Source organism: Paracoccus sp. KR1-242 (genome assembly GCF_049446195.1).
GTDB lineage: Bacteria > Pseudomonadota > Alphaproteobacteria > Rhodobacterales > Rhodobacteraceae > Paracoccus > Paracoccus broussonetiae.
In genome coordinates this window covers 10,093-238,051 of sequence record NZ_JBMSED010000002.1, presented here as the reverse complement: position 1 = coordinate 238,051, position 227,959 = coordinate 10,093, and the positions used below count along the sequence as shown (strand labels likewise).

Annotated in this window: 197 protein-coding genes and 1 pseudogene (1 of these 198 cut by a window edge); 115 read left to right on the top strand and 83 right to left on the bottom strand. The window is 64.3% G+C overall.

Annotated features, from left to right (window positions below; translation table 11 throughout):
- Nucleotides 1-768: the 5' portion of a M15 family metallopeptidase gene (locus ACO2Q4_RS04600; protein ID WP_423317606.1), read on the bottom strand. 96 nt of this gene lie to the left of the window's left edge; 768 of the gene's 864 nt are visible here — the first part of the coding sequence; its start codon is at nt 766-768; its stop codon lies beyond the left edge, outside the window.
- Between the two features lie 216 nt (nt 769-984).
- Here ACO2Q4_RS04600 and ACO2Q4_RS04595 point away from each other — a divergent pair, with 216 nt between their 5' ends.
- The 23 genes from ACO2Q4_RS04595 to ACO2Q4_RS04485 all read left to right on the top strand — a co-directional run bounded on the left by ACO2Q4_RS04595 (nt 985) and on the right by ACO2Q4_RS04485 (nt 32,652).
- The gene (locus ACO2Q4_RS04595; protein ID WP_311759419.1) at nt 985-1,464 is read left to right on the top strand and encodes an OmpA family protein; all 480 of its coding nucleotides are present in this window, start codon (nt 985-987) and stop codon (nt 1,462-1,464) included.
- A 7-nt stretch (nt 1,465-1,471) separates the two neighbouring features.
- Nucleotides 1,472-3,604, top strand: a complete 2,133-nt coding sequence (locus ACO2Q4_RS04590; protein WP_423317604.1) for a protein kinase domain-containing protein — start codon at nt 1,472-1,474, stop codon at nt 3,602-3,604.
- Between the two features lie 232 nt (nt 3,605-3,836).
- Nucleotides 3,837-5,555 (top strand): ShlB/FhaC/HecB family hemolysin secretion/activation protein, encoded by a 1,719-nt coding sequence (locus ACO2Q4_RS04585; RefSeq protein ID WP_423317878.1) that lies wholly within the window; start codon nt 3,837-3,839, stop codon nt 5,553-5,555.
- Nucleotides 5,503-10,491, top strand: a complete 4,989-nt coding sequence (locus ACO2Q4_RS04580) for a filamentous hemagglutinin N-terminal domain-containing protein (RefSeq protein WP_423317602.1) — start codon at nt 5,503-5,505, stop codon at nt 10,489-10,491. The genes ACO2Q4_RS04585 and ACO2Q4_RS04580 overlap by 53 nt, the downstream gene beginning before the upstream one ends.
- Entirely contained in the window at nt 10,439-12,412 is a 1,974-nt protein-coding gene (locus ACO2Q4_RS04575; RefSeq protein WP_423317599.1) for a caspase family protein, read from the top strand. The genes ACO2Q4_RS04580 and ACO2Q4_RS04575 overlap by 53 nt, the downstream gene beginning before the upstream one ends.
- 404 nt (nt 12,413-12,816) lie before the next feature.
- Nucleotides 12,817-13,608: a hypothetical protein gene (locus tag ACO2Q4_RS04570; protein ID WP_423317597.1), complete on the top strand. Its 792-nt coding sequence runs from the start codon at nt 12,817-12,819 to the stop codon at nt 13,606-13,608.
- A gap of 290 nt (nt 13,609-13,898) precedes the next feature.
- Complete coding sequence (locus ACO2Q4_RS04565) at nt 13,899-14,957, top strand: LacI family DNA-binding transcriptional regulator (protein ID WP_311759534.1); 1,059 nt, start codon at nt 13,899-13,901, stop codon at nt 14,955-14,957.
- Nucleotides 14,958-15,053: 96 nt separating this feature from the next.
- The gene (locus ACO2Q4_RS04560) at nt 15,054-16,301 is read left to right on the top strand and encodes an ABC transporter substrate-binding protein (protein ID WP_311759426.1); all 1,248 of its coding nucleotides are present in this window, start codon (nt 15,054-15,056) and stop codon (nt 16,299-16,301) included.
- Nucleotides 16,302-16,392: 91 nt separating this feature from the next.
- The gene (locus ACO2Q4_RS04555; RefSeq protein ID WP_395131933.1) at nt 16,393-17,319 is read left to right on the top strand and encodes a carbohydrate ABC transporter permease; all 927 of its coding nucleotides are present in this window, start codon (nt 16,393-16,395) and stop codon (nt 17,317-17,319) included.
- Nucleotides 17,316-18,146, top strand: coding sequence for a carbohydrate ABC transporter permease (locus ACO2Q4_RS04550; RefSeq protein WP_311759428.1), 831 nt, complete (start codon nt 17,316-17,318; stop codon nt 18,144-18,146). The genes ACO2Q4_RS04555 and ACO2Q4_RS04550 overlap by 4 nt, the downstream gene beginning before the upstream one ends.
- Before the next feature lie 6 nt (nt 18,147-18,152).
- Complete coding sequence (locus tag ACO2Q4_RS04545) at nt 18,153-19,763, top strand: glycoside hydrolase family 43 protein (RefSeq protein WP_423317595.1); 1,611 nt, start codon at nt 18,153-18,155, stop codon at nt 19,761-19,763.
- Nucleotides 19,764-19,775: 12 nt separating this feature from the next.
- A complete protein-coding gene (locus ACO2Q4_RS04540; protein WP_311759430.1) occupies nt 19,776-20,786 on the top strand; it encodes an ABC transporter ATP-binding protein in 1,011 nt (336 codons plus the stop codon).
- Complete coding sequence (locus ACO2Q4_RS04535) at nt 20,783-21,895, top strand: Gfo/Idh/MocA family protein (protein WP_423317593.1); 1,113 nt, start codon at nt 20,783-20,785, stop codon at nt 21,893-21,895. The genes ACO2Q4_RS04540 and ACO2Q4_RS04535 overlap by 4 nt, the downstream gene beginning before the upstream one ends.
- Nucleotides 21,892-22,545: a ThuA domain-containing protein gene (locus ACO2Q4_RS04530; RefSeq protein WP_423317591.1), complete on the top strand. Its 654-nt coding sequence runs from the start codon at nt 21,892-21,894 to the stop codon at nt 22,543-22,545. The genes ACO2Q4_RS04535 and ACO2Q4_RS04530 overlap by 4 nt, the downstream gene beginning before the upstream one ends.
- A 93-nt stretch (nt 22,546-22,638) precedes the next feature.
- Nucleotides 22,639-24,084 carry a xylulokinase gene (gene xylB, locus ACO2Q4_RS04525; protein WP_423317589.1) on the top strand — a complete coding sequence of 482 codons (1,446 nt, stop codon included), beginning with the start codon at nt 22,639-22,641 and terminating at the stop codon, nt 24,082-24,084.
- A gap of 25 nt (nt 24,085-24,109) precedes the next feature.
- On the top strand, nt 24,110-25,420 hold the full coding sequence (gene xylA / locus ACO2Q4_RS04520; RefSeq protein ID WP_423317587.1) for a xylose isomerase: 1,311 nt from the start codon (nt 24,110-24,112) through the stop codon (nt 25,418-25,420).
- Between the two features lie 224 nt (nt 25,421-25,644).
- On the top strand, nt 25,645-27,153 hold the full coding sequence (locus tag ACO2Q4_RS04515; RefSeq protein ID WP_423317585.1) for an ABC transporter substrate-binding protein: 1,509 nt from the start codon (nt 25,645-25,647) through the stop codon (nt 27,151-27,153).
- Between the two features lie 80 nt (nt 27,154-27,233).
- Nucleotides 27,234-28,175, top strand: coding sequence for an ABC transporter permease (locus ACO2Q4_RS04510; protein ID WP_423317583.1), 942 nt, complete (start codon nt 27,234-27,236; stop codon nt 28,173-28,175).
- Complete coding sequence (locus tag ACO2Q4_RS04505; protein ID WP_423317581.1) at nt 28,175-29,038, top strand: ABC transporter permease; 864 nt, start codon at nt 28,175-28,177, stop codon at nt 29,036-29,038. Before ACO2Q4_RS04510 ends, ACO2Q4_RS04505 begins: the two co-directional genes overlap by 1 nt.
- 1 nt (nt 29,039) lies before the next feature.
- On the top strand, nt 29,040-30,164 hold the full coding sequence (locus ACO2Q4_RS04500; RefSeq protein ID WP_423317579.1) for an amidohydrolase/deacetylase family metallohydrolase: 1,125 nt from the start codon (nt 29,040-29,042) through the stop codon (nt 30,162-30,164).
- A gap of 22 nt (nt 30,165-30,186) precedes the next feature.
- Nucleotides 30,187-31,194 carry an ABC transporter ATP-binding protein gene (locus tag ACO2Q4_RS04495; protein WP_423317577.1) on the top strand — a complete coding sequence of 336 codons (1,008 nt, stop codon included), beginning with the start codon at nt 30,187-30,189 and terminating at the stop codon, nt 31,192-31,194.
- Nucleotides 31,191-32,153 (top strand): ABC transporter ATP-binding protein, encoded by a 963-nt coding sequence (locus tag ACO2Q4_RS04490; protein ID WP_423317575.1) that lies wholly within the window; start codon nt 31,191-31,193, stop codon nt 32,151-32,153. The genes ACO2Q4_RS04495 and ACO2Q4_RS04490 overlap by 4 nt, the downstream gene beginning before the upstream one ends.
- On the top strand, nt 32,143-32,652 hold the full coding sequence (locus tag ACO2Q4_RS04485) for a RidA family protein (protein WP_311759441.1): 510 nt from the start codon (nt 32,143-32,145) through the stop codon (nt 32,650-32,652). Before ACO2Q4_RS04490 ends, ACO2Q4_RS04485 begins: the two co-directional genes overlap by 11 nt.
- Here the strand turns inward: ACO2Q4_RS04485 and ACO2Q4_RS04480 are convergent.
- The gene (locus tag ACO2Q4_RS04480) at nt 32,640-33,425 is read right to left on the bottom strand and encodes an IclR family transcriptional regulator (RefSeq protein ID WP_395131898.1); all 786 of its coding nucleotides are present in this window, start codon (nt 33,423-33,425) and stop codon (nt 32,640-32,642) included. The two genes, ACO2Q4_RS04485 and ACO2Q4_RS04480, sit on opposite strands and share 13 nt — an antisense overlap.
- A 93-nt stretch (nt 33,426-33,518) precedes the next feature.
- Between ACO2Q4_RS04480 and ACO2Q4_RS04475 the strand changes: the two genes are divergently transcribed.
- Together ACO2Q4_RS04475 and ACO2Q4_RS04470 are read left to right on the top strand one after the other, a co-directional pair.
- Complete coding sequence (locus tag ACO2Q4_RS04475) at nt 33,519-34,742, top strand: aminotransferase class V-fold PLP-dependent enzyme (RefSeq protein WP_423317573.1); 1,224 nt, start codon at nt 33,519-33,521, stop codon at nt 34,740-34,742.
- A 221-nt stretch (nt 34,743-34,963) separates the two neighbouring features.
- A complete protein-coding gene (locus tag ACO2Q4_RS04470) occupies nt 34,964-35,626 on the top strand; it encodes a sulfotransferase family 2 domain-containing protein (RefSeq protein ID WP_423317571.1) in 663 nt (220 codons plus the stop codon).
- A 14-nt stretch (nt 35,627-35,640) separates the two neighbouring features.
- Here ACO2Q4_RS04470 and ACO2Q4_RS04465 read toward each other — a convergent pair whose 3' ends face one another.
- The gene (locus ACO2Q4_RS04465) at nt 35,641-36,636 is read right to left on the bottom strand and encodes a DNA topoisomerase IB (RefSeq protein WP_423317569.1); all 996 of its coding nucleotides are present in this window, start codon (nt 36,634-36,636) and stop codon (nt 35,641-35,643) included.
- Between the two features lie 3 nt (nt 36,637-36,639).
- On the bottom strand, nt 36,640-36,858 hold the full coding sequence (locus tag ACO2Q4_RS04460; protein ID WP_423317567.1) for a hypothetical protein: 219 nt from the start codon (nt 36,856-36,858) through the stop codon (nt 36,640-36,642).
- Nucleotides 36,859-37,167: 309 nt separating this feature from the next.
- Here ACO2Q4_RS04460 and ACO2Q4_RS04455 point away from each other — a divergent pair, with 309 nt between their 5' ends.
- The 3 genes from ACO2Q4_RS04455 to ACO2Q4_RS04445 all read left to right on the top strand — a co-directional run bounded on the left by ACO2Q4_RS04455 (nt 37,168) and on the right by ACO2Q4_RS04445 (nt 41,215).
- Nucleotides 37,168-37,641, top strand: coding sequence for a pyridoxamine 5'-phosphate oxidase family protein (locus ACO2Q4_RS04455; protein WP_311759447.1), 474 nt, complete (start codon nt 37,168-37,170; stop codon nt 37,639-37,641).
- 176 nt (nt 37,642-37,817) lie between these two features.
- A complete protein-coding gene (locus tag ACO2Q4_RS04450) occupies nt 37,818-40,613 on the top strand; it encodes a calcium-binding protein (protein ID WP_423317564.1) in 2,796 nt (931 codons plus the stop codon).
- A gap of 176 nt (nt 40,614-40,789) precedes the next feature.
- The gene (locus ACO2Q4_RS04445; RefSeq protein ID WP_395131886.1) at nt 40,790-41,215 is read left to right on the top strand and encodes a globin domain-containing protein; all 426 of its coding nucleotides are present in this window, start codon (nt 40,790-40,792) and stop codon (nt 41,213-41,215) included.
- Nucleotides 41,216-41,217: 2 nt separating this feature from the next.
- On the opposite strand, the gene ACO2Q4_RS04440 is transcribed toward ACO2Q4_RS04445, so the two are convergent.
- On the bottom strand, nt 41,218-41,886 hold the full coding sequence (locus tag ACO2Q4_RS04440; protein ID WP_423317562.1) for a response regulator transcription factor: 669 nt from the start codon (nt 41,884-41,886) through the stop codon (nt 41,218-41,220).
- A 72-nt stretch (nt 41,887-41,958) separates the two neighbouring features.
- Between ACO2Q4_RS04440 and ACO2Q4_RS04435 the strand changes: the two genes are divergently transcribed.
- The 4 genes from ACO2Q4_RS04435 (at nt 41,959) to ACO2Q4_RS04420 (ending at nt 47,216) form a co-directional block, all read left to right on the top strand.
- Nucleotides 41,959-42,702 (top strand): response regulator transcription factor, encoded by a 744-nt coding sequence (locus ACO2Q4_RS04435; RefSeq protein ID WP_423317560.1) that lies wholly within the window; start codon nt 41,959-41,961, stop codon nt 42,700-42,702.
- Nucleotides 42,699-45,833, top strand: coding sequence for a PAS domain S-box protein (locus ACO2Q4_RS04430; RefSeq protein WP_423317558.1), 3,135 nt, complete (start codon nt 42,699-42,701; stop codon nt 45,831-45,833). Before ACO2Q4_RS04435 ends, ACO2Q4_RS04430 begins: the two co-directional genes overlap by 4 nt.
- A 119-nt stretch (nt 45,834-45,952) precedes the next feature.
- Nucleotides 45,953-46,258 (top strand): antibiotic biosynthesis monooxygenase family protein, encoded by a 306-nt coding sequence (locus ACO2Q4_RS04425; protein WP_311759453.1) that lies wholly within the window; start codon nt 45,953-45,955, stop codon nt 46,256-46,258.
- Nucleotides 46,259-46,358: 100 nt separating this feature from the next.
- A complete protein-coding gene (locus ACO2Q4_RS04420; RefSeq protein ID WP_423317556.1) occupies nt 46,359-47,216 on the top strand; it encodes a sigma-70 family RNA polymerase sigma factor in 858 nt (285 codons plus the stop codon).
- A 51-nt stretch (nt 47,217-47,267) separates the two neighbouring features.
- Here ACO2Q4_RS04420 and ACO2Q4_RS04415 read toward each other — a convergent pair whose 3' ends face one another.
- The 3 genes from ACO2Q4_RS04415 to ACO2Q4_RS04405 all read right to left on the bottom strand — a co-directional run bounded on the left by ACO2Q4_RS04415 (nt 47,268) and on the right by ACO2Q4_RS04405 (nt 49,873).
- Nucleotides 47,268-47,690: a glyoxalase superfamily protein gene (locus ACO2Q4_RS04415; protein WP_423317554.1), complete on the bottom strand. Its 423-nt coding sequence runs from the start codon at nt 47,688-47,690 to the stop codon at nt 47,268-47,270.
- 348 nt (nt 47,691-48,038) lie between these two features.
- On the bottom strand, nt 48,039-48,851 hold the full coding sequence (locus ACO2Q4_RS04410) for an aminoglycoside phosphotransferase family protein (RefSeq protein WP_423317552.1): 813 nt from the start codon (nt 48,849-48,851) through the stop codon (nt 48,039-48,041).
- Nucleotides 48,852-48,901: 50 nt separating this feature from the next.
- A complete protein-coding gene (locus ACO2Q4_RS04405; RefSeq protein ID WP_423317550.1) occupies nt 48,902-49,873 on the bottom strand; it encodes a bile acid:sodium symporter family protein in 972 nt (323 codons plus the stop codon).
- A 90-nt stretch (nt 49,874-49,963) separates the two neighbouring features.
- Between ACO2Q4_RS04405 and ACO2Q4_RS04400 the strand changes: the two genes are divergently transcribed.
- A complete protein-coding gene (locus ACO2Q4_RS04400) occupies nt 49,964-50,689 on the top strand; it encodes a FadR/GntR family transcriptional regulator (protein ID WP_423317548.1) in 726 nt (241 codons plus the stop codon).
- On the opposite strand, the gene ACO2Q4_RS04395 is transcribed toward ACO2Q4_RS04400, so the two are convergent.
- The 3 genes from ACO2Q4_RS04395 to ACO2Q4_RS04385 form a co-directional block, all read right to left on the bottom strand.
- Nucleotides 50,675-51,088: a VOC family protein gene (locus ACO2Q4_RS04395; protein ID WP_423317546.1), complete on the bottom strand. Its 414-nt coding sequence runs from the start codon at nt 51,086-51,088 to the stop codon at nt 50,675-50,677. The two genes, ACO2Q4_RS04400 and ACO2Q4_RS04395, sit on opposite strands and share 15 nt — an antisense overlap.
- Nucleotides 51,089-51,240: 152 nt before the next feature.
- Nucleotides 51,241-51,969 (bottom strand): hypothetical protein, encoded by a 729-nt coding sequence (locus ACO2Q4_RS04390; RefSeq protein WP_423317544.1) that lies wholly within the window; start codon nt 51,967-51,969, stop codon nt 51,241-51,243.
- 181 nt (nt 51,970-52,150) lie between these two features.
- Entirely contained in the window at nt 52,151-53,053 is a 903-nt protein-coding gene (locus tag ACO2Q4_RS04385) for an arginase family protein (protein ID WP_423317542.1), read from the bottom strand.
- Between the two features lie 220 nt (nt 53,054-53,273).
- Between ACO2Q4_RS04385 and ACO2Q4_RS04380 the strand changes: the two genes are divergently transcribed.
- Nucleotides 53,274-53,873: a hypothetical protein gene (locus ACO2Q4_RS04380; RefSeq protein WP_423317540.1), complete on the top strand. Its 600-nt coding sequence runs from the start codon at nt 53,274-53,276 to the stop codon at nt 53,871-53,873.
- 27 nt (nt 53,874-53,900) lie between these two features.
- Nucleotides 53,901-54,260, top strand: a complete 360-nt coding sequence (locus ACO2Q4_RS04375; RefSeq protein ID WP_423317538.1) for a DUF1622 domain-containing protein — start codon at nt 53,901-53,903, stop codon at nt 54,258-54,260.
- On the opposite strand, the gene ACO2Q4_RS04370 is transcribed toward ACO2Q4_RS04375, so the two are convergent.
- From ACO2Q4_RS04370 to ACO2Q4_RS04345, 6 genes are all read right to left on the bottom strand, one after another.
- A complete protein-coding gene (locus ACO2Q4_RS04370; protein ID WP_423317536.1) occupies nt 54,251-57,370 on the bottom strand; it encodes an efflux RND transporter permease subunit in 3,120 nt (1,039 codons plus the stop codon). The genes ACO2Q4_RS04375 and ACO2Q4_RS04370 overlap by 10 nt on opposite strands.
- On the bottom strand, nt 57,367-58,503 hold the full coding sequence (locus ACO2Q4_RS04365) for an efflux RND transporter periplasmic adaptor subunit (RefSeq protein ID WP_423317534.1): 1,137 nt from the start codon (nt 58,501-58,503) through the stop codon (nt 57,367-57,369). Before ACO2Q4_RS04365 ends, ACO2Q4_RS04370 begins: the two co-directional genes overlap by 4 nt.
- Before the next feature lie 214 nt (nt 58,504-58,717).
- The gene (locus ACO2Q4_RS04360; protein WP_423317532.1) at nt 58,718-61,162 is read right to left on the bottom strand and encodes an AMP-binding protein; all 2,445 of its coding nucleotides are present in this window, start codon (nt 61,160-61,162) and stop codon (nt 58,718-58,720) included.
- 384 nt (nt 61,163-61,546) lie between these two features.
- Nucleotides 61,547-62,371, bottom strand: coding sequence for an SDR family oxidoreductase (locus ACO2Q4_RS04355; protein ID WP_423317530.1), 825 nt, complete (start codon nt 62,369-62,371; stop codon nt 61,547-61,549).
- A 24-nt stretch (nt 62,372-62,395) separates the two neighbouring features.
- Nucleotides 62,396-63,418 carry a zinc-dependent alcohol dehydrogenase family protein gene (locus ACO2Q4_RS04350; protein ID WP_311759468.1) on the bottom strand — a complete coding sequence of 341 codons (1,023 nt, stop codon included), beginning with the start codon at nt 63,416-63,418 and terminating at the stop codon, nt 62,396-62,398.
- A gap of 21 nt (nt 63,419-63,439) precedes the next feature.
- Nucleotides 63,440-63,835, bottom strand: a complete 396-nt coding sequence (locus tag ACO2Q4_RS04345) for a (R)-mandelonitrile lyase (RefSeq protein WP_311759469.1) — start codon at nt 63,833-63,835, stop codon at nt 63,440-63,442.
- Nucleotides 63,836-64,025: 190 nt separating this feature from the next.
- Between ACO2Q4_RS04345 and ACO2Q4_RS04340 the strand changes: the two genes are divergently transcribed.
- Nucleotides 64,026-64,919, top strand: a complete 894-nt coding sequence (locus ACO2Q4_RS04340) for a LysR family transcriptional regulator (RefSeq protein ID WP_395131848.1) — start codon at nt 64,026-64,028, stop codon at nt 64,917-64,919.
- A 166-nt stretch (nt 64,920-65,085) separates the two neighbouring features.
- On the opposite strand, the gene ACO2Q4_RS04335 is transcribed toward ACO2Q4_RS04340, so the two are convergent.
- Complete coding sequence (locus ACO2Q4_RS04335; protein ID WP_423317527.1) at nt 65,086-66,423, bottom strand: HipA domain-containing protein; 1,338 nt, start codon at nt 66,421-66,423, stop codon at nt 65,086-65,088.
- Entirely contained in the window at nt 66,420-66,680 is a 261-nt protein-coding gene (locus ACO2Q4_RS04330; RefSeq protein ID WP_423317525.1) for a helix-turn-helix domain-containing protein, read from the bottom strand. The genes ACO2Q4_RS04335 and ACO2Q4_RS04330 overlap by 4 nt, the downstream gene beginning before the upstream one ends.
- A gap of 241 nt (nt 66,681-66,921) precedes the next feature.
- Between ACO2Q4_RS04330 and repA the strand changes: the two genes are divergently transcribed.
- The 4 genes from repA (at nt 66,922) to ACO2Q4_RS04310 (ending at nt 71,397) form a co-directional block, all read left to right on the top strand.
- The gene (gene repA / locus ACO2Q4_RS04325; RefSeq protein WP_423317523.1) at nt 66,922-68,109 is read left to right on the top strand and encodes a plasmid partitioning protein RepA; all 1,188 of its coding nucleotides are present in this window, start codon (nt 66,922-66,924) and stop codon (nt 68,107-68,109) included.
- A complete protein-coding gene (gene repB, locus ACO2Q4_RS04320; protein WP_423317521.1) occupies nt 68,106-69,053 on the top strand; it encodes a plasmid partitioning protein RepB in 948 nt (315 codons plus the stop codon). The genes repA and repB overlap by 4 nt, the downstream gene beginning before the upstream one ends.
- Nucleotides 69,054-69,228: 175 nt before the next feature.
- Nucleotides 69,229-70,320, top strand: coding sequence for a plasmid replication protein RepC (gene repC / locus ACO2Q4_RS04315; protein WP_423317519.1), 1,092 nt, complete (start codon nt 69,229-69,231; stop codon nt 70,318-70,320).
- A gap of 690 nt (nt 70,321-71,010) precedes the next feature.
- The gene (locus tag ACO2Q4_RS04310) at nt 71,011-71,397 is read left to right on the top strand and encodes a MerR family transcriptional regulator (RefSeq protein WP_423317517.1); all 387 of its coding nucleotides are present in this window, start codon (nt 71,011-71,013) and stop codon (nt 71,395-71,397) included.
- On the opposite strand, the gene ACO2Q4_RS04305 is transcribed toward ACO2Q4_RS04310, so the two are convergent.
- From ACO2Q4_RS04305 to ACO2Q4_RS04295, 3 genes are read right to left on the bottom strand one after another with little or no spacing between them, the layout of a single operon-like run.
- The gene (locus ACO2Q4_RS04305; RefSeq protein ID WP_423317515.1) at nt 71,394-72,257 is read right to left on the bottom strand and encodes a DMT family transporter; all 864 of its coding nucleotides are present in this window, start codon (nt 72,255-72,257) and stop codon (nt 71,394-71,396) included. The genes ACO2Q4_RS04310 and ACO2Q4_RS04305 overlap by 4 nt on opposite strands.
- A complete protein-coding gene (locus tag ACO2Q4_RS04300; RefSeq protein WP_423317513.1) occupies nt 72,257-74,584 on the bottom strand; it encodes a PIG-L family deacetylase in 2,328 nt (775 codons plus the stop codon). The genes ACO2Q4_RS04305 and ACO2Q4_RS04300 overlap by 1 nt, the downstream gene beginning before the upstream one ends.
- 56 nt (nt 74,585-74,640) lie before the next feature.
- A complete protein-coding gene (locus tag ACO2Q4_RS04295; RefSeq protein ID WP_423317511.1) occupies nt 74,641-75,888 on the bottom strand; it encodes an ROK family protein in 1,248 nt (415 codons plus the stop codon).
- Nucleotides 75,889-76,109: 221 nt separating this feature from the next.
- On the opposite strand from ACO2Q4_RS04295, the gene ACO2Q4_RS04290 reads away from it, so the two are divergent.
- From ACO2Q4_RS04290 to ACO2Q4_RS04265, 6 genes are read left to right on the top strand one after another with little or no spacing between them, the layout of a single operon-like run.
- Entirely contained in the window at nt 76,110-77,369 is a 1,260-nt protein-coding gene (locus tag ACO2Q4_RS04290; protein WP_423317509.1) for an extracellular solute-binding protein, read from the top strand.
- Nucleotides 77,370-77,429: 60 nt separating this feature from the next.
- Entirely contained in the window at nt 77,430-78,362 is a 933-nt protein-coding gene (locus ACO2Q4_RS04285) for a carbohydrate ABC transporter permease (RefSeq protein ID WP_311759481.1), read from the top strand.
- Nucleotides 78,362-79,204 (top strand): carbohydrate ABC transporter permease, encoded by an 843-nt coding sequence (locus ACO2Q4_RS04280; RefSeq protein WP_311759482.1) that lies wholly within the window; start codon nt 78,362-78,364, stop codon nt 79,202-79,204. Before ACO2Q4_RS04285 ends, ACO2Q4_RS04280 begins: the two co-directional genes overlap by 1 nt.
- Nucleotides 79,205-79,206: 2 nt before the next feature.
- Nucleotides 79,207-80,721, top strand: coding sequence for an argininosuccinate lyase (argH, locus tag ACO2Q4_RS04275; protein WP_423317507.1), 1,515 nt, complete (start codon nt 79,207-79,209; stop codon nt 80,719-80,721).
- Complete coding sequence (locus tag ACO2Q4_RS04270) at nt 80,721-81,758, top strand: ABC transporter ATP-binding protein (protein WP_423317505.1); 1,038 nt, start codon at nt 80,721-80,723, stop codon at nt 81,756-81,758. Before argH ends, ACO2Q4_RS04270 begins: the two co-directional genes overlap by 1 nt.
- On the top strand, nt 81,758-82,678 hold the full coding sequence (locus ACO2Q4_RS04265) for an ROK family protein (protein ID WP_423317504.1): 921 nt from the start codon (nt 81,758-81,760) through the stop codon (nt 82,676-82,678). The genes ACO2Q4_RS04270 and ACO2Q4_RS04265 overlap by 1 nt, the downstream gene beginning before the upstream one ends.
- Nucleotides 82,679-82,696: 18 nt before the next feature.
- On the opposite strand, the gene ACO2Q4_RS04260 is transcribed toward ACO2Q4_RS04265, so the two are convergent.
- Genes ACO2Q4_RS04260 through ACO2Q4_RS04235 form a run of 6 tightly spaced genes read right to left on the bottom strand, consistent with a single transcriptional unit; the run spans nt 82,697 to nt 88,890 of the window.
- Nucleotides 82,697-84,295: a GMC family oxidoreductase gene (locus ACO2Q4_RS04260; protein ID WP_423317503.1), complete on the bottom strand. Its 1,599-nt coding sequence runs from the start codon at nt 84,293-84,295 to the stop codon at nt 82,697-82,699.
- Between the two features lie 24 nt (nt 84,296-84,319).
- The gene (locus ACO2Q4_RS04255) at nt 84,320-85,318 is read right to left on the bottom strand and encodes a branched-chain amino acid ABC transporter permease (RefSeq protein WP_423317501.1); all 999 of its coding nucleotides are present in this window, start codon (nt 85,316-85,318) and stop codon (nt 84,320-84,322) included.
- A gap of 1 nt (nt 85,319) precedes the next feature.
- Nucleotides 85,320-86,207 carry a branched-chain amino acid ABC transporter permease gene (locus tag ACO2Q4_RS04250; protein ID WP_311759488.1) on the bottom strand — a complete coding sequence of 296 codons (888 nt, stop codon included), beginning with the start codon at nt 86,205-86,207 and terminating at the stop codon, nt 85,320-85,322.
- 1 nt (nt 86,208) lies between these two features.
- Nucleotides 86,209-86,913, bottom strand: coding sequence for an ABC transporter ATP-binding protein (locus ACO2Q4_RS04245; protein ID WP_395131818.1), 705 nt, complete (start codon nt 86,911-86,913; stop codon nt 86,209-86,211).
- Nucleotides 86,910-87,689, bottom strand: a complete 780-nt coding sequence (locus ACO2Q4_RS04240) for an ABC transporter ATP-binding protein (RefSeq protein ID WP_311759490.1) — start codon at nt 87,687-87,689, stop codon at nt 86,910-86,912. Before ACO2Q4_RS04240 ends, ACO2Q4_RS04245 begins: the two co-directional genes overlap by 4 nt.
- Before the next feature lies 1 nt (nt 87,690).
- The gene (locus tag ACO2Q4_RS04235; protein ID WP_311759491.1) at nt 87,691-88,890 is read right to left on the bottom strand and encodes an ABC transporter substrate-binding protein; all 1,200 of its coding nucleotides are present in this window, start codon (nt 88,888-88,890) and stop codon (nt 87,691-87,693) included.
- A 173-nt stretch (nt 88,891-89,063) separates the two neighbouring features.
- Between ACO2Q4_RS04235 and ACO2Q4_RS04230 the strand changes: the two genes are divergently transcribed.
- Both ACO2Q4_RS04230 and ACO2Q4_RS04225 read left to right on the top strand, forming a co-directional pair.
- Complete coding sequence (locus ACO2Q4_RS04230) at nt 89,064-89,966, top strand: LysR family transcriptional regulator (RefSeq protein WP_395131816.1); 903 nt, start codon at nt 89,064-89,066, stop codon at nt 89,964-89,966.
- Between the two features lie 87 nt (nt 89,967-90,053).
- Nucleotides 90,054-91,184, top strand: a complete 1,131-nt coding sequence (locus ACO2Q4_RS04225; RefSeq protein WP_423317497.1) for a zinc-dependent alcohol dehydrogenase family protein — start codon at nt 90,054-90,056, stop codon at nt 91,182-91,184.
- Nucleotides 91,185-91,203: 19 nt separating this feature from the next.
- On the opposite strand, the gene ACO2Q4_RS04220 is transcribed toward ACO2Q4_RS04225, so the two are convergent.
- The 10 genes from ACO2Q4_RS04220 to ACO2Q4_RS04175 form a co-directional block, all read right to left on the bottom strand.
- Nucleotides 91,204-92,142, bottom strand: a complete 939-nt coding sequence (locus ACO2Q4_RS04220) for an isoaspartyl peptidase/L-asparaginase family protein (protein ID WP_311759494.1) — start codon at nt 92,140-92,142, stop codon at nt 91,204-91,206.
- 18 nt (nt 92,143-92,160) lie between these two features.
- Entirely contained in the window at nt 92,161-92,979 is an 819-nt protein-coding gene (locus ACO2Q4_RS04215; protein ID WP_423317494.1) for a M55 family metallopeptidase, read from the bottom strand.
- A gap of 10 nt (nt 92,980-92,989) precedes the next feature.
- On the bottom strand, nt 92,990-93,874 hold the full coding sequence (locus tag ACO2Q4_RS04210) for an ABC transporter permease subunit (protein ID WP_311759496.1): 885 nt from the start codon (nt 93,872-93,874) through the stop codon (nt 92,990-92,992).
- A complete protein-coding gene (gene gsiC, locus ACO2Q4_RS04205; protein ID WP_311759497.1) occupies nt 93,871-94,791 on the bottom strand; it encodes a glutathione ABC transporter permease GsiC in 921 nt (306 codons plus the stop codon). Before gsiC ends, ACO2Q4_RS04210 begins: the two co-directional genes overlap by 4 nt.
- Before the next feature lie 117 nt (nt 94,792-94,908).
- Nucleotides 94,909-96,438, bottom strand: a complete 1,530-nt coding sequence (locus ACO2Q4_RS04200) for a glutathione ABC transporter substrate-binding protein (protein WP_311759498.1) — start codon at nt 96,436-96,438, stop codon at nt 94,909-94,911.
- Nucleotides 96,439-96,477: 39 nt separating this feature from the next.
- Nucleotides 96,478-98,349 carry a dipeptide ABC transporter ATP-binding protein gene (locus tag ACO2Q4_RS04195; RefSeq protein WP_395131813.1) on the bottom strand — a complete coding sequence of 624 codons (1,872 nt, stop codon included), beginning with the start codon at nt 98,347-98,349 and terminating at the stop codon, nt 96,478-96,480.
- Nucleotides 98,346-99,227, bottom strand: a complete 882-nt coding sequence (locus ACO2Q4_RS04190; RefSeq protein WP_423317491.1) for a MurR/RpiR family transcriptional regulator — start codon at nt 99,225-99,227, stop codon at nt 98,346-98,348. The genes ACO2Q4_RS04195 and ACO2Q4_RS04190 overlap by 4 nt, the downstream gene beginning before the upstream one ends.
- Nucleotides 99,228-99,414: 187 nt before the next feature.
- The gene (locus tag ACO2Q4_RS04185; RefSeq protein ID WP_423317489.1) at nt 99,415-101,043 is read right to left on the bottom strand and encodes a purine-cytosine permease family protein; all 1,629 of its coding nucleotides are present in this window, start codon (nt 101,041-101,043) and stop codon (nt 99,415-99,417) included.
- 289 nt (nt 101,044-101,332) lie between these two features.
- Entirely contained in the window at nt 101,333-103,420 is a 2,088-nt protein-coding gene (locus ACO2Q4_RS04180; protein WP_311759502.1) for a hydantoinase B/oxoprolinase family protein, read from the bottom strand.
- 36 nt (nt 103,421-103,456) lie between these two features.
- Nucleotides 103,457-105,529 carry a hydantoinase/oxoprolinase family protein gene (locus ACO2Q4_RS04175; RefSeq protein WP_395131811.1) on the bottom strand — a complete coding sequence of 691 codons (2,073 nt, stop codon included), beginning with the start codon at nt 105,527-105,529 and terminating at the stop codon, nt 103,457-103,459.
- A 666-nt stretch (nt 105,530-106,195) separates the two neighbouring features.
- On the opposite strand from ACO2Q4_RS04175, the gene ACO2Q4_RS04170 reads away from it, so the two are divergent.
- On the top strand, nt 106,196-107,425 hold the full coding sequence (locus tag ACO2Q4_RS04170; protein ID WP_423317487.1) for a transporter substrate-binding domain-containing protein: 1,230 nt from the start codon (nt 106,196-106,198) through the stop codon (nt 107,423-107,425).
- A gap of 29 nt (nt 107,426-107,454) precedes the next feature.
- On the top strand, nt 107,455-108,105 hold the full coding sequence (locus ACO2Q4_RS04165; protein WP_395131810.1) for an ANTAR domain-containing response regulator: 651 nt from the start codon (nt 107,455-107,457) through the stop codon (nt 108,103-108,105).
- Here the strand turns inward: ACO2Q4_RS04165 and ACO2Q4_RS04160 are convergent.
- Nucleotides 108,102-109,166, bottom strand: a complete 1,065-nt coding sequence (locus ACO2Q4_RS04160) for a LacI family DNA-binding transcriptional regulator (RefSeq protein ID WP_423317485.1) — start codon at nt 109,164-109,166, stop codon at nt 108,102-108,104. The two genes, ACO2Q4_RS04165 and ACO2Q4_RS04160, sit on opposite strands and share 4 nt — an antisense overlap.
- A gap of 154 nt (nt 109,167-109,320) precedes the next feature.
- On the opposite strand from ACO2Q4_RS04160, the gene ACO2Q4_RS04155 reads away from it, so the two are divergent.
- The 7 genes from ACO2Q4_RS04155 to ACO2Q4_RS04125 all read left to right on the top strand — a co-directional run bounded on the left by ACO2Q4_RS04155 (nt 109,321) and on the right by ACO2Q4_RS04125 (nt 116,766).
- Entirely contained in the window at nt 109,321-110,334 is a 1,014-nt protein-coding gene (locus tag ACO2Q4_RS04155) for an ABC transporter permease (protein WP_423317483.1), read from the top strand.
- Nucleotides 110,335-110,369: 35 nt separating this feature from the next.
- Nucleotides 110,370-111,359: a substrate-binding domain-containing protein gene (locus tag ACO2Q4_RS04150; protein ID WP_311759508.1), complete on the top strand. Its 990-nt coding sequence runs from the start codon at nt 110,370-110,372 to the stop codon at nt 111,357-111,359.
- A 66-nt stretch (nt 111,360-111,425) separates the two neighbouring features.
- The gene (locus tag ACO2Q4_RS04145; RefSeq protein ID WP_423317480.1) at nt 111,426-112,967 is read left to right on the top strand and encodes a sugar ABC transporter ATP-binding protein; all 1,542 of its coding nucleotides are present in this window, start codon (nt 111,426-111,428) and stop codon (nt 112,965-112,967) included.
- Nucleotides 112,964-114,028: an ABC transporter permease gene (locus ACO2Q4_RS04140; RefSeq protein WP_311759510.1), complete on the top strand. Its 1,065-nt coding sequence runs from the start codon at nt 112,964-112,966 to the stop codon at nt 114,026-114,028. The genes ACO2Q4_RS04145 and ACO2Q4_RS04140 overlap by 4 nt, the downstream gene beginning before the upstream one ends.
- 4 nt (nt 114,029-114,032) lie before the next feature.
- Nucleotides 114,033-115,034, top strand: a complete 1,002-nt coding sequence (locus tag ACO2Q4_RS04135; protein WP_423317478.1) for a dihydroxyacetone kinase subunit DhaK — start codon at nt 114,033-114,035, stop codon at nt 115,032-115,034.
- 7 nt (nt 115,035-115,041) lie between these two features.
- The gene (locus tag ACO2Q4_RS04130) at nt 115,042-115,674 is read left to right on the top strand and encodes a dihydroxyacetone kinase subunit L (RefSeq protein ID WP_423317476.1); all 633 of its coding nucleotides are present in this window, start codon (nt 115,042-115,044) and stop codon (nt 115,672-115,674) included.
- 21 nt (nt 115,675-115,695) lie between these two features.
- A complete protein-coding gene (locus tag ACO2Q4_RS04125; RefSeq protein ID WP_423317474.1) occupies nt 115,696-116,766 on the top strand; it encodes an aldo/keto reductase in 1,071 nt (356 codons plus the stop codon).
- On the opposite strand, the gene ACO2Q4_RS04120 is transcribed toward ACO2Q4_RS04125, so the two are convergent.
- On the bottom strand, nt 116,757-117,716 hold the full coding sequence (locus ACO2Q4_RS04120; protein WP_423317472.1) for an aldo/keto reductase: 960 nt from the start codon (nt 117,714-117,716) through the stop codon (nt 116,757-116,759). The genes ACO2Q4_RS04125 and ACO2Q4_RS04120 overlap by 10 nt on opposite strands.
- A gap of 214 nt (nt 117,717-117,930) precedes the next feature.
- Between ACO2Q4_RS04120 and ACO2Q4_RS04115 the strand changes: the two genes are divergently transcribed.
- Nucleotides 117,931-120,096, top strand: coding sequence for an OmpA family protein (locus ACO2Q4_RS04115; RefSeq protein ID WP_423317471.1), 2,166 nt, complete (start codon nt 117,931-117,933; stop codon nt 120,094-120,096).
- An 83-nt stretch (nt 120,097-120,179) separates the two neighbouring features.
- On the opposite strand, the gene ACO2Q4_RS04110 is transcribed toward ACO2Q4_RS04115, so the two are convergent.
- A complete protein-coding gene (locus tag ACO2Q4_RS04110) occupies nt 120,180-120,338 on the bottom strand; it encodes a hypothetical protein (protein WP_311759516.1) in 159 nt (52 codons plus the stop codon).
- 115 nt (nt 120,339-120,453) lie between these two features.
- On the opposite strand from ACO2Q4_RS04110, the gene ACO2Q4_RS04105 reads away from it, so the two are divergent.
- Nucleotides 120,454-120,987 carry a GNAT family N-acetyltransferase gene (locus ACO2Q4_RS04105; protein WP_423317469.1) on the top strand — a complete coding sequence of 178 codons (534 nt, stop codon included), beginning with the start codon at nt 120,454-120,456 and terminating at the stop codon, nt 120,985-120,987.
- On the opposite strand, the gene ACO2Q4_RS04100 is transcribed toward ACO2Q4_RS04105, so the two are convergent.
- Nucleotides 120,965-121,810 carry an AraC family transcriptional regulator gene (locus tag ACO2Q4_RS04100; protein ID WP_423317468.1) on the bottom strand — a complete coding sequence of 282 codons (846 nt, stop codon included), beginning with the start codon at nt 121,808-121,810 and terminating at the stop codon, nt 120,965-120,967. The two genes, ACO2Q4_RS04105 and ACO2Q4_RS04100, sit on opposite strands and share 23 nt — an antisense overlap.
- Nucleotides 121,811-121,926: 116 nt before the next feature.
- Between ACO2Q4_RS04100 and ACO2Q4_RS04095 the strand changes: the two genes are divergently transcribed.
- A complete protein-coding gene (locus ACO2Q4_RS04095; RefSeq protein WP_395131793.1) occupies nt 121,927-123,129 on the top strand; it encodes an MFS transporter in 1,203 nt (400 codons plus the stop codon).
- 24 nt (nt 123,130-123,153) lie between these two features.
- Here ACO2Q4_RS04095 and ACO2Q4_RS04090 read toward each other — a convergent pair whose 3' ends face one another.
- Complete coding sequence (locus ACO2Q4_RS04090; RefSeq protein WP_423317466.1) at nt 123,154-124,149, bottom strand: substrate-binding domain-containing protein; 996 nt, start codon at nt 124,147-124,149, stop codon at nt 123,154-123,156.
- A 154-nt stretch (nt 124,150-124,303) separates the two neighbouring features.
- Between ACO2Q4_RS04090 and ACO2Q4_RS04085 the strand changes: the two genes are divergently transcribed.
- The 5 genes from ACO2Q4_RS04085 (at nt 124,304) to ACO2Q4_RS04065 (ending at nt 131,140) form a co-directional block, all read left to right on the top strand.
- Nucleotides 124,304-125,647 carry a uracil-xanthine permease family protein gene (locus ACO2Q4_RS04085; RefSeq protein WP_423317464.1) on the top strand — a complete coding sequence of 448 codons (1,344 nt, stop codon included), beginning with the start codon at nt 124,304-124,306 and terminating at the stop codon, nt 125,645-125,647.
- Nucleotides 125,644-127,041, top strand: coding sequence for an amidohydrolase family protein (locus ACO2Q4_RS04080; protein WP_423317462.1), 1,398 nt, complete (start codon nt 125,644-125,646; stop codon nt 127,039-127,041). Before ACO2Q4_RS04085 ends, ACO2Q4_RS04080 begins: the two co-directional genes overlap by 4 nt.
- Nucleotides 127,038-127,748, top strand: coding sequence for a sulfite exporter TauE/SafE family protein (locus tag ACO2Q4_RS04075; RefSeq protein ID WP_423317460.1), 711 nt, complete (start codon nt 127,038-127,040; stop codon nt 127,746-127,748). Before ACO2Q4_RS04080 ends, ACO2Q4_RS04075 begins: the two co-directional genes overlap by 4 nt.
- A gap of 607 nt (nt 127,749-128,355) precedes the next feature.
- Nucleotides 128,356-129,711, top strand: coding sequence for an 8-oxoguanine deaminase (locus tag ACO2Q4_RS04070; protein WP_423317458.1), 1,356 nt, complete (start codon nt 128,356-128,358; stop codon nt 129,709-129,711).
- A 46-nt stretch (nt 129,712-129,757) separates the two neighbouring features.
- Nucleotides 129,758-131,140 carry a uracil-xanthine permease family protein gene (locus ACO2Q4_RS04065; protein WP_423317456.1) on the top strand — a complete coding sequence of 461 codons (1,383 nt, stop codon included), beginning with the start codon at nt 129,758-129,760 and terminating at the stop codon, nt 131,138-131,140.
- A gap of 50 nt (nt 131,141-131,190) precedes the next feature.
- Here ACO2Q4_RS04065 and ACO2Q4_RS04060 read toward each other — a convergent pair whose 3' ends face one another.
- Both ACO2Q4_RS04060 and ACO2Q4_RS04055 read right to left on the bottom strand, forming a co-directional pair.
- Nucleotides 131,191-131,628, bottom strand: coding sequence for a DUF6691 family protein (locus ACO2Q4_RS04060; protein WP_423317455.1), 438 nt, complete (start codon nt 131,626-131,628; stop codon nt 131,191-131,193).
- Nucleotides 131,628-132,140 (bottom strand): YeeE/YedE family protein, encoded by a 513-nt coding sequence (locus ACO2Q4_RS04055; RefSeq protein WP_423317875.1) that lies wholly within the window; start codon nt 132,138-132,140, stop codon nt 131,628-131,630. Before ACO2Q4_RS04055 ends, ACO2Q4_RS04060 begins: the two co-directional genes overlap by 1 nt.
- A 9-nt stretch (nt 132,141-132,149) precedes the next feature.
- Here ACO2Q4_RS04055 and ACO2Q4_RS04050 point away from each other — a divergent pair, with 9 nt between their 5' ends.
- Nucleotides 132,150-132,488, top strand: coding sequence for a metalloregulator ArsR/SmtB family transcription factor (locus tag ACO2Q4_RS04050; protein WP_423317454.1), 339 nt, complete (start codon nt 132,150-132,152; stop codon nt 132,486-132,488).
- Here ACO2Q4_RS04050 and ACO2Q4_RS04045 read toward each other — a convergent pair.
- Entirely contained in the window at nt 132,461-134,143 is a 1,683-nt protein-coding gene (locus tag ACO2Q4_RS04045; protein ID WP_423317452.1) for a Na/Pi cotransporter family protein, read from the bottom strand. The genes ACO2Q4_RS04050 and ACO2Q4_RS04045 overlap by 28 nt on opposite strands.
- A 219-nt stretch (nt 134,144-134,362) precedes the next feature.
- Between ACO2Q4_RS04045 and ACO2Q4_RS04040 the strand changes: the two genes are divergently transcribed.
- Nucleotides 134,363-135,133: an SDR family NAD(P)-dependent oxidoreductase gene (locus tag ACO2Q4_RS04040; protein WP_311759530.1), complete on the top strand. Its 771-nt coding sequence runs from the start codon at nt 134,363-134,365 to the stop codon at nt 135,131-135,133.
- Here the strand turns inward: ACO2Q4_RS04040 and ACO2Q4_RS04035 are convergent.
- The 3 genes from ACO2Q4_RS04035 to ACO2Q4_RS04025 all read right to left on the bottom strand — a co-directional run bounded on the left by ACO2Q4_RS04035 (nt 135,106) and on the right by ACO2Q4_RS04025 (nt 139,426).
- Nucleotides 135,106-137,850 (bottom strand): AMP-binding protein, encoded by a 2,745-nt coding sequence (locus ACO2Q4_RS04035; RefSeq protein WP_423317450.1) that lies wholly within the window; start codon nt 137,848-137,850, stop codon nt 135,106-135,108. The two genes, ACO2Q4_RS04040 and ACO2Q4_RS04035, sit on opposite strands and share 28 nt — an antisense overlap.
- A 75-nt stretch (nt 137,851-137,925) precedes the next feature.
- Entirely contained in the window at nt 137,926-138,510 is a 585-nt protein-coding gene (locus tag ACO2Q4_RS04030; RefSeq protein ID WP_423317448.1) for a PRC-barrel domain-containing protein, read from the bottom strand.
- Nucleotides 138,511-138,568: 58 nt separating this feature from the next.
- Nucleotides 138,569-139,426, bottom strand: coding sequence for an SDR family oxidoreductase (locus ACO2Q4_RS04025; RefSeq protein ID WP_423317446.1), 858 nt, complete (start codon nt 139,424-139,426; stop codon nt 138,569-138,571).
- A 708-nt stretch (nt 139,427-140,134) separates the two neighbouring features.
- On the opposite strand from ACO2Q4_RS04025, the gene ACO2Q4_RS04020 reads away from it, so the two are divergent.
- Complete coding sequence (locus ACO2Q4_RS04020; protein ID WP_395131771.1) at nt 140,135-140,698, top strand: response regulator; 564 nt, start codon at nt 140,135-140,137, stop codon at nt 140,696-140,698.
- On the opposite strand, the gene ACO2Q4_RS04015 is transcribed toward ACO2Q4_RS04020, so the two are convergent.
- Together ACO2Q4_RS04015 and ACO2Q4_RS04010 are read right to left on the bottom strand one after the other, a co-directional pair.
- On the bottom strand, nt 140,655-141,050 hold the full coding sequence (locus ACO2Q4_RS04015; protein WP_311761843.1) for a response regulator: 396 nt from the start codon (nt 141,048-141,050) through the stop codon (nt 140,655-140,657). The genes ACO2Q4_RS04020 and ACO2Q4_RS04015 overlap by 44 nt on opposite strands.
- Nucleotides 141,043-143,826 carry a PAS domain-containing protein gene (locus tag ACO2Q4_RS04010; protein WP_423317873.1) on the bottom strand — a complete coding sequence of 928 codons (2,784 nt, stop codon included), beginning with the start codon at nt 143,824-143,826 and terminating at the stop codon, nt 141,043-141,045. Before ACO2Q4_RS04010 ends, ACO2Q4_RS04015 begins: the two co-directional genes overlap by 8 nt.
- Here ACO2Q4_RS04010 and ACO2Q4_RS04005 point away from each other — a divergent pair.
- Nucleotides 143,755-144,084, top strand: coding sequence for a hypothetical protein (locus tag ACO2Q4_RS04005; RefSeq protein WP_423317884.1), 330 nt, complete (start codon nt 143,755-143,757; stop codon nt 144,082-144,084). The two genes, ACO2Q4_RS04010 and ACO2Q4_RS04005, sit on opposite strands and share 72 nt — an antisense overlap.
- 8 nt (nt 144,085-144,092) lie before the next feature.
- Here the strand turns inward: ACO2Q4_RS04005 and ACO2Q4_RS04000 are convergent, their stop codons facing one another.
- The 6 genes from ACO2Q4_RS04000 to ACO2Q4_RS03975 all read right to left on the bottom strand — a co-directional run bounded on the left by ACO2Q4_RS04000 (nt 144,093) and on the right by ACO2Q4_RS03975 (nt 147,914).
- Nucleotides 144,093-144,566 carry a sigma-70 family RNA polymerase sigma factor gene (locus ACO2Q4_RS04000; protein WP_395131765.1) on the bottom strand — a complete coding sequence of 158 codons (474 nt, stop codon included), beginning with the start codon at nt 144,564-144,566 and terminating at the stop codon, nt 144,093-144,095.
- Nucleotides 144,567-144,643: 77 nt separating this feature from the next.
- Complete coding sequence (locus ACO2Q4_RS03995; RefSeq protein ID WP_423317443.1) at nt 144,644-144,817, bottom strand: hypothetical protein; 174 nt, start codon at nt 144,815-144,817, stop codon at nt 144,644-144,646.
- Between the two features lie 178 nt (nt 144,818-144,995).
- Complete coding sequence (locus tag ACO2Q4_RS03990) at nt 144,996-145,139, bottom strand: hypothetical protein (RefSeq protein ID WP_311761262.1); 144 nt, start codon at nt 145,137-145,139, stop codon at nt 144,996-144,998.
- A gap of 234 nt (nt 145,140-145,373) precedes the next feature.
- Nucleotides 145,374-146,162 (bottom strand): HpcH/HpaI aldolase family protein, encoded by a 789-nt coding sequence (locus ACO2Q4_RS03985; protein WP_423317441.1) that lies wholly within the window; start codon nt 146,160-146,162, stop codon nt 145,374-145,376.
- Between the two features lie 273 nt (nt 146,163-146,435).
- Complete coding sequence (locus tag ACO2Q4_RS03980) at nt 146,436-147,203, bottom strand: SDR family oxidoreductase (RefSeq protein WP_423317440.1); 768 nt, start codon at nt 147,201-147,203, stop codon at nt 146,436-146,438.
- Nucleotides 147,204-147,224: 21 nt separating this feature from the next.
- Nucleotides 147,225-147,914, bottom strand: a complete 690-nt coding sequence (locus tag ACO2Q4_RS03975) for a GntR family transcriptional regulator (protein WP_423317438.1) — start codon at nt 147,912-147,914, stop codon at nt 147,225-147,227.
- A gap of 164 nt (nt 147,915-148,078) precedes the next feature.
- Between ACO2Q4_RS03975 and ACO2Q4_RS03970 the strand changes: the two genes are divergently transcribed.
- The 5 genes from ACO2Q4_RS03970 to ACO2Q4_RS03950 all read left to right on the top strand — a co-directional run bounded on the left by ACO2Q4_RS03970 (nt 148,079) and on the right by ACO2Q4_RS03950 (nt 154,655).
- Nucleotides 148,079-149,329: an ABC transporter substrate-binding protein gene (locus ACO2Q4_RS03970; RefSeq protein ID WP_423317436.1), complete on the top strand. Its 1,251-nt coding sequence runs from the start codon at nt 148,079-148,081 to the stop codon at nt 149,327-149,329.
- A 68-nt stretch (nt 149,330-149,397) separates the two neighbouring features.
- Complete coding sequence (locus ACO2Q4_RS03965) at nt 149,398-150,276, top strand: branched-chain amino acid ABC transporter permease (RefSeq protein ID WP_311761257.1); 879 nt, start codon at nt 149,398-149,400, stop codon at nt 150,274-150,276.
- A 7-nt stretch (nt 150,277-150,283) separates the two neighbouring features.
- Nucleotides 150,284-152,803, top strand: a complete 2,520-nt coding sequence (locus ACO2Q4_RS03960; RefSeq protein ID WP_423317434.1) for an ATP-binding cassette domain-containing protein — start codon at nt 150,284-150,286, stop codon at nt 152,801-152,803.
- Between the two features lie 11 nt (nt 152,804-152,814).
- Nucleotides 152,815-153,723 carry a 3-hydroxyacyl-CoA dehydrogenase gene (locus tag ACO2Q4_RS03955; protein WP_395131747.1) on the top strand — a complete coding sequence of 303 codons (909 nt, stop codon included), beginning with the start codon at nt 152,815-152,817 and terminating at the stop codon, nt 153,721-153,723.
- A complete protein-coding gene (locus ACO2Q4_RS03950; RefSeq protein WP_423317432.1) occupies nt 153,723-154,655 on the top strand; it encodes a 3-keto-5-aminohexanoate cleavage protein in 933 nt (310 codons plus the stop codon). The genes ACO2Q4_RS03955 and ACO2Q4_RS03950 overlap by 1 nt, the downstream gene beginning before the upstream one ends.
- 354 nt (nt 154,656-155,009) lie before the next feature.
- Here the strand turns inward: ACO2Q4_RS03950 and ACO2Q4_RS03945 are convergent, their stop codons facing one another.
- The gene (locus ACO2Q4_RS03945; RefSeq protein ID WP_423317430.1) at nt 155,010-155,651 is read right to left on the bottom strand and encodes a TetR/AcrR family transcriptional regulator; all 642 of its coding nucleotides are present in this window, start codon (nt 155,649-155,651) and stop codon (nt 155,010-155,012) included.
- Between the two features lie 104 nt (nt 155,652-155,755).
- On the opposite strand from ACO2Q4_RS03945, the gene ACO2Q4_RS03940 reads away from it, so the two are divergent.
- Complete coding sequence (locus ACO2Q4_RS03940) at nt 155,756-156,820, top strand: saccharopine dehydrogenase family protein (RefSeq protein ID WP_423317428.1); 1,065 nt, start codon at nt 155,756-155,758, stop codon at nt 156,818-156,820.
- Between the two features lie 200 nt (nt 156,821-157,020).
- Here the strand turns inward: ACO2Q4_RS03940 and ACO2Q4_RS03935 are convergent, their stop codons facing one another.
- The 3 genes from ACO2Q4_RS03935 to ACO2Q4_RS03925 form a co-directional block, all read right to left on the bottom strand.
- The gene (locus ACO2Q4_RS03935) at nt 157,021-158,253 is read right to left on the bottom strand and encodes an NAD(P)/FAD-dependent oxidoreductase (protein ID WP_423317426.1); all 1,233 of its coding nucleotides are present in this window, start codon (nt 158,251-158,253) and stop codon (nt 157,021-157,023) included.
- A 99-nt stretch (nt 158,254-158,352) separates the two neighbouring features.
- Nucleotides 158,353-159,954, bottom strand: coding sequence for an ABC transporter substrate-binding protein (locus tag ACO2Q4_RS03930; RefSeq protein ID WP_423317424.1), 1,602 nt, complete (start codon nt 159,952-159,954; stop codon nt 158,353-158,355).
- 24 nt (nt 159,955-159,978) lie between these two features.
- A complete protein-coding gene (locus tag ACO2Q4_RS03925) occupies nt 159,979-160,806 on the bottom strand; it encodes a creatininase family protein (RefSeq protein WP_423317422.1) in 828 nt (275 codons plus the stop codon).
- A 1-nt stretch (nt 160,807) separates the two neighbouring features.
- On the opposite strand from ACO2Q4_RS03925, the gene ACO2Q4_RS03920 reads away from it, so the two are divergent.
- Complete coding sequence (locus tag ACO2Q4_RS03920) at nt 160,808-161,917, top strand: MurR/RpiR family transcriptional regulator (RefSeq protein ID WP_423317420.1); 1,110 nt, start codon at nt 160,808-160,810, stop codon at nt 161,915-161,917.
- A 401-nt stretch (nt 161,918-162,318) separates the two neighbouring features.
- Here ACO2Q4_RS03920 and ACO2Q4_RS03915 read toward each other — a convergent pair whose 3' ends face one another.
- Nucleotides 162,319-162,828, bottom strand: a complete 510-nt coding sequence (locus ACO2Q4_RS03915; protein ID WP_423317418.1) for a hypothetical protein — start codon at nt 162,826-162,828, stop codon at nt 162,319-162,321.
- Between the two features lie 138 nt (nt 162,829-162,966).
- Between ACO2Q4_RS03915 and ACO2Q4_RS03910 the strand changes: the two genes are divergently transcribed.
- Nucleotides 162,967-163,566: a hypothetical protein gene (locus ACO2Q4_RS03910; RefSeq protein WP_423317416.1), complete on the top strand. Its 600-nt coding sequence runs from the start codon at nt 162,967-162,969 to the stop codon at nt 163,564-163,566.
- A 277-nt stretch (nt 163,567-163,843) separates the two neighbouring features.
- Here the strand turns inward: ACO2Q4_RS03910 and ACO2Q4_RS03905 are convergent, their stop codons facing one another.
- Entirely contained in the window at nt 163,844-164,266 is a 423-nt protein-coding gene (locus tag ACO2Q4_RS03905) for a hypothetical protein (protein ID WP_423317414.1), read from the bottom strand.
- Nucleotides 164,267-164,590: 324 nt separating this feature from the next.
- On the opposite strand from ACO2Q4_RS03905, the gene ACO2Q4_RS03900 reads away from it, so the two are divergent.
- Entirely contained in the window at nt 164,591-165,046 is a 456-nt protein-coding gene (locus tag ACO2Q4_RS03900) for a hypothetical protein (protein WP_423317412.1), read from the top strand.
- Nucleotides 165,047-166,063: 1,017 nt separating this feature from the next.
- Nucleotides 166,064-166,555 carry a GNAT family N-acetyltransferase gene (locus ACO2Q4_RS03895; protein WP_423317410.1) on the top strand — a complete coding sequence of 164 codons (492 nt, stop codon included), beginning with the start codon at nt 166,064-166,066 and terminating at the stop codon, nt 166,553-166,555.
- A gap of 56 nt (nt 166,556-166,611) precedes the next feature.
- Here the strand turns inward: ACO2Q4_RS03895 and ACO2Q4_RS03890 are convergent, their stop codons facing one another.
- Nucleotides 166,612-167,220, bottom strand: coding sequence for a L,D-transpeptidase (locus ACO2Q4_RS03890; RefSeq protein ID WP_423317871.1), 609 nt, complete (start codon nt 167,218-167,220; stop codon nt 166,612-166,614).
- Between the two features lie 210 nt (nt 167,221-167,430).
- Here ACO2Q4_RS03890 and ACO2Q4_RS03885 point away from each other — a divergent pair, with 210 nt between their 5' ends.
- A complete protein-coding gene (locus ACO2Q4_RS03885; RefSeq protein WP_395131719.1) occupies nt 167,431-168,075 on the top strand; it encodes a DsbA family protein in 645 nt (214 codons plus the stop codon).
- Here ACO2Q4_RS03885 and ACO2Q4_RS03880 read toward each other — a convergent pair.
- Genes ACO2Q4_RS03880 through ACO2Q4_RS03870 form a run of 3 tightly spaced genes read right to left on the bottom strand, consistent with a single transcriptional unit; the run spans nt 168,072 to nt 171,293 of the window.
- Nucleotides 168,072-168,866 (bottom strand): TlpA family protein disulfide reductase, encoded by a 795-nt coding sequence (locus tag ACO2Q4_RS03880; protein ID WP_423317408.1) that lies wholly within the window; start codon nt 168,864-168,866, stop codon nt 168,072-168,074. The genes ACO2Q4_RS03885 and ACO2Q4_RS03880 overlap by 4 nt on opposite strands.
- The gene (gene dsbD, locus ACO2Q4_RS03875; RefSeq protein WP_423317406.1) at nt 168,866-170,635 is read right to left on the bottom strand and encodes a protein-disulfide reductase DsbD; all 1,770 of its coding nucleotides are present in this window, start codon (nt 170,633-170,635) and stop codon (nt 168,866-168,868) included. The genes ACO2Q4_RS03880 and dsbD overlap by 1 nt, the downstream gene beginning before the upstream one ends.
- A gap of 19 nt (nt 170,636-170,654) precedes the next feature.
- Nucleotides 170,655-171,293 (bottom strand): DsbA family protein, encoded by a 639-nt coding sequence (locus tag ACO2Q4_RS03870; RefSeq protein ID WP_423317404.1) that lies wholly within the window; start codon nt 171,291-171,293, stop codon nt 170,655-170,657.
- 137 nt (nt 171,294-171,430) lie between these two features.
- On the opposite strand from ACO2Q4_RS03870, the gene ACO2Q4_RS03865 reads away from it, so the two are divergent.
- On the top strand, nt 171,431-172,102 hold the full coding sequence (locus tag ACO2Q4_RS03865) for a response regulator (RefSeq protein WP_423317401.1): 672 nt from the start codon (nt 171,431-171,433) through the stop codon (nt 172,100-172,102).
- Nucleotides 172,099-173,451 (top strand): ATP-binding protein, encoded by a 1,353-nt coding sequence (locus ACO2Q4_RS03860; protein WP_395131708.1) that lies wholly within the window; start codon nt 172,099-172,101, stop codon nt 173,449-173,451. Before ACO2Q4_RS03865 ends, ACO2Q4_RS03860 begins: the two co-directional genes overlap by 4 nt.
- Before the next feature lie 45 nt (nt 173,452-173,496).
- On the opposite strand, the pseudogene ACO2Q4_RS03855 reads toward ACO2Q4_RS03860, so the two are convergent.
- A pseudogene (locus ACO2Q4_RS03855) lies at nt 173,497-173,826 on the bottom strand (VOC family protein); the annotation flags it as partial.
- A 302-nt stretch (nt 173,827-174,128) separates the two neighbouring features.
- Here ACO2Q4_RS03855 and ACO2Q4_RS03850 point away from each other — a divergent pair.
- Complete coding sequence (locus tag ACO2Q4_RS03850; protein WP_423317399.1) at nt 174,129-174,296, top strand: hypothetical protein; 168 nt, start codon at nt 174,129-174,131, stop codon at nt 174,294-174,296.
- Between the two features lie 83 nt (nt 174,297-174,379).
- Nucleotides 174,380-174,640, top strand: a complete 261-nt coding sequence (locus ACO2Q4_RS03845; RefSeq protein ID WP_423317397.1) for a PIN domain-containing protein — start codon at nt 174,380-174,382, stop codon at nt 174,638-174,640.
- A 181-nt stretch (nt 174,641-174,821) separates the two neighbouring features.
- On the opposite strand, the gene ACO2Q4_RS03840 is transcribed toward ACO2Q4_RS03845, so the two are convergent.
- Entirely contained in the window at nt 174,822-175,487 is a 666-nt protein-coding gene (locus ACO2Q4_RS03840; RefSeq protein WP_423317395.1) for a TetR/AcrR family transcriptional regulator, read from the bottom strand.
- Between the two features lie 157 nt (nt 175,488-175,644).
- On the opposite strand from ACO2Q4_RS03840, the gene ACO2Q4_RS03835 reads away from it, so the two are divergent.
- From ACO2Q4_RS03835 to ACO2Q4_RS03820, 4 genes are read left to right on the top strand one after another with little or no spacing between them, the layout of a single operon-like run.
- Complete coding sequence (locus ACO2Q4_RS03835) at nt 175,645-176,634, top strand: HlyD family efflux transporter periplasmic adaptor subunit (RefSeq protein WP_311761234.1); 990 nt, start codon at nt 175,645-175,647, stop codon at nt 176,632-176,634.
- Nucleotides 176,634-178,376, top strand: coding sequence for an ATP-binding cassette domain-containing protein (locus tag ACO2Q4_RS03830; protein WP_423317393.1), 1,743 nt, complete (start codon nt 176,634-176,636; stop codon nt 178,374-178,376). Before ACO2Q4_RS03835 ends, ACO2Q4_RS03830 begins: the two co-directional genes overlap by 1 nt.
- Nucleotides 178,373-179,497: an ABC transporter permease gene (locus ACO2Q4_RS03825; RefSeq protein WP_423317391.1), complete on the top strand. Its 1,125-nt coding sequence runs from the start codon at nt 178,373-178,375 to the stop codon at nt 179,495-179,497. Before ACO2Q4_RS03830 ends, ACO2Q4_RS03825 begins: the two co-directional genes overlap by 4 nt.
- A 4-nt stretch (nt 179,498-179,501) precedes the next feature.
- A complete protein-coding gene (locus tag ACO2Q4_RS03820) occupies nt 179,502-180,614 on the top strand; it encodes an ABC transporter permease (RefSeq protein WP_423317389.1) in 1,113 nt (370 codons plus the stop codon).
- A 73-nt stretch (nt 180,615-180,687) separates the two neighbouring features.
- Here the strand turns inward: ACO2Q4_RS03820 and ACO2Q4_RS03815 are convergent, their stop codons facing one another.
- On the bottom strand, nt 180,688-181,377 hold the full coding sequence (locus ACO2Q4_RS03815) for a DUF899 domain-containing protein (protein WP_423317387.1): 690 nt from the start codon (nt 181,375-181,377) through the stop codon (nt 180,688-180,690).
- Nucleotides 181,374-181,622 carry a hypothetical protein gene (locus ACO2Q4_RS03810; protein ID WP_423317386.1) on the bottom strand — a complete coding sequence of 83 codons (249 nt, stop codon included), beginning with the start codon at nt 181,620-181,622 and terminating at the stop codon, nt 181,374-181,376. The genes ACO2Q4_RS03815 and ACO2Q4_RS03810 overlap by 4 nt, the downstream gene beginning before the upstream one ends.
- 89 nt (nt 181,623-181,711) lie before the next feature.
- On the opposite strand from ACO2Q4_RS03810, the gene ACO2Q4_RS03805 reads away from it, so the two are divergent.
- Together ACO2Q4_RS03805 and ACO2Q4_RS03800 are read left to right on the top strand one after the other, a co-directional pair.
- A complete protein-coding gene (locus tag ACO2Q4_RS03805) occupies nt 181,712-182,929 on the top strand; it encodes a helix-turn-helix domain-containing protein (RefSeq protein WP_423317384.1) in 1,218 nt (405 codons plus the stop codon).
- Between the two features lie 9 nt (nt 182,930-182,938).
- Nucleotides 182,939-183,577 carry a glutamine cyclotransferase gene (locus tag ACO2Q4_RS03800; RefSeq protein ID WP_423317382.1) on the top strand — a complete coding sequence of 213 codons (639 nt, stop codon included), beginning with the start codon at nt 182,939-182,941 and terminating at the stop codon, nt 183,575-183,577.
- Between the two features lie 100 nt (nt 183,578-183,677).
- Here ACO2Q4_RS03800 and ACO2Q4_RS03795 read toward each other — a convergent pair whose 3' ends face one another.
- Nucleotides 183,678-185,144 (bottom strand): short-chain fatty acid transporter, encoded by a 1,467-nt coding sequence (locus ACO2Q4_RS03795; protein WP_423317380.1) that lies wholly within the window; start codon nt 185,142-185,144, stop codon nt 183,678-183,680.
- A gap of 91 nt (nt 185,145-185,235) precedes the next feature.
- Nucleotides 185,236-186,699 (bottom strand): amidase, encoded by a 1,464-nt coding sequence (locus ACO2Q4_RS03790; RefSeq protein ID WP_423317378.1) that lies wholly within the window; start codon nt 186,697-186,699, stop codon nt 185,236-185,238.
- 177 nt (nt 186,700-186,876) lie between these two features.
- Between ACO2Q4_RS03790 and ACO2Q4_RS03785 the strand changes: the two genes are divergently transcribed.
- On the top strand, nt 186,877-187,773 hold the full coding sequence (locus tag ACO2Q4_RS03785; protein WP_311761224.1) for a LysR family transcriptional regulator: 897 nt from the start codon (nt 186,877-186,879) through the stop codon (nt 187,771-187,773).
- 288 nt (nt 187,774-188,061) lie between these two features.
- On the opposite strand, the gene ACO2Q4_RS03780 is transcribed toward ACO2Q4_RS03785, so the two are convergent.
- Complete coding sequence (locus ACO2Q4_RS03780) at nt 188,062-190,170, bottom strand: TonB-dependent siderophore receptor (RefSeq protein ID WP_423317376.1); 2,109 nt, start codon at nt 190,168-190,170, stop codon at nt 188,062-188,064.
- Nucleotides 190,171-190,448: 278 nt separating this feature from the next.
- Here ACO2Q4_RS03780 and ACO2Q4_RS03775 point away from each other — a divergent pair, with 278 nt between their 5' ends.
- Nucleotides 190,449-191,222: a methyltransferase domain-containing protein gene (locus ACO2Q4_RS03775; protein WP_423317374.1), complete on the top strand. Its 774-nt coding sequence runs from the start codon at nt 190,449-190,451 to the stop codon at nt 191,220-191,222.
- Nucleotides 191,223-191,272: 50 nt separating this feature from the next.
- Nucleotides 191,273-191,470, top strand: a complete 198-nt coding sequence (locus ACO2Q4_RS03770; protein ID WP_423317372.1) for a hypothetical protein — start codon at nt 191,273-191,275, stop codon at nt 191,468-191,470.
- A gap of 253 nt (nt 191,471-191,723) precedes the next feature.
- Here ACO2Q4_RS03770 and ACO2Q4_RS03765 read toward each other — a convergent pair whose 3' ends face one another.
- Nucleotides 191,724-192,842, bottom strand: a complete 1,119-nt coding sequence (locus ACO2Q4_RS03765) for a Fic family protein (RefSeq protein WP_423317370.1) — start codon at nt 192,840-192,842, stop codon at nt 191,724-191,726.
- A 381-nt stretch (nt 192,843-193,223) separates the two neighbouring features.
- Between ACO2Q4_RS03765 and ACO2Q4_RS03760 the strand changes: the two genes are divergently transcribed.
- From ACO2Q4_RS03760 to ACO2Q4_RS03730, 7 genes are all read left to right on the top strand, one after another.
- Nucleotides 193,224-194,636, top strand: coding sequence for an alanine/glycine:cation symporter family protein (locus ACO2Q4_RS03760; protein ID WP_423317368.1), 1,413 nt, complete (start codon nt 193,224-193,226; stop codon nt 194,634-194,636).
- Nucleotides 194,637-194,864: 228 nt separating this feature from the next.
- Nucleotides 194,865-196,217 carry a chloride channel protein gene (locus ACO2Q4_RS03755; RefSeq protein WP_423317366.1) on the top strand — a complete coding sequence of 451 codons (1,353 nt, stop codon included), beginning with the start codon at nt 194,865-194,867 and terminating at the stop codon, nt 196,215-196,217.
- 220 nt (nt 196,218-196,437) lie between these two features.
- Nucleotides 196,438-197,439, top strand: coding sequence for a TAXI family TRAP transporter solute-binding subunit (locus ACO2Q4_RS03750; RefSeq protein ID WP_423317365.1), 1,002 nt, complete (start codon nt 196,438-196,440; stop codon nt 197,437-197,439).
- Between the two features lie 83 nt (nt 197,440-197,522).
- The gene (locus ACO2Q4_RS03745; RefSeq protein ID WP_423317363.1) at nt 197,523-199,589 is read left to right on the top strand and encodes a TRAP transporter permease; all 2,067 of its coding nucleotides are present in this window, start codon (nt 197,523-197,525) and stop codon (nt 199,587-199,589) included.
- A gap of 194 nt (nt 199,590-199,783) precedes the next feature.
- Nucleotides 199,784-201,436: a BCCT family transporter gene (locus ACO2Q4_RS03740; RefSeq protein WP_395131659.1), complete on the top strand. Its 1,653-nt coding sequence runs from the start codon at nt 199,784-199,786 to the stop codon at nt 201,434-201,436.
- Between the two features lie 255 nt (nt 201,437-201,691).
- Nucleotides 201,692-202,933 (top strand): aminopeptidase, encoded by a 1,242-nt coding sequence (locus ACO2Q4_RS03735; RefSeq protein ID WP_423317361.1) that lies wholly within the window; start codon nt 201,692-201,694, stop codon nt 202,931-202,933.
- 221 nt (nt 202,934-203,154) lie between these two features.
- Nucleotides 203,155-203,316: a type II toxin-antitoxin system PemK/MazF family toxin gene (locus ACO2Q4_RS03730; protein WP_423317359.1), complete on the top strand. Its 162-nt coding sequence runs from the start codon at nt 203,155-203,157 to the stop codon at nt 203,314-203,316.
- Between the two features lie 419 nt (nt 203,317-203,735).
- On the opposite strand, the gene ACO2Q4_RS03725 is transcribed toward ACO2Q4_RS03730, so the two are convergent.
- Complete coding sequence (locus tag ACO2Q4_RS03725; RefSeq protein ID WP_423317357.1) at nt 203,736-204,335, bottom strand: NUDIX domain-containing protein; 600 nt, start codon at nt 204,333-204,335, stop codon at nt 203,736-203,738.
- Nucleotides 204,336-204,402: 67 nt separating this feature from the next.
- Here ACO2Q4_RS03725 and ACO2Q4_RS03720 point away from each other — a divergent pair, with 67 nt between their 5' ends.
- Both ACO2Q4_RS03720 and ACO2Q4_RS03715 read left to right on the top strand, forming a co-directional pair.
- Nucleotides 204,403-205,167: a DeoR/GlpR family DNA-binding transcription regulator gene (locus tag ACO2Q4_RS03720; protein ID WP_423317355.1), complete on the top strand. Its 765-nt coding sequence runs from the start codon at nt 204,403-204,405 to the stop codon at nt 205,165-205,167.
- Between the two features lie 32 nt (nt 205,168-205,199).
- A complete protein-coding gene (locus ACO2Q4_RS03715) occupies nt 205,200-205,754 on the top strand; it encodes a class I SAM-dependent methyltransferase (protein WP_423317353.1) in 555 nt (184 codons plus the stop codon).
- 82 nt (nt 205,755-205,836) lie between these two features.
- Here the strand turns inward: ACO2Q4_RS03715 and ACO2Q4_RS03710 are convergent, their stop codons facing one another.
- The 3 genes from ACO2Q4_RS03710 to sauS form a co-directional block, all read right to left on the bottom strand.
- Entirely contained in the window at nt 205,837-207,147 is a 1,311-nt protein-coding gene (locus ACO2Q4_RS03710; RefSeq protein ID WP_395131645.1) for an MFS transporter, read from the bottom strand.
- A 106-nt stretch (nt 207,148-207,253) separates the two neighbouring features.
- Nucleotides 207,254-208,816 (bottom strand): AMP-binding protein, encoded by a 1,563-nt coding sequence (locus tag ACO2Q4_RS03705; protein ID WP_311761209.1) that lies wholly within the window; start codon nt 208,814-208,816, stop codon nt 207,254-207,256.
- On the bottom strand, nt 208,813-210,222 hold the full coding sequence (gene sauS, locus ACO2Q4_RS03700) for an acylating sulfoacetaldehyde dehydrogenase (protein ID WP_423317869.1): 1,410 nt from the start codon (nt 210,220-210,222) through the stop codon (nt 208,813-208,815). The genes ACO2Q4_RS03705 and sauS overlap by 4 nt, the downstream gene beginning before the upstream one ends.
- 186 nt (nt 210,223-210,408) lie before the next feature.
- Here sauS and ACO2Q4_RS03695 point away from each other — a divergent pair, with 186 nt between their 5' ends.
- Entirely contained in the window at nt 210,409-211,449 is a 1,041-nt protein-coding gene (locus ACO2Q4_RS03695) for a LacI family DNA-binding transcriptional regulator (RefSeq protein WP_423317350.1), read from the top strand.
- A gap of 10 nt (nt 211,450-211,459) precedes the next feature.
- Here the strand turns inward: ACO2Q4_RS03695 and ACO2Q4_RS03690 are convergent, their stop codons facing one another.
- A complete protein-coding gene (locus tag ACO2Q4_RS03690) occupies nt 211,460-211,741 on the bottom strand; it encodes a hypothetical protein (protein ID WP_311761207.1) in 282 nt (93 codons plus the stop codon).
- A 344-nt stretch (nt 211,742-212,085) separates the two neighbouring features.
- Between ACO2Q4_RS03690 and ACO2Q4_RS03685 the strand changes: the two genes are divergently transcribed.
- Nucleotides 212,086-212,403, top strand: a complete 318-nt coding sequence (locus tag ACO2Q4_RS03685; RefSeq protein ID WP_311761206.1) for a 2Fe-2S iron-sulfur cluster-binding protein — start codon at nt 212,086-212,088, stop codon at nt 212,401-212,403.
- A gap of 15 nt (nt 212,404-212,418) precedes the next feature.
- Here the strand turns inward: ACO2Q4_RS03685 and ACO2Q4_RS03680 are convergent, their stop codons facing one another.
- Together ACO2Q4_RS03680 and argE are read right to left on the bottom strand one after the other, a co-directional pair.
- On the bottom strand, nt 212,419-213,486 hold the full coding sequence (locus tag ACO2Q4_RS03680) for a LysR substrate-binding domain-containing protein (protein ID WP_311761263.1): 1,068 nt from the start codon (nt 213,484-213,486) through the stop codon (nt 212,419-212,421).
- Nucleotides 213,487-213,516: 30 nt separating this feature from the next.
- Nucleotides 213,517-214,674 carry an acetylornithine deacetylase gene (gene argE, locus ACO2Q4_RS03675; protein ID WP_423317348.1) on the bottom strand — a complete coding sequence of 386 codons (1,158 nt, stop codon included), beginning with the start codon at nt 214,672-214,674 and terminating at the stop codon, nt 213,517-213,519.
- A gap of 233 nt (nt 214,675-214,907) precedes the next feature.
- Between argE and ACO2Q4_RS03670 the strand changes: the two genes are divergently transcribed.
- From ACO2Q4_RS03670 to ACO2Q4_RS03655, 4 genes are all read left to right on the top strand, one after another.
- Nucleotides 214,908-216,179 (top strand): flavin-containing monooxygenase, encoded by a 1,272-nt coding sequence (locus ACO2Q4_RS03670; RefSeq protein ID WP_311761204.1) that lies wholly within the window; start codon nt 214,908-214,910, stop codon nt 216,177-216,179.
- Between the two features lie 51 nt (nt 216,180-216,230).
- Nucleotides 216,231-216,647 (top strand): RidA family protein, encoded by a 417-nt coding sequence (locus ACO2Q4_RS03665; RefSeq protein ID WP_311761203.1) that lies wholly within the window; start codon nt 216,231-216,233, stop codon nt 216,645-216,647.
- A 4-nt stretch (nt 216,648-216,651) separates the two neighbouring features.
- A complete protein-coding gene (locus tag ACO2Q4_RS03660; protein ID WP_311761202.1) occupies nt 216,652-217,326 on the top strand; it encodes a DUF1028 domain-containing protein in 675 nt (224 codons plus the stop codon).
- A gap of 65 nt (nt 217,327-217,391) precedes the next feature.
- Nucleotides 217,392-218,597 (top strand): NAD(P)/FAD-dependent oxidoreductase, encoded by a 1,206-nt coding sequence (locus ACO2Q4_RS03655; protein WP_311761201.1) that lies wholly within the window; start codon nt 217,392-217,394, stop codon nt 218,595-218,597.
- Between the two features lie 4 nt (nt 218,598-218,601).
- Here ACO2Q4_RS03655 and ACO2Q4_RS03650 read toward each other — a convergent pair whose 3' ends face one another.
- On the bottom strand, nt 218,602-219,525 hold the full coding sequence (locus ACO2Q4_RS03650; RefSeq protein WP_311761200.1) for a LysR family transcriptional regulator: 924 nt from the start codon (nt 219,523-219,525) through the stop codon (nt 218,602-218,604).
- A 131-nt stretch (nt 219,526-219,656) separates the two neighbouring features.
- Here ACO2Q4_RS03650 and ACO2Q4_RS03645 point away from each other — a divergent pair, with 131 nt between their 5' ends.
- From ACO2Q4_RS03645 to ACO2Q4_RS03615, 7 genes are all read left to right on the top strand, one after another.
- The gene (locus tag ACO2Q4_RS03645; protein WP_311761199.1) at nt 219,657-220,811 is read left to right on the top strand and encodes an aromatic ring-hydroxylating oxygenase subunit alpha; all 1,155 of its coding nucleotides are present in this window, start codon (nt 219,657-219,659) and stop codon (nt 220,809-220,811) included.
- Nucleotides 220,812-220,815: 4 nt separating this feature from the next.
- Nucleotides 220,816-221,976 carry an aromatic ring-hydroxylating oxygenase subunit alpha gene (locus ACO2Q4_RS03640; RefSeq protein WP_423317343.1) on the top strand — a complete coding sequence of 387 codons (1,161 nt, stop codon included), beginning with the start codon at nt 220,816-220,818 and terminating at the stop codon, nt 221,974-221,976.
- Nucleotides 221,977-222,335: 359 nt separating this feature from the next.
- Entirely contained in the window at nt 222,336-223,469 is a 1,134-nt protein-coding gene (locus ACO2Q4_RS03635) for an ABC transporter ATP-binding protein (RefSeq protein ID WP_423317341.1), read from the top strand.
- Between the two features lie 66 nt (nt 223,470-223,535).
- Nucleotides 223,536-224,606: an ABC transporter substrate-binding protein gene (locus tag ACO2Q4_RS03630; RefSeq protein WP_311761196.1), complete on the top strand. Its 1,071-nt coding sequence runs from the start codon at nt 223,536-223,538 to the stop codon at nt 224,604-224,606.
- 106 nt (nt 224,607-224,712) lie between these two features.
- A complete protein-coding gene (locus tag ACO2Q4_RS03625; protein WP_423317339.1) occupies nt 224,713-225,996 on the top strand; it encodes an ABC transporter permease in 1,284 nt (427 codons plus the stop codon).
- A gap of 4 nt (nt 225,997-226,000) precedes the next feature.
- Nucleotides 226,001-226,918, top strand: a complete 918-nt coding sequence (locus tag ACO2Q4_RS03620; protein ID WP_311761194.1) for an ABC transporter permease — start codon at nt 226,001-226,003, stop codon at nt 226,916-226,918.
- Between the two features lie 247 nt (nt 226,919-227,165).
- Nucleotides 227,166-227,959: calcium-binding protein (locus ACO2Q4_RS03615; protein ID WP_423317337.1), on the top strand; the 794-nt coding region annotated here is incomplete at its 3' end.

Here is a 227,959-nt window from a genome sequence, read left to right as displayed (position 1 = left end):
ACCCTCTTCATGGAAGAAATCCGCAAGGATGGTCAGGCCCAACTGGGTCCGGCCATCGGCGAATCCGTCAAGGTGGCCGTCGATATTGAGATCGATTGCAAGCCCGAAGGAATGGGTCGATGTCAGGTCCGTCGTCCCGCGAATCCGGCGCACGCAAAGCGAACCAGAGGTATTTATGCGGTCATAAAGATCCTGATCCACCGCCCGGACCTTTTCAAAGACCCTGGTCAGGCTTTCCACTGCGGGTCGCAGCATCTGGACCTTTACCGGGCCAACCGTATCGACGACCAGCATGGCCTGCAGCTTGGGATTGTCCATTCCCTCGCAGTCATCCGTCAGCACTTTCCTTGGACGACCCAGAAATCCTTCAAGGAATGCAGACGAACCCACTGTTTGTCCTTTGTTTACATTGCGCCGATTGGCGATAAGCACCACCGTGGCGTAATCTCCGGCGATGCGGTTTTCACCGTCGCGCGGAATTGCCGATTGCGTGTCCGCAGCCGGGTTTTCAGCCGAAGACGGGACATCCTCGGGCAAGGCGGCCTGGTCTATGCCCAGGCTGTCGATCTGGTTTGACAGCGCAACCAGTTGTTCCTGTAATCCAAGAATCTGCTGGTTAAGATTTTCGATCTCGATTCGTGCCTGACTGTCGACCGCCGAGCCGCCCGCGACTTGTTCCCGCTGGGACAAAGCCGTCCAGACCCCATATCCCAACAAAGGCAGCACCAGAAGAGCAATCGCTGTGACGACAAAATGGACCGGCTTCACGAAGCTTCCCCGTCCGAAATAGCCAGACGATGCGGCCGCCAATCTTCTCTGTCAATTGGCGCAAGCTGCAATCGGACTCGCGTAATGATCGGCACAGGTATAAATTTGCAGGTGCTTTCCGCTTGATGGAGTGATTCCATGAAGTCCTTGTTCATCTGCTTTTCATTGATTTTGACAATCGGGTTATGGCATTTCCCCGCGCATGCGCAGTCCGCGATGTCCGAAGACGACATTTCCGAGGCTTTCGCAAAGCAGAAAAGCCGGGGTCTGGTTCTTGTTCCAACCGGACAACAGCCGGAGGTTAGCGCCGATACCAGCCAGAAAGATGCCACCAAGGTCGACTACGTGGCGCTGCCGCAGGACGAACAGGTCAATGTCTCGATCCATTTCGATCTGGACAGCGCGGCGCTGCGCGAAGACCAGAAACCCGCGCTGGCCGCGCTTTGCAACGTGCTCAAGAAAAGCCCGGATGTCGTGCTGCGCATCATCGGCCACACGGACATAACCGGGACCGTCCAGTATAACGAGCGACTTTCCGTTTTGCGCGCGGAAGAGGTGAAGCGCTATCTGGCCGCCAATTGCGGTGTCCCGGAAGGGCAAATGCAGGCGGTGGGCGTGGGCGCGCGCTATCTTCTGGACGAAAAGGATCCCCGGGGCGAGGTCAACCGCCGCGTCGAATTCCAGGCCCAGTCCTGACGGGCCGGTGGACAAGGTGACAGGGCAGGCGCCCATCTTCAAACCCGGCGATGTGCTGAACAACACCTATCGGATCGAGGCGATCCTGGGGCGGGGCGGCACGTCGGAGGTGTATCGCTGTCGGTCCGAGATTTCGGGCAAGGTGGTTGCCCTGAAGGTCTTGCGATCCGAATTCGCGGGCAATGCCGACTATCTCGCGCTGATGACGCGCGAGGAAAACGTCCGCGACATCCATCACGACACGATCGTTCACTATTATGACACGCAGCGCACGCCTGACGGCACCGTCTATCTTGTGATGGATTTCGTCGACGGGCCGTCACTGGACGCGAAGATGCGCGCAGGAGGCATGTCCGCCGAGGCGCTGCTGACCGTGGCCGGCCGCGTGCTGGAGGGGTTGGCGGCCGCGCATGGGCGCAACATCATCCACCGCGACCTTTCGCCCGACAACATCATCCTGCGTGGCGACGATCCTGCGAAGGCCACGATCATCGACTTCGGCATCGCGAAGGATTCCAACCCCGGCGCCGAGACCATCGTGGGCGGAGAGTTCGCCGGCAAATACGCTTTCGCCGCACCCGAGCAACTGGCGGGCAAGGCCGATCCCCGCGCTGACCTTTATGCGCTTGGGGCGCTGCTGCTGGCCATTTTCCGGGGCCGGTCCCCCGATAGCGGCGCAAACCTGATGGAGGTCGTGAACCGCAAGGCGCAGCCGCTGGATACGTCGGGGGTTCCGCAGCCCTTGGGCGAGTTGATCGACCGGCTGTCGGCCCCTGCCCCCGAAGAGCGCTTTCAGTCGGCCGAGGCCGCGCTGGCATTTCTGCGCACCGCCTCCGCCGCCCCCGATGCCACGGTGATCGTGCCCCGCAAGGTGACGCCCCCTGCCCCCGGGCGGGTCGCGTCCGCGCCAAAGCCCGCACCGGATGCGCCCGGATCCCCGGCTTCGGGCGGCCCGAAACGCAGGACCGCGCTGATCGCCGCCGCGCTGGCCCTGCTGGTCGTTGCGCTTGGTGCAGTTGAGTTTGCGACCGGCACGCTTGGCATCTTCACGCCCCGGCTTCCCTGGGCAAAGCCCTTCACCCTGCAGATTTCGCGCGTGGATGGTGCCGGACCAGTCGCCGAGGGCTTCGTGCCCAGCCCGGAAACCGCGCAACTTCTGGGGGCCGCGCTGGCTGCGCAGGGCGGTATGCCCCCCACGCTGACCGTGGCGCGAGGCGATCTTGCCGAGGGCTGGGGGCAAGGCGTCGTCCAGCTGGTGCAGACGCTGGCGGATCTGCCGGAATACAGGCTGTCCGTGTCGGACAATCAGGTGACGGCGAATGGCCTGACCAATATCCGCGCCGATTACGACCGGCTGAAGACCGAATTGGTGGCAATGCCCACAGGACTGACCGGCACCGCCCAGCTTGAACTTGGCCCCCGCATCCTCAGCCCTCAAACCGTCATTTCCATCCTGCGCGCGCATGAGGATTGCGGTCGGCTGACGGTGGCCGACGCGCCCTCGACCGGCTGGGGCGCGGGCGCCAACCTGCATATCGCCGGACGCGTCGCCCATGCCGAGACGCAGACCGCGCTTCGCGATGCGCTGACCGAGGCAATCGGCAACCGGGTCGCGCAGCTGGATCTTGAGGTCCTGAACCCGACGCTGTGCCTTATGGATGCCAATACCCCCTCGGCCGAGCCTGCCGGCCTTGTCTTCACCTTCGGCTATGGCGATCGTCCCGATCCGAATCCGAAGGCGCAATATGTGGTGGGCGACAATCCGGTTATCGACCTGACCCTGCCGACCGACCTGAAGGACGGCTATCTTTACGTTTCGGTGCTGGACGTTTCCGGCAACGTCTTTCACCTGCTGCCCAATGTGAACCGGCAGGAAAACCGGATCCGGGATCTGGGGGATGGCCCGCTGCGCCTGTCCTATGGGTTGGAGCAGGCGAAGGGCTCGGATCGGCTTGCCTTTACGGTGGATGGCAGTTCGCTGGGCAAGACGCGCCTGATCGCGTTGATCAGCGACCAGCCGTTATTCGACAGCCTGCGCCCGATAACCGAAAGCGCGGAAAGCTATGCCAAGGCATTGCAGGAAGTTTCCGTCCCCGTCCGCAGCCTTGATTCCGCCATTCTGACGACGTCAAAGCCCTGAAGGGGCAATATCGCATGCGAAGATAATCCGGTCGGCACGGAAAAAAGACAGCATTGGTTTTGGAAATTTCTTGACCTGATGGAAATAGACAAGAGAATCCGAAATGCCCGAATTTGAAATAATCCTTTCTGCGGAACGGGATTCAGCAAAAGCCTCGGCAAAGGAATTCACAGAATCGCGGCCCGGTGATAACCTGAATCGCAGACTCTTTGGAGGATGAAACTTGGCATTCATGCGACACTGGTCCGCCACTGCATCATTTACCCTTTTGACGCTGACCTGTAATGCCGCGCTGGCCCAGACCGCGTCGCAGATCACCAAGCCCAGTTATGAACCCTCGTTGCAACGCATGACCGGCTCGCTGGTCTTCAGCGGCGCTCCGGGACTGGCCGCGCCCGCGGGTGCCGAAAAGCTGTCGGTCCAACTGTCCGGTGTCACGGTCGAAGGCGCGCTGGCCGGGACCCAGGCCGCGACCGACACGCTGCGCCAACGCCTGACCGGAAAGCGCATCCCGGTTTCCGAGATTTTCGCCGCCGCATCCGACCTTGAGGCCAGCTATGTCAAGCAGGGCTATGTCCTGTCGCGCGTGGTCATTCCCCAGCAGACGCTTGAGGATGGCGGCACGCTGCGCCTGACGGTCGTCGATGGCTATGTCGAGCAGGTCGATGCAAGCGCGGCCCCGCCCGAATTGCGCGCCCGGCTGGAACGGACCACTGACCCGCTTGTCGACCAGCGATCATTGCGGCTGCCGGATATCGAACGCAGGCTGCTGCTTGCGGGGGACATGTTCGGCGTGGCCCTTGGCTCGGCCCTGTCTACCGGGTCCAAGCCCGGCGGAACGGTCGTCATTCTTGAACCGCAATTCCGCTCGGTTACCGGATTTGTCGGTCTGGACAATACGTTTTCCGAGGAACTCGGCCGCTGGAATCTTAGCGCTGGCGTCGAATTCAACGACTTTCTGAACATGGGCGAGGTGTTTTATCTGCGCGCCTCGGGGCACCCCACATTGGGGGATGACGGGTATTTCGCCGATGAACCCCGATTGCGCACCCTTGCCGGGGGTGCGATCTTTCCCCTTGGCTATAACGGCCTGACCTTCGGGGTCGAGGGCGCGAATTCCCGAACCGGCCCCGACAATAACGCGGTCGCCACGCCGTCGGATTTCAACCGCGTCTCTTTCCGGCTGTTCTATCCGGTGGTGCGCACGATCAAGCGCAATCTTTCGGTCACGGCGGCGCTGGATGTGCAAAGCGACAAGCAGGATCTGAATACCGATTTCGCGGATTTTCCAATCTATGAGGACCGCACCCGCGTCTTTCGTCTCAGCAGCGACGGGAACTGGCAGCTTTCGGATACTGCGGCCATCAGCGGGGGGGCGATCCTGTCGCTTGGCATCGACGGTCTGGGCGCGCGCAGTGCCCAGGACGCCGAAGACAGCGACACCCCGCTGTCGCGCGCGGGCGCGGATGCCGATTTCACCAAGCTGGAAGTTTCATTCCGCTATGACCGCAGCTTCCTGCAGGACTGGGCATTTTCCCTGTCCGGGCAGGCGCAGACCTCGTTCGGAAAGCCCCTGCTGTCGAGCGAGCAATTCGGCATCGCCTCGTCCGAGGGGGTGTCGGCCTTTGACCTGGGAAGCATTACCGGCGATTCCGGCTGGCTTTTGCGCAGCGAGGTGGCGCGCAACTTCCCGATCCAGGCCTTTGGCCGGCCCTTGCAGGTCAGCCCCTATCTGGCCGTGGCCGCAGGCTCGGTCCGTCTTGAACAACCATCATCGCTTGAGGCCGCGCGCATCAACGCAAACACCTTGGGCATCGGCGTCGATCTGCGGATGATCTACGACCCCAACTATTCCTCCGCAGTGGTCAGGCTGGAATATGGCAAAGGGAACAGGGACGATGACCAAAAGGACGAGGACCGCTTCACGATCGTCAGCTCCTATCGCTTCTAGCCGGCGACGCGCGCTTTGGGCCGCGCTTCTTGCGGGCAGCGCACTTGTGCTGCCCGGCGTGACCACCGCCCAGACCCTGCCGAACGGACATAATGTCGTCGCGGGCTCTGCCAGTGTCTCCTCGTCCGGCGGCAGGATGCAGATCAACCAGAACAGCAATCGCGCCATCATCAACTGGGGCAGCTTCGGCATCGGGTCGGGCGCTTCGGTGCAGGTCATCCAGCCGGGGCGGCGCTCGGCCCTTTTGAACCGCGTGACGGGCGACACACCGACCCGGATCGACGGAAGCCTTGGCGCGAACGGACAGGTCTTCATCGTCAACCGCAATGGCATCGCCATCGGGCAGAATGGCCGGATCGCGACGGGTGGGTTTGTCGGATCGACGCTGGACATCTCGAATGGCGACTTCATGGCGGGGCGGTTGCGCTTTTCGGGCGACAATCCCGGCGCGGTCACGAACGAAGGCCGGATCGACATCATCCCCGGCGGCTATGCGGCGTTGCTGGGCGGACAGGTCAGCAATTCCGGCACGATCCGGGTGCCGCTGGGCCGGGTCGGACTTGGCGCGGGTCAGCGCGCGACGCTGAACCTGTCGGGGAATGACTTCCTGTCGGTGGCGCTGCCCCCCGATGCGGGATCGCATATAGAACAAAGCGGCCGGATTTCCGCCGATGGCGGCTCGATCGAGATGAAGGCGGCATCGGCCCGCAATGCCGCGCGCCAGACGATCAACCTGTCCGGCGTGGTCGAGGCGCGCAGCGTCTCGGGTCGATCCGGGCGGGTCGTCCTTGGCGGCGGCGATGGCGGCACGGTCCGCGTGACCGGCCGCGTGGATACCAGGGGCGGGGTGCGGGCGGCCCGCGCGGCCTCCGTCCGGGCGGATCGTCCCCCCACCCGGCCCGAGCGTGGCGGCGACATCACCATCACCGGCGACCGGATCGAGCTTGTCGGGGCCACGCTGGATGCCAGCGGAACCGGCGGTGGCGGGCTGATCCGCGTCGGCGGCGACTATCAGGGCCGGGGTGCCCTGCAGCGGGCAAGCGTCAACCTGATCGGCGCGGGGACGCGGATCTCGGCAGACGGGATCGGCAATGCCGACGGCGGGCGCGTCATCCTGTGGTCGGACCTTCTGACCGAATTCGACGGCGGCGTTTCGGTCCGGGGCGGGGATGACGGCGGAGACGGCGGATTTGTCGAGATTTCGGGCCGCGAAAGCCTGGCCCTGCGCAGCCCGGACATCCTGCTGACCGCGCAGAACGGTCGGCCGGGCCATGCGCTGTTCGATCCCCTCGACATCATGATCGTGGATGAGGATACCTATGACTCGCTCAACCCGACGCATCTGCTGGACACGCAGATCTATGCGATGGCCGAAAACCCCGGCACCTATGAATTCCGTACCTCGGGGCCCAGCCTGCCGGGGGGCGATGATCCGGGCAACATCACCTTTGCGACCGCGCTTTCCTTCGGTGCTGATCTTGGTGGAACCGTCCTGAATTTTCAGGCCGACAACGACATCATCATAGATGAGCCGCTCAACTGGGGTGGCCTTGCAAGTGTCAGCCTTGGGGCGGGCGCGGATATCGCCGTCAACGCGCCCGTACGCTGGACAAACCAGATGGAGATGCAGGCCGCGACCAGCATCAACCTGAACGCGGCCCTGAACGCGCCCGCCGGGACCCTGTGGCTGGACGCGCCCCGGATCAGGGCCACCGGCAGCGTCAATGTGGACGAATTCCGGCTGCTTGAAGGATCGAACTGGGTGCAGAACGCGGCCACGCTTCCCGCCTTTTCCGCCCGCGATTTCTGGTTTGATCCAAGCGCAAACTTTCTGCGGGCGCGGGGCGGTGCGGGCACCACGGCCAACCGCTATGTCATCACCGATGTCTATGGGCTGCAGGGCATTGGCTCGCCCGGCTACCGAGGCGCGCATTATGCGCTTGGCGCGAATATCGCGGCCGGCGGCACCGCCGAATGGACGGAACCCTGCGACGGCCGTTGCCTGAGCGGCTTCCGCCCAATCGGCAGCTCCGGCACCCCCTTCACCGGCAGTCTGGAGGGGGCGAACCGTTCCATCACCGGGCTGACACAAATCGTCGACGGTCGCTTCGGCGGGATGTTCGGCGTGATCCAGGGCGCGACCATCCGCAATCTGCGGCTTCTGAACCTGGACCTGACGACCTTTGGCGGGCATGCGGTTGGCGGTCTGGTCGGGCAGGCCTTGGCCAGCGCGGGTTCGAACGTCATCCAGAACGTCGAGGCCAGCGGTCGCATGGATGCGACCGTGGGCGAAGACGAGGTGGCGCATTCCATGTTCGGCGGGATTGTCGGGCAATTCGCAGATGGCACGATCACGAACGTGACCTCTCGGGTGGCGCTGGACCTGTCCGGTTCAGCGGATGATGGCGGAGAGTCGGTGCATCTGGGCGGGGTCGCCGGACGCGTTTCGGGGGGGACGACGATCTCGAACAGCCGCTATGCGGGCACCATCACCTCGGAATTCAGCGGCGCGGAAGTGGGGATTGAGGGTCCGCCCGTCACCAACCGTATCGGGGGGATCGCTGGCCAGACGACGACAGCGGACCGCATCATCGATTCAACCGCAGCGGTCACGATCCGCCAGGACGGAAGCGGCAGCTGGCTGATCGGCGGCCTTGTCGGCCAGAATTCGGGAACGCTCAACCGGGTCTCAACCAGCGGCACGATCGCCCTGACCTCGGGCGAGGGGTTTGCCTTTAACCGCAACAGCGCGTTCGGCGGTCTGACTGGCACCAACATCGGCGCGGTCACGCGCAGCAGCTCCAGCGTCGGTCTTGACATCGAAACCGCGGGACGCGTTGCGGCGGGCGGGCTGATCGGCGCAAGTTCGGGACGTGTCGAGACCTCCTTTGCGACCGGAAATCTGCGCGTCAACCTGGCCAGCCCCGGAGAGATGACCAGTCTTGCCGCGGTCGGGGGGCTTGTCGGCATCAGCACCAATCGCGTGCGCTACAGCTTTGCCACGAACCAGGTGAACATCTCGGGCGTGGCCGATGTCCGCGCGGGGGGACTGGTCGGGTGGAATACCGGCGCGGTACGTTTCTCGCGCGCGACCGGCGGCCTGACGGTCGGGCTGGGAGGGTCCGAAACCTCCAGCCTGCAGTTGGGCGGGTTGGTCGGGACCAATGACGGTCAGATCACGGATTCCTATTCGCTGGCCTCGGTCGACTATACAAGCGCATTGCCCGCGTCGGTGGGCGGGCTGGCCGGAACCAACCAGAACTGGATCGCCCGCAGTTTCGCGGCGGGGCCGGTCAATACCTCGTCTGCGGGAACGCGTGTCGGCGGATTGGTCGGCAGCGCGGGCGAAGGGGCCAGAAGCTGGCTTTCCTTCTGGGACCGGAACACCACCGGGCAGGGCAGCTCGGCCGGGGGCATGGGCCTGACGACGGCCCAGCTGACCGATACCGAGTTTTTCCTGAGCGTCGCCGATGGCTGGGATTTCCACACTGTCTGGGCACCGGGCGGGCGCGGAAACTATCCGGGGCTTTACAGTCTTGACCGCGTGCTGTGGGCGGAACCGAACGATATTACGGTCACCTATGGCGACAGGCTGCCGGGGCTGGGGGGAACGGTCCACGGGCTGGGGCTTTACCTGTTTGGCGCCGAGGGCGACATTCCTGCAACCGACGGCATCTTCCGCGTGCAAGGCACGCCGCGAAATGCCGGAAGCTATGACATCCTGACCGACGCCTCGGTCACATCCGCCGGGGGACAGACCTTCAGCATCGTCGCCTCGGACGCGACGCTGCGGATCAACCGCGCGATGCTGCGGATTTCGGTCGCGGATCTGGAAAAGATTTACGGAAACGACAGAAGCCTTACCCTGGCCGATGTCACGCTTGGCGGGCGGCTGCGTTATGGCGACCGGTTGGTCTCGGTCGATCTGGCCAGCCTTGGTGCGGCGGGCCGGGCATGGGTCGCGGCCTATCCGATCACCGCCGCGAACGCGGTCATTTCCGGCGATGGTGCACCGGCGACGTCCAATTACAACATCACCTATGAGGGGGGACAGCTGAATGTCCTGCCGCGCAACATCACCCTCGACGTTCTGGACAGCGTCATGCGGGTGGGCGGCACCCCGATGTTCGACTGGAACCGCGTCGCGGGCGATCTTGTCAACGGGGACACCATCACCGGCATATCCCTGTCCAGCGAGGGCGATCACACCAGCCCCCCCGGTGCCTATGAAATCACGGCCACGGATGTGCGTATGCGCAACGGGGCCGAGGTGAACTATCGCATCGCCATCGACCCGGGGATTTTGCGCATCCTGCCCCAGCCTTCGGGCAATCCCTATCCCGGCACCTCGCAGAATACGGCCCCCGTCCCCAACCCGACCGACAGGACCGAGATCCTGCTTGCCGCGGTGCTGCCGGGCGATGCATTGACCGACCCATCCGCGCGCCGGCCGGCCGATGTCGCCGAGGCCGAGGAGCTTTCGCGCCTTGCCGCGATCTCGCAGGAAATCTCGCTGCAGATCGAGAATTGCAACCAGCACGAAGGCCCGACCGAGGACATGCTGGCCTGTATCTCTCGCGCGCTTGACCAGTATTCCACGGCGCTTGACGAGCTGTCGGCCAGCCTGCCGCCCTCGATGCAGACCGTTTCGGCGATCCTGCGCAAGGCAAGCACGGATATCGACCAGACCCGACGCCGGTCGATCGCGCGTCTGGGCAGCGCCACGACCGAGGAAGAGCGTCGCTCGATCCGGCGCGAGGCGCTGCGCGAGGCAAGCCGCACCATGTCCGCCGCGAGGGCCGAGATCGTCAAACGGGTCGAATTGCTGCGCGCGGACGATCCCGACCTGGCCCGCGCCAATTCCCGCCAGGAGGGGTTGATCCTTGCCACTGTCGAAAAAGCCGATACCACGCTGGTCCGTGCCGTCGGCCTTTGAACGGGTTGCCGGCATCCTCGTCGTCTGGGCGGTGCTGGCGATCACCCTGTTCGCCGGACCGGCGCGGGCCGAGCAGCGCATCGCGCTGATCATCGGGAACGCCGCATACAGCGCGATCCCCAGCCTCGACAACTCGGCCAATGATGCCAATGACATGGCCTTGACCCTGACCGAACTGGGCTTTCGGGTCACCTTGGGCATCGACCGCAGCCGCGAGGAAATGCTTGACCTGATCGCAGGCTTCGGTGCCGAGGCCAGGACCGCAGATGTGGCGCTTTTCTATTACGCCGGGCACGCCTTTCAGGTCTCAGACAGCAACTATCTGATTCCGACGGATTTCAACCCCGTGAATCTGGAACAGGCCGCGGCGGATTCGATCATGCTGGATGTCGCGCTGAATGCCCTGGCCGAAGCGCCCGGCCTGAAGATCGTGATGCTTGATGCCTGCCGCGACAACCGCAACCAGATCCCCGGAGTCAGGGACGGCCTGGCGCGGGTCGGCAGCGCAGCGGATTTCCTGATCGTCTATGCCACGCAACCCGGTGCCGTGGCCTCGGACGGCAAGGGTCGCAACGGCACCTTTACCGGCGCGCTGCTGCATCACATCCGCACGCCCTCGCAGGACATATCGGAAATGATGATCGCCGTGCGAAAAGAGGTCATCGCGCAAAGCGGCGGCTTGCAGATCCCCTGGGAAAGCTCGTCGTTGACGCGGCGGTTCTTTTTCGATGACGGCCCGCCGACCGCCAATTCAGACACGATGCTGTATCAGGCTGCGGTGCGCAGCTGGGATAAGTCGCTGATGAACCTTTATCTTCAGCGCTATCCCGAGGGCGTCCATGCCGGCGACATTCTGGCCATGCTGACCGAAGGCAAGACCGCAAACACCCAGCTGCGCAGTATCGGCCCCGACGAAGAAAGCGGCGAGCAATTGTGGCAACTGGCGCAGCGTAATCGGCTGAGGCCATTGTTCGAAAGCTATCTGAACACCTATGCCTCGGGGCCTCATGCGGATGAGGCGCGGCGCATCCTTGCGGAAATGCCCCCGGACGCGGATCAGAATCCGGCGCGGCGCTGCGAGTTGCAGGCCAACCACCCCCGCGATGGAACCGAAACGACGCCCGGCGTCCCGTTCGAGCTGCTGGCCCGCAATTCGGTTGCCGCCATCCGCGATTGCGAAGAGGCCGTCCGTCTCAACCCCGGACAGGCACGGTATCTGGCCCTGCTGGCCCGCGCCTATGCGGCCTCGGGCCTGCGCGACAAGGCGGTCCCGCTTTTCGAACAGGCGGCCGAGCAGGGCGATCTGCGCGCAATGGTCAGCCTTGCCCTGATCGTCGAAACCGGGGACGGCGCGGAAAAGGACCCCGCCAAGGCGCAGGCGCTTTTCGAAAAGGCGGCCGCCGCCGGCAGCCCCGATGCCGCAATCAACGTCGCCATTCCCTTGCTGGACGAAAACCGCAGCGCCGCCGACCACAAGCGGGGGATCGCGCTGATGCAGCAGGCATCCCAAAGCGGGGCCGCGATTGCGACGTTCAACCTGGGCTTGCTGGCGCGGGACGGAAAATTCGGCACCCCCGCCGATGCGAGGGCGCTGTTCGAACGCGCCGCGCGCGAGGGTGAACCCAGGGCCTATCGGGAAGCCGCCTATCTGCTGGCCGAAGGCCACGGCGTTGCCAAAAGCGGCTTGGAGGCATCGAAATACCTGCTTCTGGGGGTCGCCTCGGATGATGGAAGCCTGTTGCAGGAACTGACCGCACCGGGCCAGTCCTGGCCAAAGGATACGCTGGTCGAGATGCAGCGTCGTCTTGGCCGGGTGGGGCTATACTCCAAGGGCTTTGACGGGTTGCCGGGGCCGGCCCTGAAGCAGGCCTTGGAGAAATGGCGAAACGGGGGCTTCAATGCCTCCGCGCTGGGGAGCTAGGGCGGAAGGACTTTTCCGCGCGATGGATCATCCCAATTCTGGCAGACTGCTTCCGACGACCTTCTGGGAATGCTTCGATGCTCCGCGGGACAGCAGTGCCCTTCGGCCTGAAGATTATTGATCGGATTAGCCCCGTGTGGCATTCTATTTACATGTTTTTGCGACCGCAAATCCGGTGATATTCGAACGGCCGGATCGTTCGGGACTTTACGGCGACCAGAAAGACCCCATCCAATTCCCACGGCCTTGGATGACAGGAGCCCCCGATGCCCAAGCTTGAATTCAAGGTGAAATTCGCCTCGCGAGCGGATTCAACGCCCACGCATGATGGGTGGACATACCATCACGTGCTTCCATGGCGATATTATTATCTGATGGGATATATCATCGCCAATGTGGCGCGCATGAAATTTCTCATGAACGACTATGGCGTCGGCCTGAACCCCTTGCTGGCATCTGCCGTTGCCCAGGAAAGAAAAACGAATTCAGGTATTGTCGAAAAGCTTTATGGCCCCGAAGTCGCGGATTTCAACAGGAACCTGAACGAAAGCGGTCCGAAGCTGCTTCGAACGCTTTTGCCGCTGCACGGCTGCAGGAATGAGGGTAGCGATTCCATCGTCGATGAGATCAAGAAGGCGGGCCAATTCGATCTGGGCGCCATCGGAAACCTGTGTGGCGCGCCGAAATTCGGTGGTTTCCTGGGCATGGCCCCAGAACACAGAAGCGATGATCTGGGCGATCGCGCCGAACGCCTGCGCCCGCCCGGCGCAAATCAGGCATGGTGGGCCGAGCTCAGCATGCTGAGGACCTATCTTCAAAGTTTCTGCCGCACCATCGGCGATGCCGGTGCCGGACACGAGATCCCGGCCAAGATCGACTATGACGACTTCACGCAATTTCTTGAGGTCGTGCGAAGGCTGTCTGCCTCGCACAATCAGGTCTATGGCATGAATTGCGCGGACTGGTACATTCACGTCCCCGGCCATGGCAGCAGAAGAAACTGGGCCTATGTCGAGGGCGTAAAAGCCCCCCCGCGGCATATTTCGAAGGCCGGCGCGATCTTCGCCGTGCGGCCAGATGACGTGATCCAGAGCGGGCTGAAAGTGTCCTACAAAGAGGTGGAGAAATGCCGCCTTGACGACAAGCTGTTCAGTCCCGACGGCAACAACAAAAAGGCCTTCGCCTGGCTGAATTGATCTGACAGGCACGGCCCCGCGCTGTCTGCGCATTCCGGCTTTCACGATCAACAAGCCTATGCGGCGCGCCAGCGGATCGGCAGGAAACCCATGCTTCGATAATGACCTTGGTCGCAGGGGCGTCCCTTGGGCAAGGTTCCGGTCGGCATCATCTCGTCCGCCGCAAGCGGGTCTGTCGTTGCAGCCCGGCAGCCAACCAGACCCCAACTATGTTCCTCCGCTTGCGCCTTGCCTCTGTAAAATCCTGATGTACGATCATCAAATTGAGCGGAGGAACCAAGTTGAAACAAGTGACGGACGAGGCCAGATTGTCGGCTGGCCTGACGCGACGCCCGACTGTTCACGATGTGGCGCGCGAGGCGGGCGTCAGCCTTGCCACCGTCGATCGCGTGTTGAACGACCGTCCGGGGGTTCGCAAGGCGACGGCCAAGCGCGTCGGAGACGCCATGGCCAAGCTGGGCTATGAACGGGACATGGCGGCGGCGAACCTGTCCAAACGCCGCCAATACCGCCTGGCCTTCATTCTGGCGGCAGGCACGAACAGCTTCATGCACATGTTGCGCGACGCCGTATCCGGCACCGCGTCCTTCACCAGCGTGGACCGGGTCGAGCTTGAGACGATCCTTGTCCCCCCGTTCGACGGGCAGGCATTGGCTGAGGCGCTTGACGCACTCAACCCCGATCAGGTCGATGGCATTGCCATGGTCGCCACCGACTCGCCCGAGGTGCGCGACGCGATTTCGCGGCTGGTGGCGCGTGGCGTTCATGTGCTGACGCTGGTTTCGGATGCGCCAACCTCGCGGCGCGCAAAATTCGTGGGCATCGACAATGTGGTAGCGGGCCGGACCGCGGCCGGGATTCTGGGGCGCTGCTGTTCCGCACCGGGCAAGATCGCGATCGTGATGGGATCGTCGCTGCTGCGGGACCATGTCGAGCGTCGCCTTGGTTTCGAGACGGTCATTGCGCGCGAATATCCGCACCTGACCTGCCTGCCCCCGGTCGAGGGTCGCGATGACGCCGACACCGTCGCCCGATTGCTGTCCGCGCAATTGCAGGCCGATCCCGACATTACCGGGATTTACAGCCTCGGCGCGGGCAATCGCGGCGTCGCCCGCGCGCTGAAATCCTGCGCCGGTCGCAAGCGTATCTCGGCCGTGGTCCACGAACTGACCCCCTCGGCCAGAAGCGCGCTGATCGATGGCACCTTTGATGCGGTCATCAATCAGGATGCCGGGCACGAGGTGCGCAGCGCGGTCAGGATCCTCAAATCCCTGATTGACGGCCGTCCGACCTTTGACGCGCAGGAAAAGATCAGCATCGACATCTTCATGCGCGACAACCTGCCCTGAACCGGCGCGTCAAATTTGAGGGTTGCCAATCCCCAAAACTGATGTACGTTCATCAAAAGTAAGCAAGCCCACCCTCGGGCTTGAAGGGAGGAAATCATGAAGGCTCTTTTGGGGGCGGCGGCGCTTTGCGCTTTTGCCGCGATGGGCGCGCATGCCGAAACTTCGGTCAAGATCCTGCGCCCGGAATCGAACAGTCCCGGCCTGAAGCAGTTCTTTACGGACGTCATCGCGGAATACGAAGCCGCCCATCCCGACGTGAATGTCGAGATCGAGTATTTCGCCTCGGAAGCCTACAAGACCAAGCTGCCGACGATGCTGCAATCCGAGGCGCGCCCGGACCTGATCTACAGCTGGGCGGGCCTGACGCTTTCGGATCAGGTCAAGGCGGGGCTGGTGCAGGACATCTCTGCCTCGCTTGAACCGGACTACCTGAAGACCTTCACCCCTGCGTCGCTTTCGGCCTTCAGTGAAGGCAACGCCGTCTATGGCCTGCCGATGGAGGCGCGCCTTGTCGTCTTCTTCGCCAACCAGTCGCTGACCGACAAGGCGGGCGTCGATCTGGCCGGGATCAAGACCTGGGACGATTTCCTGGGCGCGGTCGGCAAGCTGAAAGAGGCCGGGATCACCCCGCTGGTCGCGGGCGGCAAGGACAAGTGGCCGCTGCATTTCTATTATAGCTATCTCGCCCTGCGCGAGGGCGGCCCCGAAGGGATCCGCGCCGCCATGTCCGGCGACGGCGATGGTTTCCAGTCGCCGACCTTCATCGGCGCGGGCGAACGCTTCAAGCAGCTGATCGACCTTGACCCCTTCCAGCCCGGCGTGCTGAGCACCGCGCAGGAACAAAGCAACACCATGTTCGCCGAGAACAAGGCGGCGTTCATGCTGATGGGCGACTGGGCCTATACCCAGACGATCGGGGTCGAACAGGGCAAGCTGCTGGATGGCAGCCTGCGGATCCTGCCTTTCCCCGCGCTGTCCGATAGCAAGGCCGATCAGGCCGCGACACTGGGCGGTGTCAACGGCTATGCCGTCACGACCGGCGCCCCGCCCGAGGCCGTGGATTTCCTGAAGTTCCTCGTCAATGCCGAGCATCAGCGCGAAGGCGCGCGCCGCGCCCTGTTCGTGCCCGTCCTGCAAGGCACGGGCGAGGCGATCGAGGTTCCCTTCACCAAGGAGATCAACGCGATGCTGGAAGCGTCGCCCAGCCACCAGATCTTCCTTGACCAGTTCCTTGGCGCGCAGGTCGGTGGCACGATCAACGACATCTCGACGGACATGGTGTCCGGCGACGTGACGCCGCAAGACGCGGCCGAACGCATCCAGGAAGCCTGGGACTTCCGCTAAGTCCCCGTTTCGCTTCCTGAAACAAGGTCGCGCCACCATTCGGGTTGCGCGACCCGACCCGACCTTTCCAGATAAAAGGCAGGTGCCCCACATGGCTGCCGTGAACACGCATGCGGAGACCTCCTCCGCAATCGACAAGCCACGCCGAAAGGCCATCAACGGGCGCCTTGCCGCGACCCTGGTCCTGCTGCCCCCGGCGTTGGTGCTTTTCACCCTTTTCGTGATCTATCCGCTGCTGGGTTCGGGGATCTATGCCTTCTATGACTGGAACGGCTATGGAACGCCCACCGATTTCGTCGGCTTCGCGAACTTCGAGCGGATGGCAAACCATTCCGTGTTCCAGCAATCGGCGCTGAACTCGCTGAAGGTGATCGCCGTATCGCTGCTTGTGCAGTTGCCGCTGGCCCTGCTGCTGGCATTGCTGATCTATCGCCGCACGCCCGAGAACACGGCCTTCCGGCTGGTCTTTTTCCTGCCCTATATCCTTGCCGAGATCGCCGCCGGGCTGATCTGGAGCTTCATCATGGACGGCAATTTCGGGGTTGTCGCCGACATCACCCGGGCGCTGGGGATCGAGCCGTACTTCCTGACCTCGGACCGCAGCTGGGCATTTACTGCCGTGCTGGTCGTCATCGTCTGGAAATATTTCGGCTTCCACATGATGATCTATATCGCGGCGCTTCAGGGCGTGCCCAAGGACATGATCGAGGCCGCCCGGATCGAGGGGGCAAGCCGCCTTGGCGTCATCCGCCATGTCCAGATCCCCATGATCAAGCCCGCGATCGTGGTCTCGGTCTTCTTCTCGGTGATCGGCGCGCTGCAGGTCTTTGACGTGGTCATCCCGCTGACGAATGGCGGCCCGGCGAACTCCAGCCACACCATCGTCACCTATCTTTATACCTTCGGTCTGGCGCGGCTGAAGATCGGCTACGGCTCGGCCATCGGGGTGACGCTGTTCATCACCGCCGTGCTGGTCGCGGTCTTCTATCAGCGCCTGTTCATGAGGAAGCCCGCATGACCCGCTCCAACCTGATCCGAGAGATCATCCGCATCGGCTTTCTCTGCATCGTCGCCAGCTTCGTCCTTGGCCCATTGGCCGCGACCGTGCTGGGCGGGTTCAAATCGAATGCCGAGGTCCAGACCAGCGCGCTGAGCCTGCCCGCAGTCTGGCGGACGGACATCTATGCCGACATCCTCAGCGATCCGGGCTTCTGGCGCTATCTCGGCAACTCGCTCGTCATCTCGGTGGCGACGGTGGTGCTGACGCTGCTGGTCGGATCGGCTGCGGCCTATGTCTTTGCGCAGGTGCGCTTCTTCGGCTCGAAGATGCTGTTCTCCTATCTGTCGCTGGGGCTGATGTTCCCCTTTGCGACCGCCATCCTGCCGCTTTTCGTGCAGGTGCGCGATCTGGGACTACTCGACACCTATTGGGCGGTGATCCTGCCGCAGACTGCCTTTGGCCTGTCGCTGGCGATCCTTCTGTTCCGCACCTTCTTCAGCGAATTGCCGAAAGAGCTGTTCGAGGCCGCCTATGTCGAGGGATGCGGCTATATCCGCTTCTTCTGGCGGTTCACCCTGCCGCTTTCGACGCCCATTCTGGCGACGGTCGGCGTCTTCGTCTTCGTCCAAAGCTGGAACAACTTCCTGCTGCCGCTGGTGGTGCTGAACTCGCGCGAGGCGTTCACCTGGCCCTTGGGCATGATGCAATATCGCGGCGAGTTTGCGGTCGAATGGAACCGCACCCTTGCCTTCGTCACCCTCACCATCCTGCCGGCCGTGGTCTTCTTCCTCGCCGCACAGAAATACATCGTCGCCGGGCTGACCGGTGGCGCAGTCAAAGGCTGATCCGACATGAATGCAATCATCCAGAACCCGATCCTGCGCGGCTTCAATCCCGACCCTTCGATCCTTCGCGTGGGTGACGATTACTATATCGCCACCTCGACCTTCGAATGGTTTCCGGGCGTGCAGATCCACCATTCCCGCGACTTGCAGAACTGGCGCCTGCTGACCCGTCCGCTGAACCGCGAATCCCAGCTCGACATGCGCGGGGCCGAGGAATCGGGCGGTGTCTGGGCACCATGCCTGACCCATGCCGACGGCAAGTTCTGGCTGATCTTCTCGGACCTCAAGCGCCGCACCGGCAGCTTCAAGGACAGCCGCAACTATCTGGTCACGGCCGACAACATCGAGGGGCCGTGGTCGGACCCGATCTATCTGAACGGGTCGGGCTTCGATCCGTCGCTGTTTCATGACGATGACGGGCGCAAATACCTGCTGAACATGGTCTGGAACCACCGCAACACGGAAAAGGGCGGCAAGTTCGGCGGCATCCTGTGCCAGGAATATTCGGTCGAGGAACAGCGCCTTGTCGGCCCGATCACCAATATCTATCGCGGCACCGACCTGAGGCTGACCGAGGGGCCGCATCTGTACAAGCGCGACGGCTGGTACTGGCTGCTGACCGCCGAGGGCGGGACCGAGTACAACCACGCCGTCACCATCGCGCGGTCGCGGAACCTGCTGGGGCCGTATGAGACCGACCCGGCAAAGCACATGCTGACCTCGAAGGACGCGCCCGACGCCGAACTGCAGCGCGCGGGTCATGCCGATATCGTCGAGACGCAGGACGGCGAATTCTACATGGTGCACCTGTGCTCGCGGCCCCTGCCCGGCCTGAAACGCTCGGTCTGCGGGCGGGAAACCGCGATCCAGAAGATCATCTGGGAACCGGGCGAGTTTCCGCGCCTGGCCCATGGCGGCAATGTCCCCGCCGCGCAGGTGCCCGCCCCCAACCTGCCCGTGCAGGTCTGGCCCGAACCGCAACGGGAATTCGACTTTGCCCCCGGCCCGCTGCCCCAGCCGCTGCAATGGCTGCGCACGCCGCAGGCCGACCGCATCTTCTCGCTGGAAGACCGCCCCGGCTGGCTGCGCATCTTTGGTCGTGAATCCCCCGGCAACCGCTTTGAACATGCAGTCGTCATGCACCGCCAGACCGAATGGGCCTATGACGCCGAAACCGAGGTCGAGTTCGCGCCGCAGGGCTATCTGCAGATGGCCGGTCTGCTGTGCTACTACAACGCCTATCTGTTCCACTACCTCGCCATCACCGCGACCGAGGATGGCGCGCGGGAACTGATCGTGATGTCGGTCAAGGGCGACTATCCGATCGGCGCGGTCGATTATCCGCTGGGCCAGCCGATCCCGCTGCCTGCGACGGGCGCGATCCGGCTTGGCGTCTCGGTCGACCGGGACAGGCTCAACTTCCGCTATGCCCTGCCGGGTGGCGAATGGCAGCCGGTTCCGGTCACGCTTGACGCCTCGCTGCTGGCGGACGAGGCGGCGGGCAATGCCTGCGGCAGCCATACCGGCGCCTTTGTCGGCATGGCCGCCCATGACATCGCCGGTACCGCGACCCCGGCCGATTTTTCCCATTTCCGCTACATGCCGCGCCCGGCTTGACAGGAGGCCAGAATGGCAGAGGTCAGACTCGACAACATCACCAAGACATTCGGCGGCGTGACGGTCATCCCGCAGCTGGACCTGCTGGTTCCGGACGGATCGTTCACGGTTCTGGTCGGGCCGTCGGGCTGCGGCAAGTCCACGCTGCTGCGCACGATCGCCGGGCTTGAGACGCCCACCGCAGGCCGCGTCCTGATCGGCGGGCGCGACGTCACCGATGAGGAACCCTCGCAGCGCGAGATCTCGATGGTGTTCCAGTCCTATGCACTGTTCCCGCATATGACCGTGGCGCAGAACATCGACTTCGGCCTGCGACTGCAAAAGATGCCGAAGGCCGAACGCGAGCAGCGCGTGGCCCATGCGGCCAAGATCCTTGCGCTGGAAAGCTATCTGCAGCGCAAGCCCTCGCAACTGTCGGGCGGTCAGCGCCAGCGGGTCGCCATCGGCCGCTCGATCGTCAGGAACCCCAAGGTCTTCCTGCTGGACGAGCCGCTTTCGAACCTTGACGCCGCGCTGCGCGGGCAGATGCGGGTCGAACTGGCGCAGCTGCACCGCTCGCTGAACGCGACCATGATCTATGTGACCCATGACCAGGTCGAGGCGATGACGCTGGCCGACCAGATCGTCGTCATGAATGGCGGCAAGATCGAACAGGTCGGCGCACCGATGGACCTTTACGACCGTCCTGCCACCGAATTCGTGGCGGCCTTCATCGGCTCGCCCAAGATGAACCTGCTGCCGGGTCGCACCATCGGGCGTCAGGACGTGCGGACCGCGGGCATCCGCCCCGAGCATATCCATGTCGACGGCAGCAGCGGCACCTGGCAGGCCCGCACCGAGGTGGTCGAAACGCTGGGCGCCGACACCATCGCCTATATGAGCGCCGAGGGCATCGACAGCGTCACCGTCCGCCTGCCCGGCCACATGCGGCTGAAGGTCGGGGACAAGCTGTTCCTGACGCCCGAACCCGCGAACCTGCACCTGTTCGACGAACGCGGTCAGCGCATGGAGGCCCGCGCATGAAACCCCTTGGCATTGGCGTCATCGGCTGCGGCGTCATCAGCGACATCTACATGAAGAACTGCGCGATCTTTCCCCAGATCGAATTGCGCGCAGTCGCCGACATGCGCCCCGAGGCCGCGGCGGCCAAGGGCGCGGAATACGGCGTCCCCGCCGTGACCGTGGACGAGCTGCTGAAGCGCGAGGATGTGGACATCATCCTGAACCTGACCATCCCAAAGGCCCATGTCGAAGTCGGGCTGATGGCGCTGGACGCGGGAAAGCATCTTTATGCCGAAAAGCCGCTGGCGGGTTCGGTCGCCGACGGGCGCAGGCTGCTTCAGGCGGCACGGGCCAAGGGGCTGCGGGTCGGTTCCGCACCCGACACCTTCCTTGGCGGCTCGCATCAGACCGCGCGCAACCTGCTGGATACGGGTCGGATCGGGCGGCCCACCTCGGGGACGGCGGTGATGATGGTCGCGGGGCATGAGCGCTGGCACCCCAACCCCGACTTCTACTATGCCGGGGAAGGCGCTGGCCCGCTGATGGACATGGGCCCCTATTACATCACCGCGATGGTCAACCTGCTGGGACCGGTGTCGCGCGTCGTGGGGCTGGCCGCGAAGGGACGCGACCGTCGCGTCATCGCGACGGGTCCTCGCGCCGGGCAGGAAATCCCGGTCGAGACCCCGACCCATGTCACCGGCGTAATGGAATTCGCCTCGGGCGCGCTGGTCCAGATCGTCACCAGCTTCGACGTCAAGGCGCATCGCCACACCCCGCTTGAGCTTTACGGCACCGATGGCGCGATGCTGATCCCCGACCCGAACCATTTCGACGGCCAGGTGATGCTGCATGACGCCGACTGGCAGGCCCAGCCCATGCGCCATGCCCATGGCGACGGCAATTATCGCGGCCTTGGCCTTGCCGACATGGCCGAGGCGATTGCCACAGGCCGCGATCACCGGGCCTCGGGCGCGCTGGCGCTGCATGCGCTGGACGTGATCGAGTCCCTTTTGCGCGCCGCCGGCACCGGTCGGGCCGAAACCCTGACCACCAGTTGCGACCGCCCCGCGCCCCTGCCGATGGGGACCGCGCAGGGACAGATAGAGACCATGGAGATGGCACAATGACCCGCAAGGCTTTGGTATTCTTTGGCGGCTGGGACGGGCATGAGCCCGGCCCGACCTCGGAAATCGTAGCAGACATGATTGCGGCCGAAGGCTTCGACGTCACCCGCAGCGAAGGCACGGCGATCCTTGGCGAATCCGACCTCTCCGGCTTCGACCTGATCGTGCCGGTGGTGACGATGTCCGATGTCGAGGCGGATGCCGTCAAGCGCCTGACCGCCGCGGTCGAGGCCGGAACCGGTCTGGCGGGCTTCCACGGCGGCATGGCCGACACCTTCCGCAAGAACACCGACTATCAGTTCATGGTCGGCGGCCAGTTCGTCGCCCATCCCGGCAATGTCATCGACTATCGCGTTGAAATCCTTCGGAACGGCGACACGCTTCTGGATGGGATCGACGATTTCGATTATCACTCCGAGCAGTATTACATGCATGTCGATCCCCGCATCGAGGTGCTGGCGACCACCACCTTCTCGGGCGAGCACGCGCCCTGGGTCAAGGACACGCAGATGCCCGTGGTGTGGAAGCACGGCTATGGGCAGGGCCGCGTCTTCTATTCGGCGCTTGGCCACAAGGCAGCGGAATTCGACCATCCGCAGATGCGCGAAATCCTGCGCCGGGGCCTGCTTTGGGCGGCGCGCAAGGCCGACTGACGCAAAGAACCCATCCGACCCCGGACCTTGATCCAAATCCAGCAACGCGCCGCATCGGGATGTGGCGCGCGGCTGCAGCATTTCAGGCAAGACATGACCTATCTTGGCATCGATCTCGGCACCTCCAGCGTCAAGTTGCTTCTGATCGACGACGCACAGCGCATCATCGGCTCGCAAAGCGCCGAGTTGCAGATTTCCCGCCCGCTGAGCGGGTTCAGCGAACAGGATCCCGCCGACTGGATCGCCGCGACCAGACAAGGCGCGCAGGCCCTGCGCACTGCGCACCCGGTCGCCTTCGCGGCCATCAGGGGCATCGGCCTGTCCGGCCAAATGCATGGCGCAACCGCCCTTGGGGCGGATGACGGCGTCCTGCGCCCCAGCATCCTGTGGAACGATACCCGCAGCCATGCCGAGGCCGCTGCCCTCGACGCCGATCCCCGGTTCCGCGCGATTTCGGGCAATATCGTCTTTCCCGGCTTTACCGCACCCAAGCTGGTCTGGATGCGCAACCATGAACCCGACCTGTTCGCGCGGGTCGCCAAGGTGCTGCTGCCCAAGGATTACCTGCGCCTCTGGCTGACCGGAGAGCATGTCTCGGACATGTCGGACGCCGCCGGGACAAGCTGGCTTGATACCGGCAAACGCGACTGGTCCGACGACCTGCTGGAGGCGTCGGGGATGGGTCGCGACCAGATGCCCCGGCTGGTCGAGGGCACCGAGGTTTCCGGCCATCTGCGCGCCGAGCTTCTGTCCGAATGGGGACTTTCCGGACCCGTGGCCGTCGCGGGCGGCGCGGGGGACAATGCGGCGGCCGCCTGCGGCATGGGCACGGTCGCGGCGGGTCGGGCCTTCGTCTCGCTGGGCACCTCGGGCGTTCTTTTCGCCGCAAATGACCGCTATCGCCCCCGGCCCGAAAGCGCGGTCCATGCGTTTTGCCATGCCCTGCCGCAGACCTGGCACCAGATGGGGGTGATCCTGTCCGCGACGGACGCGCTGAACTGGCACGCGCGCACCAGCCGCGAAAGCCCGGCGGCGCTGGTCGCGGAACTTGGCAGCACGCTGCGGACGCCTGGCGTCACCTTCCTGCCCTATCTGTCGGGCGAAAGGACGCCCCATAACGACGCGACCATTCGGGGCGCCTTTGTCGGACTGGACCACGCGACCGACCGCGCGGCACTGACGCAGGCGGTGCTTGAAGGCGTGGCCTTCGCCATCCGCGACAATCTTGAAGCGCTGCGCGCGGCCGGAACCGAATTGACCGCAGTCACGGCGGTCGGGGGCGGCGCGCGGTCGCATTACTGGCTGGGCATCCTTGCCACCGTCCTGGGCCTGCCCGTGGCGCTGCCCGCGGATGGCGATTTCGGCGCGGCCTTCGGCGCGGCGCGGCTGGGGCTGATCGCGGCCACCGGTGCCGATCCGCTGGACGTCCTGACGCCCCCGGAAACCGACCGCATCTTTGCCCCCGAACCCGCGCTGCGGGACGCCTTTGACCATGCCTATGCCCGCTACCGCGCGCTTTATCCCGCCCTGCGCGACTGAATCCTGACAACGGAGACCACCCACCATGAGCACCGGATTTTTCGGCGATATCGAACCGATCCGCTATGAAGGCCCCGAAAGCACCAACCCGCTGGCCTTCCGCCACTACAACCCCGACGAGATCGTCGCCGGCAAGCGGATGGAGGATCACCTGCGCTTTGCCGTCGCCTATTGGCACAGCTTCGACTGGCAGGGCAGCGACCCCTTTGGCGGGCGCACCTTTGACCGCCCCTGGTATGACGGCGGCATGGAGAAGGCCAAGCTCAAGGCCGATGTCGCCTTCGAGATGTTCAGCCTGCTCGGCACGCCCTATTACTGCTTCCACGACGCCGATGTCCGCCCCGAGGGCAAGGATTTCGCCGAGAACAGCCGCAACCTGTCCGAGATCGTCGACGTCTTCGAACGCAAGCAGGCCGAAACCGGGCGCAAGCTGCTTTGGGGCACGGCGAACCTGTTTTCGCATCGCCGCTTCATGTCGGGCGCCGCGACCAATCCCGATCCCGCGGTCTTTGCCTTCTCGGCCGCCACGATCAAGACCTGCATGGACGCCACGATGCGTCTGGGCGGCGAGAACTATGTCCTTTGGGGCGGCCGCGAGGGGTATGAGACTCTGCTGAACACCAATCTGGGGCAGGAGCTGGACCAGTTGGCGCGGATGCTGCATCTGGTCGTCGAGTACAAGCACAAGACCGGCTTCAAGGGCGCGATCCTGATCGAGCCGAAGCCGCAGGAACCGACCAAGCACCAATACGATTACGACGTCGCCACGGTCTATGGCTTCCTCAAGCGCTACGGGCTTGAGAACGAGGTCAAGGTCAATATCGAACAGGGCCACGCCATCCTTGCCGGGCACTCGTTCGAGCATGAGCTGGCGCTGGCCGGGACGCTGGGCATCTTCGGGTCGATCGACATGAACCGGAACGACTATCAGTCGGGCTGGGACACGGACCAGTTCCCGAACAACGTGCCCGAAATGGCGCTGGCCTATTACCAGATCCTGAAATTCGGCGGCTTCACCACCGGCGGCACCAATTTCGATGCCAAGCTTCGCCGCCAGTCGCTGGACCCGCAGGACCTGCTGATCGCCCATATCGGCGGCATGGATTGCTGCGCGCGTGGCCTGAAGGCCGCGACCCGGATGCTTGAGGACGGTGCCCTGGAAACCCCGCTGGCCGCGCGCTATGCGGGTTGGACCGGGCCGCTGGGCCAACGGCTTCTGGACAGGGGGACGACTCTGGACCAGATCCACGACCTTGTCTCGACCGACGCGATCAACCCGACCCCGGTTTCCGGCCGTCAGGAATATCTGGAAAACATCGTCAATCGTTACGTCTGACGTATCGGGAACAGCCCCGGAAAAGCCCGCCGCGAGCGGGCTTTTCTGTCGTGGCAATGGCGTTCACGGGCGCGCCCTGACGCGGGCCTGTCGGACCCCTTCCGGCCAATGCCCGCCACTCAATACTCCGTTATTATAGAAGGTGATTGACACCTATGTAACTCACCCGGCTTACTCCCTGTTGCGGACTATATGCCATTATAACAGAATACAGGGAGCATCAGATGAATCTTCGCGCCACCTGCATTGCCAGCGCCGCCCTTCTGGCGCTTGTTGCCGCGGGCCCGGTTGCCGCCCAGACCAAGGTCGACGTCGCCTTGATCGGGGATGCCGATACCTTCGATCCGATGGTTTCGACCAAGGACGTGGTCAGCATCGTGACCCAGCATTTCCTGGAAACGCTTTATACCTTCGACAAGAACTGGCAGGTCGTGCCCCTGCTGGCGGCGGACATGCCCAAGGTCAGCGAAGATGGCACCACCTATACGATCCCGCTGCGGCAGGGCGTGACCTTCCATGACGGCTCGTCGATGGACAGCGCCGACGTTGTCGCATCGCTGAACCGCTGGAAGGACGTGGCCAGCCGCGGCAAGGCGATCGCGGGCCAGATCAGCAGCATCGAGGCGACCAGCCCGGCCGAGATCACCATCAAGCTGAGCGAGCCCTATGCCCCCCTGACCACGCTGCTTGCCTTTTCGAACTCGGCCGCGGTGATCTATCCGCAGGAAATCATCGCCCCCGAGATCAAGCAGCCGATCGGCACCGGCCCCTATAAGCTGCAGGCCTATCAGCCCGACCAATATACCCAGTTGGTCCGCTTTGACGGCTATACCCAGCCCGGCGCGGCGGCGGGCGAACGCGCGCAGATCCCCGACGAGATCCGCTTCATCCCCGTGCCCGATCCGAACACGCGGGTCGAGGGGTTGCTTTCCGGCCAGTTCGACTATGCCGACAGCCTGTCCACCGAGGTCTTCGACCGGATCGAGGCCTCGGACGTGGCCGAACCGGTGCTGCTTCAGGCCTTTGGCTGGCCCACCTTCCAGGTCAACCACAAGAAGGGGCTGATGACGGACCTGAACATCCGCCGCGCCGTCCAGGCCGCCCTGCCCTATGACGACATGCTGTTCGCGGCCTTCGGCAACGAGAAGTTCTTCCAGACCGACGGCGCCTATTATCCCGAAGGCTGGCCCTGGCATACCGAGGAAGGGACCGAGCTTTACAACCAGAACGACCCGGAAAAGGCCGCCGAATACCTCAAGGCAGCAGGCTACGACGGCAAGCCGCTGCGGATCCTGACCTCGCGTCAATACGAGTTCCATTACCAGATGGCGGAAGTGGCGCGGATGGCGCTGGAAATGGCGGGCTTCAAGGTCGAGCTGGACGTGGTCGACTGGGCGACGCTGGCACAAAACCGGGACAATCCGGACCTGTGGGACATCTATATCACCCATTCGCCCTTCCTGCCCGAACCGACGCTGACCTCGTCGCTTTCCTCGACCTCACGCGAAGGCTGGGCCAATCCCGAGAAGGAAGAGATCCTGAAACGCTTTACCCATGAAAGCGATCCGGAAGCGCGCAAGGCCATTTATGCCGAGCTTCAGCGCAAGATCTATGACGATGTGGGCATGATCAAGATCGGCAATTTCAGCGCCGTGCAAGGCAAGTCGCGGGCGCTGTCGGGCGTCACGCCCTCGCCCTGGCCCGCCTTCTGGAACGCCTCGAAGAAGCAATAGGCCGTGCCGAACGGTCGCGCGGCCCGCCGCGCGGCCACACCCAGCCACACCGACGCTTTTCGCAACGTATCGAGCCATTTATGCGCAGCTATCTGTTCCGTCGCCTGATCGGCATGATCGTCGTCATCTTCCTTGTGCTGACCATCGCCTTCGTGCTGGTGCGGCTGGCGCCGGGTGATCCGGCGGCCTTGATGCTGGGGCCGGACGCCACGCCGGCCGAGGTCGCGGCCCTGCGCGTCAGGTTGGGGCTGGATCAGCCGATCATCGTGCAATACGTCACCTTCCTTGCGAATGCGCTGCGGGGCGATCTGGGCCAGTCGCTGTTCTTCAACCAGCCGGTCACGCAGGTGCTGGCCGACCGGGCCGAGCCGACGGTCTTTCTGGCGATCTTTTCGCTGCTGGTGGCGCTGGTCATCGCCACGCCCATCGGCATCCTTGCGGCCTATCGCCGGGGTTCGGTGCTTGACCAGGGTTCGATCACCTCGGCCATGTTGGCGGCGGCTGTCCCCAGCTTTCTGACCGGGCTGATATTCCAGCGCTATCTTGCCACCGACCTGGGCTGGTTTCCGGCCTCGGGCTATGGCGGCGCGGATGCGGGATTTGCCGAAAGGATGCGGCATCTGTTCCTGCCCGCGATCACGCTTGGCATCACCAATTCGGCGCTGATCCTGCGGTTCACCCGCGCCTCGATGCTGGAGATCCTGGGCGAGGATTACGTCCGCACCGCCCGCGCCAAGGGCATGAGCGAGCGCCGCGTGGTCCTGCGCCACGCGCTGAAGAACGCGGGCATCCCGATCATCACCGTGGTCGGCCTGACTTTCGCGCTGCTGGTTTCCGGCGCAGTCGTGACCGAGCGCGTGTTCAACCTGCCTGGCATGGGCAATCTGGTCGTGAACGCGGTCCTGCGCCGGGATTATCCAGTGATCCAGGGCACGCTGATCGTGGTCGCGGCGCTTTACGTGCTGGTGAACCTGCTGACCGATCTTCTTTACCTCGTCGTCGACAAGAGGGTGAAATACTGATGGCCGGTTCCGCATCCCCGCTCGCTGCCGCGCCGGGCTTTCGCAAGCTGCTGTTGCAGCGCCCCTCGGTCGCGGTGACGCTGGCGATCTTCCTGCTGATCGTCGCGGCCTGCTTCCTGCTGCCGGCGCTTGGCGTGACCAGCATCGGGGGAATGTCGGTCCGCAATCGCCTGACCAGTCCCAGCAGCCAGCATCTCCTGGGCGCGGATGCCTTTGGGCGGGACGTGCTGGGCCGCCTTTTGGTGGCGGGCCGGACCTCGCTGGGGATCGGGCTGGGCGTGGCGATCCTTTCCTCGGCCGCGGGGATCGTGATCGGACTGGTCGCGGGCTTTTTCCGCAGGCTCGACACGCCGCTGTCGCGGCTGATCGACGCGATGATGGCATTCCCCGACATCCTGCTGGCGCTGTCGCTTGTGGCGATCTTCGGCGGCTCGATGGCGAATGTGATGCTGGCGCTGTCCGTCGTCTATACGCCCCGCATCGCGCGGATCGTGCGCGCCTCGACCCTGGTGATCCGCGAACTGCCCTATGTCGAGGCGGCGCGCGCCCTGGGCACCCGTACGGTCACGATCATGCTGACCCATGTGCTGCGCAACATCATGTCCCCGATCCTGGTGCAGGCCACGTTCATCTTTGCCTATGCCATGCTGGCCGAGGCCGGGCTGTCCTTTCTGGGCGTCGGCGTAGATCCCAAGATTCCCACTTGGGGAACGATGGTGAACGAAGGACGGCAATATATCGACTCTGCCTTCTTCCTGATCCTCTTCCCCGGCCTCGCCATCGCGCTTTCCGTCCTGTCGCTGCAGATTGTCGGCGACGGCCTGCGCGACGCGCTGGACCCCAAACTTGCCAAGGAGACCTGAATTGCCGTTGAGACTGACGAACTTCAAACCCGTGGGCTTCGATGCCGCGCCCGACGAAATCTTCGTCGATGCGTCGGGCAAGGTTGCCGCGACCCCGGTCGAGGGGGCCGAGGTGCTGGACCTGAAGGGGGCGTATCTGTCGCCCGGCTGGTGCGACCTGCATGTCCATGTCTGGCACGGCGGCACCGACATCTCCATCCGCGCCGCGGAAGCGGGGCGTGCGACCGGCGTCACCGCCATGGCCGATGCCGGATCGGCGGGCGAGGCGAATTTCCACGGCCTCAGGGAATATGTCATCGACCCGGCCAGCGAGACGATCAAGGCCTTCCTGAACATCGGCTCGATCGGGCTGGTGGCCTGCAACCGCGTGCCCGAACTGATCGACTGGCGGTCCATCGACATCGACCGGACGCTGGCGGTGATCGAGGCGAACCGGGACGTCATCTGCGGCATCAAGGTCCGCGCCTCGGGCGTGATCGTGGGCAGCTGGGGCATCACCCCCGCCAAGATCGCCAAGCGCATCGCCGAGATGGTCGACCTGCCGCTGATGGTCCATGTCGGCGAGCCGCCGCCCCTGATCGACGAGGTGTTCGAGATCCTGACGCCGGGCGACATCGTCACCCATTGCTTCAACGGCAAGGCCGCGGGTTCGATCCGCGACACCGCCGCGCTGTTCAAGATGGCGCAGGACATGGCCGAACGCGGCATCCTGATGGATATCGGGCATGGCGGCGCGTCCTTCAACTTCAAGACGGCGCGCGACTCGATCGCCGACGGTTTGCGGCCCTTCTCGATCTCGACCGACCTGCACATGCGCTCGATGGAGACTCCGGTCTATGACATGGCAACCACCGTCTCGAAGCTGCTGGCCGTGGGGCTGAGCTTCGAGGACTGCATCGAGGCCACGACCAACGCCCCCCGGTCCGTGCTGGGTCTGTCGGGTGCGGACGGGCTGACGCCGGGCAGTCGCGCCGACTTCACGGTCTTCGACCTGGAAAAGGCCAGCATCGATGTCGCCGACAGCCAGGGCAATCACCTGGTGATGGACCGGGTGTTCGAACCGCGCATGACCGTCCTTGGCGACGACGCCCGGCCCGCCGCGCGCCGTTTGCCGCCTGCGGGCTGATCCCAAGCGAAAGGAGTTCCGGATGCAGACGCAGATGCCTGACGGCACGATCCTGTCGGTCGAGGGGCTGCGGGTGGGCTTCGGCAGCCCGAACGCGCCCGTGACCGCATTGCGCGATGTCAGCTTCACGCTGGCGCGGGGCCGCACGCTGGCGCTGGTCGGCGAAAGCGGATCGGGCAAGTCGGTCACGTCGCTGGCGCTGATGGGGCTTCTGCCGCCCTCGGGACGGATCCTGTCGGGGCGGCTGGACTTTCTGGGGCGTGACGGCCGCGTCACCGATCTGGCGCGGCTGGACGCCGCAGGCTTTCGCCGCCTGCGCGGACCGGGCCTGTCGATGATCTTTCAGGAGCCCATGTCCTCGCTGAACCCGCTGTTCACCATCGGCGACCAGATCGGCGAGATGCTGCTGCTGCACGACGACGCCCCGGCGGCACAGCGGCGCCGCCGCGTGATCGAGATGCTGGAAATGGTCGAGATTCCCGGCGCCGCCGCCCGCGCCGATGCCTATCCGCACGAATTGTCCGGCGGCATGCGGCAGCGTGTCATGATCGCGATGGGCATGATCTGCCACCCCGACCTGCTGATCGCGGATGAGCCGACGACCGCGCTGGACGTGACCATTCAGGCCCAGATCCTGGACCTGATGCGCAGGCTGCAAAAGGATCTGGGCATGTCGATCCTGTTCATCACCCATGACATGGGCGTGGTGGCCGAAATGGCCGACGACGTCGCGGTCATGTATGCCGGCGCGGTGGTCGAACAGGCCTCCGTGCTGGACCTGTTCGACCATACGCGCCACCCCTATACCCGCGGGTTGCTGGCCTCGATCCCCAATGACGGGCTGGGGCCGGATGAACGGCTGGTGCCGATCCCCGGCTCGGTCCCGCGTCTGGGGGCGCTGCCGTTGGGATGTGCCTTTGCACCCCGATGCAGCCACGCCCAGCCCGAATGCCAGCGGCCCGTTTCGCTGGAGGAGAAGGCGGAAGGCCATCTTTCTGCCTGCATCTTCGATTTCGCGGGGGCGGCATGACCGACGCTTTGCTTCAGATCCGCAACCTGACCAAGCGGTTCCAGACGCCATCCGGCACGGTCCACGCGGTCGAGGATGTCAGCTTCGACATCCCGCGCGGCTCGATCACGGGGCTGGTGGGGGAAAGCGGTTCGGGCAAGACCACGCTGGGCCGGACGATCCTGCGGCTGGTCGAACCGACGGCGGGCCGGATCACCTTTGATGGCACCGACATCACCCGCCTTGGCGCGGGCGGAATGCGCGACATGCGCCGCCGGATGCAGATCATCTTTCAGGACCCGGTTTCGTCCCTGAACCCGCGCCTGAAGGTGGGCGACCTGATCGCCGAGGGGCTGCGCGCCTTCGGCATCGGCACGGCCCGCGACCGGCGCGACCGGATCGCCGCGCTGCTTGAGGAGGTCGGCCTGAACGCCGATCACATGGACCGCTATCCCCACGCCTTTTCGGGCGGACAGCGGCAACGGATCGGCATCGCCCGCGCGCTGGCGCTGGAGCCGGATTTCATCGTCGCCGACGAAAGCGTCTCGGCGCTGGACGTGTCGATCCAGGCGCAGGTGCTGAACCTGCTGCTGGACCTGCGCAAGACCCGCAACCTGACCATGCTGTTCATCGCCCATGACCTGTCGGTGGTGAACTATCTGTGCGATCAGGTGGCGGTGATGTATCTGGGCCGGCTGATGGAAATCGGCCCGACCGACCGCGTGCGCAAGGGCTCGGCCCATCCCTATACGCGGGCGCTGAACTCGGCGATCCCGCAGCCGGACCCGCGCGCCGCCCGCAACCGCACGCTGCTGCAAGGGGACATTCCCAGTCCGCTTGCGCCGCCTTCGGGATGCGTGTTCCGCACCCGCTGCCCGCATGTCGCCCAGATCTGCGCCAACGCCGTTCCCGGCCCGCATCTCATGGACCGCAATCATCAAAGCTACTGCAAGAGAACCGAGGAACTTTATGGACTCTGACGCGCTGGAAAGCACGCCCGAAACCCGCCTCGCCGCATTGGGCATCACCTTGCCCAAAGCCGCGCCGACGCCGATCGGATCCTTCCGCAATGTCCGACGCGCGGGCAACATGATCTATGTTTCGGGACAGGGTCCGGTCCGGGCCGACGGCACGCTGATCCGCGGCAAGGTCGGAAGCGAGGTGACGGCCGAGGAAGCCCGCGATCACGCAAGGCTGGTCGCCGTCAACATCCTGTCCGCTTTGCGCGACGCGCTGGGGTCGCTTGACCGGGTCAGCGGCGTGGTAAAGCTGCTGGGCCTTGTCAACGCTGACCCCGATTTCGAGCGCCATCCCTTTGTGATCGACGGCGCCTCGGACCTGCTGGCCGACATTTTCGGCGAGGCGGGCATCCATGCGCGGTCGTCCTTTGGCGTGGGCTCTCTGCCCAACCGCATCTCGGTCGAGATCGAGGCGATCTTCGAGATCGATGACCGGATCCAGCCGGATCAGTCGCGGTGATTCAGTCCCAGCGCCCTTTCGACGGAACGCGCGGCCTCGCGCACCGCGCGCGCCACATGGTCGAACTTGTCGGGCACGCGATGCTTGGGCATGACCACGGACAGCGTCAGTTCGCAGGTTCCGTCCAATCCGCGAATGGGCGCGGCGATGCAGGCGACCTGATCCTCGGACGTGTCGATCTGGACGGAAAGCCCGTTCAGGAAATCCTCGCGCGAGGTCTGGGCCAGCTTTGCGGGATCGGTTTCGGCAAGCCCGGTATTCGACGGCCGGGCATAGTCGCGGAACACCGCCAGCCGGGCATCGTCGGGCAGATGGCCAATCAGCAGCCGCCCCGATGCGGTCCAGTTCAGCGGCACCCGCGTGCCCACGTCCGAGGTGACGCGGAACGGCCCGGTCCCCTCGGCCATCGCCACGACCTGCATCATGCCTTCGTCACGGGCGCAGATCTGGACCATTTCGCCGACCTTCTCGTTCAGCGCGAACATCGCCCGCTCGGCCTCGCCAAAGGCGCTCATCCGGGCGCGATAGGCCAGGCCATAGCGCATCAGCCGCGGCCCCAGCCAGACGCGGCCATCACCGCTGCGCGACAGGGCCGCGCGCTCTTCCAGCTCATCGATCAGCTTGTAGATGGTCGAGGGCGGCGCACCCGCCACCTTGGCCAGTTCATAGGCCGTCATCGGCGTATGCCGTTCGGCCAGAATGTCCAGGATTTGCAATGCCCGGTCGATGCCGCTGGTGCGCGATCGCCGTTCCGTGCCGTCCGTCATCGCCATGTCGCCCTGCATGAGTTGCGTATCGCCAAGTTATACGCAGTTTTGGCATAGATACTACAATTATGGAACTTCAAAGGACCGAAAGACGAAGCCATGCTTAGAAATACCGAATATCCCATCGACTGGTCTTGGCACGATTCCGAAGGCTTTGGACGGATGGTCAACGTCTCGGGGACGATGACATCTCTGGGCGGGTCGATTGCAACGCCGCGCGTCGCCGCGGCAACCGCCGCCGCCATGCCCCGCTTTGCCCGCATCCATGAAATGCAGGCCCGCGCGTCCGAAGTGATCGCCCGCCTGACCGGGGCCGAGGCCGGGTTCCTGACCGCTTCGGCCAGCGCCGGGATCACCCTTGCGGTGGCGGGCGCGATCACCGGCATGGACCCGGCGCGCGCCGAGGCGCTGCCGACCGCCCCCGGCGCACGCAGCGCGGTCGCCGTCCAGATGGGGCATCTGTGCGAATATGGCGCGGCCGTGTCGCAGGCCATCGCGCTGGCGGGGGGCAGCACGCGCATCGTGGGTCAGTCGACGCTGGCCAAGGATTACCAGCTGGCCGCCGCGCTGGACGAAACCTGCGCCGCGGCGCTTTATGTCGTGTCGCACCATGTCGTCGATTACGGGATGATCCCGCTGGAGACCTTTGCCGAGATCGCCCATGCCAGGGGCGTGCCGGTGATCGTCGATGCAGCCTCGGAATACGACCTGCGCGGCCTGCTGGCGAAGGGCGCGGACATCGTGATCTATTCCGGCCACAAGTTTTTGGGCGGGCCGACCTCGGGCATCGTCGCGGGACGCAAGGATCTGGTCCGCGCGGGCTATCTGCAGAATATCGGCATCGGTCGCGGCATGAAGATCGGCAAGGAAAGCATCGCCGGCGCGATCGCCGCCATGGAGCAATGGCTGGAACGCGATCACGAGGCGGTCCGCGCCGAGGAAAACCGTGCGCTGGACCTGTGGCAGGACGCCATTTCCGGTCTGCCCGGCATCACCCCGGTGCGCATTCCCGACCCCACCGCGAACCCGCTGGAGCGGTTGCAGGTCTGGGTTGATCCCGCCAAGGCCGGTGCCAGCGCCGCGCAATTCGCGGAAGCCTTCGGTCGCAACGATCCGCCCCTGATCGTGCGCGGGCACGAGGTCGAACACGGCTATTTCCAGCTGGACCCCTGCAACCTGATGCAGGGCCAGGCAGAGCTGGTGCGCGACGCGCTGGTGAAAGTCCTGACGGATGCCGAAACCGCGGCGCGGTTCGACACGCGGGCGGCGCTGGCAGCGGCACGCAATGGCGGAACCCAGGCCTATATGGACTGGTTGGCCTAGCCGGCGCAGGGCCGGGGCGGGCCCGGCGGCGCGAAAGGGTCAGCCCGGCGAACCAGCGCGACGCCTGAAGGGGGGCGGCTTTTCCCCGCCGACCCCCTGCCATCGGAACGCACAAAACCGCCTATTCAAAACGGCAGCCGGTCCGGTGTCTGGAGGCGTGGCGCCGCCCCTGCTATGCAAGCCGGCGGTGGCACAGAATGCCGGCAAAAGACCGAACGAACATGACGACCAAAACCACGGCCCCCGATTTTTGCCGGGGAGACGATCCGACGCCCCGCATCCTTGGTTTCGACAACCGCGACGCGGGATGGGGCGGCAAGCTGCACCTGCGGCTGACGCTGGGCGGAATGCGGATCCGATATGCCTATATCCGGAAAAACGGCTGTTCCAGCTTCAAGACCGCGCTGGGATATTCCTCAACGGCGCGCGTCTCGGATCTGGCGCGCAGCAGTCGTGCGCCGCTGTTCCGGCGATACGATGCCACCATCTTCGTCTGGCGCGATCCGGTCGCGCGTCTGGTCAGCCTGTATCGCAACAAGATCCTGGATCGCCGCGGGGCCGAGGATATCCTGCGCCGTTATCGCGCGCGCATGAACGAAGAGCCGTCAAGCTTTGAACGCTTTGTCGAGTTTGCGGGCCTGCAGGCCGATCCCCATTGCCTGCCTCAGGCGAAACACCTTTACCCGATCAGGTATACCCATGCGATCCCGCTGGAGCGCCTGCATGAAACGATGTCGGGTTTGGTCGGCAAGGATGCGGCGCGGCCCTTTGCCCGGCGCGTCAATGCCTCGGATGCGCAGCCGGTCACGGTCAGCCTGCGCGCGCGGCAGATGATCCGGTCGATCTATGCGGCGGATTACCAGCTGATCGACCAGCTGGCCTAGGGCCTTGCCCGGCCTCAGGAAGGCGCGCCCAGAAATGCCAGCAGCCTGACCTCGCTTTTCCGCAGGTCGGCGATGTCGGGACCGGTCAGGTTCTCGAACAGGGCAAGGCGCTGCTCCTGCGTCCGGTCGGCCAGCGCCAGAACCTTGGGGTGGATATAGGATTTCCGGCAGATCGTCGGGGTGTTGTACAGGCGTTCCGCTGCGGCCTCGCACATGGTGCGGGCCGTCAGGGGGACACCCGGCGCGGGGTCCAGCGCCAGTTCGAACCCCGCCAGCGTCCCGCCCCAGGTGCGGAAGGTCTTGGCGGTCATCCCCTCGCCCGCAATCTCGGCAAGGTACTCGTTCACGTCCTGCGAATGCAGGCTGCGCGGCTCTCCCTCGTCATCGAGATAGGTGAAGATATTGCGCCCCGGCAGATCGCCAATGCCCTGCAGGATGCGGTTCAGCCGCTTGTCGCGCAGCACATGGCGGCAAAACTTGCCGCCCTTGGCGCGGAACTTCAGTTGCACCAGCCCGTCGTCGCTGAGGCTGAGATGCCGGGTCAACAGCGTTGAGGCGCCAAAGCTGCGGTTCGCGGCGGTATAGGCGGGATTGCCGATGCGCAGATAGGTCCGGTCCAGCAGCAGGACCAGCGCGGCCAGGCTGAAGTCGCGGTCCCCGACCTCGGCGCGCAGGTCGCGCCGCAGGCGGCGGCGCAGGGCGGGCAAGGCCTGTCCGAAGGCCAGAAGCTGGTCGAACTTGGTCTTGGACCGGGTTTCGCTCCACCTCGGGTGATAGCGGTATTGCTTGCGCCCGCGTTCGTCGCGGCCGGTCGCCTGCAGGTGCCCTTTCGCCAGCGCGCAGATCCAGACATCGCGGTAGGCCGGGGGGACGGCCAGCGCCCGGATCCGCGCCAACTCGTCCCGGTCCAGCGCCTCGCCCGTCGGGCCGCGATAGCTGAAGCCCTTTCCCGCGCGGCGTCGGGAAATGCCGGGCTGGCTGTCCGAGACGAAGACCAGTCTTTCGCCCATGCCTCAGTAATTCGCCGGGGGGTCGCTGGCGGGAAAGGACTGGTCGGCCTGTTCATCGACCATGTCCCAGTCCGAGGGTGTCTCGCGCATCGCCTCGGGACCGGAATCGCGGACCTTTTCAAGGCGTGGCGTCGCCTGCATCCGCCGTGCGTCCAACGCCGATTTCAGCAAAAAGCCCGCGGCGATTCCAAGGCCAAGGCGCAGGATCAGGGTGTTCGTCATGCTGGCTCCTTTTCAGGCTGGACCGCATCGAAGGCCCGGAAAGGGCCGGGATTCCGCGGTGCGTGGTGCCTTGGGGAAAACCCGCCTGCCGGTGCATGGTTCCAGCCCCGGTTCCGGTCCCGGTCATGGCCCCGGTCATGGCGCGGGGAACCTTGACCGGCGCGGGACGTTCCAACTGCAAGCCGGGCAAGGTGGCGTCTCGGTCACCTGCTCAAGACGATAACCCGATCTCGATCAGCAGTAGCAGCGAACGCGGTGGACCCCTGGGCCAATGCGGTGGCGGTGCTTGGCCAGCGAAAGGAACGCATCATGGCAGATGAACAGCAGACTTTCTGGAAGCGCCTGGACGGCATCAATGCCGGCATGCTGGGCACGCGCGACCGGCTGAAACTGGTCCCGATGTCGCATTATGCCGACCCGGACGAAAACGCCCTGTGGTTCATCACCGCCGAGGGCACGGATATCGTGGCGGAAGTGAAGCAGGGGCCGAAGCCGGCCTTGCACATTATCGGCGATGCGGGGGGCAAACTTTGGGCGCAGATCGAAGGACAGCTTGAGCTTTCCGCGGACCGCGAAAAGCTGGACGAGATCTGGAGCAGGGTCGCGGCGGCGTGGTTCGACGAAGGCAAGCAGGATCCCGATCTGCGCCTGCTGAAATTCAGCCTGGCACAGGCTGATGTCTGGTCAACCTCGGGCGGTCTCGGGTTTCTTTTCCAGATCGCCAAGGCCAACCTGACCGGGGACGAACCCGATATCGGCGAGCATTTTCACCTGAGCTTCTGAAGACGCGCCGCGTCCAGACTTGCACGCCATGCCGCGCGGCCCCCGCCGCGCGGCCTTGAAACACAGCTGCAATATCCGCCCCGCCGTGACGGCATCGCCCTGAAACACGCGGGGCGCAAAACCTTGCGCAGATCCATTCCGGGCGATCCCGCCCGCAGACATTCGGAGAGCGCGGCATGCCACAAACCCAGATCACCCTGACAGGCTCGGTCCATACCTGGACCGCGCCGGACAGCGGCAGCTATTACGTCACCGGGACGACTTTGGCGGATACCATCACCTCGGCGGGCGGGGACGACCTTCTTGACGGCGGGGCGGGCAATGATTTCCTGACCTCGGGCGATGGCGCGGACATCGTCTATGGCGGCGATGGCAACGACACCATCGAGGTCGGCGACAAGGGCGTCTACAACGATACCGGCGATGCGACCGTCTATGGCGGGCAAGGCGATGACCAGATCATTTCCCATGCCGACACGGCGCTGATCTATGGCGGGATCGGCAATGACCGCATCACCATCGACGGTCCCAGCGGCACCGCCTATGGCGAGGATGGCGACGACATCATCAGCATGCAGGCCGATGGCACGGTCAATGGCGGCAACGGCAACGACCAGTTCTTTCTGACCGAGGGCATCATCGATGTCGCCATCACCGCCAATGGCGATGCCGGCAATGACACCTTCACCTTTGGCATCGACAGCGCCTACAGCCCCGGTTCGACCTTCCGCGCCTATGGCGGGGCCGGCAATGACACCTATGTCAATGTCGGCAGCGACCAGCCCCACGACGTGACCATCGGCGAGAACGCGAATGGCGGCACCGACACCGTCGTCGTCCTGCTGGGCAACGACTATACGTTGGGCGCCAATATCGAAAACCTGCGCGTCGATACCTATGCCTATGACAAGTATTACTACGATACGCCCGAGGGCGGCAGCACGCTGACCGGGAACGCGCTGAACAATGTCATCACCGGCTCGATCCGCGCCGACAGCATCCGCGGCGATGCCGGAAACGACACGCTTGCGGGCGAGGCGGGCAATGACACGCTGCGCGGCGGCGCGGGGAACGACCAGATCGACGGCGGCGCCGGATCGGACACGCTTTATGGCGAGGAAGGCAATGACAGCCTGACCGGAGGTCCGGGCGACCGGCTGGAGGGCGGAAACGGCGATGACAGCTATCTGATCGGCAGCGCCACGACCGTCATCGCCGAGACCCTGACGGGCGGCACCGACACGGTGCGCGCGCTTGTGACCCATTCCCTGGCCGCGAATGTCGAAAATCTGGTGCTGCTGAATGACAGCGCGCCGACCAACGGCACCGGCAACGCGCTGGACAACCGCATCACCGGATCGGCCACCGCCAACGTCATCAGCGGCATGGCCGGGCGCGATTTCCTTTACGGCATGGGCGGGAATGACAGCATCCTTGGCGGCGACGGCAATGACGTCGCGCAGGGCGGCGACGGCAACGACACCATCATGGGCGATGCCGGGGACGATATCCTGAATGGCGGGACGGGCGGCGACTCGATGCGGGGCGGCGCGGGCATCGACATTCTGACCGGCGAGGACGGGAACGACTATCTGAACGGCGAAGGCGATGCCGATGCCATCAACGGCGGGGCCGGAAACGACGTCGGCGTCGGCATGGACGGCAACGACCAGCTGTTCGGCGGCGACGGCAACGACTCGCTTTACGGCGGAGCGGGGGCGGACAGCCTGCGGGGCGATGCCGGGTCGGATTACCTGGATGGCGGGACCGAGGCCGACAGCATGACCGGGGGTCTGGGCAACGACGTCTATATCGTCGACACCACGGCCGACAAGGTGATCGAGGCCGCGGGCGGCGGCACGGACGAGGTGCGGACTTGGACCTCCAGCTATTCCCTGGGGGCCGAGGTCGAGAACCTGATGAAGCTTGGCAGCGGCACCTTTCTGGGGACGGGCAATGCGCTGAACAACCTCATGACCGGAGGCATGGGGAATGACACGCTTTGGGGCATGGACGGCAATGACAGCCTGATCGGCGGCAGCGGCAATGACGTGCTGGACGGTGGGGCGGGCAACGACCTTGTCTTCGGCGGACAGGGGCTGGACACGATGATCGGCGGGGCGGGCAATGATACCGTCAGCTTTGCCGCCAATGCCTATGGCGTCGGCGTGAACCTGCAGACGAATTTCGCCGGCGGCACCGATGCGACTGGCGAAAGGATCTCGGGGTTCGAGAACGTGATCGGCAGCAATGCCGCAGACCAGATCGTCGGCTCGGCCGAGGCGAATATCCTGAACGGCGGCGATGGCAATGACATCCTGACCGGCGGCGCGGGCGCGGACCGGCTGGACGGCGATGGCGGCATCGACATCGCCAGCTATGCAAATTCGGCGGCCGCCGTGACCGTCGCCCTGGACAGCGCGTCCAGCACCCAGGTGCAGGGCTATTACGGCACCGGCAGCAGAGGCGACGCCCAGGGCGACATGCTTCTGGATATCGAATCCCTTTATGGCTCGGCCTTTGGCGACCGGCTGACGGGGGCAATGGCGGGTGGCAGCCTTTACGGCCTTGCGGGCAATGACCGGCTGGAGGGGCGCGATGCGGTCGACCTGCTGTCGGGCGGGGACGGCGCCGACCAACTGATCGGGAATGGCGGCGCCGACGCGCTGACCGGCGGTGCGGGCAATGACAAGCTGACCGGCGGGGCTGGCAACGACCAGCTGACGGGCGGCGCGGATGTCGATCAGTTCATCTTCACCTCTGGCGCCATCGCCGGACAGACCGACACCATCACCGACTTCCAGGACGGGACCGACCGGCTGGTCTTCGACGCCGCGCTTCAGGGCCATGTCACCGCCACCGACGTGGCGGGCGGCACGCAGCTTCACGTCGATACCGGCGCGGGCGATTTCACCGTCTTCGTGCAGAATGTCACGGGTGCCCAGGTCATGGACCAGCTGGCCTATATCTGACCCGCCCGGCCAGAAGCGTTGACCAACCCGCCCCTTGGGGCGGGTTTTTCCGTGCCTGTATTGCAACGCCTGTAACGCGGCCCGCGCCCGCACGGCATCAAGCGGAAACACCCGCGCCGCATGTTGGGGCCAAGAAGTCGCCCCGCACCGGGACGGCAGGGAGACAGGAGGAACCCATGCTCCCCTCGGACATCGCCTTGATCAGACGCCAGTTCGCCGCCGTCAAAGGGCAGGAGGCCGCTTTCGGCGCCGCCTTTTACGCGCGGCTTTTCCAGGATGCGCCCCGGTTGCGGGTGCTGTTCCCGCCGGATCTGGCCGACCAGTCGCGCAAGCTGATGATGACCCTGGGCTTTGCCGTCGCAAGCCTTGACCGGGTCGAGGCCCTGCGCCCGGTCGTGGTCGAACTGGGTTGCCGTCACGTGGCTTACGGCGTCGATGCAGGCATGCTTGCCCCGGTCGGACAGGCGCTGCTGGCGACGCTGGCCGATACCTTCGGCCCCGGCTTCGACACGGATGCCCGCGCGGCCTGGCTTTCGGCCTATTCCACGCTGGCGGCGATGATGGCCGAGGGGCTTGATGCGGCGCGCAACCGCGTCGCCTGACCCTAGTCCGGCTCATAGCGAAAGCCCCGCCCCCGCAGCGTGACGATCTGCGCGGTGCCCAGCTTGCGGCGAAGCCGGGCGATGCGGCTGTCGATGGCGCGGTCCAGCGCCTCGGTCGTCTCGGCCGGGGCAAGCTCCAGAAGCTGGTCGCGGTCCAGCACGCGATGGGGGTTTTCGGCAAAGGTGCGGATCAGCGCGACCTCGCCCGGCGACAGGGGCGCGGTCAGCCCGTCAGGATACAGGATCCGGGCCGCGGTCAGGTCGGCGCTGGCATTCTCGAAACTGACGATCTGGCGCTGCCGTCCCAGCCGGCGCGCAAGGACGCTGCCGATCCGCGCCGCCAGTTCGCGCAGATCGATCGGCTTGACCAGATAGTCATCTGCCCCGGCCTCAAGCCCCACGATCCGCTCGACCGCGTCGGGATTGCCGGTCAGGACGATCACCGCCGCCCTGCCGATCAGGTCGCTGTCATCCAGCAGGTCGAATCCGGTCCGGCCCGGCAGGCCAAGGTCAAGCAGGATCAGGTCGCGCGGACTGGCGCGCAGGGCCGCGTCCAGCGCGATGCCGGTCGCCACGATCTCGGTCTGATAGCCAAGATCCTGAAGGAATTCGGCCAGGGCTGATGCAAAATCGGGCTCATCCTCGGCGATCAGGATACGGGCGCGCAACATCTTCAATCCCAACCCGAAATTAATTACCGCCCGAACCCCCGCATCGTATAATCGCCACCGCCGGATGTCGAGTTGCGCAGGGGAATCGTGGTCTACAGGGTCGCCATCGCCGATGACGAGATCGATCTTCTGGAAGCTGTCGCGGAATATCTGCGCGGCCACGGCTATGAGGTCCTGACCGCCGCCAATGCCGCCCAGTTCCGCGCGCTGGTCGCGGACCACGCCATCGACGTCGCGATTCTGGATATCGCCATGCCCGGAGAGGACGGGCTGTCGCTGGCAAGATGGGTCCGGCGGCAGGGCCATACCGGGATCATCTTCGCCTCGGCCTCGGGCAGCGCGATGGACCGGATCGTCGGGCTGGAGATCGGGGGCGACGACTACATGTCGAAACCCTATGACCTGCGCGAGCTTCTGGCGCGCATCCGCAGCGTCCTGCGTCGGCTGGACGCGCGTCCCTCGGCGGTGCCTTCGCCTGCCGTTGCGGCCCCTGCCGCCCGCCCGGTCAGCTTCGGCCCCTATCGCATCGATATCGACGCCCGGCGCCTGTTTCATGCCGAGCGGGGCGAGATCGTCCTGACGGCGGCCGAGTTCGACCTGCTTGCCGTGCTGGCCCGGCGCCCCAATCGCGTCCTGCCACGCGGACAACTGGTCGAGCTGCTGGGCGACGAGGTTCCGGACAGCGAAAGCGACCGGCGCATCGACGTGCGGATCGCCCGCCTGCGCCGCAAGATCGAACCCGAAAGCGACCGCCCGATCTTTATCCGCACCATCCGGGGACTGGGCTATGTCCTTGATACCGATGGTGCCGCGTGAACGGGCAGGCCCAGGGCCCCGCGCAGCGCCTGCGCCGCCAGTTCGGCTGGCTGATGCTGGCCGCCGCCGTGCCGCTGGTCAGCGCGATGCTGTTTCTTGGCTTGCGCGAATTCGGGGCCGCCCGCACGGCGATCCTGAAGGACCTTGAAAACGCGCAGGGTCTGCGCCGGGCGCGGCTGGAGCAGATCGTCGATGTCGTCGATACCCATGTCGACACGATGCGCGCCTTTGTCGCGCAGAACCTGACGCATGAGGGGACGCTGCCGGAATATGCCGAGCCGCTGGATTGGCCGGGCGAAACCCGCGATCCCGCGGCCAGCCAAGGGCTGGTCATGGGCGATCCCGCCCGCATGACCCCGCCGATCCGGCGCGAGATCACCGCCGTGACACCGCTTTTCGCGCTGGCCCGCGCCATGCAGGCCTCGCGCCCCTATCTGCGCTGGAGCTATTTCTTCTCGGACAGCCGCGGCTTCGTCGCCATCTATCCGTGGAGCGACCCATCCGCGATGATCGACCCCGCCGATCCGCACAAGTCCCTGCAAGGCTATTTCGATTACCCGCTTTACACGCTGGGCCTGCCGGTCAACGACCCCGAGAAATCCGCCTATTGGTCGCCGGTCTATGTCGATGCCGGGGGCGCGGGGCTGATGGTCACCTATGCCGCCCCGGTCTGGAGCGGCGGGCGCTTTCGCGGCGTGGTCGGCACCGATGTTCTGCTGTCCTATCTGTCGACGCTGCTGGCGGACTTCCCCGAGAACGAGGGCACATTCGCGGTGATCGACCAGGACGGCAACCTGATCGCGACGCGCGACGGCAGTGCCGCCCATGCCCCGTCCCCGGTCCCGGCGCGCGGGATGTTCGGCGCGACCGACCTGTCGCCGACACAAGGTGGATTTGACCGGCGCGGGGCGGATCTGGTCTCCAGCGATCCCATTGCGGGCACGCCCTGGCGGCTGGTCGTGACAGTCCCCAATGAACGGGTCGGCTGGCTGGCGCTGAAGCGGCTTTTGCCCTTTGCGATCCTGCTTCTGGGGCTGGCGGTCTTGCTGGCGCTGGTCATGCGCGCCTTTACCCGTCGTTTCGTCGGCCCGGCGATGCGGCTGGCCGATTTCGGCGCGATGCCCCCCGATCAGGCCGCCGCCGCCCCGGTCCCGCAGGGTCTGCCCGCACCCTTCCGCGCGCTGGCCGCAAAGATCGGCGAGGCCGCGCGAAGCCATGTCGCGCAGACCAATCACCTGCGCGCGATGGTCGACGGCGTCCCGCTGCGCGTCGCCTACCTGGACCCGGAGCTTGTCTATCGCGACGTGAACGCGGAATTCCTGAACTTCCTTGGGCTGGCGCGCGATCAGGTCATCGGCCATCACGTGGCCGAGATCCTGGGCCCCGAGGTCGTCCGCCAGTATGAACGCGTGACCCCGGCGATCCGCCGCGGAGAGTTCGGCCGCTTCGACGGCTGGATCGACTATGTCCACCACGGTCGGCGCTATCTGCAGGTCTCGGTCCTGCCCTATCAAGGTGGCGACGCGCAGCTTCCGGGCTTTCTGACCTTCACGCTGGACCTGACGGAACATCGCAAGACGCAGGAAGCCGCGCTGAGCCACCTTGCCGCCCTGACCGAACGCGAGGAACGCTATCGCTCGGTCGTGGCGTCGGCGCTGGACGCGATCATCGTCATGGACGAGGCCGGGGTCGTGGTCGAATTCAATCCCGCCGCCGAACGCATCTTCGGTTATTCCGCCGCCGAGGCGGTCGGGCGCAGCGTCGGCGCGCTGATCGTGCCCGACGAATTCCGCGCCGCGCATGAACAGGGCCTGACCCGCTATCTGAACGGGGGCGTGGCCCGGGTGGTCGGCAAGCGGGTCGAGGTGCGGGGCCGGAACCGCGCGGGCGCGCTTTTGCCGATCGAACTGACGGTGACCGAAATGCGGCTGGCCGGTCAGCGCCTGTTCGTGTCGCATCTGCGCGACCTGACCGAGGCCAAGCGGCTGGAACGCGAGATGCAGGAAGGGCGAGACCGGCTTTATCAGGTCGAGAAGCTGTCGGCGATGGGCTCGCTTCTGGCGGGCGTCGCGCATGAGTTGAACAACCCCCTTGCCATTGTCGTGGCGCAGGCGACGCTTCTGGCGGACAAGGCCACCGACCCCGACATGCAGACGCGCGGCGAACGCATTCGCGCCGCCGCCGATCGCTGCGGCCGGATCGTGAAAAGCTTTCTGGCCATGGCCCGGCAGAAGCCCGCGCAGCGGCAATTGCTGGACATTACCGAGGTCATCCGCACCTCGTTCGAGGTCGTGGGATACGGGCTGCGCAGTTCGGGCGTCGAAACCGCGTTCGACCTGCCCGACACGCTGCCTCGGGTTCTGGGCGACCGCGACCTGCTGGGGCAGGTCTTCGCCAATCTGGCGATCAATGCGCAGCAGGCGCTGGCCAGCCGCCCCCTGCCCCGCCTGATCCGGGTGACGGCCCGAGGCGAAGGCGGGCAAATCATCATCCGGTTCGAGGACAATGGCCCCGGCATCGCAAAGGATCTGGCTGGGCGCGTCTTTGACCCTTATTTCACCACCAAGGCGGTTGATGTCGGCACCGGGATCGGGCTGTCGATTTCCCGCAGCGTCATCGAGTCTCACGGCGGCAGCATTGCCCTGACCCGAGGCTCGCTTCCGGGTGCCTGTCTGCAGGTCGTCCTGCCCTGTGCCGATGGGGTGCCGCAGGCCCAGCCCGTCCAGCCCGCGACCGGGGGCAGGGCGATGACCGTGCTTGTCGTCGATGACGAACCCGATGTCGGCGCAAGCCTTGCCGAACTGATCGCACGCGAAGGTCATGCGACGCAGTGCACGACCTCGCCGCAAGAGGCGCTGGCAATGCTGGGCAAGACACGGTTCGACGCGATGTTCACCGATCTGCGGATGCCCGGCATGGACGGTGCCGACCTTGCCCGGCAGGCGCTTTTGCTGCAGCCCGGTCTGAAGGGCCGGATCGTCGCGGTCACCGGGGCCATCCTGACAAATCTGGGCTCCATGGCGCCGGGGATGGAGCAGGGGCTGATCCTTCTGGAAAAGCCGTTTTCGACCGAAGAGGTCGCACTTGCCCTGCAAACCCTTGCGGCGGGGAACGCATCCCACGCCCCCTAGGCCGGTCAGGTTGCAATTCTGCCCGGCCGTTCTCGCGTCCCCAAAATAAAATCGCGCCACCCGATCCGTTTTCGGTCGCCGCTTCGTCCTTGGTGTGTCTGTCAGGAAAGGAACCACCGATGACAAGCAAACCCGTAGTGCTGATCAATCTGCTGAAGGTCCGGCCGGGCCAGCAGCAGGCGCTGATCGCGCTTTTGCAGCGCAATATCGAAACCGTCGTCAGCACGCTTGGCGGCTGGCGGGCAAGCCGTCTTATCGCCGGCGGCGACGGCGCAAGCGTCGTCATTCATTCCGAATGGGACACGCCCGAGGCCGTCGCCGCAATGCGCAACGACCCACGCATGAAGGCCTATTTCCCGAAGATTCTGGAAATGGCCAGCTTCGAGTCGGTCATGGGCGAGGCGGTGTTTGGCGACAGCAAGTGACATTCGGGCAGAACCAAACGCGGCCCGCTTGACGGGCGGGTCGCGGATATTCTTACCTCCGGCGTCGGGGACAAGGCCGCAGGCTGATGGGACAGGGGACATGACGACCCAGGAACTGGAAGACCGCCTGAACACGCTTCGGCCGCGGCTGCACCGTTATTGCGCGCGCATGACCGGCTCAACCGTGGATGGCGAGGATATGGTGCAGGACACGCTGCTCAAGGCGCTGCGTGCCAGGGCCGCGGGGACGCAGGTTGACGACCTTGAGCCCTGGCTGCTGCGGATTGCGCATAACACCTGCCTTGATTTCCTGCGCCGCAGGTCGCGCCACAGCACCACCCCCCTTGTCGAGGATGTCGCCGATGCGCCCCTGCCCGAAGGCGAGATCGTCTCGGTCGGGTTCCACAGTTTCCTGCGCCTGCCCGAACTGCAACGCTGCGCCGTCATCCTGAAGGACGTCCTTGGCCATTCGGTCGATGAAGTGGCGGTGATCGCCGGCTGCTCGCCCGCCGCCGCCAAGTCCGCGCTGCAACGCGGCCGCGCGGCCCTGCGCAAACTGGCCGAACTGCCCGAGGATGCCCGGCTGCCCCTGCTGCCGGATGCGCAGCGTCAGAAGATGGCGGCCTATGTCGCCCTGTTCCAGCGCGGTGAATTCGATACGATCCGGAACATGCTGGCCGAGGATGTCAGGCTTGAACTGGTCAACCGGCTGAGGCTTGAGGGTCGCCAGAATGTCGGGCTGTACTTCACCCGCTATGCCGAAGCGACGCAATGGACCTTTGCATTCGGGGCTGTTGATGGGCATCCGGCGATGCTGGTCTTCGACAAGACCGGTGCCATGGAACGCCCCGCGCATTTCGTCCTGATCGACTGGCAGGATGGCAGGATCGCGGCGATCCGCGATTTCCTGTTCGCGCCCTATGGGATCGAAGCCGCCGACTGGGTGCGGCTGGACTGAAGGCCGCCCCGAACGGCGATGCGGCATTGACCTCCGGGGCGGTTTTTCGATCTAGGCGCCGGCCAATTCGACCACCAGTTGCGGCTGGCCGTCCGAGGTGTGGCGATGCGACCGGCCGTGTTCGTCGATCACCGCCCGGATCTGGCGGCGCAGGTTCGAAAAGCTTTCGAATTGCACGACGTCCACCGGCTGGTCAAAGCGGATCTCGATCTGGCGGTGGCTGGCCGGGCCGGACAGGCCGATGACGGTGCCGGAAAACCCCTGCCCCAGATAGCGGCCCCGCACCTGATCGCCGACCGCCAGTTCGGGCGGCGCATTGCCAAGCGCCAGCCGAGCGTGAAGCGTGTTCCAGTCCCTTGCCCCATGCTGGCGCGCGACCAGTTCCAGCGCCTGCGCGTGGCTGATCGCGGTTCCCTGCTCGGAAAGCGCGGCGCGCAGCGCCCTTGCCTGCGCCTTGGCTTCATCGATGGTCATAGCATGCGCCCCCGATGGGCCCGCGCCTTCGGCGCGCCAAGGCGACCGACGCGATCTGGACCGGTTGAAGACGGATTAACTTGTTGGACAGCGTGCCGGACAGACATCGCCCACTCCTCTTGCAGAGGCATTTCAGGATGGATGGGAGCCTGCATTGCCCACCACGCGAAATGCTTCGAGGGTGAGATGTCGTCGTCTTCCGGGCTTCACCGTGACTCGCGTCCGCAGGCGGCAGGTGCCCGGCACCTTGATGCGGCTGGTAACGCGCCGCAGCCCTCGGGTCAAGCCGTCGCGGGCGCAGCATGATGACGGTGCCGGCCAGCCGCAACTTGTCCGGTCCCTCCGCCGCTATCGCGCCAGTTCCGCCGCAGCAAGGGAGGCAATTTCCAGATCCACCCGGACCAGAGGGTCGTTGTCCTGCAGAAACCACGCCGCCGATAATCCGGTCCATGCCAGGATCCACTGCAGCAGGCGGCGCCGATCCATGCGGGCCGCCCCGGCCACCACCTCAAGCCGTTGCTGAAAGCGGCCGGGCAGCGTGGCGACGGGTCGCGTCGGATCGCTCAGGTCGGGATTGGTGAAGATGTTCGCGAAGTCGAAGCCGCGTTCGCCAAACAGCGCGTGCGGATCGATGGCAAGCCAGCCCCGCGGCCCGAAATCAAGCACGTTGTCGTGGTGCAGATCGCCGTGCAGGACGGCCTGATCCCTTGGATCGGCCAGCAGCAACCGCGCGGTTTCAAGGCTGAGGGTCAGGATCCCCCCATGCGCCGCCACAGCGGGCTCAAGGTCGCGGAACCAGTGTGGCAGGGGCACCAGCTCGGGGATCGGGCCGGGTCTTTTGCGATGCAGCCGGGCGGCGGTGGCGCAAAGGATGCGACAGGCCTCGGCATCGTCGCCGCCACGGGCCATCTCGCCTAGGGACCGGCCACCCGTGGCGCGTTCGATCAGCAGCGCGGCTTCGTCGCGCGCGATGATCCGCGCCGCCCCATCGCCACCCCACCACTCCATCAGCGCGGCGCCGCGCCGCTGGTCGGGGTTCGAGGACAGTTTCAGCATCGCGCGGGTGCCGTTCTGCAGCACCGGAAGAAGCCGGGCCGCCGGGGTGGTGATCGGCTGTCCATCCGCGACAAGGTTCCACCGGTCCAGATATGGCTTGAACATCGCGCCCCCTGTCATGCGACCCGCATGTTGGCAAAAGACTTGGCCGGGATTCAAGCCGATGTGGCGGCAGCCCGTTCGGCATATCGCCGGGCCAGGACCGCGCCGACCATGATCTGGATCTGGTTGTACAGCATGATCGGCAGGACGATCATGCCAAAACCGGTCGCCCCCGCGAACAGCACCTGCGCCAAGGGCAACCCCGAAGCCAGGCTTTTCTTTGACCCGCAGAACACGGCCGCGATCTCATCCTCGCGCGACAGGCCCAGGAAGCGCGCGCCTCTGGTGGTGAAGGCGATGACGACCAGAAGGATCGCAAGGCAAAGCGCACAGGCCATGACCAGTCCGCCCAAAGGCAGGACCTGCCAAAGCCCGCCGGTGACGGATTGCGAAAAGGCGGCATAGATGATCAGCACGATGACGCCCTGGTCATAGTTCGACAGCCACCTGCCGTTCCGTTGCAGGGTATTTCCGATCCAGCGATGGGCCAGCTGGCCAAGGCCGAAGGGCAGCAGAAGCTGCAGGCAGACATCGCGCAGGGTCTGGCCCAGATCCATCGCCCCGCTGGCGGCCGAGCCGATCAGAAGGCTCATCAGAAGCGGCGTGAGCAGCAGCCCAAGCACGTTCGACCCCGCCGAGTTGCAGACCGCCGCCGGCACGTTGCCCCGCGCCATCGCCGTATAGGCGATCGACGAGGACACGGCCGAAGGCAGCACCCCCAGATAGACGAAGCCCAGGGCCAGGTCGGCGGGCAGGATCGTCTCTGGCAGCAGGCGCAGCGGCAGGACGATCACCGGAAAGACCACGAAGGTGCTCATCAGGATGAACAGATGCAGCTGCCACTGCTTCAGCCCGTCCAGGATGGTGCGCGGCGACAGCGCCGCCCCGTGCAGGAAGAACAGCATCGCAACCGCAGCCGTCCCAAGGCCATCGACGACACCCGCCGCCCGTCCCGTGGCGGGGGCCAGCGTGGCCAGCACAACCGCGCCGATCATCAACATCAGGAACGGATCCAGTTTCTTCACGGCGGCGACCTCCTTCGGTGGACACAAAGCTTGCACGGCGATGCGCCAGCCTTATGAGAGGAATGGATTGGTCTGCAAATTGGTCTGTTCATGAACGAAATCCCGGCTTCCCGCCGCAATCATGCCGAAGTCACCGCGACATTGCGGGGCTGGATCGAGGCCGGGCGCTGGCAGCCGCAAGAAGCCCTGCCGCCCGAACGCGCGCTGGCAGTCGAGCTTGCCTGCAGCCGTGAAACCCTGCGCCGCGCATTGCACACCCTCAGCGCCGAGGGGCAGATCTGGCGCCATCAGGGCAAGGGCACCTTTCTTGGACCCGGCGCCGCCGACCGGACATTGCCCTTGAAGGTGCTGATCGAAAGCGCCTCGACCCATGATCTGATCGAGGCGCGGCTGGTCTTTGAACCGGCCCTTGCCGCGGCGGCGGCGCTGGCCGCAAAGGACAGCGACATCAGCCGGATGCGCGAACTGGCCACCGAGACCGGGACAGCGGCGAACTGGCGGGATTACGAGCGTCTGGATGACGCATTCCACAGGTCGATCGCACAGGCCAGCGCCAACGCGCTGCTGATCGGGCTTTACACCAACCTGGTCGCCATGCGCGGACGCGCGCACTGGCAAAGGCACCATGACGCGGTCTATCGCAAGGCGCAGAAGCTGGAATACGCCACCGCCCAAAGGGCGCTGCACCTGGCCATCGTCGAGGCCATCGCAGCCCGCGACCAGACCGCGGCGCATCGGGCCATGACCGAACACCTGACCGCGATCCGCAGGCTTTTGCGGGAAGCAGAGGATGGGTTGCGGTCAGGCCGCGCCTGATCCCTGGCCGGGCGGGACGGAAATGTCCTCGTGCAGGCAAAGGATGTTTCCCTCGGTATCGTTGAACCATGCCGCTTTTTCGGAACCCAGAACGCAGACATGGCCCTCGGTCTTGAAGCCCGGAAGGTCATAATCGGAAAACACCACGCCACGGCCTTCCAGCTGATCGATCGACGACCGAATGTCCTCGACCCGGAAGCTTAGCGCGGTGTGTTCGGCCTTGGTGCCCTCGTCCCTGGGGAAAAGCGCGATCTCGGTGCCGCCGCAGCGATAAACCACCTTGCCGTCCGGGCGCGCCTGACCCGCCGGCAGGGCCAGCAGCCGTTCATAGAAATCCCGCGCCCGGGCAAGATCCCGGACCGGCAGCATCACGGTGACCTGACTGCTTTCCAGTTGCATGGCCTTGCCCGCCTTGGACCGTCGCCAACGATCTTACGCCGGGAACTGATTCCAGACCAGCGCCGTCAGGGGGCATTCCCCGGCGCGCAGGATAAAGGACCGGGGGATTTGCGCCCCGGCCCCTTGCCCTTCGCGTCCGTCATGCAAGCCGATCAGCCGCCAGCCCCTTCCGAGTCCGAGCCGCCGTCGCTGCCCGATCCTCCGTCGCTGGAGCCGCCGTCGCTGGACCCACCGTCGCTGGAGCCGCCATCACTACCCGAGCCGCTGTCGCTGCCCGAACCACTGTCGCTACCGGAATCGGTGCCGCCGCCCGTATCGGTGCCGGTGCCGCCGTCATCGGTGCCACCACCGTCCATGCCGCCATCGTCCGATCCGGTTCCGCCATCATCGGTTCCACCGTCGGTCGCGCCATCATCGTCGGTATCGTCACCCGGCGTCGCACCCGCCCCCGGGTCCACGGCCGAGGGGCTGGCGGCATCATCGGTGCCGTTCGCCTTCTGGTCCTCTTCGCCCAGAATACGCTCGCCATTCACCTTGATCAGGCGGCCCTCGACAAGGTTATAGACCAGGTTGATGTCATTGTTGTCGCGTGTCGCGGTGATGGTCATCAACGAGCCTTCGCGCAGAATATGGATATTCTGGAAGCCCTGCGCGACAAGCGTGCTCGCGATGTTTTCGTCGTTCATGGATTGATTGAAGGCCGGATATTCCGAAATCACCTGAGTCGCGACGGGCGGAACGCCCTTCGCCTCGGTGGCGGCTTGCGGCACCACCGTCGTCTGGCCATTTCCGGTCACGACTTCCGCGGCGGCCTGGGCCATTGCATAGCTGCTTGCTCCAGCCGTCAGAACAACCGCGGTCAGCATCCCTTTCACAAACATGTCGCCACTCCCATACACTTTGCGACCGCTCAACGCCGTCTTGGGGCCGCGGGTTCTGGCATGTAACGGGAACGTCAATTGACGGCATCCGCGGGGCGATTGCGGATCGCGCCCGGTTCGGAGGGTCCGGGACGGATTTCGCGGCACGTCCGACCGCCGATGACGCCGCCTGCCGGTCCCGCTATCGCAGCGGCAGGCGCGACAGGATATCCACGATGACCGCGGCATAGGCGCCATCGGGATCAAGGTCGGGATCGAACACGGTCAGGGTCATTCCGATGCAGCCCGGTTCCGCCACGCACCGGCCAAGAACATGGACGACCTCATCGACGTCCAGGCCCGGAGAGCCGGGCGAATCCACCGCGGGCATGATCCTTTGGTCAAGGACATCGACATCGAAATGGACCCAGAACCCCCGGCCCGGCAGCCTGTCCAGGGTCTGGCGGATCCTGTCGACGACGGCGGGCATGCCGATCCGCTTCGCCTCGAATATGTCCAGGCGCTCGATCTCGGTCAGGTTCACGTCGGGCCAGGCGAAGTCGGGATCCCGGCTTTCCCTTTCCCCCAGCTGGACCACGTTCCGGTCCTGAACCAGCGGACCGGTTACGCCCGGCCAATCGGTCATCAGCGCCTCGCCGCGCCCGGTGGCCAGGGCAAGGTCCATCCCGGCGACCGCGCCCAGCCCCAAGGCCGGATCGTAATTGCCGGGATGGCGGAAATCGCTGTGGCCGTCGACATGCACCAGCGACAGCTGCCCGTGCCGCCGCGCCCCGGCCAGCGCGCCCAGAAGGACCGAGCAATCGCCCCCGACCACCAGCGCAAACCGGCCGTCCTGCACCGCCCGGTCGACCTCATCGGCCAGCGCAAGGTTGAAGCGGCGCATTTGGGGGCCATTCCTCAGCCGCGTTCCCGGCTGTGCCGCCGCCGAGTAATCGGGGCGCGCAAGTTCGACGATCCCGCCGGGATCGGTGGCGCTTTCCAGCCCCGCAGCCATAAGGGCGGCGGGCGCGCGCCACGCACCGGGTTCGTGGCCGGGCCGCAGCGGCCGCAGGCCAAGGTTCGAAGGCGCAAGGATGATCCGCATCCGGCAGTCCTGCTTGGGGTCTTGTCGCCCGCAAGGTTAGACAGGTTTCCCGACCTTGTCCGCTTCGATCGCTTGGCCCGGACGGACACGCAAAACCGGCATGCCCGCGCCGCGTGGCGGAAAAGTCGCGGTCGGGGCGCGGCACCGCGCCATCCGGTCATTCCCCTGTTGAGCGGGGCCGTGTCACGCTTCACCCTGAAAGCACCCACGGACCACGAGGATGACGGACTTGCGATTGACCGCGCTCGCCCTCTCGATCGGCCTTGTCGCCTCTGCCGCTGCCGCGCAGGAGGCCCCGGCCGGTCCCGACCGGAACTTCTTCGTTTTCACCGGCCGCATGCTGGACGCCGATATGGGGGAAAGCGTCAACGTGATCGGTGCCGACTACGAGGACAATTACATCACGGGGCTGGGCGTCCAGAGCTTTTTCCTGCATTCGCGCCGGACCAGCGTCGGATATGAACTGGGCATCGCCACGCGCTATGGCGAGGATCGCACGACCGAGGCCTGGGGTGGGCTGGTGGCGCGGATCGACAATTGGCAACTGGCCCGCAACATCTTTCTTTCGCCCTCGATCGTCTTCGGGCTCAGCTATGTCGATGCCGCCCATGCCGGGCGCGAACAGCGGCTTGAGGCCGAATATGACGGGGACGCGCAGCTGGTATTCTATCTCAGCCCAGAGCTGGATTTCAAAGTGTCGCCGGAATCCCGCTACAGCTTCTTCTGGCGGCTTCACCATCGCTCGGGCGCGTGGAAGACCCTGGGCGACATGAAGGGCGCGTCGAACGCCAATGTCTTTGGCCTGCGCGTCAGGTTCTGACCATCCGGCCCTACAACGGGGGAATACATGATCGAAGCCGCCGCCGACGTGATCGACGTCCTTGCCTTCCTGATCCTCGTCTGGGGGATCATCCTGTCCGTGATCATGTCGATGCGCACCTTTGCCGAGGCGCAGGGCCATTGGATGGACCGGCTGGTCGGCCCCACCCTAATCAGGTTCCGCCTGACGCTGGGGCGGTGGATGCTGACCGGGCTGGAGGTTCTGATCATCTCGGACATCCTGCATTCGATCGTGCACCGGACGCTCAGCGAGGTCGGCATCCTGATGGTCATCGTCGTGATCCGGGTTGCCATGGCCTATTTCCTGGACATGGAGCTGTCCCGGATCGAACAGCAGATCAGCCACCGGGACCAGGATCACCCCTGATCGCCGCCCTGCCGCGACCGCCGCGCCGCAGCCTCGCGCCGCCGCCCGTCCCAGGCCAGCAGCGTTGGCGTCAGGCACGAAGTGATGATCGTGCCGACGATCAGCCCGCCGACGATGGTTGTCGACAGCTGCACCCAGAACTGCCCCGAGGGCGCGCCGAAATACGCGTCGCGGTCGAAGAAATCGACGGTCAGCCCGATCGCCATCGGGATCAGCCCGGTGATCGTGGTAAAGGCCGTCAGCAGTATCGGACGCAGCCGTTCGCGCGCCGCGCGCAGGGCCGCGCTGTCGGGATCAAGCCCCTGGGCGCGCAATTCGTTATAGGCGTCGATCAGGATGATGTTGTTGTTCAGCACGACGCCCGCCAGCGCCATGACCCCCATGCCGCCCATCACCATCGAGAACGGCGCCTGCGTGACGATCAGCATGATCAGCACGCCGGGGATCGAGCAGACGATGGCCGACAGCACCAGAAAGCTTTGCAGGAAGCTGTTCAGTTGGGTCAGCATGACCATGAACATCAGGAAAAGTGCAGCGACGAAGGCCACCACAAGGAAGCGCAGGGTGTCCTGCTGATCCTCGATCTCGCCGCGGAAACGCCAGTCGACGGCGCCAAGACCGACCCCGTCCAGACGCTCTTGCAGGCGCTGAAGCTCTTCGGCCAGCCCGCGACCCGGCGCGAGCCCGGCCGAGATGTTCTGCACGATCCGGCCGCCCGAATATTTCACGATGGCTGGCGCCTCGGAGGGCACGATCGTGGCGAAATTCGAAACCGGGATCATGCCCATCGGGGTCAGGACGCGCAGCGCGCTGAGTTCGGTGAAATTGCGGTCCTGCAGGGGATAGCGCAGGACGATGTCGACCTCGTCATCGACATCGGGCGGCAGGTATGACCCAAGGATGACGCCATTCGTCATCAACCTGACCGCGTTGCCAAGCGTGGCGACATCCGCCCCGTAATGGGCGGCCCGGGCGCGGTCGATGACCAGCCGCGCCTCGACCCCCGGCACCGGGACGTCGCTGGAAATATCGGTGAAGCCGCCCAGTTCCTCCATGAGGTGGGTGACGATGCTTGCGGCCGCGGGCAAGGCCGCAAGGTCGTCCGAGGACAGCTCAAGCTCGACCGGGCGCGAGGATACCGGACCCGTGCGCTGTTCCTGGATCTGCACGCCAACACCGGGGACCGATGCGGCCTTTGCCTCAAGCTCATTCAGGATTTCCCTTGCGGGCCTGCGGCTGCGCCAGTCCACCAGATCAAGCTGGATGGTGCCAATGACGTCGGGATCGACATTCGCGGCAAGCCGCCCCTCGACCGTGCCGATGGTCCGCGCGTAGGACAGCTCGATCCCCTCGGTCCCGGCCACCGCGCGTTCGACCAGACGGACAAGGCGGTCCGCCTCGAACACGGACAGGTTGCCATCGGCGCGGATCTGGATCTGGGCGCGCTCGGCCTCGATCGCGGGAAAGAACTCGACGCCGGGACCAAGCCGCCCATAGGCCAGGAACGACGCCACCAGAACCGCGACGGTCAGCACCACGGTTCGCAGGGGATGGCGCAGGGTGCGCGACAGGATCGTGTCGTAAAAGGCGGGAACGCTGATTTCGGCCTGCGCGGATGCGGTGGCGCTGCCCTTGCCCCTGCCCTTGCCGGCGATCAGCCCGCCGATTACCGGGACAAAGACCAGCGCGACGACCAGCGACATGATCAGGGTGACAAGCACGGTCGCCGGCAGGAACATCATGAAGCGACCGGCGGTGCCGGGCCAGAACAGCAGCGGAAAGAACACGGCAAGCGAGGTGGCGATGGCCGCGATGACCGGCCAGGCCATGCGGGACGCAGCCTCGCGATAGGCGTCGGGTCCGGACATGCCCTGGGATTGCAGGCGCTCGGCCTTTTCGACGACCACCATCGTGCCGTCGACCAGCATCCCGATGACAAGGATCAGGCCGAACAGCACGATGATGTTCAGCGTGAAGCCCATCAGATAGATGACAAGGATCCCGCCGAAGAACGCACTGGGGATCGATATGCCGATCATCAACGAAGGCTTCAGCCCCAAAATCAGGATGGTCGGCAGCATCACCATGATCACGGCAAGGATCACGCCGTTTTCAAGGTCGCCCAGCATGCTGGCGATGTCCTCGGCCTGGTTCTGCATGACATGGATTTGCAGGGCCAGCGGCATATGGGCCTTTTCCTCGGCCAGCACGGCCTGCACCGCGGCCACGGTTTCCAGGATATTGGCGTTCGTGCTGCGGGTGATGTCGATGGCGACGGTGGGCTCTCCCCCGATCCGGGCGAAGCTGGTCGGGTCGCGGAAGGTCTGGCGCACCTCGGCCACGTCCTGAATGCGGACCACCGTATCGGGGGTGACGACCACCGGCATGACCAGGACATCGGCCAGCGACCGCACCATGCCGGGGATCGACGCCCCGATCCGGCCCGCGCCGGTATCGAAAGACCCGGCGGGAACAAGCTGGTTGTTGCTTTGCACGGCGCGGGCAAGGTCGGGGGCCGAGATGCCATAGGATTGCATGGCCAACGGGTCGGCATTGACCTCAAGCAGATCCTCGCGATCGCCGGAAAGCTGGGCTTCCAGAACCCCCGGAACGGATTCGATGCGCTGCGCCAGATCGCGGCCAAGCCGGATCAGGTCGCGTTCCGGGATGGGACCGGACAGGCCCACGGTCAGGATCGGGAAAAGCGACAGGTCGATCTCGCTGACCACGGGCGCATTGGCTCCGACGGGAAGATCCGGGACCGCACGATCGACCTCGTCGCGTACATCCGTCAATGCCGTGGCCTGATCGTGCCCCGGCTCGAACTCCAGCCGCAGGTTGGCAAAGCCGTCGCCCGCCTGGCCGGTCAGCCTGCGCAGGCCCGAGATCGCCTGCAAGCGCCGCTCCAGCGGTTCGATCAGCAGCCGCGCGCTGTCCTCGGCAGAGATGCCGGGATAGGTGACGCTGACCGAAAAGAACGGGATCTCGATCGTCGGCGTCGATTCCTTCGGAATCGCTGCATAGGCGAAGATCCCGGCAAACAGCAGAAGAAAGAACAGCAGGACCGTCGTCCGCGCCCTGGCGAATGCCGCCGCGATCAGCGCATTCATGGGGCCTGCTCCTGCGGGCCTGCATCGACCTCGATGATGCCCGGCGCTTGCGGGGCTTCGGGCAGGCTGAATTCGGGCGGCGTCTCGCGGACCTCGACCTCTTCGCCTTCGGCGATGGCGCCGTGGCTGATCGTTACCAGATGCTCGCGCGCGTCAAGGCCACCCACCCAGACGCCCGCCGCATCGGCCGCGACGAACCCGACCGGGCGGAACAGAATGCGGTTGTCGTCGCCCACCGCCAGCACGCCCGTCCGGCCATGCTGGTCAAGACGCACCAGCGAGGCCGAGATGTAATGCGCCGGAACGGTTTCAGCGATCAGCGTCACCTCGGCGCTGATGCCGGCGGGAATGGCGGCGTCGGGATTTGGAATCTCGATTTCCACCCGGAAGGTGCGGGTGGCCGCATCCGCGACCGGAGCGACGAAGCTGACCTTGCCCTGATGGACCTTGCCGCCGATGACCCCGACGCGGGCGGCCATTCCGGGGCGCACGTTCGCGATTTCGGACTGCTGGACCTGGACGATCGCCAGCAGCGGATCGTTGTTGACGATCTCCAGCACCTCGCCGCCGCGCGCGACAAAGCTGCCCGCCTCAACGATCAGGCGGCTGACCGTGCCGTCGAACGGCGCCTGCAAGGTCGTGTTCTCGATATCGATCTCGACCGCCTGCAGCGCGGCGCGCGCCGCCTCCAGCTCGGCCTGCCGGGCCTGCGCCTCAAGGTTGGATCGCACGCCGCGATTGGCAAGCTGCTCGGACGCCTCGGCATTGCGCTGGACCGAGGCCAGGTTGGCCTGGGCCTGGGCAATCCGCGCGGGGCGGTCATCCATGCTGAGCTGGCCAAGCGCGTCGCCCGCATGGACCCTGGTTCCCTGTGCCACGATGTCCTGCAGCTGGCCTTCGGTCCGCGCCCGCAGGATGACGCTGTTGCGCGGCTGCAGGGCCCCGTAAAGGAAAAGCGTCCTGTCGACGGATCGCGCCTCGCTCCAGCTTGCGGCGACGACCGGCACCCGGCTTTGCGGCGCGGCCATCTGCTCGGGGGTCCTGCCGATCATGCCACTGCCGATCCAAAGGACGATCAGAATGACGATTGCGGCAAAAACCAGAACTGCGGGGGTAAAGGCGCGACGCTGCATCCGTCCCTACTTTCTCAAAAAATCCAGAAAATGTCTGTGATCATTTGCCCTTTCCCGATTGTTGGCAGCTTGGAACAGGCCTCGCAACCTGAAACAATCGGAATTGGCCGGAAAGGTTGGGGCCGTGACTTTGACCTTGTGCGCGCGAATGGAACCAGCGCCGCAAGCAGCCGCCAATTGCAGTGCCGGGGGCAATGCCCCCGGAATGGGTCGATCAGGCAGGCGACCTTGGCAGGGCGTTCGTCCGGCTGACGCCCCTGAGCCGGTCGATCGTGTTGACGAATTTCCGCGAGGACCAGGCATAAAGATGGCTGAGAACCACGCCCACGATCAGCGAGGAAATCAGCGCCAGCCAGGGTTTCTCCACGCCAAATATCTTTCGGACCACGGAAATCATTACGTAATGGGTCAGATAGATGAACAACGACGCCCCGGCGATTTCCGCCACCAGAACCTTGACCGGCGCAGGCACCACAAGGGACTGAACGAACAGCACCATGACGCAGCCCCCGGCAACGTAGAACCCGGCCGAGGTCATGCCCCATTTCATCAGGATCGCCACCGTCGCGACGACCATGGCAAACAGCCGGGTGCGCCCGTCCTTTGCGGTCGCCAGCACCACGCCCAGGGCAAAGATCCAGGCATAATTCCAGGGCGAGCGGTGGTAATTGTAGTCACCGTTCCAGAAGAACTCGATAACCTGATCCAGCGCCGCAGCCGTCAGAAGCAGGCCGATCGCGCTGAGCATGGGCCGCAGCCTGAACATTTCCCGCACTTTAGCGATCGAGAACAGGATCGCCATGATGACCAGGATCTGGACGTAGAACTCGACGAAATACAGCAGGAAACCCTTGAGCTGATGCGGATCGAGATAGTTCGAGATCAGAAGCAGGGGCAGGATCTCGAACCGGTGCGTCGCCACCTGCAGGAAGGCGACCATCAGCACGGTCGGGATCGCCACATATCTGATGGTTCCGCGCAGGGTCTTGACGCTGCCGCTGCGAATGATCTCGGGCAATTGGAAGCGCGCGACCGAATACCCGGCCAGCAGGACCAGGAAATAGGCCGCGCCCCAGTTCTTGCTGTAGACAAAGGCATTGGTGTGCAGGGCGACGATGCAGACGATGAAAAAGGCCCGCGTCAGGGTCGCCGATTCAAGGCGACGCCAGGCCGTTTTTTGCGCCTGCCCCAGCCCTTGCTGCAATTGCGACACGCTGAGCTTGGCCCAGTCATCCGGCAAGGGGCCGAAGCGCTGCTCGAAGCTCAGCGAAAACTGGATGTAAAGAAGGGAATCCCCGCCCAGGGATTCGAACGAATCCTCGGGTGTGATGGTCTGGCCGACGAATTCGCGCCGGAACAGGGACAGCACGTCCCGGATCTCGGTCGCCTTTGCCGGCGCCCGGTCAGGGGCGGCCGGCTGCTGCGACAGGAACTGATCGGCCAGCACGCGCCTTTGCACCTTGCCGGTGCCCGTGACGGGAATGGCGCCGACGGCCGTGACATGCAGGGCGCTGCCCGCGGCCACGCCCATGCCGTGCAGGGCGGCGATAGCGCGGTCCCGGACCGGCGCGACCTGGGCGGCATCGCCCCGAACCGCGACCAGAATGCCGTCGCCGCGCTGCGCATCGGGAACCTTCGCGACCGCAATCTGCGTACCCGGCTCCAGCCCCGTGCGGATCTGTTCCTCAAGCTGGTCGGGAGAGATCTTCACGCCGCCGCAATTGATCAGGTCATCGGCCCGGCCATCGAAAAACAGGTGGCCGTCCCGCATGTGCCCAAGGTCGTTCGTCTGCAACCATCCCTGGGCGTCCTGCAGGTCGTGCAGGCCGTCGGCATCGATGCGGGATTTCGCGACATGGGGCCCGCGGATCCGGATCCGACCGTCGGGACCAAGCCCGATTTCGCTGCGACCCACCGGTTGTCCGACCGAGGTCAGCAGATCCTCGGGCGCGTCCGAGACCTGCAGGAAGGTGCTGCGCGATGCCTCTGTCAGCCCATAATGCTGCACGATGCGGGCATTGGGGAACATCTGACGGATGCGCCGCTTTTCATCCGCGGTCATGTGCTGAGAGCCGATTTCCATCCAGCGCAGCTGCCCGCCTTCGGCCCCGATCAGGCCGGGCGCGTCCAGCAGGATGCGCAGAAGCGTCGGCACGGCGGACAGCGCATTGACCTGACCCGCGGCCAGCATCCGCGAAAGCTCCAGCGGGTCGAAGCCGCGCGTGGGCATATAGGTCTGCCCGCCCACCGCGCTGACCGCGCGATAGCGGGCCATGCCGAAGCTGAAGGTCGCCGGAACCCCGACATATTCCCGGATCTCGGCCGTCATCTGCATTTCATCGATGATCCGCGACGCGGCATCGGCCAGGTTCGCGTAGGTCAGCAGGATGCCCTTGGGCTTGCCCTCGGTCCCCGAGGTATAGCTGACCTGCGCGGGCAGATCGTCATGGATCAGGGAATGGCGGGCGGTATACCAGCCCGACCGATCTTCCGGGTTGATGCAGCGATCGATGTCGATGCCGGCAAGCGTCGCGGCCTCGGCCTCGTCCGTCACCATGACCAGCGGGCGACGGGCTTCGTTCAGGACGAACATCGTCTCGATAAAGGCGAGCGAATTCTTGCGGACCACCGCGGTCGCGTCGAGCGTCTTGAAACTCATGGGACTAAGTAAATCCATCACTTGGTAACACCGCATTCAGTAATATGAGCCCCAATTCAGCCCACCACGTCCCGCACAGGGAATCACCCAAACATTCGATTTGGAACTTTCGACCCCCTCTTTTATTCCACAAGAAGGGGTTGGATCAATTTCCATGCGCAATGCCCCCTGTTGCAGAAAAGTCGCTTCTGTCCTTGCGGGGGACGTGTTGATGTTTTTAAGGCGCGACAGGAAAACCACCCGGCGAAAGCCGAGCGGCCAATACTCCCGCAGGTATATCGGGTGGGGGCGCCGCGTTCATTCGCGAAGCGTATTGGCGGAAACATAAGCGGTGCAGGCGACAGGGCTTTTCAGGAAACCGCGATCCCCCGCGCTGTCGGCCGCTCAGGATCCCTGCGTGTCGGGGCCATGAAAGAAATTGGCCGTCGCCCCGCCGTCGATCAGGAAATCGCTGCCGGTGATATAGCCGCCCTCCGGGCCCGCGATCAGTGCGGCAAGCGCCGCGATCTCGTCCGGGGTTCCGGCGCGCCCTGCAGGGTTCCGGGCCAGCATGTCTCGGTAAAAGGCGGCGCGCTCTCCGTTCAGCTCGTCCCAGGCCAGCGGGGTGATGACGATGCCGGGACTGATCGCGTTCACGCGTGCGCCCCGCCTGCCCCAGCGCGGCGCCTGACCCCGCACGCGCAGGGAATTGCAGCGCTTCGAGATCTGATAGGCCAGCAGCGTGTCGTCGATTTCCCTCACGAAAGGCAGATCAAGCAACGCCTCGGCCGGGGTGGTGGCAAGCTGGCGGTCCTGTTCGGGCGTCAGCGCGGGCAGGCGGTGGCCGGATTGCGACGAGATCACGATGGCCGAGCCGCCGCTGGCGATCACCTCGCCGAATTCCTCAAGCAGCATGGCCGTTCCATACAGATCGACCTTCAGGATCGTCGCCACAGGGGCCTGGCTGGGCGAGACGCCCGCCGCCTGCACCAGCAGCTTCACATCCCCAAGCCCGGTCGCGGTCCGGATCAGCGCCCGGACCGAGTCCCGGTCCGAGACGTCGACCGTGGTGGCCGTGGTGGCGAAGCCCGCCAGTTCCAGCACCCTTGCGGCCTGTTCGGCATTGTCCCGCTTCAGGTCCGCCAGCACGACATGGCGGCCGCTGCTGACGCGCCGGGCAATGGCCTGCCCGATCGCGCCCGCACCGACGACAACCGTGACATCCGTCATGCCGTGCCCCGGTTCTTCACAGGATCACGCATCGACGCGCAGCATGGTCTTGATGGCGCGGCGTTCATCCATGGCCTTGTAGCCTTCGGCGACCTGCTCGATGGGCAGGACCAGATCGAAGACCCGGCCGGGCTGGATCCTGCCCTGCAGGACGCGATCCATCAGGTCGGGCAGGAAGCGGCGCACCGGGGCCGGCCCGCCCAGCATCCGCTGCTGGTTGAAGAACAACTTCTGCCCGTCCAGGTTGACGCCATGCGGGACGCCGACATAGCCGATGGTGCCGCCGGGACGGCAGATGCCCATGGCCTGCTGCATCGACTGTTCCATGCCGACGCATTCCAGCACCGATTCCGCGCCGATCCCGTTCGTCATGTCCATGATGCGGGCGATACCGTCCTCGCCCCGCTCCTCGACGATCTCGGTCGCGCCAAAGTCGCGGGCCAGCTTCTGGCGGTCGGGGTGGCGGCTCATGGCGATGATGCGGGCCGCGCCCATCTGCGATGCGGCCAGGACGCCCATCAGTCCGACCGCGCCATCCCCCACCACGACAACGGTGCCCCCTTCGCGGACGCCTGCGGCATCGGCGGCATACCAGCCGGTGCCCAGCACGTCCGAGACCGCCAGCATATGCGGGATCATGTCCGCATCCGGCATCTCGGCCGTGGCGACCAGGGTGCCGTCGGCCAGCGGCACGCGGGCATAGGGCGCTTGCGCGCCGGACATGAATTCCCGCTGCTGGCACGAGGACTGGAACCCGAACTGGCAATGCGGGCAGGTATTGTCGGACAGGCAGAACGAGCCGACGACGAACTGCCCCGGTCGGATCGTACGGACATCCGCGCCGACCTCGACCACGGTGCCGCAATATTCATGACCCATATGCGCCGGGCCATTCTGCGGCTGAAGCCCGCGATAGGGCCACAGGTCAGACCCGCAGATGCAGGTGGCCGACAGCTTGATGATCGCGTCGGTCGGCTTCAGGATCGAGGGGTCCTCGACCCGCTCATAGCGGACGTCGCCGGGGCCGTGCATGACGGTTGCGTACATGATCTGTCCTTTCGTAAGGGTTCAGGCGCGGTAATCCGCATCGGTGACGTGATCCATCCAGGTGACGACCTGGCCGTCCTTGACCTCCTGGATCGCGACATGGCTCATGCCGGCATCGGGTGCGGCGCCGTGCCAGTGACGTTCATCCGGGGCGAACCAGACGACGTCGCCCTGACGGATCTCTTCGATCGGGCCACCCTCGCGCTGAACAAGGCCGCGCCCGAAGGTCACGATCAGCGTCTGGCCCAGCGGATGCGTGTGCCATGCGGTGCGCGCGCCCGGATCAAAGGTCACATGCGCGCCCTGCACCCGGTCGGGCGCTGCGGGGTTGAACAGCGGGTCGATGCGGACCTTTCCGGTGAACCAGTCAGCCGGTCCCGCGCCCGATGGCCTGCTGCCCGCACGAAAGATTTCCATGATGCTCTCCTGTGATGGTCGTTGCCGGATGGTCGCCGCGATGATCGGGCGCTACCGCTGGGGGCGCGCGGGAAACCTTGCGCCGAAACCCGGTCATCGTCTGCGCCATTCGCTTGCCGCGCAATATAGGTGGTGCCGCGCCAGGGATTAAATGCTAGATCCGCAACACACTCATATCTGGATAATATGAATGCGACGCGACGAGATGAGCGACCTGATGGCTTTCCTGGCCGTAGCCGAGGAGCGCAGCTTCACCCGCGCCGCGGCCCGGCTGGGCACCTCGCAAAGCGCGGTCAGCGCCGTGGTGCGCCGGCTGGAGGAACGGCTGGACGTGCGGCTTTTGACCCGGACGACACGCGCCGTCTCGCCGACCGAGGCGGGCATCCGGCTGGTCGACACGCTGCGCCCCGCCTTCGACGGGATCGAGGCGCAGTTGGCGGCGCTGGACGACATGCGCAGCAAGCCATCGGGGACGATCCGCATCACCGCCAGCCGGGCCCCGGCACGCCAGATCGTGATGCCGGTCGTCAGCCGCCTGATGGCCGCCCATCCCGATGTCCGAATCGAGATCGCCGTGGATTCCCGCTTCGTCGACATCGCGAAGGAAGGCTTCGACGCCGGTATCCGGCTGGGCGAAAGTCTGGACCGGGACATGATCGGGGTGCGGATATCGCCGGACATGCAGATGGTGGTTGCCGGATCGCCGGATTATTTCCGCGACCATCCGATCCCCGACACGCCGCAGGATCTGGCCGGACACAGCTGCATCAACCTGCGGCTGCCGACGCTGGGCGGGCTTTACGCGTGGGAGTTCGAAAAGGACGGCCGCCCGTTGAACGTGCGGGTGGACGGGCAATTCACCAGCAGCGATCCCGATCTGGTGGTTCAGGCAGCGCTGGCCGGGCGCGGGCTGGCCTGCCTGCCCTCGGATCACCTTGACCCGCATGTCCGGGCGGGAAGGCTGGTGCGCGTGCTGGCGGACTGGTGTCCGCCCTTTGCCGGCTACTATCTTTACTATCCCAGCCGCCGGCAGGTCACCTCGGCCTTTCGCCTGCTGATCGACGCCCTGCGGTGGCGGGATTAGGGGGCGCCCGCTTCAAGTGGCTCATGCGGGATGGGGTGAAGCGAGCGCTGCCGATTTGCCCCCCTTACCAGCGTCGAAAGCCTTTGTCAGTCCGCGCCAGACGTCGGCGCTGCTTCAATATATCCGTGATACACGCGTGTTTTGCGGATCACTTACGTCACCGGTTTCAGCCCGGGCCAAGCCGTCCGGCGATGCGCAGGGCGTTGCCTTCGATCAGGTCGCGGACATGCTCGACCATCGGGCGGCTGGCAGCTGAGTTTTCGCTGACGGCGCGGGCGACTGGATGGCCGTGGTGGACGATGCCGTCGACCAGTTCCTGCACGCGAAGACGCAGTTGGCGAGGATTGAATCCCGCGCTTTCGGCGATGGCATCCCAGTGGCGGCGCGCGATATCGCCCGGCTTGCGCTTGCGCCCCGCAAGGTTCTGGGCGTGATACTGGTTGACGTGATCCCAGCCCAGCACGGTCGAGACGTCGTAAAGCGGCGCCAGCCGCGGCGTGCCGTCCAGCAGCAGCGAATAATTCTTGGCATGGGCGTCGGTATTGGCGACCAGGATGTTGAAGATCACCTGATCCAGCAGCCGCGCACGCCCTGCCCCGCCCAGCCCTGCATCCGCGCCGAATGCCGCGCGCCAATCCGGGCCGCCGGTGGTCAGCAGATCGGACAGCGACGGACCGGGCAGCGTGCCGCGTTCGTATTTGCGTTCCGGGGGGATGGCGCGGATCTGGGCCAGATCCTCTTGATGCAGGCGGCGGATGGTGCCGTCGGCGCGCAGCGCGCGATCATAGCGCGCCACGATCAGGGCGGTTCGCCCACCCGCACGTGCGATCAAGGCCGGGGCGGCGGGAATGCCGATGGCCTGGGCAAGCGCAAGGCAATAAGCCTCATTCTCGACAATTCCCGGGAGGTTGGGGTTGTCGGGCTTGATGATGACGGTCGAGGGCGCGCCATCGCGCGGAATGACCAACTGGTCGCCGGATTCCGGCAGGCCCAGTCTGGGGCGTCCGTCCCCGTCCAGCACCGCCAGCGCAGATTTCTGCTGCCCGCCGGCCAGGGACAGGCGGACGCCGTCCTCTCCGATCAAGAAGGGGCGTTGGCGCAGGTCCTCGAAATGGCGGGCCAGGGCCTGTTCGGGATCGTCGCTGCGATAATGCCGGGTCAGCGGCAGCCAATCCCAGGCCGCGCGCAGCGACGGCGCGCCAAAGGACAATGCCCCGGCCGTGTCCCCGCCGATCTCGCGCAGGATCGCGACGGTATCGCCCTGCGCGACGCCCAGCCGGCGGGCCAGCGTGGCAAGCTGCCCCTCTTCTGGCAGCAGGTTCGCGATCCAGGGATGGACGCGGTCTGGCGCGTGGTCACGGCGCGACAGGGGCATCGTCAGCGACAGGGGAAAGGCCCCCCTTGCCGCCTGCCAGCGGGGATCATAGGCAAAGGAGACCGCCCCCTGCCCGTCCACCACCAGATCACCCACCTGGAATCGATCATAGAAGACCGGGATCTTCACAGCGCGTCGTCCAGGTCATAGCCTTCGCCGCTGTCCGACCGGGCCGGCAGTGCGGTGATTGCAGCCGAATCGATGCCCAGGGCGTCGAAGACCCGCTGATACGAGGAAAGTCGCGTGTCCCGGGTCGCGTTTTCCAGATCGGACAGCGTCGCCAGCGCCACCCCGCTGAGACGCGACAGGTCGACCAGTCGCAATCCCTGCGCCCGACGCGTGTCGCGGATCAGCCCACCCAGTCTTTGTGCCAGCATGTTTGTCATCGCGCCCGTTTCCGACATGTTAGAAATGGCGCTTCTTTGGCGCGAAATCAAGTCACTTTCCAATATATTGGAAATTCGTGACCGCTGAAGACCAACGCATGGTTGATTACAACATATTGGAAAACAGGCTCGCCACGATCAGGATCAAAGCGAAAAAAGCTTGCGAGTCGAATGACCTTGGGCAATATTCACGAAAATTACCATCCAAACGACAAAAAGCGTGAACACGCGGAGCGGGCAGATGACGACAGACCTATTCGCCGAGGACCTCAACTCGGTCATCAGGCAGCATTCCGAGACCCTTGCCAAGCAGCTTTATGCGCAGCGCGAATCGCTGTTCCCTCCGGATGCGAAAAAGCAGATGCGCAAGTTCACCTCGGGCGAGGCTGCGGCGCTGCTGGGTGTAAATGACAGCTATCTGCGCAAGCTGCATCTGGACGGCAAAGGGCCGTCACCCGAAACCACCGCGGGAAACCGACGGCTGTATTCGGCCCGGGATCTGCAGGATCTTCGGCAATTGCTTGAAAAGACGGCCAGAAAGCCGGGCGATTACCTGCCGGGACGGCGCGAAGGCGACCATTTGCAGATCATCGGCGTGATGAATTTCAAGGGCGGTTCGGGCAAGACCACGACCTCGGCCCACCTGGCGCAGCGACTGGCCCTGACCGGGTATCGGGTGCTCGCCATCGACCTGGATCCGCAGGCGTCGATGACGGCGCTGCATGGGGTCCAGCCGGAATTCGACCTGCCCGAAGGCGGGACGCTTTACGACGCGATCCGCTATGAATCCCCTGCCCCGATCCGGTCGGTGATCCGCCGGACCTATATCCCGAATCTGGACCTGATTCCCGGCAACCTGGAGCTGATGGAGTTCGAGCATGAAACCCCCCGCGCACTGGCGCAGGGCAATGCCGGACTGTTCTTTTTCCGCGTACGCGATGCCTTGGCGCAGGTCGACGCGGATTACGACGTGGTGGTCATCGACTGCCCGCCGCAACTGGGCTTTCTGACCATGTCGGCACTGTCGGCCGCGACGGGCGTGCTGGTCACCATCCATCCCGAGATGCTGGACGTCATGTCGATGAGCCAGTTCCTGCGGATGACCGCCGACCTGATGGACGTGATCGCTGATAGCGGCGCGGACATGTCCCATGACTGGATGCGCTATCTTCTGACGCGCTATGAGCCCTCGGACGCGCCGCAAAACCGTATCGTCGCCTTCCTGCGCACGATGTACGGCGACAACGTGCTGAACGCGCCGATGCTGAAATCCACCGCGATTTCCGATGCGGGCCTGACCAAGCAGACGCTTTACGAGGTGGATCGCAGCGCCTTTACCCGTTCGACCTATGACCGGGCGGTGGAAAGCCTGAATGCCGTCAATGACGAGATTTCGGCCCTGATTCAAAAGACCTGGAGGCGCGGATGAGCGACGGCAAGAAACGCCGCATGTCGATGCTGGACAGCATGGCGGGCGCGGCCCCGGCGGCACCGATGATGGCGAACCGGGCGCTTCGTTCGGCCCGCGATGCGGTTGATACGCATCGGATCTGGGATCTGGACCCCGAGTCGATCACCGACGATCGCAGCGCCGACCGGCTGGATCCTGAGGATGTGGCCGATCTGCGCAGCTCGATCGAGGCGGTGGGCCAGACGGTGCCGATTCTGGTCCGGCGCGACCCGACGCGGCCCGATCGCTATCTGCTGGTCTATGGCCGCAGGCGGCTTGAGGCGGTGCGCGGTTCGCAACATGTCGGTAAGGTCCGCGCAATGATCGCCGCGATGGACGACCGCGCGGCCGTGATGGCGCAAGCCTCTGAAAACACGGGCCGACGCGACCTGAGCTTCATCGAGAAGGCGCTGTTCGCGCAAGAGCTTCTGGACACCGATTTCGGCACCCAGGCCGAGGTGGCCGAGGTTCTGAACCTGACGAAATCTGCGATTTCGATGGCCCTGTCCGTGTCCCGAGGGGTCGGGCGTGATCTCGCCTCGGCCATCGGCCCGGCGCATGGGATCGGCCGTCCGCGCTGGGAGGCGCTGGCCAAGGACCTGCAGACCGACGCCCTGCCCGTCCCCGAACTGATCGAACTGGCGATGCATGTGCGCGCACATGCGGCACCCGATGTTGCCGATCCCTCAGTTGCGGCGTTCGATGCCGTAAGCCTTCGTTTACGCAAGGCGTTGATGGTGCCCACGCAGCGTCGCGATGCGCGAAAGCTGCCGCTGGGCAAGGACTCTGCGCTGCGGCTGACACGGACAAAGGACGGCCTGCGGATTGATCTGCAGACCAAGGATCAGGAATTGGCGGATTGGCTGCTGGAACATGCCGGCCCCGCCCTTGAGGAGCTTCACGCCCACTACAAGAGGCGCTGAGGAGAGGCAGTAGAAACTTACGAGGAGGCACGGACTAGCCAAAGAAAAGGTCCCGCGAAGCATACACCCCACGAGACCCCTTTGATCTTAGCAAATCCAAGGTAGTCGGTTGGTGCGACATCTGCAAGTCCATCGTGATTCGCAGGACAGGATTTCTTTGTCTTCGTGATAAAAAATGCTTTACCAGCCGATCACGTCATTCCGGCGTGCGATGGATGCTGCCCCGGTGCAGCCCCGATCCTCGCGCGCCTTGCCCGCCTATGCCGTCGACAAATGGGATGCTCTGCGCGAACTTGCGGTGGCCCGCAAGCATTTCGGCCTGTCCGACCGCGACCTGACCGTATTGCAGGCGCTGCTGAGCTTTCATCCCGGCACCAAGCTGGAAGATCCGGCCCGAATGGTCGTCTTTCCGTCAAACGCCACGCTTTGCGAGCGGCTGAACGGAATGCCGTGTTCGACGATGCGCAGGCACCTTGCCCGGCTGGTCGATACCGGCCTGATCGCGCGCCGCGACAGCCCGAACGGCAAGCGTTATCGCCGACGTGAAGGCCCAGCCTTCGGCTTTGACCTGACCCCCCTTGCCTGCCGTTTCGGCGCGATCCAGAGCGCCGCAAATGCCTTGCGCGAAGAACAACATCGCATCCGGACCCTGCGCGAGCGAGTCATCCTGATCCGGCGCGATCTGCTTGGGCTTCTGCAGGTTGCCCCCGATGACTCGCTGAACGCACTGGCCGAGAATGCGGCCAAGGCCCTGCGTCGCAAGCTGACGCTGGAACAGCTGGAATCCCTGCAAGCAATGCTGAACTCGGTGGTCGAAAAGCTGGCGGAAAGCGCCTTTTCAGCAGACGATCTGGGCAGCAGCGGCAACCATAATGAGCACCACCAATACAGTGAAGATAAATATATTCCTGATTCTGATTCTTGCCATGAACAGGCAGATGAGAAACCTGACCTGGAATTTCAGGAAGTGATCGCGAGCTGCAACCAGATCCAGGAACTGGCCTCCGAGCCGATCGGGGACTGGCTGTCACTGGTCCGGGTGGCCGAGGAAGTCCGACCCATGATGGGAATATGTGCCTCTGCCTGGCAACAGGCGGTGGACAGCATGGGGAAAATTGCATCGGCTGTCGCGCTGGCCGCGATGCTGCAGCGGTTTGACCAGATCCGTGCACCGGGGGCCTATCTGAGGGTTCTATCAGCCAAGGCTCTCAGACGCGAGTTTTTCCCCGCCGCCATGGTCCGGTCCTTGCAAGGTTCACAGCTGTGAACTTCCGGGAACCGACTGCTGCGTCCACAAATTCCAGCAACGCTGAAGGTCACCGTTTCCTCATACGTCGTGTCCGAAGCGGGAAGGGCGATGGGGCCGGGAATGGGCTGTGCGGCCATTTCATGGCCAATGTCCGTCTCGGTGACCACAATGTCCGGTTCACCCCGTGATCCGCTTCGAGCATCGGCTTAACTAACGATGAGAGACACCAACCCGATAGACCCCATCGAGAATCCGGCGGGATTGTCTAAGTGGGAACTCCCCGAGAACCTGCAAGGGCATCGTGAAGGGGGATGGCCCCTTCGTTGTCTGACCGAAACTCCGGCGACTGGGAGGATTGTTCTTGCTTCCATAGCCACGAAATCCCAGACAGGGGAACGGTCAAGAGTCCATCAGCGAACGTCCCAGCCATGGCGAAGGCGTTCGGAGATAGCCAAGAAGACTGCCAGCGGCCTCCATTGCGCGCTGCTCCTGGTTTATCTAGAGTAGAGGCACTGCAGTCAGCCGCCCAGCAGATACCAAGGACGTCGACCGATGCTCTTGCGGTTCATTCGCCAGACGGTGCGACACACGCCAACGACGACGGCTGGAACCGCCTTGGTCCGCCAGGAATCCGATACTCTGCCGATCCATTGCTTCTGCTCATCGTTCGACATAAGCTTCAACCACGGTTTAAGGTCTGGGGGAGCGATGAAGATCGGCGAGATCGCCAATGCGGCCGGGGTGACGACGTCACGCATCCGGTTCTATGAAAAGCGAGGGATCATCGCGCCTGCGCTGCGCGGGCCCAATGGCTATCGCGATTACCCGGCCGAGTTGGTGGCGCTGCTGCGTTTCATCGAACAGGCGCAGGGCTTGGGCTTTACCCTCAGCGAGATAGCGAGCGTCGAAATCCGCAACGACCCGCAACCGATCTCCGGTGAGCAGGCGATCCGTATGCTCATGGCGAAGCGCGATGCTGTCGATTCCCTGATCGAAGAGGCCACGCAGCGCAGGCACAGGATCGATGCCTTGATTGAAGACCTGCGCACAAGTGGGGCCGACGGGGCAGGGCGCGCGCGCGGTCCCCGGACCTAGCCCTTGCGGGTCAGCATCCGGATCACGACGAGCAGGATCAGCGTGCCCAGTGGAAAGCCGATGCCGGGCCGGTCGCCAAAGGCAAGCCAACCGGCAAAGGCCGCCAGCAGAATGGACAGATAGGATAGCGGGGCCAGCAAGCTTGCCTCGTGGCTGCGATAGGCGCGCAGGAAGCAGTACTGGCCCGCCTGCGCAAGTATCCCGATGGCAAGCAGCGTGGGCCAATCCGCCGACGCGACCGGCCGCCAGACGATGATGGCGGGAATTGCCGTCAGCACGGCCAGGCCGACCGTATAGAACAGCATCATGACCGCGGGGCTTTCCGTCGCCAACGCCCGTGTCTGCACGACGGCGGTCGCTCCGAACAGGGTCGCGCCCAGTGCGGCGGCAAGGCCGGTCAGGGTGATCGCGCTGCCACCCTGGGGCATCGGATAGGCGATCAGGCAGGCCGCGAGAAGGGCGCAAAGACCGGCGACCCAGCGGCGCCGGACCACGCGTTCGTGCAGCAGCACACTGGCCAGCGCCATCGTCACCAGCGGTCGCGAAAAACCGATGGCGTTCACCATCGCAATCGGCAACTGCGCCAATGCCACGAAGTTCAGCGTCAGCGCCAGCGCGTTGCAGGCGACGCGCAGCGCATTGCGACCGGGCTGGCGCATGGCCGCGATCTCGTGCCGCCTGAGCCACAGCAACGGCGCGATTGCCACCAGCCCGATCAGCGCGCGCAAGAACACCAGCTGGATCGCCGGATAGGTCACGCCCTGGATCTTCACCAGCACCTGCATGGTGGTAACCAGCGTCATGTCGGTCATCAGCCAGGCGACGCCTGCCGCGACCGAGGAAGGGCCGGCGCGGGACATCAGGCCGGGTGCAGCAAGTTCGCCAGCAGGCGGAACGCACCGGGGACCAACTGGTCAAGCTGATGGTGCAGCGTCAGTGCGCAATGGCTGTGTCTCCCACGTCCGACCGGTGCCGAAAGCAGGGCGCCCAGCAGCGGCGGCTCGCCCGGATCGGAACAGGACAGCAAGGGCACATAGGCGGGGTCCCAGTCCGACGCGAAATACAGCCCACGTTCTTTGTGCCAGCCCAGGAAGTCCTCGGGGCCGATCCGGTTCGGGCCGGTCAGCAGCGGGTGGTCCGGGGCCAGGACCGTGACCGGGGCGGCGGGATCGGTGACGCGCCACCGGACCGAGGGGCGGCCGACGGTCAGCGGCAGCGGCGGCGTATGGTCGGGTTGCCAGCCCTGATCCGGGCGCTGGTAGAAGGTGACAAGATGCCCGCCCGCCCGGACGAAGCGATGCAGGGCTGGCAGCACCGGGGGCAGGTCGAGGCGCGCACCGAAGGCGACCACCCCGACCAGCACGGTGGCATAGGCCGAAAAATCCTCGGCCGGATCGATCGCATCCAGCGCGGTGACATCCAGTCCCATGCGCCGCAGCCACGGCCCCGCGTCATCCGTCCCGCGGATATAGGCGACGCGGGCATCCGGCAGCGACAGATCAAGGCGCAGCAGCCGCAGCAGGGCAGGGCGGGCAAGCGCGAAGGAGCCGACATGGGGATAACTGCCGCGGGTTTCGGTCAGCACAGGCCGCTGTTGCAGCCGAAGCGGGATTTCCGCCTTGCCTGCGGGCAGATCCGCTGGCGGGGTCAGGGTCAGGCGATCCTCGTGTCGGACCGATTTCCAGCCGGGGGGCAAGTCAAGGTCAAGGGGGGCATCGGGGTCGGTCAGGCGAAGCTCCAACGCGTCGGACGAGGTCATCAGCGCAAGATCGGGGCGGATCGTGGGACCGGCAGCCGGGCGCAGCGCCAGCGGCTGGTCAAGGTCCAGATCAAGCGTCACCTGCACCCCCTCGATCCGGGTTCCGATGCGCAGATGCCCCGGCCCGTTGCCGCCAAGGGCATCCCAATGGGGGTGAAATTGCGGGGTGTCGGGGGCATCCGGCGCGACCACGATCGGGATGGCGAGCACGCCCGGCGCGGGCAGCGTGACCTCTTGCGCGTTGGCCCCAAGCGGCAGGGCTGGACGGATGTCGAGCGATAGGGCAGGGCCCCGCGCGGTGAGGTGGATCTCTCCGCCGCTGCCCGGTGCAAGACGCCGCGCGCTTGTGGTGGCGAACAGGCGCAACCCGGCAGCCTCGGCAAGCGCATGGCCGATTTCGCGTCGCTTGCGGTGCAGGCGGTGCCCATGCGCCGCCATGAACCCGTCGGACGCGCCGGCCAGCGCCGCATCGACGCACATGCCCGCCCGCGCAAGCGCCTTGCAGCAGGCGGAGGGATGGGGAAAGGCCGCCAGCGCATCCTCGATCGCTTGGGCCGCATCGGTCAGGGACGGTGCGGCCGGACCGGCAAGCGAAGCCAGCTCGGCCAGATTGCGGGGCAGCCCCTCGGCCATGACCGTCTCAAGGGTGCCGCCGCGAAGATGCAGGGACCAGCTTTGGCGGGGAACGTCCCGCCATTCGCCCATCCCCTGCGAGGCATGGCGGCGGCGGGACCATTCCCCGATCTCGTCATACTCGGCCCCGGTGGCGGGATCGGCTCCCGTCGCGGTGATCCGCAGGGTTTCGGGCGGCGGCGGCTCGGTGTCGTCATAGGTGCCACCCGCGCCGGACCAGGCGGGCAGATAGAAACGTGCGACCTGCCAGGGATCCGGGCCCTGCGCGGCCAGTGCCAGCGCGGCCTCTGCCGCGCGGGTCATGGCGCGGTGGTGGCCGTGCTGGCCGGGCACGTCCAGAAAGGTCGGGATCACCACGTCCGGCCGCCAGCGGCGATAGGCGTCGGCCAGCCGCGCGGTGATACGCGCCTCTCCCCAGCGGGCAAAGGTCTGGTCGCCATCCTTTGAAAACCCGAAGTCGTGGACCGGGTCGTCGGGCCCATGCCCAAGCCACGCGATGTCGCTGTCCAGAACCCGCGCCGCCTCTTCCAGTTCGCGGCTGCGCAGCAGGCCCAGCAGGCCGCCGCGTTCGGGGCCAAGGATGTTCTGGCCGCCTTCCCCCCGCGTCGAGCAGGCGATGACAAGGCGCATGCCCTGGCCAAAGCGCAGCCAGGCCAGCAGGCAGCTTTGTTCGTCATCGGGATGCGCGCCGGTATTCATCACCGTCAGCACCGAGGTCAGCCGGGTCAATGCGCGGTGCAGGCGCAGCAGGGCAGGGGCGGCCTCGCTGCGGGCCAGGCGGTCTTGGGGGGTCATGACAGGCTCCTCCTTCCTGTGCTGATCCGATACGGGCTTGGGCGGGCACGGGACCGCTAGGCGCTTTCGGACGGGGGGATTTCGGGGGCATCGCCCGCGGGCTCGGCCAGATCCAGCCGGGGCATGATGGCGTCGTAAAGGGGCAGGGCGGCCGCGCCAAGCGCCGCTGTCAGCCGCCCGGTCTGTCCGCGCAGAACCCGCGGCTGGCGGCGGGCGGCACGGCTGGCGATCGAGGTGCCGATGGCAAGGCGGTGAAGGATCGCGTCGATCACCGGGTCAGGCAGGTTGCCGCCCAGGATGACGGTTTCCGGATCGAAGATGTTTTCAAGCACCGCGATCACCAGCGACAGGTGGCGGGCCGCGTCCGTGATCCAGCCATCCAGCACGGGGTCGGCCCCGGCATGGAGCGCCTCGACACTGGCCAGATCGGCGGCGCGGCCGGTCGCGGCCAGGCATTCCTGCAGCGCATGGGGCGAGGCGTAGCGCTCAAGACAGCCGGACTGACCGCAAATACAGGGCCTGCCATCGGGGACGACGATGAAATGGCCGATCTCTCCGGCATTGCCGTTCGCGCCGCGCAAAGGCTGCCCGCCGGTGATGACCCCCAGCCCGACACCGGTGCCGAAATAGACCAGGCAGAAATCAGGCAGCGAGCGACCGGCCCCGAACAGGCTTTCGCCCACGGCCGCGGCATTGGCGTCGTTTTCGACGATGACCGGCACGCCGATCGCCTCGGACAAGGCCTGCGCCGCCGCCGGGGCCGACCAGCCGGGCAGGTTGTAGGGACCGACGCCCGACAGCCCCTCGATCCCGAAGGGGCCGGGCATCACCAGCCCCACGCCCAGCAGCGGCAGCGCCAGATCCCGGCGCAGGTCCGCCACGCGTTCGGCCATCATCGGGACCAGCGCCTCAAGCGGCAGATCCCCGATCCGGGTGCGGCTTTCGTGACGACGCACACCGCCCAGATCAAGGACCGTCACCGTCAGATGCGTCACCGACAGCTCCATCCCGATGGTCATCGCGCCCTCGGGGTTGATCGCGTATTGCAGCGGCGGCTGGCCGCGCCCGGACCGGCGGCGGCCAAGGTCCAGAAGCAGCCCCTCGGCCAGAAGTTCATCGATGATATTGGCGACGGCCTGGGTCGACAGCTGCGTCATCTCGGCCAGTTCCTTGCGGCCAAGCGCGCCCATGCTGCGCAAAAGGTTCAGCACCACGCGGCGATTGTGGCTGCGGCTGCGCCCCGGATTGTTGCCACGCGCGGTGCGGGGTCGGTCGGCGCCGGGGGTTTCCGATCTTGCTGTCACGACGGCCTCCCTGAAGATCCGACCCCTTGTCGTGACCGGGATGGACGGGCCAAGCATCGCGCCCGGAATGAATAACGCAAGTAAATTATTTTATTGACAGGTGGGGGCGCGGTGGCAAGCATGAACCCCGACAGGGGAGGAGTGCGCCCACCCGGGCCGTCCCTGGACTTCACAACAGCAAGCGCCCGCCAGCGAAGCGGGGCGCATAGGAGGGTATTGCCATGACGACGCGCCTGCTTCTTGCCGCGCTGACTGCCGGGACCGCCCTGGCGGGCGCGACGCTCGCCTCGACTTCGACCGCAGAGGCGGTCGAGATCGAATATTGGCAATACATCTTCGACAGCCGCGTTCAGGCGATGGACCAGCTGATCGCCGCCTTCCAGCAGGCGAACCCGGACATCACCGTGAAGCAGGTGACCTTCCCCTATGCCGATTACCAGACCCGCGTGACCGCGGCGACCATGGCCCGCAAGGGACCGGACGTCATGCAGCTTTACTATGGCTGGGCCGACAAGTTCATCGACGGCAAGGTTGTCCAGCCGCTGCCCGAGGACATGTTCCCCGCCGCCACCATCGATGCCGAGTTCTTCCCCTTCGTCCAGGTGATGAAGCGCGACGGCGCCTATTACGGCATTCCGACCGCCGTCCGGTCGCTGGGACTGTTCTACAACAAGAAGCTGTTCGCCGATGCCGGCATCGACGCGCCCCCCGCGACGCTGGATGAGCTGGTCGCCGACGGCAAGAAGCTGGCCCAGAAGGACAGCGGCGGCAATTTCACCACCGTCGGCATCACCATGGACATGGGCGGACAGGACCATCACTGGTGGCGCGAGGTGCTGCTGCGCCAGTTCGGGGCCGCGCCCTATGACGACGGCACGACCAAGGTGACCTATGACAGCGAAGGTGGCGCGGCCGCGCTGGACTGGTATGCCGGTCTGCACTCAAAAGAGCAGATCTCGACCCCCGGCTTCATGGACGAAGGGCAGGCGGCCTTCCGTGCGGGCCGGGCGGCGATGACCGTGGACGGCACCTTCCGGCTGGGCGCCTTCAACAAGATCACCGATTTCGAATGGGGCGTGACCGAGCTTCCGGCCGGGCCGGACGGGACGAAATCCAACTTCGCCAGCTTCTTCGCCAATGCGATCGGCGCCGGTGCCGAGGGTGAAGAGCTGGAGGCGTCGAAGAAGTTCCTGGCCTATATCTCGTCGCCCGAAGCGATGGAGATCTGGATGAAGACGGTTGGCGAACTGCCGGCCCGGCGCGACGTCGCCCTGACCGAGGCGAATCTGGCCGATCCCGTCTATGGCCCGTTCATCCGGGGCCTCGACTATGCCAAGACCACTATCTTCAAGGATGAGATGGCGCAGCGCCAGGTCGCGATGGACATGGTGAACCGGATGGAGCTTCAGGGCCAGTCGGCGGCGGATTCGCTGGCCGAGGCAGCCAAGGCCGAACAGGAAATCCTTGATCGCGCGAACTAAGGCGGTGACGCGCAGGCGGGCGCTGGCCCCTTGCGCGGCCCGGACCCGAAGCGAGGCAGAATGAGCTTTTCGGACCCTTCCCCCGCCGGGGCGCATCCGCCCCGGCCCCGCGCCAGGCTGTCGATGCGGATGCGCCGCGCGCTGTGGGTCTGGGGCTTTCTGGCGCTGCCAGTGCTGTTTTACAGCGTGATCCGGTTCTATCCGACCGGCTATGCCTTCTGGCTGTCCTTGACGGACTGGGACCTGATGAGCCCGCCGGCCTTCATCGGGCTGGAGAATTACCAGCGGTTGCTGGACGACCCGCAGTTCTGGAAGGTCTTTCGCAATACCTTCGCCTATCTGGTCATCGGCACGCCGATCAGCCTGGTCCTGTCCTTTGCCGTGGCCTATTTCCTGGACCGGGTGCGGACCGGGCACGGGCTGATCCGGGCGCTGTATTTCCTGCCTTTCATCACCACCGCCTCGGCGATGGCCTGGGTCTGGCGCTGGTTCTATCAGCCCGCGCCCACCGGGATCATCAATTCCCTGCTGGGCCGGATCGGCCTGCCGCAGCTGGACTTCCTGAATTCGACCACCTGGGCGCTTCCCTCGATCATGGTCACGGCGATCTGGGCGGGACTGGGGTTCCAGATCATCATCTTTCTGGCCGGCCTGCGGTCGATCCCCACGACCTTTCATGAGGCGGCGCGGATCGACGGGCTGGGCGAGGGCGCGATCCTGTGGCGGATCACCTTGCCGCTGCTGAAGCCCACGACCGTGTTCCTTGTGGTCTTTTCCTCGATCGGGTTCCTGCGGATCTTCGATCAGGTCTACAACATGACCACGAACGATCCCGGCGGCCCGCTGGGATCGACCAAGCCGCTGGTGCTGATGATCTATCAGACGGCCTTTTCATCCTATGACATGGGCTATGCGGCGGCGCAGACGGTGGTGCTGTTCACGATCCTGCTGATCGTGTCCCTGCTGCAGCTCTGGATCCTGAGGAAACGCTGATGGATGCGCCGAAACCCCTTGCCATGTCGCGCATCCGTCCGGGGGCGGTGCTGGCCTGGACGGTGCTGTTCATCGGCGGCGTGCTGATGGTGACGCCGCTTCTGTTCATGTTCTCGACCTCGCTGAAGACCTCGGGGCAGATTTACGACCTGCGACTGATCCCGGCGCATCCGACGCTGGCGAATTATGTGCAGGTGCTGTCCGATGGCCGCTTTCTGCGCTGGTTCCTGAATTCGGCGCTGGTCGCGATCTGCGTCACCGCCTCGAACGTGTTCTTCGACAGCCTTGTCGGCTATACGCTGGCCAAGTTCCGCTTCCGGGGCCGCAACCTGGTCTTCATCGCGATCCTGTCGACGCTGATGATCCCGACCGAGATGCTGGTGATCCCCTGGTATGTGATGTCCGCCAATCTCGGTTGGCTCGACAGCTATTGGGGCATCATGTTTCCGGGGATGATGACTGCCTTCGGCACCTTCCTGATGAAGCAGTTCTTCGAGACGCTGCCCGATGATTTCCTTGAGGCGGCGCGGATCGACGGGCTGAACGAATTCACCATCTGGTGGAAGATCGCGATGCCGCTGGTGACGCCCGCGATCTCGGCGCTGGCCATCTTTACCTTTCTGGGCAACTGGACGGCGTTCTTCTGGCCGCTGATCGTGACCACCAGCAAAGAGCTTTACACCCTGCCCATCGGCCTGACGAGCTTTGCGGTCGAGCAGGAAATCCAGTGGGAGATGATCATGACCGGCGCGGCGCTGGCGACGATTCCCACGCTGATCGTGTTCCTCGTCCTGCAGCGCTATATCGTGCGCGGCGTGATGCTGGCGGGGCTGAAAGGATGACCATGACCCTTCCCGATCCGCGGCGCGACGACGTCTCGCGTTTTCCCGATCCGACCTATGTGGAAACCGTGCTGAAGCCGCTTTTCGACGCGGCCAAGGGCGATCACGTCGATCATTTCCGCCGCGTCGATCGGGCGCATCTGGTGATGCTGGCGGAAACCGGCATCCTGCCCGGTCCGGTGGCCGGTCGCATCGCCCGCGCGCTGGCCGGGATCGAGGCCGAACTGGACCCGGCATCGCTGGTCTATGACGGCTCGGTCGAGGATTTCTTCTTCGCCATCGAGCGTGAGCTGAAGGCCCGGATTGGCGCGGACGATGGCGGGCGGCTGCACACGGCGCGGTCGCGCAACGACATCGACCACACGCTGTTCAAGATGGCGCTCAAGGAACGGCTGGACACATTGCTCGCCCAGGCCCGCACCCTGCTGGCCGCTCTGATAGACACGGCCGAACGCGAAAGCGCCACGCTGATCGTCGCCTATACACACGGCCAGCCAGCGCAACCCACCACCTTTGGCCATTACCTTGGCGCCGCGATCGAAGTGCTGATCCGCGATATCGAACGGCTTGAGGCGGCGCGGGCGGTCGCGGACCTGTCGTCGATGGGGGCGGCCGCGATCACCACCTCGGGCTTTCCGATCGACCGGGCGCGGGTGGCGGAACTGCTGGGTTTTGCGGCCGCGCAGCGCAACAGCTATTCCTGCATCGCGGCGGTTGATTACACCACCGGCGCCTATTCGGCCGTGGCACTGCTGTTCCTGCATCTGGGGCGGCTGATCCAGGATTTTCAGGTCTGGTCGTCCTTCGAGGTCGGACAGATCCATGTCCCGAATGCCTTCGTGCAGATTTCCTCGATCATGCCGCAGAAGCGCAACCCGGTCCCGATCGAGCATATGCGCCATCTCGCCAGCCAGACCGTGGGCCGGGCGCAGATGATGCTGACGATCATGCACAACACCCCCTTCACCGACATGAACGACAGCGAAGGGGAAAGCCAGGGCGCGGGCTATGGCGCCTTTGACAGCGGCGGGCGGGTGCTGCGGCTGCTGGCGGCGTTTGTCCCGGCACTGCGCATCGACGGACGCCGGGTCCGCGAGAATGCGGCGCGGTCCTGCATCACCATCACCGAACTGGCCGACAGCCTTGTGCGGCGCGAGGGTCTGTCCTTTCGCCAGGCGCATGAGATCGCGGCCGCCACCGCCCGCGCCGTGGTCGGTGCCGACAGCGATCTGGTCAGCGGCGGTTACGCCCCGTTCCGCGCCGCCTTTGCCGAGGCCGCCGGGCGCGAGACCACGCTTGGCTCGGCTGAATTCGCGGAAGTCGTCTCGCCCGAATATTTCGTTGCCGTCCGCTCCCGTTTTGGCGGTCCCGCGCCAGATCCGATGGCGGATGCGCTGCGGTCGTATTCGGCGGCTCTGGCGGGCTTTTCCGACCGCGCGGCAGCAATCATGACGCGCGAGACGGTGGCGGCGGCCGAACTGGCCCGCGCCTTCGATGCCTTGCAGGAGATCCGCTGATGGCCACGATCGAGCTGCGCAACCTGGTCAAGTCCTATGGCAAGGTCGACGTGATCCACGGCTTCGACCTGCAGGTCGCGGATGGGGAATTCGTGGTTTTCGTCGGCCCCTCGGGTTGCGGGAAATCCACCACACTGCGGATGATCGCCGGGCTGGAAGAGGTCTCGGGCGGGCAGATCCTGATCGGCGGCGACGTGGTGAACGAACTCGACCCGAAAAGCCGCAATATCGCGATGGTGTTCCAGAACTACGCGATCTATCCGCACCTGACCGTGCGCCAGAACATCGCCTTTGGGCTTTACACCTCGCGGCTGGACAAGGCCGCCAAGGCCGCGCGCGTGGAAGAGGCCGGGCGCGCGCTGGAACTGACGCATCTGCTGGACCGCCGCCCCTCGGCGCTGTCGGGCGGGCAGCGGCAGCGGGTGGCCATCGGGCGCGCCATGGTCCGCTCGCCCGTGGCCTTCCTGTTCGACGAACCGCTGTCGAACCTTGATGCGCAGTTGCGCAGCCAGATGCGGATCGAGATCAAGGCCCTGCACCAGCGGTTGGGCACCACCATCGCCTATGTCACCCATGACCAGGTCGAGGCGATGACCATGGCCGACCGCATCGTGGTGATGAAGGATGGCCATATCCTGCAGCAGGGCGCGCCGATGCAGATCTATGACAGCCCCGTCGATGTCTTTACCGCGCGCTTCATCGGCACGCCCTCGATGAACATCCTGCCCGTGACCGAGGCGGGCGGCGTGCTGACCCCGGCGGGGCAGGGGGCCGCGCTGCTGGCCGGGATCAGGCCCCATGCCCTTCGGATCGGGTCCGACGGACAGGCAGCCGTCCAGCTCAGCGGTGCGGTCACCGCGGTCGAGCCATTGGGTCCGGAAACCCTGGTGCATTTCAGGGCCGCCGACCGCGCCCTGATCGCCACCGCGCCCGCCCATATGGTGCCCCAGATCGGCAGCACCGTCACCGCGACCGCTGCACCCGGCGCGGTCCACCTGTTCGACGCGGCCAGCGAACGGGCGGTGGGACGGCGCTGATGGTTCTCAAACCCGATCCGGCCCCCGGCGGAACCACCCCGCCGGATGCGATGCCTGCCGACGGGACGTTGGTCCTTGGCTGCGATGTCGGGGGGACCAAGGTCCATTCGATTCTGGCCACTGCGACGGGCCGCGTGCTGGCCGAATTCAGCGAACCGACCGCATCCCATGATGCCGAGGCGCTGCTTGCCCAGATCGCGCGGCACCGCGACCGGCTGGCCCTGGGGCAGGCGCGGATTGCCGCTGCGGGGATCGGCCTGCCGGGGGCAGTGCATCCGCAAAGCGGGGTGCTGACCGACGCGCCGCATCTGCCGGACCTGGGCGACCGCGACTTGCGGCAATGCATGGCCGCGCGTCTGGGCCTGCCGGTGCGGATCGGCAATGACGTCAGCCTTGCCGCCCTTGGCGAGGCCTGGCTGGGCGAGGGGCGCGGCGCGCGCAGCCTTGCGTTCCTTGCGCTTGGGACCGGCGTCGGACTGGGTCTGATCGAGGACGGCCGCATCCTGCGCGGTGCCCGCGGCGCGGCCGGAGAGATCGGCGACCTGCCCATTCCCGGCCCCGGCGGCGCGGCGAGGCTTGAGGATCTGGTCTCCAGCCGCGCGCTGCTGGCGGATTACCGCACCCGTGGCGGTCAGACGGCGGGCACCTTGCGCGATGTCTTTGCCGCCGCCGGGACCGACCCTGTCCTGCCCGGCCTGCTGGACGCGCTGGCCGGGCGGCTGGCGCTGGCGCTGCGCGCGGTCATCGCCCTGACCGATCCCGAACGCATCGTGATCGGGGGCGGGCTGGGCGGCCGATCCGAGGTGTTCAGCCGCCTTGCCGCCGCGCTTGGGCCGGGGCCGGTGCTTTTGCCGACGGCGCTTGGCCCCCGCGCCGGGGCGCTTGGCGCCGCCCGGCTGGCGCTTGGCGGCGGGTGCTGACCGGCCCGCCGTGACCCCTTAACGCCGCGCGTCCTCAAGGATCATGCGGGCGGCCTTTTCGGCGATCATCATGGTCGGGGCATTGGTATTGCCGCTGGTGATCCGCGGCATGACCGAGGCATCCGCGATCCGCAGGCGACCCAACGCGCGCATCCGCAGGCGGGGATCGACGACCGAGCCATCGTCCGCGCCCATGCGGCAGGTGCCGACCGGGTGGAAGATCGTCGTGCCGATGGCGCCGGCGGCCTTGACCAGATCTTCCTCGGACTGAAAGGCGATGCCGGGCAGATGCTCTTGCGGGGTAAAGCGGTCGAAGGCCGGTTGCGCGGTGATCCTGCGGGTCAGGCGGATCGCGCGCATCGCGACATCCTGATCGCCCGGTGTCGACAGGTAATTCGGCCGGATCGCCGGATGGGCGCGGAAATCCGGCCCCGTCACATGGACCGAGCCGCGGCTTTCCGGGCGCAGGTTGCAGACGCTGGCCGTCATTGCCGGAAAGCTGTGAACCGGGTCGCCGAACTTGTCCAGGCTGACCGGCTGGACGTGATATTCCAGATCCGCCGTCGCCTTGTCGGCCCCGGATTTCGTGAAGATCCCGACCTGGCTTGGCGCCATCGACATCGGGCCCGAGCGTTTCAGCAGATATTCCAGCCCGATCGCTGCCTTGCCCATCAGATGCGAGGCCTTTTCGTTCAGCGTCGGCACGCCCTGCACCTTGTAGACCATCCGAAGTTGCAGGTGATCCTGCAGGTTCTCGCCCAAAGCGGGGACCTCGACCAGCGGGTCGATGCCCGCGGCCTGCAAGGCATCGCCCCGACCGATACCGGAATGTTCAAGCACCTGGACCGAGCCGATGGACCCGGCGGCAAGCACGGTTTCGTTCAGCGCGCGCGCCTCGACCCGCTGGCCCTGATGGTGAAAGACCACGCCCCGGACCTCGCCGGTTTCGATGACCAGCCGCTCGACTTCGGCCCCGGTCAGGATGCGCAGGTTCGGGCGGTTCCGCGCCGGGCGCAGAAAGGCCTTCGTCGCGCTCCACCGCCAGCCATTGCGCTGCGTCACGTCGAAATAGCCGCTGCCCTCATTGTCGCCGCGGTTGAAATCGGCGGTGCGGGGGATGCCCGCCTGTTCCGCTGCCTCGATGAAGGCGTCAAGGACCGCCCAGCGGACCCGCGCGGTTTCGACCCGCAACTCGCCCTGTGCGCCGTGCATGTCGTCGCCGCCGCGGTAATGGTCCTCTTGCGCCTTGAACAAGGGCAGCACGTCGTCCCAGCCCCAGCCGGTGCAGCCCATCTGCCGCCACTGGTCGTAATCCGCCGCTTGCCCGCGCATATAGATCATGCCGTTGATCGACGAACAGCCGCCCAGCACCCGCCCGCGCGGGTAAAGCAGGCTGCGCCCGTTCAGCCCGGCCTCGGCCTGGGTGCGGAAGCCCCAGTCGGTGCGCGGATTGCCGATGCAGTAAAGATAACCGACCGGGATGTGGATCCAGTGGTAATTGTCGCGCCCCCCCGCCTCAAGCAGCAGGACGCGGTTTCTGGGATCGGCGCTCAGGCGGTTGGCCAGCACGCAGCCCGCGCTGCCCGCGCCGATCACGATATAGTCGTAGCTTTCCATCGGTTACCCCATGTCCGCCGCTGGTCAGGAACCAGAGCGGAACCCCAGCCTGCGCCCCATTTTCGAGGCGAAGAATTCGCCGATCAGCCCACGGCGGAACAGCAGGACGCAGACCATGAAGACGACGCCCGTGATGATCGTCACCGGGAAATCCGAGGTGGCGAGGAAGTTCTGCAGGCTGACGACCAGCCCGGCGCCAAAGACCGGCCCCGCCAACGTGCCGATCCCGCCCAGCAGCGTCATCAGGATCACCTCTCCCGACATCTGCCAGGCGACATCGGTCAGCGTGGCGAACTGGAAGATCAGCGCCTTGAGGCCCCCGGCCAGTCCCGCCAGCGCAGCCGACATGACAAAGGCGGCCAGCTTGTAGCGCGCCACGGAATAGCCCAGCGAGATCGCCCGCTGTTCATTCTCGCGGATGGATTTCAGGATCATCCCGAAGGGCGAGTTGACGAAGCGCCAGATGATGATCAGCCCGATGACAAAGACGGCAAGCACGAAGTAATACATGTTCATCACCTCGTTCAGGTCGATCAGCCCGAACAGGTGGCCGCGCGGCACGGACTGGATCCCGTCCTCGCCATGCGTAAAGCGGGCCTGCAGGCAGAAGAAGAAGAACATCTGCGACAGGGCCAGCGTGATCATGGCGAAATAGATGCCCTGCCGGCGGATGGCGATCGCGCCCATCACCAGCCCCAGCCCGGCCGCGCCGACGACGCCCAGAGCCAGCCCAGCTTCGGGCGACCAGCCCCAGACCTTGACGGCATGGGCGGTGAAATAGGCGGCCCCACCGAAAAAGGCGGCATGGCCGAAGCTGAGCAACCCCGTATAGCCCAGAAGCAGGTTGAAGGCCGAGGCAAACAGCGCGAAGGCCAGCAGCTTCATCAGGAAGATGGGGTACAGGAATTGCGGTGCCAGCAGCGCGGCCACCGCCGCCACGACCAGCAGCAGCAGCTGGATCTGGCCCGCGCGGGGATGGACCGCGATCTGCGGCGTCGCGATGGGTTCGGATTTCCCGGCCATGTCAGGCCTCCTTTCCGAATAGGCCCGCGGGCCGCAGGATCAGGACGATCGCCATGATGACGAAGATGACGATATTGGACGCCTCGGGGTAGAAGACCTTGGTCAGCCCCTCGACCACGCCCAGAAGATAGCCGGTGACGATGGCCCCAAGGATCGATCCCATGCCGCCCACGACGACGACGGCGAAGACGATGATGATGAGGTTCGACCCCATCAGCGGGCTGACCTGATAGACCGGCGCGGCCAGAACGCCCGCGAAGGCCGCAAGCCCCGCCCCCAGCGCATAGGTCAGCGTCAGCAGCAGGGGCACGTTCACCCCGAAGGCCTGGACCAGCACCGGGTTTTCGGTCGCCGCGCGCAGATAGGCGCCAAGCTTGGTCTTCTCGATCAGCAGCCAGACCGCGATGCAGACCGCGGCCGAGGCCACGACCACCCAGCCGCGATAGATCGGCAGGAACATGAAGCCCAGGTTCACCGCCCCCGAAAGCTGCGCGGGCGGGGCATAGGGCTTGCCCGACGCGCCGTAGAAATAGCGGAAGGTGCCCTCGATCGCCAGCGCAAGGCCAAAGGTGAACAGCAGCCCGTAAAGCGGGTCCAGATTGTAAAGCCGCGACAGCATCGTCCGTTCGACCAGCGCGGCCAGCAGCCCGACGATCAGCGGGGCCAGGATCAGCGCCAGCCAATAGTTGACGCCCCCCACCGTCAGCAGCAGCAGCGCCGCAAAGGCGCCCAGCATGTATTGCGCGCCATGGGCAAAGTTGATGACGCGCAGCAGGCCGAATATGACCGCCAGCCCCAGGGACAGCAGCGCATAGAACGAGCCGTTGATCAGCCCGACCAGAAGCTGGCCCATCAGGGCCTGCAGGGGCACGCCGAAGATCATGGTCATGTCACACCCCCAGTTCGCGGTGCAGCAGGTCCATCTGCTGCGGCAGGTCCTGGACCGGGAATTCCGCAATCATGCGCCCGTGGTCCATCAGATAGAAGCGGTCGGCCACCTTGGCGGCAAAGCGGAAGTTCTGCTCGACCAGCACGACGGTCATGCCGCGCTGCTTCAGCTTGACCAGCACCTCGCCGATGGCCTGGATGATGACGGGGGCCAGCCCCTCGGTCGGTTCGTCCAGAAGCAGACAGCGCGCGCCGGTGCGCAGGATGCGGGCCAGCGCCAGCATCTGCTGTTCGCCCCCCGAAAGCTTGGTGCCGGGACTGGCCCGGCGTTCCCGAAGGTTTGGGAAAAGCTGATAGATCTCGTCCACCGACATGCCGCCTTCGGCGACCTTGGGCGGCAGCATCAGGTTTTCCTCGACCGAGAGGCTGGCGAAGATGCCGCGCTCTTCGGGGATGAAGCCCAGTCCGACCCGGGCGGTCCGGTGCAGGGGCACGGACATCATGTCCTGCCCGGCGAATTCGATCCGGCCGCTGCGCTTGCGCAGGATGCCCATGATGGTGCGCAGCGTCGTGGTCTTGCCCATGCCGTTGCGGCCAAGGATGCAGATCATCTCGCCTTCGCGGACATGCAGATCGACGCCATGCAGCACATGGCTTTCGCCATACCAGGCCTGCAGGCCGGAAACGTTCAGAAGCGGCGCTGTCATGCGTCGGTCCCCATATAGGCGGTGCGAACGCGCGGATCGGCCGAGACGGTGGCGTAATCGCCCCGCGCGATGATCTCGCCACGTTGCAGGACGGTGACGTGGTCGCAGATATCCGCGACGACATTCAGGTTGTGTTCGACCATCAGCACGGCGCGCTCGGCGGCGACGTCGCGGATGATGCGGGCGACCATCTGCACGTCCTCTTGTCCCATGCCGGCCATCGGCTCGTCCAGCAGCAGGACCTGGGGGTCAAGCGCCAGCGTCGTCGCGATTTCCAGCACGCGCTTCCTGCCATAGGACAGGTCGGCGGCGCGGTGGTCGCGCCAGGCGGCAAGGCCAAGCCGGCCGATCAGTTCATCCGCGCGCGCGTCCAGCCGGTCCAGCGCGGACAGGGGCAGCCAGAATTGGGTGGCCAGCCCGCTGGGGCGTTGCAAGGCGACCTTGACGTTCTCGCGCACGGTCAGGTTCGGGAACACGGCCGAGATCTGGAAGGATCGCACCAGCCCCATGCGCGCCACCTTGTCGGGTGGCGTGCGGGTGATGTCGGTCCCCCTCAGCGTGATCTGGCCGCGCGTCGGTTGCAGGAACTTGGTCAGCAGGTTGAAGACGGTGGTCTTGCCCGCCCCGTTCGGGCCGATCAGCGCATGGATGCGGGCATGATGCACATCCAGATCGACATTGTTGACGGCGCTGAAGCCCCCGAAATCCTTGCCAAGGCCGCGGGCGGAAAGCACCACCTGCGGCTGGTCCTGCATCGCGGCAGAATGCGCGGTCATCTTACTTGACCAGCGGGCAGCCGCTTTTGGCCGGATCGAGATAGGCCTGATCGCCGGGAATGGTGGCCAGCACCTTGTAGTAATCCCAGTCCTCGGTCACTTCGGAGGGCTTCTTCACCTCCATAAGGTATACGTCCGAGATCATCCGGCCATTGGCCGCGACCTTGCCGTTCTGGGCGAAGACGTCGTTCACCGGCAGTTCATGCAGCTTGGCCGAGACCGCGTCGGCATCGTCCGAGCCCGCCGCCTGAATGGCCTTCAGGTATTGCGTCACGGCGGAATAGGTGCCGGCATGGATCATGTTCGGCATGACGCCGGTGCGTTCCTTGAAGCGCTTGCCGAATTCGGCCGTTTCCGGGGTGCGGTTCCAGTAGAAGCTTTCGGTCAGGTTCAGTCCCTGCGCGGCCTCAAGCCCCAGCCCGTGGACCTCGGCCAGCGTGAACAGCAGCGCCGCAAGCTTCTGCCCGCCCTGGGTGATGCCGAATTCGGCGGCCTGCTTGATGGCGTTCTGCGTGTCCATGCCGGCATTGGCCAGGCCGATGACCTTGGCACCCGAGGCCTGGGCCTGCAGCAGGAAGGACGAAAAGTCGGTCGTCGCCAGCGGATGACGGACCGAACCCACGACCGAGCCGCCCTGCGACTTCACGAAATTGCCGGTGTTCTCCTCAAGCGAATAGCCGAAGGCATAGTCGGCGGTCAGGAAGAACCAGCTGTCGCCGCCTTCCTTGACCAGCGCGCCGCCGGTGCCGACGGCCAGCGCATGGGTGTCATAGGCCCAGTGGAAGCCATAGGGCGAACATTGCGCGCCGGTCAGTTCGGTCGTGGCCGCGCCGGTGTTGATGGTGATCTTCTTCTTGTCCTTGGACAGCGCCTGCACGGCCAGCCCGACCGAGGACGAGGTCAGCTCCATGATGCTGTCCACCTGCTCGGTGTCATACCATTGCCGGGCGATGTTCGAGGCGATATCGGCCTTGTTCTGGTGGTCGGCGGTGACGACCTCGACCGGGGCGTCCAGAACCTTGCCGCCGAAATCCTCGACCGCCATCTTCGCGGCCTCATAGGAATACTTGCCGCCGAAATCGGCATAGACCCCGGACTGGTCGTTCAGGATGCCGATCTTGACCTTGCCGTCCGAAATTTCGGCCAAGGCGGGCGTGGCGACAAGACCCACCGCAGCGGTGGTCAGCAGAATGTTACGCATGTTTCCTCCCAAGGTCGCCCCTTGCTCTGGCGGGGTGACCGCCGGACGGGACATTTTATGACAAGAGGCACTCTCCCCAGCGCCTCCCTTGGAAAACGATGCCGGGAAAGCCGCTTTGACACAAGCGTTCAGGAAGGTTAAATTTCTTACAGAACCTGTCCATTTATGAACACATGTCGACTCTAAGCTGGGATGACCTTCAATTCTTTCTGGCGGTGATGCGCGAACGGCAGCTGTCGCGGGCGGCACGGGTGCTGGGCACGTCGCATGTCACCGTCTCGCGCCGGATCGACCGGTTGGAACAGGCGCTGAACACCCGCCTGTTCGAGCGCAATCCCCGCGGCTATGAACCGACCCCGGCAAGCCAGCGCCTTCTGGAAACCGCCGAGCGGATGGAGGAGGCGGCGCGGCAGCTGCCGCTGAAGCAGGGCGCGGCGCCGGGACAGGCGCGGTCGCTGCGGCTGGCCATGCCAGAGGGGTTCGCCAGCCTGTTCTCGACCCACCTGCTGCCCGAGTTCATCGCCCGCTTTCCGCTGCTTTCGCCCGAAATCATCACCATGCCGCAGGTGCTGTCGCTGTCCCGGCGTGAGGCCGATATCTGGATCACGCTGGACCCGGTGATGCACGGCCCCTATCGCTCGCAGCGGCTGGCGGATTACACGCTGCATCTTTACGCGACGCCCGGTTATCTTCAGGGGGCCGCGACGATCCACGTCCCGCAGGACCTGCTTTCGCATCGCATCATCGGCTATATCGAGGAGATGATCTTCGCCCCCGGACTTGATTATCTGGGCGAGGTGCATCCGTCGCTGCGGGCAAGCGTGAAAAGCTCCAGCGTGTTCAGCCAGCTGGCCGCGATCCGCAACGGGTTGGGCGTCGGTGTGCTGCCGCATTTTCTGGCGGCCAAATATCCGGGTCTGCAGATCGTCCTGCCCCGGCAGGTGCGGCTGACGCGGACCTATTGGCTGACCTGTCACCGCGACGTGCGGACCATGCGATGGGCGGGCGCGGTGATCGACTTTCTGGGCGAAAAGCTGGCCGCGCGGGGCGGGGAACTGGTCCGCCCCGATCCCTGAGGCCAGATTTCAAGGCCCGGTTCCAAGGCCGGTGGCGCGGCGCAAATTCCTTGCCTATCCTTTCGCCAGACCTTGGGAGAAAGCCTGATGAAGATCACCGCCGCCGTCCTTGAAGAGATCGGCCGACCCGGGCCCTATGCCACGACGCGGCCCCTGACGGTGGGCGAGCTGGACCTTCAGCCCCCGCGCAAGGGCGAGGTGCTGGTGCGTGTCGCAGCGGCGGGGCTGTGCCATTCGGACCTGTCCGTCATCAACGGCGACCGGGCGCGGCCGGTGCCGATGGTTCTGGGCCACGAAGGCGCGGGCATCGTCGAGGCGGTGGGCGAGGACGTGACCGACCTGCGCAGCGGCGACCGCGTCGTCTTCGTCTTCGTCCCGTCTTGCGGGCATTGCGGTCCCTGCCAGTCGGGGCGTCCCGCCCTGTGCGAACCGGGTGCGGCCTCGAACGGGCGGGGCGAGATGCTGGCAGGCGGCACACGCCTGTCGCGGGACGGCCAGCCCGTCCATCACATGACCGGCGTCGCCAGCTTTGCGACCCATGCCGTGATCTCGCGTCGCAGCCTTGTCAGGATCGATTCCGACGTGCCGCTGCACATCGCCGCGCTGATGGGGTGCGCTGTGCTGACCGGGGCGGGCGCGGTCTTCAACATGGGCGCGGTCCAGCCGGGAAGCCGGGCCGCGGTGGTGGGCCTTGGCGGGGTCGGGCTGGCCGCGATCCTTGGCGCGGTCACGGCGGGGGCGGAAACCATCGTCGCGGTCGATGTCCTGCCCGCCAAGCTGGAGATGGCGCGAAGCCTTGGCGCGACCCATTGCTTTCAGGCATCTGATCCCGACCTGACCGGCAAGGTGCGCGAGGCGACTGGCGGCGGGGTCGAGACGGCGCTGGAATGCGCAGGCTCGGCCCGCGCGCTGGAGACGGCCTTTGCCCTGACGCGGCGCGGCGGCACCACGATCTCGGCGGGGCTGGCCAATCCTGCGGCGGTGCTGAACATCTCTCCGCTGACGCTGGTGGCCGAGGAACGCGCCCTTCGCGGCAGCTATCTTGGTTCGGGCGTGCCGTCGCGCGACATTCCCCGTTTCCTCGGGCTGTTCGAACGCGGCAGGCTGCCCGTCGAAAAGCTGATGACCCACCGCATCCGGCTGGAGGACATCAACGAGGGGTTCGACCGCCTGCACCGTGGCGAAGCCATCCGGCAGGTGATCGACTTCCCGCATTAGCGCCCCAGGCCGGGGCGTGTCAGTCCTGGCCGAAGATCCCGGTATGGATCACGCCGTCGCGTCCGCACCAGGCGCGATACATGCCGGGGCTGTTGAACGGCAGCGAGACATTGCCCTTGCGGTCCACGGCGACAAGCCCGCCCGATCCGCCGCGCGCCCCCAGTTCGGTGACGACATCGCCCGCCGCCTTCGGCAGATCCTGCCCGGCCCAACGCATCCGGGCGTCGATTTCGTGGCCGACGGCCCAGCGGATGAAATATTCGCCATGCCCGGTGGCCGAGATCGCGGCGGTCTCGTCATCGGCCCAGGTGCCAGCGCCGATCACCGGGCTGTCGCCGACGCGGCCCGGCAGTTTTGCGGTCATCCCCCCGGTCGAGGTCGCGGCGGCCAGATGCCCGCGCGCGTCGCAGGCGACCGCGCCCACGGTGCCGTGTTTGCGCGCCGGGTCGCCGTCATCGGGGATGTTCTGGCGACGGCGTTCCAGCTCGGCCTCAAGCGCGGCGCGGCGGGCGGGGGTGCCGAACCAGTCGTCGGGCATCATTTCCAGACCCGAACGCGCGCAGAAATCTGCGGCCCCGGCGCCGGACAGGAAGACATGCTCGGTCGTCTCCATGACGGCGCGGGCGGCAAGGATCGGGTGACGCGGCCCGCAGATGCCCGCGATCGCCCCGCAGGCGCGGGTCGCGCCGTCCATCACGGCGGCGTCCATCTCGTGCCGGGCGGCCGAGGTGAAGACGGCACCGCGACCGGCGTTGAACAGGGGGTCGGCCTCAAGCGCCATCACCGCGGCGGTGACGGCATCCAGCGCCGCGCCGTCCTGACGCAGAACGTCCAGCCCGGCCTGCAGACAGGCGCGCAGCGCGGCGTGATACTCGGCCTCTTTCTGCGGCGTCATGTTCGAGGGCAGGATGGTCCCGGCGCCGCCATGCAGCGCGATTACGGGGGTGAAGTCGGTCATGGGTAGCCTGTCTTTCAATTAACGCAGCGCAAAGCTCATGGCGGAAAGCGCCGTCATCCAGCCGATCACCTCGGCCATGCTGGCGCAGTCAAAGGCGACTGTCAGCGGATCGACGCGGATCGCGGGGGGCAGCACGTCCATCTGGTCGGCCAGCGCCGGGCGGGCCATCACGAATTCGGCGCGGAAGGGGCCGGGGCGGGGGCGCGCCACCATCTGGCCCGCGCGGCTGGCCGCCTGGCTGGCGCGCAGCCGCAGCAGGTCATGGGCGCGCGAGACGGAAATCTGGCGCGCCGCCCGCTGCCCGAAGGCGGTCTTGACCACCGCGAATTCGGCATCGGGGAACAGGGGGCGGTTTTCGGCCTCGGTCCGGTCGTCGCCGGTGATCAGCCCGACCGGCATGCCCAGCTCGGCCGCGTAAAGGCCATAGATCGCGGGCTCGCCACAGGGGGTGCCGTTCACCCGCACCTCGGCAAAGGCGAAGCCGTTGGTGGTGTGGGACAGCACGCCCGCGCCGCCCGCCCGCGCGTGGTGGCCGGTCATGCAGAACAGATCGAACCCGGCATCCAGCCCGCAGGCCATGTTCATCGGCTTGGGCTTGCCAAGGATCAAGTCTGCCGCGGGATGCAGCTGGTCGGGCAGGATATTGGTCATCTGGCCGTGGGAATCGTTGACCACGATTTCGGTCGCGCCGCCCTCGATCAGCCCCTCGATCACGGCATTGACCTCGCGCGTCATCAGCAGGCGCGCCTTTTCGTATTCGCCGTTTCCGGCCTGGCACTGCAGGGGCGCGACGACACCCGCCACGCCCTCGATATCGGCCGAGATATAGACGCGCATTCCCGCCCCCTCAGTTCGAGCGCAGCTTGGGGTCAAGCGCGTCGCGCAAGCCGTCGCCCAGCAGGTTGAAGCCCAGCACCGTCAGGAAGATTGCCAGACCCGGAAACAGCGTCAAGTGGTCGGCCACGCCCATATAGCTGCGCCCGTCCGCCAGCATCGCGCCCCATTCGGGCGATGGCGGCTGCGCCCCCAGCCCGATGAAGGACAGCGCCGCCGCCGTCAGGATCGACGTCCCGATCCGCATCGAGAAATAGACGATCACGTTCGGCAGCGTGCCGGGCAGGATGTGGCGCAGCATGATGACCGTGTCGCTGACGCCCACCGCGCGCGCCGCGTCGACATAGACCGTGCGCTTCAGCTGCAGGGTCGTGCCCCGCGCCAGCCGCGCAAAGACCGGGATCGAGAAAACCGCGACGGCATAGATGACATTGGTGATCCCCGGCCCCAGGATCGCGATGACCGCGATGGCCAGCAGGATCCCCGGAAAGGCCAGCAGCAGGTCGCAAAGCCGCATCACCGCGCTGTCGGCCCAGCCGCCGCGATAACCCGCGACGATGCCCAGGCTGACGCCGACGATCGCGCCCAGCGTCACCGACAGGAAGCCGACCATCAGCGAGATCCGCGACCCCCAGACGATGCGGCTGAAGATGTCGCGCCCATAGGCGTCGGTGCCCGCCAGATGCAGCAGGCTGGGACCGGCCAGCACGTTTTCGTAATCCGGCGCGGCCGGGTCATAGGGGGCGACCAGCGGCGCCAGGATCGCGACGACGACCAGCAGGGCGATGAAGGCCAGCGCCACCAGCGCCACCTTTTGGCGCATGAAGCGGCGGCAGAATTCGGCAAAGGGCTTGCGCGTCCGGTTGGCCGTTCCTGCGGGCATGTTGAGGGCGCTCATTGGTAACGGATCTCCGGGTTGGCGAAGATGTAAAGGACATCGACAAGCAGATTGATCAGGATGAACTGCAACGAGAACATCAGCACCAGCGCCTGGATCACCGGATAGTCGCGATAGGTCACGGAATCGACCAGCAGGCGACCGACGCCCGGCCATGCGAAGACGCTTTCCACGACGATCGAGCCGCCCAGAAGAAAGCCGAATTGCAGGCCGACCATGGTGATGATCGGGATCAGCGCATTGCGCAGCGCATGGCGCCAGATCACCTTGCGTTCGGGCACGCCCTTGGCGCGGGCGGTGCGGACGTAATCCTCGCGCGAGATCTCGATGAAGGCCGAGCGGGTGAACCGCGCCATGACCGCGGCCACGGCCAGCCCCAGCGTAAAGGACGGCATGACGAAATGCTGCCATGTCCCGTATCCGCCGGTCGGCAGCCAGCCCAGATGGACCGAGAACAGGTTGATGAGCAGGAGCCCCAGCCAGAAGGGCGGGAACGAGATTCCCGAGACGGCAAGCACCATGCCGCCGTAATCCTGCCAGCGTCCGCGCTTGACCGCCGAGATGACGCCGATCAGCAGCCCGATGGCGACGGCCCAGACCATCGCGAACAGCGTCAGCCAGACCGTGGGCATCAGGCGCAGGCCGATCTCTTCGACGACGGGGCGGCGCGTCTTCAGCGACATGCCCAGATCGCCATGCAGAAGATTGGTGAGATACTGCAAGAATTGCTGCGGCAGCGGCTTGTCCAGCCCCAGCGCGGCACTGACCGCGGCGATGTCGTCGGGCGTCGCATCCGGCCCGGCGACAAGGCGCGCCGGATCGCCCGGCAGCATGTGGACGAACGCGAAGACGGCCAGGGTCACCATCAGGATGACCGGGATCGTCCCAAGCAATCGTTTGAGCAAATAGGATGGCATGTGAAGTTTCTGTCCCGCTTCGGTTCGGCCCGGTCTTGCCCCGGTTTTGCCCCGGCCGTGATCCGGCCGGAGCGGTTGATGCTGGAGGAAAGGCGGATGCCTTTCGCGGCTGGCGCCTTATTCGGCGAAGGCCGCGTCTTCCAGCAGGAAGCCCTGGTCGGGCAGCTGGTAGACGCCGCTCAGATCCTTGCTTTGGGCCGAGATCACGTCGGACACGCCCAGGAAGATCCACGGCGCGCCATCCCATGCCAGTTTTTGCGCGGTTTCATAAAAGCCCGCGCGCTTGGCCGGATCGGCGGTGCCAAGCGCACCCTTGATCGCCTCGTCGACGGCCTTGTCGCTGTAATAGGCGACGTTGAACATCGAGGGCGGCGCGCTTTCGCTGAGCAGCAAGGGTCGGATGCCCCAGTCGGCATCCCCGGTCGAGGCCGACCAGCCGCCATAGTACATCTGGACGGTCGCGTCCTCGGGCTTGTCGATCGACCAGATCTTGTCCGCGGCGACGCCGGATTCCAGCGGCAGGACGTTCACCTTGACGTTCACCTGCGCCAGCTGCTGCTGCAGGAACTGTGCCGCGCGCAGCGACCCGGTGCTGTTCGAGCTCGTCCAAAGCTCGGTCTCGAAGCCGTTCTCATAGCCGGCTTCCTTCAGCAGCTCCTTGGCCTTGGCGAGGTCGAAGGGATATTCCCCGGCAGTGACATGGAAGGCCAGATCGGCCGGAATGATCGAATCCGCGGGCGTGCAGGCGCCGTTATAGACGATCTTGCAATAGGCATTCTTGTCGACGGCATAGTTCAGCGCCTGCCGGACCAGCTTGTTGTCGAAGGGCTTCTTCATGTTGTTCAGCCCGACATACCATTCCACGATCGAGGGCCGGGTGACGATTTCCAGCTTCGGGTTCGCCTCGACCACCTTCATCAGCTCGGTCGGGAAGGTCGGGACGAACTGCGCCTCGCCGGTTTGCAGCATGGCCATGCGCGCGCCCGATTCCGGGATCGAGCGGATGATGACGCCATCGACCTTGGCCGCGCCTTTCCAATAGGCGTCGTTGCGCGACACCTCGAACGTGTCGGCGGCCCAGTGCTTGAACACGAAGGGACCGGTCCCGACCGGGTTGCGGTCGATGTCCTTGCCGAATTTCTCAAGTGCTGCGGGCGAGATCATCATCGCGCCCGGATGCGCGAGCGAGGCGATCATGGCCCCGAACGGCTCGCTGAGGATCAGCTTGACGGTATAGGGGTCGACGACCTGCACTTCCTTGACCATCTGCACAAGGCTGCGGCGCGAAAGCTGGTTGTCGGGGTTGCGCAGCGTGTCGATGTTCACCTTGACGGCTTCGGCGTTGAAGTCGGTGCCGTCGTGGAACTTGATCCCCTGGCGCAGCTTGATCGTGAACTCGGTCGCGTCGTCGTTCGCGTCATAGCTTTCGGCCAGAAGCGGGATCAGCTTCATGTCCTTGTCGAAGCCGAAAAGCCCCTGATAGACCAGCCGCAGCGAGGCTTGCGACAGCGTGTCATTGGCGATGCGCGGGTCCAGCCCGGTCAGGTTGGCCGAGACCGCGACGGTCAGGTCCTTGGCCCAGCCGGTCAAAGGCATCATCGCCGCCAGGCCAAGCGCCGACGCGGCAAGAAGCGATTTGAGTTTCATGTACCTCTCCTTGGTTCTAACTCTGATTGGCCGGCGCTGTCAGCCGAACAGGCCGACCGGGTGGCGCGCGACGAAATGCTGGGGCGCGACCTCGACCAGCGGCGCGACCACGGGCGGATCGCCGACGCTGCGCATGGGGCTGGGGATCTCGCCCTCGATCAGCGGGCGGTTGCGGTTGCGCGCCTCGGGCGAGGCGATGGGGACGGCCGAAAGCAGGCGGCGCGTATAGGCGTGCTGGGGGTTCTCGAAGATCTGGCGGCGGGTGCCGATCTCGACGATCTGGCCCAGATACATGACCGCGACGCGGTGGCTGACGCGTTCCACCACCGCCATGTCATGGCTGATGAAGATATAGGACAGGCGCCGCTTTTCCTGCAGGTCCATCAGCAGGTTCACCACCTGCGCCTGGATCGACACGTCCAGTGCTGCCACGGCCTCGTCCGCGATCAGGATGTCGGGTTCCCCGGCCAGGGCGCGGGCGATGCAGATCCGCTGGCGCTGGCCGCCAGAAAATTCATGCGGATAGCGCTGCGCATGTTCCGGTTGCAGGCCCACATCGGCCAGCAGCTCGGCCACCCGGCGGTCGACTTCGCGCCCCTTGGCAAGCCCGTGGGTCAGCAGCGGTTCCGCGATCGAGAATCCGACCGTCAGGCGCGGGTCCAGCGAGGCGAAGGGGTCCTGGAAGACATACTGGATCTTGCGGCGGACCTTCTGCCGCTCGGATGCGGGCAGCGAGAAGATGTCGCGGCCCTGATACATGACCGAACCCGAGGTCGCCTCTTGCAGCATCATCACGGTGCGGCCGGTGGTGGATTTCCCGCAGCCGGATTCGCCGACCAGCGCCAGCGTCTCGCCCTTGCGCAGGCCGAAATTGATATGCTCGACCGCGTGGATGCGCCCGGTCACGCGCGACAGCAGGCCCTTGCGCACGTCGAAGCGGGTGACAAGATCGCGCGCCTCAAGGATCGGCTGGTCGGATTCGACGGTATCCTGCGGCGGAAACTGCTGGAAGCTGGCGGCGTCGCGGTGGTCGCCATCGGCGCGCAGCAGCGGAAAGCGGCGCGGCAGTTCCTGCCCGTTCAGTGCGCCAAGGCGCGGCACCGCGGCCAGCAACGCGCGGGTATAGGGATGCTCGGGTGACTGGAAGATCTGCTCGACGCTGCCTTCCTCGACCTTTTCGCCGTGGCGCATGACCAGAACCTTGTCGGCGACCTCGGCCACCACGCCCATGTCATGGGTGATGAACAGGACCGCCATGCCCATTTCTTCCTGAAGCAGCCGGATCAGCCGCAGGATCTGGGCCTGGATGGTCACGTCCAGCGCGGTCGTCGGCTCGTCCGCGATCAGCAGGCGCGGCTTGCAGGACAGGGCCATCGCGATCATCACGCGCTGGCGCATCCCGCCCGAAAGCTGGTGGGGGTGGCGGTCAAGGATGCGCGCGGCATCGGGAATGCGCACCTTTTCCAGCATCCGCAGCGCCTCGGCGCGGGCCTCGGCCGGACTGCAATCCTGATGCAGGCGCACGGCTTCGGCGATCTGTTCGCCCACGGTAAACACCGGGTTCAGCGAGGTCATCGGTTCCTGAAAGATCATCGCGACATCGTTGCCGCGGATCTTTTCCATCTGGCGGAGCGGCGTTTTGGTCAGGTCGCGCTGCTGCCCGTCGCGGCCCGAAAGCGTGACCGTGCCCTGCGTGATGCGCCCGCCGCCGAATTCGACCAGCCGCATGATGGCAAGCGAGGTGACAGATTTTCCCGAACCGGATTCGCCCACCACGGCCAGCGTCTCGCCCGGCGCAATTTCGAACGACAGGTTCCTGACGGCCTGAAAGGTGCCGCTGTCGCCCTTGAATTCGACGCCCAGCCCCTCGACGCGGATCGTGGCGCCGTCCTTGGTTTCCATGCGGGTCATTTCGGCTCCTTGGGGGCGGGGGCGGAAGCCTGGGGGCCATCCGCGTAAAGATAGGGAAAGATCAGCCGGGTCAGGGCCGCGGCATCCGAGGCGCTTTGGTAGCGCGAGGTCATCAGCGCCACGAGCGCCTCGAACAGCGCGATGGCGGCAAGGCCGGACGAATTCAGGACGGGCTGGCGCGCCGGCACGATGAAGGTCTGGTCGCAAAGCTGAAAGATGGGCGAGCTTTCGCTGTCGGTGATCCCCACGCAGGGCACGCCCCGCGCGCGGGCCAGCCGCAGAAAGTCCAGCGTCGCCACCGAGTAACGCGGCAGCGACATGGCGATGACCAGATCGCGCGGCCCCATCCGGCCGATGGCGCTGGCCAGCCGCTCATAACCGCCGGCACCGTCCAGGATTTCGCAGCTGCGCAGGAAATGCTCCGCCGATCCCGCGAAATAGGCCAGCGCGCGCGCTGCGCGGCCAAAGCCCAGAAAGCCCACCTTGTCGGCGGCGACCATGCGGTCGACCAGCGCCTCGCATTTGTCGACCGGGCAATCCGCCGCCAGCATCGAGATGTTCTGCTGCAAAGCCGCCAGTGAATCCTGCATCACCTCGGCCGAGGGGCGCTGGCTGGCGCGGCTGACATTCTCGATCGGTTGCAGCAGATCCTGATAGCGCCGGACGGCGATGGCGCGGAAATCGGCATAGCCCGACAGGCCCAGCACGCGCACGAACCGTGTGATCGTGGGGGCCGAGACTTCGGCCGCCTGGGCCAGATCCTCGATCCCCATCGTCGCGACAAGGAAGGGATTGGACAGGACGAATTCGCCGACGCGCTGCTGGTTGGCGGTGAACTGCGCCCAGTTCGCCTCGATCATCTTCTTCAGATCGTCCATCGCGCCTGCGCCTCCCTCGCCAACGTGAAAAACAAATTACATCCGCCCATGCGAATGGCGCGTTTATTTTCACATCCGGTTTGGGATGGCAAGGATTCGTGCGCAGGTTGTCCCAGACTGACGAAAAGAGGCCGCGCAGAGGAATGCGCGGCCCAAGTCAGGGAAGGTCGTCGGAAAGGGGCTGGGCCTATTCTATGGCAAGGCCGCCCCGTCCCGCAGCTGCATGGCCGGCCCGCGCTTCGGCCCGGGCGGCGATCAGGAATTCGCTGCGGTCCGAGGCGCAGGCCAGGCAGATCGGCGCATGCCCGGCCGAGGGATCGCGGTCCATCTCATGCGCGATATAGGCCTGGTGGCAGTGATGGCAGCGGATGCGCGCGGACCAGGGGTCGTCGACCTCTTTGCGGGGATCATGGGGGCGATCCTCGACATACCAGCTGCGGCGGGCCACCCCCAAGGCGGCGGCATAGATGCCGACCGCGATGACCAGCGTGATCGGAGGCGCCCAGATCCCCCCGAAGCTGCCGCCAAAGACCAGAAGGAAGCAGCCCACGGCCGAGGCCAGAACCCACGCTCCCAACCCGCCGGGATTGACCAGCGGCACCCGGCCGGGACGGAATTCCAGCATGTCGGCCCGGATTCCGCGCAGATAGCACCAGCCGATATGCGTCATGGCCACCCCGACCCAGGCCACGATGATGACGCCCTGGAATTGCAGCGTCAGCAACAGGTAGCCGAAGACATTGGTCAGCATCACCAGGAAGATGACCACGGTCATGATGATGACCCAGACCGTGCGCGGCCACGAGATCTTGAAAGCCCGCGCGAAGAAGTTCTGCATGTTGGTCGAGGACAGGTAGAAGTTGATCGTGTTGATCCGTGTCTGGCTGACCCAGACCAGAAGCACGCCGAAGGGGCCCATCAGCGCGACGATGCCGATGATGGCCGAAGTCTCGGACAGCGCACCCTCGATCGGGATGGTATGGGCGATGAAGATGCCCACGGCCCCGTTGATCAGCAGCGTCACGGCATAGAAGGGGATGCCGAAGGTGTAGTTGCCGTTGAAGGCCGAATCCTGTTTCCGGCCAAAGCGGGCCACGTCCCAGGTCATCATCACCACGACCCAGACGCCCATGTAGACGGTAAAGGCGAACCACCAGCCGGGCACGCCGACATCGACGCCGCCCGCCGGAAGGTTGGTCAGCCAGTCCCCGGAATAGCCGTGCGAGGCGATCGCCCAGATCACGCAGGCCATCAGCCCCAGCACGTAAAGCGGCAGCAGGATGCCGTTGATCCGGTCCAGCCAGGTCCGCACGCCGCGCATGACCAGCGGCGCGCTGTATAGGCAGACGATGAAATACCACAGGCTCATCGGGCCGCCGAAATAGTCCTGAAGCGCGATGGCGACGATCGTGCCTTCGGCGATGGCGTAATAGGTGATGGTGACGCCGAACAGCAGCGCCGCGAAGGTCGCGCCGACCTGCCCGAAGACTGCGCGCGAAAACAGCGCGACGCTGGTGCCGCTGCGCGCCGCGAAACGCGCGGCGATGTTGCACAGGATGCCATAGACCACCGTCGAAAGGGCGATGCCGATCAGGGTGTTGACGGTTCCGACGGTCAGGGCGACGGTGCTGCCGACGACGACCCAGAACATCGCGCTCATCAGGCCGAACCAGGCCATCGACAGCGAGAATCTGGAACTGCGCCAGGTCGGGGGCACGATGTGCAGCGAGAAATCCTCGGCCGCGGCGTGCCGCAGCACCTCGGGTTCGTCGTGATAGATGATTTCGGGCGGGGGAATGCTTCCGGCAAGGGTCATGGTTTCAGACTCCTGAGGGTGAAGGGGGGCGGAACCGGGCATCCGGCACGCATCAGGCACAGGCCGACGGGCGATCCCGAAAGGCCGCGAGGTTTCCGTGCAGACTGTGGCTTGTGATCGTCCGCGACAGCTTCGGTCCGGTTGCGCCGAAAGGCGGGCAGGGGGGAGGCTGCCTTTTCATGCGCTGGCAGAAGCTGGTCGCGGGCGGGGTGCGTCGTCCGGTATCCGCGTGAATTCCGTCGGGTGGGGGCGGCGGCTTGCGTCGCCGCCCCCGGTATTCATCACCGCCTCAGGCGGCGATGCGGGCGCGATCGGCGGCTTCCTTGCTGAGCACGGCCAGGGTCTTGCCCCAATAGGGGACGACCCGGCGCTTCATCATCTCGCGGAATTGCCGCGTCGTGTTTTCCAGCAGCTGGCCGTTGCCCCAGTCCAGGATGACGCCGTATTGCCGGATGCAATCCATGTCGATGAACTCGCCCGAGCGATAGCGCGCGGCGATGGATTCGGGGTCTTCGTCAAGCCAGGCCAGCCGGGATTCGGCGATCCGCTTGCGCTCGGTGATGGTGGCTTCGGCATCGACCTCGTATTCGGCCAGGTCGCGGTCGATCACCCGGATCACGACGCCATAGTCGATCAGCGCGCGCTCGACGCTGACATATTCGTCGGCCACGTCTTCGCAGACCAGTTGCGGGTCGCGCATCAGGGGATCGCCAACCCCGCCACCCCCGGCCGAGGGCCGGGTGAAGACGTCATCCAGCTCGACCGGAAGGTTCGAGAAGATGGACCCCAGATAGCGCTGCTTTTCGGTGCCCTTGTTCAGCCAGACGCCATGCGGGATCGAGGGCAGGCCCCCCCACATGCCCCAGGTGACAGAGCGTTCGCGGTCGCAGCAATAGGACACGACGATCCGCTCTCCCTCAAAGACCGAACCGCCCTTTTCGGCGCCAAGCCCGCCGCGGGATTCACCGGGACCGGCCGAGTCCTGCACGAAGTCGTGGCACTTGGTCAGGACCGGGGCAAGGCGCTCTTGCCCCTCAAGCGGCTGGACGCCGTATTGCGCACCGAAGACGGGGGCGGTGGCGTTGAAGCCGTCGCGCCCGTTGCGCCCGCCCCAGCCGCCGGCCATCCAGTCATACCACATGAAATAGGGGCGGCCCTGGATCCGGGTATCGCGCCCGCCGACCAGCAGGTATTCAAGGTTGAAGGCGCAGCCCATCGTCCGTTCGGGCAGGATATCCGCCCACAGCCCGAAGACCGAGTTCATCAGCTTTTCGAACGGTCCCGAACAGAAGCCCGCGCAGGGGCTGGGCCATTCCGCGTTGACGACGGTGCCCGGCTCTCCGACATTGACGGTGACGGCGCGATACAGGCCCGAATTCAGCGGCAGGTCCGGGAACTGGTATTTCGTGCCCGCGACGATCCCCGCGAAAGACCCGCCATAGGCCGCGTTCAGGAAGGTCGAGATCTGCGGATGCGACCCCGACAGGTCGTAATGCGCGTGGTTTCCGTCGATGGTGAACTTGATCTTGATCGGGATAAGCCCTTCCTCAAGCTTGGGGTCCTGGTCGATGTAATCCTCGGCATACCAGGTGCCGTCCGGCAGCTCGGCCAGGCGGTTGCGCATCAGCACCTCGACCCAGTCCTGCACCTCGCGGAAGGCGGTCTTGATGGTCTCGACGCCGTATTTGTCGCAAAGCCGCTGGATCTCGCGCTCGGCGACGGCGGTCGCTTCGGCCTGGGCCTGCATGTCGCCGATGACGTCGCCGGGGTTGCGGGTGTTCGCGGCGATCATGCGCGCCACGTCGTCCAGCCAGACGCCCTTGCGCCAGACCCGGACGGGGGTGATGCGCAGCCCCTCGCCCATATGGTCAAGGGCGGTGATGTTGAACGAGCCGGGCGTCGCCCCGCCCATATCCGCCCAATGGCCGTTGGCCTGCGAATAGCCGATCAGTTCGCCCTTGTAGAACATCGGGCGCAGGATCCGGGTGTCGTTGAAATGGCTGCCGCCCCGGAAGGGATCGTTGATGATGAAGACGTCGCCCGGATTGATGTCGTCACCGAATTCCTCGATGATCGCCTTGCAGGTATAGTGCAGCGTGCCGACATGGGCCGCGATGTCGCCGGTCCCCTGCATCACCAGGTTCCCCTGCGGATCGCTAAGGCCCGAGGAAAAGTCGCGGCAATAGATCACGAACGAATAGCAGGTCCGAAGCAGCTGCTCGGCCATCTGGTCGACGATGTTGACAAAGGCGTTGCGCAGCACCTCGAAGGTGATCGGGTCAAGCTCGGACTTGAAGACGGTCAGGCGCTCGGCCGGGGGCGGAGGCGACTGGATGCCCTTGTCGGACAGCCCGGCAAACTTGTTCTTGCTGGTCATTGGATATGTCCTTCGTGTTCCTGTTGGGGGCGCCGGTCAGGCCGCGCCAAGCTTGATCTGGATGTTCAGCCATTCGTCGATATAGGCCACGTCGCCCGGAGGGATGACGGTGGTCGAGTCGAGCTGGTCGATGATCGCGGGGCCCTTGATCGAGACGCCCGCAGGCAGGTTCTCGCGGTCGTAAAGCGCGGTGGTCACGGCTTTCTGCTGGCCGTGGAACCAGACCTCGCGCGTGCCCTTGGACGTGGCGCGGGCCTGCGGATCGATCGTGACCCGCGGGAAGGAGGGCTTCGGCGTGACCCCGATCGCGCGGACCGTCAGGCGATAGACCTCGACGGGGAAATCCTCGCGGCGGAAGTTGTGGGCCTTTTCGTATTCGTCGTGGAAGATCGCCAGCGCCTCGTCCATCGAGGCGACCTGACGCGGGACCGGAACCGCCAGCGAGCGCCATTGACCGCGATAGCGCATGTCGACGAAGCGCTGGAAGGTCATGTCCCCGGCCGCGACGCCGTCGCGTTCCAGACGGTCGCGGCCTTCATGTTCAAGGCGCTGGAAGGCAGCCTCGATATCGGCCGGATCGGCCGAGGCGGCGTCCTTGAAGAACATCTGGGTCACGTCATGCTGGACATCGACCAGCATGCAGCCGACCGCCGAGGTCACGCCGGGATTGGGCGGCACGATCACCACGGGAATGTTCAGTTCGCGTGCGATGTCGACCCCGTGCAGGGGGCCCGCCCCGCCGAATGCGACCAGCGCGAAGTCCCGCGGATCATGTCCACGCGCGATCGAGATCAGGCGCACCGCGTCGGCCATGTTGGCATTGGCGACGCGCAGCGTGGCCAGCGATGCCTCGACCGTGTCCAGTTCCAGCGGCTTTGCGATCTTCTGCATCGCCTCAAGTGCCGCGTCGCGGTTCAAGGCCTTCTTGCCGCCCGCCAGGGAATCGCCGACGCGGCCAAGGATGATGTTCGCATCCGTGTTGGTCGGTTCGGTCCCGCCCGCCTTGTAGCAGGCCGGGCCGGGGGTCGAGCCGGCCGATTGCGGTCCGTTGCGCAGCGATCCCGCCTTGTCCAGCCACGAGATCGAGCCGCCGCCCGCGCCGATCGTCAACACCTCGATCGAGGGGAAGCAGATCGGGTGGCCCCAGTCGACCTCCCATTTGTCGGTCATCCGCAGGTGGCCGTTCTCGGCCAGCGAAATGTCCGCCGAGGTGCCGCCCATGTCCAGACCGATGGCGTTGCTGTATCCGCAAAGCTCGGCGAAATACTTGCTGGCGATGGCCCCCGCCGCAATCCCCGATGCCGCAAGCCGGGCTGCGTATTTCTCGGCCGTGGCCGGGGTCATGACTCCGCCGCCCGAATGCAGCAGCAGGACGTCGGCGCTGTAGCCGGCCTCGGTCGTGCGCCGTTCGATATCGCGGGCATAGGGGCGGATGATCGGCGCCAGGATCGTGTTCGCCACCGTGGTCGAGAAGCGGTCATCCTCAAAAATCTCGGGATGGGTCTCGTGCGAGGTGGTAATCGCGACGTCCGGGCCCAGTTCCTCGGCCAGAATCTCGGCCATCCTCAGTTCATGCGCGCCGTTGACGTATGAGTTGATGAAGCAGACGGCGACCGCGGTGACCTGCCGCTTGCGCAGGATGCGGGCGATTTCGCGGGCCTGCACCTCGTCCAGCGGCTCGATGATCTCGCCCCGGTAATTGATGCGCTCGCCCACGACGAAACGATCGCGGCGGCGGACATAGGGGGGCGTTCCCTCCTTGTAGGCGTCCCAGGGATCCTCCCTTGTTCCACGCCCGATTTCCAGGACATCGCGAAAGCCACGGGTCGTCACCATTGCCGCGGGCTTGAAATTGCGCGTAATCAGCGCATTCGTCGCGACCGTGGTGCCGTGGGTGAACAATTCGACATCGTGCCAATCGATATCGGCCGCCTCTGCCCCGTTCATGATGGCGTCGATGGGATTTAGCGTGCTGGGGACTTTCGCGACCGTCTGGTTTCCATCCGAATCCAGGACGAAAATATCGGTGAATGTCCCGCCCACATCAATTGCAAGACGCACGCGTGCTTTCTGCGGTGCCGAGCCTATGCCCGCTCCGTCCATGCTCATTATGACATTCCTTTTGATTTGCGTGAGCAAAGTGATCCACAAAGCGCAGATCGCGCCATGTGAGAGACTGCATTTGATTTTGAGGGAGATGTCCTGCATCAGAAGGCACAGGTCGCGCCAAGCCGATGTTCGGCATTCTTCGTTGAATGCCAGTTCAGTTTACGCGATGACCTCGTGCGGCGACAAATGTTTTTTGCGGGCATCGCGGGGGCAGGGAAAGCGACATGAATTCAGATGCGTAATTGATATGCACAAGGGGCCGAAAGACCGTGAAAGCGAGGTTTGGCCCGATGGTGGGTGCCGGTCCTGCGATCAGAATTGTGACGGTTTCGTGGCGCTGGAAGTCCGCCCGGCCCATGCCTGCGAATCACCCGGAAATGCGGGCGGGGCTTCGGGAATCGCTGCCTCTGCCCAGCAGGTTGTCCGCCCAGGGCCGGTGCCCCATCGGGGACTGCGCTGCGGCGTCGGCAGGGTTGGCGCGACGGATTTGCCGATTATTGCGGCAGTGGCGAATTGCCGCTTCCCCGGTCAATTCGGGCGCGCCCGATCATCGGGTCGGGTTTGAACAATTGTTGACCGGTCATCGGCCCTCACATAGTGTCCCCTTCACGCAGGGAGCTGCCGCCAAAGCCGGGCCAATGGAATTCAGCGAAAGGCTTGCGCAATATGAAAAGTGATGAACCTATTCATATCGGGGTATTGTTTTCCAAATCCGGGTGGACTGCGGTGACCGAACGCAGCATGTTATCCGCCACCGAATTTGCCATTGATGAAATCAATCAGGCGGGCGGCATCAATGGCCGCGAACTTTTGCCCGTCTATCGCGATCCGATGGGCGACCCGGCCTCGTACCGGGAATTGGCTCTGGATTTGCTGCGGGAAAGCAAGGTCAAGGTCATATTGGGCTGCTATACCTCGCAACAGCGGAAATCGGTGCTGAGCATATTGGACAAGGAAGCCGGTCTTTTATGTTACCCGGCGCAATATGAAGGCTTCGAATATTCCGAGAACATCGTCTATTTCGGTGCGGTGCCGAACCAGAACAGCCTGCTGCTGGCGCAATATCTGCTGGAAGAGCCTGCCCCGCGCCTGTTCATCGTCGGCTCGGACTATGTCTGGCCGCGCGAATCCGGCCGGATCATGGCAGATCTTATCGCCTCGGGCGGCGGAGAGGTGGTGGGCCAGCGCTATCTTGGGGTTGATGCGACCGCGCGCGACTTTGACGAACTGGTCCGCGACATCCGGCGCTGCAGGCCCGATGTGATCTTCAACAATTTCGTCGGCCATTCCAACATGCAGTTCTATGCCGCCTATGGCGAGAACGGCCTTGATGCGGACGGGATGCTGGTCGCCAGCCTGACCACGAGCGAGGCCGATATCCGCGAGATCGGGGCCTCGGCGGTCGCGGGGCATGTCACCGCCGCGACCTATTTCGCGTCGCAGACCAACCGCTCCAACCGCGCCTGCCTTGACCGCTTTGCCGCGATGCGGGGTGAGCCGCCGGATGCCAACATGTGCTGGGACGCTGCCTATACGCAGACGCATGTGGTGGCGCAGGCCATGTCGCAATGCGACCCGGACAGCATCAGCTCGGTCCGGTCGGAGATTCTGGGCAGGTCCTTCGATGCCCCGCAGGGGATGGTGATGATCGACCGCCTGAACGCGCATAGCTGCGTCTGGCCCAAGATCGGCATCGCCCGCAAGGACGGCCAGTTCGACATCGTCGCGGAAACCGACCGGGCCGTGCCGCCCGATCCGTATCGGACCGTCTATACCCTGGCCGAGGATGGCGAGATGCCGGCGGATGACGCCACGCCCCGCATCCTGCATTCGGGCAGGGTTCAAACCCATGCGCACGGCCCCGGAGCCGAGCTTTTGCTGAACCGGGCCAGGTAGTCCACTCCGTTCGTCCAGAAGGATCCGAGATGCGGCCTGCACGAAGCGAGCCCTATGCCAGCGAAAAAGAGCAGCCCTTTCTGATCAAGGACCTGCGTTCCCTGAAGATATTGCTTGTTCAGCCCGCGAATGGCGAGGGCGTGGCCCTGCGCTCGCATCTTCAGCGGATCGGCTGCGACGTCCGGGAATCCTGGCCGCCGCCGATCTCCTACCCCGAGGATGTGGACATCGTCTTCGTGATGGTCGACCGGGTGATCGAAAGCAAGCTGACCTTTCACTGGCAGGCGGACGATCCCTCGGCGGTGCTGATCGCGGTGATCGACTATGAAAGCCCGCTGGCCATCGACAGGCTGCTGCACATGCGGGTGAATGCGGTGATCGGGTTGCCGATCCGGCCCTTCGGGATTCTCACCAACCTTCTGGCGGCGGTCAACAACCACCGGCGCGAACAGCGGTTGCGCCTGAACCTGTCCCGCCTGCAGGCCAAGCTGGAATCCTGTCGCCGGGTCGAGCGGGCGAAGCTGGCGGTCATGCTGACCGACAGCCATTCCGAGGAAGAGGCCTACGGCATCCTGCGCCATCTGGCGATGCAGCGCCGCACCACCGTCGACGCCGTCTCAAGCGAGATCCTGTCCGGCCTGAACTGGCGCGAGGACGAGGCCAGCCGCGCCGGACGCTAGCCGCGTGGGTTGGCTTCGGGGGGATGGGCCGGGCGGGTGCTGTCCCTGACGATCAGTTCGCCGGTGATGAGAACCTTGCTGGCCGGCTGGGGCTTGCGCGCCTGAAGCAGGTCGTCCAGCAGGCGGATCGCCATGGTGCCGATCCGACGCTTCGGCACGTTGATCGAGGTCAGCGCGGGCTGGGTCATCGCGCTCATCGGCAGGTTGTCGAAGCCGACGACCGAGACATCGCCCGGCACGTCATGGCCGGTTTCGCGCAACGCCCGGATGAAGCCATGCGCGATGATGTCATTGGCGCAGAAATAGGCCTGGGCGATCTGGCTGCGGCCGGACAGCTGCTGCAGGCTGTCGCGATGCGCCCCCTCCAGCGTGGAATCGACGGACAGGATCGCGTCCGGGTCTTCGTGCAGGCCAAGGCTTTGCATGGCCTGGGAAAAGGCGCGGCGGCGCAGGGCGAAATTGGTGACCTGCGCGTCGCTGCCGACCATCCCGATCCGCGTGAAGCCGCATCCGGCCAGATGCTCGACGGCGGAATGGACGGCCTGGTCATTGTCCATGTCGACGAAGTTCAGGTTCAGGAAGGGATGATAGGTGTCGATGAACACCATCGGGCGGGGCAGCGCCGCGATCTGGCGCACCTCGGCCTGCGACAGTTCGGTCCCCAGGATGACCGCGCCGCGCAATCCGCCGTCGCGCAGGCTTGCCGCGATGTCGGGGATCTCGGCCGCGTCCAGGCTGACCACCTGCAGCGAATATCCCCGCCGCGTCGCCTCGTGCGACATGCCGTCGATGTAATCGGCGATGAAATGGTTGTGGTCGCGGTTCACCGTATGGCCGTGCCGCGCGATCTTGAGAAACCGGATCGTGGTTGCGCTTTCGTCACGGGGCCGGGCGCGCCGCGGCATATAGTTGAAATGCTCGATCGATTCCAGAACGCGCAGGCGCGTCGCCTCGGAGATCTCGCCCTTGCCGTTCAGCACCAGCGAGGCCGTTGCGGCCGAGACCCCGGCGCGCGCGGCCACTTGCCTTAGGGTGATCGCCTTTGGCGGGTCTTTCTGCATGATCGTCGGCCTCAAGTTCTTCATGTTCACTAAACAGGAATGGCTGCGGACGCCACCGGGCAAAACCGGCTGGGAATCATATTGAACGAAGCGGAAATACTTGCTAGCAATTTAGTAAATCAACATCATGTTTACTAAACCGTGGGGAGGCGGCATGAGTAAGCTGGATGGACGCCTTGGCGTGTTGATGCTGCTGGTCGTCGCGCTGCTGGCGATCGGCGGTGCGGTTTCGGGCGGAACCTATCTTTCCGCCTTCAACCTGCAATCCATGGCAAGCCAGGTTCCGGAGATCGGGCTGCTGGCCATCGGCGTGATGCTGGCCATGTCGGCAGGCAATGGCGGGATCGACCTGTCGGGAATCGCGCTTGCGAACCTGGCCGGGGTCGCGGCCGGGTTGCTGGTCAAGGATCTGGTATCGGTCGATGACGCGCCTTGGACCTTCTCGCTGGCCTTTGCCGGGGTCGCGGTGCTGGTCGGGCTGGCGGGCGGGCTGCTGAACGGGCTGATCATCGCGCGGCTGGGCATCACGCCAATCCTTTGCACGCTGGGCACGCAGATGCTGTTCACCGGGCTGACGGTCGTGATCTCGGACGGGCGCGCGGTCACCATCGGTTCGCCCGAGCCGCTTTACCAGCTGGGCAATGGCGTCATCCTCGGGCTGCCGATCGGCTTCCTGATCTTCGTCCTGATCGCGCTGGTGCTGGGGGCGGTGCTGCGCTTCACCCCGTTCGGGCTGCGCCTGATGCTGACCGGGGCGAACCCGCGCGCGGCCGGGTTCTGCGGCTTCGACAAGGCGCGGATCTTTACCGTCACCTATGCTTTGTCAGGGATGCTGGCGGGATGCGCGGGGGTCATCATCGCCGCGCGCAACGTCAACGTGAAATGGGATTACGGCACCAGCTATCTGCTGATCGCGATCCTGATCGCGGTGATGGCGGGCGTCCGGCCCGAGGGGGGCTATGGCCGCGTGACCTGCGTGGTGCTGTCGGCCGTCGTCCTGCAACTGCTGTCAAGCCTGCTGAATTTCGTCGGCCTGTCGAATTTCGTCCGCGATCTCGCTTGGGGGGCGCTGCTTCTGGCGTTCCTGGCGATTGGCCGCTTTGGCGTGATCGAACGGCTGGCAAGCCACCTGCCCATACCGCGCCGTTCTCGCGCGGCGCAGGACTGAACTGCGATCTTCGAGGACATGGAGGGAGGAGAAAAATGAAGAAAGTTCTGAAACTTGGTCTTGTCGCGGCCTTTCTGGCTTCGGGCGCAAGCGCGGCCCTGGCCGAAGGCACCATCACCACGGTCGTCAAGATCAGCGGCATCCCGTGGTTCGACCGCATGGAAACCGGCGTGAAGAAATTCGCCGAGGAGAACCCGGACTATACCATCTCGCAGGTGGGACCGGCCACGGCGGATTCCGCGCAGCAATTGCAGATCGTGCAGGATCTGGTGGCCAAGGGCACGCAGGCGCTGGCGGTGGTGCCGATGGACCCCGCCATCCTTGAGGGGATCTTCAAGCGGGCGATGGACCGCGGCACGATCATCGTCACGCACGAGGCCGACAACCAGGCCAATACGATGGTCGATGTCGAGGCCTTCGACAACGCCCAGTATGGCGCGGCGCTGAACAAGCGGTTGGCGGATTGCATGGGCGGCGAAGGCAAGTGGACGACCTTCGTCGGCTCGCTGGGCAGCCGCACCCACATGCAATGGGTCGGCGCGGGCGAGGAGAATGCCAAGACCCATCCGGGCATGGTGCTGGTCGATCCGAACAACGAAAGCTTCGACGACGCCAACGCCACCTATGAGAAGGCCAAGGAGATCCTGCGCAAGCATCCTGACATCAAGGGCTTCCAGACCTCGGCCGGGAATGATGTGCTGGGTGTCGGCCGCGCGATCGAGGAAGCCGGGCTTCAGGGCAAGGTCTGCCTTGTCGGGACCGGGTTGCCCAACCCCTCGGCCGCGTATCTGGACAGCGGCGCGATCACGGCCATCGGCTTCTGGGATCCGCAGAAGGCGGGCATGGCGATGAACGCCGTCGCCAAGCTGCTGATCGAGGGGAAAGAGCTGACCGACGGCATGGATCTGGGCGTCGAGGGCTATGACAAGGTCACGCTGAAGGACGGCCCGGGCACCGGCAAGCTGTTGATCGGCAACGGCATGGTCCTGGCAGACAAGACGACCTACAAGGACTTCCTGTTCTGACAGTCCGCCCGCCGGGGCGTGGCCGTCAGCCGCGCCCCGGCCTTTGTCCTTACGACGGGGTCGCAGATGTCCGACAACCAGCCCGATCCGCCCTTCCTTGAGCTGCGCGGCATCCACAAGCGTTTCGGCGGCGTCCATGCGCTGCGTGGCGTGGACATGCAGATCCGCGCGGGCCAGCCCTATCACCTGCTGGGCGAGAATGGCTGCGGCAAAAGCACCGTCATCAAGATCATGTCCGGCGCCCATGCCCCCAGCGAGGGCGAGATCCTGCTGGACGGAACCCCGCATCCCAGGCTGACGCCCATCCAGGCGCTGCAGGCCGGGATCGAGACCGTCTATCAGGATCTGTCGCTTTTGCCGAACCTGACCGTGGCCGAAAACGTGGCCCTGGCCGAGCAACTGGTCAGCGGCGGGGGGCGGCTGCTGCGCGGGCTGGACCGCGGCGGCCTGACCAGCGTGGCCGAGCAGGCGGTCGGGCAGGTCGGCCTTGATCCCTCTCGCGCGCTGATGGCGACACCGGCCGGCGACCTGCCTTTGGCGGTCCGCCAAAGGGTCGCCATCGCCCGCGCCATCGCGCAAGAGGCGCGCCTGGTCATCATGGACGAGCCCACCACCTCGTTGACCCGGCACGAGGTCGAAACCCTGATCGAGGTCGTCCGCCATCTTTGCGCCAAGGGCGTCGCGGTGCTGTTCGTCACCCACAAGCTTGAGGAATGCTACCGCATCGGCGGGCAGGCCGTCGTGTTCCGCGATGGGAAATCGGTGGGGCAGGGGCCGATCGAAGGCTATACCCGCGCCGAGCTGTCGCAGCTGATGACCGGCCGCGCGATCGAGGCGCGGCGCTATCGTGCTGCCGCGCCGCAGGACGGCATCCTGCTGACGCTGGACCAGCTTGGCTCGGGCGAGGCGTTCGGCAATGTCGATCTTGACCTGCACCGGGGCGAGATCGTCGGCATTACCGGGCTGTCGGATTCGGGGCGGAACGAACTGGCGCTGGCGCTGGCCGGGCATCGCCCCGTCACCGACGGCAATATCCGCATCGAGGGGCGGGCACTCAGCCTGTCCAGCCCGGCAGACGCCATCGCCGAAGGCATCGGCTATGTCCCCGAGGACCGGCTGGCCGACGGGCTTTTCATCGAGAAATCCATCTATGAAAATGCCGTGACGCTGGTCCTGGACAAGCTTGGCGGCGCGCTGGGGACCATCGACAAGGCCAAAGGGCGGGCGGCTGCACGGCGGATCTCCGAGGCGATGCAGCTGAACACCTCGGATATCGACCTGCCGGTGGGCGCGCTGTCGGGCGGTAACCAGCAGCGCGTGCTGATCGGCCGCTGGCTCAGCATCGAGCCGCGCCTGCTGATCCTGCACGGCCCCACGGTCGGGGTCGATGTCGGCTCCAAGGACCGGATCTATCGCGCGATGCAGGCAATGGCGGAACGGGGGATCGCGCTCATCATCGTGTCGGACGACCTGCCGGAGCTTTTGCAGAACTGCGACCGCATCCTGGTGATGAACGCGGGCCGCGTCCGGGCCGAACTGGACGGCGCCACCGCGACCGAAAACGACATCTACAAGGCCATGCTGGCCGCCAAAGAGACCGTGGAATGACCATGACGGATGCGCCCAAGGACACCCCCATTCGCCGCGCCTCGGCCCCGGATCGCGGGCAGGGCGGATTGCTGGACCTGTTCGGCCGCCGCCCCGAGCTTGTCAGCCTGGGCCTGCTGATCGGCATCTGCGTGATCGTCGCGGCGATCAACCCGGCCTTCCTGCAACCCTCGTCCCTGATCGATCTGGGGCGCGCCAGCGTCGTGACCGGGTTGTTCGCGCTGGGGGTCTTTGCCGTGCTAGCGGCGGGCGGCATCGATGTCAGCTTTACCGCCATCGCGGCGCTGACCATGTATTCGATCACGCTTTTCGTGCTGCGGCTTGCGCCCGAAACGCCGGTCTGGGTCATTATTCCGGTCGCCATCCTGTCCGGCGCGGCGCTTGGCGCGGTGAACGGGCTTCTGGTCCACGGCCTGCGGGTCGCGTCCCTGATCGTCACCATCGGGACGCAATACCTGTTCCGGGGCATCCTGCTGGCCTTCATCGGGACGGTCTGGCTGATGGAGCTGCCCCCGCAGATGGTCGCCTTTGGCAAGGCGTCCCTGATGGACATCACCACGGCCAATGGCGCGGTGGTGACGCTGCCGGTCTATTTCCTGATCTTTCCGGCGGTGGCGCTGATCACCTGGCTGATCTTTACCCGCACGCTGATGGGGCGGGCGATCTTTGCCAGCGGCGGCAATGCCGAGGTCGCGGCCCGGCTGGGCTATGACCAGCGGCTGGTTCATGTCTTTGTCTTTGCCTATGCCGGCGCGCTGGCCGGGCTGGCAGGCATCATCCATGTCTGCGCGAACCGGATGGCGAACCCCTTTGACCTGGTCGGGACCGAAATCGGGGTGATCGCCGCCGTCGTGCTGGGCGGGGCGCGGATCACCGGGGGGACCGGCTCGGTCTTTGGCACGGTGGTGGGCGTCCTGCTGATCACCGTGGTCAGCAACTCGCTGGTGCTGGTCGGCATCCCGTCAAGCTGGCAGCGCGTCGTCGTCGGTGCCTTCATCCTTCTTGCGGCGGCCTTTTTCGTAAAGCGCCGCCGTCACCTGCAATCCCATATCGCGAAGTGACATCATGAAGAAATTGCTGAACAAACCCGAAGATTTCGTCGACGAGATGCTGGATGGGATCTATCGCGCCCATCCCGAGGTGACGCATGTCGCAGGGGATCTGCGCTGCTATGTCACCGCGGCACCCGTCAAGGGCAAGGTCGGGATCGTGACGGGCGGCGGATCGGGGCACCTGCCGACCTTCCTTGGCTTTGTCGGCAAGGGGATGCTGGACGGTTGCGCGGTGGGCGGCGTGTTCCAGTCGCCCAGCTCGGACCAGATCCTGCAGGTGACGCGCCATGTCGATCAGGGTGCGGGCGTTCTTTACCTTTACGGAAACTATACCGGCGACATCATGAATTTCGACATGGCGGGCGAGCTGGCCGAGATCGAGGATATCCAGATCCGCACGGTCATCGGCAATGACGACGTCGCCTCGTCCGTGGTCGGCGAGGAACACAAGCGCCGCGGCGTCGCAGGGATCTTCTTCATCTACAAGGCCGCGGGGGCGGCGGCGGCGCGGATGCTGCCGCTGGACGAGGTCGCGCGGCTGGCCGACAAGGTGCGCAGCCGCACCCGGACCATGGGCGTCGCCCTGTCGCCCTGCATCATCCCCGAAGTCGGCCGCCCCGGATTTCAGATCGGCGCGGAGGAAATGGAAATCGGCATGGGCATCCACGGCGAACCCGGCATCTCGCGCGAGGCGCTGCTGCCAGCCGACGCGGTGGTGGACCGGATCATGGATCGCATCCTTGCCGAGACCGATTACGCCCGCGGGGATGAGGTTGCGGTTCTGGTCAACGGCTTGGGCGCGACACCTCTGGAAGAGCTTTACATCATCTTCCGCCGCGTCTCGCAGGTGATGGAGGGGCGCGGGGTGACGATCCGCCATGTCTGGGTCGGTGAATTCGCGACCTCGATGGAGATGGCAGGGGCCTCGGTTTCGATCCTGCATCTGGACGACGAGATCGAGCCCCTGATCGCGGCCGGGGCACAGACACCCTTCTTCCGCCATTTCGGCGAGTGAGGCGCGGATGGCCTTCACCACCGATGACATCACCCGCCTGTTCGATGCCTTCGCCCGGCGCTTCGCCGCGGAACGCGAGGCGCTGATCGCGCTGGATGGCAAGGTCGGCGACAGCGATCTGGGCATCACCATGTCCAAGGGCTTTGCCGCCGCCCACGACGCCGTCGCCGATCTGGCTGCGCCGGTTCCGGCGGGGCAGATGAAGGCGGCGGGCGCGGCGCTGGCCAAGGCCGCGCCCTCGACGATGGGCACGCTGATGGCGACGGGTTTCCTGCGCGGATCGAAGGCGGTCGAGGGTGCCGGGACTCTGGACCTGACCGAGCTTGCGGGTTTCTGGCGCGCCTTTGCCGATGGCGTCGCGCAACGCGGCAAGGCCAGGCCCGGCGACAAGACGGTGCTGGACGTGCTGGAACCGGTCGCGGCCTCGCTTGAGGCATCCGCCCGGCAGGGTCTTGGCCTGACCGATGCGCTGGCCGCGGCGGTGACGGTGGCGGATGCGGCGTTGCAGGCGACGCGCGACATGGTCGCCCAGCATGGCAAGGCCGCCGCCTTTGCCGAAAAGTCCCGTGGCCTGCCCGATGCCGGGGCGACGGTCGCCGTGATGCTGATCGAAACCATGCGGGACACGGCCGCGGCCTAGGCGCGCGAACAGGGGGAAAAGATGGACTATCGTCAATTGGGCAGATCCGGGCTGAGCGTCCCCGTCCTGACGCTGGGGACCTTCACCTTTGGCGGCGCGGGGCCGTTCGGCATGGTCGGCCAGCAGGGCGTCGCCGAGGCGCGCGAGCTGATCGATTGCGCGCTGGACCTGGGCATCGGCATGGTCGACACCGCCAACATGTATTCGACCGGCCTTGCCGAGGAGATCCTGGGCGAGGCGCTGGCGGGCCGGCGCGACCGGGTCCTGATCTCGTCCAAGGCGCGGATGCGGATCGGCGAGGGCGCGAACGATCAGGGCGCAAGCCGCTGGCACCTGATCCGCGAATGCGAACGCAGCCTGACGCGGCTTCGCACCGACCATATCGACATCTATCACATCCACGAATGGGACGGGCAGACCCCGGTCGAGGAGACGATGGCGGCGCTGGACATGCTGGTCGCGCAGGGCAAGATCCGCTACGCGGGCTGCTCGAACTATACCGGCTGGCAGCTGATGAAATCCCTGATGGCGTCCGAGCGGCACAACCTGACCCGCTTCGTCACCCAGCAGATCCATTACACGATCGAGGCGCGCGAGGCGGAATACGAGCTTTTGCCGATCGCGCTGGACCAGGGCGTCGGCGTCACCGTCTGGAGCCCGCTGGCGGCGGGCCTTCTCAGCGGCAAGCATCGCGGGGGGCGGATCGCGCTGGAAAGCCGGCAAGCCAATGGCTGGACCGAGCCCCCGATCCGCGATCCCGCCCGGCTTTGGGCCATCGTCGACGAGCTGGCGGCGATCGGTGAAAGCCACGGGGTCGAGGCGGCGCAGGTGGCGCTGGCCTGGCTGCTGACGCGCCCCGGCATTGCCAGTCTGGTCGTCGGAGCGCGCAGCCGCGACCAGCTGGAACGCAATGCCCGCGCCCTTGCGATCAGCCTGACCGGGGACCAGCTTGCCCGCCTGGACAAGCTGAGCCGCCCGCCGATGATCTATCCGCACTGGCATCAGGAGCAGTTCGCCAAGCCCCGCTTTGGCGGCCCCGAATTCGCGCTGCACCCAAGGGTCGGGGCGGACGAGCGGCCTTTTCAGCAATAACGCTCGATAAAGGCCATCTGGTGGTCGCCGTAACGGTCGCCATGCGCGAATCCGGGCGGCAGGATGCGGTCGATTTCGGCGATGTCCGCCGCGGTCAGTGGGGCAGGGTCCCAATCGCCCAGATGGTCGGCCGTGCGCGTGCCGGGGATCGGGATGATGTGGTCCCCCTGCGCCAGAACCCACCCCAGCGCGGCCCCCGCGACCGTCCATCCGCGATCGGCGCAAAGCGCGCGGAAGGGCGCGATCACCGCAAGGTTGGCCGAAAAGTTCGGCTCGACAAAGCGGGGGTTGGTGTCGCGGAAATCGATCCCGGCGCGGAAATCGCGCTTCAGCGGAGCGCGACCCAGCATGCCACGCGCCAAGGGCGAAAACGCGACGAAGGCCACGCCCAGATCCTTGCAGGCCTGGATCAGGCCAAGCTGGGGCAGGCGCGTCCACAGGGAAAACTCGCTTTGCACGGCGGTCACGGGATGTTCGGCATGGGCGCGGCGCAGGGTGGCGGGCGCGATCTCGGACAGGCCATAGCCGCCGATCTTTCCCTCCTGCACAAGCTTCGCCATGGTCCCGGCCAGATCCTCGACCGGAATGGCGGGCTGGCGGCGGTGGATATAGTAAAGATCGATGTGATCGCGCTTCAGCCGTCGCAGCGATTCTTCAAGGCATTGGCGGATATAGGGCTCGTCATTGCGGACCTCGCGCGGGGGGCCGCTGACGATGGCGCATTTCGTGGCAAGGTGGATGTCCTGCCGGCCCCATTTGCCAAGGATCTGTTCGGACACGCCCATGCCATAGATGTTGGCCGTGTCCAAATGGCTGATGCCCCGGTCCGCGGCGGCGTCAAGACAGGCCAGCGACGTCGTCTCGTCCGTGGGGCCGAAGATTCCGCCAAAGCTCATCGTGCCAAGGCCGATGGCGCCGACCTGTCGCGTGCCCAGCTGTCGTTGTTCCATGCCCGTCTCCTTTTGCCGCGGTGCGGCAGGGAAGCGCGATGTGCGCCGCGCGTCAAGCGAAAGTGCCCGCATGACAGGTGCTTAGCTTGCGTCGCGGGTCTTGGTCGCGGGCGGTTTCGGCGGCGGGACGCCCATCACGTTCTTGTAGAGGAACCGTGTCTTCGAACCGCCTGTTGGTCCGCCAATCAGAACGCCAAACGGCAAAGGACAAGACATGCGCCGAATTTTCAATGAAACGACCGCGATTGCGGCCTGTATCTCGCTTCTGGCGCCACATGCCCTGCTTGCGCAATCCGCGGATGCCCTGAAGGACGCACAAGGCCAGGAACAGCAGGCCCCGGAGCAGGCGGCCCCGGAACAGGTGGCCCCCGCCGCACCGGAACAGGCCGCGCCGGAACAGGCACAGCAGCCCAAGGCGAAGGGCAAGCCCGCCGCGGACTGCGACGATGGCTCAGCCCCGCCTTGCGCGGACGCGGCCACCGCCAGCCCCGCGCCGCAGGCGGCGGAAACCGCCCCGGCAGAGGCCCCTGTCGAGGCCCCGGCCCCGCAACCCGAAGCGCAGGCCGCCCCGCCGGTCGAAGCGCCTGCCCCCGCGGCGACGGCAGCCCCTGAAGCCCCGGCGGAAGCCCCTGCTGAGGCACCCGCCGCCAAGGCCCAGGCCGATCAGGCAGTGACGCCGGATGAGCCCGTGAAGGATGCCAAGCCGGCGCCGCTGGACAATCCCGCGCCCCAGGCCGAAGTGCCGACGCAGGACGACCTTGCGGATGCGCTGAAGAAGGAAGCGGACGGGGCCGCGCCCGCGGCTCAGGAAAGCGCGCCCGTTCAAGCTGACAAACCTGCCGCGCCGGCTGAAGGCGACGTGACCGGCAAGCCCGCGGCCGAGCAGGTCGAACCGGCCCCGCTGCCCGAAAGCGCCCCGGCCGAGACCGCCGCCCCGGCGGCCGGTGGTGACGCCCCCGCCGCGCAAGTCCCGGCCGAAGCCGCGACGACTGAGAAGCCGGGTGCCGCCCAGACCGACGGCAACGCGGCCGGCGGCACGGCGGCCGAGGCTTCCCCCACCGCACCCGCTGGCGATCCGGCAACCGACGCCGACGCCCTTGCCGCGGCGCTTGCCAAGCAGAACGGGGAGGCCGCGACCCCTGCGGAAACCCCCGAGGGCACGGCCGCTCCGCAGGCACTGGGTCAGGCCGATCCGGCGCAGCCTGCGACCCAGCCCGCCAAACCGGGCCAGGTCGAGACCGCCGCCCCCGCGCCCGAACAGGGCGCCAGCGAAACCGAAGCCGCGAAAGAGGCCGCCGCCGCACCCGAGGTGGCCCCGGTCGCCGCGCTGAGCGACGAGGCGGGCAAAGGCGAAGTGACCGAGGAAAAGGTCACCAAGGAAAACAGCCGCTCCTCGGCCGAGGATTTCGCGACCGACCTGACCAATGCGATGACCGCCGCCACCGGCGCGCCGGCGCAGGCCCGGACCGAGGCCAAGGATGATGACGACGACAATAAAAGCGATCTGGCCAAGGCGCTGCTGTTCGGCCTTGGCGGGGTCGCGGTCGGCGCGATGCTGAACAACAACCGCCAGGTTGCGCTGAGCAGCCCCGACCGGGTCGTGGTCACGCGCGGCGATGGCAGCCAGCAGGTCATCAAGGATGAGGTGGCCCTGCTGCGCCAGCCCGGTTCGACCGTCGCGACCGAGAATTACAATGATGGCTCGTCGCGCACGATCGTCACGCGCGCCGATGGCAGCAAGATCATCACCGTGCGGGATGCGGATCTGCGGGTTCTGCGCCGCAGCCTCGTGTCAGCCGACGGCACCACCACGCAGCTGATCGACGACACGGTCCGGGTCGATCCGGTCGATGTCGCCAGCCTGCCCGCTCCGGTCGCCGGCACCGGCATTGCGCTGGGGAAAACCAGCGAGGAGGATCTGCGTGCCGCGCTGCTGCGCGAATCCGACGTTGGACGCCGCTTCACCCTGTCCCAGATCCGCAACATCGCGCAGGTCCGTGCACTTGTCGCCCCGGTGAACATCGACGCCATCACCTTCGAGACAGGCTCGGCCGCGATCCAGCCCGATCAGGCCAAGCAGCTTTCGGCGCTTGGCGCGGTCATCCGCGAAGCGGTCGCCGCGAATCCGCGCGAGATCTTCCTGGTCGAGGGGCATACCGACACCGTCGGCTCGGACGCCGCCAACCTGGCGCTTTCGGACCGCCGTGCCGAGTCGGTCGCCCTTGCCCTGACCGAGTATTTCAAGGTTCCGCCTGAAAACATGGTCGTGCAGGGCTATGGCGAGCAGTTCCCGCGGATCCGTCAGGAAGGCGACGTGCGTGAAAACCGCCGTGCCGCCGTTCGTCGGATCACCGACCTGCTGCCGCAGCCGACGAAGTGACCTGACAGACCGGCGCGGCGATCTTCCGCGCCGGTCCCTTTGACAGCGATGCGGGCCAGACCGGCCCGCAGGTCGTGGCGCGCCTAAAGCAACTGGTCGTGCTGCTTGACCGTGCGGCAGGCGGCCGAATTTCCCTGACCGCAAGCGGCCCGCAATTCCGACAGGGATTTCCCCTGGACCGAGCCGCCCGAGGAACAGGCGCTTGTCGCCAAGAGGATGAAAAGCAGGGCAATCTTGTTCATGTGGTCCTTTCCGGAATGTGGCCGCGGTGGGATCGGACCAAGGCTAAGCGCAGAGCGCCCCGGACGGAAGCGTCCAGATGCCGCGCCCCGCGACGGGGTTGCGCTTGCCCCGCCTATGGCCAAGGTTGCGGGCCATGATGAGGGCCTGCCGATGCGCGACATGGAAATCCGAAGACTGACCCCGGATGAATTTCCGATCTTCAAGGCGATCCGCCTTGAAGCGCTCGGCTCCGAACCCGCGGCCTATGCCAGCAGCGCGGGCGACTGGGCAAGGCTTTCCGACGAGGAATGGCGCGGCAGGTTGCAGATTCCGGTCTTTGTCGCCTTCCGGGCGGGCAATCCGGTCGGGATCATGGGGCTGCTGCCGCAGCAGGCCAGCAAGATGAAGCACCGGGCCACGCTGATCATGGTCTATCTCCGCCCCGAGGAACGCGGAGGCGGGGCGGCGCAGGCGCTTCTGGACGCCCTTATCGCAGAGGCGCGCAAGGCGGGGATTTCCCAGATCGAGCTGAACGTCAGCTGCCGGAACCCACGCGCGATCCGCTTTTATGAACGCAGCGGCTTTGACCGGATCGGGATCATCCCGGCCGGAATGATCCATGAGGGTCAGGAAATCGACGAAATGATCATGGCGCGTCGATTGACCTGAGCTTCGGTGACATGGCCGCGGCCTGCGCGGGAATATCGACCGTTCCCGGCACACCGCGCAGGCCCAGATAGGCCAACGGCGCAAGGCCGAAGGCCTTCTTGAACATGATCGTGAAGGCTGCGGGGTTTTCATAACCCAGGTCCATCGCCACCGCCGTCACGGGCGTTCCCGCGGCCAGATGGGGCAAGGCCGAAAGCAGGCAGGCCTGCTGCCGCCAGCCGACGAAGCTGAGGCCGGTTTCCCTGCGGAACAGCCGGGTAAAGGCCCGCCGGCTCATCCCCAGCGCCCCGCTCCAGTCATCAATGGTCTCATGGATGTTGGGCGCTGTCATGAAGCGCCGGCACAGCGCGGCAAGGCGTTCGTCGCGCGGATAGGGCAGGGACAGCGGCAGGGCCGTCAGGCGCGCGATCTCGTGTCCCAGCAGCTCCATCAGCGCGCCCGGACGGCCCGACAGCGGGTATTCCAGCGGCAGCTCGAACGCCTCGACGATCAGCGCGCGCATGAAGCCGTGGATGCCGACCACCTGGCAATGATCCGGCATGCCCTGTGCCGCCTCGGGTTCGATATACAGGCTGTGCATCCTGACCGCGCCGACGATCCGGACGTTGTGAACGGCGCCGGGGGGGATCCACATGCCGCGCTGCGGGGGCATGACCCAGGTGCCGTGGGGCGTCGTCATGACCACCAGCCCCGTCGCCCCCGAGATCAGCTGCCCCCGCCGGTGGCAATGGGGCGGGATCCGGAAGCCGTCGGGATAGTCGTTGGTGATCGCGACGATGGGGCGCGGCGTGTGGTCGACCGTGTCGATATGGATGTCGCGCATGATTGGCCCACTTGCGTAACAATCAGGCCCAAACAAGGTGGCGGGCAGATTTCCCGATCTGTAGCCCTCGGGCATCGGCAGGGCAAGACGCCTGCCCGGAATCTCGGAGATGCCCCTTGTCAGACGCAGCAACCGTTGCCCCGCCCCGCAGTGGCGCGGCCTCATACCCGGTGCTTGGCGCAGCCAGCCTGTGCCATTTCCTGAACGACATGATGCAGGCGCTGCTGCCGGCGGTCTATCCGATCCTGCAGGGGAATTTCTCGCTGTCCTTTGCGCAGGTCGGTTTCCTGACCTTCGTCTATCAGGTGACGGCGTCGCTGCTGCAGCCGTTCATCGGCGCCTATACGGATCGCAGGCCGCTGCCCTATTCGCTGCCATTCGGGATGGCGTCCTCGATGCTGGGGCTGCTGACGCTGGCCTATGCCCCCAGCTATCAGGTGCTTCTTGCGGGGGCCGTACTGCTGGGGATCGGTTCCTCGATCTTCCACCCCGAGACGTCGCGAATCGCGCGCCTGGCCTCGGGCGGGTCGCATGGCATGGCGCAGTCGCTGTTCCAGGTCGGGGGCAATTTCGGATCGGCGGTCGGGCCGCTGGCCGCCGCCTTCATCGTGCTGCCGCGTGGACAGCAGGGGCTGGCGTGGTTCGCGCTGGTGGCGCTGGCCGGGATGATCGTGCTGAGCGCACTTGGCCGCTGGTATCAGGTGAACGGCCATGCCCGCCGCCCCGCCAAACCGCCCGCGCGCCACGCCGTGCTGTCGCGGGGCAAGGTCGCGATGGCGATGTCGGTGCTGATCGCGCTGCTGTTTTCCAAGTATATCTATCTTGCCAGCTTCACGAGCTATTACATCTTCTTCCTGATCGAGAAGTTCGGCTTGCAGACCCAGCAGGCGCAGCTGTGCCAGTTCGTGTTCTTCGGCGCGGTGGCTGCGGGCACGATCGCAGGGGGGCCGATCGGCGACCGCTTCGGGCGCAAGCCGGTGATCTGGGCCTCGATCCTGGGCGTGCTGCCCTTTACGCTGCTGCTGCCGCATGTCGGGCTGACCGCGACGATCATCCTCAGCGGGATCATCGGCTTCGTCATCGCCTCGGCATTCCCGGCCATCGTCGTCTATGGGCAGGACCTGATGCCGGGGCGCGTGGGAATGGTGTCGGGCCTGTTCTTCGGCTTCATCTTCGGGATCGGCGGGATCGGGGCCGCGCTGCTGGGCGGGCTGGCCGACTGGAAGGGGATCACCTTCGTCTTCGACCTGTGTTCGGTGCTGCCGGTGATCGGTATCCTGACCGTGCTTCTGCCCGACACGCGCGAAAAGCATGGTTAGGCGGTCGGCCGACGTCCGAAAGGGCTAGAGGGTCGAGGAGCGCCGGGGCACCAGCTCGGGCATCGCCGCCTCGATCATCCGGGGCTTGCCGTCGATCCGGTCAAGCAGCAGCTCGACCGCGCGTTCGGCGATGTCGGGCAGATGCAGGTCGACGGCCGTGATCGGCGGCCGCGACAGCTTGGCGCGCAGCCCGTCATATCGCGTGACCAGCCGCAGGTCTTCGGGAATGCGCCGGCCCAGTTCCTGCGCGGCCCGCACCGCGCCGCTGGCAAAGGCGTCGACGGCGGCAAAGATGCCGTCGATCCGGGGATCGTCGCGCAAGGCCGCCAGCGTCGCGCGATAGGCGATCTCCTCGCCCTCTTCCTCGTCCAGCGCAAGCAGCCTTGGGGCATGGCCGTGGGTCTGCGCGAAGGCACCATAGGCCGCGCGGCTTTCGATCTGGCTGGTGCGCTGGCTTGCCCCGACCAGCGCCATGACATTGCGGCAACGCTGTTCTTCCAGATGCGTCAGCAGCAGGCTGGCAGTGTCACGCGAGCGCAGGTCGACCGCGGGAATGTCGGGGCGATCCGGAACCGTGCCGATAGAGACGATCGGCGTCTGGCGCTGTTCGAAATGCGCCAGCACCGGATCGTCGCGCATCGGTTCGACCAGGATCACCCCGTCGAAGCCCGCCGAGACATAGCTTTTCGCCGAAGGGTGGGGCGGGATCAGGCATAGCGCCAGGTTGCGGGTCAGCGCGGACATCGCGGCCGATGCGGCGATCTCCATCAGGAAGCCCAGCCGCGACGGCCCGGCGGCGACAGCGAAGGGCATCGACGAGGCCAGTGCGATCGTTCCGGTCCGTCCGCTGCGCAGGGCCACGGCCGCGCTGCTGGGGTGATAGCCGATCTGCTCGGCCAGCGACTGGATCCGCTTGCGGGTTTCCGGGTCGACATGGCGGCGGCCGCTGAAGGCATGGGACACGGTCGTGACGGATACGCCCGCGGCCTTCGCAAGGTCCGAAATCGTCGGTTTGGCCACCCATGCCTCTCGTTCAAACAGTCTTCGCGCCAAGCTAGCAGCATTGCCGTCCGATGCAACAAAACGATTTGCACGAATCGGCGGAGGTGATACGCAAACGGATAGCAAAACGATTTGCATGAATGCGAACATGGCTTAACAACAGGGAACGACGATGAATTCCGATGCGAAGACTTCCACTGTCGCCGATCCGGTGGACCAGGTCCTGCCCACAAGGGAGCTGGTGCTTTTCGGCCTGCAACATGTGCTGGTCATGGCGGCCTCACCGATCACGGCGGTTTTTCTGGTGGCCCAGACGCTGGGCTTCGATGCCGGCCTGACCGTCTCAATCATCAGCGCGACCTTTCTGGTCTGCGGGATCGGGTCGATCCTGCAAAGCCTTGGCCCGGCGGGGCTGGGGGCGAAACTGCCCTTCGTCATGGTGCCCGGCGGCGCGCCGATCGCGATCTTCATCGCCATTGCCAGCCAGACCGACGTGCAGACGGCGGTGGGCGCGGTGCTTATGACCGGGGCATTCTATTTCCTGGCTTTGCCGGTCTTTCGCCGGTTGCTGCGCTTTTTCCCGCCCATCGTGGTCGGGACCATGCTGCTTCTGGTCGCGGTGAACCTGGTCAAGATCTATGGCGGCACCATCACCGGCAAATCCGGGACCGAGGGCTTTGCCGACCCGGTCAATGTCGGGCTGGCGCTGGCGACGATTGCCCTGACGGTGATCTTTTCGCGCGTGTTCACGGGCACCTTGCAGCGCATTTCCGTGATGCTGGGGCTGGTCGCGGGGACGTTGCTGGCCGCCGCGCTTGGCAGGCTGGACCTGACCGGCGTGATGGCGGGCCCGATCATCGCGCTGCCGCACCTGTTCCCCTTCGGAATGCCGAAATTCGACATCGTGGCGTCCTTGCCGCTGATCATCTTCTCGATCATCTCGATGGCCGAGGCGACCGGGCAGACCATCGCCACCGCCGAGATCGTCGGGCGCAAGGGCGACGCCCACGCCATCGTCCCGCGCACCATCCGCGCCGATGCCGTCGCCTCGATCCTGGGAGGGATGCTGGGCACCTCGCTCATCATCACCTCGGGCGAGAATGTCGGCATCGTGCGTGCAACGGGCGTGCGCTCGCGTCTGGTCACGGCGATGGCGGGGGTGATCCTTGTCGTGATCGCGCTGATCGCGCCGGTGTCGCGGCTGGCCAGCCTGCTGCCCGGCCCCGTGATCGGCGGCACCGCGATCATCGTCTTTGCGATCATCGGGGTGATCGGCATCCATGTCCTCAGCCGGGTCGACCTGCGCGGGCATGGCGCGATGTTCACGCTGGCCTCGGGGCTGGCGATGGGGCTGATCCCGATCCTGGTGCCCGGCGTCTACAGCCAGTTTCCGCAATGGTCCCAGATGATCCTGGGCAACGGGCTTGCCATGGGCACGCTGACAGCGGCGGTGGTCAACGCCCTGTTTCAATTCAGTTGGCCGCAAATTGTCCAGACGAAGGAAAATACACGATGAACGATCTGTGCCGGGCTTTTGCCGTCACCGAAAACCTGGTTGTCGCCCCCGGCCGGATGCTGCTGGAGGACGGCCCCCGGCCCGGCATGGCGGTGCTGCTGCGGGGCGGGCGTTTTCAGGCGGTCGATACGCTGACGGCCCTGCGCGCCCTTCACCCCGGCCTGCCGGTGGTCGAGTTGCCGGACCACCTGATGATGCCCGGCTTCATCGACACCCACACGCACCTGACCCAGTCGCTGGGCAAGTCGCTGGTCTTTGGCGAGCCGTCCGAGATCTTTCGCCGCATCTGGGTGCCCTTGGAGGGCAGCCTGGATGAGCGCATGGTCTATCTGTCATCGAAGCTGTCGGCCCTTGAATGCCTGCGCGGCGGCTTCACCACCGCGGTCGACGCGGGAACGCGCTCGGCCGGGCATCTGGACCGGCTGGTCGAGGCCGCGCGCGAGACCGGCCTGCGCCTTGTCGTCGCGCGCATCTGCAACGACCTTGGCGGCGCGGCGGTGGTGCCCGACCGCGCCCAGATCCTGCGCGATGCCGAAAGCCATCTTCGCGGCTATGAGGGCGACCCGCTGATCCACGCCTCGCTGGCGATCTCGATCCCCGAAGTTGCCAGCGACGCCATGCTGCGCGAGATTTCGGGCATGGCGGCGGCGGCGGGCGTCACCTTCCAGACCCATGTGAACGAACATCTGGTCGCGGTCGAACGTTCGCTGGTCAGCAATGGCCGCCGCCCGCTGCAGCATCTGGACCATGTCGGGGCGCTGGGTCCGCAGACGCTGCTGGCCCATTCGACGCTGGTCACCCCGTCCGAGCTGAACCTGCTGAGGGATACCGGCGCGGCCGTCGCCTATAACCCCGTCGCCTCGACCTGGAAGGGCAATGCGGTCGCGCCCGCGCTGCAGATGCAGGCGCTGGGGATCCGCTTCGGGCTGGGGACGGACGGCACCCGCGCCGACGGGTTCCGGCTGATGGACGCGGGCGAGACGCTGCAGCGCATCGCCTATGGTCTTGCCTCGGGCGACAGTTCCTGCGGCGGTGGCGGGCTTTGGCTGAACGCGGCGACAAGCATGGCCGCCGACGCCAGCGGGCTGGGCGCGGTCACGGGGCGCATCGCTCCAGGGTTGGCGGCAGACTTCCTGCTGGTCGATCTGGATCGGCCGGAATTCACGCCATCCCATGATCTGGGATGGGAGCTGGTCCGTTACGGCAGCCGCGACCAGATCGACGCCGTGTTCACCAATGGTCGCCTGCGCATGGTGCAGGGCTGGCCGGTTGACTGGGACGCCCGCGCCTTGTTGAAAGAGGTCCGCGACCTTGCCGCCCCGGCCATCGCCGCCGCGCCGATCCAGCGCATCCATCCCACGGCTGACAGCCTGCTTGCCACGAGGTCGTTGTGACTGTTTCCGCCTTCGTTCTTCTGTCCCTGCTGGTCGGCGCCTCTGCCTTTGTGCAGGGGGCGGTCGGCATCGGCTTTGCCCTGATCATGGCGCCGGTCTTTGGCTTCGTCGATGCCAGCTATCTGCCGGTGACCCTGTTGATCCTGATGCTGCCGCTGAATTTCCTGGTCGCCTGGCGCGAGCGGCGCACCATCGACCGCAATGGAACGCGCTGGATTACCGCAGGCCGCTTCCTTGGCACCTTCCTGGGCATGGCGGTTCTGTTCGCGCTGAGCGTGCGGCAGCTTGAAATCGCGGTCGGCCTGCTGACCATTCTTGCCGCAGTCGTGGCCTTGCTGTCGCCGCCCTTCGCACCCACGCGCAGTGCGTCCCTGGGCGTCGGGCTGTTCACCGGCGTGACCGAGACTTCGACCGGGATCGGGGGACCGCCGCTGGCGCTGCTTTACCAGCACGCACCGGGGCCGGTGCTGCGCGCCACCGTCGCGACCTGCTTTCTGGTGGGCGAGGTGATCTCGCTGGTGATCCTGATGATTGCCGGTCGGGTCGGGCAGGGGCAGCTTCTGGCGGCGCTGTATCTGACCCCCGCCGTCCTGCTGGGCAGCATGCTGTCAAGAACGGTCCATTCCCGCGCCAACGGGCCGGGCCTGCGGATGGCGGTGCTGATCTTTTCGATCGTCAGCGGCGCCGCGCTTCTGCTGAAGGGCTAGGGCGGTCGTTCTTGCGTGACATCGGAGAGGATTTGGAAAGGTCGGGGCCGCTTTTTCGGCTGCGCCGGACCTGATCTTTTCGACAAGTTGGCGGAACAGGCGAACGGGTGCATCCTATTGTTACTGAGGAAAGCCTAGAGGGAAATTCTGCATCGACAGGAGGTCGGTCCGGGAGGGGGCCGGCCTCTTTTCATGTCCATTCCCGCCCTTGTCCGTCGTCACGATTTCCGCGCCCGGGCCTCTGCCTTGCGCCCGATCCGGTGGCGTCCGCGCATGGCGGGTTGTCGGATCATCGCGTCGGACTGCGGGGTGCTTGCGTCGGACGATCAGGTCGAAACTTTATAATAATTCATCATAACAAACTGTAATTGATTAATTTCATGTCGCGGCTTGCCGTTCTTTTCCGCACGCAAAACCGCAGCCCCACGAAATTCTTGACAGGTGGTCCGCCTTTTCGCCAGTCTGACCGAAGATGCCCGGGTCAAACCGGCATCCTTCATACCCCGCTCAACCCAGGTTGATGACGATCCGGAGTTCGCGCCTCCTGGTACAGGGATCATAGCGAAGCTGGCCGCAGGCCGGTTCAACTGTGACACCTGGAGGGGGCATGACTGCCGATCTTCTGATTCATGACGCGTTTATCTATGTCGACCGCGGTTGGGAAATTCCGTCGGGCTGGATCGCCATCGCGGGCGGGCGCATTCAGGCCGTTGGCGACAGCGGCAGCGCCGCGCCCCCGGCCAGGCGCCGCATTTCCGCCAATGGAAAGCTGGTGACGCCGGGGCTGATCAACTGCCATCACCACATGTACCAGAACCTGACCCGGTCCTATGCCCCGGTCACGAATGGCAGCCTGTTCGAATGGCTGACGGGTCTTTACCCGCTTTGGGCCGGGCTGGACGAGGAAGCCGTCTTTGCCTCGACCTATGTCGCCATGGCCGAGCTTTTGCTGGGCGGCTGCACGACCTCGATGGATCACATGTATGTCCATCCGAAGCCCTTCCTGATCGACGCCCAGTTCAGGGCGGCCAACGAGATCGGTTTTCGCTTCTACGCGACGCGCGGCTCGATGACCCGTTCGGTCGAGGATGGGGGCCTGCCGCCCGCCTCGGTGGTCCAGGACGAGGATGTCATTCTTGAGGACTCGGTCCGCCTGGTCGCGAAATTCCACGACGCGTCGGCCGGGGCGATGAACCGCGTGGCGCTGGCGCCCTGTTCGCTGTTCTCGGTGACCGAGCGGATCATGTCCGAATCCGCCCGGCTTGCCGACAGATACGATCTGCGCCTGCACACCCATCTTGCCGAAGACCCCGAGGAAGACACCTATTGCCGCGAGGTCTATGGCTGCACGCCGGTCGAATATTTCGAACGCGTGGGCTGGGCCTCGGCGCGGTCGTGGGTGGCGCATTTCATCTATCCCAAGCACGAGGAGATCAAGCGGCTGGCCCATGCGGGTGTCTGCACGGCGCAATGTCCCTGTTCGAACATGCTGATCGGCGGGGGGTCGGCGGACCTGATGGGGCTAAGGGCGCTTGGCATGCCGGTCGGGCTTGGCTGCGACGGATCGGCCTCGACCGACAGCGCGTCGCTGTGGCTTGAGGCGCGCACCGCGCTGCTGCTGGGCCGCTACAAGAACGGCCCGCATTCGATGTCGGCGCGCGATGCGCTGGACGCGGCCACGCGGGGTGGCGCCGCCTGCCTTGGTTGGGAAGACGAGATCGGGCATCTTCGCCCCGGCGCCTGTGCCGATCTGGTCATCTGGCAGATGCCCGATGTCTCGCTTGCGGGCGCGCTGACCGATCCGGTCGAGGCGCTGCTGCGCTGCGGACCCGCCACGGCGGGAACGACCATCGTGAACGGTGTTCCTCTGGTCGAAAACGGCCAGCCTAACCTGCCCGGATTGAACGACGTGCTGAAAGAGCACCTGAAACAGGCGCGGCGGATACAGCGCCTGCACCCGTAACCCATCACAGCCTGGATCGCGGACTGGTCAGGAAAGGAAAACCGTCATGACCGCAGCAAGCAAGATCTACGCAAGTCAAGATACGTCAACGGATGTCGGAAGCGTCGAGGAGTTCATCCCGCTTCCCAAACGCATTGTCCTGGGGGCGCAGCAGGCGATGGTGTCAAACGCCTGGCTGGACCCGATCTTCATCGCCTCGGTCGCGGGATTCTCGGCGGGGCTGGCGACCAATCTGGTCTCGGCCACCTTTCTTGCCGCCGGGCTTGTCACGCTTGTCCAAAGCACCCGGCTGGTCAGGCTTCCAATCGTGCAGGGGCCTTCCTCGGCCTTCTCTCCGCTGGCGATCGGCTATTACAAGGCCGGTTCGATCGCCGCGGCGGGGTTCGGGCTGTTCATCGGGGCGGCAATCATCTTTCTGGCCGCGATCACCGGGCAATTCGCAAAAATCCGCGCGGTCCTGTCGAAATCCGTGTCGGGGGCGATCATCACGCTGGTCGGGATCTCACTGACCGGATTCGCCTTCATGGAGTTCTTCGGCGGTCCGGGAAGCCCGCATTTCGGTACCGGCTACAGCTTGCTGATCGCTGCGATCACCATGGGGACGGTCGTCCTGTGTTCGGGGCTGGGCGGGCGCATGCGGACCTTCGGCTTCCTGTTCGGCCTGATCGTCGGCAATGTCGCGGCGGCCATGGCGGGGCTTCTGGATTACTCCAGCGTCGGGTCCGCGCCGTGGCTGGCTTTGCCGAAGCTGCTGCCCTATGGGGCGTGGAGCTTTGACCCCGGCATCACGATCACCATGATCATCGTCTTCTTCGTCGCGGTGGTCGAAGCGGTCGGCATGTACGAGGCGACCGCGATCCTGGCCCGGACCGAGCTGGACGAAAAGCGCATCAACATGGGCATCGCGGGCGAGGCAGGCGGTTCGATGCTGTCCGCCCTGCTGGGGGCCTTCGGGACGACCGCCTATGCCCAGAACCTTGGCGTGGTCAAGCTGACCGGCATCGCCAGCAGGCATGTGGTGCGGGTAACCGGGATCATCTTCATCGTCCTGGCCTTCATCCCCAAATTCGGCGCGATCCTGGTATCGACGCCCGCACCGGTCATCGGCGGATTGTTCATTCCCGCCGCCGCGACGGTCATCATGGCGGGGATCCAGATGGCCGGAATCGAGCGGCGGGGTCCGGCGCAGAATCTGGTCGCGCCTCTGGGCATCATGGCGGGATTGGGGGTGCCACCCTTGGCCGACGCGCTGTCGCCCTCACTTTACCCTCTGCTGGCGGAAATGGTGCATCACCCGATCGTGGTGGGATCGGTCGTGGCCATCCTTGCCGAGCTGGTCCTGGTCAGGCTGCCCGAGGCGCTTCGCAAGGCGGATGCCGGGTCCGCCAAGGCGACCGCGGGCGTGCCTTCCGATCACCTCGGGGGATAGGGAGATCCGAAGGGTGCGGCTGGACATGAGGTTCCAGCCAAGGTTCGGGCCTAGGCGGTTCTCGGTCCGCCGGGGCGCCTGCCGGATTTGATCCGCGCGCCCAGCCACAATCCCGCCAGCATCGCGGGCAGGAAGATCAGGGTTCCGGGTGCAAGCAGGGGCAGGGCGGTCCAGGCCGGACCCGGACAGAACCCGCCAATGCCCCACCCGATCCCGAACAGCAGCGCCCCGGCCAGAAGCGGCCGGTCGATCCTGCGATTTTGGGGGATGTCAAAGGCTGGCTCCAGCACCGGTGTGTTACGGCGCCAGACCAGCCGATAGCCGATGAAGGCGGTCAGCGTGGCGCCGCCCATGACAAAGGCCAGGCTTGGATCCCAGCTTCCCGCCACATCCAGGAAGTTCAGCACCTTGGCCGGGTCCGACATCCCCGAGATCACCAGCCCCAGCCCAAAGACCAGACCGCACAGAAAGCCCCAGGCCGCACGCATCACGCGCCCCCCGGCAAGTGGCGCAGCAGGAAGACGGTAACAAGGCCCGCCGCCATGAAGGTCAGGACCGCCGCCAGCGCGCGGGGCGACAAGCGCGCCAACCCGCAGACCCCGTGCCCCGAGGTGCAGCCCGATCCAAGCGCCGTGCCGGTGCCGACCAGCAGCCCCGCCAGCGCCATGCCAAGCGGGTTGCCCGGCACCGTCTGCGCGACCGTTCCGCCCAGGGCCATGACGGTCAGCGGCGCCAAAATCAGCCCGGCCAGAAAGGCCAGTCGCCAGTCGCGATCCCTTGGCGCGCCGGGCAGGGGGACCACGGCGCCGATCGCACCCTGCGTGATCCCGGAAATGCCTGCGATGCGCCCGAACAGCCCCATCACCATTACCGCGCTCAGCCCGATCAGCACACCGCCCAGCAGCGAGGCCCAGGGCGTGAACTGCGTTTCGATCCCGATATCCATCCGCATTTCCCGACTTTGCCGAGGCGCTTGCCTTTGCCGGCATTCGCTCCGTATATATTAAGAATGTCTAATTCAGTCAACGCTAATATATCGCAGCCGGACAAGGCGACCGCCGCCCTGCAGGACCGCGCGGATCACGTCGCCGCGCGGCTGGCGCTGGTCGCCAATGCCAAGCGCCTGCTGATCCTGTGCGAGCTGACCAAGGGCGAACGCTCGGTCGGGGCGCTTCAGGTGGCCGTGGACCTTGGCCAGTCCGCGCTCAGCCAGCACCTTGCCAAGCTGCGCGAGGCGGAAATGGTCGAGACACGCCGCGAGGGTCAGACCATCTTTTATCGCATCAGCGACCCCGACCTCGGCATCCTGATGGCGGCGCTTTACGAGGCCTTCTGCAAGGACCGGTGATCGGGGGCATCGGCGCCGTAAAGATACGCGGCCGCGCGCCAGGCATGGTGGCCCAGGCTTTCCAGCACCCGGTTTGCCTCGACCTGCGCAAACGCATCCGCCGCGGTCAGGTTTCCGGGCGATACCGATGCCAGCAGATCGGCACGGGTCCGTCGCGCCTGGGCGTCGAGATCGCCGGCCGTATCCGCAAGCGCCGCAAGCGTCGCGCCGACAGCGGGCGAGATGGTCCACCCGATGGGGGCGGCTTTCGCGCCAAGCCCTCCCTCGGTGGTGATGGTGGCGCAAACCGTCTGCGCATCCGCCATCGAACGCAGGCACAGCCCGTTGATCTGCGGATCGCGATATGGCGCGGGGGCGGCGCCCTGATCCAGCCCGCCCCCCTTCACGGCCTGAATCAGGCGCGAGGCGTGGTCCAGCGCGTGCAGCAGCTTGGTCATGCGCGACTGCTCGGCCCCTGTCGCGGGCGGCTCCTCAAGTTCGGACAGAAAATCCCTGACCCGATCAAGCCCGGCCTCCTGCTGGGCCAGATCCCCCGGAACGCGATCGGCATCCCCTTGAAGCGCGGAGATGACCCGCCCGGTCGTCTGCGCCAGAACTTCGGCAATGGCGCGGCGCGCCGTTTCGATGGCGACGATGGGATTTGCAAGCGCGCTGGGATCAAGCGCCTGGGGAAACGGCCCCTGCTTCGCGGGCAGGATGCGTTCGACCGTCCGGGTGAACCATTGCGTGGCCGGAAGAAGCACCGCGACACCCACGACATTGAATGCCGTGTGATAGGCCGCCAGCAGCGTCACGCCGCTGACCAGGGGTTCAAGCCCGCGCATCAGCCTGACCGCGAAGGGAAAGGTGACAAGCGCGATGATCGCGGCCATCAGCTTGAACAGCACATAGGCCAGCGCAAGTCGCTTGGCCGTGATGCTTGCCCCGATGGCGGCCAGGGCCGAGCTTGTCGCGGTGCCGATGTTCTGGCCGATGATCAGCGCCGCGCCCTGCTCCAGATTGACCGCACCGGCGTAAAAGGCCGAAATCGTGACCGCGATCGCGGCCGTCGACGATTGCATGACGGCGGTCATCGCCAGCCCGATCGCAATCAGCGCGGCCAGCTCCATCGCGCCCGAGATCCAGCCGACACCCGCCTGACCCAGTACGGCGGGCAGGTCCGAGGGTTGCAGGCTGTCCGCCAGTCCCCCCATGCCCTGTTGCAGCGTCGTCAGCCCGTACAGCACCATGGCAAAGCCCGCGACGGCCCCGCCCGCGGCTGCGATCCTTTGCGAGCCCAGCAATCGCGCCAGCGCGCCAAGGAAGATCAGCGGCAGCGCGAAGGCGGACAGGGACACGCGGACCCCGATCAGCGCCACCAGCCAGCCCGTCCCGGTGGTGCCGACATTCGCCCCGAAGACAAGGCCAAGCCCTTGCGGAAAGGTCAGCAGTCCCGAACTGACAAGGCCGATCGTCGTCATCGTGACCGCGCTAGACGACTGCACCAGCAGCGTGACGACCGCGCCCCAGAACGTGCCCGAGATCGGGGTGGCGGCGGCCTTGCTCAGGATCGTTCTCAGCGCCGTTCCCGCAAGCTCTTTCAGGCTGTCGGTCATGACCGTCATGCCCAGCAGGAAGATCCCGATGCCTCCAAGAACGGCAGTCAGGGTTTGCATGCAGTCCCCCTTTCCCTTGCGGCCGCGGGCGATGGAAGATCCGCGCAGATCAGGACTGTATTGAGCGCATGGCCATGTGTTCAAGCGCCATTCCGCGCCGTCGGGCAGGGCGGGCCATTGGCGCATCCTTGCCCGTCCCGGTCTTCTGGATGCTGGACCTGCCGCCCCCAATCGTGCGACTGCACCCCGCGAAGCTGTCAATCAACGACGGATGAGATGATGCAAAGTGAAAACCGGGTTGCGATTGTCACGGGTGGCCTGACGGGTATCGGGCGCGCGGTGGCCATGCGGCTGGCACGCGGCGGCGCGACGGTCGCCATTGGTGCGCGGCGCGGGGCAGCGCCGGAACTGACGCGCGACCTGACCGCGGAATTTGGCGACCGCATCGGTTTTGGCCAGCTGGACGTGCGCGATACCGAGGGCTGCCGGGGCTTTGTGGCGGATGTGCTGGCGCGTCACGGGCGGGTCGACATTCTGGTGAACGCCGCCGGGGTCTATGAAGAGGGCGCCGTCGCGGGGCACAGCGACCGCCTGTGGGATGACACCATCGACACCAACCTGACCGGCACCTTCAAGATGATCCGAGAGGTCATGCCCGGCATGATGGCCCAGAAATGGGGGCGGATCGTCAACATCGCCTCGGTCGCGGCGCATCAGGGCATGGCGCAGAACGGCGCCTATTGCGCGTCCAAGGCCGGGCTGCTGGGATTGGGGCGCTGCGTCGCGCTGGAAGGCGCGGCGGCGGGCGTCACCTGCAACAGCGTCAGCCCGACCTGGGTGGAAACCGAGATGCTGAAAACCTTCATCGATGCCGAAGTCGCCGCCGGTGCCCCCTTGGCCGAGGTCCGCGCGAAGTATGAGTCCTCGAACCCGCAGGGCAAGCTGGTCCAGCCCGACGAGGTGGCCGAGCTGGTGGCCTATCTGGCCAGCGACGCCGCCCGGGGGGTGACGATGGCCGATTATCAGATCAACGCCGGCTCGCTTTGGTAAAGCCGCTGGCCGATCAGGCGGGGGGCATCGCAGATTGCGGCATAGTCGCCCCGCCACGCGGCCTTTGCGGCGGCATTGTCGAAGCGGGCATCCGCCGCCAAAATCTGCGCGTCGGCCTCGATCAGGCGCCGCACCCCGTCTGACAGCCGGACGCGGTCCAGCCATTCGGCGCGGTCCAGCACGGCCATATGGTTGGCATCCGGGGCAATGGCCGCATCCGCAATCAGGTTGAACCACGCCACCCCTGTGGGCGGGGTCAACCCCGTCAGAAAGGCCGCGGCCGCCCGCACATCCGTCATGGGAAAGGTCAGCCCGCGCGGAATGGCCCCGGCCTCGCGACAGGCTGCCAGCACGATTTCGCAGATGTCGCGCGGGTTCGGCGCGTCCATGTCGTAAAGCGAGGGCAGGCGGACGATCGCCGCCGGAATGCCCGAGCTGGCGATCTCGGCCTCGGCCGCGATCTTGGCCGCGCCATAGCCGGAACAGCCGTCGAACAGCCGGGCCGGGCCTTCGGCAAAGGGTCCGCCGGTTTCGGGGAAGACCGCGGTCGAGGATGAAAAGCGCAGATCCGCCCCGGCGTCGCGGCAGAATTGCACGACATTGCTGATCCCGGCGCGGGACCATTCCTCCATCCGTTCACGATCTACGGCCAGGTTCACGGTCGCGGCGCAGTGGATGACGTGGCTGACCTGATGCGAGAGGCCGGCATAGGTCGCGGCGTCCAGCCCGAACATCGGCACATCGATCTGGCCCGCAAGGACGACGACGCGGCCTTGGTGTTGCGCGGGCACGACGCCCTGAAGACGCGTCTGCGGATCGCGGTTGCCGGGGCGGACAAGGCAATAGACGACCTGATCCGCGGGCAGGCGGTCCAGCGCCGCCGCCAGCACATGCCCGCCCAGAAATCCCGTCGCGCCGGTCAGGAACAGGCCGGGGCGATCCACCCGCGCCACGCTGGCCCCGCTGTCATCGGTCAGCAACTGGTGCAGGCGCGCAAGCGGCAGGTTCAGCGCCCAGTCGAAATCGACGCGACGGCCATAGCTTTCCTCAAGCGCAAGGACCAGATCCACGCACATCAGGGAATCGCCGCCCAGATCGTGGAACGAGCGGTCGGGGTCCAAAGCGGCGGCATCGCAGCGCATGATCCGCGCCACCTGCGTCAGCACCGCAAATTCGCCGTCCGCATCGGCCTGAATCGCAATCTCGGGCAGCGCCTTGAAGTCGCATTTGCCCGAGACCTGATGGATGGGAATTTCCTGCAACCGGACCAGATAGGACGGAATGCAATAGGCGGGCAGGACCTGCCGCAGCGCATGGGCCAGCGCGGCGGGTATCCGCGGCCCGCCACCCTGCCAGCGCGAAGCGTTCCGCGCCGCCTGCTCAGCATCGGCGGTGTAATAGAAGACCAGCGCCTGACCGCCGCCCTGAATGTCGCGCACCCATGGGATCGCCTGCCCGAAGTCCAGCAGCCCCGCCATGGTCTGCGTCAGTTCTGCGGTCTGGATGCTGTGGCCGCGCAGCTTCAGCATATGGGCGACGCGGCCCAGGACGGTGATCTGCCCATCGGCCGCGACGATGCCCTGATCGCCGGTGTCGTAAAGGCGCATCTCGTGGCCGTCGATGACCAGTTCGCGGAACCGGCGGGCGGTTTCCTCGGGGCGGTCCACATAGCCGGGGCCCAGCATGCGCGGGCCTTCGAAATGCAGCAGGCCCGCGGTGCCGGGGGGGCAGGGCCGGTCCTCATGGTCCAGCACCACGGCGCGCAGATGCGGCATCGCCTTGCCGACTGCCGTGCCCGCGGCCTTGTCCCGCAGGCCCGTGACCCTGGACATGCAGATGTCATGGGTTTCGCAGATGCTGTAAAGGTTCCACAGCGTGACCTGCGGCAGCTTGGTCTGGATCTCGGCGATCAGGCGGTCGTGGACGACCTCTCCGTTCAGGATGACGCGGGCAAGGGGCAGGGCCGCGCCGACAGCCGCATCGACCGGGCCAAGGATCTTTTCCAGGAAGGACGGCGTGAACAGCATTTCCTGGATGCCGTGGTCGGTGATGAACGCGGCCAGCCCCTGCGGCGACAGCAGCTCCTGCAGCGTCGGGAAGCAGATTTCCGAGCCGAAGCGCAGCGGGCGAAACATCTCCCATATCGCGAAGATATAGACGCCGACCTTCATGCCGGGGGTATAGGGCGCGTATTCCTCGCGCCAGTGATAGGACAGAAGGGCGGCGTCATGCGTGACCGGAATGCATTTGGGGCGGCCGGTGGTGCCCGATGTCGCCACAAGATAGATCGCATCCGTGGGCCTGACCGGTGCCGCCGTGACGTCAGCGGGGGCGGCGCCCAGGAACCCGGCGGCATCGACCACGCGGCACCCGGCGGGCAACTGGTCCGGCCTTGGCGGCTGCGATGTCAGGATCAGCGAGATCCCCAGCTCTGCCACGATATTCTCCAGAACCGCCTTGGGCATGGCCGGGTCCAGATGCACGAAAGGACGCCCATCGACCACGCAGGCGGTGACCGCCGCGCCAAACAGCGTCCCCGGCACGCCATAGACCGCCACGGCCTTCTGTTCCGCCAGAGTGGGCCGCGCGGCGGCGATGAAGCCGCCCAGTTCGGCATAGGTCATGCTTTGTCGCCGGTCCCTCAGCGCCGTCAGGTCGGCAAAGCGGGTCAGGGCAGTCGCGATTTCGTCGGCGATCGAGGCATAGGGCTGGGACATGCGGGTGCTACCGTTAAGGACAGCCAACGTCGTCAACGCAAACTGCCGCAAGGTCAAGTGCGGCGATGGGGGCGGCTAGTCCGCGTCCGGCCATTCGAATGCGCGCGCCTGCTCGATCGCCGTGCGATCCGCGGTAAAGACGATGAAGTAATCCTTGCTGGTGTCCCGGTCCCCGATCACCCGCAACTGTTCAAGGGCTACGGCCACGGTTTTCTCGCCCAGACCAAGAAATCCCCCGACATCCACAAGCACGGCCTTGACCCGGCCTTCGCTGTCGATGACGAGATCGTCAATCTCGCCAACGTCCTTCCAGCTGGCATCCGCCTTGGTCACGGTCGCGCCTTTCTCGGGCGGGGTCGGGGTGGCGTAAAGCCGCTTGCCGATAAAGGTCCGGGCCGAGATGTCCTGCGCGGCTGGCGCGTAATCGAAGCCGAAGGGGCCTGCCGGTTCATCCGATCCCGTCGCGGCGCCCTTTCCGGCCGAGGGGGCGACCGTGGGTGCGGCGCTTTCGGCCGTGCCCGGCACTTTCGTCACGGGCGCATCCGTGGCCCCCGGTGCATCACTGCCTGCGGGAATGCTGGTCGTGTCCGTCGCCTGCTGGGCAAGGACCGGACCGCCCAGAAAGACCACCGCCATCGCAAGCACAGGGATTGCGTTCATGTCCGATCTCCGAAGTTGATTTCAATGTGCTGCGTCCGGCCCTTCGGCCGTCGCAAGTTCAGATCATCGGCATGCCGCCAGTGACCGCGATCGTCGCGCCCGAGACATAGCTGGACATCGGATCGGCCAGCATCACATAGGCCGAGGCCAGTTCCACCGGTTGCGCGGGCCGCTTCATCGGATAGGATTGCCCGAATTTCGCGACATCCTCGGCAGGAAAGCTTGCGGGGATAAGGGGGGTCCAGACCGGCCCCGGCGCAACCGCATTGGCGCGAATGCCCTTTTCGGCCAGCAATTGGGCAAGGCCCATGGTGAAATTCTGGATTGCGCCCTTTGTCGTCGCATAAGCCAGAAGTTCTGGATTCGGTTTGTCAGAGTTTATCGACGCGGTGTTGATTATCGAACTGCCCGAGGGCATGTTCGGCAGCGCCGCCTTGATCAGATAGAACATGGCGTCGATATTCACCGAAAATGTTCTGCGCCACTCTTCGTCCGAGATTTCCGCTATGCTGTCGAATTTCATTTGATGGGCGGCATTGTTCACAAGAACATCGATGCGGCCGAATTGTTCCACCGTGCGTTCTATCACGTTGCGGCAATGCTCGGCACTGCCAAGATCGCCCGGTATCAGCAGGCATCTCCTTCCGGCTTCTTCGATCAGGCGCGCGGTATCACGCGCGTCCTGATCCTCGTTCAGATAGGCGATGGCGACATCCGCACCTTCGCGGGCATAGGCAATCGACACGGCCCGCCCGATGCCGCTGTCGCCACCCGTCACCAGCGCGACAAGGCCTTCAAGCCTGCCCTTTCCCTGCCACGAGGTCTCTCCGTGATCCGGTTTCGGGTCCATCACCTGGAAAGTTCCGGGCAGTTCCTGGGTCTGCTTGGGGAACGGGGGTTTGGGATAGTGTTTCATGCTGCTCCCTTCTGCTTCTTGGGGCCGCGCGGCAGGAAGGTGCCTGCGACTGGCACCCTGACCGCCATCAGGGCAGCCCCAACAGCCAAACATCGGAAATGTTCCCGAAGTTTTTTGATTTTCTTCCGCAGGATCATTGGGCCAGCCGCTGTCCTGCATCCGCGTGCAAAGGTTGCATTCTTTGTCGGTTCTTTGGAACCACAGTCATTTTCTTGGCGTTCGTTCGATGCAAATAAGGAGGACGCGTATCATGAAAGGAATTCTGGCCTGGTTGCTTGGCGTTCCGATCGTTGTGATTATCCTGCTGTATGTCACCGGGATATTTTGATCGACAAGGAAAGGGCCGCTTTCGCGGCCCCTTCTTTTGACGACGACATTTTAAATTTGCAGATTAATAGCAAATCATTTCCGCCGCGTTGATATACTTGCCTGAAAGGCGAGGCGGCGGCCGCGCATTGCAAGACCCGCGACCGGCACCTGTGTCCTGCCATCGATAACCTGCAAATTCCGGGCGGCAGGTTCGGGCCGCTCGACTGCGGCCACACCACGATTTCCCAGTTAGCTGTTGTGTCATCCTGCGCATTGGGCGACAATGGGACGACCGCCAGTCACGAAAACAGTCGTGACGATCATCGGCGATCCTTCCCTACCGGGCTTGGCCTTGTGCAGCGGTCCGGGCTGACCTTCCTGCAAGAAAGGGACGACACCATGCGCATTCTCATCGTTGAAGACGACTATCTTGTGGCCGATCAACTGGCTCGCGAGATCCTTGAACTGGGAGAGGTGGTCGTCGGCCCATATGCCAATCTTGAAGAAGGCGCGATGAACTTCGATGACGTGGACGCGGCCATTCTGGATGTCCGGCTGGGCGACGGCACATCCTTTCATATCGCGGACAGTTTGCAGGCGCTGCAAATCCCCTTCCTGTTCTATACCGGCTACGACCCCCAGCTTGTGCCGTCGCGCTTTTGCCCGACCGATGTGTATAACAAGCCCGGCCACGCGCGCTGGCTGCTGAGCGGTCTGCGTTCCCGGCAAGAGGAGGGGCGCACCCCCCCGGCCGAGACCATCGAGTCCGTGGTTCGCGAAATGCTGGTCCAGGCGCGGCGGATGATGCCGGACAAGGCATCGGCCGAGCGGTTGGTGGAAGCGGCGCTGAAGGTCGCCATCGAGACGACCGAGCGCGACGACAGTCCGCACAAGCTGAAAAGCTGGCTGATGGAGCTTCTTACCCGCGAGTTCCAGACGAGGCATGGGGATCATCTGAACTGAAACCCCAGACCCATCGGGTCAGGGCCGCGAGATTGACGGGCTTTTCGAACTGCGCGGCCTGGGCAAGTGAGCCATCGATTGCGGCAATGTCGTATCCGGTCACGAAGGCAAAGGGGATTGCGCGCGCCAGCAGCTCGCGCGCGACAGGGACAACCGTTTCCCCCCGCAGGTTCACGTCAAGGACGGCGACGTCAAGTTCGCTCCGGGCAATCAGGTTCAACGCGGCCTGCACATTGCCTGCAGGACCCACGACCACCGCCCCGCTTTCCTGAAGGGCGGAGCGCATCTCGTCGGCCAGCAGGAACTCGTCCTCGACGATCAGGACGCGCAAAAGGCGGGCCGTCTCAGCCATTGCCGGACGTTTCCGGATGCCTGGAGGAGACGGGAATGCGGATCCTGCAATGCACGCCGTCCGCTTCAAGGCGAAAGCTTGTCTCGCCCCCGACCTGATAGGGCAGCGCGCGTTCGATCAGTTCGCGGCCGCTGCCGACCGCCAGATCCGAAACGTCCCGCGCCTTCATCGTGACGCCGCTTTCCCGCCAGTCGATATCAAGCCTTGGTGAGCCTTCCGGGCCGGCGTGGTCCATGCGCCAGGTCACGTGAAGGTGGCCCGGTGCCTGAGCCAGCGCCCCGTGCTTGACGGCATTGGTCGCAAGTTCGTGGATCGCCAGCGCAAGCGTCTGGACGGTCGATGACCGCAGGAAGACATCCGCCGGCCCGCGTAGGGTGATCTGTTCGGACCGTCCACCCAGGGCGCCCAGTTCGCTTTTCAGCAAGGCGTCGAAGGTGACGCGGGTGTCGTCGTGCAGGCGGGACAGCAGCCCTTGCGCCCGCGCCAAAGCGTCGATCCGGTCGTTGAAACGACCGCGGAAATCGGTCAGGTCGGTGCTGCTTCGCATCGATTTGTCCGCCAGTGATCTCACCACGCCCAACAGATTGCGCGTCCGGTGCTGAAGTTCGCCCACCAGCACCCGCTGCCGTTCCTGCAGCTCGCGCAGGTCGTGGATATCCGTCGACGTGCCCAACCATTCGACGATCTCGCCCAGTTCGTCACGGACCGGCGTGGCACGGTTCTGAAACCATCGATATTGCGTCCCGGTGCCCTTGATGCGCGCCTCGATCGCGAAATTCCCGGTCTGTATCGCCTCACGCCACCTGAGAAGCGCGGCTTCGCGGTCGTCGGGATGAATGGCCGCGACCCAGCCGTGGCCGTGGCTTTCCTTGCCGCTCAAGCCCGTGAACTTCGTCCATTGCGGGCTTGACCAGGTCCATTGCCCGCCATCCACGGCGCGCCAGACAAGTTGCGGAATGCCCTCCATCAAGGTCTGAAGGCGAAGGCCGGTTCTGCGAAGCTCGCTGAGGTCCTGCCCGATGCCCCCGATCAGGGCAACCGCGCCCGAGGCATCGCGGATCGGGAAAATGGTACTGCGCAGCCACCTGACCATCCCGTCGGCGGGCCGCCGGATGCGATAGTCAAAGTGGGTATGCTCGCCCTGACGGACGCGCCGCATTGCGCCTATGGCGCGCCGCCGGTCGTCGCGGAACACGGTGCGAAGCCAGCTGCGGAAATTGTCCCCCTTCAGCACCTCGTCGCGCGTCATGCCATAGACGTTTTCAAAGGCGGGGGTCAGATACTGCCATTGCATTGTCCGGGCATCGCGGATCCACAGGACATCGCGGGAAGCCTCTCCGAACTGGCGCAACCGTTCCTCGCTGAGACGAAGAAGCTCGTCGGCGCGCATGCGCTCGACCAGATCCGCGGCCATGCGGACCAGAAGATCGAAAAACCTCAGCTCGCGGTCGCTGGCAAGGCGAGGGTTCTGCCAGAACGTCGACAGCATCCCCAGGATCACGCCCTGATGCGTGCACAGGGGGGTGGACTGGACGCCGCGAAAATTGGCGAGGCGATAGACAAGCGTTTCGCCGGGCGGCGCGGCGAACGTGTCGATATCCTCGACGCATACGCGGTCGGCAGCGGCATGGGCGCGCCCCGCCACGCCGGCGTCCTTAAGACTTACCTGCTCCCACTGGCCGACCGCTGACGGGGGGATTCCGCGATGGGCGATCAGTCGCAGCAGTTTGTCCTGCGGGCCCAGAACCTGCAGGCTGGCCGCGTCCGCGCGCATCAGAAGGGCGGCGGCGCGCACGATGCGGTCGTAAAGCGCTTGGGGTTCGCTGCTGCCGACCAGATCGCGGACCACGCTGTGCAGCTCGCTCATCGAGGCAAGATCCTTGGCCAGCCGCCCTTCGGTGCTGCGCAATGCCGCTTCGGACTGGGTGCGCGAAATGATGATCGCTGCCGTCTGGGTCAGCCCCGCGGCCAGCGCGACATCCGTGGCTGCGGGACTGCGCGGGTTTGGGAAATACATTGTCAGCGCTCCGACCAGCTTCCCCGAGGCAGTCTCGACCGGGAAGGACCAGCAGGCGCGATAGTTGTAATTCACGGCAAGCCATTTCCAGGATTCCCAGCGCGGTTCCTCAAGGATGTCGACCGTGACAACCGGTTCGCCCGAGGCGACCGCCAACCCGCAGGCCAGCGATTCCGGCGAAACGACAAACCCGCTCACGCGCGCGGCATAGGATTCCGGCATGCCCACGACATGGCTTAGCGCGCCATCCGCATCGGCAAGATAGAAGGCGCAGCGCAGCCCGGTATCGGTGCCCTGAACGGCGGCAGCGACTAGTATACCCAGCGAGTCCGCCAGCGGCGCGCCGTCCATCGCGGCCCGGAACGCCTCTTTCTGCGCGCTGAGAAGGATCTGGTTGCGATGCAGAAGCTGCTCGGAGGCGCGCAGGCCGGTTTCCAGCCGGTTCCGCTCGATCGCTTTCCAGACCATCTTGGCGGCAAGCCGGGCCAGCTTGATCTCATCCTCTTGCCAGGACCGTATCTGGTGCTGCTCCAGCCACAGCTGCGCGACCGGGTTTCCGTCCTGAAGGACCGGGGCGACCAGCAAGGCCTGGATGCCCGTGTCGAGCAGGTCCTGGCGCACGGAGGCTGGTATCCGCAGGTCCGCCGCGATGTCGCCCGCGATCGTCGTCCGGTGTGGATCGCGCCCATGACCCGCCCACTCGGCTTGTTCCGCCCCGCGCGCCGCGGGCTGCACATCGCGCGTTTCCGTAAAGAATATGCGATCCGTCTTCAGATATTTCCCGACGAGATCCGTGGCCAGAACGGCCATTTCCTGGGCGTCGGACATCGACCACAGACGATCGCTGAGGCGCAGCAGGAAGCTGTCTTTGCTTTCGGATACGTTCAGGCCACCCTCCAATGTCAGGTGGGTTCCGGGGACGCCTTCATGGAAGGCGCAGATGCGCAGGGCCGCGAATCCGCGGGAGTGAACGCCTGCAGGATGTATTTGTTCCTGAACCAGCGATGGGACGGCTGAGAACGCTCCTAGATCTCTGGTTCCAGGACCCTTCGCAGTTGTCCTCTGGCCCGGTTGACGCGGCTTTTGATGGTGCCGATGTCGCAATCCAGCAGGCGGGCGGCGTCGATATAGGTGACCCCCAGCGCGCCGACCAGCACGATTGCTTCGCGGTAATGGGCGGGCATGGCCTGCAGGGCGGCATGAAGCTCGATCGCCATCATGTGCCATTCCTGATCGGGGCCGACCTGTGGTCTAACCGATGCGCAATCGGCCGCTCCGGGGGCCTCGCGCGCGGCCTTGCGGCAATTGGTGAAGAAACGATTGCGCATGATGGTGAAAAGCCAGGCCCGCATATTCGTGCCCGGCCGATAGCTGTCTGCATGCTCGATCGCGCGCAGAAGCGTTTCCTGCACCAGATCCTCGGCATCACTTCGATTGCGGCAGAGCGCGCGCGAATAGGCCCGCAGCGCTGGAATGTGGCACAGAACGTCGTCCGACATGGAGCCCCTTCGTCTGCTTGAGCCGGCATTGCAGGTCAACGCGGGCGCCGGACGCGGGGTTCCGCTGGCGGCAGGGATTAGGGGGCGCTTCCCCCCCGACGCGCCTTGGCCCCGGCCAGCGCCAATTCAAGCCGCTGCGCCAACTCGCTCAGACGCGGAGAAATCGCTTCCTTCCCGGTCTGCGCCAGCAGCTCGGAAAGGGCCTTGTCCAGTTCCGGATCGATGCCGGGAACGTCTCTGGTTTCGGTCATCGCGGCCTCCGTATGGTCCATCGCCCAAGTTTAGCAGCTAAGCGTGTTTTTTGCGACCGCAGAAACGGAATTGTCGCAAACTGTTGCTGGCGCCGGTCCAAGGCCCTTGTGGTCCGGGCGACGCGCCGGAATCTTGATCGTCGGCTGCGATCGGCTGGCCGTGAATGCAGACTGTCGTCTATTCGCTGGGATCGTCGCTGGCCGAGGCGGGGGTGGTCTGACCGGTATATCGGGGCTGCCGCGCGGTGCTGGGCCGATCCGGCGGCGGCGCGCTTTTGTCCCGTTCGGACGGCCGGGTCGTCTGGTCCTTGTCTTCGGGCATGAAAGCCTCCTGCTATCTACAGGGAACGTCGCCCGCGGGCGCAATGTTCCCGGTCGCGCAGGCGGGGGGCCGTGTGCAGCCGCCGGCCCGGCGGTTTGCCTAGCGGCTGTCGATCTGGTCCTGCAGCGTGACCATGCCGTTCTTGACCGTGGTCCCGATATCGGATGCGTCCAGCGGATGCGGGGCCGAACAGAATAATCCGAAGCGTGCTGCGACATATGCAGCTTGGCGTTTTCAGTAGCCTGTGACCTGAGATGGGAGAGGCAGGCGATCACGCTCAGAGGCCGTCCGGCGTGCGCCCTCGATGACCAGCGAGACATCATTCGGTCCGACGGCGAAACGGTATCCAAGCGCCCACAGATCGCTCCAGTTGCGTCCCGCCCCTACGATCGTGGCCAATGGCTTGCCGGCCTCGGCTACTATCGCTTCAATTCGCTTGATCAGCACTTGTGGGGCTGGTTCCAGCAACCGTTCCAGGTGATCGATGGAGCCAGCCAGATCATTCGGCCCGATGAACACCATATCCACCCCCGGCACCGAGGCGATCTCCGCAAGGTTTTCGACAGCTTCGATATGCTCGCATTGCAGGATCAACAGGAGTTCATCCGAGGCCTCCTGCCGTGCATATCCCTCCCGAGTGCCCCAACCAGAAGCACGGATAATCGGGGCGCAATAGCCGCGATTTCCGAGGCCCGGATAGCGCGCGGCGGCGGCAATCGATCGCGCCTGTGCGGCCGTGTTCACAAATGGCACAATCAACGAGCGGAAGCCGCGGTCGAGCACCTGCTTCAGGATCGTGTCCGATCCATCCGGGACGCGCAGCACCACCTCGCCGCCCGCGGCCTCGACGGCGCGCGCGATGGCGACCCAATCCTCGATGCCGCCACGGCCATGCTCGCCGTCGATGACCAGCACCTTCCAGCCGTGATGAACCATGATCTCGGCAATGTCGGGGCTGCCCAGTTGGACCCAGGCGGCGGCGATCTGCTCTCCCGCAAGGATGCGCTGCTTCAGGGGGTTCATGTTCTTTCCTTCAGATCGATAAATGTGCCGAGATCCGGGGGCTCTTGCTTGCTGAACCCTGTCTTGTGGGGTGCGTTTGCGCAAACTCTTGGCCTGCCGGGGTGATCTTGGCCGTTGGAGGTTTGCCAGCCCTGCGCAAGTGAGACGATACGCGTTTGTGGTCAATGCAACGGCTGTAGAGACTGAATGAAGATCTGAAATCAACATCCGGATGCCGCAGGAAGACACGACAACGTTCCGATATTCTCGCTTTGAACATCACCCAAAGGACGTTCAGGCCAGCATCTGCGTGTCGCCGCAAACCGATATTGCTTGCCCCGAAACCGAACTGCCCCTCCGACTGGCCAGATAGACAATCTGATCGGCAATCTGACCGGGTTCGACGTAATGACGGATCGAGGTGAACGAAAACGCCTGAGCCTCTACCTCAGCGACGCTCCGGCCCTGAGACTGCGCCTTGGCCTCCAGCACGCGGCGCTGGCGGTCTCCGGCGACAAGTCCCGGCAGGATGGCGTTGACGCGGATGTCGTCGGGGCCAAGCTCGATCGCAAGCGACTTGGTCAGGCCGATCACCCCCCATTTCGCGGCGGCATAGGGGGTGCGCAGGCGGAACCCCACGCGGCCCGCCACCGATGACAGGTTGATGATCGAGGCATTCGCGCTGTCGCGAAGCGCGTCCGTGCAGGCCGCGCAGGCGATGAACTGACTGGTCAGGCAGATGTCGATGCATTGGTGCCAGGCGGTCAGGTCGATGTCTTCGACACGGGCCGTAGGCCCGGCGATGCCCGCATTGTTGACCAGGCAGTCAAGCCCGCCCAGATGCGCCATCGCCATGCCCAGAAAGCCGCGCAGCGCCGTGCTGTCACCGACATCGACCTTTTGGCGGAACACGCCCTCCGGCAGGGTGGCCAGCGCGGCATCGTCGATGTCGCAGGTCGCGACGATCGCGCCTTCGTCCAGAAAGGCCTGGACGATGGCCCGCCCGATGCCACTGGCCCCTGCGGTGACGATGACCCGGTGTCCGCTCAAATCAAGATCCATGCATTCCCTCGCAGTTCGGTGTCAGTCGCGCAGTACGTCACGCGACAGGATGAATTCGGCGGCGGACCTTATGTCTGCCTCAAGCGCATGGGCCGCCGCGTCCGGTTCGCGCGCCACGATCGCCCGCACCAGATCGGCATGGTTGCTGACCGAGGCCGCGTTGCGCGACCGGCGCGACGCCTCGCCCAGGTCAAGGGTGATGACCGGCCCGGCCTTCAGCCACATCCCGGCAATCACGTCGCGCAGCACGGGCGAACCCGCGCTTTCATAGATGTGGAAATGCAGCGTCTTGTTGGCGCGCACGGCATCGCGGCTGTCGGGGCCTTCCAGCGACATGCAGAACGCGATCTCCAGCTGGCGCAACTGGTCAAGCTGGGGAACCGACATGCGCAGCGTGGCAAGGCGGACGGCCAGCATCTCGTTATGGATGCGGATCTCGGTCAGGTCGCGAAAGCCCGCGCGCGTCATCAGCGGAACCGCGACCGCGCGGTTGGGCCGGCTTTCCAGCGCCCCGGCGGCGACCAGCCGGCTGACCGCGTCGCGCACCGGCATGACCGAGACGCCAAGCTGGTCGGCCAGATCCCGCATCGACATGCGATCCGCCGGGCGCAACTGACCCGAAAGCAGCATTTCGGACAGGATGTCATGGACCTGACGGGCCAGCGAATCGGGCCGTTCGGGCAATGCGGAAAGCGGGGGACCAGCAGGCATATGGCAGAACCTTTCCCCATCATGCTGCCAACTGTGATCTCAGTTTGCAAGTGCATGGCCCATTAAAAAATTGACAAATGCTTTTCTGGCTTCAACTGTGATCTCAGATCGCAGTGATGGGGAGATCGCCTGCGACTGCCACCGAACAAAGGGAGGAGTGTTCGATGAGCCTATCTGGAATTGATCGCCGCAGATTTCTGCTGACCAGCGGCGCCCTTGCGGCTGGGGCGCTTGGCGCACCGTCGATCCTGCGGGCCCAGGACGGCCCCATTGTCCTGGGGCACCTGACGCCACGCACCGGCTTTCTGGGGCCCTTGGGAGAATATGCCGTCATGGCCGTCGATCTGGCGGTCGAGGAAATCAACGCGGCCGGCGGCATCGACGGACGCCAGTTGCAGATCCTCAAGGAAGATTCCGTCAACCCGCAGACCGCCTCGACCAAGGCGGAGCGCATGATCGAACGCGACAATGTCATGGCCATCGTGGGCGAGATCTCGTCTGCCTCGGCCCTGACCATCGCCCAGACCGCCGAGCGCGCGAAGCGGCTGTTCATCAATACCGGCGCCAATTCGGACACCCTGCGCGGCAGCGACTGCAAGCGTCACATGTTCCATGTCGAAACCCAGAACGTCATGTATGTGAACGCCGAAGGCCAGCACCTGCTGCAGAACGGGCTGGTCGAGGGCAAGCGCTGGTACCTGTTGACCGCCGATTATGCCTTTGGCCATGACCTGTCCAAGGGCGCGCATGCCTTCCTTGGCCGTCACGGCGGCGAATTGGCGGGCGAAGACCTGATCCCGACGGATGCGACCGATTTCTCGTCCTTCATGCTGAAGATCCGGGACGCCAAGCCGGATCTTGTCGCATTGAACCTTGCCGGGACCCAGATCACCAGTTTCCTGAAGCAATACGGGGAATTCGGGCTGGAGTTTCCGCTGGGCGGCTTCGGCTTCGACACGGCGTCCGCCTGGGCCGCCGGGGCCGAGAATTTCCGCGGCACCTGGCCCTGCGTCTGGAACCACCAGATCCAGACCGAGAAATCCCAGGCCTTCGTCAAGGCATTCACCGCGAAATACGGCAAGCCGCCCGAGAACCAGGCCTGGGGCGATTACATGGCGATCCAGATCCTGGCCCAGGCGATCCGGGACACCAAGGGAACCGACCCGGCCGCGATCATCGACTATTTCGAGGATCCGGCCACCAAGTTCGATATGATGAAAACACGGGATGGCTATTTCCACCCCGAGAGCCACCAGCTTCTGCAAGAGATCTACGCGATCACCGCGCTGCCTTCGGGCGAGGCGGCGAACCAGTGGGACATCTTCACCACCTCGGGTCCGCTGCCCCAGCCGGACCAGCCGCTGGAAACGCTGATCGCTGATGCGGTGGGCGGCACCTGCAGCTTCTCCTCGTAACCATCAGGACGGGATGCGCGCGCCGGTTTGCGCGCGCGCCCCGCGACCAACCAAGGGGGGGAAACCGCATGAACATGTTCCTGTTCCTGTCGCAACTTCTGAACGGGCTGCTGGATGGCTTTTACTACCTGCTCATCGCCATCGGCCTGTCGCTGATCTTTTCGCTGGGGGGGATCGTCAATCTGGCGCATGGGGCGTTTTTTGCCATCGGCGCTTATCTTGCCATCGCGATCACGCCCTATACCGGCTTTTTCGGTGCGGTCATCATCGTGCCGCTGCTGGTGGCGGCACTGGGCGTCGTGACCGAGCGATTGCTGTTCACCCGCTTCTACCGCGTCGATCCGCTTTATTCCCTGCTTCTGACCTTTGGTCTGGCGATGGTGATCGAACAGGCGCTGCGCTGGCATTTCGGCTCGGCCCCGCTGGCCTATAACATCCCCGGCGCGCTGCGCGGGCAGGTATTCCTGGGCGATTTCATCTATTCCCGCTATCGCATCTTCCTGATCGTCGTCGCCGTGCTGGCGGTGGGCGGGCTGTGGTTGTTGCTAAACCGCACGGCCTTTGGCCGGATCGTTCGCGCGGGCATCCAGAACCCCGACATTCTGGCGGCGATGGGTATCTCGCTGCGGCCCTACCTGTCGACGGTCGCGGGGATCGCGATCGGGCTGGCCGGGCTGGCGGGCGTCCTGATGGCGCCGATCGTCCCCGTCCATCCCGCCATGGGGGGCGAGGTCCTGACCGCGGCCTTTGTCGTCGTCGTCATCGGCGGGCTTGGCTCTTTCTGGGGCGTGGTGCTGGCCGCGCTGCTGGTCGGGCTGGTCAAGGGGCTGGTCATCGCGATTGGCCTGCCATCCTGGTCGCTGGCCGCGATCTACCTGCTGATGTTCGTCGTCCTGCTGCTGCGCCCGCGCGGCCTGATGGGAGAGCGCATCCTGCGCTTCGAGTGATTTCCTGATGTCCAGAAACACATTTCTTCACCCGCTTGCGGTCGCTGGCGTCGCGGCCGTCCTGTTGCCCTGGCTGATGAACTCCATCGGGCTGACCACGACCTCGGCGGCCGAACTTGTCATCTTCGCCATGGCCTGCATGGGGTTGAACCTGCTGGCGGGCTATACCGGCCTTGTCTCGTTCGGTCATGGCGCTTGGTTCGGCCTGGGCGCCTATGTCGCGGCGCTGGTCGCGCTGGCGATGCCCGGCCATGCCATCGTCCTGCCGCTGGTCGCCGCCGTGGTGCTGAGCGCGATCATCGCCGCGGGCTTCGGCTGGCTGCTGCTACGCCGTCGCGGGGTCTATTTCTCGCTGATGACGCTGGCGCTGTCGGCGCTGGGGTTCACCGTCGCCTTTCGCTGGACCAGCGTCACCGGCGGCGAGAACGGCCTTGGCGGGATTGAGCGTCCGGTCATCGCCGGGTTCGACCTGAACGACAGCATGAACTTCTATATCGTCACCGCCGTCCTGGCGCTTGGCGTCGCGGCGCTGATGTGGCGTTTCGTCAATTCGCCGCTTGGCCATGTGCTGGAGGCGATCCGCGAAAACGAAACCCGCGCCACCGCCCTTGGCTATCGCACCCGACGCTACAAGCTGGCGGCCTTTGTCGCCTCGGCCAGCGTCACGGCGCTGGCGGGGGCATTGCTGCTTTACAAGAACCGCATGACCTCGGCCGAGCCGATGTCGATCATCTTCTCGGGCGAGTTGCTGGCGATGACGGTGATCGGGGGGATGCGCGGCTTTCTGGGGCCGGCACTTGGCGCGGTCTTCTATGTCCTGTTCCGCGAATACCTGTCGATCTATACTGAGAACTGGCTGTTCTGGTTCGGGCTGGTGTTCATGGGATTCGTCCTGTTCGCCCGCGACGGCCTGATCGGCATGGGCCGTCAGGTCATCCGGCGGCTGTTCCCGGGCCCCGATCTGGCCGCCGCCATGGCCGAGCGTCGGGTCGAGGCACTGCCCTTGCCCGAGATGCTGCGCGCGACCGGCCAACCCGCCGGATCGGTGCTGAAGGCGCAGCAGATCACGAAAAGCTTCGGTGCCTTCAAGGCGGTGGACGGCGTCAGCATCGATGTGCGCGACCGCACCCTTCACGCCCTGATCGGCCCGAACGGCGCGGGCAAGACCACGGCCTTCAACCTGCTCAGCGGCATCCTTGCCCCCAGCAGTGGCGATGTGACATTGGCCGGCCAGCAGGTCGCGGGACTGTCTGCCGACCGGATCGCGCAAATGGGCATGGGCCGGTCGTTCCAGATCACCAGCCTGTTTTCCGACCTGACGGTTCAGGAAAACGTCCGGCTTGCGATCCAGGCGGGCGATCCCCTGCGCATGAACCCGTGGATCCCGGCTAAGGGCATCGCGCGCATCAATGACCAGGCACGAGAGATTCTGGCTTGGGTCGGCCTTGCCGGGATGGAGGGGGCCAAGGCGGGCTCGCTGTCCTATGGCGGGCAGCGGTTGTTGGACCTTGGCCTTGCGCTGGCCAATCATCCGCGGGTGCTGCTGGCCGACGAGCCGCTGGCGGGCCTGTCGGTGGCCGAGCGCGAGCGGGTCGGCAACCTGATCAAGCAAGTCTCGGCCGACATTCCGGTGCTGCTGGTCGAACATGACATCGACCGGGTCTTCAACCTGGCCGACCACGTCACGGTGATGAACGAAGGCAAGGTGCTGCTGGACGGCACCGTCGACGATGCCCGCGCCTCGGACAAGGTACGCGAGATCTATATCGGTTCGGGCACCGCCGAGGTCGCCGCCAGCGTCCATCAGGGCAAGGTCGGCGAAACCATCTGCGTTCTGGACAAGGTCAACGTCCATTACGACAAAAGCCACATCCTGCACGACGTCGGCTTCGACATCCGCAAGGGCGAGATCCTGGCCCTGCTGGGACGGAACGGCGCCGGGAAATCGACGCTGCTGAAGTCGATGATCGGCATCGCCACGCCCAGTTCCGGGTCGATCCGGCTGGACGGCCAGCAACTGGCGGGTCTTGACCCCGCCACCATCGCGCGGGCGGGCATCGGCTATGTTCCCCAGGGCCGGGGTCTTTTCGCCGGAATGACTGTGCGCGAGAACCTGGAGCTGGGCCGCCTGAAGCGTCGGACCGGCGCGGGCAGCCATTGGAGCGATGAGCAGATCCTTGAATTCTTCCCCCGCCTTGGCGAGCGGATGGAGACCGAGGCCGACCGCCTGTCGGGCGGCGAACAGCAGATGGCCGCCGTCGCCCGCGCGCTGTCCGGCGATACCCGCATCCTGCTGCTGGACGAACCCTTCGAGGGGCTGGCCCCCGCAGTGGTCGAGCAGCTTTTCCACAGTTTCGACAAGCTGCGGGACCAGCTGTCCATCGTGATCGTCGACCACAACCTTGATCTTGCGCTGGCCCTGTCCGACCGGACCGTGGCGCTGGAAATGGGCCGGGTGTTCCATGACGGACCGTCCCGCGCGCTGGCCGAGGATCTGGATCTGCGCCGCCAGGTGCTTTGGTTGTGAAGGGAGAATGCATGACCACAATCGCTATCATCGGTGCTGGCCTGATCGGCCGGTCATGGGCGCTGGTCTTTGCCCGTGCGGGCCTGCCCGTCCAGGTCTGGGACGCGAACCCGACCGTGCTCGACCGGCTGGCCGACGACATCGGCGCCATGATCCGCGACGCGGGCGGTGATGCGGGCATCGCGGCGCTGGTCACGCCTTGCGCCACGCTGGCCAAGGCGCTGGACGGCGCGGATTGGGTGCAGGAAAACGGCCCCGAGGATGCGGCGATCAAGCGCGCGCTGTTCGCCGATCTGGACCGGCTGGCCGCGCCGGGCACCATTCTTGCGTCATCCAGCTCGGCGCTGATGCCCTCGGTCTGGTCCGAGGGGCTGGCGGGCGCCGCGCGCTGCCTTGTCGCCCATCCGGTCAACCCGCCACATCTTGTGCCCATCGTCGAACTTTGCCCCTCGGCCCAAACCGCGCCCGAGGTCATGGACCGGGCCGAGGCGCTGTTCCGGCAGGTCGGACAGGTTCCCGCCCGCCTGACGCGCGAAATCGACGGCTTTGTCCTGAACCGCTTGCAGGCGGTGCTGCTGGCGGAATCTCTAAGCCTGGTCGAACGCGGCGTGATCGATGTACAGGGGCTGGACGACACCATCCGCCACGGGCTGGGCCGCCGCTGGGCCTTCATGGGGCCGCTGGAAACCATCCTGCTGAACGCGCCCGGCGGCGTGCCCGATTACGTCCGCCGTTATGGCCCGATGTTGGCGCGCCTGACCGACGATGCGGCGCGCGGCGAAGCCTTTACCGAAGCCGCGGGCCAGGTCGTCGCCGACGCCTTCCCCAACACCGAAATCCGCGCACGCCAGGATTGGCGCGACCGGGAACTGGCGGCACTGGACCGCCATCTGCGCAGCCGCAGCGAAAGGAAAGACTAATGGCCAAGCCTCGCAAGACGATCATCACCTGCGCCGTCACCGGCGCGATCCACACGCCCTCGATGTCGGAATACCTGCCGGTGACGGCGGCCGAGATCGCCGAGGCGGCCATCGGCGCAGCCGAGGCGGGCGCGGCCATCGTCCATCTTCACGCACGCGATCCCAAGGACGGGCGGCCCGACCAGACGCCCGAGGCGTTTGAGCCCTTCCTGCGCGTCATCAAGCAGCGCAGCGACTGCGTCGTCAACATCACGACCGGCGGCGCGCCCACGATGACCATTCAGGAACGTATCCGCCCCGCCGCCACCTGGAAGCCCGAGGTCGCGTCCCTGAACATGGGCACTATGAATTTCGGCCTGTTCCCGATGCTGAACCGCTTTGACGGCAAACTTAAGCACCAATGGGAAAAGGACTATCTTGGCAACCGCGACATCGTGTTTCGCAATACCTTCGGCGATATCGAGCATATCCTGACCACGTTGGGCGCGAATGGCACCCGCTTCGAATTCGAATGCTATGACAGCGCCCATCTTTACAACCTGAAGCATTTCTTCGACGCGGGCATCGTCAAGGGTCCGCTGTTCATCCAGACGGTCTTTGGCCTGATGGGCGGGATTGGCGCCCACCCCGAGGATGTCATGCACATGAAGCGCACGGCGGACCGCCTGTTCGGCGACAATTACCGCTGGTCGGTGCTGGGCGCGGGCAAGAACCAGATGGCCATCGCCGCCATGGCCGCCGCGATGGGCGGGCATGTCCGCGTGGGCCTCGAGGATTCGCTGTGGAACGGCCCCGGCCGTCTGGCGCGGAGCAATGCCGAGCAGGTCGCCCGCGCGCGCCAGATCATCGAAGGACTGGGTCTGGAAATAGCCACGCCTGACGAGGCACGTGAGATTCTGGCGCTGAAAGGCCCGGAAACCGTTGCTTTCTGATAGGGGCAGATACGACCTTCGGTCCTGTCCGTTACCCACGGGCAGGGCATTTTTCGCGAGCGGTGCTTCAGTGTCTGCCTATCAAGACTTGCGACGCAATGACTGCTTTAGCGGCTCGCAGCGTGCAGGAGGATCAAGCGGCATGTATTTCGGCTTTAGCTCGCGCCTTCCGTTCTTAAACAGCCGAATTTGGCGTGTCCCCTTGGCGGGACCACGGGATCCTGAAAGCTGGTACCCTGATCGGGCCCTTGCTTGGAGAAGGCTCAGGACATCACGAGGTCCCTATCCCTATCGCACGGCCTGAGGAAGGAGTTGTTCGCGGGAGCGTCTCGAAAGGAGTTCCGCGCTCGGCTTCTAGCCTTGGCCTGGTTGCTCCAACGTCCTGACTTCGCGCGCGCAGCCTGACTCGACGAGTGCGTGCGCCATGTGCTGAAGCAGTGGTGCCGCCTCCTCTCCGGTCAACATCTGCGAGCTGACGAAAGCGCCATTGACAAGCACGGCGAGCTGTCCGCCCAACTCTTCCGGCTCCCTTGCTCCCAGGCGTTCGGCGAGAACAGTCAAGCGGCGGCGCAGTTCCGCTTTGTGATCGTGTGCGACCTTGCGCGCCGGATGATCGCTTTCCGGAAATTCAGCTGCGACATTGATCTGGGGGCAGCCGCGGTAGTTGGGGCGGCCGACACGTTCGCCGATCCAGAAAAGATGTGCGTCCAGCTCGGCTGCTGGGTCCGAGGTGTGCATCTGCGCGACCTCGTCCCAAATATTCCAGAAATCCTTATCCTCGCGACTGAGGAAGGCGGCTACGAGATCATCCTTGGTGCGGAAATGGCGGTAGAGGCTGGTCTTGGCCACTCCGGCCTTGGCCACGACAAGATCGACACCGACCGCGCGCACGCTGCGTTCATAAAAAAGTTTCGAAGCTATTTCCAATACCCGTTCGCGCAAATCCGCGCCATTTTCTGCCATGTTTTTCATCGTGCTGACTGTCGTCTTTACCATCTGGTCACTTCCATTGAGCGCACTTTAACACCATCGCGCTTGACACGCTACAGACCTGTACGTAGCGTAACACTACAAACAGGTCTGTAGCGGTGAGGGAAGAGATGAGCAGGCGCTTGGAGGCCCAGACGGGGGATGTAATGAATGGTGGCGCGGCAAAGGCCGTGGCAATCTTTGGAGCAGGCGGTCATACAGGCCGTTTCGTGGTGGCGGAATTGAAGCGGCGAGGCATTACGCCTGTGGTCGTCGTTCGCAACAATGCGAAGCTGGCGCAGGAGCGCGTCTTCGGTCCGGAGATTGATCTGCGCGAAGCCGCGATCGATGATGCTGCGTCGCTCAACATCGCCTTTGCCAATGTAGCGGCGGTCATCAACTGCGCCGGCCCTTTCCTGGATACGGCCGCACCAGTTGCAGAAGCAGCCATTCGCGCTGGTGCCCATTATCTGGATGTGACCGCCGAGCAGCCGAGCGCGATGGCGACATTCGAGGCCTTCGATGAGGCTGCGCGCGCGGCAGGCGTTCTCGTTCTTCCGGCGATGGGGTTCTATGGCGGTCTTGGCGATCTTATGGTCTCTGCTGCCATGGACGACTGGGTGGATGTCGACGACATCCGCATCGGTATCGCCCTCGATAGCTGGCACCCGACCAGGGGCACAAGGATCACCGGCGCGCGCAACACGGCGCAGCGGCTGGTGGTGTCAAACGGCAGGCTGGCGCCGCTAGTGCCCGCTGCTGACGACTTGACGCTGAACTTTCCAGAACCATTTGGTCGCCAAGACGTCGTCGCGTTGCCCTTTTCCGAAATCCCCGTCATCACACGTCATCTTCGGCCGAAGGAACTGCATTCATTCCTAAACCGAACGGCACTCAGCGATGTCCGCGCTGTAGATACGCCTACGCCGACGGCTGCCGACGAGTCAGGCCGCTCGCCTCAGCGATTTGCGATCAACGCCGTGATCCGAAAGGGTCGCGAAACCCGCCGGATCACAGCAACGGGCCGGGACATTTATGCCTTTTCCGCGCCGCTTATCTGCGAGGCTGTCGTGCGGCTGCTGGACGGGAGAAGCCGGGGCAGTGGTGCGCAGGCGCCGGGCGCGGTTTTCGATGCAGGCGACTTCCTGAATGCCTTGAACGTGCGGATTCCAGACTTCCAAATGACCCGAAACTGAGAGTCCAAGGACTCCCGTCCTTGAAAATACAGCAGGAGAATGCCGCGCGCTTTCTTGACCTCGACGTCGTTGGCCTCAATTTCGAGGGCCGCATCGTCCGGGAAAACGGTCCTCCGGACTGTTTTCTGATCCTGCCTCACCTTCAACAGCAAGCACCGGTCGGAATGCCTGAACGCGCATTGGTTCATGAGAGCGAAGTGTCAGCCGAAACGGGCCGCCCCGAGGGCCGCGACCACCGGCAGGGGCTGACCGGTCATCGCGCTGACGAGGATCCGGGCAGAGGCAGGACCGGCGGTAAAGCCCTGATGGCCGTGACCGAAGTGGAACCACAGGCCGGGGTGCCGCGGCGCCTCTCCGATCACCGGCAGCATGTCCGGCAGGCAGGGGCGATGCCCGAACCAGGGTTCGGCCTCGACCGGGTCGCCGAAATCGAACAATTCGCGGGCCGACGCCTCTGAGCGGCGGATCTGGCGCCAGTCGATTTCTGCGTCCAACCGGGTGAACTCGGCGCCGGTGCAAAGCCGCAATCCTTGGGTCATCGGTGCCATGAAGGTCGCGCGCTCGGCGTCATAAAGCGGATGCGTGGGGCCGCCTGCGGCGTCGAAATGCCGGTGGTAGCCGCGCTTTCGAAACAGCGGGATGCGGTAGCCAAGCCGCCCTGTCACTTGGGTCGACCAACTCCCCAGCGCCAGCACCACCCGTTCGGCGTCAACCCTGCCGACCTCGGTCGTCAGCCGCCAGCCGCTGCGGGTCTGCTCCAGCGATTGCGCGTCGCCATAAACGAAGTTGCCGCCACGGGCCTGAAACAGGCGGCCATAGGCTGCGGACAATCCGCCGGGACTGCGGCAGGTCCAGACATCTTGGAAATGGACCGCGCCTGGCAGGCTTTGTTTCAGCCCTGGCTCCAGCGCAGTCAGCTCTGCGCCGTCCAGACGCCGCGAGGCCACCCCCCATTGCCCGTTGAGGCGGCGGGCGTCCTTCCATGCTGCGTCCAGTCCCTTCTCGGTCCGGAAGATGACATGATAGCCCCGCCGTTCGACAAGTTCCTCGGCCTTGGCGGCCGCGATCAGCGGGGCGTGGTAAAGATCGGATTGCCCCACGATGGCGTGATAGTGCTGGCTTAGGCGCGCGTGGCTTTGCGGGCGCGAATTCCACCAATAGGACAGCAAGGGTCGAAGGTGCTCGGGCATCGCGCCAAAGTGCCAATTGACCTCGCCGCCGCGCCCGAGGGCGATGCCAAGCAGGCGGCGCGGTTCTCGCGGAAAGGCATAGGGCTCGACCGCCTCGGTCTGGATCGCGCCAGCATTGCCAAAGCTGGTCTCGCGGCCAATCCCCTTGCGATCCACCAGAACCACTGTGTCGCCGATGGCCTGCAAGGCAAGCGCCGTGGACACGCCCACCATGCCCGCACCCAAAACGATTGTCGTTGTCATCCCTGATCCCGCCACCCTTGGAGAGAGTGCCTGCAAAGCCCCGGGCGCCGCGAAGTCCCCTTCGCGGCTGCCCCTTTCAACCGGCGCCCGACTGCCCGGCTATTCGAGGTCAACCTTGTCGAAACGATGTGCGCCCAGCGGGTCCATCACATAGTTTTTCACCTTGATGGACATCGGCAGGACGACACGGGAATTGGCCAGCGGCAGCACGGGTGCCTCGTCATGCACGATCTGCTGGATGCGTTCATACATCTCGGCGCGCTTGTCCTGTTGGGTCTCGGCGCGCGCGGATTTCAGCAGGTCCTGCACCTCGGCGTTACACCAATACGCGGTATTCCCAGAGCTTGAGGGGCAGTTCAGGAAAAAGCCCAGCAGGTTGTCGGGATCGGCACTGTCGCTTGATCCGCCCGACATCGCGAAGCCGTCACGATCCAGCGCGCGCACGCGTTTCAGATATTCTCCCCATTCATAGCTGACGATCTCGCCGGTGATGCCCACCTGCGCCAGATCGGCCTGGATCATCTCGGCCGCGCGCCGCCCGTTGGGCATATAGGAGCGGCTGACCGGGATCGCCCAGATGTTCAGTTTCGCGTCCTTCACGCCTGCTGCTTCCAGCGCGGCCTTGGCAGCGCCCGGATCGTAGGGATAGGGCGCAAGCTGGTCGTTATATCCCCAGATTGTTGGCGGCAGCGGCGTTTCCGCAACCTGTCCCATGCCCTGATAGACCGCATCGACAAGAGCGGGGCGGTTGATCGCCATCGCCACCGCGCGCCGGACCTCGGGCCTGTCCCAGGGCGCAACCTGGGTGTTGAACGCCATGAAGGCGACGTTCAGCCCTGGCGCCTCCATGACATTAAGCGATTTGTCCGCCTTGAGCGCCGGAACCTCGGCGGGGGCGGGATAGGCAGCCATGAGGCATTCGCCGGCCTTGAGCCTGGTGATCCGCACGGTTGGGTCCTGGGTGATCGCAAAAACCAGATTGTCGATCGGCGGTTTGCCGTCCCACCAGTCGGCATTGGCCCGATAACGGATCGCCGCATCCTGCTGATAGGCGACAAAGGCAAAGGGCCCGGTGCCGACCGGCTTCTGATTCAGTTCGACCTGTTTCCCCGACGCGCTCAGAGCGTCGGCATATTCCTTTGACAGGACCGCGCCAAAATTCAGCGCCATCGCCGCCAGGAACGAGGCATCCGGTGCGTTCAGCACGAATTTGACCGTCTGATCGTCGATCTTGACGATCTCCTTGATCGCGTCGGGCATCCCCATCGCGTCGAACATCTGCCAGCCAGAGGCCCCCGCATATTCCGCCCAGGGGCCGTCCTTGGACATCTGGCGCTCAAAGCTGAAGATCACGTCATCGGCGTTGAAATCGCGGGTCGGCGTGAAGTCCGAAGTGGTGTGGAATTTGACTCCCTTGCGCAGATGGAAGGTGTATTCACGGTTGTCGGCGGACACATCCCAACTTTCCGCCAGCGCCGGCTCAATGTCCGAGGTGCCGCGCTTGTAGCGGGTCAGCCCGTCATAGACCGTCTGCGCCGAGGCATCCCAGGTCGAGTTGGTCGAGTAAAGCGCGGGGTCGAAGCCTTCGGGCGCGCCTTCCGAGCAATAAATGAAATCCTTGGCCATGGCGCCCCCCGCGCCAAGCGCCATGGCGCAGGTCAAAGCAAACAAAGGCAGTTTCAGGCGCAGTGTCACGGTCATCTCCCTGATGTTCTTGCTGGTTGGTCAGGCCTGGTCCCGGCCCATCGTGCTGCGTTGACCACGCCCCGGCGCCCAGATCTGATCGGGCGGAGTCCATGCGGCCGAATCGCGGATCAGATGGGCGACCGCTTGGGCCTGCGCGGTCAGGATCGCCGCGCCCTTCGCCGCCGTGGCGGGGCGTGGATCGCCCATGGTCCCCGTCACCGGACGCCGTTCCGAGAAGGAATAGAAACGGCTCGCGCCGCGCGGCAGATGCCAGTCGTCCTTCTGGTTGCCCAAGGCCGCGGCAAAGTTTTCGGGGCGCACGGCGTCCGGCATGATCTCAAGCATCAGCGAGGCTTCACCCTCGCAGGCATGGCCCGCGCCCGGCGCCGTTTCCATGATGGATGCGACCTCATCGGGGGCCATGTCCCAAGGCAGGCAGGCCACGATCGGCATGTCATATTCCACCGCCAGCTCACGTACCGCGACCGCCAGCGGGTCGATATTGCCGCCATGGCCATTCACGATCAGAAGCCGCCCGAAGCCGCCCGAAACTAGCGAGCGCACAATGCAGCCAAGGACGGCGCGCAGGGTCGCATAATCCAGCGTGATGGTGCCACCGAAGGGCAGATGATGCTCGCTCATGCCCAGCCACAGGCCGGGCAGGACGACCACCGGCACCTCATCGGCGACAAGCCGCGCCGCCGCGATCGCCGCCGCCGAGGCGCTGGCGGTGTCGGTGATCACCGGCAGATGCGGGCCATGCTGTTCCAACGAGCCGATGGGCAGGATTGCCAGTGCCCCCGGCCTGGCCGCAATGGCGCGAATTTCCGGGGCGCGCAGCTTTTGCCATTCCACCTCAACAAGCATCGTGATTGCCTTTCCTTCGCATCGGCGGCTCTGCGCCAAAGTTGGTGTGATAGTTTTATTGCAAGTGTTAATATGCGGAATATTTCTGTCAAGAACCGATGGCGTCTGCCTTCGCGCGGGCCGGCCGGAAGGATGGGGAAAAGGGGAAGGCGGGATGACCAGCAAGCAACGGCATCGGGGCGATCCGGAAACCAAGACTCCAGCCGCCCCCCAAGGTCCGGTCGAAAGCCGCATCCTTGCGGCGCTAAAGCGGGCAACGCCCACCGAATCCCTTATCGGCAAGCATATGCAGGCCAATCTTGGAACGCTTTCCTATGAAACGGCGGCGTCCCTGGCGAAGAAGCTGGGCGTCGGCGAAGCCTCGGTGGGGCGTTTTTGCCGGGTGCTAGGCTATCGGCATTTTCGCGAGCTCAAGGCCGCGCTGCGCGACGAGCTGGACCGCAAGACCCAAGACCGAGCCTTTCTTCTTGGAGACCGGCTGAAGGCTCTTCATCAGCAGATGCAATCCGGCCCCGCCGCGCGCAACATCGGCATGGAGCGCGAGATCGCGGCGGTGATGCGCAATTACGAGATCGCGCGCAGTCCCGAATTCGCCCGCGTCGCCCACCGCCTGTCCCATTGCGCCGAGGTTTTCATCACCGGCTTTCAGCCCGAGGAAGGTCACGCGGTCTACATGGCCAGACTGCTGCAGTATCTGCGCCCGAGGGTCCGGCTGGTCGACAGCCGGTCCGGGCATTTCTCCGACGTGCTGCTTGATGCCCCGGACAATTCCTGCATCCTGATCATGGATATGCGGCGCTATTCGCGACTGACCAGGGAACTCGCTGAACGGGCGCGCGCGGCAGGCCTGTCCGTGATCCTGCTGACCGACCAGCATTGCGACTGGGGGCGCGACAGTGTCGATGACGTGCTGGAGGTCGCCACCGACCTCAATCAGTTCATGGATTCCAGTTCCGGTTTCGTCAGCCTCAGCAGCCTGCTGATCAATGAAGTGTTCAACCTGCTCGGCCCGCAGGTCGTGGACCGGATGAAGCAGATGTCAGAGATCTATGCCGAAACTATCGGTCATATTCACCCCGATCATGACGAAACTGGTGAGCGACGCCGCTGAGGGGAAAATCGCAGGCGAGGTCGGTGAAATACGACAAGAGCCTTAATGATGTGCCCGCCCCCGATGAGTTGCTACGCGGCGCACGAATGTCCGCTTCCTCAGCCTCGCCGCCAATGCCGTGCAGCATTGCTGTCATGCCCCTTTTCGCCCTCCGGGTGCTCGACAGGTGGTGGCCTGAATAGATGTGCGGCACCCGCAAATGGGCAGCTTCGTCTACTATGACGACGAGGGTTTCCACTGCATTGCAGTTCGAACGGCTGTTTCGGGAAAGCCGTGGTCCGGCATCTCAGAGGGGCAAGCGGCAGCAATGGGCCGGCCTCGCTCGCTTCGGGGACCGCGCCAGACCATCCGATCAATGGCCGGTTGCTGGTTTGCGGCATGTTGCTCGGAGCCCATAGCCATCAGTCGGCACCCGCTTCTGGGCAGAGCGCATGTGAATAATATAGTGTATTTATAGCGAGTTTGCCCGCGGTGCTGCTGAACTGTATGGTAAGACCGAGCCCATTTGTTTCCGGAAAGCGCGCGTCTATGTTGGAGATCCGTATAGCACCAGCATTCCATGTTACGACCTGAAGCTCAGGCTCGCCTAATCGAACTTGACGGTCAAAAACCAGTTGGGCGAAGTCATCAAGATTTCCTGGCACTGTGCGAGAGACACTGGCGACTTTATCGCCGCAAACGTGGACACCTATATCTTGATTATTAACGTGCCAAGAGGAAGGTGGTTCTGGCGAAAGCGGAACAAGCTCCCAACCTTGGGAAGCGGCCTGTCGCTTGGCTTCATCAAGTGAACTGCCCAACCGGAAGCCGCCCGGTAGGTCGGACCCCTGCGCTGATGCTTGGGCGTTACCAATACAAACCACAGTTGCAGCGATGGAGGCAAGCCGTCGCAAAGGCGGAAATGTCGGCATTCTTAAGCAGATTCCTTCCTGTGATTATCGACTTAGCTTTACCAATCGGGCCCCTGCTCAACAGCAGCCTCGTCCGCATCGCACGGCCCGAGACGGCCGCGCCCGTCTCTCAGAGCCCATTGCCGCCAGTCGTGCGCGATGCGGGACATTGCGGTCATTGATGAGCACTCGCGTTCCGGTTTAGGTGCCGAGAAAACTCTTGACGACTCAAATCCAGGAGCCGCCGTGCGCGCCGTTTTGTTGATACTTTTTGCCTCTGCTGCACTACCGACGTTTGCGAACGGCCCCGCCCCTTCGCTTATGGGCTGTCTACCGTCGGGTGGGAGCGCCTCCTATCGGTCCAGCAACTGCAGCCTCGACTATCAGCCGCCGCCCACCCTCAAACAGGATGTGAAAGTTTCTGCCTGCTCATTCCCGGGCGGGGAGAAGTCCGCGAGGGCGCATAATTTTGGCCTGATCGAATGCACTGTGAACAACGGTTCCAAAGAACCTATTGAGTCTGTGAAATATGGTATTCGCTACTTCATCGAAGGCGAGCAGACTGCATTGATCGAGGCGGGATTCGATGGTGCCCGCACCTTTAGCACTGCGAACATCTCCGGTAACCTAAGTCCGAACGAAACCCGCACTCTGACGTTTGTGGGACCAAAACTGCCTTCTGAAACGGGCAGCGCCCGCATTGTCCCGACAATCGAAGTGCTCGGCGCTCGCACTCCTGGCAGCTTTGCATTTCGATGACAAGGATCGTCAGCTGAGGGCTCTCAGAGATGGCCGCGGCCGTCTCGGGCCGCGCGACGCGGACAAAGCCACAGTTCGCACATCGTCGTCTTGCGGCTGCTCAAGGATCTGTGGAGGTTGTGGCGTGGAAGCTCTGTTGAGTGCACTCGGTGAATCGATCGCGAGGTGGTGAAGAACAGGAGCGGGGCTTATGCTGTCTTGCGGACCAGGCGGTCACTTAGCTGTTGTTGGTAAAATACGCCTGTTGTGGGATCAGAGAGCGCTGATGCGCTTGTGCTCAACGGCCACTTACTTGCGCGTCGATGCGGTCGTATCTAATCCCCAGCACTCCTTTAACGACAAACAACGAATTTCCGGGAAGCACATCCACACATTGTATCTCACCGTCCAAAAGGACATTTAGGTTAATTTCGCGGAGATCGCGGCGTTTAATGAGAGGCACGCAAGCCGCGTTCTCCTTTGAAATGGCGATCACGCTGTTTTCTTGCGCTTCTTCGCATTGCTCCGGCCTTATTCCATACAAGTCATATCCTACCAGGCAAATCTGCGTGTATTCTCTGAACCGCCGGTCGCTCAGAGGAATTCGGTTACCATTGATGAGATCCTCCAATATGGAACCGTCGTTTTTAAATTCTGCGTGTGCCGAAGTTCCGAGCAAGATGGCAGCCGTACTCAAGAACATCAGAATCGGTTTGCGCATAAGCTCTCCTTCTATAGGCCTACAGCTCACCCCACCATGTATGAGCAGCCAATGTCTGCAATGAGCTCCGAGCAACATGCTGCGGTAGAGCAACCGTCAGGTTGGCGGCCTCTACAGTGCCACTGGCCACGACAGGTTTGGCCGGCCCTTTGCCGACGGTCGCATCCTGATAATGCCGCACGACAGCATTCCCCGAAGCAGCCGCACTACACGTCCCGTAGCATTTTTGGCTGAGGAGCGTCTGCGATGCGGGCGAAGCGGTCATTGCCCCCGAAGTATGTTTTGCTACAGTTTGCACCATCGGCTCATTCCGACGGTGTGAACATGAAGGTTCTTGGCGGCATCGTGCTCACGTTCATTTCCGCCGGGGCACTTACTGCAGAGCCGGGTAGCGATCAGTCACAAGATGTCGTTCGATGGTTTGATGCCTGTGCTGGGAACACGGCACAGAGCAGTGTGCTGGCCGCGGCGATGGATTCTGATTGCGCAGGCCTTGCCATCCGCTACTGCGAAATAGCGACTAAAGAAAATTCCGAAGATGAGTGTTTTGTAATGTTGAGGAGACGGCTTCAGCAAGAGGTCGAAGCCATATTGCCTAACCTCGCCGTCCTTGATCCGGGTGATCCGTTAGACAAAGCGCACCTTCGGATGCGTGTTGAGCGATTGAAAAATGACGAACCCCAATCATGTCCGAAAGATCTCTCCGCCGATGAATGTGCCGCCGTCCACGCGGCCGCCAACTGGATGTACGCTCGCGATCTCGACCGGAAGGACCGCTAAGGGTTCGAAATGACGGGCGACGCGAAGCGGACAAACCGGAGGCTCGCGGAGCTACGGCGACGGCCACGGAGCCGCAGTCTTGTCGGCAGCGAAGCGGTCATTCCCTACACCTGCTTGTTGCGTTATTTAGTAAAGAACTCAAAGGTGATGGCCCGGAGATCGAGGCGAGGCATGACATCCAGGCTCGTTGGATTGGTTGGGATGGTCTTCATGGTTATTCAAACGGCATGCACTTGGTATGACGACCAGCTTCGCTTCACTCAGACCTCAACGGATGGGAAAATAACAGGTTATCTGTTGTGTTCTCCAGCGTCACTGACAGATCCCTTTATCTGCCACAGACGTGCGGCAGCGGCCTGCGCCGCGCTGGGTCAAGAGCTGCGGGATTTCCGAGGGGTCAAGTCTGGTGGTCCGACACAGCTTTACGACCAAGAGCTAGAAATGAACCTCTCCTATCGTATAACTCATATCGTCGAATGCGCACCAAACGTTGGGTAAGGGCTCAGTGCGTCGAGCGGCCGCACGACCCGCGGTGCTGGACCAAGCCAGCGTTCATCCATGTGCGGACAAATCTGCTGTTCGCCGCACCGCAGCGCTAAGTCCCAGCCCACAGCTGAATCGCCCCTAACGGGCGGAAAGCCGACCGCCGGTGGTACGGCATAGCAACCGCAGGAGAAGTGTGAGACCGGTCGCTAAGGCGCATGCTGCGGAAGTGGGAAGGAGTCTGTGGGTGGCGGCGTTGCGGCCGCAGCATTGGCCAAAGCAGCCACTCGTCCCTGAGCGCGGCATTCTCGACATGACTGGGACAGATCAGGGCAAACCAATGGTGCTTTCAGTATCCTTAACTGAGGCGCCAACGTGGATAGGTAACATCCAAGTCCACACCGATCAGTATACTGTTCACAGACCCTCCTCCACATGAGCGTGTCGCAGGACTAAGCATAAGTTCACGAATACTTTCTGAGGCTTTGTAGCAAGTATATGTGTGGAGTATTCTTAGCTACTGCGAGACCCAGAATGACCGATCTGACCTTTCGAATGGCCCGCCAGGAGGATGCCGATCGCTGCTTTCAGATCGAGGTCGCGTCCTACGAAGGGGATGAGGCCGCGACCCTTGCAAAAATCAGATTGCGCATTTCCCAATATCCTGAAGGGTTTTTGATCCTCGAGGCCGACGGCGAAATTGCGGGCTTTATCAACAGCGGCTGCGCGTTTGATGTCGTCATGTCGGATGAGGCGTTCAAGGAGTTGGTCGGCCATGATGCGCAAGCGCCCAATGTCGTCATCATGTCGGTGGTCGTCGATCCGCAGTATCAAGGCAGGGGTTATGCCAAGATACTCATGCAGGAATTCACTGCCCGGATGGGTGCAATGGGCAAGCAGACGATCCACCTGATGTGCAAGGACCAGCATGTCGGGCTGTATGAGAAGTTGGGATATACCTATGTCCAACCGTCGCCCAGCGACCATGGCGGCATGGCTTGGCATGAAATGGTCGCGGATCTATAGGACCCCGCCAGACGATCCGGGCGGTTGAAATTCCGCCCGGAAATGTTTGTTGTCGTTTAGAAAATCGTGACCTGCGTGCCGACCTGCGCCACCGCGTAAAGCTGCGCGATATGTTCGTTGTAAAGCCCATAGCAACCGCTGGAGGATTTGCGGCCGATCTTGCGCGTGTCATGGGTGCCATGGATCAGATAGGCGGGCCAGGACAGGTACAGCGCATAGACCCCCAGCGGATTGTCCGGGCTGCCGCCGGCGACGCTTTGCGGCAGGGTCGGGTCGCGCTGGCGCATGCTGGGGGTCGGCGTCCAGGAGGGGCGTTGCGCCTTGCGGACGATCTCGGTCCGTCCGCGCTTGGTCAATTCCTCGGAAACGGGGATCGAGCAGGGGAAAAGCAGATAGGTGCTTTCATCCCCGGACCAGAAATGCAGCGCGCGCGAGGTGACATCGGCCAGGATGACGCCCTGGCCAAGGCTGGGATAGAACTCGCTCCAATGCCGGGTCCGGAAGGACGAAAGGTTGCGCCGCGTGTCCTGCGTCGGGTCGATCTGATAGACGCCCACATCGGGTGCCTGCCCGGCGCTGGCCGTGCCGTGGACCAGCTGTCCGGTCGTCGGATCGACGGTCTGCGCCGATGCAAGCCGCGGCAGGGCAAACCCCGCCATCAGCATCCCGCCCAGAAAGGCGCGTCTGCTTGCGCCGGTGTCGGGGCGATTGTCATTGCGGGATCGGCGCGGGCCGTGCTGGACATGCTGGTCCATTGTGAATTGCTCCAGTCGTTCGGGGCGAAATGCCTTGGCGGCCCAGATGTCCGACACGGCTTAAGCCCAGCTTAAGGCGCGGGGTCCAATCGTCCCCCCGGACGACCAAAAGGAGCAGACATGGCATCCCGCAGCACCGAAACACATGATCGTCGGAACTTCCTGCGGATCGGGCTGGCCACCGGCATCGCCGCGATGGCCGGATTGCCCGCGACCGCGCAAGACAATGAAATGCCTGCGCCGCTACGGCGGGCTTTGGAGCAGGAGCAACTGGGCGCCGTGCTGGGCAACCCGACGGGCGATATCACCCTGACCGAGTTCTTTGACTATAACTGCCCACATTGCCGCAGCATGGTTGGCGACCTGCACCGGGTGATCGCGGATGACCCGAACCTTCGCGTCGTGCTGCGGGAATGGCCGGTCTTCGGGGCAGGATCGCTTTACTGCGCGCGCGCGTCACTGGCGTCGTTGCGACAGGACCGGTTCTGGCAGTTCCACACCGCGCTTCTGGGCATCAAGGGAGATGCGGATGACAAAAGCGCGATCCGCATCGCCGCCCAGGTCGGTCTGGATATTCCGCGATTGCGCGCCGACATGGAGGATATCGCGATCGCCCGGCAGGTCGAACATTCCTGGCTGCTGGCCGAGCAGATGGGCCTTGTCGGTACCCCCAGCCTGATCGTCGGCAATCTTGGCGGGTTCGGCAGGCAGTCGCGCAACGAGATGCGCGACATGATCGCCGAGGCCCGCCGGGGCCGCAGCTAGCGCAGATCCTCGATCCCCGACAGCAGGCGGGCGCGGGAAATCTCTCCCATATGTCCCGCGCGCAGCTTGCCGTCGCGGTCTATGAACAGCGTCGCGGGCAGACCCATCGTCTGGAAATGCGCCATCATCTGCATCCCCGGATCCTGAAGCGCCGAGATCGCGATGCCTTCCTGTGCCAGATAGCGGCGGATTGCCCCGGGTCCTTCGCCCTGATTGACGAACAGGATCGGCACTTGGGTTTCCTGCTGCGCCACTTCGGCCATCATCGGCATCTCGCGGCGGCAAGGCGGACACCAGCTGGCCCAAAGGTTGATGACAATCGGCTTGCCCTGCCAGTCGGAGGCGGGAACTGCGCTTCCGTCCAACCGCGTCAGCGCCATTGCGGCGGGCAGGCCCATATCCCCACCCCGTGCCAGTTGATGCACGGTGTTCCACGTTATTGCGGCGCAGGCGAGCGTGGCCAATGCGGGCAGCCAAAGCCGCTGGCTGCGCCGCAGATGCCAAAGGGTGGCCAGCGCCCCGCCTGCCGCCGCGCCGAAGCCGTCGAACCCGCCCTGCCAGAAGGCAAGGATTGTCCATGGCGCGCCGGCAAAGCCGGGCCAGTTCGACGCGACAAAGACGATCCTGCCCAGCAGCGCCGCCGCGACCAGTGCAGACAAAAGCCAGGTGCTCAGCGCCGCCCCCACTCGGCGCGCCAGCAATCCGGCGACCAGCATCGCGACAAGGATTGCCGCAAGCACCGGCGCGCGTTCTGCGGAAAAGACCAGCGGCCCCACTGACAGCCCACCCATCAGCCGCCGACCTTGGCGCGGTTCGCCGCATGGACCAGTTGGGCGGCGTTGACACTGCCGACCAACCGGTTCCCCTCGGGCTCGCGGCCATTGGCGTCCAGAAAGATCATCGTCGGCGGACCCGCCGCGCCCAGTTTGCGCATCAGCGCCTGCCGTTGATCGTCCCCGTCCGATACATCGGCCTTGAGCAGCCGCATCCCTTGCAGCGCCTTGGCCACGCCTGGGTCTGGCAGGACGCTCCGCTCGATCCCCTTGCAGGCCACGCACCAGTCGGCGGTGACATAGATCAGGCTGGGCTGGTCTGCGCCGCCAAGCTTTCGTTGCAGCTGGTCCGCGTCAAGGATCGCATCAAAGGCGAGGGCAGGGGCGTCGGCCCTTGCGCTGGTCGCGACCAGCGGCGACAGGGGGCGCAGCGGCTCGGTCGCGCCAAGGGCGGCGCCGATGCCCATGACCGCACCGCCCATCAAGGCGACCACGCCCGCGGCGCGGCCCAGTTGCCGCGCATTCGTGGCTGGGGGCGCGCGGTCCAGCGCACCCAGAAACACGCCGCACCCAACCAGCAGCACCGCCCAAAGCAGCAGAACCAGCGGCCCCGGCAGCAGCCGTCCCGCCAGCCAGATCGCCATGGCCAGAAAGACCACTCCGAAGAACTGCCGCGCGTGCTGCATCCACGCGCCGGCACGCGGCAGGATGCGCGCGCCAAAGGTTCCCGCTACGAACAGCGGTGCGCCTTGCCCCAGACCCAATGCGATCAGCGCGACTGCACCCAAGGCCGCGTCTCCGGTCTGGGCGATATAAAGCAGTGCCCCGGCCAGCGGCGCGGTCACGCAAGGCCCGACGATCAGCGCCGAGGTAAATCCCAGCGTTGCCGCGCCTGCAACCGACCCGCGTCGGCCCGTTCCGCCCGACAGGCGGGCGGTCATCGCGGCGGGCAGCTGCATCTGGAACAGACCAAAGCTGGACAGGGCCAGCACCACGAACAGCAAGGCGACGGCACCGATGGCCCAGGCCGATTGCAGCACCATCTGCAGGTTCTGGCCCGACCAGCCCGCCACCGCGCCCATCGCGCCAAATGCCGCGGCCATTGCCAGCACATAGGTGCCCGACAGCAGCGCGCCGCGCGCCGGGGTCAGCGCTTCACCCTGCCGGGCCAGCATCGCGGCAAGAATGGGGATCATCGGGAACACGCAGGGTGTCAGCGCAAGTGCCAGCCCGAAGCCGAAAAACGCAAGCAGCACCAGCGCCGTGCCGCCCCGCTGCGCCAGCCCTGAAACCAGCCCGTCCTGCGCCGAAAATTGCAACGGTTCGGCGATATCAGGCGGGGGTTGCGTCAGCACAGGCAGATCCAGATCGCTGGTGACGGGGGCATAGCAGATGCCGTCCTCCTGACAGCCCTGCCATGTCACCTGCACCCTGCCGCCCGCCTGTGGCAGGACCGCCGAGGCCGCATCGTAATAGACCTCGACCGTGCCGAAATTCGGATCTTCCTTGATCACGCCCGCAGGCGTTTCAACTGTCAGCGCGCGCCCGTCGGCATCGCTTGCCGCGATCTGGTCACGATAAAGGTAATAGCCCGGCGCGATCTGCCAGTCGATTTCGGCGCGCCCGTCCCTGACCAGGCGCAGTTCGATCTTGAAGGCGTCGCGCGGGTCCATCGGGCGGCGGCCCCGATCCGAAAAGCTGAATTCCTGCGCGCTGGCCAGCCCAAGCGGACCAGCCAGCGCAAAATGAATTGCCAGAAATGCGATGCGAAGAAACAGTTTGGTCATCTCAAATTCCCGAAAGCCCTCAGCTTTCGGCCAGCGTGGCGCGTCCGCGCGACACCAGCCCGCGCAATTGCGACAGAGACTGCTCGCCGAACAGCCCCTCGTCGCCCGCGATAAAGGTGGGGGTGCCGGTCAGGCCCATGTGGTCGGCCAGCAGCATCGACTGGTCGATATGCGACAGCACCTCGGACGATTCCATGTCGGCATGCAGCCGTTCCATGTCCAGCCCGACCTGCCTGGCGACCGCCGTGGCCGAGGCCTGATCCGCCTTGCCGTCGATCGCCATCAATGCGGTATGGAACTGCCAGTATTTCCCCTGCTTCAGCGCCGCGAGCGAGGCCTTGCTGGAAAAGACCGAACCCTCGCCGAAGACCGGCCATTCGTGGAAAACCACCCGCAGCGATTTGTCCTGCGCGATCAACGCGTGCACGTCCTTGACCGAAGTCCGGCAATACGGGCAGTTGTAATCAAAGAACTCGGTCAAGGTGATATCGCCCTTCGGGTTGCCAAGGACAGGAGTGTTCGGTGCGTGCTCCAGCGCCTTGCGCAAGTCCTCGGGCATGGGATTGTCGCGGGCAATAGCGGGCAGCGCGCCCGTGGCAAAGGCCCCCGCCACCAGCAGCCCACCCCTGATAAGATTGCGTCTTTCGATCGGCTGCATGTCCGGATCCTTCCATTTGTCGCCAAGAGCGCACCGGAATTTGTCCGGCGCGGCGTGGTCGGTTTCGCGCGTCTGCCTTAAGCCAGCCTTAAGGTGGGCCGGTTATGCGCCCTGCGTCAGGTTCACGGGAAAGTCCGATGCGTGTTTTGATTGTCGAAGATGACGACATCCTTCGGGATGGTCTTGGCGTCGGCTTGCGGCTGGCGGGGTTCTCGCCCGATGCCGTGGAAACCTGTGCCGATGCGGCGGCGGCGCTGAAGGCGGGCGATTTCCAGGTGATGGTGCTGGACCTGATGCTGCCTGACGGGTCGGGTCTGGACCTGCTGCGACGTTTGCGGGCCGATGGTGTTTCGATGCCCGTTCTGGTCCTGACCGCCCGCGACCGGCTGGAGGAGCGGGTCGCGGGCCTTGATGCCGGGGCGGACGATTATCTGGGCAAACCGTTTGAGCTTGAGGAACTGGCCGCAAGGCTGCGCGCCCTTCTGCGCCGCAACCATGGCCGGGCCGAAAGCGTGTTGCAATGGAACGGGCTGTTGCTGGACCCGGCCCGGATGCGCGGCACGCGCGGCACCGAGGAGATCACCTTTTCCAATCGCGAGTTCACCATCCTGCACGCGCTGATGGAACGCCCCGGCGCCGTCATGGCCAAGGCCGCGCTGGAGGAGCGGCTTTACGGCTGGCAGGAGGATGTCGAAAGCAACACGGTCGAGGTGCATGTCCACAAGCTGCGCAGCAAGCTTGGTCCCGACTTCATCACGACGGTGCGCGGGGCGGGTTACCGCCTTGCCGACGAAAAGGTGACGACATGAGATCGATCCGCACCCGCCTGTTCGCAATCCTGCTGGCGGCGACCGGGCTGGTCTGGCTGTCCGCAGTGATCTGGATCCAGTATTCGACGGAAACGCAGGTCGGGCAGGTGCTGGACCGGCGGCTTGAGGAATCGGCCCGCATGGTCGCCTCGTTGATCGGGCGCAATCAGGGCGTCGTCACGCCGCATACGGCGGATATGGTCGGCCATGCCCCGGCGCTGGACGGGCAGCATGACTATGCCCGCCAGTTGATCTGTCAGGTCTGGGGCTTTGACGGCAAGCTGCGCAGCGCCTCGCAGGGGGCACCGCAGGGGCAGCTTGCCGATGGCGGCTCGGGCTTCAGCGAGCGCGCGGTCAACGGCGAGGTCTGGCGGGTCTACAGCCATGTCGACGAAGACCTTGGCATCCGCGTCATGGTGGGAGATTCCCTGCGGGTGCGCGACATGCTGGTCAATGATGTCGCACTGGGGGTGATCGCGCCCGCGGTTCTGATCCTGCCCATCCTTGCGCTGCTGATCTGGTGGGCGGTCGCGCGTGGTCTGCGCCCGGTCGAACAGCTAGCCGCCACGCTGGCGCAGCGTCCCGCGACCGATCTTGGCGCGCTGGACGAAACCCATGTGCCGACGGAATTGCGCACGATGACCAGCGCGCTGAACGGCCTGTTCCGCCGCGTCGATCAGGCGCGCGACCGCGAACGCAACTTTACCGCCTTTGCCGCGCATGAGCTGAAGACGCCGCTGGCCGGGCTGAAGACACAGGCGCAGATCGCTGCCATCGCGCCCGATGACGCGACGCGGGACAAGGCGCTGGGGCAGATCGCGGCGGCGGTGAACCGCAGCGACCGGCTGGTCGGCCAGTTGCTGGCGATGACCGCAGCGGAAAGCGCCACGCTTGCCGAACTTCCGGCGCAGGATGGCGCGCAGGTTCTGGCCGACGTGGCCGAGGCGATGGCCCCGCTGGCGGCCTCGCGCGGGGTGCGTCTTTCCGTCCGGTCCGAGGCCGGGCCCTGGCGCACCGATCAGGTCGCCCTGCTGTCCGCGGCGCTGCGGAACCTGCTGGAAAACGCGATCCTCGCCTCGCCGCCCGATGCCGAGGTCGAGGTGGCGTTGCGACTGGACGGCGCGCGGATCGTGTTCGAGGTGCTGGATCGTGGCCGTGGCATCGCCGAGACCGACCGCCCGCATGTGACCGACCGCTTCTATCGAGGCGCCGCCAGCCCTTCGGGCGAAGGCAGCGGGCTGGGCTTGGCCATCGTCGCCGCCGCGGTTGAGCGTATGGCGGGCGAGTTGACCCTGACCGCGCGCAAGGGTGGTGGCGAGCGGGCAAGCCTGTCGTTTCCGGCGGCCTAGCGAACCGGATCGCGACCCAAAGGCATCGTGTTCGTCGATCATCACGCGCTGCGCATCCGTCTGAGGTCGAGCCCCTTGATCGCGCAGGAGGTCGGACAGGCGCGTCAGATCGGGCACCGTGACTCGATAGGACGAAAACCAAGCCGGACCCACATCAGAAACCACCTCCAACCGACCGCCTTCACGCAGCAAGAAGCAGACCATATCCTGCGCGGGATGCGGTGCCGCCGACCGCATCTGGATCAACCCGTTCTCTGTTCCCAAAGTATGGCGGTTGCGGGGGCCGACTTGAAAACCCAAGAGCCGATAAAACTCCGCCGCCGCCTCATGGTCGTGGACCGCGAGCGCCAGATGGTCGATGCGTCTTTGGGCCATGGCTGCGCGGAGACGCCGCGCGGTCTGAAGCTTCGACAGCCTCCGACACATAGCCCGCCTCGGCCGCGCTGGTTTCACTTCCGGCGAGCAACAGGCGCTCGGACCAGGGGCCGTCGACCCATAACTCCTGCGGCGCGGGGTGCCCCATGACCAGACCGAGGCGCTGTCGCTGGCGGATCGGATCGCGGTGATGAGGGGCGGGTATCTGCGCCGGCTTCCTCGGCCAGCCGGGGATCAACTTCTTCCCGGCGGAACAGCTGCCCGACACGCGCGATCTTGTCGGCCTGACGATCGGTTTGGGGGTGCTGACAGTCCACGCGGACCGACCGGAGGGCGCGGCGATCGAGGGCAGGGTGGTGCTGTCGGAAATCTCCGGGGCAGAGGTGATCCTGCATTGCGAGACCGCGCTGGGACGATTGATCGTTGCCAGCCCGCGCCAGGCAATGGCGGCGGTGCCGGACACCGTCTGAATCGGCTTCGACCTTGATGATGCCCTCTGGTTCAATGCCACCAGCGGCGACCGGGTGCAGCACCCGGCGGAAAGCGGGGGCAAGTGACGGAACAGGCGGAGCTGCCGCATGTGATCACCGACCTGGTGGCGAGGGGCGGTTGGCGCCTCACCGATGCCGACGCCCGGCTGCTGGATGTGCCGCTTGATACCGAAACCGCGCTTGCTGCCACCGATGCCTGCCGCGTGCACGGGTTGGCCACGGCGGATGCGATCATTTACGCGACGGCCCAGACGCATGGCTCGCGCCTCTTGACCTGCAACGCGCTGCCGCGTGTGACGCTGATCGCGAAGCTCAAGGCATAGGCTGTCTCCGGGGCGCTGAAGGGTAAATACGACGACCCTCACGCCGCAGAAACCGGTTCGCAGATTCAGGCTCGGATAGGGCGCAGGATGGCCTATTGCTGACGCTCAGCGCTAATTCTTGCCGTGATGCCGCGTTCGGAAAATCCGCCACGGTTGCCCTGCTGCGATGTTCTGGAGGCGATCACTGCGGGGCGTGAAACCCTGCCCGGACCGCGGCGAGCCCGCCCATCGCATAGCGAAACAGATGCTCGACAAGCTCATCCTGTGAGGTGGCGCGCATTTGATCCGCGACCGGCGTCCCGCTGCGTCCCAGCAGCATGAAGGCCACGCAGGGGGCGGCGATGCAGGGCAGGCAGCGCAGCAAATCCGGGGTCTGCTGCGGGATCGCGGTGATCTCGGAAAGGATCGGCAGGATGGCCTGCAGCTTGGGCAGCACCTCCCGGGATTGGAGAACCTGAAGATGCGGACTTGGCGCGACGATCTCGCGACCCAGCACGATCATCGGCCATTCCGCCGGATTGGCGCGCCCACCCAGAAGGAAGCGGATCAACTCCTTCAGCTTTTCCTCGGCGGGCCCATCGCCCGCGACGATCTGTTCGATATCCTGCAGGTCGGCAATCCGGCGATGCGCCTCGATCAGGACCGCCTGGTAGAGGCCTGCGCGATCGCGGAAATGGTAGTTGATCGAGGCAAGGTCGACCTCGGCCTCGGCCGCGATGTCCTTGTTCGTCGTATCGGCAAAACCCGAGGCCGCGAAACGCTCGCCAGCGACGGCCAGGATGCGCGCCCGCGTCGCTTCGCCATCACTGCGCCCGATGCGACGTCTCGTGGTCTGTGCCTTGCTCATCCTGAACGGTCCTGATTGGAACAAGAATTTTCCTGCGGTGCGAACCTTTCAAGACAGGTCCGCGTGACGTGGGGAGCGGAAACTCTAATCTGGATTTACATTAAAAGCAATTTAGACTAAGCATTCTACCGAAGCCATGGTTCGCCGGATCACGCTCATGAAGAAGATTTTGCCGATCATCCTTGTCATTGCCCTCGCTGCCGGCGCCCTGTTCTGGTGGCAGAGCCGTGGGGCGGACGCATCTGGCGACCTTGCGCTTTACGGTAATGTCGATATCCGGCAGGTCGCGCTGGCCTTCGATGGCAGCGGCAGGATCACCGAACTGGCGGTCGAGGAAGGCGATCCGGTCAAGGCAGGTGACGTGATCGGCCGCCTCGATACGCGCTCGCTGGAACTGCAGGCCAAGGCGCAGGAAGCGGTCGTCGAAGCCGAGCGGCAGGCACTTCTGGAACTGAAGGCGGGTTCGCGCCCCGAGGAGATTGCTCAGGCGCGGGCCAAGGTCGCATCGACCAGAGCGACGGCGGAACTTGCCACCCTGCAGCGTGATCGCGCGGCTCGGCTGGTGACCTCGCGCACGGCGAGCCAGCAGGATCTGGACCGCGCGGAAGCCGAAGCCCAGGCCGCGAGCGCCATGGTCGATCAGGATGTCGCGGCGCTGGACCTGATCCTTGCCGGGGCGCGACCCGAGGCCATTGCCTCGGCTCAGGCGCAGTTGCAATCGGCCGAGGCGCAGCTGGAACTCTTGCGGCACGAGATCAGCCTTGGCGAATTGCGCGCCCCTGCCGATGCGGTCATCCGCTCGCGCCTGCGCGAACCAGGCGACATGGCGACTGCGCAATCGCCGGTCTATGCGCTGGCGCTGACCGACCCGAAATGGATCCGCGTCTATGTGCGCGAGGCCGATCTCGGCCGTATCCGTCCGGGTATGGCCGCGCGGGTCCAGACCGACAGTTTTCCGGGCCAGCCGATCGCGGGGCAGGTCGGCTATATCTCCTCGGTCGCCGAGTTCACCCCCAAGGCCGTGCAGACCGAGGAACTGCGAACCAGCCTCGTCTATGAGGTCCATGTCACCGTCACGGACGAGGAGAACAGGTTGCGCCTTGGCCAGCCGGTGACGGTCACTCTGATAGAAGAGGCGGCAAAGTGATGGCCCCGACCGTCGAGGCCGAGGGGCTGCGAAAGGTCTTTCCCGATCCCGACCGGGGCGCTGTCACCGCGATCGACAATCTGTCCCTGACCGTGAGGCCGGGCGAACTGACTGCGCTGGTGGGGCCGGATGGCGCGGGAAAGACCACCCTGATGCGCATGCTTGCGGGCCTGTTGCGACCGGATCAGGGCAGGTTGCAGGTCCTTGGCATCGATGTCGCGCGGGCCCCGCAGCAGGTGCAGGACCGGATCAGCTACATGCCGCAACGCTTTGGTCTTTATGAAGATCTGAGTGTGCATGAAAATCTTGATCTTTACGCGGATCTGCATGGCGTGCCGCAGGATCGGCGCAAGGAACGCTTCGCTCGGATGCTGGCAATGACCGATCTGGCGCAGTTCACCGAACGTCCCGCGGGCAAGCTTTCAGGCGGGATGAAACAAAAGCTGGGGCTGGCCTGCACTCTGGTGCGCTCGCCAGATTTGCTGCTGCTCGACGAGCCCAGCGTTGGCGTTGATCCGCTGTCGCGCCGCGATCTGTGGAAGATCGTGCAGGCGTTGGTCGAGGACGAGGGGCTCAGCGTGATCGTCAGCACCTCCTATATGGACGAGGCCGAGCGTTGCGCGCGGGTCCATGTCATGCAGGAGGGCCGGATGCTGGCCGAGGGCACGCCCGCCACGCTGCTGGAACGTGCGCGAGGCCTGACCTTCGTCGCGACCCCGCCTGCGGGCAGGCCCGCGCGCGAGTTGCAGGCCCGGCTGATCGACGCACCCGATGTCATCATCGACGCGGTTCCGCAGGGCGGCAACGTCCGCTTCATCCGCAAACCCGATGCCGATCCGTCCCGACTGGCCAAATTGCTGGAGAATGCGCCAAGTGCGGCCCGCCCCGAGGAGTTGGAAGACAGCTTCATGATCCTGCTGCGCGAGCAGGATCACGAAACAACACCCGTCACGGCGGAAGCCGGGCTGGATCATCCCTCCACCAACGGCAAGCCGGTCATTCTTGTCCGTGACCTGGTGCGCAAGTTCGGTGATTTCACTGCCGTCGCCAGCACCTCCTTTGAGGTCGGGCGGGGCGAGATATTCGGGCTTCTTGGTCCGAACGGGGCAGGCAAGACGACCACCTTCCGCATGCTTTGCGGACTTCTGCCCGCCACAAGCGGTCAGCTTGAAGTCGCGGGCCGCAACCTGCGCGTCGCGCGCGCGCAGGCTCGGGCGCGGATCGGCTATGTCTCACAGAAATTCGCGCTCTACGGCAATCTCTCGGTGCGACAGAACCTCGAATTCTTTGGCGGGGCCTACGGGCTGGGCGGCAGGCTCTTGCGCGAACGCATCTCCGATGCCCTCGAACAGTTCGACCTTGACCCGGCGGCGCAAGGCGGGCTTCTGCCCGCGGGCTACAAGCAGCGGCTCGCCATGGCGACCGGGCTGCTGCACCGCCCCGAGATCCTGTTTCTGGACGAGCCGACCAGCGGCATCGACCCGCTTGCCCGCCGCGCCTTCTGGCGACGGATCACGGCGCTTGCCAGGGGCGGCACGACCATCATCATCACCACGCATTTCATGGAAGAGGCCGAGTATTGCGACCGCATCGCCATTCAGGATGCGGGCGAGATGCTGGCCATCGGCACCCCGCAACAGGTCCGCGAAATGGCCGGAAAGGCCGGGGCCACGGACATGAACAGCGCCTTCATCGCGATCGTCGAGGACGCGCGGGCCCGGCGTGAAAGGCAAGTGGCATGAGCGGCGCGGGGACGCGCCTGCTTGCCCTGACCCGCAAGGAAGTCCGGCAGATGCTGCGCGACCGCAGCAACCTGATCGTGGGCCTCGCACTGCCGGTCGTGCTGATCCTGCTTTTCGGGTTTGGCCTGTCCTTCGACGTAACCGACGCCCGCGTCGCCGTGGTGATGGAGGACAATTCCGCCGCCACCCTGAACGCCGTGGCGGGGCTTGCAGGATCGGATTACCTCAGCCCGATCTGGACCCATTCCATGCCCGAGGCCGAGGCCCTGATCCGCGCCGGGCGGGCAGACGCCATTCTGCGCGTGCCTGCCGAATTCACCCGCGACCTGCTGCATGGTCAGGGAAACCTGCAACTGATCCTGAACGGGGTCGATTCAAATACCGCCCAGGCCATCGAGAGCTATGCCACCGGTGCGATCCAGACCGCGCTTGCGCATATTGCCGACCAGCAGGGCGATCCCTTCACCACATCGGCCAGCGTCACGCCGGTTCAGCGAACATGGTTCAACGAGGCGAATGACAGCACATGGTTCCTCGTCCCTGGCCTGATCGTGCTGGTGATGACGCTGATCGGGGCCTTCCTGACCTCGCTGCTGATCGCCCGCGAATGGGAGCGGGGGACACTGGAATCCCTGTTCGTCACCCCGGCGCGGCCGATCGAGATGGTGCTCTCGAAGCTCGTCCCCTATCTCGTGATCGGGGTAATCGACCTGACCATGTGCCTGGTCGCCGCGAAATTCGTCTTTGGCGTGCCGATGCGCGGCTCGCTTTGGATCATCATCCTGTCTTCGCTGCTTTACTTGCTGGTCTCGCTGGCGCTGGGGCTGGTGATCTCGGGGGTGACCAGGAACCAGTTCGCCGCCAGCCAGCTGGCGCTTCTGGCAAGCTTCATGCCCGCGCTGATGCTCTCGGGTTTCGTTTTCGATCTGAGAAACGTGCCGGTCGTCATTCAGCTCGTCAGTAATGTGTTGCCCGCCACGCATTTCATGGGGCTGATCAAGACCCTGTTCATGGCGGGGGATTACTGGCCGCAGATATTGCGCGCCAACCTGACGCTGGCGGCCTATGCGCTGGTGTTGATCGGAATCGCCACGCGCACGCTCGCCAAGAAACTGGACTGAGACCATGCAGGCCGTGATGCTTTACATTGCCCAGACCCTCGCACTGATCCGCAAGGAGCTTCTTGCGCTTCTGAAAGACCCGTCCAGCCGCGCCCTGCTTTTTGCACCCGCGCTGATGCAGGCGCTGCTGTTCGGTTATGGCGCGACCTATGACCTGACCCATGCCCCCTTCGCCGTTCTGGACCTGAGCCGGGGCGCCGCCTCGACCGAGATCACCGCCCGCATCGAGGGCACCGGCGTCTTCAAGCGCATTGCGACGCTGGAGAGTTCTGCGCAGATCCCGGAACAGATCGACAGTGGCAAGGCGCTGCTGGTCGTGACCTTCCCGCGCGATTTCGAGAACCGCCTTTCAGCCGGGACCGAGTCCCCGATGCAGGTGATCCTTGACGGGCGCAACTCGGCGACGTCGGGTGCGGCGGCCGGACAGGTCGCCGCAATCGTTGCTGCCTACATCCAGTCGCTGGGAGGAAATTCGCCCGTCACCATCACCCGCCGCGCCTGGTTCAATCCGAATTTCGAGTCCCGCTGGAACCTGATGCCGGCGATGATCGCCTCGCTCAGCATGTTGCAGACGCTGATGATCGCGGCACTCTCGGTCGCGCGCGAGCGCGAGCAGGGGACCTTCGATCAGTTGCTGGTCACGCCGCTGACCCCTTCGCAGATCCTGATCGGCAAGGCCCTGCCAGCGATCTTCGTCGGGCTGGTGCAGTCGACGATCATCTTCCTGATCATCCTCCTGTGGTTCCGGATCCCGATGGCAGGCTCGGTCTGGCTGCTTTACGTCGGGCTTCTGGTCTTTACCACCGCGGCGGTCGGGATCGGACTTTCGATTTCCGCCGTGTCGCTGACCATGCAGCAGGCGATGCTTTACACCTTCATGCTGGTCATGCCGCTGATGCTGCTTTCGGGCCTGCTGACCCCGGTCAGGAACATGCCGCATGTCCTGCAGCTTGCCACCTATGTAAACCCGCTGCGCTTCGGCATCGACATCGTGCGCCGGGTCTATCTGGAAGGCGCGACATTTGCCGATGTCGCGCCAAGTTTCCTGCCGCTGCTTGCCGTCGCTACCGTGACCCTGCCTCTGGCGGCCTGGCTGTTTCGACACAGATTGAGCTGATCTCAGCCCACCCACCGATCGCGGAAGCACAGGTGGGTCGCGCCAGGATCAAGCGCTCTGCCGCTCCACGTAGTCAGTATTCATCGTGCAGGCGCACCCAGCTCATGGTGTCGGTCTCGTTGCGCCCCTTTGGGGTCAGGTCGAGCCAGTTGAAGGCACCGATCTGCAGCTCGTTGCCGCGATGATAGGTCGAATAGGTGTGGAAGGTGTCACCGCTTTCGTCCTTGGCAAAGATGCTCGTCCCGAACATGTCCGGACTGTTCCGGATGACCGTCCCGTAATTGTAGATGGCGCGGCCGGCTTCGCGATCCTCGGGCGTGAAGGATACCGCGAAATCGAAATTGAAACTGTTGCGCGCAGAGGACAGCCAGGGAAAGGTCCACCCCAACCGCCTCTTGACGGCCTGGATCTGCTCGACAGGGACCCGAGAGATTGCGGCGAATGACAGATCGGCCTGCTCGAAATGCTGCCGCGCTGCGTCGATGTGATCGGCAATGAAGGAACAGCCCGAGCAGATATGGTCCGATCCCGGTGTCAGCATGAAATGGTAAACGGCCAGTTGGCTGCGCCCCTCGAACAGGTCACCAAGCGATCTCTCGCCGTTTGGTCCGTCGAAGATATAGGTCTTGTCGAGCCGGACCCAGGGAAGCTGGCGCCGCTGCGCCCGCAATGCGTCCAGTTCGTGGGTCATGGCGCGCTCGCTGGCCAGCAGGGACTTGCGGGCGTCGAGCCATTCTTCGCGCGATACGATTGAAGGTGTCATGGGTTATTCTCCGTGAAGCTGGAATTGCGAGGGGAGCCCGCCGAGCGGGCAATCAGCCGCAACCAGGGCGGCAGATGAAAAATGCTCATCAAGAGATACATCCCGGTCATGCCGCTCATCGGCGAGGCGCCGGGCGCCGAGAGACAGAGACTTCCTCCGTCCTGCGCAGTCATTGCCGCCATGATCGCAAAGATCGGCGACGCGGTCAGGGACAGCCATCCGGCGTAATCCTTCGCCATTGTCATGTCTCGCCTCCTCTCTGATGTTGATGGAGCACCACGACCCTACGGCCGGTTGTGGGCCGCGGGTGAGTAACAAACATGGCGGGATTGCGATGGATCCGGTGATTACAGCTGCTGCGCACGCCCTTGCCCGGGGCGACGCACTGGGGACCCTGAAGCGCGTGGCCCTGCGGGACGACCCGCATGCCCGCGCGCTGCGGGGGATTGCCATGGCACAGCTGGGCGATTTGCCGCGTGCCCGTGAACTGCTGCGCGACGCCGCCCGCGACTTCGGTTCCGGCTCGGCACTGATGGTCGCCAAATGCAATCTGGCATTTGCCGAAATCTCACTGGTGCTGCGCGACCTGAGCGGGTTGATGCACCTGTTGCAGACAACGGGAAGCATTCTCGAAAGGCACGGCGACCGATCCAACCTTGCCCACGCGACCTACCTGCAAGCGCGACTGGCTTTGCTTCTCGGTCGATTGGGTCAGGCCGAAGACCTTCTGTCCTCGATCGATCCCTCAATGATGCCGAGCGTATCGCGACCGGGCTATTGGCTTGTCGCGGTCGGCATCGCGATGCGGCGGGTCGAGGCCGGCAAGGCCCGTCTCGCCCTGCTTGAGGCGGCCCAAGCCGCGCAGCTTGCATCAGTTCCGGCATTGCTGGCCGAGGTGGAAACCGCCCGTCAGGCCGCCCTGGCACCGGCGGTTCGGCTGATCGCGGAAGGAAAGGATCGCAGCCTCAGCCTTGCCGAGTTGGAAAAGATCCTGGCCTCGGAAAAACTGGTGGTCGATGCGTGCCGAAGCCTGCTGCGTCAGGGGCCGGATATCATAGATCTGCGCGGTCGGCCGGTCCTCTTTGGGTTGCTCCGCAATCTGGCCGAGGCCTGGCCGAACGACGTCCCGCGCGAACATCTGTTGCAGCGCGTCTTTCGGGCCCGGCAGGCGGACGACTCGCACCGGGCCCGCCTGCGGGTCGAGATTGCGAGGCTGCGCAAGGTGCTCGGCCCACTGGCCGGGGTGGGGGCGACGCGCCTGGGCTATGCGCTGAAGCCGAAAATAGGCACCCCGGTGGTCCTTGCACCCCCGGTTCAGGGGCCGCACGCTGATATTCTGGCCCTTCTTGCCGATGGCGAGGCGTGGAGCAGTTCGGGCCTCGCCCTTGCGCTGGATGTCAGTCCACGGACGGTACAACGCATGCTTGATGCGCTGCGCCGGTCCGGTAAGGTCGAATGGTTAGGCCACGGCAGGTCGCGGCGCTGGACATTCGCGGGGGTCCCGGGTTTCCCGACAGGATTGTTGCTCCCGGTGAATTCCATTGGAGAGTAGGAAGGCAGCATGAAGCACCAAGCCGAGATCCTATGTGAGTACGGTCCCTTTCCCCGGACCGATGCAATCCACGGGGTCAGCTTCGACGGCCGCAGCGTCTGGGTCGCGACCGGCGATCATTTGCTCGCCATCGACCCCGAGAGCGGCGAACCGGGACAGATGCTCGATATACTCGCCGATGCCGGGACGGCCTTCGACGGGCGGCATCTGTATCAGATCGCGCAATCCCTGATCCGAAAGATCGACACCGCGGATGGCAGGGTGGTGGCGACGATCCCGGCGCCCGGAGGCGAGCGGGCCTCAGGTCTGGCCTGGTCCGAGGGCTCGCTTTGGGTCGGGCAATATGACGGGCGGGCGATCATCCAGATCGACGCCGAGACAGGCGAGGTCCAGCGAGAGATCCGCTCAAACCGTTTTGTCACTGGGGTCAGCTGGGTCGATGGTGAGCTTTGGCATGGCACATGGGAAAATGGGCAAAGCGAGTTGCGCCACATCGATCCAATCAGCGGTGTCGTGCTGGACAGCCTGGAGATGCCTGCGGGAAAGATCATCTCGGGTCTCGAATCCGATGGTGGCGAAAGGTTCTTCTGCGGTGGTGGGGACAGCGGCAGGTTGCGGGTCGTCCGGCGACCAAGGGCTGCGAAATAGCCACTGGCTCGAGGCGCGCGATCGGGACGAAGAATGCCGCGCAACTTGAAGATAGGCTGCCTTGAAACGGAAGGCAGCCGACCTCGTCACGTGGCTGCGATCAAGGCATGACCGGAGGCTGATAATCCAGCGTGCCGGCAAGCGCCCACAAAAGGAACAGCACCACCGGCGTGTGGGTCAGGAACTGCGCAAAGGTAAACCCGACAAGATCTCGCGCCTTCAGATGCATGATGCCCAGCAATGGCAGCATCCAGAAGGGATTGATCAGGTTGGGCAGCGCCTCGGCGGCGTTATAGATCTGGACCACCCAGCCCAGATGGATCTGCAGGTTATTGGCCGCCTCCATGACATAGGGCGCCTCGATCAGCCACTTGCCGCCACCCGAGGGCACGAAGAATCCCAGCACGGCCGAATAGATCCCGGTCAGGAAGGCGAAACTGTCGTGCGATGCAATGCTGACCACGAAATCGGATAGGTGGTGGGTCAGCGTGTGCCCGTCGGGACCGGCTGCCGCTGTCAGGATGCTTGCGATTGCACCGTAAAGCGGGAACTGGATCAGGACCCCGGCCGCGACGGGCACCGCCTTGTAGACGGCATTGAGGAAGTTCCGCGGGGTCCAGTGCAACAGCATCCCGAGCAGGATGAAAATCAGGTTGAAGGTGTTCAGGCCGGAGATGGCGACAAGCACCGGTTTGGTGGTGAATTCATGCCAGACCCAGCCCAACCCCAACGCAACCAGCGCCAGTGTCAGCACTGGGCTGAACTCCAGCCATTCGCCAGGACGTTCGCGCCGGGGCAGGGGGTCGGCGGCAATGTTCAGCTCGATGCCGAGATCCTCTGCGCTTCGGGCGCGCCCCGGTGCGGGGGCGGTCCAATAGGCCACCAAGGTCGAAAGCGTGACCAGGACCAGCGTGATGAGCACGCTTTGCCACAGGAAGATGGTCTGACTGAAGGGAATGACGCCTGTGATCGGCATCAGGCTGGCGGGGATGCTGGCCGGATTGGCCTGCAACTGGGCCGCCGAAGAACTGATCCCCAGCGCCCAGGTCGCACCCATGCCCAGATAGGCAGCTGCCCCTGCTGCGCGATAATCCATCGCCAGATCCCGCCGCCGGGCCAGTTCCTTGGCCAGCAGCGCCGCAAAAACAAGGCTGAGCGCCCAATGCAGCAATGAAACCATGACGCTGATGAAGGCGACATAGGCAACGGCACCCCGCCCGGTCCGCGGCAGCCGGGCGGCGGCAGTGACAAGACGGGTCATCGGGGGCGAACTCGCGACGACATAGCCGGTGATCGCCACCATCGCCATCTGCATCGTAAAGGGGATCAGGCTCCAGAAACCTTCTCCGAAAGCGACCGAGACCTGATGGGGCGATGCGCCGATTGCCATTGCCCCCAGCGCCACGACCACGAGGGTCAGGGCGACGAAGACGTAGGCGTCCGGATACCACTTCTCGCACCACGCCGTGACACGCAGGGCAAGGCGCTCCAGAAAGGGGATGCTGTCTTCGGCTGCGGGGCCCGACCCCGCGAGCAGGCCTGTGCCCGCCCGGTTCTCCGTGGACATGGATATTGCTCCTGTTGGTGGGTTGTTCTGTTGTTTTGGGTCTTCGAGAGCGGTCGCCCCGATGGGGCGCCCGCATGGTCGGTCCGCTACTTCAGGAAGGATCGCGCGGAACGCCAGTCCTGAGGTCGACGGCCTGCTCCAGCAGCCGCGCCACCCCCAGCAATTCGGCATCCGCGCGTGGCCGGGCCATCAATTGCAAGCCGACCGGGCGGCCATCGGAGGTCAGGCCGACCGGGACCGAGATGCAGGGGCATCCGGTCAGAGTCAGAACAAAGGTCAGATACATCCAGTCGATATAGGACTGCAGGGGTTGGCCCGCGATCTCGGTCGGGAAGCGCTGCGTGACCGGGAAAGGCGCAACGGCGACGGTCGGGCAGGCAAGGATGTCGTGTTCACCAAAGAACGCAGCCAGCCGCAGGAAAATCTGGCCCCGCTGGCGTTCGGCCTGCGCCACATCTGCCCCGGACTGATGCAGGCCCTTCTCGATGTTCCAGATGATCTCGGGACAGATGCGGGCGCGGTGCTCGTCCAGCAGCGGCCCCCGCACGGCGGCGATCAGGTTGGCGCGCAGGGTCTGGAACGCGTCGATCCCGCCCGAGAAATCCGGGCAGCCATCGTCGACAACAGCGCCGGCATCGGCAAGGCGCAGCACCGCAGCCTGACAAATCGCGGCGACCTCTGGATCGACCTGTCCCAGCCCGAGATTCGGGGAGAAACCGATGCGCCCCGGCCGGCCGGGCTGCCGCACCGCTTCGACATGGGATCGCGCGGGTGCGGAATAGGACAGCGGGTCACGCGGATCGAACCCCGCTTGCGCATCAAGCATCAGGGCCACATCCTCGACACAGCGACCCATGGGACCCTCGACCCACAGCGGATCAAAGGGGGCCACGGATTCCGGGCGCGGAACCCTCCCCGCACTGGGCCGCATGCCGACGACCCCGCAGAAGCTTGCAGGAATGCGGAGACTGCCGCCAAGGTCGTTCCCCGTCGCGAGCCAGATCATTCCGGAGGCGAGCGCGGCTGCCGATCCTCCGGACGATCCGCCCGCAGTCAGATCGGTGTTCCACGGATTGCGGGTCGCCCCGAACACCGTGTTGAAGGTGTTCGCGCCGGCGAATTCGGGCACGTTCGACTTAGCGATGGCGATTGCGCCATGCGCCTGCAGGTTCGCCACCGTCAGGTCGGAACGCGCCGCCACGTTCTGCGCATAGATGGGCGAGCCATAGGTCGTGGGCAGCCCCGCCAGGTCGTTGTAGTCCTTAACCGCGATCGGCAATCCCGCCAGCCAGCCGGGACGATCATCCTGTTCGGCCGATGGCGGTGGCAAGGCCCGCGCTTCGTCACGCGCCTGCTCCAGCCGGCGTATCGGCAATGCGTTGACGACAGGGTCCACCGCCTCGATGCGGGCGATGGCGGCATCGACCAGTTCCAGCGACGAAACCTCGCGACGTTTGAGCAGGTCCACGGCCTGCGATGCGGTCAGGCTGCAAAGGCCGTGGGCTGTGGGACCGGGCTGGGTGGCGGTGGCGAGTTTTGCGGGGCTTTGCTGCAAGGGATCCTCCTGACATGCTTGGAGTTGAGGCACGCTGCGCGACGCGCCGCGGCACTTGGGCAAAGCCTAGGCCCCACCAACGGGCGGGGAGAAATCGTATCTGCTGATGAACTCTATAAGCTCGCGTGCTGAACTGTATTCTGTCATGGCCTGCAACACCTTAGCCCCGAGGACCGGATGGATATTCGCCAACTCCGCACGTTTGTTACCGTGGCGCGACTGTCTAGCGTCACCAAGGCGGCCGAGGCCCTGCACATCACCCAGCCTGCGGTCAGTGGACAGCTCAAGTCGCTGGAGGAAGAACTGCAGGTCAAGCTGCTGTCACGCACCACATCCTCGGTCACGCTGACCCAATCCGGCGAGGCGCTTCTGTCGCGGGCCGAACAGGCGATCGAGGCATTCGGCGCCTTCGTACATCAGGCGCGAGCCTTGCGTGGCCAGGTCGACGGGCAACTGCGCATCGGTGTCGTGATGCTGGATCCGGCGGCGCTGCGTCTGGGAGAATTGCTGCATGGCGTGGTCCAGCGGCACCCCGCGTTGCGGATTGACGTGCAGGTCGGGCGCACCAGCTGGTTGCTGGACGCCCTGCGCAGCGCAGAGATCGACGGCGCCATTCTGGTAAGCCAGACCCGGCCGCCGGGCACCAAGATGCTGGTGCTGGATGAAATGGTGTTCCGGCTGGTCATTCCGGCGCGTTGGGATCAGGAATTCGACGGCAGGTCTCTGTCTCAGTTGGCGGAAGTGCCATGGATCCGTGTAGCCCCCCGCAGCGGGCATCAGGAAATCATGCAGGATATTCTGAAGGACTCCACCATCCGTCCCATCGAGACGGTCGAAGCCGACCATGAGCAACTGATGCGTGCACTGGTCGCTGCTGGTGTCGGCGTCGGCGTGCTGCGCGAAGAGCTGGCTCTGGAAGCCCGAGCCGCGGGTGAGGTGAAGTTTTTCGGCGATCGCGTGGCGACCACTCGACTGGCCTTTGTCTATGCCGAAGATCGTGCCGACGATCAGGCGATCCGGGCCATTCTAGGAGAGCTTTCCGATATCTGGGGCCTGAAATCTGCTGTGGACTGAGCCAGCGGTAAATTGTTGGCGGAGGGCTGGCCCAGGACCACCGGGTGCTGACCTTCGTGCGGGCAGCGGACAGAACGGATGGTCGCCCGATTTACCGATGACTGGCCTGCGCCGTGATCTTCCGACGGAATCTGGCTCGATCAAGCGGCGTGCCGGAACGCCTTGAGAGTCGGTTTCCGTAACCCGGCCTGAGATATCCTCAACGACCAGCGTGCTTCAGGTTGTGTCAGGGCAGCTGGATTGGCAGGGGCGCCTTTGGGCGCCCCCCGCCTGCATAAGGTGCGCGCCTCAGAACTTGTAGGCGACCTTCGCCGTGATGGTACGGCCTTCGCCATAGGCGCAATACGAGAATCCGCAGGCACCCACATAGACCTCGTCGGTCAGGTTGGTGACATTGATCGAGGTCTCAATACTGTTCCAGGTGTAGCTGCCGCCCAGATCGACCAGCGTCACGTCGTCAAGCTCGGCGCTGTTCGTCGCGTCCTTGAAGCGCGAGCCGATATAGCGGATGCCACCGCCGGCGCGCAAACCGTTGCCGAAGTCGCGATCCACCCAAAGGCTGGCCAGATGATTCGGCGCGTCGGGCAGTTCCTTGCCGTTCACCGGATCGCCGTCCGGAGCCATCTGCTCGGTCTTGTTGTAGGCATAGCCGCCGCGCAGCTTCCAGCCCTCGGCGATTTCGGCCGTCGCCTCCAGCTCGATCCCTTGCGAGCGGACCTCTCCGATCTGGCGGATGCCACTGCCGGGGCCGTCGGGCCGCTGGACGGCGCGGTTCACGTTGGTCTGGCGCAGGTCATAGACCGCCAGCGTGATCAGGCCCTCGAAGGATTGCGGCTGATACTTGACGCCAGCTTCCCATTGCTTGCCCTCGGTCGGGCGCAGCACGTTGTTGTCGAGATCGACACCGGCCTGCGGATCGAACGAGGTCGAATAGGTGATATAGGGGACGGCGCCGTTGTCAAAGACATAGGCCAGACCGGCGCGGCCGGTGACCTTGTTTTCCTTGTACTCCGAGACGGTGCCATAGCGTTCGCCCGTCTGCTCGACCCAATCGTAGCGCAGGCCAAACGAGCCGCGCCAGTTGCCGTATTCGATTTCGTCCTGCGCATAGATGCCCGCCTGACGCAGCAAAGACGGTCCCGCGTTCGGGGGGCCGTAGGGCGTCCGCGCGTCGATGTAGTAATCGGGATCCTGCCAGTCGAGATCGGCGGCCGTGAAAAACTGGCTGCTTTCATGGGCATCATATTTGCGGACGTCCACGCCGAAGAGCAGCTTGTGCGTCGCCTGGCCGGTCACGACTTCGCCGTTCAGGCGGGTGTCGATGCTGACTGTGTCGCTGTTCTCCAGCTGCTCGCTCGAACCGCGGCTGAAGGTGGTCGGGCCTGTTACCGCGGACGCATAGGTGGTGCGATAATCCCAGTCGAGACTTTCGTAGCGAAAGCCCTGGTTCAGCGTCCAGCCATTGTCGAATTCGTGGCTGATCTCGACACCGAAGCTATAGGCTTTGCGGTTGCTGTCGTCCCAGTCCTTCTGCCCGGTATAAAGTTCGCGCAGATATTCGTCATGGCCTGTGCCGGTCAGCGCAAAGGGCACGCCCGTCGGCGGCATTGGCGCATCCTTGGTATAGGTGGCCAGGAAGTCGATCGTGGTCGCATCGTCCGGGGTCCAGCGCAAGGCACCCGCCAGATAGCCGCCCTTGTCGGTCAGGTCCTCGATCTGCGTTTGGTCATCGCGACCGATGCCGGTGATGCGCCACGCCAGATCGGCGCTTGGCGCACGGTTCACGTCGAAGAACAGCTGGCTGCTGTTGTTGCTGTCGTAGCCGACGCCGACTTCGCCAAAGTCATAGGACTGGGCGCGTTTCTGAACCATGTTGATGACGCCAAGGGGCGAACCCGCGCCATAGAGCGAGGATGACGGCCCGCGCAGCACTTCGATCTGCTGGATGCCGTAGATTTCCTGCCCGATCGCACCGAAATAGCGACCCTGACGCAGACCGTTGACGTATTGCGCGTCTTCGGCCCTGAAGCCCCGGACATAGGGAGTGTCGAAGCGGGGATCCTTGCCAAACGGCTCTGCCAGAACACCCGCAGTATAGCCTAGCGCCTGCCCGAGATTCTCAGCGCCCTGGTCGCGGATCTGCTGATTGGTCACGACCGAGATCGACTGCTGCGTTTCGGCGATCGGGACATCGGATTTGGTCGCAATCTGGCTGTAGGTCGCGACGTAACCATCAGCGGCAGCTTGGGTATCCGTGGTCGCGGTAAGGACGACCGCGTCAAGAGTAACGACCGGTTCCGATTGAGATACCTGCGCGTCCTGAGCAACCGACAGGTTTGCCGACAACGCCAATACGCTCGTGCTGGCGAGCGCCCGCAAACAATAATTCACCGACATCGGTCCTTCTCCTAAATTAGGGAAAAGTTCCTGAGTAAAACACTAGTTTTTGTCAAGCTGGTAAGGACAGTAAACGGGCGCCGCGTGGCAAATGCGATACAATTGCGCTTGCGCATCGGCGTCGCCCATCTTCGCAGCCAGAGTCTCAGCAGTGTCCAGCGTCAGAGGATTTTTGTGCACGCATCCGCGGATGGGACAAAACAAACTTTTTCGCCCCGGCAACGTGAAGTAACAGACAAAAAAATCGGAATTTTGGAAAGCCTTGGGGAGGGCGATCCTTGCAGAACTGGACGCTCAAGGACGAGATCAGAGAGTACTGGTCTTCGCGCGCACCGACCTTTGACCTCTCGCCGGGGCACGAGATTTTCTCTGATGACGAGCGGGCAGCGTGGCACACGCTCATTCACAAACATCTGGGACGAGGAGAGGGTCGCAAGGCGCTTGACCTTGCAAGCGGCACCGGGGTCATTTCACGCCTTCTTTCAGAGATGGGCTATGATGTGACCGGGATCGATTTCGCCGGACCAATGCTTGAACGCGCCCGCCAAAAGACCCAGGACCTGGCCTTGCCGATCCGGTTTCTTGAAGCGGATGCAGAGCGCACGATGATGCCCGAACAAGCATTCGATGCGATCATGACGCGGCATCTCGTCTGGACCTTGCCTGATCCGGCCTTGGCGTTTGCCGACTGGTTCCGCGTTCTGAAACAGGGTGGGCGGCTGCTGATCGTGGACGTGGACAGCTCGGCGCGCGGGGCACGATCCATTGCCCTGCGTCGGATGGCCGCGCTGCTGCGCCGGATCAAACCTTCCGCGGCCCTGCCAGGACGAGACCGGACCATCCACGACGCCATCGTCAGCAGGGTGCATTTTTCCGAAGGGGCGCGTGCAGAGGAAATTCGGGATCTCTTGATTGGGACCGGTTTTGTCGACGTGGTCATTGATCGTGACCACGCGGCCATTCGCAAGGCGCAAGCCGCGCATATGCCATTTGTCCAACGCATAGAAAGAGCAAGCCAGGACCGCTACGCGATCCGCGCAAGCAAGCCATGAAACATTGACCTGACGAGCCGACCGCAAGCCGGCGGCAGATGGAGGAATGGATGACCTTGCGCACACTGCTGCGGGAACGACCTGCGACGCTGGTGAAAAGCCTGGCCGCCGTGATCGGGATCGCAGCCCTGTCCTGGGGACAGGGCGCTGCCGCAGAGACAATCACCGTGACCGACCTTGCCGGACGGACGGTGGAGGTTCCGCATGGCGCGAAAAAGGTCATTCTTGGCGGAGGCCGGATGTTCTAGAGGCCGTGCTTCACGACGCCGCGACCGGCCGCGTCTATGGCGTGGAGATAGACATCGCGCGCACAGATCGCGCGACACTCATCGTGGACGCGTATCTGGGGTGAGAGGGTCTGGGCCGCGGCCCCGCCGCGCCAAGCCGCTCCTTGTCGCCAACAACGTGCCAGACGATCCGGGGCGCATTCTTCGGATTGTGGCCGATGTTCCGAATACGGCGATTTCGAAGCAGGGGCTGTGAAAGGCCGCCTGGCCCTTTCTACTTTTCGCCAGAACCCGGCAGGTTCAGCCAATAGCGCGTATGCCTGCGCTCGCCTGACCGGGTCATTGCGCCCATCTCCACAAGGTTTTGCAGATCCCGCGTGGTGGTAGCACGCGATGTGCTGGTGATTGCGATGAAGTTCTCGGCGCTTAGCCCCCCTTTGAACCCGGCAGGACCTTCGCGGAACATCCGTTCGACAACCTTGGCCTGACGTGGATTCAAGCGGTCGCGATAAACGTCGTAGAACCTGGCCTTGGCGATGAAGAAGGCGACACGCTCCAGCGTCACCTTCTGGGCACTGATGACGGTTTCGCCGAACCAAAGCAGCCAGTCGGTGACGTCAAGCGTCTTCTGGTTTGTTTCAAGGCGATCGTAATAGCGCTTGCGATCGTGCTCGATCGTGTAGGCGAGGGCGATCAGGCTGGGCTGACCGATGTTCTGGGCCAGGGATTTCTCGGCCAGCGCGCGCCCGAGACGGCCATTGCCGTCCTCGAAAGGGTGGATGCTCTCGAACCACAAGTGGCCCAATGCCGCACGTGTCAATGCGGGCAAAGGCGTGGCTCTGTCGGGTGCGGTTCGGTTGAACCAGTCAACGAAGATCTTCATTTCCCCCGGCACCTTAGCGGATGGCGGCGCTTCGAAATGCACGGTTGGACGTTCGGCCCGTCCAGACACGATCTGCATCGCATCGTCGTGCCGGCGGTAGGCGCCAATCGTCTCAAGACCCCGATCATGGGACAGGAGCATGCGGTGCCAGCGGCAAAGGGTGTCCTGAGAGATGGGAGCGTCAAAGTCTGAATAGACATCGGCCATCATTTCGGCGATGCCCTGTTCGCGAGGCCTTGTTGGCGCGCTGTCGGTGGCCAAACCGAACTGTCGCCGCAATGAGGACTGGACGCTGGAACGATCCAGCACCTCGCCTTCGATCGCGCTTGAGCGCATCGCCTCCTCGCTCAGAAGCTCGATGCGCAGCTGGTCGCGATCCTCGCCCGATACATGGCGGACCGCTCCAAGGATCTCGCCGGACGACAGCAGGAACCGCCGTTCAAGCGCTTCGATGGCGCTTCTGTCATAGCGGAATGTTGGCCAGTCGGCGTGCGTCCAGTTCCAATGCATGAGTTATAGACACCTTTCCTATAACTCAAAATAGCAACTTAACTTGATCTATGGAACGATGATCTATGCCTCAGCAGTGCTCAAAATCCGAAAGGAACTGGCTGATCGGGGCGTTAGACCTTGCCTTCCGGTTCCAGGATTGGCGGTGGACAATGGGTGGTCCAGGCGCTGGGGGCGAAGTCACCCAAGCGGCGATGACCGTCGCATGGGATGACAGTTGGACGAACATGGTGCAACCTGCCCGGGACCGCCGATCCTTGGCATTGCAGGCCTGAAGGCGCGCGTTTTTGTACATTGCGCCTTGTTCTGTCCGGAATCCGCATCCCGCTCAAACTGACCTTTATCTGACGTTCAAGCCGCAACAAAGACTGGAGCGCCCGCATGAGTGCCATGATCGACTTCCTGAACCTGATCTTCTGGAACTACATCCTGATCTATGGCTTGCTTGCGGTCGGGCTGTATTTCACCATCCGGCTCGGCTTTCTCCAGTTCCGCCATTTCCCGGAACTGTTCCGCTGCGTCATTGGCTCTGGCAGTACGGACGAGAATGGCATCACGCCGCTTCAGGCGCTGACGGTCAGTCTGGCTTCGCGCGTCGGCACCGGCAATATCGCCGGGGTCGCGGTGGCGATCTATCTGGGCGGAGCCGGTGCGGTCTTCTGGATGTGGATGGTGGCGCTGGTCGGCATGGCGACGGCTTATTCCGAAAGCGCGCTCGCGCAGCTTTACAAGGTTCATGGCGAAGGCGGCATGTATCGCGGCGGGCCCGCCTATTACATCTCAAAGGGGCTGGGCCTGCCCTGGCTGGGCACGGTTTTTGCCGTCGCGCTGATCTTGGCGTTCGGGTTGGTCTTCAACTCGGTTCAGGCGAATTCCATCGCCGAGGCGGTCAATGGCGCGTTCGGGATTCCGAAATGGGTGGTCGGGCTGGCCACGGCGGCACTCACGGCCGCGATCATCTTCGGCGGCATCCCTCAGGTCGCCCGTGTGGCGGAAATCGTGGTGCCTTTCATGGCGGGCACTTATCTTCTGACGGCAATAATCGTCGTTCTGATGAACCTGACCGCCGTGCCCGGCGCGCTGTGGGAAATCATCGGCGGCGCCTTTGGGCTGACCGAGGCGGCAGGCGGCGTCGCGGGTTCGATCACGGCGGCGGCGATGAACGGCATCAAGCGCGGCCTTTTCTCGAACGAGGCCGGGATGGGCTCGGCTCCGAACATCGCGGCGGTCGCGACCCCCGACCCGCATCACCCATCCAGCCAAGGTTTCGTGCAGGCGCTGGGGGTGTTCATCGACACCATTCTGGTCTGCACGGCGACCGCTGTCATGATCATCCTGTCGGGCGTAATGGAGCCGGGCAGCGGCGTGACGGGCACCGTGCTGACCCAGAACGCGCTGGTGCATCACTTCGGTTATGCGGGCGGCGTCTTCGTGGCGGTGGCGATCTTCTTCTTCGCCTTCACCTCCATCATCGGCAACTATGCCTATGCGGAAAACGCCTTTTCCTATTTGGGGTTCGGTAGCAAGGCGGGGCTGACGGTGCTGCGCATCGCGGCCGTGGCGATGGTGATCTGGGGCGCGATCCAAAGCGTAGCCACGGTCTTCAACCTGGCGGACGCCTCGATGGGGCTAATGGCCACGATCAACCTGGTTGCCATCGTCGCACTATCCGGCACGGTCGCCAAGTTGACGCGCGACTTCCTTGCACAAAGAAAGGCCGGCAAGATGCCGACCTTCCACTTGTCTCAGCATCCCGACATTGCGAAAGGGGTCGATCCCGAGATCTGGCGCTGATCATGTGAAGCCGACATCCGGTTCGGCACCACAGTGGATCATGATCTGATGCTGACCGCCGATCATCAGATCGCGTCGGGCTGGCCAAAGGCAGTTCGTCCGCTGCCTGATCCAGCCGACGGGGCAATGGGGATCGTCCCCATTTGTTGCGCTGCCTTGGCAAAGGGTTGTTTCGCAGCCAGAACCATGAGACTTGCAGGTTCCAGGCCTGAACCGATCGAGCCCGCAATGCCCGGCATCCGCTACAACTCACCGCTGCTTCGGCGCTCGCGCGCTTTGATCACACGTCGAAGGCATTGGCGCGCGCGTGCGGTCTTCTGGCTTGGCGCGCTGACGGTTGGCCTTGTCAGCACGGCCTTTGCCAAGCTGGCCGATCTTGCAGGCGAGACGTTCCGGAATGTTTCGGCACAGGGCACATCGCCCTGGCTGATCCTGGTTCTGCCTTTGGCCTTTTGTTTTTCGGCATGGGTGGCTCAGAAGTATTTCCCCGGCGCACAGGGCAGTGGCATTCCCCAGGCCATGGCCGCACGAGAGCTTGAGGGGGACGACCGGGGCCTGTACCTCACCCTCAGGATCGCCGCCGGCAAGATCCTGCTGACTCTTTGGGGGTTGCTGTTCGGCGCTTCCATCGGGCGTGAGGGGCCGACCGTCCAGATCGGTGCGGCCATCATGCTCGCCAGCGCGCATCTGGGAAAGCTTCAGCACGCAAGGGGATTGATCCTCGCAGGCTCTGCTGCGGGCATTGCAGCGGCGTTCAACACGCCTTTGGCGGGCATCGTGTTCGCCATCGAGGAAATGGGCCGCAGCTATCAGGCACGGACCAACGGCGTCGTCCTGTCGACCGTGGTGATCGCGGGGATTTCCGCCTTGGCCATTTCGGGCAGCTATACCTATTTCGGTACGCCGAAGGTGGTGCCCGACTTTCCGCGGGACTGGTGGCTGGTCGGCGTCGTTGGCCTGCTGGGCGGGGTGTTGGGTGCCGCGTTCAGCAAATCGGCCCTGTGGCTGACGCGGCGCATTCGCAGATGGAAACCTGCGCGTGGCATATGGAAACTGGTGATGGTGGCCGGTGGCGCGGGACTTGCGGTCGCGGTATTGGGCCTGCTGAGCAACGGCGCCACCTTCGGGACCAGCTATGCCGAAGCGCGCAGCGCCGTCGAGGGGCAACCGCTGGCTCCGGGCTTCTTCCTTGCAAAGCTGCTGGCCACGCTGGCATCAACCGTTTCGGGAATACCCGGAGGGTTGTTCGCTCCGTCTCTTTCGGTTGGGGCCGGCATGGGTCATGTGGTGGGCAGCCTGTTTGGTTCGTCGCTGGGCCTGGCTGCGGTTCTGGGCATGGCCAGTTATTTCGCCGGAGTGGTGCAATCGCCGATGACCGCCTTCGTCATCGTGATGGAGATGACGGCCACACAGGGTCATGCCCTGCCGGTCATGGCCGCTGCCATGCTGGGCTATGGCGTGTCGCGGCTGCTGTCGCCCGAGCCCCTTTATCACGGGCTTGCCCGCCTTTGGCTGGCGGATGCCCTGCGGCTGCGCCGGATGCGCGCGGCCGACAGCGCGCATGGCGGGCCCCAGGTCTGACCCGTCTGCGCCGCTGAAGGACCAAGTCATTGCCGTTCGCGAGTTCATCCTGCGCTGCGGCCCGGCCCGCAATGGCGACGTTGCTTTTGCGCGAAACGCGTGCGGAAGAACGCCCAAGGTTATCGCCCGAATGGTGCCTATCCACTTGGCAAAGGTTGTTTTGCGCAAAGACCTCGGGCTACGCTCACCCTGCGATTGTGAAAAAGCAGGGGGTAAGCACATGAAATTCAGGTCATTGGTTCCAGCATTTGCCATTGCGGCCCTTGTGGGCCACGCGGCCGCCGCACAAGAAATGTCGTTCTTCCGTATCGGAACCGGCGGCACGGCAGGCACCTATTACCCGATCGGCGGGCTGATCGCGAATTCGATCTCGAACGCCGCGGGATCGCGCCCCTGCGAGGATGGCGGCTCCTGCGGTGTGCCCGGCCTGGTCGCGACGGCGGTGGCCTCGAACGGGTCGGTGGGCAACGTCAACGCCATCAAGGGCGGCGCAATGGAGGCCGGGTTCAGCCAATCCGACGTGGCCTATTGGGCGCAGACCGGCACCGGGTTGTGGGACGGACAGCCCGCGGTGGAAAAATTGCGCCTGATTGCGAACCTCTATCCCGAAAGCATCCATCTTGTGGCGCGTGCCGATGCTGGCATCGCGTCGGTGACGGATCTGAAAGGCAAGAAAGTGTCGCTGGACGAGCCGGGGTCGGGAACGCTTGTTGACGCAAAGATCATCCTTGAAGCCTTCGGTCTGTCCGAAGCCGATATCTCGCCGGAATATCTGAAGCCGGATCAGGCAGCGGACAGGATGCGGGACGGCGCGATGGATGCGTTCTTCTTTGTCGGCGGATATCCTGCAGGGGCCATCGCGGAACTGGCCAGCCAGCATGATGTCGCACTGGTGCCGATCACGGGACCGGAAGTGGACAAGCTTCGCGAGACCTATACCTTCTTTGCAAGCGACACGGTTCCGGCCGGAACCTATGAGGGGCAGGATGCCGATGTAACGACGATTTCGGTGGGCGCGCAGCTGGTCACCAGCGCCGACCAGCCCGAAGAGCTGATCCACGGCATCACGCAGGCGCTTTACAACGAGAACACCCAGAAGCTGTTTGCCGTCGGCCATGCCAAGGGCAAGCTGATCACCCTGGACAACGCCACCCAGGGGGCGGGCATCCCCTTCCATCCGGGTGCCGAGCGTTTCTACAAGGAAGCCGGCAAGATCCAGTGACCCCATTGGCAACCTGACGACAGGACGCGGGCGGAGTTTCGGTCCGCGTCCCGGGACCTCGGCCAGATGCGCAGGAAACAACCATGACCGATAATCCACGCCAGCTTTCCGATGACGAGCTTCGCGCGCTCGAAGAGGAATACGACCCCGAGGCGCGCTTTCGCACCGTGACCCGGCCCGTCGCGATCCTGTCCGGCGTGATCCTTTTCCTGCTGTCGGTCTATCACTTCTACACCGCAGGCTTTGGCATTCCGCGCGCGACGACCCATCGCGGATTGCACATGGGCGTCTCGCTGTTCATCGTCTATCTCAGCTTTTCTTCGCGCGCGGGCAACCGCCACAAGACCGACGGTTTCGCAATCTATGGCGTGCCCGTCACGGATTGGGTGTTGGCCATCGGCGGGGCGGTCAGCGCCTTCTATGTGCCTTGGATCTATGACCAGCTGGCTTTCCGCGTCGGCAACCCGCTTCCCATCGATATCGTGATGGGAACCGTGCTTTTGCTGGCACTGCTGGAAGCGGTGCGCCGGTCGATGGGCTGGCCCTTGCCGGTCATCGCGCTTTTGTTCATCGCCTATGCCTATTTCGGGCGGTCCATGCCAGGGATTCTGGTCCATCCGGGGGCCGATTGGGCGACGATCATCAACCACCTGTACCTGACCTCGCAAGGGATATACGGCACGGCGCTTGGCGTGATCGCGACCTATGTGTTCCACTTCGTCCTGTTCGGTGTGATGGCGCAGAAGATCGGCCTGGGCCAGTTGTTCATCGACCTGGCGACGGCGCTGACCGGACGTTTCGCCGGAGGCCCGGCGAAAGTGTCGGTGGTGTCCTCTGCGATGCTGGGCACCATCTCGGGTTCGTCCATCGCCAACACCGTCACAACCGGCGCCCTGACCATCCCCGCGATGATCAGGATCGGGTTCAAACGCCATTTCGCCGCCGCGGTCGAGGCCGCTTCCTCGACAGGGGGGCAGATCACGCCTCCGGTCATGGGGGCGGTTGCCTTCCTGATGGTCGAGTATCTTGGCATTCCGCTTCGCACCATCCTGATCGCCGCGATCGTTCCGGCATTCATGCACTTCTTCGGCGTGCTGGTTCAGGTGCATTTGGAGGCGAAGCGCCTGGGGATTCGTGGATTGCGACGCGAGGAATTGCCCAAGGCGGGCACCGTCCTGCGCGAGGGGTGGCTGTCGGTCTTGCCGCTTGTCCTGCTGGTCTGGATGTTGATGTCGGGTCGCACGCCATTCCTTTCCGCCTTCTGGGCGATCACGGCCTGTATGTTCGTCTATCTTGTCCAGCGAGTCATGGCGGCAGGCCTGACAGGTGGCATCCGGGAAACCGCGGAAGGCATTTATGAAGGTTTCGTCGCCGGGGCCCGGCAGTCGTTGGCTGTAACGGCCGCGGCCGCTCTGGTCGGGGTGGTGATCGGGATTGTCACTTTGACCGGGATCGGGTTCAAGATCGCCTTCATGGTCACAAGCCTGGCGCAGGGCTGGGCGATTTCGTTCCACGGCGTCCTTGCCGTCCTGCCGTTCGAAATCTTCAGCGTGCAGACCCTGACATTGCTGTTCACACTTCTGATGACGGCGGTGGTCTGCGTCCTGATGGGGTGCGGAGTGCCGACGACCGCAAATTACATCATCATGGTTGCCGTGGCCGCGCCGGTCCTTGGAATGATGAATGTCGAGCCGCTGGTCGCGCATTTCTTCGTCTTCTACTTTGGCGTTCTGGCCGATGTGACCCCGCCAGTCGCTCTGGCCGCCTATGCGGGTGCGGGAATTGCCGGCGCCAATGGATTCAAGGCCGGAAACACAGCGTTCCGGCTGTCGATGGGAAAGGCGCTGGTGCCCTTCGTCTTTGTCTTTTCGCCCTCGCTTCTGTTGGTGACGCAAGGATTTACGCTGCCCGATTTCCTGCTGGCCTTTGCCGGATCGGTTCTGGGAATCGTGGCCCTGTCGGCCGCGATCACGAACTGGCTGATGAAGCCCCTGACCCTGCCTGAACGGGTGTTTCTGCCGATATCTTCGCTGCTGATGATCGCGCCCGAACTCATCTCGACCCTCATCGGGGCGGCGGTGCTGGGGGTGATCGCGCTCAGGCAATATCTGGCGGTGAATTCGGATCCGAAGCCGGTGCACGGGCGGTGATTTCGCGCCGCTGGCAGGGCCTGCGGTCTGACCGGCGCGGCTTTTGAAAGCGCGTCAGCCATCGCGTGGATCGGCGTCGTCGGTGGCGTTTCTTTTTCTCGCCTCGCCTCATTCCGCAAGCTAGGATGGAAGGCGGATGCGGCTGCGTGATCCGCAACGTCTGGATACAGCTCAGTAATGGAGTGTTGACCAAGATGTCCGAGCCGCCCGGCAATCCGGTCTCAGCCGATGGCATTCCCGCCCCGGAAGGGGCGACCCAGATCATCTCGACCGGCTATGAAATCGGTCAGGACAATATCAATTACCGACGCCGCTTCGTGTTCGAGCTGGACATCCACAACGTCGTCTTCAGCGTCTCGGCAATCGGCGTGGTTGCGTTCACGCTGTTGACCCTGATGTTCCAGAACACGCTTGACCCCCTTTTCGAAGGGCTGCGCGATTTCATGACCTCCAGGCTCGACTGGTTCTTCATGATCACGGCGAATATCTTCGTGTTGCTTTGCCTGGCGCTGGTCATTCTGCCGCTGGGGCGCATCCGTCTGGGCGGGCCGGATGCGACGCCGGATTACAGCTATCTGTCCTGGTTCTCGATGCTGTTCGCGGCCGGCATGGGCATCGGCCTGATGTTCTATGGCGTGGCCGAGCCGATGGGCAACTACACCGCGGCCTTCGGCGGACCGGTCTTCGGACCCGACGGCATCCGCACCGACTGGGCGCCGCTGGACGGGGCTTCCGGCAACGCCGAGGGCGCACGGCGTCTTGCCATGGCCGCGACGATCTTTCACTGGGCGCTGCACCCTTGGGCGATCTACGCCATCGTGGCGCTTTCGCTTGCTTTGTTCGCGTTCAACAAACGATTGCCGCTGACCCTGCGCTCGGTCTTCTACCCGATCTTCGGAGAGCGGGTATGGGGCTGGCCGGGCCATATCATCGACATTCTTGCGGTCTTTGCGACGATCTTCGGACTTTCCACGTCGCTGGGCTTCGGGGCGCAGCAGGCAAGTGCCGGGCTGCATTTCCTGTTCGATCTGCCCGACACGACGGGTGCGATGATTTTCCTGATCATCGTCATTACCGGGATTGCCACCGCATCCGTTGTCGCGGGCATGGACAAGGGCGTGAAGCTTTTGTCCGAGATCAACATGGGACTGGCCGTCCTGCTGCTGCTTTTCGTCGTTGCGGTCGGGCCGACGACGCAGATCGTCACCGGCTTTTTCAAGAACCTGCTGGCCTATGCGGAATACCTGCCGGCCCTGTCGAACCCCTTCGGTCGGGATGACGACAATTTTCGCCATGGCTGGACCGCATTTTATTGGGCCTGGTGGATCAGCTGGTCGCCCTTTGTCGGCATGTTCATCGCGCGTGTCAGCCGGGGCCGAACCGTGCGCGAATTCCTGATCGCCGTTCTGCTGATCCCGTCGATCGTCTCGACCATCTGGATGACGGCCTTTGGCGGTACCGCGATCAGCCAGGTCGTCAAACAGGGGCTGACATCGGTGCAGGACGCGGCGCTTGAACTGAAGCTGTTCGAGATGCTGGCCCATCTGCCGATCACCGAGATCACCTCGCTGATCGGGATCGTGCTGGTAATCGTGTTCTTCGTCACTTCCTCGGATTCGGGATCGTTGGTGATCGACACGATCAGCGCGGGGGGCAAGCTGAACGCGCCCATCCCCCAACGGGTCTTCTGGGCCACGTTCGAGGGGCTGGTCGCCATTGCGCTGCTGCTGGGCGGCGGATTGACCGCGCTTCAGGCCATGGCCGTGTCCACCGGCTTTCCCTTCGCCATCGTCCTGCTTGTGGCCTGTGTCGCACTGGTCAAGGGCCTGATGGCAGAGCCGCGATAGTCGCTTGCCGGACCATGGGCCGATTGCAGCTTGCCCGTGCCCCGGGCCGTTCATCGTCTGATGCCGTCGGCGAATATCGACTTGGCAGCGGGGCGCCTCACCTCGGCGCCGTGGTTCATGCCCATTCCCCCTGAGACCGCCTCGCACCTCCGGAGGGGGGATAGCCCGCAGGACGTCGCTCTTGATCTCTCCGTGGTTATCGGCAGGCTGCCAAGTCAGCCCGACCAGCACGGGCAGCCTATCCAAGGAGCCACCATGACTGCCCGCACACCCGATCCCGTCCTTCTTGCCCGGCTTGCCGATGTCGCGGTGCGGGTCGGCCTCAATCTGCAGCCGGGCCAGGATTTGGTCCTGACCGCGCCGGTCGAGGCGCTGCCCCTGGTCCGCGAGATCGCTGCGAGCGCCTATCGTGCGGGGGCCGGTCTCGTGACGCCGCTTTTGTCGGATGACGACATTGCCCGCGCCCGTTTCCGGCATGGTCAGGATGCAAGCTTCGAGCGCGCGCCGGACTGGCTTTACCGCGGCATGGCGCAGGCTTTCGAGGGCGGCGCGGCGCGCATGGCGATCGCCGGCGCCGATCCGATGGCGCTTGCCGCCGAAGATCCGGCCAAGGTCTCGCGCGCCAACAAGGCCAATTCGCTGGCCTACAGGCCGGCGCTTGAGAAGATCACGAATTTCGCGATCAACTGGACCATTGCCGCCTATCCCACGGTCGGCTGGGCCCGGCAGGTCTTTCCCGACCTGCCCGAAGATGAGGCCGTGCTGAAGCTGGCCGAGGCGATCTTCGCGGCCTCGCGCGTGACGAATGACGATCCGGTCGCGGCCTGGACAGAGCATAACGCGGCCTTGCGGGCGCGCTCGGCCTGGCTGAACGACGAACGCTTCGACGCGCTGCATTTCACCGGGCCGGGCACCGACCTGACGGTCGGGCTGGCCGATGGCCATGAATGGCATGGCGGCGCCTCGGTCGCGCAGAACGGCGTCACCTGCAACCCGAATATCCCGACCGAAGAGGTCTTCACCACGCCGCATGCCCATCGCGTCAGTGGCACCGTGCGGGCAACCAAGCCCTTGTCCTATAACGGCGCGCTGATCGAGGATATCGAGATGCGCTTCGAGAACGGCCGCGCCGTCGAGGCGCGCTCCAGCAAGGGCGAGACCGTGCTTCTCAACATGATCGACAGTGACGAGGGCGGCCGCCGTCTGGGAGAAGTTGCGCTGGTCCCCTATAGCTCGCCGATCTCGCAGACCGGGCTGCTGTTCTACAACACTCTGTTCGATGAGAACGCGGCCTGCCATATCGCGATGGGGCAATGCTATTCCAAGTGCTTCCTTGAGGGCGCCTCGCTTTCGCCCGAGCAGATCGCGGCGCAAGGCGGCAACAGTTCGATGATCCATGTCGACTGGATGATCGGCGGGCCGGATACCGATATCGACGGCATCCGCGCCGATGGCACCCGCGTGCCGGTCTTCCGCAAGGGCGAATGGGCGCGGTGACGCGCCCGGCACGAGACAACGGCCCGACCGAGATCACCAGGTTGTCGCGTCAGCGTTCACCAAACGAACGGCCCAAAGGCGAGGGTCGAACCTGCCCGATGCCGCCGGGCCGCAGTCGCCCTGTGCAAATCTGGGTGCCAGATACTCGCCGCCTCGGATCGGGGCGACACCGATCTGTCGGACTTCATAGATGCGGCCTTGAATGATCTGGATGACTGGCAGTGAGGGGTGGCGATCTTGTGACGCTCGCCCTTCAGGGGGATTACGGCAAGCCATGTCCGGCGCTGATCATCCAGGCGGATCAATTCGATAATCTCGGATCGGTGGTGATCCTGCCGCTAACCTCAATTCTGATCGACGACCGCTCCTCCGCCCGACGGTAGAGCCATCGCCGGACAACAGGCTTCGCGCACCGCCCCAGACATGCTGGACAAGCCCATGACGGCGAAGACTGAAATGTTGGACCCTCGTTTGGCCATGTCGAGTGATCTTGCCATGGTCGGCGTCAGCCGCTTTCTGGCGCTGTTTCTCGGCTTGGCAAGATAAAGCAACAGTGGGCCGCGTGGCCGGTCCCTGGCCGCCATTCAAATTTCGCCGATGCTGCGCGCGGCTTTTGCCTGCTCGATGTGATCGCCGTGCGCGACGACTCTCGCCTGGCAGCCGCAAGACGACGTCGATCGGGACCCGACGCGTCGCTGTGAGAAACAGTCCGCGGCCAGGATGCATTCTAACTCAAGCTGATGTGCCGCCATCTTTGCCGGATCATCGTTCGTGCCTGGGCGATAGGGGCCAGATATGAGTATCAGCATTCTCCTTTTGTCCTTCGAAGCTCTGCTATCATCAGGTGCTGGATCAGAATGATCGTCTTGGCGTCACGGATGTAACCGTTTTCGATCATCTTCGCCGCATCGGTAAGCGGGACTTCGAGCACCTCGATATCCTCGCCCTCCGCGTATGAGCCGCCCCCTTCCGTCTTTCTGTCATGGGCGCGATATGTGCCAGTGAAGAACGCAAGATACTCGGTGACCGATCCGGGGCTCATGTAGATGTCATAAAGGTGGGTCAGCGCGTCGATATGATATCCCGTTTCCTCGATCAGTTCGGCGCGCATCCGCACTTCGGCATTTTCCCCATCAAGCAGTCCGGCAGGTGTTTCGACAAGTGAAGTGTGCCCGCCGTTCAAGAACACCGGCAGGCGGAACTGGCGGGTCAATAGGATGCATCCGCTGTCCGGGTTGTGCAGCAGGCAGGTCGCGCCGTTTCCGCGGTCATAGGCTTCCCGCGTTTGCTGCTGCCATGCTCCGTTTCTGCGCCGGAGTTCGTAGCGATACTTGGTCAAAGTTCCCCAGTCACTCGACAAGACCTCCGCAGAAATCGGCCGAAAGTTCTCGTGCTCAGTCATGCACCTTGCTCCATCTTTGCGGGAGGACTATCGTGCAAAAACGTGCAGAGTCAAGAAATGTCGTGCAATGCTGAACCATGAACGAAAAACCCGCTTGCTTTCGATCCTTTCCGATGCAGGCAGCATCGTGGCCAAAGATGCCAGTCGGGAACTGGAGGTTTCAGAGGACACGATAAGGCGCGATCTGCGCGAACTGGCGAGGGATGGCCGCCTGAAGCGCGTGCATGGTGGCGCAGTGCCGGTGGCTGAAGCAAATGCCCCGTTCGCAGCAAGGATCGGAATCGCCCCACCGGAAAAAATCGCCATCGGAAAGCGGGCGGCGGCCATGGTTGAGCCCGGCCAGGTGGTCTTTGTCGATGGCGGGACGACCGCGCTGCAACTCGCGCGAAGCCTGCCCGCGCAATTGAGCGCAACAATCATCACCCATAGCCCAAACGTGGCGATGGAACTGCTCAATCACGGTAATCTCGATGTCGAGATCGTCGGCGGCAGGCTTCTTCGACACTCTGTGGTGACAAGCGGAGCGGCCACGATAGCTTGGCTGGATCGATATCGCCCCGACATCTGCTTCATTGGCGCGACCGGCCTCCATCCAGATCAGGGCATCACTACCGGTGTCAGCGAAGAGGCGGAGGTAAAACGCGCCATCATTGCGAAATCGGGTTCCGCGATCATCCTGGCATCTTCGGAAAAGTTCGGCGCGGTCTCGTCGTTCAAAGTCGGTGACTGGCGAGATGTGGATGGATTGGTTGTTGCCGGAGAAGCCAGGCCGAGAGCTTTGGAACTGTTCGGTCATCTTGAGTGCGAGATCCACTCCGACGAGAATGCGTGACCGCCGGCGGGCTCGTGAACGGGATCCGCCGCATGACCAATTTCCATCCATCGGCACAAAAAGAATGCTCGCGATGCTTGTCCACATATGTCCGGGCAGCCGGGTGCGAAGAAGGCATCCGCAACGGAGTCGTCACTGAAAAGCCAGCCATCTGCCCGAAACCAGAGCCGTTCTATTGGGTCCAGATCCGTTTGGACGCCATCTGGTATCAGCACATTACGATAGCGGTGCGAAGGTTCATGGCACCCCGCTGGCTCCGCGAGAACGGTGCGGTCTCAGTGCGGGGGCCCGATCTCTCGCGGGACATGATCGACCGGGCACGGGCCGGAACTGACGATGCCGCCATCGATTATCGCATTGCCGATCTCGACACACTCGAACTGCCGGAAGCAGCCTTCGATTTGGCCTATAGTGCTTTGATCTTCAACTATGTCTGGAATTTCCGAGTGGCTGATGGGTGCGACGTACGGTGCACTGATGCCCGGCGGCGATCTCGTCTTCACCTTCGAACACCCGATCGTGGTGGCTGCAACACTTGTCTGGATGCCTGCTGGATCGAGAGGTCCGATACCGAAGCAATCCGCTGAGCGGTCGTGAACCACAACGGGTCCTCCGGGAAACGGTCCCAACTTGGTTAATGCCGGAACCGTTCAACCGCAGCGAGCAGGTCTATTTGGCAGTCACGGCTGTCGATAGTCCGCCGTCTTCCTCAATTGCGTCGTTAACGGATGGATCCTGGAAGGGTTTGTCCGGCCGGATGAGAAGCGCGGTTGCAGCACCAACGAGCAGCAAAATCAGGGATGCAGCAAAGGGAAGATCCCAGCGGCCTGTCAGGTCGATAATAAGCCCAAAGACGATGGGCGAAACCATTCCCGCCAAGCCAAAGCCGAAGTTCATGAAGCCGCTGGCCGTGCCGGAGTATTGCGGCGCGATATCCATCGGGGTTGCCCAGATGGGTGCCACGATAAGCTCGGCAAAAAAGAAGGCCGCGCTGAGAGCGATCGCGACGGTCATGAGATCGGTCGAAAAAACGACCGGCAACATGCAAAGAAACGCTCCGATAAAGCCCAGAATGATTACGCTGATCCGTGCGAGCGTGACCCGGCCCGTCCTGCGCAGAATGCCATCGCTCAGCCAGCCTCCCGCAAGATCGCCCACAACCCCGGCAAAGAAGACGCCCGCCGCAAAGATCGCGGATTTCTTCAGATCAAGATCGTGTTGATGCAGGAAATAGGACGGGATCCAGTTCAGGAACAACCACAACGTCCATCCATAGCAGAAGTCCGTCACGGTCACCGGCAACATCCGTCGCAAAAGCGGCCCCCACGGCAGCCTCTTTTGCTTGGCCGCGACGCTGGGCGGGGGCAGGGCATCAAGTTCCGGTTGCGTGATGCCCGGGTGATCGCGCGGATCGTCTCGGAAGTACCACCACCACAGCACTACCCAGGCAAAGCTGACCGTGCCGACGATGATGAAGGAATCGCGCCAGGAAAAGGCGACGATCAGAAAGGCGATCAGCGGGGGCGTGGCGGCGTTGCCGAAGCGCGCGAAAGCATGCGTGATGCCTTGGGCAAAGCCGCGCTTTTCCGCGGGCATCCAACTGGACAAGGCGCGCGTCGCGGTCGGGAACGCAGACCCTTCGCCGATGCCCAGCAGAACGCGGGCGATCACCAGCGAGACTGCGCCTTCGACGAATCCTATCATGATGGTCGCAGCCGACCAGATCGTGCCGCAGATCAACAGCGTCTTGCGTGGCCCCATCAGGTCGCCAAGTCGGCCGCCAAAAATCTGGAACAACGCATAGGGATAGGCAAAGGCGGCAAAAGCCAGTCCCAGTTCGAAATTGCTCAGCCCGAGTTCTTCCTGCATCGCTGGGGCTGCGGTGCTGATGTTCACGCGATCTATATAGGTCACCAGATACATCAGGCAGATCACGAACAGAATCCTGTCCGTGGTTCTAACTCTCGTCAGTCTTAGCATATCTCCTCCCTGGACCATGCCCGACATTGTGATTGAGCCCTTTGATCCCGCCCTGGAGTTGCGCCTTGTCCTCCTCCGACATGGGCGCAATCGGGCTGGCTTGTTCTCAGCCTGTTCGGTGGCTTTCTCCTTTCGGCGTTGAGGTCGTCATTTCGGCCAGCTTCAGCCGCTGGATCTTCCCAGAGGGGCCCTTGGGCAGTTCGGACATCAGGTGGATGTGGTCAGGCGTCTTGAACCTGCCGACCCGCATTTCGCAAAGCTGCATCAGTTCATTGGGATCGGGGTCCGATCCTTCATGCAGCACCACTGCCGCCTCGATGGTTTCACCGTAGCGCGGACAGGGGCGGGCAAAGGCGGCGGCTTCGACCACCGCCGGGTGGGCGTAGAGCGCCTCGTCTATTTCGCGCGGAGAAATATTCTCACCGCCCTTGATGATGATTTCCTTTGAACGGCCAGTGACGAAGACAAAGCCCTCAGCGTCCTGGCGCCCCAGGTCGCCCGTGCGTAGCCATCCGTCAGGGGTGATCGCTGCTTCGGTCGCTGCCGGATCGTCCAGATAGCCGCGCATCACGTTTGCGCCGCGCACGGCAATCTCGCCTGCGGTGCCGTGCGGCAGGATTTGCAGATCGGGAGACAGGATCACCACCTCGTTGCCGATCGGCCGTCCAGGCGATCCGACCTTCCGCTTGCCATGTCGCGGCAGCGGATTTGACAGAATTTGGGCGGCAGTTTCTGTCAGGCCCATCGTTTCGATGATCGGGATACCAAAGCGCGCCTCGAAGGCAGAATGCACCTCTGGGGACAATGCCGCCGAGGCCGAGCGCCCGAACCGCATGGCGTCGCGACAAGTGGCTGAGGGTTCCGCTGCGCCATGCAGCAGATGCGAAATGATCGTGGGAACCACTGAGAACCACGTCGCGCCATGGGTTTGGCAACGTTGCCAGAACTGGCTGGCCGAGAACCGCTCACAGACAATGGCTGATCCGCCCGACAGCAGCGGGGCGAGGATCGTCACGCAAAGCCCATTAATGTGATAGATCGGCAGCACACACATGGCGCGATCCTGCGGCGTCAAGGAATGGGCCAGGGCGGTGTTCCATCCACCCGCCAAAAGGCTGGCGTGACTATGCAGCACGCCCTTGGGTCGTCCCGTGGTGCCCGAGGTGTACATCAGAAGCGCATCGTCATCGCTGTGCACCCTATCAAGGGCGCGGCGTTGCGCGGATGCGGGCCAGTCGAAATCCGCACCCAATTCGACCACCACTGGGGCGGCATCGCGCCCCTTCAATGCCTCGTCCAAAAGCATGCGCTGGCGATGATCACAAAGCAGGATACGTGCGCGGGAATGGGTGATGGCGTGGCCGATCGCCTCGGCCCCAGCGGCCAGGTTGATCGGTGTGGCGCGAAATCCGCCATAAAGCGCGCCCATCAGGGCCAGGACGGCTTCACGTCCGTTCGGGATCATGATGGCGATACTTTCGCCGCGCAGCGCGCCCATGCCAGCAAGACGCTCTGCGATCATGGCGGCCTGATCTCGCAGTTCTGCCCATGATATCGTCGTGTCCGTATCCGGGAAAACATGGCTGATATTGTCGCCCCGCGTGTCGGCCAATGCGTCGATCCAGTCACGCACGGTGCCTGCCGGAGGATGTCGGATATCGAATATCACCGCCCCACCTCCTGCCAATAGCTGTCGAATATCTGGGCCAAGCTGGGTTCGCGGGCGGGAATGGGGCGCACGATCCGCGTGCGTTGCATGAAATGGCGCCAGTGCAGGTTGGCATCGATCGAGTTGCCCCCCCAACTGCCGCAGCCCATTGACAGCGAGAACGGCAGGCCATTTTCGAAAGAGCCGCCGGTTGCAAAACAATGTGCCTGATTGACGATCACCCGGCACACCGGCAAGTCACGCGCCAATGCCATTGCGCGCTCTGGCTTGGCGGTGTGCAGGCCGATGGAATGCCCCGCGCCCTGATGGGTCAGAATACGCTGTGCGATCTGCATGGCATCGTCGAAATCACGGGCGCGATACAATGCAGCGACCCGGCTAAGTTTTTCGCCCGACAGGGGATGCTCAGGCCCGATGCCCCGCGTTTCAACGGCGATGACGCGGGTAGCGGCGGGAACCTTGTCACTCAGGCCCAGCCGCTGGATCAGCAAATCTGCATCCGTCGCGATGATGTCGCGGTTAAGATGACCGCGCTGCCACAGGCGGTCCACGATCTGATTCTGACCTGCTTCGGGGATGATCGCACCACCCTGCGCCACGAATTCCTTTGCGAAGTCGCCATATGCGGCATCCATCACGATCAGCGCGTTCTCGGACGAGCAGGAGGTGGCATTGTCGAAGGTTTTCGATGCAATGATCTTTGCCACGGCATCTGACGGGTCGGCGGTTTCATCGACGATCACAGCGACATTTCCGGCGCCGACCCCGATTGCAGGCGTGCCGCTTTCATAGGCGCGCCGGACGTTGTCCTGACTGCCGGTGACGACTGCCAAGTCGGCCAGTTCCAGCATGCGCTGCGTCTTGTCCTTGCTGCCGCGGCCGGGCAGCATTTGCACCAGATCGCGGCTTTCGCCGAGCTTGTCGAATTCCGCGTGGATGAAGCCAAGCAACATCTCACAGCACTCAACCCCCTTTGGTGAGGGCGACAACACGATCGCATTTCCGCATTTCAGCGCGTTTATGATGTTGTTGGCGGGCGTCGCCACTGGATTGGTCGAAGGCACGACGGCCCCGATCACGCCGATTGGGCGGGCCAGCTCGATGATGCCGGTTTGCGGATCGTCGGACAGCACTCCATGGGTCGCGGCATCCTGCAGATCACGCAGCAGCCCAAGCGTCTTGCGATGATTCTTGGTGATCTTGTCGGCCACGTTCCCAAGGCCCGTCGTGCGCACGGCCAGTTCGGCCAAGGCTCGATTACGCTCGGGCTGCATGACGGCCCACCCGGCGGCCAGGGCGGCACGATCATAGCGTGACTGACTGCCCCCCCGTTCATATTCGGCCTGAGCTGCACGAGCGCGCGCAAGCATGGCATCGACCGAAACCAGTTCGTCCGAAATATTCATCTGGGTCATGATCTCTGGGTCCTGTGCCGCATGACGGCCAGGGGTTTCTATTTACGGGCCGCGCGGAATGCGTGCAGCAGAGTTCCTGTGAGACGCGGTTTCCTCCGACCGCATTCCAACAAGGTTAGGTCATGAAAATATGGTTGCAAATGTTTTCATAAAAAAACATCATAGCGTAATATTAAGATGGAAAACCAATTGTCTAAGCCAGATATCGTTTTCGTTGCAAAACTTGCAGGCGTTTCGGCTGCGACGGTTTCCCGTGTGATCAACCATCCCGATCAGGTGCGTCCGGGCACCCGGCGCAAGGTTGAACTGGCAATCGAGAAGTCGGGATATATCCGCAATCGCGCGGCATCGGCGATGCATGGCAAGCGCAGCGCCACGATCGGCGTGATAATTCCCACACTTGCCAATACGATCTTTGCCGAGGTGATTCAGGCCTTCAACGAGACTGTCAGCGCGCAGGGCTATACGCTGCTGCTGGCATCGCATGGCTATGACCTTGAGGTGGAATACAAGCTGGCGCGGAAGCTGCTGGAACACCGGGTAGATGCTTTGGTGCTGGTTGGATTTGACCACCATTCGGGCGTTTTCCGCCTGATTGGTGAGCAGCCGGTGCCCTGTCTTGCAATCTGGAACCATGCAGTCGACGCAGCCATGCCCTGCATCGGCGTAGATAATCGCGAGGCGGGGCGGATCGCGGCCGAACACCTGATCGCACTTGGTCATCAGGATGTTGCGCTGATATTTCCCGAAACGATTGAGAATGATCGTGCACGCGACCGCATGATGGCGGCGCTGGATGCGTTTCGCGCTTCCGGGGCCGAAATTGGTACGCGTCGGCAGATACGCGTGCCCTATAGCGTGGCCCAGGCGAAATCTGCCTGTATCTCGATACTAAACCGCCCGGACCGGCCATCGGCCCTGCTATGTTGTAATGACGTGATCGCTCAGGGCGCTGTCTATGCGGCGGCCCGTCTGGGTATCCGCGTGCCGGCAGAACTGTCGATCATCGGTATTGGGGATTTTGTCGGATCTGCGCAGATGGAGCCCGCGCTGACATCTGTTCGCATTCCCGCGCAATCTATCGGTATTTCTGCGGGACAGGAAATCCTGCGGGTCATAGAAACCGGCGAACATGCTGCCATCAGGTCTAGCCGGATAGATCTTGAGCTCGTCATGCGCGGCAGCACAGGCATCTCTCGGCAGCTGCGCCAGGGCTAGGGAGAGCGCCTCAGGCAAGCTGTCGGATTCGTGCCCCGTGGGGGCGCAGCCTTCGCCGCGGGACAGACATATCTGGCTGCGAAGTGAGGCTGGAAATCAGGATGCAATTTCCCGTCGTCGGAATGCCGAGGACAAGCACAAGGCTGATCTCCGCCACCATGATCAGCACCACGAAGACATTCCCGCCCGAGACGAATTCGACGAACTCGGTCATCATCAGGCCAGGGTCGGTCAGGGCGATGGTGCCTGCGACGATGCCAGCCGTGGCGGTGGCGACACCGATCCCGGTCATGTTGCTTGCGCCAAGCGCCAGACCGTTCCACAGGGCGATCAGCCCAGTTTTCGACCCGGCGCCTACATTCGCACCGCGGAACGACCCAGCTGGACAGGGGAGTGGGGCAGCACTCTCGGCCACTGGCAAGGCGAGGGTGGCGGGCTTCGGCCGCGACTAAGCTGAAATGAAGCAAAGCCTACTTTCTCAATCGTGTGGGTGGCGTCATTTCTTGCATGAGCATCATGCCCCTATGCACTGTGCCCCGCCATTTCAGCACCCACATCGAACATTGGATCCCGATGCCGGTTCGCAAACGGGCAAGTCGCGGGCATGGGCTGGCCAATATCTCGACAGGAACCGAAATGACGCAAATCACCTGGAAATGTGCATCCGGACAAAGCATCACCATCAATGTCACGGCGGGCCAAAGCCTGATGGAAGCCGCCCGTGACCACGATGTCGACGGCATTTTCGGCGATTGTGGCGGCAATCTTGCATGCGCGACCTGCCATGTCATCGTGCCGCCGGAATGGGTCGAACTGACGGGCAAGCCGGACGCAATGGAAGAAGACATGCTGGATATCGTTGAAACCGGACGGACGCCGACAAGCCGCCTCAGCTGCCAGATCGTTGCCACCCATGAAATGGACGGAATGGTTCTTGAGGTGCCGGGCGCGTGACAGGCGTCCCGCGATCTAGTCAGCCTGGATCTGCCCCACCAGCTTGCTGCGCTGCGTCCCGATCCATGATTTCGCGCTTTCGATTAAGGTCTTGTGCAGCCGGCTGCGTTCAACTCCCCTCGTCATGAGCAATCCAAGCTTCATTGGGCGCTGTTGTCCGGCCAAGGGCACGAATTTCATTGGATTGCCGTCTGGCGCCACATCGTGCATCGGCCTGACATTCACGATGGAATAGCCAAAGCCGTTCGCGACAAGGCTGCGCATTACGGCGACATCACGGGTCCGCTCGACGACATTGGCGCGCAAGTTCTCATTCGCAAAGAACGACAGGAAATAGTCCGCGCTGAGCGGCAGATCCAGAAGCACCATCGGGAAGGGTGCCAGTTCCTGTACCGACACTTTCGGAAGATGGGCCAATGGGTGCCCTTCGCCCAATGCCACCAGCGGCGGCAATTCGATCATCGGCGTGAAATGCAGATCCTTGGGCAGGTCGAGATCATAGGTCAAAGCAAGGTCAATCTTGGCCTGACGTAGCAGGCTGAAAAGCTCGGCCTGATCGGATTCGATCTGCGAAATCCGGACTTCGGGATATTGCTCGACGAAACTGCGGCGCAGTCCCGGCAGGACAACTTGCGCGAATGTGCTGAGACAGCCGATCGCCAACGGGCCCCTCACCCTTCCCGACAGATCACCTGCAAGGTCGCGCAATGCGCCCGCCTGCCGCAGAACGGTCTGGGCATGATCCAACAGCTTGCGCCCTGCCAAAGTCGGGGTCAGCCCTTGTGCGTGATGCCGCACAAACAATTTTACCCCCAGTTCATCCTCAAGCTGGGAGATGCCGGCTGAGATGGAGGGAGATGAGACATTCACCTGTTGAGACGCCGCGGCGATGCTGCCAGTTTCGCCCACGGCGACAAAATATTCCAGTTGCCGCAGTGTATAGCGAAGGGGCATCGTCCATCCCGGTCCTGAGGCGATTGATGGCCTCGAAAATGATACACGGCGGACACACTCCGCCGCGAATGCCAGCCTGTCGCGGTACAATGAAATTGTAAATGATCCGCGGCCGCCGCGCTGCAACACCGAAGCCAAGCGCGTCTGAGGGAGCTGGGTTCAGCCAAGGCTTTCAAGCACACGATCAAGCATCCGGTCGCAGGCAGCCAACTGAGCGATTTCAAGATACTCGTCCGGTTTGTGGCCTTGCCCCTCCATATCGCCTGGCCCACATACGATTGTCGGAATCCCGATCCCCGCGAAGTATCCGGCTTCGGTGCCGTAAGCGACCTTGATCGGCCCCGGATTCCCGCTGAACGCTGCGATCCGATGAACGATCGGATCGTCCTTGTAGACGGCGAAGCCCGGATAGGCATTGATCGTCTCGATGAAGATATTCGCCTCGGGGCAGACTTCCCGATATGGCACAAGCACAGGCGCGATCTCGGCAGCCAGCCGCGCGATGAAGTCGGTCGGATCGTCTCCGCCGATATGACGCAGCTCGAACTCCACGGTCGCAACATCCGGGACGATATTCAGGGCCGCGCCGCCCTGCATCCGCCCCGCGTGAATGGTCGAATAGGGTATGTCATAGGCATCGTCCTGCCCCGCGCTTGCTGCGTAGGCTTCCTGAATGCGGCGCAGGCAAGCGAGCAGGTCCGACGCAAGATGCAGTGCATTCGCATATTTCGGGGCCAGCGAGGAATGGCCCGCCTTACCGCGGCAGGTGGCGCGAAAGGCCATCTTGCCTTTGTGGCCGATGGCGGGACGCATGCCCGTCGGCTCTCCGACGATGCACAGATCGGGATTCCAGCCCAAAGCCTGATAGCCGGGCATCATCTCGCGGATGCCGGTGCAGCCGACCTCTTCGTCATACGAGATGCAAAGCATCAGGGGCTGTCCCAGGTTTGCGCCTCGCGCACGTCCAGCCAGCGCCAGCATGGAGGCGAGGAAACCCTTCATGTCCGTGGTACCGCGGCCGTACAGCCTGTCGCCGTCTTCTGTCAGCGTAAATTCGGGTCGGGTCCAGTTCTGGCTTTTCACCGGCACCACGTCGCTGTGTGCGGACAGCATGATACCGCCTTGCCCAGAGCCCAGCCGGGCCAGCAAGCCGGCCTTGGGTTCGGTCGGACTGGGAAGTCGATGGATCTGAAAACCGCACAGGCGCAAATGATCTTCTACGAAATCGATCAGCGCCAGATTGCTTTCGGCGCTGACGGTCGGAAATGCGATCAGGCGATCCAGCAGCTCCAGTGTATGGTCATAGGGCTTGGTCATGGCCTCCTGCCGGGCTGGGATTTTCCGATCCTTATCTTTCCCTATCCTTTGGCAGAGTAAAAAGAGCTTCTTCCATGTTGTTGCTGCGGAAAAGCCTAAGCACCGGGTTTAGGACAAGCCTAACCGTTGCTCTTTGATTTCGTAATTTTCGCGTTGGGGAGGCACGGCTAGCTTTTCCAATTGACAGGGCTGCGGTCTGAACGCGCCCCATCAATCCGGAAGAGGATGCTGAAATGTCAGTGGAGAAGATCGATACGCTCGTGATCGGCGCCGGTCAGGCGGGCGTTGCGATGAGCGAGCATCTGGGGAACGCCGGGGTGCCCCATCTGGTCCTTGAAAAGGATCGCATTGCCGAACGCTGGCGCAGCGGGCGCTGGGACTCGCTTGTGGCGAATGGACCGGCATGGCATGACCGCTTTCCCGGTCTGGAGTTTTCCGACGACCCGGACGCATTCATCGGCAAGGACCAGGTCGCCGATTACTTCGAAGCCTATGCCAGAAAGATAGACGCCCCCATCCGCTGTGGCGTCGAGGTCAGCGAGGTCCGGCGAAACACCGGACGTCCCGGCTTTACCGTGACCACCTCGCAGGGTGTCATCGAGGCCGCGCGCATCGTCGCCGCCACCGGCCCGTTCCAGAAACCCGTTATCCCCCCCGTTGTCCCGAGAGAGACCGACATCCTCCAGATACATTCCGCGCAATATCGCAACCCGCGGCAATTGCCCGAAGGTGGCGTTCTGATCGTCGGTGCCGGATCGTCGGGTGTCCAGATCGCAGACGAGCTCATGCGTGCAGGTCGCAAGGTCTATCTTTCGGTCGGTCCCCACGACCGCCCCCCGCGTGCATATCGCGGTCGGGATTTCTGCTGGTGGCTGGGCGTTCTGGGAAGATGGGACATGTCGGCCCCGAAGCCCGGCACCGAGCATGTCACCATCGCGGTCAGCGGCGCTCGGGGTGGCGAGACAATCGACTTCCGTCGACTGGCCCAGCAGGGCATGACGCTGCTTGGCATGACACATAGCTGGGACAATGGCACGCTGTCCTTTGCCGATGATCTGGCCCGCAATCTTGACGATGGCGATGCCAGCTATCTTTCGCTTCTTGACGAGGCGGATGTGTTCGCCACGCAAAACGGTCTGGACCTGCCGGAGGAGCCGGAGGCGAGGCTGCGCGTTACCGATGCCTTCTGCATCACGCATCCGATCCGCGCCTTGGAACTGGGCAAGGAAGGGATAGGAACGATCATCTGGGCGACCGGATTCTCGGTCGATTACAGCTGGATCAAGGTCGACGGTTTTGACGACAGAGGAAGACCGATCCATCACCGCGGCGTCTCGGTCGTGCCCGGTATCTATTTTCTGGGCCTGCCCTGGCAATCGCGCCGCGGCTCCAGCTTCATTTGGGGGGTATGGCATGACGCAAAGCACGTCGCCGAACAGATCGGAATTCAGCGCAAATACATGGATTACCACCGCCACGCATCCCGCGTGACCGAAAGCGTCTGAACCGCACGTCGCCTTCTGCGCCCAAATCACCCTGTATCACGGAGAATGGACATGGCCCATCATCGCATTCGCAAGTTCAACACCAAGGAAACCTATCCCGAGCAGAGGCTCGACAATGATCTGTGCCAAGCTGTCGTCACCGAGGGCGGAAGGATCGTCTGGTTGCGCGGCCAATGCCCGCAGAACCTGGATGACGCGAAGAATATCGACAGTCACGATCCGGTCGATCAGACACACAAGGTCATGCAGAATATCAGGCAACTGATCGAGGAAGCCGGCGGCAGCATGGAACATCTCGTCAAGGTCGTCGTCTATATTACCGACGTGCGCCACCGCGAGGCCGTCTATCGCACCATGGGCGAATATCTGAAGGGTGTTCACCCGGTCTCGACCGGGCTTGTGGTCCAGGCACTCGCACGTCCCGAGTGGCTGGTCGAAATCGACGGCACCGCCGTCATTCCGGACTGACGCCATGACCTTTTCTATTGTCGCCCGCTGCGCCGAGACGGGGATGCTCGGCCTGGCAATTTCGTCCTCTTCCCCCGCAGTCGCAGCGCGCTGCTCTTATGCCCGTGCGGGGATAGGTGCGGTCGCAACGCAGAATGTGACCGATCCCCGCTTGGGTCCATTGGGGCTGGACCTGATGGAGAATGGCCTCAGCGCCGCCGAGGCTGTCGCCGAATTGCGTCGCACCGCTAGGTTCATCGAATATCGGCAGGTGCTGGCAGTCGATCGAAATGGTCTGACAGCCATTCATTCCGGTCCGAATTCCTTGGGGATCTGGACCCAGGCACAGGCTGAGAACGTCGCGTCGGGCGGCAACATGTTGGCCAATGACGGTGTGCCTCAGGCAATAGTCGATGGTTTTCTGTCCGCAGGCGGCCATATCGCCGACCGCCTGATTGCCGCCATGCGTGCGGGCATTGCTGTCGGGGGCGAAGCCGGCCCCGTCCACTCGGCAGGGATAAAGATCGTCGACAAGGTCTCGTGGCCCGTGGTCGATCTGCGCTGCGACTGGACCGAGGACTGCCCGATCGAAGCCATCGCCAGCCTATGGGATCTCTACAAGCCGCAGCTTGGCGCCTATGTCCAACGCGCGCTGGATCCGCGCGAAGCCCCGTCTTATGGCGTGCCGGGCGATGAATGACGATCCTTCCATGTCACCGGCATGCGGAACCGGTTCCGCAACATATCCAGAAAGTTGAGGAATCCATGTGGCACGTCGTCATAATCGGGGCCGGTCAAGCGGGCGCGGCATGCGCAGTGAAACTGCGCGCGCTCAAATTCGATGGCGAGATCACGTTAATCGGCGACGAGCCTTCGCCGCCCTATCAGCGCCCGCCCTTGTCCAAGGCCTATCTTTTGGGCGACATTGAGCAGGAACGGCTGTGGCTGCGCTCGGCCGATTTCTGGTCAGAACACCGTATAAACCTGAGGCTGGATCAGCCGGTTCTCGCAATCGACACCGGCGCAAGGCGCGTGCGCTTTGGCGACGCCGATCTGGCCTATGACGAGCTGGTATTGGCGACCGGGGCTGTCCCGCGCCGCTTGCCTGCAGCAGTCGGGGGCAATCTGGAAGGCGTCTTTACGGTCCGCACCTTGTCGGATGTCGACCGGATGCGTGCCGAGTTCGTCGCTGGCCGGAGGCTTGTGATCATCGGCGGCGGCTATATCGGCCTGGAGGCCGCCGCCGTCGGGCGCAAGCTTGGGCTGAGTGTCACGGTCGTCGAAATGGCCCCACGGATCCTTCAGCGGGTGGCGGCTTCGGAAACCGCAGACTACTTCCGCAGGTTGCATCGCGACAATGACGTGCAAATCCTTGAGGGGACCGGCGTGGATCGGCTCCTTGGCGAAACGCGCGTTCTGGCGGTGAAGCTGAGCGACGGTCGTGAGTTGCCTGCAGACTTCGTGATTGCGGGTATCGGCATAACTCCCTGCGATGCGCTTGCATCTGCAGCGGGCATTATGATCGAAGACGGTATCCGCACGAATGCGCGGGGACGAACCTCGGCTGAAAATGTATGGGCCGCCGGGGATTGCGCGTCTTTCCCGCTGGACGGACGGCAGGTTCGGCTTGAATCCGTCGGGAACGCCATCGATCAGGCGGAGCTGGTGGCGGCCAATATCACGGGTGCGGAAAAGGACTATGTGCCACGGCCGTGGTTCTGGTCCGATCAATATGATTGCAAGCTGCAGATCGCCGGACTGAACTCGGGCTATGATCGCACCGTGGTCAGGGCCGGGCAGGGGGTGCCGACCAGCATCTGGTACTACGCGTCCGACCGATTGCTGGCCGTTGACGCAATGAACGACCCGAAGGCCTTCATGGTCGGCAAGCGGCTGATCGAGTCCGGTCGAACCGTCGATCCCGACATTCTGGCCGACATGGCCACCGACCTGAAATCCCTCATGCGATAGGCCGTCACCTCGCCTTCGGTCGAACCGCAGACTCGAAATAGCTGCGCGCGTGTTCGGCAAAGCGGCGGGCGACGAGGCCCCGGTGAACTCCCTCCCGCGATGCAAGAACCACGCGAAGGGGTCGCACATCGTTTTCGATCGCCAATGTCCTGACCTCGCGCCCGTCATAGGTCCGTGATGATGGCGGGCGCATCACGAGGAAGGTGAAACCAAATCCGGCCGCGACCGCGCTGCGCACGGCTTCCAATGACGACGAGACATAGGATATCCGTGGAGTCATGCCGTTTTCCGACAGCAGCTCCTCGAAATAATGCCTGCTGCCCGGACCGTCCAGCATCACATATGGCTCATCCGCCAGTTCGGACAGTCTGACTGAAGTACGCTCGGCCAGGGGATGTCCAGCCGATACGACCACCATCGGGGGCAGGGACGCCAACTCGAGCAGGTTCAACCCCGCGGTGTCCGCACCCCGGTCATAGGTGAGCGCGAAATCCAGGGAGCCTTCCCGCACCGCCTCGGCGAGTTCCAGCAGCGACATTTCCCGTGGCGTAATGGTCAGCGCGGGCTCTGCCTCGGCGAAACTGCGGATCAGGTCGGCGGCGAAAAAAGGGGTGAGGGTCCAGAACACGCCCAATCGAATTTCGCCTGCCAGCTCGGCAGCCAATGCCGCCGCCTCGCGCTCGACCTGAAGAGCCTGATGCTCCAGCCGCACGACATGTTCAAGGAATGCACGGCCCTGGACTGTCAGGGTCAGGCCGCGGGCGTGATGGCGATCAAACAGGATCAGGCCAGTCACGGCCTCCAGCTTTTCAAGCGCCTGAGCGATGGAAGGCTGGGAAATGTTCAAGACTCGCGCGGCTTGTGCGATGCCGCCTTGCTCCGCCACTGCCCGGAAATAGGCACATTGTCGCAAAGTAAAGCGAACCATATTTTTACGACCTTATCATAGGATATATGAATTTTTACCTTCTTAAAAAAAAGGTCAAGCTCTCCTTATCCGCTTCGCCCAAAACCTTCGGGCCGAAGTGAAACCTGACAACAACAATAAGGAGGTCAGCCATGTCGCCAGCTCAACCCATTGACGAATTGCTCGCAGCTGCCAGCCGCCCGCTGGAAAATGCCCGTGCAATGCCGCCATCCGTCTATACCAGCACAGACTTCCTTCAGCGTGAGCTGGAAGCGATTTTCTCGAAAGAATGGGTCTGCGTCGGTCGCGCCAGCAGTTTGCCGAATGTGGGTGACTACATGACCTACGACTTGGCTGGACAGCCGGTTGTCGTGCTGCGCGACAAGGATCAACAGATCCGCGCCTTTTCGAACGTCTGCCTGCATCGCATGTCCACGATCGTCGAAGGCAGCGGCAACAAGCGGGTTCTCGTCTGCCCTTATCATGCCTGGACCTATGGACTTGACGGACAACTGCGCGGTGCGCCGTTCATGACCGAGACAACCGGCTTTTGCAAAGAGAGCTATCGCCTGCCACAGATCCGTTGCGAGGAATGGCTTGGCTGGATCTATATCACGCTGGACGAGTCTCGGCCGAGTGTCGCGCAAGAACTGCGCGAGGTCGAGGAGATGATCGCCCAGTACGAGGTGCAGAATTACGTCGAATGCTTCCGCGAAACCCATGTCTGGGATACGAACTGGAAGGTGCTGGCCGAGAATTTCATGGAAAGCTATCATCTGCCGGTCTGCCATGCGGCAACGGTCGGCGGGCATTCGAAGCTGGAAGAGATGGACTGTCCGCCGGGCCTGCGGAACTTCAACTATCACTGGATCACCAAGGAAGCCTCGCTTGCGATCGGCAATGCGCATCCGGACAATACCCGTCTGGAAGGACGCTGGCGCAAGACGACGGCTCTGCTGACCCTCTATCCCAGCCACCTTATCACGCTGACCCCCGGCTATTTCTGGTATCTTTCCTTGCATCCGAAGGGGACCGGACAGGTGGCGATGGTGTTCGGCGGCGGACTGTCTCCCGAGTTCATGGGTGATACGCGCGCGGAAGAATATGTCTCGTCGCTGAAGACTTTGCTGGATGAGGTGAACCTCGAAGATCGCGGCTGCACCGAGAAGGTTTTCCGAGGCCTGAATGCCGATGCGGCGCAACCGGGCCATCTGTCCTATCTGGAACGTCCGATCTATGACTTCATGCAATACATCGCCGAACGCACGGCCGGGTTCGAGCGCTCTTTCGCGTTGGCGGCGGAGTAGTCGAATGGCTGTAGAAAACCTTGCCAAGATCAATGCGATGAACGACACGCTGCGCGAAATCGCAGCCCTGCCCGAGCATGAGGCCCAGTGCTTGCCCGGCCGCTTCTATACCGACCCCGACTATTTCCGCTACGAGGTCGAAACCTTCCTGTCCAGGGAATGGCACGCGCTCGGTCGGGCCGATGAAATTCCCAAGCCCGGAGATTATTTCGTGACGCAACTCTTTGACGAGCCGCTGCTCGTCGTGCGGGGTGATGACGAGGAGGTGCGGATATTGTCCAACCTTTGCCGCCACCGGGGCATGCCTCTGGTCGAGGGGGTGGGATCGACCCGGCGTTTCGTCTGCGCGTATCACGCCTGGACCTATGGGCGGAACGGGCAGCTGATTAACGCGCCGCGGATGAGGGACAAGGGCGTCACGGAAAAGAATTGCAGCCTGCCCACATTCCGTTGTGAAATCTGGAATGGCTTCATCTATGTCAATCTCGATGACGATGCCGCGCCCCTTGCACCCCGGCTTGGCCAACTTGAGAACATGCTGGGGAATTATGATCCGTCTCGGATGCGGATCGTGCGCAGTTTCGAGGAGGACTGGCACACGAACTGGAAATGCCTAGTCGAGAACTTCATGGAGGCCTATCACCTTTCGGTCGTCCATCCGGAAACGCTGCATCCCTATACGCCGACCGGGCTTAGCCGGAAATCGATGTCGGATGACAGCTTCACCTCTTACTGCGCCAATTATCCCGAAACTGCCGCATCAAGGGGGGCGGGTGCGCCCGGCCTGACGGATGATGAGCGAAAGCGCTCGACGCTGTTCAATCTTTTCCCGACTCAGATCGCCAGTCAGGCGGCCACGCTGCTGGTGTCGTTTTCCATCAAGCCGTTGGCTGTCGATCGCATCCGCGTCCGGTGGACGATGTCGACCTATGGTGACGAACTGACGCAGGACGAGCTTGAAGAGCGGATCGCCCTTTGGCACGAGGTCAATCGCGAAGACCGCGAAAAGCTGGAAAAGATGCAGCGGGCGCTCGCATCGCGACATGCCCCGTCGGGTCAACTGGCGCCGCGCGATTATGAAGGCACGATCTGGGACTTCTACCGCTATCTGGGCCGACAGATCCCATCAGTCGAATCCCCGCTGCGCGCGGTATCAGGCGGCTGACATCGCGTTCGGCTGAAGACGTTCACAGCCGGCAATTTCGCATTCTGCCTGAAGCAAGGGCCTTCCCGGAAATCGAGCAGACGAATTTCCGGGGAGGTGTTTTCAGTGCCCATAAAGGTCGCAGCCGGAAAGCTGGCGCCTGCGCGGATCGGTCTGTTTTCAAAGCATCGCTCAAGATTAGCATCGCCCTAATCAGAGTTGCGGAAAACGTTAATTTACCCAATGAAACGCTGCTTCAATGATGGTTCAGCACTTCTCCAATCCAGCGCGTCCGGTGCAAGCGCTCACAGGCGGATAACCGGAATGACGGCGATACGCCAAAAGCCGGATCGTCGCGAAAACCATACAGGGAGCCAGACTTGAGGACAGCTACCGCAGCCCGGATCAGTCCGGAAAACGAGGTCGCAAGGGATACGTTCGTCTCGTTCGATCGAGTTCAGAAGAGCTATGACGGTGAAACGCTGGTCGTCAAGGATCTGAACCTGACCATCGCAAAGGGCGAGTTCCTGACCATGCTCGGGCCGTCAGGCTCGGGCAAGACGACCTGCCTGATGATGCTGGCAGGTTTCGAGACGGCGACCTCGGGCGAGATACGGCTTGCGGGCAGGCCGATCAATTCCGTCCCACCCCACAAACGTGGGATCGGCATGGTGTTTCAGAACTACGCGCTTTTTCCCCATATGACCGTTGGTGAGAACCTGGCTTTTCCGCTGAAGGTGCGGGGATTGGACAGGGCCGCGCGCGAGGCGAAGATCATGCGCGCGCTGGACATGGTTCAAATGGGCAACCTGGTAAATCGCCGCCCGGCGCAGATGTCGGGGGGCCAGCAGCAGCGGATCGCGCTGGCCCGCGCACTCGTCTTCGATCCCCAGCTCGTATTGATGGACGAACCGCTTGGGGCTCTGGACAAGCAATTGCGCGAACACATGCAGTTCGAGATCAAGCGCCTGCACGAGCAGCTTGGGATCACCGTGGTGTATGTGACGCATGACCAGGGCGAGGCCCTGACCATGTCGGATCGCGTCGCCGTCTTCAACGACGGGCGCATCCAGCAACTTGCGCCGCCGGCCGAGCTTTATGAACGTCCCGGCAACAGCTTCGTCGCCCAGTTCATCGGCGAGAACAACAAGCTGCCCGGACGCATCGAGACGCTTGGCGGGTCTGTGGCAACCGTCCTCCTTGCAACCGGCGAACTGATCGACGCCACGCCCGTCAATGTCCGCTCTGCGGGACAAGAGACACTGGTCTCGATCCGGCCCGAGCGGGTCGAGTTCAAGCCCGAGATGATGCCGGTGGACGCGCATCGGATTGGCGCCGAAGTGCTGGACGTGATCTATATGGGCGACGTGCTGCGCATCCGGATGAAGGTCGCCGGCTCGGATGATTTCGTCATGAAATGCCGGAACACCCTGGGTCAACGCCGTTTCACGCCCGGCGAGCGGATCGAAATCGGCTGGCACTCCGAGGATGCTCGCGCGCTCGATCCTCTCTGAAATACACCCCCCCGCGATAACCATGACCGCAAAGGTCAGACAAACATCCACCTGGGAGAAGATATGATGAAGAAATTCCTGATGCTTACAAGCGCCTTCTCGATTCTGGCCTGTGCCGCACATGCCGACATAACCGTCGTCAGCTGGGGTGGCGCTTATGAAAAAAGCCAGGTTGAGGCCTATAACAAGCCGTTCATGGCCGAAACCGGGATCCGCATCACGATGACCTCGGCAGACAATCCCGCCGGCCCTATCAAGTCAATGGTTGAATCGGGAAACGTCACGGTCGATGTCGCGGATCTTGAATATACCGATGCGCTGCGTCTTTGCGATGAGGGCCTGCTCGAAGAGATCGATCCCGCCAGCCTGCCGGCGGCGCCCGATGGCACCCCCGCGACCGAGGATTTCTTGGATGGCGCACTGACCGATTGCGCAGTTGCCTCGATGGTGTTCTCGACAGTCTACGGTTTCGACACCAGTAAGTTCGCCGATCAAAAGCCGAGCACGATTGCGGATTTCTTCGATCTCGAAAAATTCCCCGGCAAGCGTGGCATGCGCAAAAACCCGAAGGCAAACCTTGAGATTGCCCTGATGGCGGATGGCGTTCCGCCGCAAGAGGTCTATGCCACGCTCGAGACGCCCGAAGGACTGGACCGAGCCTTTGCGATGCTCGACAAGATCAAACCCCAAACGGTCTGGTGGGAGGCCGGCGCGCAGCCTCCGCAACTTCTGGCCGATGGAGAGGTCGCGATGACCACCGCCTATAATGGCCGGCTGTTCAGCGCCGTCGTCACCGAAAGCAAGCCCTTTGAAGTCGTGTGGGACGGTCAGGTCTACGAATACGAGCTTTTCGGCATTCCCAAGGGCGCACCAAACAAGGACAAGGCGTTGGAATACATCAAGTTTGCCACCGGAACCCAGCGGCTAGCCGATCAGACGAAATGGATCAGCTATGGTCCGGCCCGCAAATCGTCGCTGCCCTTGGTCGGCCTGTTCGAGGATGGCAAGACCGAGATGGCCAAGAACATGCCCACCGCGGAAGCCAATCTCCAGCATGCTTTGCGGTCTTCCGTGGAATTCTGGGTCGACCGCGATGTGGAGATCAGCGAGCGGTTCAACACCTGGCTGACCAACTGATCCAACGCAGTCGTCCGGAAATCTGAAGGATCTCGCTTTCATTGTCCGATGAAGGGGCGGCGTTCGCTTTCGGGCCGCCCCTATCTTCTACACCGGAGAAATGTTCATGGCAGATGTCTCTGCGAACCTTGGGGTCGCGAATGTGACCGCGTCTCAATCCCGCCTTTTCACGACAGATGGCCGCTCGCTCAAAACTGCGCTGGCCGCCGCTCAGGTCCGGGCCAAGCGCCGTGCGTTGCTGCTGGTGTTGCCACTTCTGCTTTTCCTCGTGATCAGCTTCGTGATGCCAATCGCACAGATGCTGCTGCGTTCAGTCCATAATGATGCGTTTTCGGCGAACATGCCGGTGCTGTCAGCATGGTTCAATGAAAACCCGAACAGCGCGCCCGACGAGGCCGCGTATGCAGCGCTGGTTTCGGACCTGCGGCACGCGCGCGCAGACAAGACTGCCGGACTGATCGGCACGCGCGTGAATTACGACCTAGCAGGTTCGCGGTCGTTGTTTACCGCCGCAGCCCGCAAAGCCGAAGGTCTGAAGCCGCCCTATCGCGAGGCGGCAATCGACCTGAGCGCGGATTGGGGCGATTCTGCGTTATGGCAGGCTATGCGCTCGGCATCCTCGGCCTATACGACGAGCTTCTTCCTGGCCGCATTGGACCTGACACGCGACACGAATGGCAAGGTTGTTCGGGTCGAAGAAGGCCGCAGAATCTATGTGTCCCATTTCGTGAAGACATTTACATTCTCTGCGGTCATCACCGCGATCTGCCTGCTGCTGGCTTATCCGGTCGCGCATATGCTGGCGACCTTGCCCTTGGGCAAGTCCAACCTGCTGATGATCCTTGTGCTTCTCCCGTTCTGGACCTCGCTCCTGGTCAGGACGACAAGCTGGATGGTGCTGCTGCAGGAACAGGGCGTGGTCAACAACGCGCTCGTCGCCTCAGGGGTTGTCGACCCCACCAACCGTCTCGCGATGATGTACAACCAGACCGGGACGGTGATCGCGATGGTGCATATCCTGCTGCCCTTCATGATCCTGCCGCTATACGCGGTCATGCGCCCGATCAAGCCTCATTACACGCGGGCCGCGCGAAGCCTGGGTGCAAGTAGCTGGACCGCGTTTCGCCAGGTATATTTGCCGCAGACGTTGCCGGGCATCGGGGCGGGTACGCTGCTCGTCTTCATCCTGGCGGTCGGGTATTACATCACGCCCGCACTGGTCGGCGGTGCAAGCGGCCAGATGATCTCGAACTTCATCGCCTATCACATGCAAGGTAGCCTGAACTGGTCCATGGCCGCTGCGCTGGCCGCGATCCTGCTGGCGGCGGTCCTGCTGCTTTACTGGCTCTATGACCGCCTCATCGGCATCGACAACATCAAGCTGGGATAAGCCCATGTCGCTTCCAATCTACGCCACGCCACTTGAAAAGACGTGGCACCTTGTCCGTCGGACCATGTGCTGCCTCGTCTTTCTGTTCCTGATTGCGCCGGTCCTGATCGTGATACCACTCAGCTTCAATGCGGAGCCGTATTTCACCTTCACACAGAAAATGCTGTCGCTTGATCCTACCGGCTTCTCGATGCGCTGGTATGATGCCTTGCTGACGACCGGGATGCACGCACCTGACGCCGCACGCGGCCTCTCATGGTGGAGCGATCTCTGGCAGAATGCCCAATGGATCGCCGCGGCCAAGAATTCGATCATCGTGGGTTTCTTCTCGACGCTGTTGGCCACCGCGCTCGGCACCCTGGCGGCGCTCGGTCTCAGCCGGCCAGAGATGCCCGCGCGCCGCATCATCATGGCGATCCTGATTTCGCCGATGATCGTCCCTGTCATTATCACTGCGACAGGCCTGTTCTTCTTCTACTCGTCCATCCGCATTCAGGACTGGGGTGTTCCTTACCTCGGCATTATCCTCGCACATGCAATTCTGGGTATTCCCTTTGTCATCATCACGGTAACGGCAACGCTTGCCGGCTTCGACCATTCATTGACGCGTGCTGCGGCCTCGATGGGCGCCACCCCTTGGGTAAGCTTTCGCAGCATTACGTTGCCGCTGATCCTTCCCGGAATGATTTCAGGCGCGCTCTTCGCTTTTGTCACTTCGTTCGACGAAGTCGTCGTCGTCATGTTCATCGCAAGTCCCGACGAGCAGACCATTCCTCGGCAAATGTGGAATGGCATCCGGGAAAGTATCAGCCCGGCAATTCTGTCGGTCGCAACAATCCTTGTGATCGTTTCGGTCCTGCTGCTGACGGCAGTCGAACTGCTTCGTCGGCGTAGCGAAAGGTTGCAGTCGGGCGTTCGCTAGGGCGGGGACTGCGCCCTGATCCTTTCCATCCCAAATGGCCCCCAAACGGCATCCACAGCAAAGAACAAGGGCTCGCGGTGCAGGCATGGGGGACTTTGGTGAGATTTTCCGTGAAGGTGATGCTTCTGCCGTTGGATTTTTCCACCTACCGCCAACGCTGAATACGCTGCAAAAACGTTTGACACCGGAACGAAACATGAAGTTATTGCTTGTGTTGATTTTTTTCCATTCAGTATGAGAGTATTCCATGGCTATTATCCCCGGCACGAGTGGCAACGATAGTCTGCAGGGCGGTGCCGACAGCGATACCATTTACGGCGGAGCGGGAAACGACACCCTGACCGGCGGGGCCGGAAATGACTCGCTTTATGGTGAATCCGGCAACGACATCTTCGACATCACGGCCAGCGATTTCGGGACCGACCGGTTCTTTGGCGGGGACGGCGCGGACGCGATCCGGCTGAGGGCGCATATCCAGACCTCCAGCGTCCTGTGGAACAGCAGCTATCTGGACAGCGTCGAGCAACTGGATTTCAACTACTACACGCTTTCCGGCACGACGGGGAATGATCTGATCGATATCAGCGGCTTCTCCTCAATCTCGGGTTACAGGCAGATCAATCTGGGCGACGGAAACGACACCTTCCGCGGCTTCGGGGGCTCGGATCTGGTCGATGGCGGCACCGGAAGCGACAGCCTTTATGGCGGCGCGGGAGGTGACACCCTGATCGGCGGGTCCGGAAATGACTCGCTTTATGGTGAATCCGGCAATGACGTCTTCGACATCACGGCCAGCGATTTCGGGACCGACCGGTTCTTTGGCGGGGACGGCGCGGACTCGATCCGGCTGAGGGCGCATATCCAGACCTCCAGCGTCCTGTGGAACAGCAGCTATCTGGACAGCGTCGAGCAGCTGGATTTCAACTACTACACGCTTTCCGGCACGACGGGGAATGATCTGATCGATATCAGCGGCTTCTCCTCAATCTCGGGTTACAGGCAGATCAATCTGGGCGACGGAAACGACACCTTCCGCGGCTT

Excerpts from the sequence above, each read along its gene's own strand:
- ACO2Q4_RS04380 (WP_423317540.1), top strand. The coding sequence starts at position 53,274 with ATGACGGACTTGCGATTGACCGCGCTCGCCCTCTCGATCGGCCTTGTC.
- ACO2Q4_RS04445 (WP_395131886.1), top strand. The coding sequence starts at position 40,790 with ATGCTCCCCTCGGACATCGCCTTGATCAGACGCCAGTTCGCCGCCGTC.
- ACO2Q4_RS03925 (WP_423317422.1), bottom strand. The coding sequence starts at position 160,806 with ATGCTTGTTGAGGTGGAATGGCAAAAGCTGCGCGCCCCGGAAATTCGC.
- ACO2Q4_RS03835 (WP_311761234.1), top strand. The coding sequence starts at position 175,645 with ATGAAGAAGATTTTGCCGATCATCCTTGTCATTGCCCTCGCTGCCGGC.
- ACO2Q4_RS04375 (WP_423317538.1), top strand. The coding sequence starts at position 53,901 with ATGATCGAAGCCGCCGCCGACGTGATCGACGTCCTTGCCTTCCTGATC.
- repA (WP_423317523.1), top strand. The coding sequence starts at position 66,922 with ATGACGACAGACCTATTCGCCGAGGACCTCAACTCGGTCATCAGGCAG.
- ACO2Q4_RS03690 (WP_311761207.1), bottom strand. The coding sequence starts at position 211,741 with ATGACCGGGATCGGTGTCGCCACCGCCACGGCTGGCATCGTCGCAGGC.
- ACO2Q4_RS03655 (WP_311761201.1), top strand. The coding sequence starts at position 217,392 with ATGTGGCACGTCGTCATAATCGGGGCCGGTCAAGCGGGCGCGGCATGC.
- ACO2Q4_RS04370 (WP_423317536.1), bottom strand. The coding sequence starts at position 57,370 with ATGAATGCGCTGATCGCGGCGGCATTCGCCAGGGCGCGGACGACGGTC.
- ACO2Q4_RS04255 (WP_423317501.1), bottom strand. The coding sequence starts at position 85,318 with ATGGCCGGGAAATCCGAACCCATCGCGACGCCGCAGATCGCGGTCCAT.
- ACO2Q4_RS03755 (WP_423317366.1), top strand. The coding sequence starts at position 194,865 with ATGCCCGGCATCCGCTACAACTCACCGCTGCTTCGGCGCTCGCGCGCT.
- ACO2Q4_RS03625 (WP_423317339.1), top strand. The coding sequence starts at position 224,713 with ATGGCAGATGTCTCTGCGAACCTTGGGGTCGCGAATGTGACCGCGTCT.
- ACO2Q4_RS04330 (WP_423317525.1), bottom strand. The coding sequence starts at position 66,680 with ATGACAAACATGCTGGCACAAAGACTGGGTGGGCTGATCCGCGACACG.
- ACO2Q4_RS04510 (WP_423317583.1), top strand. The coding sequence starts at position 27,234 with ATGCGCAGCTATCTGTTCCGTCGCCTGATCGGCATGATCGTCGTCATC.
- ACO2Q4_RS03860 (WP_395131708.1), top strand. The coding sequence starts at position 172,099 with ATGAGATCGATCCGCACCCGCCTGTTCGCAATCCTGCTGGCGGCGACC.
- ACO2Q4_RS03620 (WP_311761194.1), top strand. The coding sequence starts at position 226,001 with ATGTCGCTTCCAATCTACGCCACGCCACTTGAAAAGACGTGGCACCTT.
- ACO2Q4_RS04360 (WP_423317532.1), bottom strand. The coding sequence starts at position 61,162 with ATGAGTTTCAAGACGCTCGACGCGACCGCGGTGGTCCGCAAGAATTCG.
- ACO2Q4_RS03945 (WP_423317430.1), bottom strand. The coding sequence starts at position 155,651 with ATGGTAAAGACGACAGTCAGCACGATGAAAAACATGGCAGAAAATGGC.
- ACO2Q4_RS04280 (WP_311759482.1), top strand. The coding sequence starts at position 78,362 with ATGGATGCGCCGAAACCCCTTGCCATGTCGCGCATCCGTCCGGGGGCG.
- ACO2Q4_RS03840 (WP_423317395.1), bottom strand. The coding sequence starts at position 175,487 with ATGAGCAAGGCACAGACCACGAGACGTCGCATCGGGCGCAGTGATGGC.
- ACO2Q4_RS04135 (WP_423317478.1), top strand. The coding sequence starts at position 114,033 with ATGAAGAAATTGCTGAACAAACCCGAAGATTTCGTCGACGAGATGCTG.
- ACO2Q4_RS03740 (WP_395131659.1), top strand. The coding sequence starts at position 199,784 with ATGTCCGAGCCGCCCGGCAATCCGGTCTCAGCCGATGGCATTCCCGCC.
- ACO2Q4_RS03645 (WP_311761199.1), top strand. The coding sequence starts at position 219,657 with ATGTCGCCAGCTCAACCCATTGACGAATTGCTCGCAGCTGCCAGCCGC.
- ACO2Q4_RS04085 (WP_423317464.1), top strand. The coding sequence starts at position 124,304 with ATGAATTCCGATGCGAAGACTTCCACTGTCGCCGATCCGGTGGACCAG.
- ACO2Q4_RS03885 (WP_395131719.1), top strand. The coding sequence starts at position 167,431 with ATGGCATCCCGCAGCACCGAAACACATGATCGTCGGAACTTCCTGCGG.
- ACO2Q4_RS04070 (WP_423317458.1), top strand. The coding sequence starts at position 128,356 with ATGACTGCCGATCTTCTGATTCATGACGCGTTTATCTATGTCGACCGC.
- ACO2Q4_RS04355 (WP_423317530.1), bottom strand. The coding sequence starts at position 62,371 with ATGACGGATGTCACGGTTGTCGTCGGTGCGGGCGCGATCGGGCAGGCC.
- ACO2Q4_RS04140 (WP_311759510.1), top strand. The coding sequence starts at position 112,964 with ATGACCATGACGGATGCGCCCAAGGACACCCCCATTCGCCGCGCCTCG.
- ACO2Q4_RS03995 (WP_423317443.1), bottom strand. The coding sequence starts at position 144,817 with ATGACCGAAACCAGAGACGTTCCCGGCATCGATCCGGAACTGGACAAG.
- ACO2Q4_RS04015 (WP_311761843.1), bottom strand. The coding sequence starts at position 141,050 with ATGGCTGAGACGGCCCGCCTTTTGCGCGTCCTGATCGTCGAGGACGAG.
- ACO2Q4_RS03640 (WP_423317343.1), top strand. The coding sequence starts at position 220,816 with ATGGCTGTAGAAAACCTTGCCAAGATCAATGCGATGAACGACACGCTG.
- ACO2Q4_RS03905 (WP_423317414.1), bottom strand. The coding sequence starts at position 164,266 with ATGCGCAAACCGATTCTGATGTTCTTGAGTACGGCTGCCATCTTGCTC.
- ACO2Q4_RS04425 (WP_311759453.1), top strand. The coding sequence starts at position 45,953 with ATGACAAGCAAACCCGTAGTGCTGATCAATCTGCTGAAGGTCCGGCCG.
- ACO2Q4_RS03910 (WP_423317416.1), top strand. The coding sequence starts at position 162,967 with ATGCGGGACATTGCGGTCATTGATGAGCACTCGCGTTCCGGTTTAGGT.
- ACO2Q4_RS03955 (WP_395131747.1), top strand. The coding sequence starts at position 152,815 with ATGACCACAATCGCTATCATCGGTGCTGGCCTGATCGGCCGGTCATGG.
- ACO2Q4_RS04045 (WP_423317452.1), bottom strand. The coding sequence starts at position 134,143 with ATGCAAACCCTGACTGCCGTTCTTGGAGGCATCGGGATCTTCCTGCTG.
- ACO2Q4_RS04160 (WP_423317485.1), bottom strand. The coding sequence starts at position 109,166 with ATGCAGAAAGACCCGCCAAAGGCGATCACCCTAAGGCAAGTGGCCGCG.
- ACO2Q4_RS04505 (WP_423317581.1), top strand. The coding sequence starts at position 28,175 with ATGGCCGGTTCCGCATCCCCGCTCGCTGCCGCGCCGGGCTTTCGCAAG.
- ACO2Q4_RS04190 (WP_423317491.1), bottom strand. The coding sequence starts at position 99,227 with ATGGACGATCTGAAGAAGATGATCGAGGCGAACTGGGCGCAGTTCACC.
- ACO2Q4_RS04585 (WP_423317878.1), top strand. The coding sequence starts at position 3,837 with ATGCGACACTGGTCCGCCACTGCATCATTTACCCTTTTGACGCTGACC.
- ACO2Q4_RS03630 (WP_311761196.1), top strand. The coding sequence starts at position 223,536 with ATGAAGAAATTCCTGATGCTTACAAGCGCCTTCTCGATTCTGGCCTGT.
- argH (WP_423317507.1), top strand. The coding sequence starts at position 79,207 with ATGACCCTTCCCGATCCGCGGCGCGACGACGTCTCGCGTTTTCCCGAT.
- ACO2Q4_RS03935 (WP_423317426.1), bottom strand. The coding sequence starts at position 158,253 with ATGACAACGACAATCGTTTTGGGTGCGGGCATGGTGGGCGTGTCCACG.
- ACO2Q4_RS04515 (WP_423317585.1), top strand. The coding sequence starts at position 25,645 with ATGAATCTTCGCGCCACCTGCATTGCCAGCGCCGCCCTTCTGGCGCTT.
- ACO2Q4_RS04400 (WP_423317548.1), top strand. The coding sequence starts at position 49,964 with ATGAACGAAATCCCGGCTTCCCGCCGCAATCATGCCGAAGTCACCGCG.
- ACO2Q4_RS04120 (WP_423317472.1), bottom strand. The coding sequence starts at position 117,716 with ATGGAACAACGACAGCTGGGCACGCGACAGGTCGGCGCCATCGGCCTT.
- ACO2Q4_RS04455 (WP_311759447.1), top strand. The coding sequence starts at position 37,168 with ATGGCAGATGAACAGCAGACTTTCTGGAAGCGCCTGGACGGCATCAAT.
- ACO2Q4_RS03980 (WP_423317440.1), bottom strand. The coding sequence starts at position 147,203 with ATGGATCTTGATTTGAGCGGACACCGGGTCATCGTCACCGCAGGGGCC.
- ACO2Q4_RS04170 (WP_423317487.1), top strand. The coding sequence starts at position 106,196 with ATGAAAAGTGATGAACCTATTCATATCGGGGTATTGTTTTCCAAATCC.
- ACO2Q4_RS04490 (WP_423317575.1), top strand. The coding sequence starts at position 31,191 with ATGACCGACGCTTTGCTTCAGATCCGCAACCTGACCAAGCGGTTCCAG.
- sauS (WP_423317869.1), bottom strand. The coding sequence starts at position 210,222 with ATGAATATTTCGGACGAACTGGTTTCGGTCGATGCCATGCTTGCGCGC.
- ACO2Q4_RS04545 (WP_423317595.1), top strand. The coding sequence starts at position 18,153 with ATGAATGCAATCATCCAGAACCCGATCCTGCGCGGCTTCAATCCCGAC.
- ACO2Q4_RS04240 (WP_311759490.1), bottom strand. The coding sequence starts at position 87,689 with ATGACCGCGCATTCTGCCGCGATGCAGGACCAGCCGCAGGTGGTGCTT.
- ACO2Q4_RS04495 (WP_423317577.1), top strand. The coding sequence starts at position 30,187 with ATGCAGACGCAGATGCCTGACGGCACGATCCTGTCGGTCGAGGGGCTG.
- ACO2Q4_RS04290 (WP_423317509.1), top strand. The coding sequence starts at position 76,110 with ATGACGACGCGCCTGCTTCTTGCCGCGCTGACTGCCGGGACCGCCCTG.
- xylA (WP_423317587.1), top strand. The coding sequence starts at position 24,110 with ATGAGCACCGGATTTTTCGGCGATATCGAACCGATCCGCTATGAAGGC.
- ACO2Q4_RS04080 (WP_423317462.1), top strand. The coding sequence starts at position 125,644 with ATGAACGATCTGTGCCGGGCTTTTGCCGTCACCGAAAACCTGGTTGTC.
- ACO2Q4_RS04050 (WP_423317454.1), top strand. The coding sequence starts at position 132,150 with ATGTCTAATTCAGTCAACGCTAATATATCGCAGCCGGACAAGGCGACC.
- ACO2Q4_RS04000 (WP_395131765.1), bottom strand. The coding sequence starts at position 144,566 with ATGTCGGACGACGTTCTGTGCCACATTCCAGCGCTGCGGGCCTATTCG.
- ACO2Q4_RS04350 (WP_311759468.1), bottom strand. The coding sequence starts at position 63,418 with ATGTACGCAACCGTCATGCACGGCCCCGGCGACGTCCGCTATGAGCGG.
- ACO2Q4_RS04470 (WP_423317571.1), top strand. The coding sequence starts at position 34,964 with ATGACGACCAAAACCACGGCCCCCGATTTTTGCCGGGGAGACGATCCG.
- ACO2Q4_RS04130 (WP_423317476.1), top strand. The coding sequence starts at position 115,042 with ATGGCCTTCACCACCGATGACATCACCCGCCTGTTCGATGCCTTCGCC.
- ACO2Q4_RS04030 (WP_423317448.1), bottom strand. The coding sequence starts at position 138,510 with ATGAACGCAATCCCTGTGCTTGCGATGGCGGTGGTCTTTCTGGGCGGT.
- ACO2Q4_RS03760 (WP_423317368.1), top strand. The coding sequence starts at position 193,224 with ATGAGTGCCATGATCGACTTCCTGAACCTGATCTTCTGGAACTACATC.
- ACO2Q4_RS03695 (WP_423317350.1), top strand. The coding sequence starts at position 210,409 with ATGGAAAACCAATTGTCTAAGCCAGATATCGTTTTCGTTGCAAAACTT.
- ACO2Q4_RS03805 (WP_423317384.1), top strand. The coding sequence starts at position 181,712 with ATGGATCCGGTGATTACAGCTGCTGCGCACGCCCTTGCCCGGGGCGAC.
- ACO2Q4_RS04260 (WP_423317503.1), bottom strand. The coding sequence starts at position 84,295 with ATGGAAAGCTACGACTATATCGTGATCGGCGCGGGCAGCGCGGGCTGC.
- ACO2Q4_RS04530 (WP_423317591.1), top strand. The coding sequence starts at position 21,892 with ATGACCCGCAAGGCTTTGGTATTCTTTGGCGGCTGGGACGGGCATGAG.
- ACO2Q4_RS04210 (WP_311759496.1), bottom strand. The coding sequence starts at position 93,874 with ATGAGCGCCCTCAACATGCCCGCAGGAACGGCCAACCGGACGCGCAAG.
- ACO2Q4_RS04020 (WP_395131771.1), top strand. The coding sequence starts at position 140,135 with ATGCGCATTCTCATCGTTGAAGACGACTATCTTGTGGCCGATCAACTG.
- ACO2Q4_RS04385 (WP_423317542.1), bottom strand. The coding sequence starts at position 53,053 with ATGCGGATCATCCTTGCGCCTTCGAACCTTGGCCTGCGGCCGCTGCGG.
- ACO2Q4_RS04300 (WP_423317513.1), bottom strand. The coding sequence starts at position 74,584 with ATGACCCCCCAAGACCGCCTGGCCCGCAGCGAGGCCGCCCCTGCCCTG.
- ACO2Q4_RS03750 (WP_423317365.1), top strand. The coding sequence starts at position 196,438 with ATGAAATTCAGGTCATTGGTTCCAGCATTTGCCATTGCGGCCCTTGTG.
- ACO2Q4_RS04395 (WP_423317546.1), bottom strand. The coding sequence starts at position 51,088 with ATGCAACTGGAAAGCAGTCAGGTCACCGTGATGCTGCCGGTCCGGGAT.
- ACO2Q4_RS04040 (WP_311759530.1), top strand. The coding sequence starts at position 134,363 with ATGCAAAGTGAAAACCGGGTTGCGATTGTCACGGGTGGCCTGACGGGT.
- ACO2Q4_RS03970 (WP_423317436.1), top strand. The coding sequence starts at position 148,079 with ATGAGCCTATCTGGAATTGATCGCCGCAGATTTCTGCTGACCAGCGGC.
- ACO2Q4_RS04185 (WP_423317489.1), bottom strand. The coding sequence starts at position 101,043 with ATGACCCTTGCCGGAAGCATTCCCCCGCCCGAAATCATCTATCACGAC.
- ACO2Q4_RS03820 (WP_423317389.1), top strand. The coding sequence starts at position 179,502 with ATGCAGGCCGTGATGCTTTACATTGCCCAGACCCTCGCACTGATCCGC.
- ACO2Q4_RS04310 (WP_423317517.1), top strand. The coding sequence starts at position 71,011 with ATGAAGATCGGCGAGATCGCCAATGCGGCCGGGGTGACGACGTCACGC.
- ACO2Q4_RS03720 (WP_423317355.1), top strand. The coding sequence starts at position 204,403 with ATGCTGAACCATGAACGAAAAACCCGCTTGCTTTCGATCCTTTCCGAT.
- ACO2Q4_RS04570 (WP_423317597.1), top strand. The coding sequence starts at position 12,817 with ATGAAATTTCTCATGAACGACTATGGCGTCGGCCTGAACCCCTTGCTG.
- ACO2Q4_RS03900 (WP_423317412.1), top strand. The coding sequence starts at position 164,591 with ATGAAGGTTCTTGGCGGCATCGTGCTCACGTTCATTTCCGCCGGGGCA.
- ACO2Q4_RS03915 (WP_423317418.1), bottom strand. The coding sequence starts at position 162,828 with ATGCCGACATTTCCGCCTTTGCGACGGCTTGCCTCCATCGCTGCAACT.
- ACO2Q4_RS04200 (WP_311759498.1), bottom strand. The coding sequence starts at position 96,438 with ATGAAACTCAAATCGCTTCTTGCCGCGTCGGCGCTTGGCCTGGCGGCG.
- ACO2Q4_RS03725 (WP_423317357.1), bottom strand. The coding sequence starts at position 204,335 with ATGACTGAGCACGAGAACTTTCGGCCGATTTCTGCGGAGGTCTTGTCG.
- ACO2Q4_RS04220 (WP_311759494.1), bottom strand. The coding sequence starts at position 92,142 with ATGACCGACTTCACCCCCGTAATCGCGCTGCATGGCGGCGCCGGGACC.
- ACO2Q4_RS03985 (WP_423317441.1), bottom strand. The coding sequence starts at position 146,162 with ATGAACCCCCTGAAGCAGCGCATCCTTGCGGGAGAGCAGATCGCCGCC.
- ACO2Q4_RS03865 (WP_423317401.1), top strand. The coding sequence starts at position 171,431 with ATGCGTGTTTTGATTGTCGAAGATGACGACATCCTTCGGGATGGTCTT.
- ACO2Q4_RS03960 (WP_423317434.1), top strand. The coding sequence starts at position 150,284 with ATGTCCAGAAACACATTTCTTCACCCGCTTGCGGTCGCTGGCGTCGCG.
- ACO2Q4_RS03715 (WP_423317353.1), top strand. The coding sequence starts at position 205,200 with ATGACCAATTTCCATCCATCGGCACAAAAAGAATGCTCGCGATGCTTG.
- ACO2Q4_RS03965 (WP_311761257.1), top strand. The coding sequence starts at position 149,398 with ATGAACATGTTCCTGTTCCTGTCGCAACTTCTGAACGGGCTGCTGGAT.
- repC (WP_423317519.1), top strand. The coding sequence starts at position 69,229 with ATGCTTTACCAGCCGATCACGTCATTCCGGCGTGCGATGGATGCTGCC.
- ACO2Q4_RS04100 (WP_423317468.1), bottom strand. The coding sequence starts at position 121,810 with ATGCGCGACATCCATATCGACACGGTCGACCACACGCCGCGCCCCATC.
- ACO2Q4_RS04035 (WP_423317450.1), bottom strand. The coding sequence starts at position 137,850 with ATGTCCCAGCCCTATGCCTCGATCGCCGACGAAATCGCGACTGCCCTG.
- ACO2Q4_RS03810 (WP_423317386.1), bottom strand. The coding sequence starts at position 181,622 with ATGACAATGGCGAAGGATTACGCCGGATGGCTGTCCCTGACCGCGTCG.
- ACO2Q4_RS04535 (WP_423317593.1), top strand. The coding sequence starts at position 20,783 with ATGAAACCCCTTGGCATTGGCGTCATCGGCTGCGGCGTCATCAGCGAC.
- ACO2Q4_RS03650 (WP_311761200.1), bottom strand. The coding sequence starts at position 219,525 with ATGGTTCGCTTTACTTTGCGACAATGTGCCTATTTCCGGGCAGTGGCG.
- ACO2Q4_RS04175 (WP_395131811.1), bottom strand. The coding sequence starts at position 105,529 with ATGAGCATGGACGGAGCGGGCATAGGCTCGGCACCGCAGAAAGCACGC.
- ACO2Q4_RS03825 (WP_423317391.1), top strand. The coding sequence starts at position 178,373 with ATGAGCGGCGCGGGGACGCGCCTGCTTGCCCTGACCCGCAAGGAAGTC.
- ACO2Q4_RS04145 (WP_423317480.1), top strand. The coding sequence starts at position 111,426 with ATGTCCGACAACCAGCCCGATCCGCCCTTCCTTGAGCTGCGCGGCATC.
- ACO2Q4_RS04250 (WP_311759488.1), bottom strand. The coding sequence starts at position 86,207 with ATGACCATGATCTTCGGCGTGCCCCTGCAGGCCCTGATGGGCCAGCTT.
- ACO2Q4_RS04450 (WP_423317564.1), top strand. The coding sequence starts at position 37,818 with ATGCCACAAACCCAGATCACCCTGACAGGCTCGGTCCATACCTGGACC.
- ACO2Q4_RS04225 (WP_423317497.1), top strand. The coding sequence starts at position 90,054 with ATGAAGATCACCGCCGCCGTCCTTGAAGAGATCGGCCGACCCGGGCCC.
- ACO2Q4_RS04365 (WP_423317534.1), bottom strand. The coding sequence starts at position 58,503 with ATGCAGCGTCGCGCCTTTACCCCCGCAGTTCTGGTTTTTGCCGCAATC.
- ACO2Q4_RS04005 (WP_423317884.1), top strand. The coding sequence starts at position 143,755 with ATGACCCGCCCACTCGGCTTGTTCCGCCCCGCGCGCCGCGGGCTGCAC.
- ACO2Q4_RS04180 (WP_311759502.1), bottom strand. The coding sequence starts at position 103,420 with ATGACCAGCAAGAACAAGTTTGCCGGGCTGTCCGACAAGGGCATCCAG.
- ACO2Q4_RS04540 (WP_311759430.1), top strand. The coding sequence starts at position 19,776 with ATGGCAGAGGTCAGACTCGACAACATCACCAAGACATTCGGCGGCGTG.
- ACO2Q4_RS03765 (WP_423317370.1), bottom strand. The coding sequence starts at position 192,842 with ATGCATTGGAACTGGACGCACGCCGACTGGCCAACATTCCGCTATGAC.
- ACO2Q4_RS04245 (WP_395131818.1), bottom strand. The coding sequence starts at position 86,913 with ATGACAGCGCCGCTTCTGAACGTTTCCGGCCTGCAGGCCTGGTATGGC.
- ACO2Q4_RS04110 (WP_311759516.1), bottom strand. The coding sequence starts at position 120,338 with ATGAACAAGATTGCCCTGCTTTTCATCCTCTTGGCGACAAGCGCCTGT.
- ACO2Q4_RS04065 (WP_423317456.1), top strand. The coding sequence starts at position 129,758 with ATGACCGCAGCAAGCAAGATCTACGCAAGTCAAGATACGTCAACGGAT.
- dsbD (WP_423317406.1), bottom strand. The coding sequence starts at position 170,635 with ATGACCAAACTGTTTCTTCGCATCGCATTTCTGGCAATTCATTTTGCG.
- ACO2Q4_RS03770 (WP_423317372.1), top strand. The coding sequence starts at position 191,273 with ATGACCTTGCGCACACTGCTGCGGGAACGACCTGCGACGCTGGTGAAA.
- ACO2Q4_RS04485 (WP_311759441.1), top strand. The coding sequence starts at position 32,143 with ATGGACTCTGACGCGCTGGAAAGCACGCCCGAAACCCGCCTCGCCGCA.
- ACO2Q4_RS03870 (WP_423317404.1), bottom strand. The coding sequence starts at position 171,293 with ATGCAGCCGATCGAAAGACGCAATCTTATCAGGGGTGGGCTGCTGGTG.
- ACO2Q4_RS03815 (WP_423317387.1), bottom strand. The coding sequence starts at position 181,377 with ATGACACCTTCAATCGTATCGCGCGAAGAATGGCTCGACGCCCGCAAG.
- ACO2Q4_RS03895 (WP_423317410.1), top strand. The coding sequence starts at position 166,064 with ATGACCGATCTGACCTTTCGAATGGCCCGCCAGGAGGATGCCGATCGC.
- ACO2Q4_RS04270 (WP_423317505.1), top strand. The coding sequence starts at position 80,721 with ATGGCCACGATCGAGCTGCGCAACCTGGTCAAGTCCTATGGCAAGGTC.
- ACO2Q4_RS04155 (WP_423317483.1), top strand. The coding sequence starts at position 109,321 with ATGAGTAAGCTGGATGGACGCCTTGGCGTGTTGATGCTGCTGGTCGTC.
- ACO2Q4_RS04550 (WP_311759428.1), top strand. The coding sequence starts at position 17,316 with ATGACCCGCTCCAACCTGATCCGAGAGATCATCCGCATCGGCTTTCTC.
- ACO2Q4_RS03950 (WP_423317432.1), top strand. The coding sequence starts at position 153,723 with ATGGCCAAGCCTCGCAAGACGATCATCACCTGCGCCGTCACCGGCGCG.
- ACO2Q4_RS04595 (WP_311759419.1), top strand. The coding sequence starts at position 985 with ATGTCCGAAGACGACATTTCCGAGGCTTTCGCAAAGCAGAAAAGCCGG.
- ACO2Q4_RS04060 (WP_423317455.1), bottom strand. The coding sequence starts at position 131,628 with ATGCGTGCGGCCTGGGGCTTTCTGTGCGGTCTGGTCTTTGGGCTGGGG.
- ACO2Q4_RS03735 (WP_423317361.1), top strand. The coding sequence starts at position 201,692 with ATGACTGCCCGCACACCCGATCCCGTCCTTCTTGCCCGGCTTGCCGAT.
- ACO2Q4_RS03930 (WP_423317424.1), bottom strand. The coding sequence starts at position 159,954 with ATGACCGTGACACTGCGCCTGAAACTGCCTTTGTTTGCTTTGACCTGC.
- ACO2Q4_RS04560 (WP_311759426.1), top strand. The coding sequence starts at position 15,054 with ATGAAGGCTCTTTTGGGGGCGGCGGCGCTTTGCGCTTTTGCCGCGATG.
- ACO2Q4_RS03685 (WP_311761206.1), top strand. The coding sequence starts at position 212,086 with ATGACGCAAATCACCTGGAAATGTGCATCCGGACAAAGCATCACCATC.
- ACO2Q4_RS04150 (WP_311759508.1), top strand. The coding sequence starts at position 110,370 with ATGAAGAAAGTTCTGAAACTTGGTCTTGTCGCGGCCTTTCTGGCTTCG.
- ACO2Q4_RS04230 (WP_395131816.1), top strand. The coding sequence starts at position 89,064 with ATGTCGACTCTAAGCTGGGATGACCTTCAATTCTTTCTGGCGGTGATG.
- xylB (WP_423317589.1), top strand. The coding sequence starts at position 22,639 with ATGACCTATCTTGGCATCGATCTCGGCACCTCCAGCGTCAAGTTGCTT.
- ACO2Q4_RS03880 (WP_423317408.1), bottom strand. The coding sequence starts at position 168,866 with ATGGGTGGGCTGTCAGTGGGGCCGCTGGTCTTTTCCGCAGAACGCGCG.
- ACO2Q4_RS04340 (WP_395131848.1), top strand. The coding sequence starts at position 64,026 with ATGCGACGCGACGAGATGAGCGACCTGATGGCTTTCCTGGCCGTAGCC.
- ACO2Q4_RS03710 (WP_395131645.1), bottom strand. The coding sequence starts at position 207,147 with ATGCTAAGACTGACGAGAGTTAGAACCACGGACAGGATTCTGTTCGTG.
- ACO2Q4_RS04475 (WP_423317573.1), top strand. The coding sequence starts at position 33,519 with ATGCTTAGAAATACCGAATATCCCATCGACTGGTCTTGGCACGATTCC.
- ACO2Q4_RS04215 (WP_423317494.1), bottom strand. The coding sequence starts at position 92,979 with ATGCGCGTCTATATCTCGGCCGATATCGAGGGCGTGGCGGGTGTCGTC.
- repB (WP_423317521.1), top strand. The coding sequence starts at position 68,106 with ATGAGCGACGGCAAGAAACGCCGCATGTCGATGCTGGACAGCATGGCG.
- ACO2Q4_RS04410 (WP_423317552.1), bottom strand. The coding sequence starts at position 48,851 with ATGTTCAAGCCATATCTGGACCGGTGGAACCTTGTCGCGGATGGACAG.
- ACO2Q4_RS04165 (WP_395131810.1), top strand. The coding sequence starts at position 107,455 with ATGCGGCCTGCACGAAGCGAGCCCTATGCCAGCGAAAAAGAGCAGCCC.
- ACO2Q4_RS04555 (WP_395131933.1), top strand. The coding sequence starts at position 16,393 with ATGGCTGCCGTGAACACGCATGCGGAGACCTCCTCCGCAATCGACAAG.
- ACO2Q4_RS03830 (WP_423317393.1), top strand. The coding sequence starts at position 176,634 with ATGGCCCCGACCGTCGAGGCCGAGGGGCTGCGAAAGGTCTTTCCCGAT.
- ACO2Q4_RS03670 (WP_311761204.1), top strand. The coding sequence starts at position 214,908 with ATGTCAGTGGAGAAGATCGATACGCTCGTGATCGGCGCCGGTCAGGCG.
- ACO2Q4_RS04235 (WP_311759491.1), bottom strand. The coding sequence starts at position 88,890 with ATGCGTAACATTCTGCTGACCACCGCTGCGGTGGGTCTTGTCGCCACG.
- ACO2Q4_RS04460 (WP_423317567.1), bottom strand. The coding sequence starts at position 36,858 with ATGACGAACACCCTGATCCTGCGCCTTGGCCTTGGAATCGCCGCGGGC.
- ACO2Q4_RS03660 (WP_311761202.1), top strand. The coding sequence starts at position 216,652 with ATGACCTTTTCTATTGTCGCCCGCTGCGCCGAGACGGGGATGCTCGGC.
- ACO2Q4_RS04265 (WP_423317504.1), top strand. The coding sequence starts at position 81,758 with ATGGTTCTCAAACCCGATCCGGCCCCCGGCGGAACCACCCCGCCGGAT.
- argE (WP_423317348.1), bottom strand. The coding sequence starts at position 214,674 with ATGACCAAGCCCTATGACCATACACTGGAGCTGCTGGATCGCCTGATC.
- ACO2Q4_RS03665 (WP_311761203.1), top strand. The coding sequence starts at position 216,231 with ATGGCCCATCATCGCATTCGCAAGTTCAACACCAAGGAAACCTATCCC.
- ACO2Q4_RS03800 (WP_423317382.1), top strand. The coding sequence starts at position 182,939 with ATGAAGCACCAAGCCGAGATCCTATGTGAGTACGGTCCCTTTCCCCGG.
- ACO2Q4_RS04390 (WP_423317544.1), bottom strand. The coding sequence starts at position 51,969 with ATGTTTGTGAAAGGGATGCTGACCGCGGTTGTTCTGACGGCTGGAGCA.
- ACO2Q4_RS04345 (WP_311759469.1), bottom strand. The coding sequence starts at position 63,835 with ATGGAAATCTTTCGTGCGGGCAGCAGGCCATCGGGCGCGGGACCGGCT.
- gsiC (WP_311759497.1), bottom strand. The coding sequence starts at position 94,791 with ATGCCATCCTATTTGCTCAAACGATTGCTTGGGACGATCCCGGTCATC.
- ACO2Q4_RS04285 (WP_311759481.1), top strand. The coding sequence starts at position 77,430 with ATGAGCTTTTCGGACCCTTCCCCCGCCGGGGCGCATCCGCCCCGGCCC.
- ACO2Q4_RS03785 (WP_311761224.1), top strand. The coding sequence starts at position 186,877 with ATGGATATTCGCCAACTCCGCACGTTTGTTACCGTGGCGCGACTGTCT.
- ACO2Q4_RS04115 (WP_423317471.1), top strand. The coding sequence starts at position 117,931 with ATGCGCCGAATTTTCAATGAAACGACCGCGATTGCGGCCTGTATCTCG.
- ACO2Q4_RS04195 (WP_395131813.1), bottom strand. The coding sequence starts at position 98,349 with ATGACCCGCATGGAAACCAAGGACGGCGCCACGATCCGCGTCGAGGGG.
- ACO2Q4_RS04415 (WP_423317554.1), bottom strand. The coding sequence starts at position 47,690 with ATGACCATCGATGAAGCCAAGGCGCAGGCAAGGGCGCTGCGCGCCGCG.
- ACO2Q4_RS04440 (WP_423317562.1), bottom strand. The coding sequence starts at position 41,886 with ATGTTGCGCGCCCGTATCCTGATCGCCGAGGATGAGCCCGATTTTGCA.
- ACO2Q4_RS03745 (WP_423317363.1), top strand. The coding sequence starts at position 197,523 with ATGACCGATAATCCACGCCAGCTTTCCGATGACGAGCTTCGCGCGCTC.
- ACO2Q4_RS03940 (WP_423317428.1), top strand. The coding sequence starts at position 155,756 with ATGAGCAGGCGCTTGGAGGCCCAGACGGGGGATGTAATGAATGGTGGC.
- ACO2Q4_RS03975 (WP_423317438.1), bottom strand. The coding sequence starts at position 147,914 with ATGCCTGCTGGTCCCCCGCTTTCCGCATTGCCCGAACGGCCCGATTCG.
- ACO2Q4_RS03780 (WP_423317376.1), bottom strand. The coding sequence starts at position 190,170 with ATGTCGGTGAATTATTGTTTGCGGGCGCTCGCCAGCACGAGCGTATTG.
- ACO2Q4_RS04420 (WP_423317556.1), top strand. The coding sequence starts at position 46,359 with ATGACGACCCAGGAACTGGAAGACCGCCTGAACACGCTTCGGCCGCGG.
- ACO2Q4_RS04480 (WP_395131898.1), bottom strand. The coding sequence starts at position 33,425 with ATGGCGATGACGGACGGCACGGAACGGCGATCGCGCACCAGCGGCATC.
- ACO2Q4_RS04105 (WP_423317469.1), top strand. The coding sequence starts at position 120,454 with ATGGCCAAGGTTGCGGGCCATGATGAGGGCCTGCCGATGCGCGACATG.
- ACO2Q4_RS04465 (WP_423317569.1), bottom strand. The coding sequence starts at position 36,636 with ATGGGCGAAAGACTGGTCTTCGTCTCGGACAGCCAGCCCGGCATTTCC.
- ACO2Q4_RS04580 (WP_423317602.1), top strand. The coding sequence starts at position 5,503 with ATGACCAAAAGGACGAGGACCGCTTCACGATCGTCAGCTCCTATCGCT.
- ACO2Q4_RS04125 (WP_423317474.1), top strand. The coding sequence starts at position 115,696 with ATGGACTATCGTCAATTGGGCAGATCCGGGCTGAGCGTCCCCGTCCTG.
- ACO2Q4_RS03990 (WP_311761262.1), bottom strand. The coding sequence starts at position 145,139 with ATGCCCGAAGACAAGGACCAGACGACCCGGCCGTCCGAACGGGACAAA.
- ACO2Q4_RS04025 (WP_423317446.1), bottom strand. The coding sequence starts at position 139,426 with ATGAAACACTATCCCAAACCCCCGTTCCCCAAGCAGACCCAGGAACTG.
- ACO2Q4_RS03890 (WP_423317871.1), bottom strand. The coding sequence starts at position 167,220 with ATGCTGATGGCGGGGTTTGCCCTGCCGCGGCTTGCATCGGCGCAGACC.
- ACO2Q4_RS04305 (WP_423317515.1), bottom strand. The coding sequence starts at position 72,257 with ATGTCCCGCGCCGGCCCTTCCTCGGTCGCGGCAGGCGTCGCCTGGCTG.
- ACO2Q4_RS03795 (WP_423317380.1), bottom strand. The coding sequence starts at position 185,144 with ATGTCCACGGAGAACCGGGCGGGCACAGGCCTGCTCGCGGGGTCGGGC.